A 163,412-nucleotide genomic window follows, 5' to 3' on the forward strand; every position below is an offset into this window, starting at 1 on the left:
TTCACCTCGCTGCCGTCATGAACAAAATCGGCCATCTCGATGTTGAGCAGCAGAGGCTCATCGGCATACTTCACATTGAAGGTGTAGAAACTTCCGCTTTCGGTAATCACCGACATGTTGGTCTCCTCACGGAAGTTCTTTCTGGTAGCCTTTACCCTGATTACATTCTCTGAACCGTCCGCCTTGCCCGCAATCAGATTCGGAGAACCGAGATCCACGTAACGGACAGCCGAGGGAAAGATGATATGAGTCGTCTTGTCATACGTCACTTCCAGACCGTAAGGCGGAATCATCCGATCAAAGGTGAGCTTTCTGGACAGCCCGTGATAGAGGTCGCCGTCCTCCTGCTGCGGATAGATATCCGCCTTCAGGGTCAAATCATTTACGGCCGTGGTATCAGCCGACTGTGCATGTGCACTTGCAACGCCGCCTGCGAGGGCAAGCATCAAAAGAATCTTTTTCATGTCTTTACTGTTTTAATGGGTTATTGATTGTTGTTCTGATAAAGCATCAGTCCGTAGCCTGATTTGAGGTGTACCTTCTCCTCGCGCATCTTTTTGGAGATGTACTGCGACACGCCCTGTATGGCCCCTCGTCCAAGCTCGGAGAGAAGCTGGTCGCCTGCCGACTGGTTGGTGATGGAGATGGTCGTGCCGAGATTCTGTCCCATGTTGGCAGCCACTTCCCTTACCGCATTCGCTTCCGTCGAACCGGGAATGAATATCCCGGCCTGTCCGTCACTGTCCAGCACGGTCAGTTCCACGGGAATGACATTGCCGTCATATTCGACCTGCAGGATTTCAATGCCAAGCCGCTCGCCCTGGATACGTCCCTCACCGGTCAGCAGGGTATTGCGGGGAAGCACATGTCTTCCCACACGCATGGCCTCCAGCAGCCTGAGACGCACGCTTTGTCCGCTGATAATGGTCTGGTCGCCATGCACGCAGGCCCGTATGGTATTCCTCGCCATCTGTGTCCCGGCACTGCCCACAGCCGTATGGAAGCCGATATCAGCACCGGAAAGCAGCCTCGCGAACTGTACCGAATCGGTAAGAGGCTGAGGAAGGGACGACACGACCGGAGAGGACACCAGCCCGACGGGAACGGCTTTCGCCTTCCTCTCCCTTGAGGGACTTTCCGTCTCCTGACTGTCCGCTGTTCCCGTGCTGCCGCCCGAAGGCATATATTTGGCGGCAAGTTCATAGGACTTCTCCAGCAGAGCCACCTGTTCCTCGTAGCTCGGTCCGGCCGTCTGCGCTGCGGCAGCCTGTCGGAGCTGTTCCACCTCTGCTTTCAGGGCTTCCTTTTCCGGGTCTTCCTCAGGACTCTCGTAAAAACTGCCGAGAGTGGCGTTGATGTCGTTGTAAGCCGAGGCTGAAGAGGCGAAGGCTCCCGTCCTGCCGTTTCCTCCTGAATTGTACGCACGGCTTTCATTTTCACTTGCAATGTCCTGCGCCGGTTCTGTCTTCGGGACATTATCCTGTCTGTGTCCATCGGTCAGGGCGGAGAAGTCGGCCAGCGTACGCTTCTTCTCCTCCTGCCGGCGAATCATGTCTGCCTGCTCATAGGCAGCCATCTTGTCCGCCTCTATACCCGTACCTTTCGGATCGGGAAGTTCGGCATTGAAGCCCGTCTTCCTTTCCGCCTCCTGCCTGTCTTTTTCGGACGGGACGAAAATTAGCCACATGCACCCGAGGAACAGCAGGAACATGCCTGTGAAAACCAGATATTTCCTGATTTTCTGCTTCTGTTTCAATTTTTCTGCATCTGTACTCATAATCTTACTTGTTGAACTGGTTAAAAAACTCTTCCATCTCACGGACTTTCATATCGGAGAGGGTATCCGCAGGCACAAAGTCGGGAACCTCAAGCGGGGTTATCCTGATGATGTCCTGCCGGGCATCCTCCCGTCCGATGTCATAAATCGCACGGAAAATCATGTAGAAATTCACCAGCGCGAAAAGGGAAACCATCACGATGATGGCGATTGCCCTCTGACGGGGTGTGAGTCTGTCACAAAGGCCGCGCAGCCTGCCCCCGATACATTCCTTGAACTTTACATACATTTTTCTCATACATACATTGTTTTATCTGTCATACATTCTGATATCCCTGTTCTCCAGCACGTGGAACCCTTCCAGGATGAACCCGTGCGGATTGTTGTCACTGCGGGTGGAATTCCGCAACCTGCCATGCGTGACAAGGCTGCGTTCCGTCACGCTCTTCTCACGGATGATGAAAAGGCGTGCGTATGTCATGACATCATACGGATAGGTGTTGAAGTCGCATTTCACGCTGTCTATCTCGATACGCTGGCTGACATTGCCCGAAATTATTCTATTGTAATAACCCTGTTCGGCCAGATCCCCGTAATGGGAATAGGCGGAACGGTCACTCAGGAACATGGCACGCTGCACGTTCCCCTCGATGGCACTCTTGTCAGGGGCCAGCGTGAAGAACAGCTCATGGAAACGTCTGACATGTTCCCTTGCCTCTACGGGACGGTTCTGCTCCAGGTCCTGCGAGAGGGCGAGCATGAGCGACTTCCCCTCATCCAGCACATAGATCTTCTGGCGCTGGGCTTCGGCAAAACTGTATGCCTTCCACACGGAATAGCCCACAAGCAGGGTGCAGACACCCAGATAGACTATTCCGAACAGGCGCAGATGCCGGAAGCTGGTCTCGATATTTTTCAATGATTTGAATTCCATTCTTATTCGTTTTATGATTGTTACTTGATTAGTCTTCCGGCCACATTTCCTACAGTAGCACCTGCGGCACCGCCCACAATGGAGCCTGTCTTGGAAGCAGCCTGATTCACGTTCTTGCCGTAATTTCCTGCACCTCCACCGGCCTGAACAATCCAGTTGGCCACGGTCGGAATCGTGAAATACCCGATGATGCCGATAATCAGGAACGTGATGTACACGGCATTGGAACTGTCCGGAATGAAGTTGGGGTCGGACAGCTGCTCGATGTCCCTCTGAAGCATCAGGGTCTGTATGCGTGCCAGCACGCTGCTGAAAAGATCAGAGACGGGCAGCCACAGATAGATGCTGATATAGCGGACAAACCATTGGCTCAGCGAGGCCTGAAAGCCGTCCCAGCACGAAATGGCAAAGGAAATCGGTCCGAGAATGGAAAGGACAATCAGGAAGAATGTCCTTAGCGTGTCCACTACAAGCGCGGCCGCATTGAACATCAGTTCCAGCAGCTCACGGAAAAAATTCTGCACGGACTTCTTCATGTTGTACATGGCACGGTCCACATACATACCGCAAGCCTCGATAGCGTCCAGAGCTCCCAGTTCATCCAGTTTGTTGTCAAAAGCCTCCTTGTCCACCAGGTAGGCCGTCTCGGGATTCCTCCGCATCGCCTCAATCTCCAGCTTGTCCTTCTGCTGCCGATACTCATTCATGTCAAAGGTCTGCGTCTCCAGAATCCTGTGCGTTCCGGTCACGACGGGTGACAAAATGCTGTTGAGCGTACCCAGCACGATGGTCGGAAAAAACATGATGCAGATACCCAGAGCAAACGGACGCAGCAAAGGGAACACGTCAATAGGTTCGGCCCTGGCCAGCGACTGCCAGACACGGTACGCCACATAAAAGAGGGCTCCCAATCCGGCAAGGCCCTTGGCCACGCCGGTCATCTGCGAACAGAGCGGCATCATGTCCGTGTACAGACTTTGCAGGATCTGGTGCAGATTGTCAAAATTCACAGCCAACAATACCATAAGCAATCCTCCTTGAAATTACCAGTAACGTTCGTTGGGTGAACCGTACAGAGCCATCACACGGTCAAGATCATTCTGTTTCTTGGCACGCAGGTACGACACGCCGATGTTCTTGTTGGTATAGTACTGCACCAGACTGCGGTATTGCAGCATGTCGGTATAACAGCGGTCGATGATGTCCATACGTTCCTTGTCGTTCATCGAAAGGCCGTTCTCGTTGACCACCGTCTTCAGGTCCGTCAGCAGATTGGCACTCTCCTCCAGCAGCTTCGTGTAGCCGAGGGCGATAGCACTCAGTTCCTCAGGGGTGAAATAAGGGTCACTGAGCATACGCTCATAACTGGTCACATAGATTTCCGTGATGTCGCCGACCATCAGGATGGTCTGCTGCACCTTGCGGGCATCGCGTACCAGATTCTTCACTTTCCTAAGGCCGTCATAATACTCCTTGCCCTGCTTGTAAATCTTGACCGTCTCCTGAAAATTGTTGAGCATGTTGCCAGCCGTCGAGGACGTGTGGACGATATTCTTGGCGGCATTGATGATGCCCTGGGCAAGATTCCCGGGATCGGTCACTACCCATTGGGCGTGTGCCCTGCCTGCCGAAAGGAGGCAGATACAGCATAAGGCTGTCAGAATTCTTTTCTTCATGTCGTTAATCTTTAATGGTTGATAAATCTTTTCCGTTAGTTCAGAGTCCCATCTTGCGGCCTTTCGGCTTAGGACGGACGGTGATGTGCGGTTTCCTCCGCAGTGTTGTTTCCGAGGAGACCGTGCGGGCAGGCCTGATATTCCTGAAGAACTCGTCCGCATAAGGACGTCTGCCGGTCATCCTGACAAATCGGGCATCCAGTTCCCGGTAAGCCTTCTCCGCCTGTTTCCGTATCACATCCTCCGGACTGCTCCTGTCAATGCCGTATTTCACGAGAAAATCCGGGCGGATATGTATCGGGTCATGTACGGAACCCGGCGAGGCGGCAATACTGCCCAGCCTCTCCAGTTCCCCGTTCAGCTTGTCAAGGTATTCAGCCGGAGGACGGGGACATACACTTTCAAAAATCTTCTCCACCGCGTGTGTCAGTCTTGCATCCACCTCCAGAATGTCGGGTACTTCCCCCGTCTGCCTCTTCCGCAGGTATTCGTCAGGAGCCATCCCTTCAAGCTGATGGAACAGACGGTAATCCTCCGTGAGCCCGTAATAGTCCTGTATGGAAAGAGGAATATTCCAGCCCTGCATCAGGGACCAGTAGAGAGATGACACGACCTCACGGCGTTTGCTTTCATTAGATTCCAGATCGCTATACATAAATTCAGAAGTTTAATGGGTTGATAAATGATTTCACTTTTTCCTCTTGCTCTCGGCCAGCTGCTTGATTGCCAGCTCGATATTGCCACCCAGCTTCCGGGTAAGCCGCATTACTTCAAGCTTTTCCGTCTCCTCGGTCGTGTAGGTGCAGTACTCTTCCGGCGAGACCTCGGTGGCATAGACCGCCGACTGTGTTCCGCCGAGACCTATCCACACTTCCTTGTACTTGCGGGACGGGCTGTTGGCCATGTTGATGGAGAGAATCTGAGCACGTTCCTTGTCGGTCAGGCCCAGCAGGGACTGGATTTCATCGAACTTGTTGACATACTTCCTCTGGTCCAACAAAATCTTGCAGTCGCTGTTGTTGATGATGGTTCCCTTGACGATGGGTGACGAAATGATGTCTTCCACCTCCTGGGTAACGACAACAGCCTCTCCGAAAAACTTTCGGACGGTCTTGAAAAGGTAGCGGATATAGTTGCTCATATTGGCGGATGCCAATGCCTTCCAACATTCCTCAATAAGTATCATCTTTCGGATACCTTTCAACTTTCGCATCTTGCTGATGAAAGTTTCCATGATGATGATGGTGACAATCGGAAGCAGCACCTTGTTGTCACGAATATTGTCCAGCTCGAAGACAATGAAGCGTTTGCCAAGCAAATCAAGCTGTCTGTCGGAATTCAACAGGAAGTCATACTCGCCACCCTTGTAATAAGGTTCCAGCACATTCAGGAATCCCCACACGTCAAAATCCTTCTCCCGTGTACGCTTGGTCTTCAGGATTTCCTGAAATTCGTCTCGGATGAACTCATAGAAGGTATTGAAGGACGGAACCACGGTACTGTCCGTGCGTATCTTCTCCAGAAAGAGATTGACCGCGTTGGAGAGTGCCACCTCCTCGGCACGTGTCGGCGGCTCGTCGTCACGTTTCCACAGGGTAAGGATAAGTGTCTTGATGGACTCCTTCTTTTCGATGTCAAACACACCGTCCTCCACGTAGAAAGGATTGAAGGCTATCGGATCGCTCTCCTCATAGGTGAAATAGATGCCGTCCTCGCCATGCGTGCGTGCATGGATAAGGCTGCACAGTCCCTGATAGGAATTTCCCGTGTCCACCAGCAGCACATGCGCTCCCTGTTCATAATACTGGCGCACCATGTGGTTGGTGAAAAAAGACTTTCCGCTGCCCGAAGGTCCGAGGATGAACTTGTTGCGGTTGGTAATCGTACCGTTCTTCATCGGAAGGTCGGAAATGTCCAGATGGACAGGCTTTCCGGTCAGACGGTCCACCATGCGGATGCCGAACGGCGAGAGCGAATCCTTGTAGGACGTTTCCCCGATGAACAGGCACAGGGCCTGCTCGATGAAGGTGTAGAAGCTTTCCTCTGACGGGAAATCACCGGCATTGCCGGGAATGGCCGCCCAGAAGAGTGTCGGCACATCGACCGTGTTCTGACGGGGCTTGGCCTCCATCAGGGCAATCTGACTGCCCACGTCGTTCTTGATACGCTTCAGCTTCTCCCGGTCGTCACTCCATGCAAAGACGTTGCAGTGCGCACGGATGGAAGTGAGCCCCTTGCTGTGCGCCTCGTTCAGGTACTCCTCAATCCATTCACGGTTGATCTGGTTGGAGCGGCTGTAACGGGACAGCGAGTGCATGTTGCGGGCGGTCTGCTCAAATTTCCTCAGGTTTTCCGCCGAATCGTCTATGAAGAGATACTGGTTCACGATATGGTTGCACGTGAGCAGTATCCCTATCGGTGCGGCAAAGGACAGGCGGCAGTCGCTGCGGTCCGTGGACAGCCGTTCATAACGGCTGTCCGTACCCACGGATGACGGCAGGTCTTCCGTTTCGGAGAGGGTATGCAGGCAGAGCAGGTTGTCGCCGACCTTCATTTCCCCGGCTCCGAGAGTGATGTCCTGCAGGCTGGTCGTATTTTCCTGCGAAAGCGAAAAATACTTTTCGATAATGCCCGCGGAGGTTTCCGTACCGGTAATCTCTTCGTCCGTCAGCCTGACCATGCGGAGCAGACCGCTGTCGTTCACGATACGCTCGAACTGCCCGCAGCATTCCAGGAAGCGTGCAACGGTATCCTTGTCCTGCATCTCCTTGGGGATGATAAACCCGCGCGTGAGGGCATTGAAACTGCTTGTCGTGCGGCTGTGTTCCTTAGTGGTCTTAGTCAGGAACAGATAGCAGGTATGGTTCAGGTACGGCCGTTCGTTGAAATGCCTTTCAAAGCTTCGGCTGAGGAAACTCAGGTCATCCCGGCAGATGTCAGGTCTGTAACTCTCCTCGATGAAGATATCCTGCTTGTGGACAATGCTGTAGTTCGGCAGAACCCGGACAGCCTTCGCCCATGTGGAATGGAGGGCCTCGTACTCGGCGCGTGTCAGCGTAAACACTTCGGGCAGCTCCACCCTGTAGGCCACGGTGATGTCGGCATCCTTGCTGATGATGCACCCGTGCTCGACGGCCATCAGAGGAAACCGGCTTTCCAGTGTGGCGGCTTTCATTACATTTCTCATACATTACGTTTTTTCGGGGTTGGACAAATCAACCGGAGGAAACCCTTCCGGCTGATGATGTAGCGGGGATGGCGGCGCAGCGCCTGCAATTTCATCAGTCCCCATTCACCATATTTCGCGTTCAGGCGGAAAGTCACCCAGACAAGCACCGAAGCGCAGATGACACCGAAGCCGATACATACCCACTGGTCGATGCCTGCCATGTACATGATGACAAACAGGACGAACAGGGCGAGCAGTCCGCCGGCGAAGATGAACAGGTACTGGCTTTTCAGCCCCTTGAACTCAGGGCTGCGGCCGATTCCCTTGTTGATAGGATACTCCGCCATAATCAGAGGAAGAATGAACGTAAGATGGTGGCGGCTACGATTAAAAAGATGCAGGCACCGAACCAGCTGGCTGCCGTCTTGGAGGTGTCGGGATCTCCCGAGGAAAACTTGGAATAGACCTTCACGCCTCCGATAAGGCCGACCACGGCTCCGATGGCATAAATCAGTTTGGTTCCCGGATCGAAATAGGAAGTGACCATGTTGGTGGCTTCAGTGATACCGCTGATACCATTACCCTGGGCGAAAGCCCCTGTCGTTGCAAGCAGCATCATGGCTGCAAAAAAGAATCTTTTTTTCATGTGTCGAAACTTTTAATTGGTGAGACAAAAAAATGATTTCGACCACGAATATATAACGCTTAATCCATTGATTTACAACACTGACGATGCGTGACATCGGGTGTCATTACGTTACATCGGCAGGGGGATTTCGGCAAAGGAAAAACACTGGGAAAACGTCCTTTGATTCTTCCGGCAAAGGTAGCCCGTGCCTTTACGGAATCTGCAAGGCAGGCCGTTCCGGTTGCCCGGGAGAAAATCATCCTCGCTGCGCTTGCGGTATTTTCTCCCGACAAGCCTTGCAGTATCCAGGCACGGGACAGAAAAGCCTGCAAGAAATCAAACTCCGGCATATACCGGACACATGTAGAACAAAAAACAGAACATCATGAAACAGGAAGAAAAAAAGGTAGCGGCATTCACGGGACACCGGAAGCAAAGACTGATGCAGGAAAACAAGGACTACCGGAACTTCAGCGGACAAATCAGGGGAAAGGTCATAACTATGATAAAAAACCTCTATGAAGAAGGTTTCAGAGAATTTTATTCGGGCATGGCAGAAGGGTTCGACATGATAGCGGCTGAAGCTGTCCTGCAACTGAAAGAACAATATGAGGATATGACACTGGCGGCTGCTATCCCTTTCAGAGCCCAAGCCGAATGGTTTGACCCGCAAGACCAGCTGCTTTACAGGGAACTGCTTAAGAAGGCTGACCGGGTAGTGATGCTTTCAGAAAAATATTACAGGGGATGTTACCTGCGCCGTGACACCTATATGGTCAGCAGGGCTTCAATGGTAATAGCATATTGGGACAACGTGTGCAACGGAGGTACATACCATACCGTGAAAAAGGCCGTGGAAACTGGACGGGAAGTCATCAATCTGTTTACTGGAGAAGTGATAACGGACATAACTGCATTGCAAAACAATCATGAACCAAATAAACCGAATATAAAATGGACAGATTAAAAAATAGAAACTTATGAAATCAAAGGAACAGATTACAATCCCTGACCATACAGGGAAAAGAGAAACACGATTACTCGCTTTTGTATGGAACTGCGGTTTTTTCAGCAGAGACGTTTCTGATGAGAAAATCATTGAGATGTGGAGGAAATCCCCCGCCAGAAGTCTGGATGATCCTGAAGACGAGACATTCTACGATGTGGAATGTCTGACACCCGATGAACTGGCTGGACGAATCAATGACGAGTCTTTCGCGCATACGGAGGATTACGTACGTTTCATCAATGTCAGTCCCGACCTTTTGTACCCGGATAGGAAATAGGATATCCACCGTCTCATATCGCATACCCCCACTTCCCCCTAAATATAAAAAAGGGAAAGCAGGGGTATGAAACTAAAGTTATCCTGTATGTATCACTCTTTCAGATTCAACCAGAATCTCCTTCATCTGACCGTTTCAGGATGGCCACGTTTGAACTTCCTGATCACGCATACTTGTCTATATCGAAAGGCTCATCTTCCTTACTGCCTTTTCTTCCTGATACACCCCTCCGGTTTCCCAGATACTTGTCAAGCAAACCGTTCACCTTCTCCAGATTGCTCAGCTTGTCGGTCAGGAAAGCCAGTATCTCCGTTTCACTCAGTTTGTAATGGATGGTTCTTGCGGCACGCAGGGCTTTCTGTTCGTCAACAATCCCGGAAGTAAGTACTTCCGCTACGTTGTTTATTTCCTCGATTGTCAATGCCGTGTTGAAATCCGGGTCGGGTTCGGCATCTACGGGAGCCATCAGTTCCTCACGCTCTTCTTCTGTCAGTCCTTTGTTTTCCTGCTCCACATCATCAGAACCGATATCCTCGTCTTCCTCCAATGGAATTTTCTCCATCGGCTCGGAACGGGTTGGAGTCATCCTTGCAACTTTCGGGTCTTCCAGATAGATGACCTTTGTCTTGCCTATCACATCATCGTCATCCGAAGAAGAGGACGGAACAGCCGTTTCGGTTTTTCCTTTGGACTTATCCGTTTCCGGCTTTCTGCGCCTTGCCTTTCTGCGGGCACGACGTTCCGCCTCTTCCTTGCGTTGTCTGCGGTATCTCCACACTCTGACACGGGCAATCCGCATCAGCCTTAAAATGAGGTCCCATATTCCGTACATATGTCTGTGGAAAATAAATGTCCACAAATGGCACAATATATAGACAGCACATACTGCCTTTACGGTAAAATAAACTATCGCAGTCATAATTATAAAGGTTTGGTGATACATTCCGTGTACAGCTTTGACATCTCATGCTCGTACTTCTTCAAATGTTCATCTATAATCCTGTTTACAAAACCGGAAATGGGCACCTCAGGAGCGGTAACTGCCAGAAAACGCTTGATATGGGAGTGATTTTCCTTGTTGATATAGACTTGTATCCGATTTCCAACAGGATAGTTTACCAGATAGATGGATTTATAGAAACCGCTTTCCGGAGACCTGGAAGCAGATATGTCTTTCAGTATCTCAAACGTAATCTCGGATGTATCGTCATCCCTGTTGTCAGTTTTTGTCATGTCTGCCGTTTCACCAGAAACGTCGCGGACATCCTTTCCTCTTTTCCTGCCCTTGAACAGCCTACGGAAAATAAACAATGACAATCTGTAAGCAGTGTAAATGCAGCAACAGGCAACGATGGCCTGAAAAATAATCTGTGTCATAATCAAAATGGTTTTAATGGTTTATAATACTCTTTGTTATACAATTCGTTGATTTCGTCCCAGTGTTTCTGCAGATGGTCCACAAGGATATTGCTGATAAAGCCGGATATGCTCATCTCCGGAGCGATGACAGGCAGTACCCGTTTGATGCACTCGGCCACTTCACGGTTGATATACACATGGGAACGGTTTGACGCGGGTATATTGACCAGAAACCTTTCCCGGTATCCGCAGGATTCATCCTTTTTCCTTTTGGGCTTCTCCACGGAGGGCTTTTCCGCTGGAGTATCTGCCGGTACGGTTGAGGCGGGGCTTTTCGCTTCCTGATGTTCCACGGGCTTTTCTTTCGGGGCGAGGCTGTCCTTGCCGAAAACAGGTATGTCGCCGACAATGATTTCCTTCAGGACATCTTCGTCCACCTCTACGATTTTCTTTTTCATGACTGTCCGAGTTTAAGTTTGACCATAAGCTCTTCCGCAAGTTCCACCAGCCCGCTGCCTTCCAGTTGTCTGGCCGGAGGCGGCAGCAGCGTGCAACGGAAAAAGGCACGCTTGGCATGGGTAATCTCCTTTTCATAACGGCACAGGTCAGGAAGCGTGCTGTCGAGGACTGTCAGATGCAGCTCCCTCATGACTTCCGAATATGACTTGAGAATCTCCACATTGGTACGTTTTTTCAACTTGTTCCAGAAAAAGAAGATGTCCTTGAGCAACGGGGTATTTTCCATCTTCTTGATATGGTCAAGCACGGTCGTGGCAAAGGACAGTGTACTCTGCATCACAATCAGGTCCGGAACGGTGGGAGTAAGCACGTAGTCCATATTGACAATCGTTCGGAATACCCCGGTGGATTCTACCGTTCCGGGAAGATCCACGAAAATAAGGTCATAATCCCCGCTTGCCGCAATCGCATCAGCCGCTTCCCTTGCCTTTTCAGCGGTGGAGCCTACAATGGGATAAGCCTTTTTCTGCACTTGGTTCCACTGCTGTTTGATCAGTTGCCGGTAATAGGCGCTGTTGGAAACAGCCTTTTTGTCACGCTCCCTCATACGTACGAGACTGTGTTGGGGAGAGTCACAGTCAACGATAGCCACGTTCAGTCCCTTCTCGAAATGGAAGTAACTGGCAAGCACTACGGACAGGGCCGATTTCCCGACCCCTCCTTTCTGGTTGCTAATCGCAACGAACAAAGTTTCTTTACTCATAAGTCTTTCTTTTTAATTGTTATTGAATAAATACCGGTGTCATCCACTAATCCGTGAATCCGCAGACGTTTCTTTCCAACCATCCGAATCCGCATCCATTAACGGTATCATCCAGTGTCATAACCTTTGATGCTACTGTTACCGCATCTTTCCGACATCGCTTCCATCCGCGGTCTGTCTGTTGGTCATGACAATCCGTCAACGGTCCCGTCCGATATTGCTTCCATCATCCCAACCGTTACCGGAATCATCGGATAACATGACCATTATTCCGCTATCAGAAGGCCGGTTGCAACCGTCCGCACTGCAAATAAAAGGGGATTTTCCCGAATGATCACCATCATCCGGAGACGGTGACGACCCTTGTCACCGTATGACATCTTGTTACATATAATCCACTGTTTTACAGATAAATATACCGCTGTAACTTTGCCACCAACAACGGAATGGATACCGGATGGAGCTATCCCGAAGCCGAAGAATGAGGCTGAAGGTCAAAACTCAATTTGACTTCAGGCAAATTCATGTTCAAGCGAACATAGCAAGTTGTGTTTTGAGGCACCCGAAATAAATTCGGGCACTCAAAACAAACTTGCCGCTCGCCTGAAGGCTCGGGAGGGATTTCCTCCAAAGTCGGAAATCCATGACGGAAAATCAGCAACAGAAAATCTCAATGCGTATGGAAGAAAACAGTAAAAGAAAGACAAGAAAAGGTGCGGGACGGAAGCCGAAAACAGACCCGGCGGTACACCGCTATGTAGTACGGCTGAACTCGGAAGAGAACGGCCACTTTGAAATCCTGTTCCAGAAATCTGGACTGAAACAGCATTCCAAGTTCATCAAGGCGATGATTTTCGGACGCGAAATGAAGGTGGTCAGAATCGACAAGGCGGCGATGGACTACTACATCAGGCTGACTAATTTCTACCACCAGTTCCAGGCCATCGGCAACAACTACAACCAGACGGTGAAGGCAGTCAAGTCCAATTTCGGCGAGAAACGGGCGTTCGCCCTGTTACGAAATCTGGAGAAAGCTACCATTGACCTGGTGGTACTGAGCAAGCGGATTGTCATGCTTACCCGGGAATTCGAGGAGGAATACCTGATAAAAAGAAGGAAGGAGGAACAGTAGAATGGTGGCTAAAATCAACCGGGGTGTATCGCTCTACGGGGCGGTCATCTACAACCAGCGTAAAGTGGACGAGGCAACCGCCCGTATCATCGCGGGCAACCGCATGATTACCGACCTCACCGGAAATCTCCACAATGTCATGCAGCAGACGCTGTGGGCTTTCGAGAGCTACCTCGCCGCCAACAGAAATACGGAGAAGCCGGTACTGCACATCTCCCTAAATCCCTCGGTGGACGACCGCCTCACGGACGGGCAGTTCGCGGAACTGGCACGCGAGTACATGCAGAAGATGGGCTACGGCGACCAGCCCTACATCGTCTATCTGCATGAGGACATCGACCGCAGGCATGTCCATATCGTCTCCACCTGCGTAAAGGAGAACGGCGAGAAAATCAGTGACGCATACGAATGGAACCGCTCGATGAAAGCCTGCCGGGAACTGGAAAACAAATTCGGGCTCAAACCTGTGGCAGACAAGCGGAATGAACTGCTGGCACCGTATCTAAAGAAAGCGGATTACCGGGACGGGGACGTGAAACGTCAGGTCGGCAATATCCTCAAGAGCGTGTTCACCGCCTACCGCTTTCAGACATTCGGGGAGTTCAGTGCCATGCTCTCATGCTTCAACATCGAGGCCAAACAGGTTCGGGGAGAATTTGAAGGCTCACCTTACAACGGCATCGTATATACCCTGACGGACGATGCGGGCAGGCCGGTATGCACGCCTATCAAATCTTCGCTCATCGGCAAGCGCTTCGGCTACGAAGGGATAGAAAAAAGGATTGCCGTCAATGTCCGTGACTTCAGGACCCGGAAATGGCAGCCGAAAATCCATGACACAGTCGCGCTGGCCATGCACGGCTGCAGAGGAAACCGGGAAGACTTCATCCGGCTTCTCGGGGAAAAGGGCATCGACGTGGTGTTCAGGGAAAATGAGGAAGGCCGCATCTACGGCGTGACCTTCATCGACCACAAGAACCGTGAGGTGTATAACGGCTCCCGTCTGGGCAAGGAATTTTCCGCCAACGCCTTCGAACAGCTTTTCAGCAGGCCGCAGGAATTTCCGGAACAGGAAGCTTCCGGACAATATGCCGGCACACGGGAGAGCCTTTCCGACAGCATGGAAAGTACCATCGAGCAGGCTTTCGGGATATTCAGTCCCGACATCAACGGTCCTGACCCGCAGGAGGAGGCACTCGCCCGCAAACTGCAACGCAAGAAAAAGAAGAAAAAACGCCGTTCACGCGGCATATCCTGATTGTCAATTACCAACCATCAAAATTTTTACAGTTATGCAACAAGAAGATGATTTGAGAGGACTGGCCAAGGTCATGGAGTTCATGCGTGCCATTTCCATCGTGTTTATTGTCATCCACGTCTACTGGTTCTGCTACGGGACATTCGTGGACATGGGTATCCACATCGGAGTCGTGGACAGAATCCTGCTGAACTTCCAGAGGACGGCAGGACTGTTCAGCAACCTGCTTGTGACGAAAGTGTTCGCCTTCATATTCCTGAGCCTTTCGTGCCTGGGTACGAAAGGGGTCAAGAACCAGAAGATGACGTGGCGGAAGATATACGCCGCCTTCCTCGGCGGCATCGTCCTTTTCTTCATGAACTGGTGGATGCTCGACCTGCCGTTCAACCCGACGGTGAATGCGGCCGCATATACGCTGACGCTCACCGCAGGCTACATTCTCCTGCTCATGTCGGGAGTATGGATCAGCCGTATGCTGAAGCACAACCTCATGGAGGATGTGTTCAACACCGCCAACGAAAGTTTCATGCAGGAAACCAGGCTTATGGAAAACGAGTATTCCGTCAACCTGCCCACGAAATTTGTCTATCAGGGCAAGGAATGGGACGGCTGGATCAACATCGTGAACCCGTTCCGAGCCTCCATCGTGCTGGGAACCCCGGGCTCGGGAAAGAGTTATGCCGTGGTGAACAACTACATCAAACAGCAGATCGAGAAATCCTTTGCCATGTATATCTACGACTACAAGTTTGTGTGACGAGCAAGTCATGTTGATGGCTGTTTAACTGAGTTAAACTCTGATTAAACCTATTGTTTCGTCAATAGTAGCCTAAGAGCAGGTGCGACATCAGTTGTGCTAAGCTGCTCTGAAAAGGTAACCCTCCCGAAAGGGGAAGAATGAACCGTGAGGGAATTTCAACGACCGCAAGCGTTATGCAGTCTGGGGGCTTGGCTCAATGGTATGGTTAGCGCAAGCGAACTGTTATTTAAAGGTCGTTAAGTCGAACAAGCCAAACAACGCTGATAGGCTTGAACCAAAAGGTAAAGCGGTTGGACATTTCTGTGAATTTTGGGAATGCACGAACATCAGAACCGCCGGCTGAGAGACAGAACCTAACCCATTGGTTTGGCATCAACATGGAACTCGGTAAGCCTATATATCTCCCACAAAGGGTAAGCAGACCGCAAGGAATGCCGAATGGTATGTAGGTATAAGATTGTGGAAAAAGCGAATGCCATTCTGTAACGGAATGGATAAGGATTAAGCCAATGTCACGTGTGTCATTGACAACATCATCCTCCACGAAAGTGGGCAGACTTCCACTAGGTAATTCTTTTACAAGATAACTTAAAGAACTTCTTAAAGGAGGAAAGCAAATGAACGAAAATAGAAATATTAAGTGTGCGCCTTCTGACCGAAACCAAAGTTGGACCAGTATAGACTGGAACAAGGCGGAGGAAACGGTCAAGAAGCTTCAAGCGCGTATTGTAAAAGCTCAGAAAGAAGGTAAGTATGGTAAAGTGAAAGCTTTGCAATGGACACTTACCCACTCGTTTTATGCCAAGGCATTGGCAGTTAAACGAGTGACCTCTAACAGTGGCTCAAAAACTTCGGGGGTGGACAAAACATTATGGACAACACCTGAAAGAAAATACAGAGCCATTGCTACACTTAAGAGAAGAGGCTACAAACCTCAACCGTTAAAGAGAGTCAATATCAAAAAGAGTAATGGTAAACTTCGCCCTTTGGGCATTCCTACAATGACAGACCGCGCAATGCAGGCATTGTACCTAATGGCACTTGACCCTGTAGCAGAAACCATTTCGGACAAATATTCATTTGGATTCAGAAAGAATCGCTGTTGTGCAGATGCCATGATTCGTTGTCATACCCTCTTATCTCGTTCTTACTCACCCGAGTGGGTTTTAGAGGGAGATATAAAGGGATGCTTTGACCACATCAGCCATGATTGGCTTCTAAACAATGTCCCTATGGATAAAGAAATACTCCGTAAGTGGTTGAAATGCGGATTTGTCTTCAAAGGAGAGGTTTTCCCAACGGAAGAAGGTACACCACAAGGTGGAATCATATCGCCAACTCTTGCTAACATCGCTCTGAACGGTATCGAAAAGGCTCTTTCGGGATTCAAGCAAACAACCCGTAATGGTGTTGCATATAATCCCAAAGTGAGTTTAATACGATATGCCGATGATTTTATCATTACAGGTGCATCTAAAGAAATCTTGGAAAACGAGGTAAAACCTATTCTAGTCGAATTCTTCCAAGAAAGAGGGCTGGAACTGTCAGAAGAAAAAACAGTTATAACCCATGTTTCGGAAGGTTTTGATTTTCTCGGATTCAATGTTCGCAAATATAATGGTACACTACTGACAAAACCGTCAAAGAAAAGTGTAAAGAAACTCACCGAAAAGGTGAAGGTTCTATTGAAATCGCACAGAGCAGTAAAACAAGAGGAAATACTTATGATGCTGAATCCAATATTGACGGGATGGTCAATGTACTATCGGTATTGCGCAGCCTCAGAAACTTTTAGGAAAACCGACCAAAAGATATTCAATATGATTTGGAGATGGTGTCTCAGACGCCATTCAAACAAATCTCTTGGATGGATTAAAAATCGGTATTTTCATCGTGTGAATAATCGTGATTGGTGTTTTGGTATCGCAAAAGACAGTCCTAAGGGAAATACACATATCCTTCTAACTCGTCTGTTTGATACCAAGATTACAAAATATCCCCAAATAAAAGGGGATGCAAATCCGTATGATGCGGAATGGTATGATTACTTCCTTGACAGAAATCTTATTCGTATGAAAGAAAGTTTGAAAGGAAGGAAATCCCTCATATTCATGTGGGAAAGACAGAACCAATGCTGTCCATTATGTGGAGAACCCATAACCAAAGACACACCGTGGCGCACGGTGATGCTGAACGTGGATGGTATATCCAAACTGCATCTTGCACATGAAACATGTTGTAAATCTCTTAACAAGAAAGGAGGACTTTCATGAGCGTGCTTCATAGAAGTATTGAATTGCTTGAGCCGTATGATGGGAAACTATCATGTACGGTTCTTAGGGGGGAAAGCGCCCGTAAGGGTGCCGACCTACCCGATCCGGACCTCTCGGAAATAGCCTACAACCATCTGCTCAAACACAGACAGAGTTACAAGGTCAAACCGGAATTCTACGTCATCAATTTTGACGACCCCAGACGCAGCCACCGCTGCAATCCGATCAATCCGAGATTCATGGCAGACATCAGCGATGCCTACGAATCAGCCTACACGATAATGCTCAATTTGAACAAGACCTGGATACAGAAACAGGGTGACTTTTTCGTGGAATCCCCGATTATTCTCCTCGCTGCAATTATCTGGTATTTAAGGATTTACAAGGACGGAAGGTATTGTACGTTTCCTCATGCAATCGAATTTCTTAACAAGCCGTATGCGGATATTTTCACGATTCTGACCTCGTATCCGTCCCTCGAAAACTACCTTTCCCCATTTATGGACGCATGGCAAGGCGGAGCTCAAGACCAGCTCCAAGGCCAGATAGCAAGTGCGAAAATCCCGCTTTCGCGCATGATTTCGCCACAGCTTTATTGGGTGATGACAGGGGACGATTTCACCCTTGACCTGAACAATCCCGAACACCCAAAAATCCTCTGCGTGGGCAATAATCCGGACAGGCAGAATATCTATTCGGCGGCTCTCGGCCTGTACAATTCGCGCATCGTCAAATTGGTGAACAAGAAAGGACAACTGAAAAGTTCCATCATCATCGACGAGCTTCCGACCATCTATTTCCGTGGTATCGACAACCTGATTGCGACCGCCCGAAGCAACAAGGTGGCCGTCTGTCTCGGCTTCCAGGACTTCTCGCAGCTTGCACGTGACTACGGCGACAAGGAGGCGAAGGTTATCCAGAACACGGTGGGCAATATCTTCAGCGGACAGGTGGTCGGAGAAACGGCAAAATCATTGTCGGAACGGTTCGGCAAGATACTCCAGCAGCGGCAGTCCATATCCATCAACCGTCAGGACACTTCGACTTCCATCAACACGCAGCTCGATTCCCTGATACCCGCCTCCAAGATAGCCAACCTCTCGCAGGGCACGTTCGTGGGTAGCGTGGCAGACAATTTCGGAGAAGAGATAGACCAGAAAATTTTCCATGCCCGCATCATCGTGGACAGCGCAAAGGTATCGGAAGAAATGAAAGCCTACAAGAAAATCCCTGTCATCAACGAGTTCAGGGATGCGGACGGAAACGACATCATGCAGCAGCAGATTGACCGTAACTACTCGCAGATAAAGGCGGACGTGTTGCAGATAATAGAAGAAGAAATGGAAAGAATAAAAAATGATCCGGAACTGAGACACCTCATCCCGCAGCAAGAGGGAGAGGGAAACAATGACGGTGAATAGACGAAAGCGGAGACCGCTGTTTTATTTCCGCCTGCAAAGGTCGTCCCGTGCCCGCTGGATCGTGCAAGGCCGGGCCCCTCCGGGGTTTGCTGAAAAAATCATCCTCGCCCGAGTGCTCCGGTATTTTTTCGCAAAGCCTTGCACAATCCGGCACGGGACAGAAAGGCAGGCAAGAAATAAAATACCGGCTTGACAAGCCGCAAATGTCTAACTCAAAAAAATGAAAGATATGAGCAGAAGCAACTTCACCCCGATGGAAAGATTCCATGAGATTCTAAACGGACACGAACTACAGGCCATGAACGTGGGTATAAACCATATCCGCATCTTCAGGGACGGCCGGAAAATGTTCGACTACTATCCGCTAAGAATGAAACTCTTCGACTACCACAACTGGTACCAGCTTACCTATCCATCCTTCGGCAATGGCGATGGGAAATGGGAACAGGAACTTCAAGAGATAATCGGCAGACTTTCCGCCGCATAAACGGTATGCTATGGCAGCGCACATGAAAAAGACGGAATGGGACAACATTCCCGAATGGGCCATATATGCCCTGGAATACGGAACGGAAGAGGACGGTAGCCTGAATGAAGAGGAACGGGCCATGATTGAAAAATTTATCGGCACACATTTCCCGAAAGGATACACGATGAGCGTAGACTGGGACGCCTGCAACGAGTTTGACCGCTATCCCGCATTTGGAGAGCCTTGCAAGACCTGCAAGGTTCTTTTTGTTTCACCATAAATACACAGAAAAATGAAAAGAATGACACTGAGCGAATACCTCGCTGTCCCCGAAAATTATCGGGGAGTATGGACTACCGAACGATGGGACATTCCCGATTGGGAAAACTTGAGAAAAAACCACATGGGAAAACGTACCCTGATGGTATATGACAAAGGCACTTGCCTGCTTGTCGAGGGTCTGAGCCTTGAAATCGTGGACGACAGTGCCTGGAAGAAGCCGGAGGAAATCAAGAAGGAAATCCGTGAAAAATATCAGGAGTACCGTACTGAAAAGGGACATGAACCGCATTTCCTCGAATGCGTCATACGCTGGAACGATACCTTGGAGACACTGGAGACAAGAATCGCCCTGGACATGGATTCCGATACGGAAATGGACGATGAAATCTTCTTCTATTGCGATACTCTGGACAACCTGCTGTCACTCGCTGACAAAAGCGGGGAAGATTTTGTCATAGCCGGATGCTTCGGATTCGGTGAATATGAAGTACTGTAAAGATTTTTTAGGCAAAATGTAATTCTTCATAAAAGCATCCACCTTTAATAATGTCGTATCCAATAATATTTTCTTGTTGCATAGCATTAATTATTCGTTCTGAAAAGAAAAAGCCTCCTCCTTGTGGATACAATAAATCATAACTATTATATACATTTCTCAATGTAACTTTTTTCAAACAATAATTATCTGGATCGTTATAGTATTCGACACGGTCATTGAATATTTTAGTAATCCCATTGTCAAACATGTCTTCAAATATACATTTTGGATAAACAAATTCAGTATCTGGTATCATTGGAATAAATAATAGATAGAAGTCTTCATGACCTTCTATGAATATTCTTTTAAATACATACTCATCTTTTGAAATTTTCAATTGTTCAAAGATCCTTTTTATATTATTGCTAACGACCGCAACCAAGCTTAAACAAGATGGTGTAAAATCCATGAAATCTATAACATTGCTTCTTTTTAAAAGTTTACCCAAAAGGTTATCTGGCATATCGTCATAAAAAGTTTTTTGATTTTCAAAATAGACAGAAATAGTTTTAGCTTTATCTGAAATATATTTCAAGAAATTTTTGGACTCTATGCTGATTGTATGAGGCATTTCATATCTACCTCTTATTTTTTTATCTAAAGTAAAAGACAATTGATAATATTTCATTTTACAATAAATTGTGTCGTGAATGTTAAATACAATGTTGTATGATTTAAGACCTCCAATGCAAAGGCAATTGAAATAGAATCTGTATTTATAATTATGATAGTCTAATACATATTTTACACTCTCAAGTTTTAGTTAAAAACGAACCTATTAAACTTTGTATTAGCCATATAAGCCTTTACAAAATGCTCTGAAACAGGCCCGATTATTGAATCATTATTACAGCATTTCAATTTTTCACCAGATGATTTTATAACCCACCAATTATACGTTCTACCTTCGCGTCTAATTATTATAGTTGAATCATTCCAATAAACTGCACGTACACTATCGATTACAGGGTCATGATCACTTGACAATTTGCATTTTAAATAATGTGTAGCATAATAATCGTCAGGAGAATATATATAGTAGTCATCTACCAGTTTAATACTGGTTGGTGAACAACTTATAAGAAAAAAAAACAATATAAAATTAAACAATGCACCATTTTTTGAATGAGAAACTCCCAAATGAAAGAATCGCATTAACAGTTTTTCCAAATCTTTCTTATCCATGACTATTCTTCTGTCTGACGATTAGTACTATTCTTTCCAGATTATCGCCAAAGATATTGTAAATCAATGGCTATCTACAAAGATATGAAACATTCCATATAATCTCTCATAAAAGACAGACTATCTTTATAATGATTGAAAATTATTCAGAATCATATATTTAGCTGGATCTTCTACTCGTATTTATGGGGAAATAATGGTATTACTGTGTGCTTTTTGAGACAGTATCTGGAAATCTTAAGTCCTTGTTTATAGAAATATATCAAATTAAATATAGCTTGTCCAAATAGAATATAAATCAAAGCCGAAAGGAAGATTGTCAATAATTTTATACTCATTCATGAATTATTGCTTTTATCTTGTTACGCTCCAGTGCCTTTAATAATGGAGTTGTGGCTGTCGTAAGTCATTCTATGGCACCTGTTCCGTCCTCGGGTGATACTGGTAACACGTTCCATAACGTCATACTTGAATAATAGAGAATCACAATTTAAGAAGTTGTATAATTGCACTGTTATAATCGCAAATATCGAAAAAAGCTTTTATTTTAGTATCTGGAAATACGCCTTTTTGCGTATACACATATGGTGTAATAATTATTTTATTTTCAGTTAAGGACAAACTGATTATTTTATACGTTTTATACAATGTATTCCAACTTTTAATGTGCAATTCTTTTAGGACATTTTTTTGTATCTCATTTGTAATTTGTAGCCCTGAATTACTATATTGTAAAGCTCCATTAATTATATTCTCAATATTATGAATTTCACAATTCGATGTAATAAAACAAGGTGTATGCGCAACCCATAATCCTATTTCATTTTTCGATTCTGGATAAACAATAAACTCTATTGCCGATTTACATATTGTTATTTGTTTATTTATAGCCATATATAATTTTATAATTGATTAAAATCCTGTAATTTGTAAATAAACACTGGAATAATAGGCCCGTACCGTCATTGAATAATCTGGATTGGTATTATCATATACAATTCGTACAGAATCTCCTGGTAATATAGTTGAGTTTCTATAGAAAATATCATGTCCTTCATATTCTTTTCCTGAAACTTTGAATTTATAAACATAATAGTTTCGGCCTTTTACCATGAAAGTTTCATCTGTAATAATAGCAGTCGTATAGACCTTGTTCTTTCTTAAAGAATTAATGGGGGCTATGCCTTTCGTATAACCCACATAATATACAGTCCATATTGCTATCAATATGATGAAAATAAAAGCAATTTTACCTTGGTTCATTATTTTCATATTCCTTTATACTCTAAATAATGAAAAATATCTTCAAAACGGTCATAATAATCCAGTATATTGGGTTCTTGGTGTGCGTACATTTTTTCAACATGAGACAGTATAATCTGTTTCAACTTGTCAAAATTGGCGGGAGCAACCAATTTGCACAAAGCCATGTCTATGAATATCCAATCAGCTCCTACATCAGGAAGTCCAGTCTCTCCATCCAATACAGGCAAGATAGTCTTATTGTACAGTTTATCAAGCGACGAATATTCGGAGAAAACATATTCTGCACATTTTAGAATGATTTGAAAGTTTTCGAATTCATTCGAATATCCGTCTCCATTTGTATCAAAATTCAATTCATCCTGCAGCCCCAACATACTACCTGAAAAGCTGATGCTTGCCCTGTCTCTTTGATCTTGTAAGGTCTTCACGCTGAATTTTTCAAACCATTTATGGAGAACATCAAACCTCACACCATAGATAGGATATATGACGAGTGACGATGTTGTGTCTCTTTCTCTCCAATGGTCTAACTCAATAAACTGCTTCCCACTTTCTGTTTTGAAGAAAAGAGAATAGTCTCTTTTTCTGAATTTATACCCAGAGAAAAAATCAAGTTGAGCTAAATCATTTACTATTTTATCGAAAGTAGTAATCATAATTTTTGAGCTAATAAAAATTCATTTATCTTACAACCGGGGTTGTAGGAGCCATTCTATTGGATATTCGCCCATCTGCATCAAACAGACCAAATATCCTCTCTATCTCAGAAGTAATCATGTCTGATAGCGAATCCCATGATTTCAATGGAGTCGTGTCGTAACGGTCACAGTAGTATATCTTATTATCCGATGTATTAAGATAAAGCTTTGAACAGTCATAATTATAAGAAGCAAAAAAGAACATCTCCTGTGTGGCATTCTTAGGCCGCTCATTTTTCTGAATATCTTCAAGACTGAATGGATACCATGAATCCAAATCGCTTCTGTTGTATGATGTTCTACAGCCATGTAATGCCAATGTGCAATTCATTATATCAAAGCCATTGGATACATTCATCAGAAAATTCCTGTAAACTTCAGGAATAGCGCATCCCAGTTTCTTCTCCAAATCGCATACTTCTGCTTCTGTAATACAGGGGTACATGACATTAAGCCAGGCAAATTCGGCAATATGCGGAGCCTTTCCAATCATCAACGCTCCGTTTTTCGAATGGGTGACTCCCAAATGGGAGAATCGCATCAATAGATTTTCTAATTCTTTCTTATCCATGATTATTCTTTTGTCTGACGGTTAGTACTATTATTTTCGGATTATCGCCAAAGATATTGTAAATCAATGGCTATCTACAAAGATATGAAACATTCCATATAATCTCCCATGAAAGACAGACTATCTTTATAATGATTGAAAATTATTCAGAATCATTCGATTGACTTATCTTTAATAGTACTCGTTATCCGTCTTATGGGACAGGAAATATTATATGCCAATTCGCATACGGATTATACCCATCTTCATCATCGGAATCACACTGTGTATTAGATTTTAGTTCAATGATTTAGCTATCTCAACAAAAGAGGGTTGCTAATTATTTATTCTTAACTCAATTATATTTTCCCGAAAGTTGAATACAACAGGTTATATTCAAAATAATCGTTCTTTATTCCAGACAAACCTTTCATAAATCTCATTATTATGTGAAATAAATTTCTATCAAAGAATAGTCATCAGAAGCGCCTTCTTTAAAATTGACAGTAACATTTCTTGACAATTCAGTCAAATGGACATGCCGGTAATAACCATCAGAACAGATAAAGATTTTATCGGTATTTTTCAGTTCTTCATATATGACAGGAATATTTTCCCGAAACCCCTTGCCATTGACACATCGTGTAAGGAACGTGCCATCAGCATCGGCCACAACATGGTCTGTTGTCAGTAACATTACCTCATTTGCATGTACTTTGTAAAGCCTGACATTGCCTTGCCACGCATAATACAAAGAATCATCAATTACCAGGGCAACGGTTACGGCGGCTCCCATCTTACATTTCAAATCTCTGCATTTTCCGTATATGGCAGAATCGGCAGCATTGAATGCCATACGTAAGACGTCCGCCGGTAAATTGTGTTGAATCTTATCAAGGGCTGTTGTCATTATGGACTCGGATACGATTTTTGCAGCCTCTGCTCCAAATGACAGACCACCCATTCCGTCAGCAAGAATGGCTATAATGGAATTGTGGGAAAGTTTATGACATAGGATGTAATCCTCGTTACTTTTGTCTTTCCCGGGGAAACTGATGGTTTTGAAATCAATCGTTTTCATCTTCTATTGCTTTTTGGAAAACATCTGCAATGGTTTGCCAGGCCTCCTTTACAGTTTCATAGGTCAAGCCATAGCAATTTTCTATAATCTGATTGAACAACCTGCTCTCATCATCCTTCTCAAGTTCCTTTTCGATGCAGTCCTTGTAATAGACTATCTGTTCCTTAGTTAAAAGCAGGAGCAGATCACGGGCAAGCCAATATCCTCCGACAATATATTCATCAAAATTTTCCCAATCATAAACTTCCGTATAAACATTACGGTCAAGATTGGCCATGAAATAATTGGACAGAATAAACGACATGTCTTCAGCATCTTTACTCGTTTCGATGTTTCTGTCCAACCATGCATTGAATTTCAGCAGAAACAGGCCATGAAGGGATGCTATTCGGATATCAAACTCGCCATCTATATTGACAGTTATGGATTCCGACAGCACCTCGTCAAAGCCTTTTACTGACATCGCAATCTCTTCTTCAGGCGGCCAATAGATATTGTCATCGTCCTTGGCGACACCATACGGGACAATATCCAGTTCATATTCACCATAATAAAAGCGTTGACGCATATCGGTGGACTTCTTAAAACCGTCTGCAACCAGAACCTCCTTGATCTCATCAAAGACACTCCAATCGGGTATTGCAATAGCAATGTCCAAATCCTTTGTTCTTCTTCCGGATGTGGTGTCGATAAGCTGACGGATAATTATATCCCGGGCTGTCGCGCCGATTACATAAAACTCACGCCCCATACGGTTGAAACTGTCAGTCAATTTTTTCAGCAACTCCACCAATAGTGGATTGGCTATTTTCTCACTTGTAATCTTTAAGTACATTGTTCAAAAGTCTTTCAGCCATTTCAATACAACGGCTATTGCCGCTACCTATCAGATCTGCGTATGTGAGAATCGGAGGAACAAGATGGTTTTCCGTTTCCCAATTCCAGAATTTTTTGTATATTCTTATCTCCCCTGTCTCATCAAATCTTACAAAACCTTTTTTCAGTAAATGTGCGGCAGGGATTTGTGTATATATATCAAAAGCACCGGGTTCCAGATAAGAATCCACCATATTCGCTCCGCTTTCTCCACCCCAATACATTCCATCAGGCAAATCCATAGCCAACCATTTTATGCGTTGCTCATTGGTACGGAATGTCATCCTGCTGAGCAATAATTTAGGCTTCAATACCTGATTGTAATTTTCTGTCCATAAATTTAAAAGGGCATTGATGTTTTTTAATGTCCGCTTGCTGCCGGTCATAAGAATAAAATTCCTCTCCACCAAAACATCAAATACATTTTTAATTGCCCCTAAAGATACGCCTGTCGCTTTCTGTATTTCCCTGTACGGTTTGTTCACATTGGTAAATTCCTGCAATAAATAGAATATGACTTTCAATCCTGCTTCCTGAAATGCCGGATAAGGCTTTTCAGCCATTAAAGTGTTTTTTTCTCCTTTATTCACCAGATGAAATATTATCTTATTTCCTTTTGCATATCTGATATGACAATTACCGGCACAATCAAGAGTGTTGATACCGTTGCTTGCCAGATTGTCCATAACGGTTGGCGTAATATATTTTGCAATCAGCAGTACCGGTTGCTTTTCCATTGTTCCCAATATCTTTAGTCGGTTTGTAATATTCCCAATGGTAGCAGTTGTCACCGTATTTTTGACTTCACATAGAAACTCCACATCCATAATTTGAACAATCGCATCAAAATTCTTGTATGTGTTGTCCTCTTTTAGAATGACGGTTTCCTTGGGCAATACAAGTTTTTCCCGTAAAGCCTCCAAAGCCATATTCAATGTTTCAAGTTCTGTTAACACCATAATCAGTTCATTTTTCAGTGATGTTCATTTTTAATGAACACTGCAAATGTAATGAACATAATTTGGATTTCAAAGAGATTTGTTCATTATTTCATATATGTTCATTATAAATGAACGCAAGAATATAAATGAACGAAACAGTAATGAAAATTATTCCGCCATAAGCCCCGCTTCACTTGATAAGTCCCTTCAGAGAAGGTAACTCGGAGGGCGAATACCTCCACGTTCAAGCCTCCGGTTTTCGGGACACAAAATTCCCTGCGGTAATTTTCCGCCCGAAAAAACGCTCCGGTATTGCCGTCCGAGTTGGGGAAAGTACCGGGACTTAGCAAGCGAAGCGACCTACGACGCATAGATACAGGTCAAAAAAAAAATCCGACGGGAGAACCATGCTCCCGTATGCCGTCCCAATGGATTACGCCATCCTGTTATTCCCGTAAACAGAATTCCGCGTCCTGTCACAAAAGGACACATCAAGGGGGACAAAAGCAGCTCGCTCCCAACTCTGCATAATTACAGTTTTTTCTTTTCTTCCGTGCGGCAGAGTGTACCGTCATGTCCGTGTCTGTCCGGCCTTTTTCCCTTTCCTTTTTCGTTCCTTGCTTTTTCCTCCTTTTCCCGCCGTTTTCCCACGCATTTCCGCTGTGTTTTCTCCAGCCTGCGGTGTAATGTGATGACACAAGATGTAATATATATCCTAACATATTGCAAATCAATTATTTATCAAATTTTCTCCTATATATTTGCGGTGACAACATGAGTTATCAACACTAAAAATCAAAAATTATGGCAAAGAAAAATGCACGGGAAGAACCCCCGAAACCACAGGTCACCGAAAACGAGCAGATGAGTGACATCGTGTTCATCCTCGACAAGATGGAACTGATTCTTGAAGCGGTATCTCAAATCGGAAAGGACGGAAAATTCAACACGGTAGCCGCCGACAAGAAGAACCGGAACTCCTTCCTGAAAATTGACCGCTATGCCGACGCCTTCGAGAACTTCATCAAGAACTTCTGGAGCCAACTGAAAGACCCGACACGCTTCGGAATCCTCTCCGTCAAGGAAGACAGGCTGGACGACCCTGCCGTACAGCAGGCCATCGAGGACATCGCCGCAGGAAAAAAGACAAAAGCCGTGGAGGAATTTCTCAAGCAGTACGAGATTGTTCCGCGCAACAAGGAAAACCAAAGTATCAACCAAAAAAATCAAGAAGAAATGGCAAAGAAAAATGAAACCCGGCAGCAGGCTGCCGCAGCTGACAGCCAGCCGCAGACCCAGTCCCCCCAGTACCGTTACAACGAGTCCATGATCAACTGGGAACAGCTAAAGAATTTCGGAATCTCCCGTGAATACCTCCAGGAACGCGGACTGCTCGAACAGATGCTCAAAGGATACAAGACCAACCAGGTAGTACCCATCAGCATGAACTTCGGTTCGGCCGTACTGAGGACTGACGCACGTCTGTCCTTCCAGCAGTCCATGGCGGGCGAAGTGGTGCTCGGCATCCATGGTATCCGACAGAAACCCGACCTCGACCGACCGTATTTCGGACATATCTTCTCCGACGAGGACAAGAAGAACCTGCTCGAAACGGGCAACATGGGGCGTGTCGTGGAACTGAAAGGACGTAACGGGGAGTATATCCCATCCTTCATCAGCATCGACAAGCTGACCAACGAGGTGGTCGCCATGAAAGCGGAGAATGCCTTCATCCCAAGGGAAATCAAGGGCGTGGAACTGACAGAGCAGGAGCAGAACGACCTGCGTGAAGGCAAGAAGGTCTATGTAGAGGGCATGATCGCCAAGTCCGGCAACGAGTTCAACGCCTTCATTCAGGTGAATGCCGAACGCAGGGGTGTCGAGTTTATTTTCGAGAACGACAAACTCTTCAACCGCCAGACACTCGGGGGCGTGGAACTGACACAGAAACAGATTGAGGACCTGAACGCCGGAAAAGCCATCTTCGTGGAGGGAATGCAGCGCAAGGACGGTGAGGTGTTCTCCTCTTACGTGAAGCTGGACGAGGCGACGGGCCGCCCGTCCTACACCCGCTACAACCCGGACTCTCCGGAAGGCGCACGAGAAATCTATATCCCCAACGAAATCAACGGGGTGAAGATTACGGCGGAGGAACAGCAGCAACTCCGTGACGGCAAGGTGATTTTCCTCAATGACATGGTGAACCGCAAGGGAGAGGAATTCTCCTCCTTCATCAAGGCCGATTTGGAAACGGGACGCCTGAGCTACTCCCGTACGCCGGACGGTTTCGAGCAGCGCGAGGATTTCAAGATTCCAACCAAGGTATGGGACGTGGAACTGACCAGACAGCAGCGTGCGGACCTGCAGAGCGGAAAGGCCGTGCTGGTGGAAGGCATAAAGGGATATGACGGGAAGACCATCTCGCAGTACGTCAAGGCGAACTTCAACCAGGGGCGTCTGGACTTCTACAACGAAAATCCCGACCGTAAGCGTGACGCGTCACAGCGAAACGTGGTGGCCAACAGCCAGCGACAGGAACAGGGCAACCGCAAGTCAAAAGGTGCGAGCATTGCCTGACTATAGGTAACGGAAAATGAATGTTGAATAAAAAAAGAAAGAAATATGAAAAAGGAAAACGGAAACGACATGCCTTTCAAGGCTGATGAAGTGAACTGGGACGAACTCTCCGGTATCGGTATCATGAAGGACGAGCTGGAACTCTCCGGCGAGATGGACACCCTCCTCAGGGGAGAGAAAACGAAAGTGATGTCCCTGAGCCTCGTGCTCCTCGGCGTGGACGTGCTGATGGACGCCACACTCCAGCTGGTCCGTAAGGGCGAGGCCCCGCTGCTGGAAATCCAGGGAGTGACACCGTTGGGCAAATAACCTGAGAGCAATTATCAAGTAAACCGATGTCTTACCGCCGTTTCCTGTCTTCCGCATGGAAAACGGGAAACGGCTTAATTTTTATCTTACAATATGATAGCAATCATCGCAGAAAAGCCGAGTGTAGGCATGGACATAGCCCGTGTAGTCGGGGCTGATACAAGAAATGACGGCTACTGTTCCGGTAACGGATATATGGTAACCTGGGCACTGGGACACCTCGTGTCACTGGCCACGCCGGACACTTACGGTTATACGAAAACGGCAGCGGAGGACCTGCCGATGCTGCCGGACCCGTTCCGCCTGGTCTCCCGACAGATGCGCACGGACAGGGGAATGGTTACGGACATCGCCGCCTCGAAACAGCTGAAAGTCATAGAAAGCGTATTCAACCGCTGTGACAGCATCATCGTGGCTACCGATGCCGGTCGTGAAGGGGAACTTATCTTCCGCTGGATATACGACTTTCTGGGCTGCACGAAACCGTTCAGACGCCTGTGGATTTCCTCGCTTACTGACGAGGCCATACGGAAAGGGCTGGAGGAACTGAAGGACGGCTCGGAATACGACAGCCTGTATGCCGCCGCCGACAGCCGCGCGAAGGCGGACTGGCTGGTGGGCATGAACGCCAGCCGTGCCCTGGCCATCGTCTCCGGCTCGTCCAACAACTCGATCGGACGGGTGCAGACTCCGACGCTCGCCATGATATGCAGCCGCTACAGGGAGAACCGCAGTTTCGTATCCACACCATACTGGCAGCTACATGTCACCCTCAATGGCGGCACGTCACACCGCCGCTTCTTCCATCCCGCGACCTTTGACGACAGGCAGAAGGCAGAAACCGCCTACCGCAGTCTCACTCCCGATTCTTCGGCGACGGTTACGAAGGTGGAGCGCAGGAAAACCCTGCAACAGCCGCCGCTGCTCTACGACCTGACGGCACTTCAGAAGGACTGCAACGTGCACCTCGACCTGCCCGCGGCAAAGACGCTGGACATCGCCCAGTCGCTCTACGAGAAGAAGCTCATTTCCTACCCGAGAACGGGAAGCCGGTATATCCCGCACGACGTGATGGCCTGCGTGCCCGGTCTGCTGGAAAGAATCTTGGCCATGCCCGGATTCGCCACAAGTGCCGGAATCCTTGACTTTGCGCATCTCAACACCCGTAGCGTGGACGACAGCAAAGTGACGGACCACCATGCCCTCATCACGACCGGCATCGCACCCGAAGGGCTTTCCGAGGCGGAAGAGGCCGTCTATACGCTGATAGCCGGACGTATGCTGGAGGCGTTCTCGCCCTGCTGCGAGAAGGAACTGATTCTTATGGAGTGCCGTCTGGACAACATGGATTTCCGCTCGAAAAGCTCCCTTGTCGTCAGTCCGGGATGGCGCGGCATCTTCCGCAGGAAAGAGGACAGGCAGGACGACGAACCGGAAACCGACGAGGGTACGGCCATATTTGCCGAAGGGGACACGGTCCCTGTTTCAGGATTCGGACTGGCCCAGAAGAAGACCGTGCCCAGACCGCTCTATACCGAAGCCACGCTGCTGGCAGCAATGGAGACCTGCGGCAGGGAGATAGCCGACGAACAGGCACGCGAGGCCGTGAAGGAGCTGGGTATCGGCACGCCCGCCACAAGAGCCGCCATCATCACCACACTGTTCAAACGTGACTATATCGCCCGCTCCGGCAAGAGCATCCTCCCCACAGAGAAGGGACTCCATATCTACGATGCGGTGAAGGACATGCTCGTGGCGGATGTTTCCCTGACAGGAAGCTGGGAGAAGACCCTGCTCCAGATAGAGCGGCACACACTCGGACCGGACACGTTCATGGCATCCATCACGGACTACACCCGCAAGGCTACCCGTGAAATCCTGAACCTCAGCCTTCCGGCGGTAGCCGCCCGCACGTTCACCTGTCCCAAATGCAAGACCGGACACATCATCGTCAGGGAGAAGAGTGCCCGCTGCGACAATAAAGGGTGCGGACTGACCGTGTACCGCAGATTCCTGAACAAGGAACTGACGGACCAGCATCTGGAACAGCTTTTCTCCTCCGGCTCCACACGGCTCATCAAGGGATTCAAGGGAAAGAAGGGCGTGGCTTTCGACGCTTCGGTCACTTTCGATGCCGGGTTCACCCTGACACTCTCGTTCCCCAAAAACGGGAACGGCAGGAAAAGGAAATGATGAAGCCATCCCGATTCGAGGGGCAAAGGTCGCAGCCCGCCCGTTTCCACCGGCAAGGTCTGGCCTTACGGTTTCTGGGAAAAATCATCCTCGCCCGAGGCTCCGGTATTTTTCCCGAAAACCTTGCCTGTGGAGGCGGACTGCAAGAAAGCCCCTGAAACCGGGAATGGCATTCCCGCCAAACACATGAAGATTATGAAAACAAAAGAACGTATCAGAAAGATAGCGGACAGCAGATGGGCAAGGACACTCGCGCTGGCCGTAACAGCAGCCATCATATTCAGCTGGCTCTATTCCCACGGTATATCGCCTGTATGGACCGCCGTGGCCATCATCTGTTTCAGGGGACTCTTCAGGTTCCTCTACCGTATAGCCTGTTTTCTCGTGGCACTGGCCATCATTCTGTGCATACTGAGTTTTCTGGTCTTCNTGACATGGACTATGCCCTGACACTGATGTCTGAGGATGATTCGGGTGAAACGGCATCTGACCGGAAAAAGAGGCGGCGGCTCCTGCACTCCTATGAGGAAGGCAGGATACATGCCCTGTTACGCCGGGTGGAACGCAAATCCTATTACAAGAATCTGCCGAAGGCNGAAAGGACTAAAAACACAGACATTGGCAAACCGAGAACTACAGGGCAAAGTTGGCAAACGCTTCTTGTCGGACGGCAAGGTCAGGCCGCAAGCGGTTTCGGAAAAAATCATCCTCGCTGCGCTCCGGTATTTTTCCCGAAAACCCTGCCTTTCCGGAAGCGTCTGCCGTTGGGCCCTTGTAGTTCAACGGGCTGCCAAAGCCCGAATATTCACATTTAAAAATTAAAGAGTATGCAACAAGCAATCATCACCAGACAGTCACCTGCCCCGATAGGGATGCCCGTGACAAGAAGACCGAAAGTACACGTCCCGCAACCGGCAATCAAACTGCCGCCGAGAGGAACCACAGGTCCCGTTCACATCTCAAAGCTGCTGAACCCCATCCTGGAAATATGCAGACATCCGGACAGGGAGAGGCTGCTTGCAGAATTCTTCAGCGAATATTGAAACACATCGTCTAATCATTTAATTTTTTTCAATTATGTTTTTTACAGCAATCCACCAGATGATGACGGAAAGCGTGGACCTCACGATCGTCATCCGCAAGACAAACGGACAACTGACCGTTTCCACATTGCCCAAATCGAACGGACTCAAGGACGAGGCCCAGAACCACATCGTGCCGCTGACTGTCACGGGCACACCGCAGGAACTTGACACTGGATTCCTGCAGGCAGTCACAAGACCTATACAGAAAACGTGCGGGCTGATCTCCAATATGGCACAGTTCGAGGCACAGGCGGACAAAGCCGCCGCAAGCAGCAAGGCCGCCAAGGATGCCAAATCCAAGGAAACGAAGGAGGAGCGCGAGAAACGGGAAAAGTACGAGAAACTGATGAAGAAGGCGGAAGAACTGACTGCCGCCAGAAACCACCGGGAAGCCGTCAGCGTGTTTACACAGGCGAAAGCACACGCGAATGCCGCCCAGCTGAAGGAAATCGAGGAGAAGATAAAGGCGGCCGACACGGAAATGAACCGGGGAAGCCTCTTCGACCTGATGGAACAGGAAGCACAGCCGGAACCTTCTGTACAGCAGCAACAGCCGGCATACACACAGGCAACGGAACAGAGAAATCCGCAACCGCAACGTCCGCAACAGCCGGCACCGCAGCAGACATACACGCGGAGACCGTCACAACCGATGCCGGGACAGGCTCAGCCCGCACCGCAGAGACCACAACAGGCATACACGCAGCATCCGCAACAGCCAGGAATATGGCCGTCGCAACAACAGCCGCAGGCAAGACCGCAGATACAGCCGCACGCGCAATATGTCCAGCGGACAGGAGGACAGCAGTCTTCCCAACCTCAATATCCGCCGCAGCCTGAAATTCAGGACTGGCAGGAAGAACGGTTCATGCAGGAGGACGAACAGCAACCGTACCTCTCCGATCAGGAACACCCCGCATACAGTGAGAAGGACTACGAGGAATACATCGATTTCCCGCAGTCCATGCTGGAACCCAAGTATTCACCTTATCAGACAGTTTAAGACATGGCACTCGAAATCAAAGGAATGACACGCTCATTCAAATTCAAGAAAGGAACGGAGTATATAACCCTTCAGGACCCGGATCCGAACATCTCGCCGGACATGGTCATGAGCTACTATTCGAACATGTACCCGGAACTGACGACGGCTACCGTTCACGGACCGGTCATCAGGGAGGACATGACAGAATATGAGTTCAAGACTACTATCGGAACAAAAGGATAAAGGATATGGCAAAGGACAACAGAAAAAAGAAGAAATCATGTGTACCATTGGACGGATATCAGGCGGAACAGCTCGCGAGACTTATCATTGCGGAAACAGAAAGGAAGGTGCATTACGGCACGGAAAGAAAGAAACGGATTGCGGCACCCAGCGGTGCCGTAATTCTTTTCTGAACGCTACGTTCTTGCCGATATCCCCATCGGAACTGTTCACGGACGGTACTGACGGGAAGCCGCACAATCTTATCACGCAGGAAAACTATGAGTACCTGCGTGATTCCTTTTTCAGATATGCACTCCTCATGAAGAAGGAGGCGGTACATACACCGGGACGAACGCCCGGCGAAAGCATTGCCAGACTGCACGAAGAGATGTGTAACCTTGTAGGCAATGACATGAATGTCAACATTGAGCAGGACGAAGAAAGACTCCTGTTCCGTCTCTGGAAATGTCATGAATGGGGAGAACTCACGTTGTATTACTTCCCGACGAAGTTCATGGAAAGGCTCGGACCGGAACTGAGACGCATATCCGTCACCTTCATCCACAACCTGATGCAGGCGAACGGGATAAACACCATACTGGACGAGGATGACATGGACTATGCCCTGACACTGATGTCTGAGGATGATTCGGGTGAAACGGCATCTGACCGGAAAAAGAGGCGGCGGCTCCTGCACTCCTATGAGGAAGGCAGGATACATGCCCTGTTACGCCGGGTGGAACGCAAATCCTATTACAAGAATCTGCCGAAGGCAATCGACCGATATAAGCCGAAGGACGGGTACGAACAGTCACTGCTCTCTGTCATGAAGGAGGGGCTGGAGTTCCTTACACCTGAACACGGCATCATGGAATACGGCTACGATCCCTTCTACGAGGAAGAACCGGACTTTTTGCCCATGTATCTCAGCAAGCAGATCCGGGTCATCTATAACTGCACCGACATGATAACGGAATATCTCACCGACTATTACAACTCCTACAGCCTGGAGACATACGACATCATTCCGGTCACTACCTGTGACCTGTCTCCGGAAACGGAGGAACTGTTCCGCATGGACGACTATCCGGAACGTTTCTTCAAATGGGCGGAAAAATTCATCAACATCACAGTATAAACCAATCTGAAAGCATATGATAGACAGCAACGAACTGACCAGAAAAATCAAGACGCCGCTCAACCCCAGGGCGGCACTGATTGCCTATGCCTCGGAGAATGACAGGAACTTTTTCCTTGAAATCCGTGAAATTGACGACCGGGGAAACATGACGGAAGGAAGACCGGTAACCCTGGAATTCATGAACACGCTCGTGAAGGGATATTCGGAAAGACACAGCACCACTCCATATGGAAAGATACCCGACAACCTGTTGTATTGCGACCCGCGCAAGGGCAGCGAGAGATACGTGTGGTACAACCCTCCGCACAAGAGGATGATGTTCTTCAGCCCCGCGCTCAAAATAGAAAACGCGGAATATTACCTGCCGGGAGTGATCTATGAGGCCGGAGAACACGGAATGAGAATCTATGCCTACAAGGAAAATGTTCCCGGACCGGATACCGTGCTGTACGCCGCGCCCTTCTTCAACGTGACAGGTTCCAGCGTATGTCTGGGAAACGCCAGGATAGAGCTGCCGAAGGACCTGACCTATGAGAAGTTGCTGCAGTACTGGGAAAGGAAATTCTGGCTTACGGAATTCACCCACCTGGGAGGGAACGGGAACCCGACAAGGTCAAACCTCGTGCTGGTGACAAAGGCGGCACGGGACAGGGACTTCAACCTCGACGAACTGAAGCAACTGAACAACATGAAACTTAAAGACATACTGAAATGAAAAGAGTACATTACATCGACAACTATCTCATAAACCCGCAGCATCCGGTAACGGTAAACCTTATCGGAGCGGGAGGAACAGGCTCGCAGGTACTTACCTGCCTGGCCAGACTTGACACGGCACTGAGGGGACTCGGACACCCCGGGCTGTTTATAACCGTGTATGATTCCGACATCGTGACGGAGGCCAACATCGGGCGACAGCTCTTCAGCCCCTCGGACATCGGCCTGAACAAGGCACAGTGTCTTGTCACACGCATGAACAACTTCTTCGGCAACGACTGGAAGGCGGTACCGGACATCTATCCGGCAGCCCTGAAGGACGCTAGACGGGATAATCTGGCCAACATAACGATCACCTGCACGGACAACATAAAGTCACGTATCGACCTGTGGAACATACTGAAAGCCGTGCCGGTATCGGAATACAGAAGCCACGAGACGCCCCTGTACTGGATGGACTTTGGGAATACACAGGACACGGGACAGGTCGTCCTCGGAACCGTACCGAAAAAAATCAGGCAGCCGGAATCCAAGCTGTACGAAACGGTGGAGTCACTGAAAGTGATTACCCGCTACGTGAAATACGCGAAAGTAAAGGAGAAAGACTCGGGACCGAGCTGCTCACTGGCAGAGGCTCTGGAAAAGCAGGACCTGTTCATCAACTCCACATTGGCACAGCTCGGCTGCAACATCCTGTGGAAAATGTTCCGCAACGGCATGATCGAGCATTACGGGCTGTACCTGAACCTTTCTACCTTGAAAATGAATCCAATACCTGTCTGAACGCGGCTTTATGACCTATAACATGTTAAAACTTGTTTGAAATCAAGACAAACATATATTAACTTCATTGCAGTTAGGAACAAATGTATATATTTGTATTTTGGAATATTATACAATAGGACAACGTATTGTCTTGCCGGAACTTCCATAATTCAGGCAAACGAAAACAGGGCCATCCACATTTCCACACGGGACTATAACAGGGGGGCCTTATTTTTTCCTGCATCGGAAAATACGGAGAAACAGAAATATGGACTGACTGTAAAAAAAAGAATATGGACAAGATATTGGATACCCGAACCAGAGAATTTTCTGCCGACAGCTGCCGGCAGAAGGGAAAATCATGCGGGCAAACCGTCGCCCGCCAAGGTTATAAAAGGCCGGAGTGCATTCTGTGTACGACTGGATAGCGCATCGGGGTGACATCCAAATTACTCACGTCCCGGAAGACTGCGCCCCACAACCTTCCGGGATTTTTTTATCATAAGGCGTATGAGGAAGCTAAGTGGAATTTCATTGCAGACAAAAATCATAGCTGGTTATCTGATATTGCTGGCAGTCATCGGAAGCATGATTGCCATACTGCTTCATGAGCGCAAAAAAATGCATGACATAGCAAACGGAACCGCAGAAATACGTGAGATCCGGAATGAAGTCAACGCCATACGCCGCCACATTGTCGGAATCGCATTGCTGGGGGAATCCGCCATCGGATGGGACAGCGAGGACTTCTCAGCATACCAGAACAGGCGCCTGCACATAGACAGCCTGCTGGAACGGATGAAAGACAACGGCCTGGATCTGGTAAGCCACGAACAGATAGACACATTGCGACGACTGTTGGAAGAGAAGGAAAGCCGCCTGTATCATCTTACAACGGTTTTTCAGGAGCAGAGGACATCAGACAGCCTGCTCTACAACCATCTCCCCGAGGTCATCGACAAGAGTACCCGTACACGCACGGTCACCCGCCGGAAAAACGGCATAGCAGGTTTCTTTGGCAAGAAGGAAACCGTACAGGTGCCGGCTTCCACGACAGAACTGCGGCAGCTCAACCGCCAGTTGATAACCATGCAGGAAGAGCATGACAGACATATCGGACTCTATATTGACAGCCTGCGTTTGCAAAACCTGAAACTGAACAAAAGACTGAACTCCTTCATCACCGCCCTTGACGAACAGGTCCAGGCCGCTTTCCAAAACCGGGAAACAAGGATTGCGGAGGCAAAGGCACTTTCATTCAAGCTGTTTGCGGCCACCATCATCGTTGCCATTGTCCTGCTGATCATATCCCATCTTGTCATACAGAGGGACATACGGCGCAAGGAACATGACCGCAGCAGACTGGTGGATACGCTCAAACAGAACCGGGAACTGTCCGAAATGAGAAAGCGTATCATCGTAACGCTTTCCCATGACATAAGGGGACCATTGAACGCCATCTGCGGCAGTGCGGAACTGGCCATTGACACCAGGGAAAAAAAACGCCGCAACACTTACCTTGACAACATCATCAAGTCCTCACGCCATATCACAAGGCTTGCCAACAGCCTGCTTGACCTCTCCAGACTGGACGAAGCGAAGGAATCACTGAACAGGATACCTTTCAACCTGAAAGCCTTCGTCGACGACATTAACGAGGAATACACCTGTGCGGCCAATGACAAGGGGCTGGTCTTCAAAACGGAAGCAGAAGGCACCGACATAGTGGTATACGGAGATGCGGACCGTATCCGTCAGGTGGCGGACAACCTGCTGACTAACGCTATCAAGTTCACCCGCAACGGAACAGTCTGTTTCCGGGTAAGCCACAAGGACGTGGTAATGACCATGGAGGTGGAGGACTCGGGCATCGGCATGGACAAGGAAACGATAGAACGCATATTCAGACCGTTTGAACGGGCGGCGCCAGACATTTCGCCGGAAGGCTTCGGGCTCGGCCTTCCGATAACCAAGGGACTTGTGAACCTGCTCGGCGGCAGTATTTCCGTATCGAGCCATGTCGGGGAAGGCAGTCTGTTCCACACGGAAATCCCCCTCGCCATTTCCACTGAACCGGTAAAGAACCACGTCATGCCGACCGTGAAAAGGCTCAGCCTTCCAAAGCGTATCATCCTTGTGGACGACGATCCGATACAACTGCGCATCGTCATGGAGATGCTGGAGCGCAACGGTGTATCATGCCGTACCTGCATCGGGGCGAAGGACGTGGTGGGCGAACTGCGGAAAGAACCCTACGACTTACTGCTGACAGACATCCAGATGCACGGGACCAGCGGTTTTGACTTGCTATATCTCCTGCGTCATTCCAATATCGGAAATTCACGCACCATTCCGGTTGCCGCCATGACTGCCCGCAACGACGTGGACGAAAGCCGCTATACTGAAGCCGGCTTTTCCGGCTGCATACAGAAACCGTTCTCCATGAACGAGCTGCAGGCTTTCCTTTCCTCCATAATGGAAAGGTCGGGCCAGCGGCAGGAACAGAAGGCGGATTTCAATGCCTTAGCCGCAGAGACGGGGGATATGGAATGGATGCTCAATGCTTTCATTGAGGAATCGATCGACAACAGGACGGAACTGAAAAAAGCCCTTGAAAGCATGAAAACGGACACGGAGCGGATGAAAAACACCCTGCACCGCATGTATCCCACCTGGGAACAGCTGGGAGTGGCCTGTGAACTGGAAACATACAGCAGAATCCTACATGACGATACTTCCGATGATCTGACCATCAGTACATATACAGAGACGGTCATCGGAAGAATAGACCGGCTGGTAGGCGATGCGAAGAACCTGCTTTCGGAAATCAGAAAACTTGACTTAAAGAACTATACGGATGAAACACAGAATACTCATAGTTGAAGACAATATCCTGCTGGCCGGACAACAAAAGAAATGGTTTGAGAAATCCGGCTATGAAGCAGTGACGACGATAGACGAACCCGGTGCAAGGCGGCTTCTGAAAAAGGAGCCTTTCGATCTTGTCCTTTCCGATGTCCGTCTTCCGCAGGGGGACGGCATATCGCTGCTCGAATGGATGCAGAGAGAACGGATAGACGTTCCCTTCATCATCATGACCGGATATGCCTCCGTGTCGGATGCCGTCCGTGCCATCAAGATGGGGGCAAAAGACTATCTGGCCAAGCCTGTTCAGATGGATGAACTGCAAAGTCTGATAAAGAACATCCTGCATCCTCGCTCAGTCATATACGGAAAGGACAAGGGCATCCTTCCCAGGAACAGCCGACAGATGAAAGAAGTGGAAAATCTAGCTCGTACGGTCGCTCCATTTGACATTTCCGTACTGATTCTTGGTCCGAACGGTGCCGGCAAGGAATCCGTAGCGCAACGTATCCATTATTCCAGCGAGCGCAGGGAAAAGCCGTTCCTGGCAGTAAACTGCGGGGTCATTCCCAAAGAGCTTGCGCCCTCGCTCTTTTTCGGGCATGTGAAGGGGACGTTTACGGGGGCGGACACAAACCGTGAAGGCTTCTTTGAAACGGCCCGTGGCGGGACCCTGTTCCTTGACGAAGTAGGAACATTGTCCATGGAGGTACAAAGCATGCTCCTGCGTACCTTGCAGGAAGGCAGCTATATCCCTATAGGCAGCAACCGGGAGAAACACTCCGACGTAAGGATAGTGGCGGCAACCAACGAGGACCTTCAGCTGGCCATCAGGGAGAGACGCTTCCGGGAAGACCTCTACCACCGTCTGGGGGAATTTGAAATCGTCCTGCCGGCCCTGCATGAATGCCCGGAGGACATACTTCCGCTTGCCGAACATTTCAGGGAAAAGTTCTCCAGGGAACTCAAACGGCAGACCGACGGATTCAGCCGTGAGGCAGAGCAACAGCTGCTCTCATACGGCTGGCCGGGAAATGTACGGGAATTGCAGAACAAGATCAAACGAGCCGTCCTGCTGTCCAAACAGCCGATAATCGAAACGGCTTGTTTGAACATAAGAATCGAGGATGAGAAAGAGAAAATCTTCCTTTTTCCGGAAAATGAGACACAGGAAAAACAGTCCATCATCAGGGCCTTGAAAATATGCACGGGCAACCGGAAACGGACGGCGGAGATGCTGCACATTGATCCTTCTACGTTGTACAGAAAAATGAAGAAATACGGACTGAACGACAAATAAAGGCAATATAGACCGGAGATGTTTTCCAGTCTGGAATAAAATGCCTACATTTGCATAAGTCTGGCAAAATATGGAATACATACTGCCAGCAGGAACATAAGAAAATACCGACAGGGCTGACAGCCTCGCCGGATATTATACATACTAAGTCGCAAGACGTCTCGGATGGGAATCTGACAAATTCAAAAATACAGAGGCTTTTGCGTGCAGCTTATGCTATGCCTAATAGCGTGAGCTCATGCAAATTTCTGTATTGGGCTTTGTCAGAGCCTCCATCCGAAATAGCGTGAGCCTCACGCTTTTCATTTGGAGTATCAAGGTATGGCAAAGTTACAGGTTCTGATAGCAATGACATTGAACGGTTTCGTCCCCGCATGGAACGATTCCCTGCTGCAATGGATACAAAACAGCGATGACGGTTTCCCCTACTGGCGGGGCCGGTCCACCCGCATGTTGTATCCGGGCTATCCGCTAGTCGACCTCATCTGTGACAAGGAACAGTCTGCACCCTCTGACATATATCTGGCTGAAATCTATGACGACAGCGGCGCAGAACTGCTGCGGGGACTGTCCCTGTACCGCCTGATAGATGAGATGGTCATTTTTCTTCTTCCGGTAATCAGTTCCGAAACGGTTCCCGTATCAAAACATATCTCCACGGACAAATGGGAACTGGTCAGGACAAAAACATTCAGAAACGGGATCTGCCGCCTTACTTATCGCAAAACATTGCAATAAAAGATTGCACGCTCTTGCATTTGCAATACTTCCATCAGTCTCGTTTTTATGGGGCTGATTTTTTATTTCTCTATTATTCAGCGACTTGCCATGTTTTTATGTGGCAATATGCTCCATTGGTCCATGTTTTGGCCTATATCATAATGAAACCTGTTGCGCAACACGGTGTAAAAAATGGAATTATTACACTAAAAACAGAATTCATTATGATACAGATAGACAGGGAGACATTCCAGATGATGCTCCACCAGATAATGGAACGGTTTGACAGGATAGATGACAGACTGAACCGCATGAACAGGCAGACGGCCGCCCTTGAGGGTGACAAGCTGCTCGACAACCAGGATATGTGCGAACTCCTTGGCGTTACGAAACGCACCCTTGCACGCTACCGCCAGAAGAAGCTCGTCACATACTACATGATTGACGGGCGTACCTACTACAAGGCTTCGGAAGTCCAGGACTTCCTGAACAGGAAGGGGAAGGTGCTGCCGGCGAGAATAAAAAAAGAACTCGGTCTTCAACCCTAATAAAATGACGGTATGGAAATTATATGTATGGAAAAACAGACCTTTGACGAATTGGTTGTCCGTCTCAGCATGATCGAGAAAAAAGTCACCGGTATATGTAGTCAGACCAAAGACGCGGCACTGAAAAAATGGATGGACAATCAGGAGGTATGCGGGATTCTCCGAATATCCAAGAGAACACTTCAGGTATATCGCGAGAAAGGACTGTTGCCTTTCACCCGGATCAAGAACAAGTTCTTCTATAAGCCGGAAGATGTACAAAGCCTGTTGGAATCAAGTTATCACCCACAAAAAAGAAAGCCATGAGTTACGATCTTATAAACAGAAAAGACCCGAGAATTGATACTATTTTCAAAGGGCTGGAAAACATGGAGCGCATGATAGACGCAATACGGACGGCTCCAAGGCCCGCATTCCACGGTGATTATTTCCTCACGGACGAGGAACTTTCAAAACTGTTGAAAGTAAGCCGGCGTACCTTGCAGGAATACCGGACCCTCGGTATGATACCTTACTATCTTGTACAGGGAAAAGCCCTTTACAAAGAGTCAGACATACAAAAAGTTCTTGACGACGCATATAAAAGATGCAGGGAAGAACAGCGATGGGTATGAAGCAAAAGTAAAAGAAACGGCCTCTTTACAAGGTCGTTTCTTTGTTGTCGGACAATTGGTATCCGAATTTCCTTCTCCGTTTCTTGACAATAACCTCTTCTTCGTACAAACCAAAAGTTCGGTCCATTCCGGCTGCTTTCAGCCGTTTCATGTCCTCGTCCACTTTCCTGTCAGTCACTTTGGCATAAAGCTGCGTGGTCTCAATACGCATGTGCCCCATCATTTTGCCGACTGTCTCGATTGGAACACCCAATGAAAGGGTTATATGGGTTCCGAAATTGTGTCGTGCCTTATGAAATGTAAGTTCAAATCCGTAAACTTCACCCAACTGGTGGGCGAGCATAATGAAATACGTACGACTATACAGATTGAAGACCTTGTCATCCTTTCTCTGTTCCCGATATTTCTCTATTATCTTCAACGGAATATCCAGCAATCGGACAGAAGACAGTGTTCCTGTTTTCTGGCGATGGATATGAATCCACCATGAACCGTCTTCAGATTGGGTAATATCATTTACCCTCAGTTTTTTCAAATCCGTATAGGCAAGTCCGGTAAAAGTGGAGAAGATGAACATATCCCTTACAAACTGAAGCTGTGGCTTCTCGACAGGTGTTGTAAGCAGTGTCTTCAGGTCTTCCAGCTTCAGATGACGACTTTTCCGTTTGGGCAGTTCAGGATGAAGGCGACAATACGGATCACGGCGGATTGTTCCCTGGCTGACAGCCCGCATGGTCATCTTCTTCAGCCTATAAAGATGTTCATGCACGCTCTTCGGGCTTAAATTCCTGTCCGTCCTGAGAAAAAGTTCAAAGTCATCATAAAAAACACGGTTAAGGTTCCGTAAAAGAACATCCTCTACGCCACGTTTTTCCTCGATGAAAGCCGAAAGATGCTTATATGAACGCTGGTAAGAGTCATAAGTTTCTTTTATCCGGTCTATTCCGATACGTTTCTTAAACTCCTCGTTATGCTCTCTGAAAAGAGCCAGCAGAGTTAACGGTTTCTGACCGACTCCCATCACGGCATTCTTTACCTGCTCTGCCGTAATAAATCCCAGACTGTTCTTAATCCGCCTGTAATGCTCCTTGATTTCTTTGGTCAGATCATCAATAGCCCGGTTGACGGTAATGGCATTCTCACTGCGGCCGTCAGCCCGTCCTTNCTGTTCCGAAGCCATACCCAAAAGTTGATGCTTTACATCCTCTGCTGTTACATCCTCACGGATTGCAGATTGTTCCGCATAGATGCCGAGCGCGGCAGCACGTATTTCATCCAGTCTGTTGTTTATGTCTCTTGCCGCAACACTTTTTCCACACGCCCGTCCGGATGACCACAATGACTGTGGCACACGAAACTTGACACTGAATGCTGTTTCAGAGTGCTTGCCGACAATAAGCCGTGCCATCACGGGACAGTTTCCCCTGGCATCCGCCTCGCTCTTTTTAAGGTAGAACGAAACCTTTACATCTGTCTGATTCATAATCTGTTCCATTGTTTGCAAAATTAACAGAGACAGAGTTAATCATCGGCATGTAAAATATCGTCAGACATCGACAAAGCTATCACCATTGACTTCCGGAACCTATATTTTTCATATCTCAAAAAAAATAAGTACCTTCGCTAAGCCAAAATGATGAAACTGCGTTCTTTACGGTCGGAGCAGAAAGGATTTTCAAACAACTCCATACAACTGGAATGGGCAACGGATAGGTAGCAATTTTTTCGCTTAACTATTCAAAAAACGGCTTCAAAGCACACATTTACAAATGCGGAATAATGCTGCGTATCTCCCTGAAAGCCCAATAGTTTACATTATTCTTCCTAAATCCATCCGAAATCGGGCGAGTTTCCGTATCTTTGCCTCATATCCAAAAATAAAGTAAAATGATGGAAACAAGAATCACATCCCCCCGCATCACCGAGCTGAAGCCCGGCGAGATATTCGTTTTCGGCAGCAACCTGGAAGGAGCCCACGGCGGAGGCGCCGCCCTGCTGGCCTGGAAGAAGTGGGGAGCCGTGTGGGGGCAGGGCGCCGGCCTGCAAGGGCAGACCTACGGTATCCCGACCATGCACGGAGGCCCCGACGCCATCAAGCCCTATGTGGACGACTTCATCCGCTTCGCCCGCGAACACCCCGAACTGACGTTCCTCGTCACGGAGATAGGCTGCGGCATTGCCGGATTCAGGCCGGAGGAGATTGCCCCGCTCTTCAAGGACGCGGTCGGGGTAGCGAACATACACCTGCCTCAACGCTTCTGGGAGGTGCTGAACGCAAAGTAAAGACGCGTGCGCCGACGGCCCAAAGCCACCAGAATACACACCAGCGAACAGAAGGCGCAGACCACGAAGACGATGCCGGTAGACGAAAGGATGTTGCCCATGCCGACCAGGGGCGAAACGATGCCGCCCGCCGCAAAACATACGGCACCGAGCAATGCCGAAGCCGTACCGGAGTTCTCGCGCTGGCTCTCCATGGCCAGGGCCGTACTCGAAGTAAACGTCATGCCCATATTGAACAGCAGCAGCAACATCAAGACCTCGTACAACCAAAAGTTGCAGCCCGACATGAGCGCCACGCACTGAAGCACCGACACGATGGCCATGCCGCAACAGCCGGTCAGCGTACAGCTTTCAGGACGGTGGAACTTGACCGACAAGGCGGCAGCCACTCCGATGGCCAGCGCATTGACACCGAAACAGAGGCTGAAGGCAAAGGCGGAGAACCCATAGTGCTGCTGCACGATGAAGGGCGAGGAAGCGATGTTTGCAAACAGTACACCCTGGGCAAAAGCCATCTGAAGCACATAGCACACGTAACGCCGGTCGCGCAGAACAGTGCCGAAACTGCGGAACGTATCGCCCCACCGCTCGGCCGAACGCTGTTCGCGGGGCAATGATTCCCGGAAGCGCAGGCAGCCGGCCAGCAGCAGGATGCCCAGTCCGAACAGAACCCAGAAAATGCCCTGCCAGCCTATCAGGTCGGTCAGCAGACCACCCACGATGGGAGCTGCTACGGGCGCCACTCCGTTGATGGCACCGATGACTGCCAGCATCTTGGCCAGCTCGCGACCCGCATACTTGTCCGTAGCTACCGAACGAGAGATGACGATGCCGCCCGCACCCGCAATGCCCTGCAACAGACGGAAAGCCACAAACTGCTCGATACTCCGCGAGAACAGGCACAGCAGGGTAGAAGCGATGAACAGCCACATGGCCACCAGCAACGGCAGACGACGCCCGTAGCGGTCACTCAGCGGGCCGAAGAACACCTGCCCCACGGCCAGGCCGATCATACTGGTCGTCAGTCCCAGTTGTACCATCGAAGAAGTGGTATGGAAATAACCGCCCATCGAGGGCAGGCTGGGCAGGTACATGTCGGTGACAAACGGTCCGAAAGCAGTCAGCATGCCCAGCAATATCAACAGAAATACCTTGGAATTTTCTTTTGCCATAATACCTATATCTTAGAAAAGCGGTGCAAAGTTACCATGAATTCCGGAAATCTGTACCACCGCATACCAAGGCCTATCACCCTTTTTGGAAAACATTTTCAGAAGTTAACAACAGGCACTGCAGATGACGCAGATAGCCATCGATTTATTTGCCCCAATTTCCTACTTTTCTTATTTTTGCATCCGTCAAACCAAAGCAAGAACCACAACATGCAATACCGACTCACCGCCCCCGCCTCGCTGCACGCCTCCGTACAGCTGCCCGCCTCGAAGAGCATCAGCAACCGCGCGCTCATCCTCCACGCCCTGTCGGGAGGAGCCACACGCCCCGAGAACCTGAGCGACTGCGACGACACGCAGGTCATGATACGCGCCCTGGACCACATGCCCGACGTGATAGACATCCACGCCGCCGGCACGGCCATGCGTTTCCTCACCGCCTACCTCTGCGTGACGCCGGGCACACACGTCATCACCGGCACCGAACGCATGCAGCAGCGCCCCATCCGCATCCTGGTGGACGCCCTGCGCACGCTTGGCGCACACATCGCGTATGCGGGCAACGAAGGCTTCCCGCCCCTGCGTATCACCGGTACCCGGCTGACGGGTAGCGAAATAGAGCTGGCGGGCAACGTGAGTTCGCAATACATCTCGGCCCTGCTGATGATTGGCGCCGTGCTGCCCGCGGGACTGAAGCTGCAGCTGACGGGCGACATCATCTCGTGCCCCTACATCAACCTGACGCTGCAACTGATGCACGACTTCGGCGCACAGGCCGGATGGACGTCGGAAAGCAGCATCGCCGTGGAACCCGGCGGCTACCGCGACACGCCCTTCCGCGTGGAGAGCGACTGGAGCGCGGCCTCCTACTGGTATCAGATGACGGCCCTTTCGCCCGATACCCCCGAAGTGGAACTGCTGGGACTCCATGCCCGCAGTCCGCAGGGTGACAGCCGCGGTGCCGAGCTCTTTGCCCGTCTGGGCGTGCAGACGGAGTTCACTCCACAGGGAGTGAAGCTCCGCAAGGAGGGCCATCCTGCCGGGCGTCTGGGCGAGGACCTGGTGGACATCCCCGACCTGGCACAGACCTTCGTGGTGACCTGCTGCCTGATGGGCGTCCCCTTCCGCTTCACCGGCCTGCAGAGCCTCAAAATCAAGGAGACCGACCGCATTTGCGCCCTCATCACCGAGCTGCGGAAGCTGGGGTACACCGTGCACGCCGAGCAGGACAGCATCCTGTGGTGGGACGGCGAACGCTGCCCGGCCGACCCACAGCCCGCCATCGACACCTACGAAGACCACCGCATGGCCATGGCTTTCGCCCCCGCCTGCCTCGTGCGCCCTGACATCCGCATCAACGAGCCGCAGGTGGTGAGTAAGTCTTACCCTCGCTACTGGGACGATCTACAGGCAGCCGGATTCGGCATTACGACATATCCCGAAAGCAAATAAGCAGCAAGTTTCCGTTTTTTTAAGCCCATCCTGCCTCGTCATGCCCAGATTCTGTGTATCTTTCGACAAGACAGGCTTCACTTCGGAACCTAAAGCTTGAAAACTTTGTTTTCACTTTGCGCTTCTCTCAGTTTGCACTATCTTTGCACCACGCTATTATATATATAAAGGTATGTGGATACTGATTGTTAGTCTGATAGTCCTGGCCGTGGTAGCAGCCGTAGCCGGAGTGATACGCAACCGCCGCCTGCGCCGGCAGGTGGAAAGCGGCGAGTTGGAAGCCATGCCCGAAGTCGTGGAAGTGGATTCGGAGTGTTGCGGCCAGCACGAGGTGTGCGAAAAGGAAAGTCTGCTGGCAGCCGTCAGCAAGAAGATAGAATACTACGACGACGAAGAACTGGACCAATACATTGGCACGCCCGGCGACGCCTACACGCCCGAGCAGGAAGAGGATTTCCGCGATGTGTTCTACACCATGCAGGAAGAAGACGTGGCCGGATGGGTACGCAGCCTGCAGCTGCGCGGCATCGCCCTGCCGGACAACCTGAAGGACGAAGTGTTCCTCGTGGTCGGGGAACTGAGGGCCAATCCGCATAAAAAATAAGAAGTTAAAGAAGTTAGAAGCCGATACTCTTCACTAACCGCTAACCGTTCATCACTAACCGCTAACTAACCGCTCACCACTAACCGCTAAAAACATGGACCTGTTACAATATACATTCTTCCAACACGCCCTGCTGGGCAGCCTGCTGGCAAGCATTGCCTGCGGGCTGGTGGGCACGTACATCGTGACGCGGCGGCTGGTATTCATCAGCGGCGGACTGACGCATGCCTCGTTCGGCGGCATCGGACTGGGACTGTACACCGGCATCCCGCCCATCCTGTCGGCAGCCGTGTTTGCCGTGCTGTCGGCTTTCGGCGTGGAGTGGCTCAGCAAGCGCAAGGACATGCGCGAGGACTCGGCCATTGCGGTCTTCTGGACGCTGGGCATGGCGCTGGGCATCATGTTCACCTTCCTGTCGCCGGGCTTTGCGCCCGACCTCTCGGCCTACCTCTTCGGCAACATCCTGACCATTACAGCGAGCGACATCGCCCTGCTGGGTGTGCTGTCGGCCGTTCTGGCCGTATTCTTCGGCCTCTACCTGCGGCCCATCGTCAGCATCGCCTTCGACCGTGAGTTCGCCCGTTCGCAAGGGTTGCCGGTGGCCTTCTTCGAATACACCCTGATGATGTTCATCGCCCTGACCATCGTGGCCTGCCTGCGCATGGTGGGCATCGTGCTGGTCATCTCGCTGCTCACCATCCCGCAGATGACGGCCAACCTGTTCTCCCACCGTTTTCTCCGCATCGTGTGGCTGTCCATCGGCATCGGCTACCTCAGCTGCCTGGGCGGCCTGCTGCTGTCGTTCTACCTGAACGTGCCCTCGGGAGCGTCCATCATCTTCTTCTCCATCCTCATCTATGCGGTGTGCAAGATGGGGAAGACCCTTTACATCGCCCGTCTGAAACGGCAGGCGAAACCCTGAAACAATCGTTTATAAGAAACAAAAAGATAGATACAATGGAAATCAACATTCAGTCATTAGACCAGATTCACGAAGCTGCCCGCCAGTTTGTCGAGGCTATGGGCGACAATACCGTCTTCGCCTTCTACGGCAAGATGGGAGCCGGAAAGACCACGTTCATCAAAGCCGTCTGCGAGGAGCTGGGCGTGAGCGATGTCATCACGTCGCCCACCTTCGCCATCGTCAACGAATACCGTTCCGACCTGGCCGGAGAGCTCATCTACCACTTTGACTTCTACCGCATCAAGAAGCTCGAAGAGGTGTACGACATGGGATACGAGGACTACTTCTACAGCGGTGCCGTCTGCTTCATCGAGTGGCCGGAGCTGATTGAAGAGCTGCTGCCGGGCAACACCGTCAAGGTGACCATCGAAGAAGTGGAGAACGGCGCACGCCGCCTGACGATGGAAGAATTAGCCTGAGCGCAGCCATGGCCAGCCAATATCTGATACAAGGCATCTTTGCCGCAGCAGGCATCGTCAGCCTACTGGCGGCCCTGCTGGACTGGGACTGGTTCTTCACGGCACGCAACACGCAGTTCGTGGTGCGCAACGTGGGCCGCCGGCAGGCCCGCCTGTTCTACGGCGTGCTGGGACTGATTCTGATAGCCACCGCCATATTCTTTGTGCTGAACACGCCACCCGCCTGAAGCAGGCCTTCCCAGCCAGTGCTTCGTGACCCTCTGACGAAGTGCTTCGTCACCCCCTCATGAAGCACTGCATGAGCACCTGACGAAGCACTTCCTGAAAACGTCATGCCGTGCTTCGTCAGAAAGCAACGAAGCACGGCATGAACAAAAGAGGAGGAAAACGCCCGACTCATTCGCCGTCGCCCAGCGAGTCGGTATATTCCATTTCGCCCTGAACGACGAAGAGCAGTTCTTCGGGGTCGAACTCGCCCATCTCGTCCTTGCGGGCTTCCTTAATGATATAGTCTACAATCTTCTCCAGGTCGATGTCGATGTAGCCGTCCTCGTCGGGCTGTGCATCGAGGATGCCGCTCTCCACATAGTACTCGTCAATTACGTCGAGGAAGTAATACAGTTCGTCGTCGGAGAACCTGTCCTTCAGGTCCTGCGGCAGATAGTTCTTGATGAACTCGATGGTCTTCTCGTCATCCAGGTCATCCTGCAAGAATTCGTCTACTGTTCCCATGTCATGAATGATTTTAAAAGTGACGAAGGCCGCAAATGCAACCGCCCCGTTACAGGGATACGCCCACATTTGCAGCCATCCTGACTATGATTTATAACAAAGCTTCAATCTTGGCTGCATAAGCCGGTTTGGTAGCGGAACCCACCTGCTTGTCCACCAGTTTGCCGTCCTTGAAGAACAGCACGGTAGGGATGTTGCGGATGCCGAACTCGGCAGCTACGTCGCCGTTCTCGTCCACGTCGCACTTACCGATAAGTACCTTGCCTTCGTATTCGGCTGCCAGTTCCTCGATGATGGGAGCCACCATCTTGCAAGGTCCGCACCACGGTGCCCAAAAGTCTATCACTACAGGCTTTCCTTCTGCGAGGGTTGCCTGATAATTGCTGTCAGTAATCTCCAATGCCATTGTCTTAAGCTTTTAAATTATTGATTGTTATTAGTTTATTCTCTGGTTATTTTTTAACCGATTGCACGGGCAAAGATAGTGAAAGTCGAAAGCAAAAAAAATAAGCTTGCTTAATTTTTTTGCTGAGACGCATCCTATCTTATTCATCGACCACTAATTGATTCGGAAATCCAGCTCCGGACGTTCCTTTAAATAAGAAATCAGCTCACGCCCCACGGAAAGCTTCACCGGACGCGACACCATGTCGAGCGTCAGCTTGGTTTCCGGGTCGGACACTTTGACATAAAGCTCCGTCGAGCCGGGATGTTCCTTGGTAAGGTCGGCCAGCTCGTTCACCAGCTCGGTGTTGAGCACCGTCAGCGGGATGAGGATCGTTATCTTCTCGATGAGCTTCTCCTTGACGTCGGGCAGCAGTTCGATGGACGTTATCTTCAGCTCCAGCTCGTTCTGCCGCCACTGCTTGGGCTGGCAGCGCGCCTTGATATAAAGGAAGGTACGCTCGCCCAGATATCCCTGATAGGTGACCCAGTCGTTGCCGAAGAACGGTATCTCGGCGGCTCCGGAGTAGTCTTCTATCTTGGCGATGCCATACGGATTGCCGTTCTTGCTCGTGCCGCGGCGCAGGGAGGTGACGATGCCGCCCATCGTGATTTCGCGGCCCACGAGCGCCTCCTTGTTCTCAAGCTCGGCCATGTGGGTGTTGCATACATGCTCCAGCACCACGGCATACTCGTCCAGCGGATGGGCGGAAAGATAGATGCCCACCAGGTCGCGTTCCTTGTTCAGGCGGTCCAGGTCGCTCCAGCGTTCGGCCTCGGGCACTTCGGGCGTGGCGATGTCCACCACGTTCTCGCCGCCGAATAGCGAATTGGCAGCCGCGGCCTTGTCAGCCTGATAGCGGTTGCCGTAGCGCACGAGCGACTCCAGGAAGACTTCCCCCTTGGAGTTAAGGGCGAAATACTGCTCGCGGCGCAGCTCGGGGAAGCTGTCGAAACCTCCCGCCAGGGCCAGGCACTCGAGGTTCTTCTTGTTGCAGGCATTGAGGTTGACACGCTGCACGAAGTCGAAGATGCCCTTGTAAGGTCCGTTCTTCCGCCGTTCATCCATGATGCTCTGCACGGCACCCTCGCCCACTCCCTTCACGGCACCCAGTCCGAAGCGGATGTTGCCTTCGGGGTTGACGGTGAACTTCAGGTTACTCTCGTTCACATCGGGTCCCAGCACCTTGATGCCCATCGACTTGCACTCGTCCATCAGCTTAGTGATGGTGGTGATGTCCGAGAGGCTTCGGCTCATGACGGCCGCCATGTATTCGGCAGGATAGTTGGCCTTCAGGTAGGCCGTCTGGTAGGCTACCCAGGAGTAGCACGTGGCGTGCGACTTGTTGAAGGCGTAGGAAGCGAACTTCTCCCAGTCGGCCCAGATTTTCTCCAGCACCTTGGGGTCGTGCCCGTTCTTCTGCCCGCCGGAGATGAACTTCGGCTTCATGTGGTCCAGCTTGTCGCGCAGCTTCTTACCCATGGCCTTGCGCAGGGCGTCGGACTCGCCGCGGGTGAAGTCGGCCAGCAGACGGGAGAGCAACATCACCTGCTCCTGGTAGACGGTGATGCCGTAGGTATCCTTCAGGTACTTCTCCATGATGGGGATATCGTATTCGATGGGCTTGCGTCCCCACTTGCGGTCGATAAAGTCGGGGATGTAGTCCATAGGCCCCGGGCGGTAGAGGGCGTTCATGGCGATGAGGTCCTCGAACGTACTGGGCTGCAGCTCGCGCAGGTACTTCTGCATGCCGGCCGACTCGAACTGGAAGGTTCCGATGGTGCGGCCGTCGCAATACAGTTTGTAAGTGGCGGGGTCGTTGATGGATATCTTGTCGATGTCGAGTTCGATGCCGCGGTGCAGGCGGACGTTCTCTACCGCCTCCTTGATGATGGAAAGGGTCTTCAGGCCCAGGAAGTCCATCTTGATGAGCCCCGTGTCCTCGATGACGGAGCCTTCGTACTGGGTGACGAGCATCTTCTCGCCCGTTTCCTTGTCGTCGGCCGTGCTGACGGGCACCCAGTCGGTGATGTCGTCACGGCAGATGATGGTACCGCAGGCATGCACACCGGTGCCACGCACGTTGCCTTCAAGCATCTTGGCATATTTGATGGTCTCGCGCACCAGCGGGTCGGGCGACGCCTCGGCCGCCTGCAGCTCGGGCACGTAGGCGATGGCGTTGGGCAGGTTCAGCTTCTTGTCGGGAATCTTGTCGGGCACCAGCTTGCACAGGCGGTCGGACTCGGACAGCGGGAGCTTCTCCACGCGGGCCACGTCCTTGATGGCCATCTTGGTAGCCATCGTGCCGTAGGTAATGATGTGGGCCACCTTCTCCTGTCCGTACTTCTCGGTCACCCAGCGGAGCACCTCGCCGCGACCGTCATCATCGAAGTCCACGTCGATATCGGGGAGGGAGATACGGTCGGGGTTCAGGAAACGCTCGAACAGCAGGTCGTACTGAATGGGGTCTATCTTCGTGATGCCCAGGCAGTAGGCCACCGCCGAACCAGCCGCCGAACCACGTCCCGGCCCCACAGACACGCCGAGCTGGGTACGCGCGGCGTTAATGAAGTCCTGCACGATGAGGAAGTAACCGGGGAAACCCATGGTCTTCATGATGTAGAGCTCGAACACGAGGCGTTCCTTCACCTCCTCGCTCAGCGGGTCGCCGTAGAGGCGCTTGGCCCCGTCGAAGGCCAGCTTGGCCAGGTAGTCGGCCTCCAGCTTGATGCGGTACAGCTTCTCGTAGCCGCCCAGACGCTTGATCTTAGCGTTGGCGGCCTCCTCGTCGAGCACCACTTCGCCGTTCTCGTTGCGGGTGAACTCGTTGAACAGGTCCTGTTCGGTATATTTCTTGCGGTATTCCTCCTCCGTACCGAAGTCTTCGGGGATGGCGAAGGTAGGCATGATGGGGGCATGGTCGATGGAATAGAACTCCACCTTGTCCAGAATCTCCAGCGTGTTGGTGAGCGCTTCGGGCACGTCGGCAAAGATCTCGTTCATCTCGGCCTTGGTCTTCATCCACTCCTGCTTGGTGTAGAGCATGCGGGTGGGGTCGTCGAGGTCCTTGCCCGTACTGAGGCAGATGAGGCGGTCGTGAGCTTCGGCGTTCTCCTCGTCCACGAAATGGACGTCGTTCGTACAGATCAGCTTGATGCCATACTTCTTGCTGTATTCCATCAGCTTGGCATTCACCTTCTGCTGCAGGGGATAGGCCTCGTGGTTGGCACGCGGCACGGTGGCCTTGTGGCGTTGCAGCTCCAGGTAAAAGTCGTCGCCGAAGAGGTTCTTGTACCAGCGGATGGCCTCCTCGGCCTCGTCGTACTTGTCGTTGGTTATCTTCTTGGGGATTTCGCCACCCAGGCAGGCGGAGCAGACAATCAGGCCCTCGTGATATTTCTCCAGCTCGTTGCGGTCGGTACGCGGACGCATATAGTAGCCTTTGGTCCAGGCGCGCGACACCAGCTTGATGAGGTTGTGGTAGCCCTTCTCGTTCTTGGCCAGCACCACCAGGTGGTAACCGCTCTGGTCGGGCTTGCCCTCCTTCTTGTCCATCGTGCGTCGCGCCACGTACATCTCGCAGCCGATGATGGGCTTGAAGATGCGGGCTTCCGCCGCAGCTATCTTCTCGCGGCAGTCGGCCAGCGCGGCTTCCTTGTCTTCACACTCCTCCTTGCCGCTCTCGATGTCGGCCATTTTCTTCTTCAGGTCCTTGATTTCTCCCTTCGGGCCACTGTTCTTCTTGTTGACGTAGTTGGTGAACTCCTTGATGCCGAACATGTTGCCGTGGTCGGTCACCGCGATGCCGCGCATGCCGTCCTTCATTGCCTTGTCCACCAGGCGGCTGACACTGGCCTGCCCGTCGAGTAACGAATACTGGGTATGTACGTGTAGATGAACAAAATCTTGCATAAGCACTCCTTTCAAATTGGAGCATAAAGGTACAATGTCTGACATTTTTCACCAAAATATTCATCAAAAAATTGCTCACAGATGCATTTATGCCCCATTTTCTTGCTTGATTTTTAAAATAGCCCTATTTTTGCGGGTAATTACTAATTTAAACCAAATCCCAAGACAAACGGATTGATTACATGGGCAGACTTAAAAGACTAAAGAAAATACGCATACACCGTGAAGGCACCCACACACTGATAGGAAGCCTGATACTGCTGCTGGCAGTTGACTCCGCCCTGTACTTCGGGTTGGAATGCAAGATACCTTTTTATATTGTAGGCGTGGTCAGCCTGGTGGTGTACGGCATACTGGTCAACTTCTTCCGTTGCCCGATACGTCTCTTCGGCCAGGATACGGAGAAAGTGGTGGTAGCGCCGGCCGACGGCAAGGTGGTAGTCATCGAAGAAGTGGAGGAGAATGAATACTTCCACGACCGCCGTCTCATGGTGTCCATCTTCATGAGCCTGGTCAACGTACATGCCAACTGGTATCCCGTGGACGGCACCATCAAGAAGGTGGGCCACCAGAACGGAAAATTCATGAAAGCCTGGCTGCCCAAGGCCAGCACGGACAACGAACGCTCGATGGTGGTCATCGAAACGCCCGAAGGCGTGGAGGTGATGGCACGGCAGATAGCCGGAGCCATGGCACGCCGCATCGTCACCTATGCCGAGCCGGGCGAGGAATGCTACATCGACGAGCACATGGGCTTCATCAAGTTCGGCTCGCGTGTGGACGTCTACCTGCCGCTGGGCACTGAAATACTTGTCAAACTGGGGCAACTGACTACGGGCAACCAGACAGTCATCGCCAAACTAAAATAATCCCATTATGGCCAATTGCATCACCCGTCATATTCCCAACGCGCTGACCTGCCTGAACCTGTTTTCGGGCTGCATCGCCGGCGTGATGGCCTTCGAAAGCCGCTACGAACTGGCATTGCTGTTTATCATCATCAGTGCGACATTCGACTTTTTCGACGGATTGGCCGCCCGCGCACTGAACGCACATTCTCCCATCGGCAAGGACTTGGATTCGCTGGCCGACGACGTCAGCTTCGGCGTGGCACCGTCGATTATCGTCTTCTCCCTGTTCAAGGAGATGCCCTACCCCGACTATCTGGCAGGCACAACTGCCTGGCTGCCCTATGCAGCTTTCCTCATTTCGGTATTCTCGGCCCTGCGCCTGGCCAAGTTCAACAACGACACGCGCCAGGCAACTTCCTTCATCGGCCTGCCCGTGCCTGCCAACGCCCTGTTCTGGGCCTCGTTCGTAGCGGGCTACCATCCGATGCTGACCGGCGGCAGTGTTCATCCGCTCGGACTGCTGGCCGTAGTCTGCCTCTCCTCGTGGCTGCTGGTATCGGAGATTCCGATGTTCTCGCTGAAGTTCAAGAACCTGTCGTGGAAGGACAACAAGGTGAGCTTCATCTTCCTGCTGCTCTGCATCTACTTCCTGGCAACCTTGAAAATACGCGGTTTTGCCGTCTCCATTGTCTGGTACATCCTGCTGTCGCTGTTCACAGGCCGGAAGAAGTGAACTTTCCGTCTGGCACGATTGTTGTAGTAGTGTTATCAGAACCAACTAAAACACTTGATATACATGTTACATTTCTTAGGATTTCTGTTCATACTCATCATAGCGATACTGATTATCGGCCTCAGCGTCATCTTCAGCATTGTACGCGGCTTCTTCGGCTTCGGACGGAAGAAGCCGTCGCCGCGCAACTTCCAGGGCGGCTATACGTTCTACGGAGACAACCGCCAGTCGTCGCGCACCTCCACGACCCCGAACGACGGCATCCGCCCCGAAGAAGGCGAACTCCACATCAAGCACAAGGAGCGCATCTTCTCCAAGGACGAAGGCGAGTATGTGGACTTTGAAGAGATAAAAGACTAACAGCCATGAACAGGGGAGCAATCATCTTAGCAGTATTACTATCGTGGTGCGCGACCGTCGGCCTATATGCACAGGACGACAAACCGACATTCACAGCAGACTTATACGGAGGAATATATCTCAACAATGAACAAGCCTGGCAACTTGAGCCATCCGTCAGCTGGCTTTTCCACAAGTATCTCGGAGTGGCACTTGGATTGGAGTTAACCGGCCAATACAACCAGCCGAGCCGTCAGACCACCATTGACGGACAGGAGGCTGAGCTCACAGACAATGAAAGAAACATCCGATGGGTCATCTTCAAGCCGTCTGTGATACTGAAATCTCCCACCGTATGGGAAAGTGCGGACCACGACTACCGGCTTTGGTTCCAGGTAGAGCCTGGCCTCAGCCTGGCATGCCCATTCCGCAACTCTCTAACCTATGAAATCAAGGAATTCGCGGGAGCAGTCAGCCAAACCGTAGATTACCGACGATTTCCCAATAAAGACCTCCAATGGTTCTACTGGAACGCAAGAGCTTCGGTCAACTTTGCCATCGGCCGTTTCATCCTCAGAGGTGGATATTCCCTTTCCAATCTTGACTATTATTCCGGGCGAAGAAACATTACGTTAGCCAACGGGCAGAAGTTCCATGTTCCCAAGAGAGAATTAAGCCAGGGCATATTCCTGTCAATCGGTTATTCGTTCCATCATTTTTAACCGGTGCCTTCCCATTACGTCCCAATAAGTTAGCAGCCAATACCAACCGCTCACCACTAACCGTTAACCGCTTCCCCCCCTTACCGTTTCCGCTGGAAGAATTCTTTCATCAGGGTGGCACATTCGTCGGCCATCACACCTTTCACCACGACCGTTTTTGGATGAAGGGCCTGCGGCGCATAGCGCTGGTAGCCCCGTTTCTCGTCCTCGGCCCCGAAGACGAGGCGGCCGACCTGTGCCCAGGCAATGGCACCGGCACACATCACACAAGGCTCTACCGTGACGTAGAGCGTGCACTCGTTCAGATACTTGCCGCCAAGGGCCGACGCCGCAGCCGTAATGGCCTGCATCTCGGCATGGGCCGTCACGTCCGTCAGGGTTTCGGTCAGGTTGTGGGCACGGGCGATGATGCGGTCCTTGCACACCACGACCGCCCCGACGGGCACTTCGTCGCGCTCGGCCGCCTTCCGGGCTTCGGCCAAGGCCTGCTTCATGTAATGTGGGTCGTCCATATTGGTCAGGAATTAAAGAAGTTAGAGAAGTTAAAGGAGTTAGAGCCGATACATTGTCTTGCCGACCAATCAGCGCCTCATGTCGTGCTCGCCAAAGAGGGTCGGATAGTCTTCCTCCATATTCTTGTGGATAAACATGAGAATAGTCTCCCTGAACCAGCGCGATTTGTTGGTTATCTTGTACTTCTCCAGATAACGGTCCACAATCCGCAGTTCCTCCTCGCTCATCAGGCACACAATGCGCTGTTCGCGTTTGGGCTCGTCGGGCGTTGCTTTCGCACACGTTTTGTCTCTCTTTCTCATATTTCCTGCAAAATTAGTGTTCCTGCCGTAAATTCAAAGCAGAAAAAGCGTAAATTTGTCTCCCGAGAAGAAAAAAGACGGTAATATGGCAGCACACAACAGACTGGGAAAGGAAGGCGAGGATGCCGTAGCAGCCTATCTGGAGCGGAAAGGCTACACGATACTTCACCGCAACTGGCGCAAGAACCGCCTGGAGCTGGACATTGTAGCCACGCACGACGGCGAGCTGGTGGTGGTCGAAGTGAAGACCCGTACCAACACCGACTACAAGGAGCCTCAGGAGGCCGTGGACTGGCGGAAGGTGCGCCACATCGTCGTGGCGGCCGATGCCTACATCAAGCATTTCGGCATCGACCTGCCCGTCCGCTTCGACATCGTTACGGCCGTCGGCGACCGGCCGCCGTTCCAGATCGAGCATCTGGAGAATGCTTTCTATCCGCCACAATTTTAAGCATAATGAATTTTACGTACAAAACCAAGATGACAACAATTCCTGAACAACCCTCCTTTCCAATCATCAGACTGGAAGAAACCGACTCGACCAACCGCTACCTGAGCGACCTGTGCGACAACGCCCCGTCCGCCCCCGCCGAATATACCACCGTCACCGCCCGCTTCCAGACATCGGGCAAGGGACAGCGCGGCAACTCGTGGGAATCCGAAGCTGGACAGAACCTCCTGTTCAGCACCGTGCTCTACCCCCGTTTCGTCGAGGCACGCCGCCAGTTTGTTCTGTCGCAGATTGTATCGCTGGCCGTCAAGGAAGAGCTGGACACGCATACAGAAGGTATCTCCATCAAATGGCCCAACGACATCTACTGGCACGAGAAGAAGATTTGCGGCATGCTCATCGAAAATGTGCTGGAGGGCAACCGCATCGGCCGCTGCATCCCCGGCATCGGCATCAACCTGAACCAGACCGCCTTCCGCAGCCCCGCGCCCAACCCAGTTTCGCTGAAGCAGATTACGGGCCGTGATTACGACGCGCTGACCGTCCTCAATGGCTTCCTGCGCCGTCTGCACACCTACTACGAAGCCCTGCGCCACGACGAAGACGGCCGCTTTGCCGCCTCCATTGCCCGCCGATACACCGACACCCTCTTCCGCCGCGAGGGCCTGCACCCCTACGAAGACGCCAACGGACGCTTCCTGGCCCGTCTGGCCGATGTGGAACCGGACGGGCGCTTCGTTCTGCAAGACGAGGCGGGACGCTTGCGTAAATACCTCTTCAAGGAGGTGCAATACATCCTTTAAAAGCCTTCACCCCCTTTTCTACCTGTGCCCTACGGCTTGAAACTACCGGTTTCGTTCACACACTAACTATTAAAACGACTGGTTTCACAATCGTTTCATCGCATGAAACTAACAGTTTCATTGAAAGAAACTACTGGTTTCATTCAATGAAACCGATGGTTTCAAAGCATGAAACTATCTTGAAACTCATAGGGGAGTGAACAGGTACGGGCAAGAAACAAATAAGACTTCCCCCTGACCGCCTCGGCAAGTCAGGAGGAAATCCTTCCGTACAATCCCTCCGGCCCGCGGCCGGAGACTTTATTCTTCGGAGGTCAATCCTTCATATTGTTCAAGCACCACCTGCACATGATAGGCGTGCTCCAGTGCCGGATAACGTTCCCTATAGAGAGAAGTGCGGTCCGCAATCACACAACGGAAGTGAGGAGCCGAATTGAAATCACGCGTATCAGGCGAAACGCCGCCATTGGACTCACTCAGAAACAGTTCGTCCGAACGGTTGCCCGACGACAGACGGACGGGCGTGAAGCGTTCGAAGAAAAACTTGCGTGCAAAACCGTCGTCCGTACGCACATTGAGTTCCAGAGGATCTTCGAGTCCGATGGGCTCGGCCGATGCATCGAAGGCATAGCACGAAGAACCGATAACCAGCTGTCCCGCGTTCATCGCTTCGTTCTGATAGACCAACGTATAACCCTTGACGACGGCAGGACCTGAAGAAGCATGCAGCATCTCCTGCTCCAGCGCGCTCTTCTCTTCATCGGTCAGCCCTGCACCCTGCAACATCACGCGGTTGTCTATCACGCCATAAAGATAATAGGGATACCCCACCGTAACCGACAAAAGATAGTCCCACCCGTAACCGTCACGAATAAGGACTTCCGCCTTTCCAGCCTTCAGCGGACGAATAAAGAGCTTGCTCCCTTCGCAACGGGCTTGCAGCACCTCTTCGTTGCTAACTTCCAAACGGAAATTCCCGTCACCACCCTGTATGAGGTACACACGATCGGCCGTTTCAAAAGCCCTCAGAGAGATACGAGGGTTTTCGTTATCGAAAACTTCATTCGGGTTTTCATACGCCAGTTGGATACGTGGAACGCTATCATCCTTCTCGGAACAGGCACTCAGCCCGAGTGACAGCAACGCCAGGCACAACAGGACAAAAGGAGTCAATTTTTTCATGTCGGGATGTTTTTTCTACAAAGGAAAGGATTTGTGGCGAAAGGATGAAACGTTTCCCGAAGTTTCTCGGGCATTTAACTTTCATTGCCAACTCAGCCGTCTATTGTATTCGCCTTTCACTACCTTTTAACAAGATAGGATGCGGCCCGGCAAAAACAAATTGAAAAACGTAGTTTTCATTTGTTTCTGCGCTCTCCTTTCACTACCTTTTGATAAGATAGGATGCGGTTCGGCAGAAACAAATTGAAAACGTTGTTTTCATTTGTTTCTGCGCTCACCTTTCACTACCTTTGCAACAAACAAAGCATTGCATCCCGATGACAGACGAAACCCATACACTTCACATCAAGAATATGGTATGCCACCGCTGCATCCTGGCCGTGGACCACGCCCTGCGTACACTGGGCCTGCACCCGCTGTCTGTGGAGCTGGGCATCGCCGTCACTGCCGAAGAGCTGACACCCGACCTCCGCCTGCAGGTAAAGGCAGCATTGGAAGCCCTGGAATTCGAGCTGATAGACGACCGCCGGATGCAGACGGTGCAACAGATGAAAGACCTCATCGTCGGCCTCGTTCACCAGCCCACGGACGCGCCCCTCCAGACCAACCTGTCCGACTACCTGGCCCGCGCCCTCAGCAAGGACTACAGCACGCTGAGCAAGCTGTTCTCCGAAGCTACGGGTACCACCGTCGAGAAGTATGTCATCGCCCAGAAAATAGAGCGGGCCAAAGAACTGCTGACCTATGGCGAACTGACACTGAACGAGATAGCCGACCGCCTGGGCTACTCGAGCACCGCTTACCTGAGTGCGCAGTTCAAGAGCGTGACGGGCCTCACCCCCACACAGTTCAGGCAACAGAAAGAGAAACGTCGCAGGCCGCTGGACGAAATCTGAGATAAAGACACAATCTTATAACTTATTCCCCGAATTCCATAACAACCGACCGGGAAGTCCGCCGTACCTTTGCAGACGTAAACACCAAAACCAACCGTCAGCAATGGAAAACGAACATACCATCCAACAGAACTTCGATGTACAGGGCATGAGCTGCGCCGCCTGCTCCGCCCGTGTGGAAAAGACCTTGAGCCGGCAGCCGGGCGTCGTCCAAGCCGCCGTCAACCTGGCCACGGCAACGGCTACAGTGACCTACGACCCGTCGGCCTGCAACGCCGCAGCCCTGCAACAGGCCGTAGAGGCCGTAGGATTCGGCCTGACTCCCAAACAGGAAACACCCGCGCCCTCGGAGGCGGAAGACAAGGAAGCGGAACAACTCCGCCAATACCGCGCGCTGAAGCGGCGCACCGTGTGGGCCATCGCCCTCGCCCTGCCCGTGGCCGTCATCGGCATGGCGTTCATGGACCTACCCTATGCCAACTACGTGATGTGGCTGCTCGCTACCCCCGTAGTTTTCGGACTGGGCCACGACTTCTATGCCAACGCCTGGCGTCTGCTGAAGCACCGCGCGGCCAACATGGACACGCTGGTGGCCGTCAGCACCGGCATCGCCTACTTGTTCAGTGTGTTCAACCTCTTCTTCCCCGACTTCTGGCGGTCGCGGGGCATCGAGCCGCATGTCTATTTCGAAGCCTCGGCCGTCATCATTGCCTTCATCCTGCTGGGCCGCCTGCTCGAGGCGCGTGCCAAAAGCCGGACAGCCGACGCCATCAAGAAGTTGATGGGTCTGCAACCGCAGACGGTAACGCTGGTAAATGAAGAATTAAAAATGAAGAATGAAGAACCAGGTTGCGCTGCGCCTGACAGTCCGCAAGGAAATTCTTCATTCTTCATTCCTCATTCTTCATTAAAAGAATCTTATCCATTGGAACAGGTCACCGTCGGCAATCTGCTTCTGGTGAAGCCCGGCGAGCGCGTGCCCGTGGACGGCACGGTCGTGAGTGGTGAGTCGTACGTGGACGAAAGCATGCTGAGCGGCGAACCGCTGGCTGTGGGCAAGCGTGCGGGCGACCGTGTACTGGCAGGCACCATCAACCAGAAGGGCAGCTTCGTCTTCCGCGCCGAGCAGGTGGGACACGACACACTGCTGGCCCATATCATCCGTGCCGTACAGGACGCACAAGGCAGCAAGGCCCCCGTGCAGAAGCTGGCAGACCGCATCGCGGGCATCTTCGTCCCCACCATCATGGCCATTGCCCTGCTGAGCTTCCTCGGCTGGGTACTGTTGGCCCCGACCGACGGCTTCACCCACGGCCTGCTGGCACTGGTGACGGTACTCATCATCGCCTGCCCCTGCGCCCTGGGCCTGGCCACACCGACAGCCATCATGGTGGGCATCGGCAAGGGAGCCGAACGGGGCATCCTCATCAAGGACGCCGAGAGCCTGGAGCGCGCCCGCAGGGTGGACACCGTCGTGCTGGACAAGACAGGTACCGTGACCGAAGGCCGTCCGCAAGTGACCACCCTCCTGTGGAAACACGAAGACAACCGCCACGCAGCCGCCTTCCATGCGCTGGAGAAGCGTTCCGAACATCCGCTGGCCGAAGCCGTCACGCACTACCTGGAAAGCAGTTTTCCCCAATTAGAGAAAAATACTTCTCCAATTGGAGAATTTGAAAGTCTGACCGGACGGGGCATCCGTGGCCGCGTCAGCAATACACTTTACTACATCGGCAACCGTCGCCTGCTGGACGAACAGCAGATTGCCATCGACCCGCAACTGGCGCAGGAAGCCGACCGCCTGGAAGCCGAAGCACAAACCGTCATCTGGCTGGCTGATGAGCACGAAGCTCTGGCCGTGGCCGCCATCGCCGACCGCGTGAAGCCTACCTCTGCCCAAGCCATCCGCCGCCTGCAACGCCAAGGCATCGACGTCCACCTGCTGACGGGCGATAACGAAGCCACCGCCCGCGCCATCGCCGCACAGACGGGCATCCGCCACTACCGAGCCAACGTGCTGCCACAAGAAAAGGCGGCCTACGTGGGCCGCCTGCAACAAGAGGGCAAGACCGTAGCAATGGTAGGCGACGGCATCAACGACAGCGCTGCCTTGGCACAGGCCGACCTGAGCATCGCCATGGGTACGGGTAGCGACATCGCCATGGACGTGGCAGGTATCACCCTGCTGAAGGGCGACCTCGGCAAGCTGTCCGAGGCCCTGCGTCTCTCCCACCTCACCGTGCGCACCATCCGGCAGAACCTGTTCTGGGCCTTCATCTATAATATAATAGGTGTGCCCGTCGCCGCCGGTGTGCTCTACCCCGTCTGCGGCTTCCTGCTCAACCCCATGATAGCGGGAGCGGCCATGGCGTTCAGCAGCGTCAGCGTGGTAACAAACAGCCTGCGGCTGAAGCGCAAGCGGCTGGACTGACATTCATTTTGAGAAAGCATCTCCCCGCAACACGACCTCAGCTTTTTGGAGTAGCGGAGAAGTGAACCGGATGCGGATGTCTCCCGCTTCACCCGTGGCCTGCACATAAGCCAGGAGGCGTCCACGCCACACGCGCTGACGGTGGTCGCGATGTTCGGACATATCGCTGTTATTCCCGTTCTCCAGGCCAAGCAGACGCGCGGGGCCTTCGATGCGGCAGGTGATTTCGTTATCGGCCAGGCGAACCGGTACCCCCTGCTCGTCCACCACTTCCACCAGCACATGGGCCACCCGACGGTCGGCCGACAACGTATCGCAATCCGCCGTGACACGCAGGGCGTAAGGCAGCCCGGACGAACGGACAGCATACGATGACAAGACCTTCCCGGCCTCATCGCAGCCCTCGGCACGCAGCTCGCCTGCCTCGTAGGGAATGTCCCAATGAATGATGCCGCTCTTTACGTCGTAGGGCTTCATCTCGCCTACCACCTTGTCATTGAGCAACAGCCGGGCCTGCGGAGCGTTGGTATAGCACACCACCCGTATCTGTTGCCCCGGTTCATAGTTCCAGATGTCCCAGGCGTCGGGCGACAGATAGTCGCGCTTCGGATAGGTGCCGATGTAGGTGACGGGCTTCTCGCTCCACAACGCAGCGCGATGATGGCCGCGCGGCTTCGGCAGGCTGGCGAAATCGAGCAGACCGGTACCCAGTCCGCGCGAAGGCCATACACCCGCTTCACCCAGATAGTCGGTGCCCGTCCATACAAACTGTCCGAAGATGAAATCCCTGTCTTTCACAGCCTGCCAGGCTCCGATGCCCGAACCCGTCTCGCTGCCGTAGATGACGCGGTCGGGATAGGCGGCATGGTCTTCATCGTAGCGGTTCTCCGTATAGTTGTAGCCCACTACATCCACGGCCTCGGGATAGGCGGTCTGGTTGGACATCACCACACCGGCCAGGGCGCCCGTCACGGGACGGCTCTTGTCCACGGCCCGCACGCAGGCTGCCAGCCGCTGGGCAATGACACCGATGCGCATGGCATCGGGCGCGTCGGGCTTGTAGCCGCCGAACATGGGTTGGTTGATGGCTGCTCCGGCTCCGTCCAGAATGGGATGCGAATAGGGGTCGTTCGGATAATCCACCTCGTTGCCGATGCTCCACAGGAAGACGGAGGGATGGTTGCGGTCGCGACGCACCATGTCCGTAACATCTTGCTCAATCCATTCTTCAAAGAAATCGAACGAACCCTGGTAGCCAGGTTCACCCTTGTTCCATCCCTTGATCCACTTGCGCTTGGGGAACTCCCATTCGTCCGAAGCCTCGTCCATCACGAGCAGGCCGAGGCGGTCGCACAGGTCGTAGACTATCGGTGCCTGCGGATTATGGCTCATGCGGATGGCATTGGCACCAAGGTATTTCTTAAGGTTGGTCAGGCGGCGTTCCCACACTTCGGGCGGCACTACGGCTCCCAATACACCGGCATCGTGGTGCAGGCAGACACCCTTCACCTTCATCCAGCGGCCGTTCAGGGCAAAGCCCTTGTCAGGATCAAACTCCAGCGTGCGCAGGCCGACTTTCGTTTCGTTTCCGTCCAACCACTTGCCATCGGCCAGCAGTTCCGTTTTCAACGTGTATAAATAGGGCATATCCAAGTCCCAACGTTTCGGGCGGTTCACCTGCAACGTCAGCGTCCGTTTGGACAGGCCAATCTTACCATCGGACACACGGCCGGAAGCCTGTGCCACCTGCCGCCCCTCAGCATCCAGCAACGTGGTCCTTACTTCCAGACGGCCCGTAGCCTCCACATGCTTCTCCACTTCCACATCGACGGCAATCGTCGCCCTGCGGTCGGTCAGCGAGGTGGCCTGCCATCCGATGCCCCATTGGGCAAAATGAACATCGGGTACTGATACCATCCATACGTCACGGTAGATGCCCGACCCCGTATACCAACGCGAATCGGCCGAGCGGCTATGATCCACCCGCACGGCCAGCACATTGTCGCCTTCCTTCAGATAGGGCGTCAGGTCGTACATGAACGAGATGTAACCATTAGGCCTCTTGCCCAGCAAATGGCCGTTCAGATACACCTCACTGCGATTGTAAACCCCTTCGAAGTAAATGTAATGCCGGGCCGCATCGTCCGTCACCCGAAAATGCTTGCGATACCAGCCGATGCCTCCAGGCAGATAGCCGGTACAGCTGGCCAGGTCGGGCGAGAGCTGCCCTTCGATAGACCAGTCGTGCGGCAGGTCGAGCTTGCGCCAACGGCTGTCATCATAACCCTCTACGACAGCCGCCGAATCATCGGCCAACTGGAAAAGCCATCCGTCGTTGAAGTTCACAGCCTTGCCAAAAGAAACCTGCGCCTCCAGCCGGAGGCTGAACAGAAAAGTAAATGTGATAAAAAAGAGAATGTGTTTCATCATATATGCCCTGTCTATAATTAATATTTTTCATACAACCATTCGAGCTACAAAAATATACATTCCGTTCAAAATAAAAAATCCATACCCGACAAAAAACAGACGTACAGATACTGCCATACGGTTCATCAGCAAAATCTGAAGATATATTCCCCAAGAAAGCGAGCAAAATATCTATGAAAACTTTATCTTTGTCCCCCAAGAGAAAAAACATCAAAAATTTAGCAAAACAAATTATGGCAACGTACAAAAGAATCTTACTGAAGCTCAGCGGCGAGAGCCTGATGGGCGAGAAGCAGTACGGCATCGACGAAAAACGTCTGGCCGAATATGCAGCACAGATCAAGGAAATACATCAGATGGGCGTGCAGATAGGTATCGTCATCGGCGGTGGAAACATCTTCCGTGGGCTGAGCGGGGCTTCGAAAGGCTTCGACCGCGTGAAAGGCGACCAGATGGGCATGCTGGCCACCGTCATCAACAGCCTGGCACTGAGCTCGGCCCTGGTAGCCGCCGGCGTCAAGGCCCGCGTGCTGACCGCCGTCCGCATGGAGCCCATCGGCGAATTCTACAACAAGTGGCGTGCCATCGAGTGCATGGAGGCTGGCGAAGTGGTCATCATGTCTGCCGGCACAGGCAACCCGTTCTTCACCACCGACACAGGTTCCTCGCTGCGCGGCATCGAGATTGAAGCCGACGTGATGCTGAAGGGTACACGCGTAGACGGCATCTATACCGCCGACCCGGAAAAGGACCCGACGGCCACGAAATTCCACGACATCACCTACGACGAAGTGCTGCGCCGCGGCCTCAAGGTGATGGACCTCACCGCCACCTGCATGTGCAAGGAGAACAACCTGCCCATCATCGTCTTCGACATGGATACGGTGGGCAACCTGAAGAAAGTCATGGCCGGCGAGGAAATCGGCACGCTGGTACACAACTGAAAAAGCAATGCTTTCCATCGGGGAAAGCAATGCTTTGCACCAAGGAAAGCAATGTTTTCCTTCAGACGGACAACGGCCTTCCGAATCAAAAAAAGACCTGCAATGTTGCAAAAGAAGGAATAATACGCTACATTTGCTCTACTAATTAAAAAAAACAATCATTCCATAAAGAACGAAGCGATATGAAAGACGTAAAAGACATCCTGAACGAAGCGCAGGAGAAAATGGACATGGCCATCATGTATCTGGAAGAGACACTGGCCCACATCCGTGCCGGCAAGGCTGACATCCGCCTACTGGACGGCATCCGCGTAGACTCCTACGGCAGCATGGTGCCCATCAACAACGTGGCCGCCGTGACCACTCCCGATGCACGCAGCATCGCCATCAAGCCGTGGGACAAGTCGATGTTCCGCATCATCGAGAAGGCCATCATCGACTCCGACCTGGGCATCATGCCCGAGAACAACGGCGAAATCATCCGCATCGGCATCCCGCCTCTGACTGAAGAGCGCCGCAAGCAGCTGGCCAAGCAGTGCAAGGGCGAAGGCGAAACAGCCAAGGTGAGCGTGCGCAACGCCCGCCGCGACGCCATCGACCAGTTGAAGAAAGCCGTCAAGGAAGGCCTCGCCGAAGATGCCCAGAAGGGCGGCGAAGAGAAGCTGCAGAAGGTACACGACAAGTATATCAAGCAGATTGACGAAATGCTGGCCGCCAAGGACAAGGAAATCATGACCGTATAATAATTGAAAATGGAAAATTGAGAATTGAAAATGACACGCACGGGCACTCCCCGGCTTCCCATTGTCAATTCTCAATTTTCCATTTTCAATTTTCCACTTTCCATTCTCAATTCTCAATTCAATGAAGGGGCTCGTCATCAAGAACACAGGCAGCTGGTATCTCGTCAAGACAGAAGACGGGCGGTGTGTCGAATGCAAAATCAAAGGGAACTTCCGCCTGAAGGGTATCCGCAGCACCAACCCGGTAGCTGTGGGCGACTACGTGCAAATCATTCTCAACCAGGAAGGCACCGCCTTCATCAGCGAAATCGAAGACCGCAAGAACTACATCATCCGACGGGCGTCCAACCTGTCGAAGCAGTCGCACATCATCGCTGCCAACCTCGACCAGTGCATGCTCATCGTCACCGTCAACTATCCCGAAACGTCGACCACCTTCATCGACCGCTTCCTCGCCTCGGCCGAAGCCTACCGCATCCCCGTGAAGCTCATCTTCAACAAGATAGATGCTTACGATGAAGACGACCTCCACTACCTGGACAGCCTCGTCCACCTCTACACCACCATCGGTTACTCCTGCTTCAAGGTATCGGCCACGCAAGGCACAGGCATCGACCTCCTCAAGGCCGAACTGAGCGGCCGCGTCACCCTCCTGTCGGGCAATTCGGGCGTGGGCAAGTCCACCCTCCTCAACGCCATTCTGCCCGAAGCCGCAGCACGCACGGGCGAAATCTCCACCGCCCACAACAAGGGCATGCATACCACCACCTTCTCCGAAATGTTTCCCCTCGAAGGCGGCGGCTACCTCATCGACACGCCGGGTATCAAGGGCTTCGGCACCTTCGACATGGAGGAAGAAGAGATCGGCCACTATTTTCCCGAAATATTCAAAGCCTCGGCCGATTGCCGCTACGGCAACTGTACCCACCGCCACGAGCCTGGTTGTGCCGTACGCCGCGCTGTCGAGGAACACTACATCAGCGAGTCGCGCTACCAGTCGTACCTCAGCATGCTCGAGGACAAGGAAGAAGGCAAGTATCGGACAGGCTACTGAGAAATGCCGTACAAAGGAGAAGCGTTCTCCTGTCACACACTCCTGATCCCGCCTTTATGTTAACAAAACATAATCCATATTTTCTTCATTAAACCTTCCCGCATCAAAGCTGTCCTATCGAAAGGTTGATTTATATTCTAATACCACGAATCACAGAAAGAATGAAGAAGAGAGTAAAATGGAGCCTCGTTGCCCTTGTCGGTGCCGGGCTGATAGGATGGGGTGTCTATTCGCAAATGCCCCAACCGAACGAAGAACTGGCGGAAGCCGATCAAGTAATGACCACCCAAAGTCGGGGAAAGAAAGCGTTGAACATCAATGCTGTCGTCGTACGCCCCCGTATGCTGACCGACGAAGTGCCCATCATCGGCAGCCTCATCCCCGACGAAGAAGTAAACCTGTCCTTTGAAACCTCTGGCAAAATCGTAGAAATCAATTTCGAGGAAGGTACCACCGTGCAGAAAGGCCAGCTGCTGGCCAAGGTGAACGACCGTCCCCTGCAAGCCCAACTGCAACGACTGGTTTCGCAACTGAAGCTGGCAGAAGACCGTGTGTTCCGCCAGGACGCCCTGCTGAAGCGCGATGCCGTCAGCCAGGAAGCCTACGAGCAGGTCAAGACCGAACTGGCTACCCTGAACGCCGACATTGAAAGCGTCGAGGCGCAGATAGCCCAAACCGAGCTGCGTGCTCCCTTCGACGGCATCATCGGCTTGCGCCAGGTAAGCGTCGGCACCTATGCCTCGCCTACCACCATCGTGGCCAAGCTCACCAAGATTTCTCCCCTGAAGCTGGAGTTCTCCGTATCCGAACGCTACGCCCGCGACATTCAGGTTGGCACCAATCTCACCTTCACACTGGAAGGCTCGCTGGACACCTACCACGCACAAGTCTACGCCCGCGAATCGAGTCTCGACATCAACACGCACACCCTGACCGTACGTGCCCTCTACCCCAACCCCAGCGGCATCATGCCCGGCCGCTATGCCTCCATCACCCTGAAGAGGCAGGAATACAAGGATGCGCTGGCCATTCCCTCGCAGGCCATTGTCCCCGAAATGGGCAAGGACAAAGTGTTCCTCTACCGCTCGGGCAAAGCCGAACCGGTAGAAATCGTTACCGGTATCCGCACAGACGCACTGGTACAGGCCGTCAAGGGACTGGCTGCAGGCGACACCGTCATCATATCGGGCACCCAGCAACTCCGCACAGGTATGGATGTAACCATTGACCACATCGAATGAATAGAGAATGCACAACGAAACATGAGGAAGTACATTCGGCATCAGCAGACATTGCACGGCCTATTTCTTCATTCAAAACGATTCATCAAACAGCATTCATCTTCAATTTCTAATTCTTAATTCTTCATTGAAATGAATATATCCGAACTAAGCATACGCCGCCCTGTATTGTCAACAGTACTGACCATCATCATCCTGCTCTTTGGCTTCATCGGCTATACCTACCTCGGCGTGCGCGAATATCCGTCGGTGGACAACCCCATCATCTCCGTATCCTGTTCGTACACGGGAGCCAACGCCGACGTCATCGAGAACCAGATTACCGAACCGCTGGAACAGAACATCAACGGTATTCCCGGCATCCGCTCGCTGACCAGTGTCAGCCAGCAGGGGCAAAGCCGAATCACCGTCGAATTCGAACTGTCTGTCGACCTGGAAACTGCTGCCAACGACGTACGCGACAAGGTATCGCGCGCTCAGCGCTACCTGCCCCGCGACTGCGACCCGCCTACCGTATCGAAAGCCGATGCCGACGCCGTACCCATCCTGATGGTAGCCCTGCAGAGCAACAAGCGCTCGCTGCTGGAACTGAGTGAGATAGCCGACCTCACCGTAAAGGAACAGCTTCAGACCATCTCCGACGTAAGCAGCGTGAGTATCTGGGGCGAGAAGAAATATTCCATGCGTCTCTGGCTCGACCCCACCAAGATGTCGGGCTACGGCATCACACCCGTCGACGTAAAGAATGCCATCGACCAGGAAAACATTGAACTCCCCTCGGGCAGTATCGAAGGCAACACCACCGAACTGACCATCCGCACCCTGGGTCTGATGCATACACCCGAAGAGTTCAACAACCTCATCATCAAGGAAGATGCCAACCGCATCATCCGCTTCAGCGACATCGGACGGGCCGAACTGGGAGCCGCCGACATCAAAAGCTACATGAAGATGAACGGCGTACCAATGGTGGGCGTCGTAGTCGTTCCCCAGCCGGGAGCCAACCACATCCAGATAGCCGACGCCGTGTACGAGCGCATGGAGCGCATGAAGAAAGACCTGCCCGAGGACGTCAGCTACAGCTATGGCTTCGACAACACCAAGTTCATCCGCGCCTCCATCAGTGAGGTGGAAAGCACCGTGTATGAAGCCTTCGTGCTGGTTATCATCATCATCTTCCTCTTCCTGCGCGACTGGCGCGTCACGCTGGTACCCTGTATCGTAATTCCCGTGTCGCTCATCGGTGCCTTCTTCGTGATGTACGTGGCAGGCTTCTCCATCAACGTACTGACGATGCTGGCCGTCGTCCTCTCCGTAGGTCTGGTGGTGGACGACGCCATCGTAATGACCGAGAACATCTACGTCCGCATCGAGAAAGGCATGCCGCCCAAAGAAGCAGGTATCGAGGGAGCCAAGGAAATCTTCTTCGCCGTCATCTCCACCACCATCACGCTGGTGGCTGTATTCTTCCCCATCGTTTTCATGGAAGGGACCACGGGCCGCCTCTTCCGTGAATTCAGCTTCGTCATTTCGGGCTCCATCATCATCTCCTCGTTTGCAGCCCTCACCTTTACGCCGATGCTGGCCACCAAACTGCTGAAGCGACAGGAGCAGAAGAACTGGTTCTACCGCAAGACGGAGCCTTTCTTTGACGGACTGAACCGTCTGTACAGCCGTTCGCTCGCGGCTTTCCTGCGCAAACGCTGGATTGCCCTGGTGTTCACCCTCATCACCTTTGACGTCATCTTCGTTCTGTGGAACCGCATCCCCGCCGAGATGGCTCCGCTGGAGGACCGTTCGCAAATCAACATCAACACCATCGGTGCCGAAGGCGTCAGCTACGAATACATCCGCGACTACACGGAGCACATCAATGACGTGGTCGACTCCATCATCCCCGATGCGGCCGCCGTCACGGCCCGCGTGTCCAGCGGAAGCGGCAACATCCGCATTACGCTGAAGGACATCCGCGACCGCGACTATTCACAGATGGACGTGGCCGAAAAGCTGTCGCAGGCCGTCAAGCGGGAAACGCAGGCACGTGCCTTCGTACAGCAGTCGTCGTCCTTCGGCGGACGCCGTGCCAGCATGCCGGTACAATATGTATTGCAGGCCACCAACCTTGAAAAACTACAGGAAGTGCTGCCCAAGTTCATGGAACGCGTCTATGAAAACGATGTCTTCCAGATGGCCGACGTCGACCTGAAGTTCAGCAAGCCTGAAGCCCGCATCAGCATCAACCGCGACAAGGCCGGTGCCATGGGCGTCAGCACCAAGAACATTGCCCAGACCCTGCAATACGGTTTGAGCGGCCAGCGCATGGGATACTTCTACATGAACGGCAAGCAATACGAGATCTTGGGAGAAATCAACCGCCAGCAACGCAACCGGCCGGCCTACCTGGTGGGCCTGTACATCCGCAACGACGCAGGCGACATGATCCAGCTCGACAACCTGGTGGAACTGGTCTACGGCACGGCTCCCCCGAAGCTGTACCACTACAACCGCTTCGTGTCGGCTACCGTCTCGGCCGGACTGGCCGAAGGGAAGACCATCGGACAGGGACTGGACGAGATGGACAAGATAGCCGACGAGGTGCTGGACGAGACCTTCCGCACAGCCCTGGCGGGCGACTCGAAGGACTATAGCGAGAGCGCCTCCAGCCTGATGTTCGCCTTCATCCTGGCCATCTTCCTCATCTACCTGATTCTGGCAGCCCAGTTCGAGAGCTTCAAGGATCCGCTCATCATCATGCTCACCGTGCCGCTGGCCATTGCGGGTGCGCTGATATTCATGTCGATAGGCGACATCACGATGAACATCTTCAGCCAGATCGGCATTATCATGCTCATCGGCCTGGTGGCCAAGAACGGCATTCTGATCGTCGAGTTTGCCAACCAGAAGCAGGAAGCGGGCGAAGACAAGATGCAGGCCATCCGCGACGCCTCGCTCCAACGCCTCCGCCCCATCCTGATGACGAGCGCCTCGACCATCATCGGCCTCATCCCGCTGGCCTTTGCCACAGGCGAAGGTGCCAACCAACGCATTGCCATGGGTACGGCCGTCGTAGGCGGCATGCTGGTGTCCACCCTGCTCACCATGTACATCGTACCCGCCATCTACAGTTATGTATCTACCAACCGAAGTAAAGTAAGAAAGATATGAAACGCATCCTATTGTCTACGATAGCCGTCCTCTGTGCCCTGTCTGCCATACAGGCACAGCAGGCAGTCACCTATACCCTGAAGTCGTGCCTCGAAGAAGGGCTCCTCAACAACTACTCCCTGCGCATCACGCACAACGAGGAGCAGATCAGCCAGAACAACGCCACCCTGGCCAATGCCGGCGCCCTGCCTACCGTCGACCTGACGGGCGGCTACCAGGCCAGTCTGGACAATACCAACAGCAAGGTGAGAAGCACCGGCCTGACGGAAAAGCAGCACAACGTCTTCGACCAGACCATCGATGCCGGCATCGACCTCAACTGGACCATCTTCGACGGATTCAACATCTCCACCACCTACCAGCAGCTGAAGCTGCTCCGCGAACAGGGAGAGACCAATACCCGCATCGCACTGGAGGACTTCATCGCCTCGCTCACCGCCGAATACTACAACTTCATCCAGCAGAAAATCCGCATGAAGAACCTGCTCTATGCCGTCCGGCTTTCCAAGGAACGCCTGCGCATCGTGGAGGCACGCTACCATGTGGGCAACTTCTCGCGTCTGGACTACCAGCAGGCCAAGGTGGACTTCAACGCCGACAGTGCCCAATACATGAAGCAGCAGGAGCTGCTCCACACTTCACGCATCAACCTGAACGAGCTGATGGGCAACGAGAACGTAGATCAGCTCATCCTGACGCACGACAGCGTCATCGATGTCAACTCTTCGCTCGATTTCGAGGAGCTCTGGCAAGCCACCCTAAAAGTCAATTCGTCCCTGCTGAAAGCCGACCAGAACACCCGGCTGGCACAGATGGACTACAAGAAGGTGAACTCGCGCAACTATCCCTACGTCCGCCTGAACGCCGGATACGGCTACACGTTCAATAAATACGACATCAACAGCTACAGCCGGCGCAACAACTTCGGATTCAGCGGCGGAGTGACCATCGGCTTCAACATCTTCGACGGCAACCGCAAGCGCGAACGGCGCAATGCCAGCATCGCCGTGAAGAACGCCCGCCTGCAACGCGACGAGCTGGAACTCTCCCTGCGGGCCGACCTGAGCAACCTGTGGCAGGCCTACCGCAACAACCTGGAGATGCTGAACCTGGAACGGCAGAACCTCGTCGCCGCCAAGGACAACCACGAAATCGCCATGGAACGCTACATGCTGGGCAACCTTTCGGGTATCGAGATGCGCGAAGCACAGAAGAGCCTGCTCGACGCCGAGGAACGCATCCTGACGGCCGAGTACAACACCAAGCTCTGCGAAATATCGCTTCTGCAAATCAGCGGAAAAGTGACAAAATACTTGGACTTGTAAATCCTGCATCCATTCGTAAGATTTATTTTGAAAGAGCTGTCGTTTTATTTCACATATCTTTTTAACTTTGCAGGCGCAACCCTTGAAAAACGACATGAACTCTATCCAACAAATGAATCTTACCCATATGAAACACAGCATTTGTCTAAGCCTGAGCATGGCAACGCTGCTCAGCGTATCTTCCTGCCGGCAGGCTGCATACCAGCAGCCGCAGGCTCCCATCCAGGAAGTATCCTTTACCCAAGTCCATCTGACCGACAGCTTCTGGTCGCCCAGAATTGAAACCAACCGGACGGTATCCATCCCGTCAGCCTTCCGCGAATGCGAGAAGAACGGCCGCTTCGACAATTTTGCCATCGCCGCCGGCCTGAAGAAAGGTGAGCACCGGGGCGACTTTTCGTTCGACGACACAGACCCCTACAAGGTGATAGAGGGCGCGTCCTACTCGCTGGCCGTCCGCTACGACCCGCAGCTCGACCAGTATCTGGACAGCGTCATCGCCATCATCGCCGCCGCCCAGGAGCCGGACGGCTACCTGACAACCTGTGTCACCAACAAGTGTTACCGCCTGTCCGGCTGGTGGGGACGCTCCAAATGGGAAAAGCTCAACAGCCACGAACTCTATAACAGCGGCCACCTCTACGAAGCGGCAGTAGCCCATTACCGGGCCACCGGCAAACGTACCCTGCTTGACGTAGCCATCAAGAACGCCAACCTAGTATGCCAGGTATTCGGCCCCGGCGAAGGACAGAAGCACGTGCCCTCCGGACACCCCATCATCGAAATGGCACTGGTCAAGCTCTACAAGGTCACCCACGACGAGAAATACCTGCGGATGGCCCAATACTTCATCGAGGAGACCGGGCGCGGAACCGACGGCCACAAGCTGAGCGAATACAGCCAGGACCACAAACCCATCCTGCAACAGGACGAAATGGCGGGACATGCCGTCCGCGCAGGTTACCTCTATTCGGGCGTGACCGACGTGGCCATGCAGACGAACGACACGTCCTACCTCCATGCCATGACACGTCTGTGGAACAACCTGGCGGACAAGAAACTCTACATCACGGGGGGCATGGGCTCGCGTGCACAGGGCGAAGGCTTCGGTCCCAATTACGAGCTGCCCAACCACACGGCCTATTGCGAGACCTGCGCCTCCATCGCCAACGTCTTCTGGAACTACCGCATGTTCCTGGCCACCGGCGAGTCCAAATATGTCGACGTCTACGAACGGGCACTGTACAATGGCGTCCTCTCCGGCGTATCGCTGAGCGGCGACAAGTTCTTCTACGACAATCCGCTGGAATCGATGGGCGAACACGAACGCCAACGATGGTTCGGCTGTGCCTGCTGCCCGGGCAACATCACCCGCTTCCTGGCCTCCGTATCGGGCTACCAGTATGCCACACAGCAGAACGACGTCTACGTCAACCTCTACATACAAGGGAAAGCCGACCTGACGACAACAGACAACCAGGTCACCTTGACCCAGACCACCACCTATCCCTGGAACGGCCAGGTGTCTATCCAAGTCACTCCCGAGAAAGAGCGTGAATTTGCCATCCGCCTGCGCATCCCCGGCTGGCTGACAGACAGGCCCGTCGCCTCCAGCCTGTACGCCTACACCGATGCACCGAAGGACTACCATATTCGGGTGAACGGCCAAGCGGCAGACTATCTGACCGGCAACGGCTATGCCACCCTCCTGCGGACGTGGAAAGCAGGAGACGTCATCGAACTGGAGCTACCGATGGAAGTCCGCAGAATCCAGGCCAACGAGCAAGTCAAGACCGACGTAGGGTTCCTGGCCCTGGAACGCGGCCCCATCGTCTACTGCCTGGAAGGGAAAGACCAGCCGGACAGTACGGTATTCAACAAATTCATCGCCCCCACTGCCCCCGTCGCCGCCCGCTATGATGCCGGCCTTCTGAACGGAGTCGTCGTGCTGGACGGTACGGCCCAAGAAGTCGGTACCGACGGAACTGTCACCGCCGTTCCCTTCCGGGCCATCCCCTATTCCACCTGGAACAACCGTGGAGCCGACCAGATGGAAGTCTGGATTGCCTCCGCCAAAGAATACGCCACTCCTACCCCTCAACCCACCATCGCCTCGCGCGCCCGGACCTTCAGCCTGCAGGCCGCTATCCAGAAAGATGCCCCCGAATCGGCCGCCCAGGAAGTATGGGCCTGGGGAGTCAACGACCAGTGGGAACCCCAGTCTTCTTCGGATATCTCCAAACCCTACTTCTACTGGTGGCTGAAGAAGGGAAGCCTCGAGACGCTGGCCTACGAGTTCGACCGCCCTTACCGGGTGTCCGGCGTATCGGTCTATTGGCTGGACCTGGACCACTATGACGGCAACTTCCGGGTACCCCAGAGCTGGAAGCTCTATTACAAGGCCGGCAAGGCATGGAAGGAAGTGGAAGCCCAAAGCGAATACGGTATAAAGAAAGACTGCTACAATACCCTGAAGTTCAAGCCGGTCGAAACCACCGGACTGAAGATAGCCGCCCAGCTTCAGGAAAATGCGTCAGGCGGCATCCTCGAATGGAAAGTCAACGAATAAATACTGATAAAACTAAAAACAATGTTTGGTTCATTGAAAAACATCCTCGTCCCCCTCTGTCTGGGAGGACTGCTGAGTGTGCCCGCCTATCCGCAGGGCACGGTAGAAGACTATAACCGCGCGTATAGCCTCCGTGAGAAATACAGCGCAAAGCACGTGCTGTACAGTGACGTCGTACCCCACTGGGTGGAAGGCGCCGATGTCTTCTGGTACATCCGCAACACGGCCCGTGGCAAGGAATACATCAAAGTCGACGCGAAACAGTCCAAGCGCTCTGCCTTGTTCGACCAGGAGAAGCTGGCCCGCCTGCTGGCCGAACAGACCGGCAAGCAGACCGATGCCTACAACCTGCCCCTGAACCAGTGCCGCCTGAACCCGAAGGCCGACACCCTGCGCTTCGAGTCGACCGGCAAATACTGGGCCTATGCCATCAAGAAAAACTCGCTCGTGACGGAAGGTGAGGTACAGCCCCGCGGACCACAGCCCCACTGGATGGAGGTGGACGACGAGAAAGGCCGCGGACCTGTCACCTCGCCCGACGGGAAATATACCGCCTACATCAAGAACGACAACATCTACGTGCGCGACGTCGCCAGCGGGAAAGAAAAGCAACTGAGCATCGACGGCACGAAGGGCAACTACTATTCGTCCTACATCCAATGGTCGCCCGACTCGAAGGCACTGGCCGCCTGCCGCATCCGTCCCGCCGAGAAGCGGTATGTGTACTACGTGGAGTCGTCGCCCGCCGACCAGCTCCAGCCCAAACTCCACAAGCAGGAGTATGCCAAGCCCGGTGACGAGCTGCGCTTCAAGGTGCCCTGCATCTTCGAAGTGGAAAGCGGACGCCGGCTGATTCCCTCGACCGAACTCTTCAGCCACCAGTACGACCTGTACGGACCGACCTGGAATACCGACAGCAAGGGCATCACCTTTGAGTACAACGAACGCGGACACAAAGTCTACCGCGTGCTCGAAATGTCGGCAACCGACGGCAGCGTACGCACGCTGATTGAGGAGAAGGAAGAGAAATACGTCAACTATCCCCGCATCTACCGCCACTACCTGAGCGACGGGAAGCGCATCCTCTGGTCGAGCGAGCGCGACAACTACAACCACCTCTACCTGTACGACCGCGCGACAGGGAAGCCCCTCCACCAGATTACCCGCGGCGAATGGTACGTACGCGAGGTGCAGTACGTGGACGAGCAGAACGAGACCATCTACTTCTCGGCCAACGGCATGAACAAGGACGAAGACCCGTACCTCATCCACTACTACCGCATCGGCTTCGACGGCTCCGGCCTGACCTGCCTGACGCCGGAAGAAGGCATGCACAAGGCCTGGTATTCGTCCGACCATCAATATCTGGTCGATGTATATAGCAAGGTGGACCAGGCTCCCGTAGCCGTCCTGCGCAACGCCACCGACGGCAGCATACGCATGCAGCTGGAACAGGCCGACATCTCGGCCCTGCTGCAGAACGGTTGGCAGGCCCCCGAAGTGTTCACCGCCAAGGGGCGCGACGGCAAGACCGACATGTGGGGCCTCATCTACCGCCCCTCCAACCTGGACCCGAACAAGAAATACCCCGTCATCGAATATATCTACTCCGGCCCGGGCGACCAGTATGTGCCCAAGACCTTCACTTCCTACAACTGGTGGATGACCTCGCTGGCCGAACTGGGCTTCATCGTGGTACAGGTGGACGGCATGACCACCTCCTTCCGCTCCAAGGAGTTTGAAGAAGTCTGCTACAAGAACCTGAAGGACGCCGGCCTGCCCGACCACATCACCTGGATCAAGGCCGCCGCCGAGAAGTATCCCTACATGGACATCGACCGCGTAGGCATCTTCGGCTGCTCGGCCGGCGGACAGGAATCCACCGGAGCCGTACTTTTCCATCCCGAATTCTACAAGGCCGCCTATTCGGCCTGCGGATGCCACGACAACCGGATGGACAAAATCTGGTGGAACGAGCTGTGGATGGGCTATCCCGTGGACGAGTCCTACAGTGCCTGCTCCAACGTGGACAACGCCTACCGGCTGACCCGCCCCCTGATGCTGGTCGTAGGCGAGCTGGACGATAATGTGGATCCGGCCTCGACCCTGCAGGTGGCCAATGCCCTCATCAAGGCCGGCAAGGACTTCGACCTGGTAGTTATCCCCGGCGCCCACCACACGATGGGCGAGGACTTCGGCGAGCACAAGCGGTATGACTTCTTCGTCCGCCACCTGATGGGAGTCACCCCGCCGTCATGGGACCAGGTACGCACCAAATAAGCACCCGCCCCCGTGCCGGTCAAACGGCCGGAAACGGTCGGACGGCCGGAAGTTCTACGGCCTTACATCCGTATCCCGTACCGGGAACGCCTGTATCCAGTACACGGAAACGCGAGTTCCCCGTGCAGGAAACAAGCGTTCCCTGTGCGTGGAAACTCCCGTTTCCTTATAGGGGAACGAGCGTTTCCCCATAGGGGAACTACCGTTTCCTCGCAGGAAACGCCCCACATTCCCCGCTTCAGGGAAACAAAGACAAGCGGCTTCCATGCCCCTCCATACAACAAAAAAAGGATGCGCCCCAACCGGACGCATCCTTTTTTATCTCTATCTGTACCGTCGCTTACTTGCAGCAGCGGGGCTTCAGTTGCTTGAAGAAGTCGTTACCCTTGTCGTCCACGAGGATGAAGGCGGGGAAGTCTTCCACTTCAATCTTCCAGATGGCTTCCATGCCCAGTTCGGGATATTCCACGCACTCGATGCTCTTGATGTTGTTCTGGGCCAGGATGGCTGCCGGGCCACCGATGGAGCCGAGGTAGAAACCGCCGTGCTTCTTGCAGGCGTCGGTCACGGCCTGGCTGCGGTTACCCTTGGCCAGCATGATCATGCTGCCTCCGTGGCTCTGGAACAGGTCGACGTACGGGTCCATACGGCCGGCTGTCGTGGGGCCCATCGAGCCGCAGGCCATGCCCTTCGGCGTCTTGGCCGGACCGGCGTAGTAGATGGGATGGTCCTTGATGTACTGGGGCAGGTCTTCGCCGCGGTCCAGACGCTCTTTCAGCTTGGCGTGCGCAATGTCGCGACCTACGATGATGGTACCGTTCAGGCTCAGACGCGTGGCAACCGGATACTTGGTCAGCTCCTTCAGGATGTCGGCCATCGGTTGGTTCAGGTTGATCTTCACGGCATCGCCTTCACCGGCCTGACGCAGTTCTGCCGGAATCAGTTCGCCCGGATGGCTGTCCAGCTTCTCAATCCAGATACCGTCCTTGTTGATCTTGCAACGGATGTTACGGTCGGCCGAGCACGATACGCCCAGACCGACGGGGCACGAAGCACCGTGGCGCGGCAGACGGATGATGCGCACGTCGTGTGCGTAGTACTTGCCGCCGAACTGTGCACCGAGGCCGATGTTGTGAGCCTCTTCGAGCACCTTCTTCTCCAGCTCAATGTCGCGGAAGGCACGACCATATTCATTACCCGTCGTGGGCAGGTTGTCATAGAAGCGGGTAGAAGCGAGCTTCACGGTCAGCAGGTTCTTCTCGGCCGATGTACCGCCGATGACGAAGGCAATGTGGTAGGGAGGACAAGCCGCCGTACCCAGCGTCTTCATCTTCTCTACGAGGAACGGAACCAGCGTCTCGGGGTTCAGGATGGCTTTCGTCTCCTGATAGAGGTAAGTCTTGTTGGCCGAACCGCCGCCCTTGGTCACGCAGAGGAACTCGTATTCCATGCCTTCGGTAGCCTCGATATCAATCTGTGCGGGCAGGTTGCACTTGGTGTTCACCTCCTCGTACATGGTGAGCGGAGCGTTCTGCGAGTAGCGCAGGTTCTCCTCAGTATAAGTCTTATATACACCCAGCGACAGGGCCTCTTCGTCGCAATAGCCCGTCCATACCTGCTGGCCTTTCTCGCCGTGGATGATGGCCGTACCTGTGTCCTGACAGAAGGGAAGCAGACCCTTTGCGGCCACTTCGGCATTGCGCAGGAAAGTCAGTGCCACGTACTTGTCGTTGTCGCTGGCTTCGGGGTCGCTCAGAATCTTGGCCACCTGCTCGTTGTGCGAGCGGCGCAGCATGAACGACACGTCGCGGAAGGCCGCGTTGGCCATGGCGGTCAATCCTTCCTTCTCGATCTTCAGGATGGGTTTTCCTTCAAACTCGCTTACAGACACGTAGTCCTTGGTAAGCAGATAATACTCAGTCGTATCCTTGCCCTTCTCGAACATGGGCTGATACTTGAACGGAGGTGTTGTTGCCATAATTACAATTTGTTTAAAAGGTTGTTCAATCTTGATTGATGCAAAGGTAAGAAGTATTATCGAAATATTTCTTTAATCGAAAGCGTTTTCTTCAACGGGGAGGGAGGTTTTTAGGAATAATTTCAGTTGCCCACCCTCTTCATCCGCTCTATCAATTCATCACCCAGCGCACTCTTCACCTCGATATGCTTCAGCACGGCGGTGACAAACGGATTGCTCTCGAAGTCGCCACGCACCTGCTCGAAGTCCATTTCCTTCTCCAGCCGCGAGCCGTCGGCACCGAAACCCGTCATGGAAGCCAGGGAGAACTCTTTCTTCGCGTCCTCATAAACCATGCGGTCCAGGCCAATAACGGCTTCCTTCCACTTCTCCACGATGCGGATGATGTCGGCAGCGGTCATGCTTTCGGGCTTCACGCCGTAGAACTCCTCCAGCTTTCCGTAGGCCCAGGTCCATTCGTAGGTATAATAATTGCGGTGCATCCGTTCGAACTCCGCATTGATTTCCTTCAGCTTGTTCACCATGCCTTGTTCTATCGCGTCCGTCAATGCGTCCACCTCACTTTTGGGTGCTATCAGCCCCGAGATATCCACCCACTCTCCGCTGCCGATGGAAGTGTCCGGCACCAGACGGGCACGGATTTCATCGTCCGTACAGAAATCAATGCCTTCGAGGCGCTTGATGACGGAATTGCCCAGGAACTTGTGGATGGCTATGTCGTAGAACCTGATGCCGTTCACCAACGACGAATTGCGTATCTTGGCACTGTGGAACGAGTAGATGTCGGACAGTTCGCCGCTGGCATGGCGCAGGTTGAGCAGCGTCTCGCGCCCCTTGAACATCTTCTGCACGGTATAGGGGCTGAGCAGGTTGTAGTTGATGAAGTCCAGCTTGTCGGGGTCCGTGCGTCCGTCGCGCTTGGGCCACTTCTGCGCGTCGCGGATGGTCCCCACGCTGCGCAGGTTGACGCCCGGCACCAGATAGGTTGTGTTGTTCTGCTCTATCAGATAGGAGAACGGCAGGTTCGACGTGTCCGAATGGTTGACATGCCGGCCCATCACCAGTGAAAAAGCTCCCACCCGGGCCGGCCAGAGGATGTAGGAGTCGGACGTCGTCTTGGCGCCGCGCTCCAACGTTCCCTGATGAATGGGGCCCAGCTTGTACATGTGGTTGCTCTGGTTGGAACCCGAACCGGCATTCATGAACGAGAACATGCCCGCAATGAGCAGCGTCGACTTGTGGTGCGTCACGGTGAAAGGACCGGCAAAGATGGCACACGCCTCACCGTTCTCGCCTTGGCAATTGCTGAAGAACAGGGAGTCCGAAGCCGAATAGTTGTGCCCCAGCTTGCAGGCCTGCCCCACAAAGCAGCGCGTCAGCATGGCACCGTCGTCCACATGCGAACCGCTGGAGAGGATAAAATCGTCGCAGATGACTCCGTCGCCTACCCGCACAGGTGCCGCTTCGTTGCTGTTGATGCTGCCGTTGGACAGACGGCAGGCGCCCGAGATGCAGGCATAGTCGCCGACACGGACATTCCGGACCGACCCCGTATTCAGGATGGTCACATGACTGCCGATGGTGCCCACCACCGCAGCATGTTTGTCGGAATAATAGTCCGCTATCTCCTTCAAGCGGGCAGTCAGTTCGGGACGATGGCGGTAGAGGGCCATAATATAGGCCAAGTGGGCCGACAGCTTGTCATTAATTACGACTTCACGCCCGCCCGTTTCGTTCAGTACAGACACCTCCACCCCATTGCCGAACCTTGACACACCGTCCACCAGCAGGATGTCCACATTCTCGATGAACGTGTCATGTCCAATCTCATAGTTGGCAATATAGTTCTGGATATGCTCGATGCAGCAGTTGTCGCCCACCGTCACGTTGTGCAACGTCACATGCCGCAGACCGGAATGTTTGCAGATGCCTCCCGGCAAGATGAACTCACCCTGAAAGACTCCCAACTTCACCTCACCCGAGAAACGGGTATGATGCACAAATTCTGTCGAAAAACCGTCCGCCACGCGAACCTTCTCCCAATCGTCGGCCAGGCAAGACTGGCTCTTCAGCCGAAGTATCTCATCTTCGGTCAAGTTTCTGTAATTCTCCATGATACAGTTGCTAAGTTTCTTTTATAAACACATGAAACGCAGGCAGACGAGAGCTTGGAGCAGCTCCGCCCACCTACGTTTCATAGAGATTCCTGTCCGGTACCCCCAAGAGGCACCATCGAACATTTCCCTTACACTTCTCCGTTCTCGTCGTAAGTCTGGTAAAGGAAATCGTTATACGGGTATTTCTGCACATGCAGTTCCTTGACGCGCTGGTAAACCATCGTCTTCATCTCCTCGATGTTGGTCTTCTCGCGTGCCGAGATGAACATGCAGTTGTCTTCCATCTTCGCCATCCACGTCCTCATCAGTTCCTCCAGCGACAAGTTCTCCTTGGTGCGCGGAGTCAGGTCGTCTTCGTCCTTCTTCACATACGTATAGGCATCTATTTTATTGAATATAAGCACCATCGGCTTTCCGGCCGCTCCGATGTCCGCCAGTGTCTTGTTCACCACGTCTATCTGTTCCTCGAAGTCGGGATGCGAGATGTCCACCACATGCAGCAGCAGGTCGGCTTCGCGCACCTCGTCCAGCGTCGACTTGAAGGAGTCCACCAGGTCGGTAGGGAGCTTGCGGATGAATCCTACCGTATCGCTGAGCAGGAACGGCAGGTTGTCGATGATTACCTTGCGTACGGTGGTATCGAGCGTGGCAAACAGCTTGTTCTCGGCAAACACCTCACTCTTGGCCAGCAGGTTCATCAAGGTAGACTTGCCCACGTTGGTATATCCCACCAGTGCCACACGAATCAGCCGACCGCGGTTCTTGCGCTGCGTAGCCTTCTGCTTGTCAATCTCGGCCAGACGCTCCTTCAGCAGCGACATGCGGTTCAGGATGATACGGCGGTCCATTTCCAGCTGGGTTTCACCCGGGCCGCGAAGACCTACCGACCCCTTACCGCCACCGGCACCGGAACCACCACCCTGGCGTTCCAGGTGCGTCCACAGTCGTTGCAGACGCGGCAACATGTATTTATATTGTGCCAGCTCCACCTGCGTCTTGGCATTGGCCGTCTGTGCACGCATGGCGAAGATGTCGAGGATGAGCGACGTACGGTCCAGAATCTTCACCTTCAGTTCCGCCTCGATGTTACGGATCTGCTTGGCCGACAGCTCGTCGTCGAAGATCACCATACCGATTTCCCTTTCCGCCTCCTCTTCGTCCTTGATATATTGTTTGATTTCGTCCAGCTTCCCCTTGCCGACATACGTCACCGAGTTAGCCTGGTCCAGTTTCTGTGTAAAGCGTTTCACCACTTCCGCTCCGGCTGTCTCAGCCAGAAAAGCCAGTTCGTCCAGATACTCATTCGTCTTCCGCTCGTCCTGCGTCTTCGTGATGAGTCCCACCAGCACCGCAGTCTCGACCTGCGCTTCGGAAATTACAAATTCTTTCATTGCCATTGTCTTCTTCTGCTATTCTATAATTATCACTACACACTCCTTTATCATCCGGTACAAGTTCGTAAAGTTCCGGCTGAAATTTCGGCAAAATAAGTGAAAAAAAAATAGACTACCAAAAGGATGTATGGAAAGTTCTGATCCCATACAATGACTATTGGTAGTCTATTCCTACTTGAAATAATATCAAAATCCTGACAAATCTATTGCCTCTACATCTTTCAAACTTTGGATGGTTACCTCTGTAGCGTTCCAGCATTCTGCATCCAAGATATGGGTTCCGGTAGTTATATACTCATGTTGAAGCCCAGACGCATATTTCTCAGAAAAGCCGTCTCCCCACGTAACAGTTCCTACAATGCCATTACCCTGCAACAATGGGAAAGTAAAGTTTTGGCTCTGGTGAGTTATTTTCAAACGACTATAATTCCCAGTGGGCATGCTGCTTTCGTCTGTATTCAGATTGACTACCTCAGGTGTTTCAAACAGAGTCAGGCCGTTATGGGTCAAGGCTGCACTAAAGATATATTTCACTCCCTTGGCTATATTATAAGCCGGTAAAAGTACTTGGTATTCTTTGTCATCGATGGTGAACGTAACCGTAACATTCTCTCCCGAAGAGCTGAAAGGAATACAAAACAAATCAGGTATATCTTCTTTCCAACCACTGGAAGCAATCAGTTGCTCATACTCCCGTTCCACTGTTCCATTTTTCGAACCAGTTATCTCACCAGTAGTCAAATCCATCTCGCCTTCCACATAAATTCCTTTCCCGCTGACAGTTATTTTCTGAAGCGTTCCCTCGCCTTCGTACGATTCTTTTTTCAAGTTGAATGCCAAAATGGACAAAGCATGCTTCATGGAAAACTTTACTTTCGGATTAACATAAGAGACTTTCTGAAAACTTCCTGAATATAGATAATCAGTTTGTGATAACACTTCTACAGCTATTTTTCTAGGATAAGTCGCTGTTTCTGAATAAGGGTGAAACGCTCCCAAGAATTTGTTCTCCTGCCCAGCCAGTTCAATTGGTGTTTCCAGTTTCCATTCTCCTTCTTCCCTACTTACCTTTTGCATGGTTACCACCGTTTTGTCACCTGGCACTGCCTCGGACGAAATGAACACTGCCATCTCCTGTCCGTCTGTCTCCAGGGTTTCCGTTACTTGTGTAGTCGCGCGTGTCAATACTTCTGTCGTTATTTCCACTTCCACTTTGTCAGGCTGAGGAGGTTGCGGTTCTTCTGTTGGATTGTCTTTTCCACATGCAACTAGAGCCAGTACTACAACCGCTCCAATTATCGATAAATATATTTTTCTCATGGTCATGACATTTAAAGTGTAAGAGTTATAATTTTCTTTTCGCCTTCATAAGAAAGCTCCAATATATATTGCCCTTTGGGTAGCAGTTCAGGACCGACACTGACAACATCCGAATCCTTCAACATGCCTTCCAGTTTCACACTACTATCTGTGGCTACCGATATTTTATAGGAAGTTCCAACAAAACTTCGTATCTGAAGTATCCGGCTGGCTTTTTGGAATGAAACAGACGTTCCTTCATCCAGCGATTTATCTTCGCGCAAGACGATTTCAGCTACAGTTTCTTTTTTATAGTCCATCCGAATCCACTTTTCATCTTTCTTGTAAAAAATTCGAATACGATCTCCTCGGGCAATCGGCTGTTTTATCTGGCACTGTACACTGAAGCCTGTGCCATAGTAAGATTGAAGACCTTCAATATATGTTTGGTTCAATATTTCTTTCAAGTTCCCCTCTTTATCGGTAACCCCAACCATCACATCTCCATCGTACGCAACCAGGCCGTAATTGAAAATAAAAGCTACATTCAGATTAAAGGGTTGTCCCGTCTGAAAATAGTCAGTATCTGAACTAAGTCCTTCATACATGATACCATCATTTCCTTTGGCAGCTGCCAATACCAAATTGACCTCATAATTACCTCCTTTATCGGGATAAAGACCTATAACCGCATTTTGATTGAACTTGTAGCCACCGCCACTACCGCCACCGATACCAACATCAGACGGATTGAGCGTTGACAGAAGGAAATTACCGTTCGAATATCCTCCCCATCCCCAATTCACACTGAAATAATCATCCGCCGTATATCCGTCAATAACAAACTGATGTCCGCCATTCGAAGCATCCATACCGCCATAGAGCACAGGACGTCTGGCATCCAATTCCTTGCGAATCAAATCATCCCAGGACGCAAAGTTATAATTGTCACGATCTATCAGTTTCACACTTTTGTCATATTTCATGTGTTCGACCATTGCTTTCAAGGCAATATGCGTCAATGCCCCTGTAGCCGATGCTGAATAATCCGCCCCAGCCATCACGCCACAATCATATATCAAGCGTGCTACAGCTTCGGCCTGAGTTTCCGTATAATTTCCTTTTTTGTATTCCAACGGCATATTGTTCCAGTCATAAGGATGCCCCAATGCAAAACTGGAGATATACAGATTTTGACTAGGAGACGTATATCCACCTATCGTTCCTATCCCCTTATCAGGCCACTCGTAATATTTCATCACAATACCCATAGCAGTAGCTACACAACCACTCACAGCCTTCCCTTGAGGGGTTATCGGACATAAACGGTTATAAGGTTCATCCTGGTTCCACAAAGCGGTCTGGAGTTTGACAAGTGGTTCTTTTCCGCTCAATGTGGGCCTATTCCAGGCAGCTTCAATATCAGGCGAAGCCTTTTTATGTATAGATCGCAAATAATTGATTTCTTTCTCCAAATGCTCTATCCAATAACGCACATTATCAGGCAAGCGGTCTGATGCAAAGTTATTCTCAACAGAATATCCTAATACCGGATAGGCAATGTCGTCACCAGAAATGATTATAAAGCCTTTCGCGTCTGTACGATTGAATACATAAGCCGCAGGATGTCGGCCACTTCGGGTTTGGGTGTCGCTTCCAGCCCACACCAACTGAAACTGGGGTAGTGCAACGCGTGTCGATGTATTCTGTTGGAAGAATCTCTGAGCAAACGATTGTGCATCTTCTATCGAAACATTTTCGGCCCATAAATGCAGCGTCAGAAACAGAGCAACAAGTAGTACAAAAGAATGTTTCATGGAATTATAGTTTTAAGATTCAGCATATGATTAGAAAAAAGACAGGATAGTTTTGCATGAAGACCACCCTGTCTTGACAGATTTATATTCCGATTATTTTATTTGATAGTCAAATCCAAATAACCGAAATGAGCAATACCTGCATTACCACCTTCCACAATCAATGCAAACAATGCATCAAAAGACAGCGTATTCCCATCAATGGAACCTACAATATCATCAAATACATATTGGGAGCCATCAGGGCTTAATGAACAATAGGTATATAAGCCATATTTCTTTTCATCAATTTCCTGACCAGCCGGGATTGTTACCGTTCCGTTTTCCAAATCGAAAATCATCTTTACTGGCTCCAAATCCAACGTTACTCCGGCAAAAGAAGTCAAGCCCTTCAAATAAGCAATCTTTTCATTTTCAGGATCGGCTACAATTTCCACTGCAACAGGTATTTCCGCTTCCATATGCCAATTATAACCATTCAAAGTATGCTTACCAAGGAAGGCACCCAGATAATGAGATTCAGTTGTAAAACTTTTCACCTCTGATGTTACTAGTTGATTGGCTGTCAGAGCATAAGCACAAGCATAATAGGTGGTACCCGGAGACAAGTTTTCTACCAACGTCGACTGACTTTCTGCCATGTCAGAAGCAATGACGATCGAATTGTTCCAATCAGGCTGGGCTTCCGTACTTACCAATACACCATATTCACGAGCTGCCGGCGTACCAACAGCATCCAATGAAACCTCAAAAGTTGCTGTGTACTTATTCAAAGTCACATTTTGCAGCGAAACTGTCGGCGCACTTGTGTCAGCAACTCGTGTGCCATCAAGAGTTGCATCATTTTCACAAGCCACATTGAACACTGCCAAACTAGCCGCCAATAATATTGTTTTGATATTTTTCATAATCTAATTCTATAATAAATGAAACACCACAGGATTACTTCTTGAATTTATTCTCTGTAGGAGCCGGGTTCTGCTCACTTTCAGAAATCGCATCACTGTTATCCAGTTCTCTCAAAGGAAGCTGGAACAAGAAATACCAACTGCCGGCATCAATTGTATAAGCCACACTTGAGTCATGATTAGATCCCTCATAGTTTCGATTGATACCTTTTTTCAGACGCAAATGGTCAAACAATGAGAATCCCTCACCCCACAATTCCAAACGGCGTTGCTGATATACATCGTCTACCGTTACAGAAGCCATATTCCAGGACGGATCTCTTTGTGACATAAGTTCTTTCAAAACTTGTGCTGCACCTGCACCATCGCCTTTATGAGCCAAGGCTTCAGCTTCATTCAATATCATTTCAGATACACGCATGTAGATATAATCAGCTTCCCAGTTAGCTACTTTCTTGAATTTCAGATTTGTATATTCTGCAAATTCTTGTTCTTGTTCCGTATAATTCACACCGGTACTGCTATGTTTGAACAATTTTTTACGCACGTCAGTCGGATTCATAGAATTGTACAAACGGGCATCTATCATACGATATTGACCTACTTCGCCACCATAACCTGCATCATAAGAGCACATAAAGGAGAAGAAAGAAGCAAATGCAGTAGAAGTTTCAGGTGTAATGTCTGCACCCCACATCCATTCTTTTGCAGCAATGTTGTTAAAAGCATTGTCTGCCAAGAGTTCCTGAGGAGTATATACACTATAACCGGCACGGGCCTTACGGGCATACGTTATGGCGTCATCCCAATTGTTTGTAACCAAACAAACACGAGAATAAAGGCCAGCCGCTACCTGCTCATCAATCATCGTTTTATTGGGGCGTTTCCAACCTTCCAATAAAGCCATACCCGCTTTGAAATCTTTTTCTACTTGCGCATAAAGCTTGGACAACGGTGCACGGCCGGCAAAAGCATCTTCTGCTTCCTCAGGAGTCAATACAATAGGCACGCCGGGGGCTTCTTCGTTACCAACATAGGTCTGTTGATACATTTGCGCCAGATAAGCATGAGCTAAAGCACGATACACCAAAGACTCACCTTTATATGCTTTCAGATCAGCATCTTCTACATCTGCCGAAATTTTAGAAATGATATCATTGGCTTTATTGATGATGGAATAAAAGAAATTCCAATAAAAGAAAGGACGTACATACTGTGCACCCCAATAATCCAGCTGATAGTCGAATGTAAACCATCCACTTCCCGGTAGTTTGATAGCCAAATCATCGTTCATCACATCGCCCAAATGATAGATACTCATCAAACCAAAGTCGTTGTGAACTGCACTGGCACTACCTTGAGTATTATATTGATATGTATAATTATTGAGTCCCAGAATCAACGGCTCTACCACCTTAATCAGAGCATCGGGACTACTTGAACCGATTTCGTCAATTTCTTCCTTGCTGGCAATGCCTGCATTCTCTGTGTCGAAGAAATCATCACTACAAGCGGTCAGTGCAGAGCAAGCTACCGCCAGAAGAAATATTTTTCCTATATATTTCATAATGCTTTATTTATCAGTTATTAAAATTCTAAGTTGATGCCGAATGAAACAGTACGCATTGCTGAATAGTTATAACCTGTTTCACCGTCCAAGATACTTTGACGAGGATCGAAACCACGGCGTGCCGAGAGCAGGAACAGATTATCACCTACTACGTAGAAACGCAAACGTTCGATTTGAAGTTTCTCCAGACATTTTTTAGGTAAAGTATAACCAATCGTCAGGTTACGCAAACTCAAATAAGATGCTTTGGTCAGAGAGCGGTCACCCGAGCAACCCTGATCCAATGAGTTGGTTTGCAGACGGGGTACATCTGTATATCTGTTTTCAGGTGTCCAACGGTTCAGGATATCTTTATGCCAATTATTACCGGCTGATCCTGATGACATAAAGCCGCTATATAGTCTGTCGTACACCCAGCCTCCAATCTGATAGGCAAAGCTGGCATTCATATCGAATCCATAAGTCTCCAAGGAAGTAGAGAAACCGCCATATACAGCAGGAATCGGCGATTTGTCAAGTTCGTAACGTGTAGCCAGGCTAGTGCTGTTTACAGTCTTTTGTCCAATGACATTACCATTCTCGTCCTTTTCGTCAGCCCAATACAGAGCATCACCGTTTTCGGGGTCTACTCCTGCAAATTTATAGTCGTAATAGTTATACAACGGTTTGCCCACTTTACGGAAATAATTTCCTGTTGCCCAACCATCCTGTGGACGATCTTCAGGGAGTTCCAACAGTTCGTTCTGGTAGTGAGTCGCATTCAAAGCCACATTCCACTTGAAGTTGTTCTGCTTAAAGATGTCATAAGACAATTCTATTTCTACACCCTGATTGCGCATACGCATTGTGTTTTCGTAGATACCGCCCGGTACACCTTGAGAAGGAGGAAGGGGTTTATAGTAGAGCAAATCCCAGGTCGTTTTGTTGAAGTATTCAATATTTCCAGAAAGTCTGTCCCAGAATTTGAATTCAACACCAGTATTAAAGTTGTTACTCTTTTCCCAGGTGATTTCCTTGTTACCACGGAATATATACTGGATACCGATGGCACCATCGTTGCTGACTACCTGATACTGATCTTTGTAGGGCTGGTTATTGGGAATGTCATCGTTACCCTGTGTACCGAAACTAGCCTTTACCTTCAAGTCATTAATCCAAGTCAGACTCTCCATAAAGGCTTCTTTGTTCATTCTCCAAGAACCACCTACCGACCAGAAACTACCCCAGCGATGATCAGGATGGAAACGGGAAGAAGCATCCATACGATAACTTCCTGAAATGTAATACTTTTCGTCATAATTGTATTTAACCTGGCCGAAGTAGCCTTCCAATGAGTATTCTGCTGCCGACGAGGTGGCGTCATTCAGTTTGGCGCCATTTACGAGTTCCGGGTTATCGGGAACCAAAAAGTTTTCTTTTTGAGCCGAAACGCTTTCACTGCGGTCCATTTTTGTTTCATGACCGAGCAGAGCCTCCAGATTGTGTACTTCGTTATATGTATGCGACCAATTCAACAGCTGGTTGGCATTGATAACATAGTAACGACTCATGCTGGCGGTACTACGCCCATTGACATTGGCTGCATCACCACCAATAGGTGTTTGGAAAGAGATAGAACGACTATTGAAATTATCGATGCTGGCATTTACCGTCAATTTGAAATCTTTCAGGAAAGAGAACTCACCGTACGCTTTGGCATTCACGACGTCAGTAGTACCTCTATATATATTGTTCAGCTGTTGGTCAATGGGGTGGGCATTGGCTCCTACAGGACGCTTACCCATCTCCGTACCGTAATCATAGCGTACATTGCCATTAGAATCGTATATTCTGTTTCCTTCAACATCGTACATATAAACCGGATAAATCGGAGCTATGGTCTGGCCGAAGAAGAAAATGGAAGAATATGTAGACGACCCAACGTTGGGTGAATTGGTCTTTACATTACTATAGGCCAAGTTAAATCCAGCCTTGAACCAATTGTTTACCTGCTGATCAATTTTCACACGAGCGTTGATACGGCTCATATCAGAATTGACCGTATATGAATTGTCATAAAGATAACCCAATGAAGCATAATAGCTTGTCTTATCTGTACCTCCGCTCAAAGAAATTGTATTTTCTTGACGCAAAGCTGGGCGGAAAGCCTCATCCAACCAATCGTCATGATACAGCAACTGAGCATTCGGATTCAGACGTCCTGTTATAGGATTAACCAATTCTGTTGCAGGAACATTATAATTGTTGTATCCACCCAATTCTGTAACGAGATTTGCTGAAGCATATTTGCCTGCTTCCAGATACGAAGCTCCTTGGGCATAAACAGCATTATTTCGCATAGACTCCCAATACAATTCATAATATTCTGCGGGGCTATCCAATACGTCATAACTAGGAACACCACGCATATTCACACCGGTACGGTTCTCAAACACCACTTTTGCCTTACCTGTCTTTCCTTTCTTGGTTGTGATCAACACTACACCATTGGCTCCGCGAGCACCATACAAAGAGTTGGCGGCAGCATCCTTCAAAACAGTCATTGATTCTATATCATTGGGGGCAATCTGGTTCAAACTTCCTTCGTAAGGCACGCCATCTACAACAATCAATGCTTCCTTACCGGCGGAAATTGATCCCAAACCACGTACGTAAATCGAACCGGAAGAACCTGGCTGACCACTGCTTTGTGAAATCTGCACACCAGCCATTGCTCCTTCCAACGATTTAGAGACATTAGAGGTTTGCATTTTTGAAATCTTCTCACCACTTACCACACTAGCCGATCCTGTAAACGAAGACTTTTTGGCTGTACCATAAGCCACCACCATCACTTCATCCAACATCTCAGAATCAGACTTCATCATAATCTTCAGATTAGGTTTGATCGTTACTGTTTGAGTTTGGAGTCCAATATACGAGATTACCAAAGTCTTCGCGGAACTCAACATCCTTATAATCAATTGATAACAAATGCATTATAGATTGTTCTCAATCCGGTTACTATATGCAAAGACATGCCCCAGAATCTTGTACAAAACCGGCATGAATATGAAAGATACTGATATTCTACCCAAAATTAAAGTAAATAGCTAATACAGAAGAATTTATAATGTGTTACAAAATTAAGGTTGCCTATATGTGAGGTAACGAAGAGAAACTTCTCTAATGAATACGAACGACCTATCAAGAAATTCACATAAGTTCATGTTCGAAACTGGCAAAATCACGCTATTGAATAAGAGTCACTGATTTGTACAAAAAATGTCTATAGAAAGCCCTTTCTGAAAATATCTGATTATACGGATTGATTGTAGCCACGTTATCCCACTTGTCTGTCAAAATATAATTGTTATAGGGCTGAATTCCCGACTTGGGGACATAACGGCAAGTCATGAAACTTTGGGAATCTTCATAAATGAAACCATACAAAAAGTCCCTTACCTCACAAGAGATAAGGGACTTTATCTTTCGACAAATGATTTCAAAATTTATATTAACTGAAATCCAATCTGTTTATTCAGGTTGCCCAGGGATTAATTCATCATTATAATCTGTTTCATTTAAAGGAACATCCCATGTCCATTTATTAACTCCGCTGGCCGGAATAGTTTTGGCTATTGTGATATGCGCATTGCCGCCTTCCGCGAAACTCTTGCGTACAACATCCCGGTTCCATCGTTTGTAATCACTCCAGGCAAATCCTTCTCCCCAAAGTTCCAATTCCCGATAATCCATGATTTCATTCCAAAGTTCGTTGCCTGTTTTGCTACATGTATAATTGGGGTTTCGTCCGGAAGTGGCATTCAATTCTACCAGTGCAGCTTGTGCTGCCGTTTCGTTATTTAAGAAATAATTGGCTTCCGCTTCAATCAGGACCATTTCTGATGAACGTATAAACGGTAGATAACCAACCCCCGGAGTGTCAAACACATAAAATTTCAGTTGTCCTCCCAGATACATATATCCGGCCTGATAAGGTGCTGCCAAACCACTAACCGCCATTTTATTGCAATAAGCAGCAGCTTCCTCCCAAAGATTGTTGGATGCGGCTTCATTATTGCCCAAGCCAAAAATTCCATAAGTCTGGTCCATTGCTGAACCATCATTGAAATTGTATCCAGGGAATTTGTCTTCTGTGAGAAACAAAGCCTTGCGTGCATCATTGTCTGGAATGCGGTTGATCAGTTCACGCCCAATGGCACCTGCTCCGCATTGTGTGCTGGAAGCATAGTAACCATTACAAGCAAACTGAGTACCATAACTCCAATACCAGTTGTTTTCTTGCGAACCTCCATAACTTCCAAAAATCCATTCACTTGTCGGGTTGCAGAAACCAGCCTGATAATCCGCATTGGACATAAGCGGGAAATTCTTGCGTGCCAGACTTGCTTCTGACAAAGCTTTCGCATAATCCTGTTTTGTCAATGCAGCACGGGCATAAACCGCATGGGCCACATTCAGGTTAGGCATCCAAACTTCCGATGAAGAACGGTCCATGCCACTCTGTTCAAACAGTGAAATAGCCTCATCGAGATCTTTATAGATTTGCGTATAAGTTTCAGCCAAAGTTGAATAGCCTAAACTGCCGGTTGACTCGTCAAGACGCAATACCAACCCTTGTGAAGCTCCATTATTAGAGTCCTGCCAACGCCAACAATAGTAATGGATAAGTTTCTCAAATGCATAGGCACGGAATGTCAGGGCAGAAGCCTTGATGAAAGCCTTTTCTGCTTCAGTACCTATTGCATTGTCAATATTTACAATAATCGTATTGGCACTGCCTATAATAGAATAGTAATAATACCAAGCATAGGCATCATAAATGGAATTGGTACGTGAATGGAATTCCTGGTTATGGATGGGAGACCATCCGGAGGCATAATAGTTATACAGATAATTCTGGCTCGGATAATTCTCGTAGTGAGCAATGATATTATTCTCTCCGGCAAACCCTTGACCAAAATAAGAGTGTTGTGTCGTCATAAGTTTGGCAACACCATTCAAGGCCTTTGTTGCATTGGCTGTAGTTCCAATGGCATCGGATGCTCCGGTTGAATCTGTTGGAGCTGTATCAAGAAAGTCACCGGCACACGACGATACCAACAGGGCGCTCGCCAGCAAGCCGCCCATTATTATTTTATTGATATATCTTCTCATTTTTTTAAGTTTTTGTTGTTAGAACGTTAGAATTTCATAGTAAGGCCAAAATTGTATACACGTGCTGTTACATATGTGTCATCATATCCTCCATTGAAAGAATACTGCGGATTCAAGCCTTTTCTGGATGTAAGGGTAAAGAGATTTTCCACACCAAAATTCAGTGAAAGTCCTTCCAATCCTATATTCTTCATCCAGCGTTTCGGAAAACTATAAGACAAGTTCAAGTTCTTGAAAACAAAATAAGAAGCACTTGTCAGCCAACGGTCACTGGTACCGTTCAAGTCGGAAGATTTATAAAAATCGGCCCGAGGCGTTCCGTTCGGATCGATGCGGTTGGCAGAAGTTTCTGTCATACCCTCCGGAACGGCTGTCCAAGAATCCAGAATATCTTTATGATATGCACTGCCTGCTGCTCCCGATTCAGAAACACTCATCAGACTTTGATATGAACCATCATAAACTTTGCCTCCCAACGAATAGGTGAAAAGCATGTTCAGATCCCAATTCTTCCATGAAAGGGCAGAACTGATGGAACCATATACTGTAGGAAGTGCACTTCCTGCCCAATCGCGTTTGCCATAAGATGTTGTCGTTGTATAATCCTGTCCGTTGATATTGACCAATGCGCCGGCTTCTCTTGCTTCATCAATCTTTTCCGGATCTAGGGTATACAGGGCGTTGCCAGTCATCTGGTCCACGCCTTCGTAATGATATGTATAGAATTCGTAAATAGAATGTCCTTCAGAATAGTTTTGCATGCCATTCAGAATATCTTTTCCATCGGGCAGTTTGATTATTTTATTCTTCAGGAATGTCGCATCTACGCCAAGATTCCACTTCCAGTCATTTCCTTTGATGGCATCTGCATTCAAAGATATTTCCCAGCCACGATTGGAAATAGTACCTATATTCTTGTATTGAGTCAAGTTCATTGTTGCATCATTCCAAGGATAAGAACCGGCAGAAAGAGGTAAACGAACTTCAAACAACAAATCCTTGGAACGCTTGTCGAAGTAACCGATTTGGAAATTTAGGCGGTCAAACAGACGGCCTTCTACGGCTACATCTACCGTTTGGGTGGTTTCCCATTTAATGTCAGGAGCAGCAAGTGACTGCTTTATCAAAGCGGGTTGCCCTCCGTTCTTATCAATCGTATACAAGGCCATATAAGCATAGTAGCTTACACCCATGTTATTGCCGACTTCACCATAAGATGCACGCAGTTTCATATGGTCAATCCAATCAACATCCTGCAGGAACTCCTCCCGTTTCATATTCCAACTTGCACCTACGGAATAGAAATTACCCCAACGGTTGTCTTTGTGGAAACGGGATGAACCATCGCGACGGAATGAACCTTCCAAATAATAGCGGTCATCATAATTGTATTTTACACGTGCCAAATAAGATTCGGTCTTATCTTCATCGTCACTTCCAATAAAATAAGAATTGGTAAGGAAATTGCCCATTGTAAGGTTTCCGTCCACTGCCATACCGGTATTCATTCCAGCCGTGTACTTCCGTTCCCAGCTATAGCTTTCATGCGCGACCATGGCTTCAACGTTATGCACTTTATTGAATTGATAATTCCAATTGATGATTTCCTGCAGAGTCATTGTCCTGTATTGATAAGCATAGCTTGTCAATCGTCCGCCATTGGTAGCACCGTCACCGATTTCGGGATTATCGTATTTTTTATTGTTGGTAGTACTGTTGTTGAGGTCTCCCTTGACTGTCACCGACAATCCGTAAGGCAAGGAAATGGTGGCAAAAGCCTGAGTTCCCAATACGTTTCGAACGCTTTCCTCCTTATTGTTCAACATCTCGTATATCACGTTTCTGTTACTCAAGTAAGGAGAAGTTGTATCGTACATCCTTTCACCATTTTCATCCAGCTGGTATGTTCCGTCAGCATTATGCAAATAGATAGGATAGACAGGTGCCATGTATCTTGCGACGTAAAACGGATTGGCATAATAACTGCCAGTTGCATTGCTGTTATAATCTCTTTTTGTCCAAGACCCCGTTAAGTTGACACCGGCCTTAAACCATTTGTTGGGAGAATAAGTGGAATTGATACGACCTGAAAAACGCTCATATCCGGTAGCTATTACATACCCTTTTTCATTCAGGTAGCCAACGGAAGAATAGATGCTGTATTTTTCTCCAGAGGTAGCGGCAGACAAGTTGTATTCCTGACGATGCCCATTGCGTTCTACGGCATCGGCCCAGTCCAGGTCATCATAGCCCGGCAAGCGGGAAGCTATCAATTTGCCATTGCTATCAAACAATTGGTCATCTGCGGCATTATAAATGTTACGTCCAATGGATTCACTGACAAGATGTCCGGTCGCATAAGCAGCAGCTTCACTTTCGCTCATTCCCGTATTGCTTATCATAGAATTCTTTTTGGCCATCCAGGATGCTTCCATCCAACGGTCTGCGTCCAAACGTTCATATTCAGGTATACCTCTGTTGTAAATGCCTTGGTTGACTTGGAGAGTGATACTGGGCTTGTTCGTATTGCGTCCATTCTTTGTTGTGATGAGAACTACTCCATTGGCGGCACGGTTTCCATACAATGCGGCAGATGCGGCATCTTTCAATATAGAGATGCTTTCGATATCGTTAGAGTTCAATTCTGCCATATTGCCATCGAATGGCACACCATCTACAATGTACAAAGGATCGGAAGCTCCAGAAACCAATGTTCCGAATCCGCGAATACGGATGCTTGGGGCTGATCCCGGTTCACCATAAGTGTTGTTTACCTGTACACCGGGAGCTGCTCCTTCCAATGCACCTGTTACACTGGTCGTGATACGTTTTTCGATTTTTTTATTGTCAACAACTGAAATAGACCCGGTCAATGATTCCTTTTTGGCAGTACCGTAAGCGACCACAACAACTTCATCCAACAGTTCCGCATTTGATTTCAACACAATTTTCAAGTCAGGCCCTATTTTGACTTCTGTGGTTTGCATACCGATGTACGAAATCACCAAAGTCTTCGCGGAACTCCGCACCCCGTTTCCAGCCTGCTGGAGGGGGATGTTATGCACGGAAACGCAGGAACTGGAGAATGTCACTGCGTCAGAAGTGCATCTGACGCGGGGTGGAAATAGTTGGAAGTACCTGTTTGCTACCGTTTCCATTAGGGGCAGACAATGCTTTTAACAAAGACAAGTGGACAACCCTGCATATTTTTTGCCTAAAAAGATACATCGTAAACATATTAGTTGTAAATTTGTTACTTGTATAAAACTTGATTGCAATGAAAAAGATTTTTATTACATGCATGGCTGTAGCCATGACGTTTCTGGCAGGACAGAAAGCTGCCGCCTGTACCGGCATTACACTGACGGCTAAGGACAGTGCGCGAATAGTGGCCCGCACCATCGAATGGGGCGGAAGTGAACTGAACAGCCAGTACGTGATTGTCCCCCGCGGATATGTGCAGCATTCATACGTGCCGGGCTATACGCTGGACGGCATGAAGATGGTGGCCCGTTATGGTTATGTAGGGCTTTCTGTCGAGCAGAAGGAATTTGTGGTTGAAGGGCTCAACGAAGCCGGATTGTCTGCCGGCTTGTTCTATTTCCCTGGCTACGGGCAGTATGAGGCTTATAATGAGACCCAAAAGCAGCAGAGTGTGACCGACCTCCAGCTCGTTTCGTGGATATTGGGCAGCTGCGCCAACGTGGAGCAGGTGAAGGAGGCTGTGGCCAAGGCACATGTCATCGCGATAGATCCGCGCGCTTCGACCGTCCACTGGAGGTTCGCCGATGCTTCGGGGCGACAGATTGTGTTGGAAATCATCGGCGGAAAGCCCTGTTTCTACGAAAACCAACTGGGTGTGCTGACCAATTCGCCGGGCTTCGAATGGCAGATGACCAATCTGAACAACTATGTCAATCTGTATGCGGGTACGGCTGAGACCAAGAAGATGGGCGGTGTGCAGATTGGCTCTTTCGGAGCAGGCAGTGGTTTTCTGGGCATCCCCGGCGATGTCACTCCGCCGTCGCGATTTGTCCGTGCCGCCTTCTATCAAACTACGGCTCCGATACAGGACACGGCAGAAGATGCCGTCCGCCAAGGGCTCCAGATCTTGAATAATTTCGATATTCCCATCGGCGTAGAGTTTGCCGACGGCAAGATTCCGGCCGACATTCCCAGCGCCACACAATGGACTACCGCTACCGACATTACAAACAGGGTCATCTATTATCGTACGATGTACAACAGCGCCATCCGCCGCATCGACCTGTCCAAGATAGATTTCGCACGGATTTCCTATCGGGCCACTCCGCTTGACCAGGAAAAGAAACAGCCTTTTGTGCCCGTTGACATTCAATAGATATTCGACGCCGGAGTTGGATGCTTCCAATTGACGGACCTTCCTTTTTCTTTGCCCAGCTTAAACCGACGGTTTAAGCTGGGCAAAGTTGTGTTTTAAGCCGGGCAAAGCAATGCTTTAGGCTGGGTAAAGCGATGCTTTTCCCTGGAGAATGCAAAGCTTTACAAAGGGCAATGCAAAGCTTTGCAAGTGGCATCGTAAAGCTTTGCAAGTGACGATGCAAAGCATTGCCTGAAGAAAACGGAACTTTTTCCTTTAAGTGCAGGATTGCCCTTCCCTCTGAACATCTATTTGGGAGGCGTCAACCGTCTCCTCCGAACGCCCGAGCCGAAACGCTCCTGATGCATCTCCAAATCGTGTACGATGGTGCGGTCCATGATATTGGCATAAATTTGGGTGGTTTTCACACTTTTGTGTCCCAACAGCTTCTGCACGGTCGTAATGTTTACACCATTATATATAAGGAGGGTTGCGTTGGTGTGGCGTGCCGTGTGGAAGGACACCCGTTTGTTCACCTGTGCCCGTTCGGCAAGTATCCTCAACTCTTTGTTGATGTTGGAATTGTCTTTCAACCGAAAGAATCCGTCCAAATTGCCTTTGTACTCCCCAAGAATGGCTACTGCCTTGCCGTTGAACAACAAATGGAGTGGCAAGTGTACTTCCGTCCCAGTTTTGACCGACTTATAGACAAGCCAAACCTCCGAACGGCATTTTATGAGATTTTGTGAGGTCATCTGCACGAAATCAGAGTATCTGAGCCCGGCATAGCAGCAAAACAGGAAGGCATCCAAGGTCCTTTTCTGCTGCCTCGAACATCCGCATTGCCGCAATTCCTCCAATCGTTCCAATTCCTCCGGCGTCAGATGGGTATGCGAGTTCTCTACCGTCTTAATCTTATACTTGCGGAAGGCATATTTGCGTTCCTCCATAAAATCCTTGTTGATGGCCATGTTGACGTATCGCTTCAAATGCTTCATGTGCTTGGCGATGGTATTGATGTGGTAGCCCTTCCTGCGGAGATGCTGTTCGAAGGCACAGACAAAATCAAAAGTCACTTCGGAAAACTCCACTTCCGCCTTGAAAGCCTTCAGCAGTGCGAGGGTCGTCAGATGATTTCTGCGGGAACTTTCCTTCAGATTTGCTTGTGAGACTTCCCGCTCATAGAATGTCAGGAAAGACCGTATGTTTTCTTTCGTCCGCATGGCATCCCTTATAATCTCCAGTGTTATGGGCTTGCCTTGTTGCCAGAGGTCCAGCTCCACTTTCTCAATTCTTGCGATGCTTTCGTGCAGCCACCAGTTGAGTGCTCCACTGTTGGGGTGGTTCTTTACCAGTTGTCTTTTACAGTCCCATTGTTCCGGCTTCAGATACACTTTCGTGGAGAAATACTTTTTCCGTTGGTTCAGATAAGCCTCAATTTGTACCAGTGCTGTACCCTTCCCATTGAGGCTCTTTTTTCGGTTATAAACCAGGTTGTAAACTATTTTATCCATTTTGTTAAAGTAATTAGGGCAATTGTCATCAGGCTGCCAATCCATCCTTTGAAGCAACCCTCCAAAGGTCGTATGGCACCCGTTAAATAGACGTTTTCTCCCCGTTATTTTTCCTCTGCGGAGTGCTTTTTCGTAGGAAACATGTTCTCCGATATTGTTTTTTGAAACAAAAACGCCCTCCGTTTTTAACGTTTTTGCATAAAATTCATATATTTATTTGGAAAGTGTGCTAAATTTCAGGCTACATATTGACACCTCAAAAGGATGCATATAGGCTCAACTATGCATCAAAAGCTGTTATTAAGCATAAAAAAACGACATCAAATAACAATTTGACAGATTTTACAGCTTTTCTTGATAAAACAATTGCGCATTTCATATTTATTAATAAATTTGCATTTCGTTAGAGTAAAGAAACAATTAATGTAAAGTTAAACTTTAAGAGAGAATTTATGAAAAGAAAATTAATGCTGTTATTGGCCTGCCTCTTTGTAGGAATAGGCTTAGTAACTGCCCAGACTCGGACCGTCACAGGTGTTGTGATTTCCGAAGAAGACGGGCAGCCAGTTATTGGAGCGTCAGTAAGAGTTGAAAACACTCAGCTCGGTGCTATTACTGATGTAGACGGTAAGTTCCAGATTGCGAACGTACCAAGTTCCGCGAAGACTTTGGTAATTTCCTACATTGGTATGGAAGAACAAAAAGTTACAATCCGGCCCAATCTGAAGGTTATGATGAAGCCGAATACAGAACTTTTGGATGAAGTTGTAATCACCGGTTATGGTTCTGGCAAAAAACTCGGAAGCGTCGTTGGTTCTGTAACGGCAGTAGGAAGTGAAAAACTGGCCAATGCTCCTGTAGCCAACGTAGGTGATGCTCTTCAAGGTCAGGTAGCAGGTTTGCAGGTCTTCACGCCTTCCGGTGAGCCCAGCCAAAGCGTCAGCATGCGTCTGCGTGGTGTCAGCTCCATCGAAGGTAGCTCCGCACCTCTGTTTATATTGGACGGTTCTCCTATCTCAGCCAGTACATTCACCTCATTGAACCCGAACGACATCGAGAATATGACCGTACTGAAAGATGCTTCATCTACAGCAATCTATGGTTCGCGTGCTGCCAACGGTGTCGTTATCTTGACCTCCAAGAAAGGTAAAAGAGGGGAAAAAGCCAAAATCAATATCAGTGCCCAGTACGGTCTGTCCAAAATGACAGGTGATAACGTAACAATGATGAATGCCGAACAGTGGCTGAATTTCCAGGAGATTCTGGATCCGTCACTGGTAAACAATGCAGAATTCCAGGCAGAAAAGAATTTCTATATTAACAATGGTATCTCTACAGACTGGTCTGATGTATTCTTTGGAGGAACTGCTCCGATGCAAGAATACAACTTGAGCGTAACAGGCGGTACGGAAACTATTAACTACTTCTTCTCTTTCGGACATTACGACATGGAAGGTATTATGGACGATTCAGACTTGCGTCGTGAAACACTCCGTTCAAACATCGAAGCTAACATCAACAAATGGATGAAAGCAGGTGTCAACCTCAACTTGTCTTTCCAGAAATACAATACAGCTGCTTTTGGTAACAGTGCCAACAGCTTGTACAACAAAGCTTTTGCAGCCCGTGTATATCGTCCTGACCAGAGCTATTATGAAATCCTGACCGACGAGGGAGGAAATTTTACAGGATTCGGTGAACGTCTGGATTTCTTCGACAGAGTACAAGGTGGTGTGTACAATCCTTATTACTTGTCTGAATTACAACCTTCAAACCGCGATTTGATTCGTATCAACGGTAATACTTACCTTAACATCAATCCAATTAAAGGCTTGAATATCCGTGCAGCCCAAGCAGTTGAAGCATTCGACTACCGCAACTCAGGAGTGGCTTATCCGGAAGGACCTTTCATCGGAGCAGGAACTGCATCAGAAAGTTTCCAACGTTACTACTCGTTCACTTACACGAATACAGCTGAGTACAAATTCAATATTGACAACCACAACGTAACCTTACTGGGTGGTCAGGAGTCTATCATCTCAAAAGACCAGTCATTTGGTGTGAGAGTCAATGGTTTGACAGACACTCGTCTTATGTTGCTTAGTGCAGGTGCCACAACAGAAAAGCCTTCACATTCCAAATCAGAAACCGTATTCAACTCCTATTTTGCAACATTGAGTTACAATTACGACGAGAAATACTTCTTCGATGCATCTTATCGTCGTGACGGTTCTTCACTCTTCGGTCTTAATAACCAATGGGGTAACTTCTGGTCTGTAGGCGCTATGTGGGACTTGAAGAAAGAAAACTTCCTGAGCGATGTAGAATGGATTAACGACTTACAACTCAAAGCCAGCTACGGTACAGTAGGTAACTCTTCAGCTCTTTCTGCATACATGGCTTATGGTCTTATCAGCTCCGGTTCCATGTACGGTGGAGAAACTGGTACAGCAATTGGTAATCCTGCCAATCCAGACCTGACATGGGAAGTTGTAAAAACTGCCAACGTAGCTTTGAATACCCGTTTGTTCGACCGAGTTAATTTGGATGTAGAATTCTACAACCGTCTGACAGAAGACATGTTGATGCAGATTCCTTTCTCCTATACAACTGGTTTCTCTGCAGGTTGGGGTAATGTAGCCAGCATGCGCAACCGTGGTGTGGATATTACAGCAAATATAGACATTCTTAAAGACGTAGCAGGTGTTAACTGGAGTATTTCAGCAAACGTAAACTACAACAAAAATGAAATAACCAAACTGTTCAATGGTCTGGACGAATATGTATTGGCAAATACAGGTCTGAAACTTCAGGTTGGCAAGCCTTATGGTGAATACTTCTATAACCGTTGGGCAGGTGTCGATCCTCGTGATGGTTATAACATGTGGTATGACAAGAATGGCAACTTGACCAAGACTTTCTCTGAAGACGATGCTGTATTTACAGGCAAACAACGTTATGCTCCTTGGTCTGGTGGTTTCGGAACAAACCTCAAATGGAAGGGAATTACGGTTTCTGCAGATTTTGCATACATGCTGGGACAATATATGGTGAACAACGAACGCTGGTTTACTGAGAATCCTCAATTTGCCAACTCTATGAATCAGACTGCTGACATGTTCACTATGTGGCAGAAGCCGGGTGATATTACCAACATCTCAACTCCCGACTCTCCGATGCAATTTGACACCCACTTGTTGGAAAATGCATCATTCATGCGTCTGAAAAACCTGACAGTCAGCTATGATCTGCCGAAGAACTGGATGCGTCGTACAGGTTTCATGGAAAGCGCCCGTGTATTCTTCGTAGGCCGTAATCTGTGGACTGTTACCAAGTATAGAGGTTATGACCCGGAAATTGACAGTAACATGCAGCTGGGTAACTATCCGAATACCAAGCAGTTTACGTTTGGACTTGAACTCACTTTCTAAACATGAACCACTAACGAATTTATGAAAATGAAAAAAAGAAATATTATTTTATCCGTCTTGTTTGCAGCAGTGGGATTGACTTCCTGTGACATGGAGAAATATCCCTACAATGCTGTAGAAGAAAGTCAGTACATGACTACAGCCAATGACTTCAAAAGTGCCCGTATCGGCTTATATTCTCCATATAGGACTCTGACTTCGGGTGGACACGTTCTGACACCGGAATTCCAATGCGCAGACTTTCATGCTACCGCCAGCTACAGTAACACGTATGGAAATCAATACAGATGGGATTTCCAGTCTTCTGATGGTAACATCGAAGCCATTTGGGGTAACTTCTACACTTTGATTGCACGTAGCAATTATTATATTGATTCTTATCAGAAATTGGTAAACGGTGAAATACCCGGTATTAGTGAAGCAGACCGTGCTTTAATCGACTGTTGGGCAGGAGAAGCTTATTTCTCACGTGCATTTGCCTATTACAATCTGGCAACGTTCTTCTGCGAGGCATACGATCCCAGCACAGCCGCTGAGGTTTATGGACTTCCCTTACAGCTGACATACGTTTCCAATGCTACCGACAACAGTAAATATCCGGGCCGTTCATCTTTGCAAGCTACATTTGAGCAGATCAACAAAGATTTGACAGAGGCTGAAAGATTGGTAAATGAAAACAAAACTGTTAATTCCGATACTCAGGCCAAATACAACTACATCAGCCAGGATTTGGTAACAGCTCTGCGCGCACGCGTTGCATTATGGACAAAAGACTATGATACAGCAATAAGCGCATCTACAGGACTGATAAGCAGCAACAAATATCCTCTTATCAATGACGGAGAAGCATTCCGTGCTATGTGGGTAACAGACTATGGTACAGAAGTTATCTGGCAGATATATACTGCCGCTCCAGATGAACTCTGCTCTACAAACGGTACAATGTTCTGGGGACAATACAAAAATGGAGATCCACAAGTAATGGACTTTATTCCTTCTCAAAGCTTGATTGACCTCTATACGGACGGAGACAAAGATATTCGTTTCACATCTTTCTTTGCTCCCTATCATTTAGCTCTGTCAAACGGCTCGGAAGCAGACGTATATGTTTTCGACAAATACCCCGGCAACCCCGATATATATTCACAAACAATTGTGGATAATCACTATATCAACAAGCCGAAACCATTCCGTATTGCCGAGCAATATCTGATTGCAGCGGAAGCATACGCCGCAAAGAATGATGTAACGAATGCCAGCAAATACTTGAACGATTTGTGTCGTACACGTATTGCAGAATATACTGACAAGAGCTATACAAATGCCACGATATTGACAGCCATTCAGAACGAACGCCACAAAGAATTGGTGGGTGAAGGTTTCCAGTTAATCGACCTGAAGCGTTGGAATCTTGGCATCGATCGTGCTAATGCATACCAAGAATCAACCATGGTTCTTCAGCCGGGTGGAGTGAACACCACTGCATTGTCCAAACAAGCTGGTGATAATCGTTTCGTATGGCCTATCCCCAAAGCAGAGTATGATGCAAATCCTCAGCTGAAAGGCCAACAGAATCCTGGTTATTAATTGATATACTTAATTAAAAAGAACAGAACATATGAAATATCTCAAATTATTAGCTTTATGCTTACTTCCGATATCATTTGCCGCTTGTAGCGATGATGAGGAAATGAATAGCGGAAACGCTACCGTAGGCTTTGCATCCACTGAATTATCAGTGACGGAAAATACTTCCATGGTAGAAATTCCCATCTCATTGGAAGGTGACCATACAGGCCCTGTAAGAGTCAATATAGAAGTTACAGATTGTAATGGGACCTCTGTTACCAATGATGAAACCATCATTCTGACAAGTAATAGTCTTATTATGCCTTCAGGTGTAGAAACTGTTCAAGCAGAATTGCGTTCATCAGTTTACACTGTTGAAGATAACTTAGACCGTTCTTTTACAGTAAAAATCACATCTGCTGAAGGTGCAACTATAGGGAATGCCACATGTAAAGTTAACATCGAAGAAATTCCCGATCCTTATGCAAATTTGGCAGGGAACTGGACGTTGAGTGCCGGTAGAGCAGGCAATTTGGCAATCGTATTAAATACTCGTGAAGATCGCTCTGGTTACGATTGCACAATGACCCTCCAAGGAGTTGAAATGCCATTTACAATAGCATACACACCTCAGGGTCTTACTGTAAAAATGAACACAGTACTGGCAGAAGGACTTGATTTTGGAGATCCTGTAGGAGTAGCAGATGCTGTACTTGCTTATATCGACGGAAACTATCTTGTAACCGATCCACTGTCAGCCTCCTGGAATGAAGATTTGAACTTAATTCTATTTGATTATCCGATGACTGCTGCTTTATTCAGTTCTGCAACAGGCCAATTTACAGGATACACATGGTTTACGGCTGATACTGTAATGAGAAAGGTAGAAACGACCAAATAATAAACTGAAACCAATATGTAAAGGGCATCCCAGTTTAATGAGGATGCCCTTTTTAACTTAAGACAGCCACCTAATCCACATGAAAACAAAAATTTATCATCTATTATGTCTGCTTTTTGTATTTACGATTATAGCAGCATGTTCCAAGGAAGAAGAAACACCAGCTTCCATTACTATAGCGGAACAAAGTCAAAATCAAATTTTAGCCTCTGGCATTAATTCACGAATTACCGTTGATTTTACCAGTACACATGATTGGAAAGCGTCTACAGATGCTTCTTGGGCTGTAATAACTCCCACATCTGGCAAAGCAGGTACAGCCAGTATTGGAATTTTGGCTAAGGAAGAAAACAGAACGGGAGAAGTACGCACAGGACTTTTGACTTTATCGTGCGGAGAAGCAACTGCTCAAGTTACTTTTACACAAGCGGCAATGGATGTTCTAAATATAGAACAGACCGTCTATGATCTTTCTGCTGACGAACAGGAAATCAGCATAAAATTCGCTACCAATATACAGAATGGAAAAATCACTTTAAAGGCTGAAGACAATTACTCGTGGATTACTCCCAAAGAAAACACCCTGACCCGCGCAATACAGGAAGGAGAAATCACCCTAAAAATACAAGCCAACGAAAGGCGTGTGGCCAGAAATGCCAAACTCAAGATACAGGTCGTAAACATAAACGATGAGAATCAGATATTAATGGAATCAGCCACCATCAATATCAACCAAAAAGAAGCGCCTGTCGGTACTTCATCCGACTTGACCACACAAGATAAAAAAGTAATTTTAATACAAGAACATACCGAAGGAAACGGAATTCCTCTCATATTTTTAGGAGATGGTTTTCTTGATACAGATATCAGCAATGGTTACTATCGGCAAGCCATGGAAAAAGGTATAGAGAATTTCTTTACTGAAGAGCCTATTAAATCTCTTCGCAGTTATTTTGATATATGGATGGTGACAGCCGTTTCTTTAAACAATGCTTTTGGAAATCAATTCAATACAAAGTTCAGTTGCCGGTTGGAAGGGGGCGGAAGTACACTGATAGAAGGGAACCATTCCAAAGTACAAGAATATGCCATGGAAGTACCTACTCTCAAAGAAAATCCCGAACTGTTCAATGAAGCGACCTGTATCGTCATCCTAAATACAGAAGAGTATGCCGGAACTTGCTATTTTGGCTTTAACGATGGAGTAAAAACCATCAATCTGGCCATTGGTTATTGCCCTATGATTTACGGAATGGAAGATGATATGTTCCGCCGAGTGCTTTGCCATGAATGTATCGGACACGGTTTCAGCAAACTGATGGATGAATATTCGTATCAAGAAATGGGAAGAATACCAACCTCTGAAATAACAGATACACAAAAGATGCAGGAAATGGGATGGGCAGCCAATGTAGATTTCACCAATGATAGAAATGCTGTACTCTGGAGTAAATTTCTGAAAGATTCACGTTACCAAGGAAAGGATAACTACGGTGAAACTTTAGGTATCTACGAAGGGGCTTGTACATATTGGAGCGGTGCTTACCGACCGACAACCGAAAGCATGATGCGAAGCAATATGCATGGCTTCAATGCTCCTTCACGTGAGGCAATCTACAAGCGTGTGATGAGCACAGCATATGGAAAAGAATGGGAATACAATTATGAAGAATTTGTAGCATTCGACCAGGCCCATCTCCCAATGCCAACAGAAGCGGCTACACGTGCTACTTACGAAGAAGCGACCAGACCGTTCAACCCACCTGTATTCACCAATCAAACAATCTCTGTCAAGTAACAGGATCAGTTTCCTTGAATACAAAAATTACTCGGCACGAAATGGCCAGCATATTGAAAAGCGACCATTCCGTGCCGAAATTATTTTGCAATGATGTTCCAGCCTTTATTTGAGAAATCCTGCCAGCCCTTCCTTCAAGATATCCACCAGAATAGGCTTCATGCCGCCAACAAAACACTCTACGGCAATCACCATCAGAATGAGACCCATCAGACGCATCATGACGTTGTTGCCTGTTTCACCCAACACATTGACCAGGCGCGTAGATGCGCGAAGAATAAAATAGGTGAGCAGATAGATGAAGGCGATGGAACCAATCAGCACACTCTTCATTTCGATGGTATTGGCGTCCTGCATCAGCACAATGGCATTGGCAATGGCTCCCGGTCCACAAAGCATGGGAATGCCCAAAGGAGTGATGGAGATGTCATCGGCATAGGTCTTGATTTCCTCGTCCTTCAGCTTCATGGGGGTGTAGCGGGCCTGCAACATGTCAAAGCCTATCTTGAAGATAATGACTCCGCCCGCTATGCGAAAGCCGTTGGTGGAAATGCCGAAGAACCAGAACAGAAACTGACCGGCAAAAGTGAAGACCATAATAATGATGAAAGCGGTCAGAGTGGCCCTTGTGATGACACTATGACGTTCCTTGTCGGTCATGCCCTGTGTCATGGTCAGAAAAACGGGCATGGTACCCAGAGGATTGGTCAAAGTAAAAAAGGAAGTGAGGCACAGCAGTGCAAAAGGCAAAATAGCATCCATAGCGTAAATTCAAAATCTAAAACAGAACAAAGATAAAACGATTCTACAGATATTACAAAAAAGAAAGCAGTTCTTTCAAGTCACTTATGTGATAAGTGGGTTCAAAGGGGAGGTCGGCCCTACGACATACGTCCAAATAGACCTGATGCATACCCACTCCGCGGGCACCCAATACATCGTTCTCCCAACTGTCTCCTACCATCAGGGAGTCTTCCACCTGAAATCCGGTAACCGAAAGGGCATGCCGGAAAATCTCGGCATGAGGCTTCAGCACCCCGATGTCGTCGGAAAGGACAACTTGCTGGAAGTAGCCGTCAATGCCAGCCGAACGCATCTTGCGGCATTGCAGCTCCTGAAAGCCATTGGAAAGGATATAAAGACGATAATGGCGAGACAATGTGTCGAGCACCTCGAGGGCATGAGGCAGGAGCTTCTTCTTGGTGGGTATCACTGAAAAGAAGTCTTCGGAAAAACGTTTGGCCAAATCCGCATCGCCCTGCCCCACCTGCTCCAGAGGATAGAGAAAACGCTGGCGGTTGAGCTCTTCCTTCGTTATCTGCCCCTGACCGTACTCTTCCCACAACTCGAGGTTGCGTCTCTGATAGAGGCTGTAGAAATGGTCGAAGGACGTGAAGAAACGGGCGTATCCATACTTGACGTACATTTCTTCGAACGTGTCGCGCGCATTGGCCGAAAAGGCCCACAAGGTATCGTCGAGGTCAAAAAATATATTCTTGTACAGGGAGGACATAAATTCACTAAAAAAATAGAGCAGGGACCTGACAACAGCTCCGCCTGCCAACCATAAAAAACGCAGGCTCAAGCGGGCAGGAAGCAACGTGTGCTTCAAATCCTGCCCGCTCCAGTCTGCGCCATCAATGTTGTCTGAAAGACTTATTTTACCTGAATGACAAGGTACTTGGATACGCTCCAGAACTCCTGCGGATTGGTAATTTTCAACGTCAACAGGCCTTCATCGTCCTTTTCGAAGGCATACGAGCCGTTGGGATGGGTTGTCAACATGTCGGCCGACTTGGAATAGAGCTTGATTTCCTTGGTTGTACGGATATCGACTTCAGTGAAGTAGTCTTTGTTGATTTCAGCATCCTGCAGCACCTCACCCTTCTTGAACAGGCCGGTGTTGGAAAGTATCTTCTGGTCTTTCAATTCCTTCTTGGTTCCGAATACAAACCAGGCGGTATTCAACTGCTTGTCCTGCTCGGAAACGGTCTTGGACTTGGCAGCATTCTCGGCCGTCAGCTGGTCCTTCTGTGCAGAGAGGTCTGTCACGGCAGCGTCCAGTTCCTGAATGCGGATATTCTTGGCAGCCAGTTCGGCCTGCAATTCCTCGATGCGCTGGGTCTTGGCCACCAATTCCTGCGTGAGCTGGTCGACGGCACGCTTCAGCTGGGCCGAGTTGTTCTTGCTGGTCTTCAACATCTGCTGCAGCTTGTCAATCTGCTGGCGGTTCTCTTCCATCTGCTTGCGGATGAACTCGATATCGGATGCTATCTGTTGGCGTGCGCTCGGCGAGCCTTCGGCCACAGCACCCCGCTGCAAGTCCACACGGTTCTCGGCCGCATTGATCTGACGGAAGCCTTCGGAGATATCATTGAATGTACCCATCATCTCGTCCAGCTCGGCATTCCGCTGGTTCAATTCCAGTTTCAAAGAATCGTTTTCAGCCTTCAACTGGTCTTTGCTACCACCTGAAAAGCTGTCGCACGAAGCCACTACGGCTGCACATACAACTAAAAAAGCTAATTTTTTCATACGCTCTCGTTTTTTACGTTTTAATTTTTAGTACTTATTCTTTAGTCTATTCCTGCTACAACTATAACAATCTCGCCACGCGGCTCGTTGGCCGTAAAGTGTTCCACCAGCTCGGCCAAGGTGCCACGTACCGTCTCTTCGTGCACCTTGGATATCTCACGCGAGACGGACGCCTGACGGTCGGGGCCAAAACACTCGGCAAACTGGGTCAGGGTCTTCAGCAACCGATAGGGCGATTCATAGAACACGATGGTTCGCGTCTCGTCGGCCAATGCTTTCAGGCGGGTAGAACGGCCTTTTTTCTGAGGGAGGAAACCCTCAAAGCAAAAGCGGTCGCACGGAAGGCCTGAAGCCACCAAGGCGGGCACGAAAGCGGTCGCTCCCGGCAGGCACTCCACTTCGATGCCGTTGCGGGCACATTCGCGTGCCATCAGAAAGCCAGGGTCGGAGATGCCAGGCGTGCCTGCGTCGGAAATCAAAGCCACCGTTTCGCCCCCCTTTATACGATTAACAACACTTTCGACCGTTTTATGTTCATTGAATTTGTGATGAGATTGCATGGCATTCTTGATTTCGAAGTGCTTCAGCAGAATGCCCGAGGTGCGGGTGTCTTCGGCCAAAATCAAATCGGCCTCCTTCAGGATGCGGATGGCCCTGAATGTCATGTCCTCCAGATTGCCTACCGGCGTCGGTACGATGTATAACTTTCCCATAGCTTGCTCTCCCTCACCTTGTCAGTTGAAATACTTACGAAGCAATTCTACAAAATCGGCGGCAGCTTCGTTGTCCTCGGCCACATGAACCTCCTGCCCGAACATCGACAGGGCTTCGGCAAACGAGCCGGCCTCGCCCAGATGGGCCAATACGCGGTTCATCCTCGCTCCGTCGCCGCCAAACAACTCGCGGGTAAAACGGAAGGAATCATTCAGGCTGAGGGCATGACGCAAATCGGCCGCCGGCCGGATGCGCTCGCCCAAGATGGAAGAGGCCGCAACGCCATCCTCTGCCGGCTGTTCGGCCGGCTTGGGAGCTTCCGCCTGAGGCTCCACAGGGCGGACAGAAGGCTGTATGGGGGGCGCGGGAGCCACAGGCTCTTCAGGCTTCAACGGTTCGGGTGTCTGAGTCCTCGAACCCGCCTGGAGCAGTTCACTCAATTCGGCCAGCTTGCCCTGAAGTTCGTCCAAACGCTGTTCCATGCGTCCGACGCATCCCTTCAACGTTTCCATCTCCGTCCTTATGTCGTCCAACAATTTCTGCATATCCTTGTCTTACACCTGTTAACGCCGCAAATGTAGAAATAAATAATGAAAAAACGTTGGGAAGCCGACAAAATGATTACTTTTGTGCGAAATATAATCCTTCTATCAAGCATGAACGTATTTTCGGAAGACCACATACAGGAAACCAGGCGGAGGGGGCGGATTGAAGTCATCTGCGGCTCCATGTTTTCGGGCAAGACAGAGGAACTCATCCGACGGCTGAAGCGCGCCAAGTTCGCCCGCCAGCGGGTCGAAATCTTCAAGCCTGCCATCGACACGCGCTATTCGGAGGCCGAGGTGGTGTCGCACGACAGCAATTCCATTTCGTCCACTCCCATCGACTCTTCGGCCAGCATCCTGCTCTTCACGTCGGAAATCGACGTAGTGGGCATTGACGAAGCCCAATTCTTCGACAACGGGCTGATTGACGTATGCAACCAGCTGGCCAACAACGGCGTACGCGTCATCATCGCAGGGCTCGACATGGACTTTCGCGGCACACCCTTCGGCCCGATGCCAGGCTTGTGCGCCATCGCCGACGAGGTGTCCAAGGTACATGCCATCTGCGTGAAATGCGGAGAGCTGGCCACCTTCTCGCACCGCACGGTGAAGAACGACAAGCAAGTCCTGCTGGGCGAAACGGCCCAATACGAACCCCTGTGCCGCACGTGCTACCTGAAGGCCATCGAGGAAGACAAGCATGCAACAGACTAATCCCCATATCCTACGGACACTATGGAACGCAAGAAAATCACCTTCGACAGCTTTATCCGCGGTGTCATCATCGGCGGCATCGTCATCGGAGCGCTCATCCTCATCAAAAGGCTGAGCGGAGTGCTCCTGCCCTTCTTCATCGCCTGGCTCATCGCCTACCTGATCTACCCGCTGGTAACCTTCTTCCAGTACCGCCTGAAGCTCAAGAGCAGGGTCGTCTCCATCTTCTGCGCCCTGCTGACCCTGGCCGGCATCGGCACGGCGGCCTTCTACCTGCTGGTGCCGCCCATGATCCAAGAATTCGGACGGGTCAAGGACCTGCTGATCGAGTACTTCACCAACAGCAGCTACGGAAGCAACGTCCCCCACACCCTGTCCGAGTTTCTGAGGGACAACATCGACCCGCAATTCCTACAAAACCTCTTTCAGGAAAAGAGCCTGCTCGATGCCCTGCAGGAAGCCATGCCACCCTTGTGGTCGCTAGTCACAGAGTCCATCAACCTGCTCTACGGCATCTTCACCGTCTTCATCATCCTGCTCTACATTGTCTTCATCCTGCTCGACTATGAGAGCATTGCCGACGGCTGGCCCCGCCTGCTCCCCGTGAAATACCGTTCGTTCGTGACAGGCATCATGAACGACGTGAAGGACGGCATGAACCGCTACTTTCGCGGACAGGCCTTTGTGGCCCTGTGTGTGGGCATTCTGTTCAGCATCGGATTTCTCATCATCGACTTTCCGCTGGCCATCGGCCTGGGCCTGTTCATCGGCGTTCTCAACCTGGTGCCCTACCTGCAGATTATCGGCTTCATTCCGACGGTGGTGCTGGCCATTCTGAAGGCAGCCGACACGGGAGGCAACTTCTGGCTCATTCTGGCCGCGGCCCTGGCTGTGTTTGCCATCGTGCAGGCCATTCAAGACGGCTTCATCGTGCCGCGCGTCATGGGCAAGATTACGGGCCTCAACCCCGCCATCATCCTCCTGTCGCTCTCGGTATGGGGATCGCTGATGGGCATGCTGGGCATGATCATCGCCTTGCCGCTGACCACCCTGATGCTGTCCTATTACCAGCGGTTCATCATCAACAAAGAACCGATCAGGCGGGACGAAACGACCTCGGACACCCCGACGTCTGCCGAAGTTTCTGACCCCTCAGAAGAAAAATAGCGGCCAAAAGTTTGTTCGTTCAACAAAAAGCCGTATCTTTGCACCCGCTTAACGGCACAATAAGGTTTGATTCGCTAGCTCAGCAGGTAGAGCACAACACTTTTAATGTTGGGGTCTTGGGTTCGAGCCCCAAGCGGATCACTCGAAAACCAACAGAAACCGCTGATAACACCATCGTTATCAGCGGTTTTTCTTTTTATCCTATTTCTTGTCCTTCAACGCCCTGTACAGAGTCTCCTGAATGCGTCCGCGGACATCGAGCTCCATCAGAAGGCCATTCCAGACATGGGAATAGATGCGGTTGCTCAAGAATACATAGACAAGGCCGTTGTCGGGGTCTACCCAGGCACAGGTGCCTGTAAAGCCTGTATGGCCATACACTGAGGCGGGAGCGGAGTCGCAACACGGATTGCTCTTCGGATGCTTCACATCGGGCTTGTCGAAGCCCAGCCCCCGACGGCTGAGGCGGGAGGTCTGCGTGGTGAAGAGGCGGCACGTCTCCTCGCTCAGGTAGCGGCGGCCGTCCCACGTGCCTCCATTGAGCAGCATCTGATAGATGCGGGCTACCTCCGACGCGTTGGAGAAGAGGCCGGCATTGCCCGACACTCCACCCAGAAAAGCTGCCGACTCATCGTGCACAAAGCCCCGCAGGGTGTCCTTGCGCAGGAAGTCGTCGACCGACGAAGGAACAATGTCGGCCTTCGACAGGAAGCGGAGCGGGCGGAAACCGGTATGGGTCAAGCCCATCGGGCGATAGAATTCGCGGTCGACAAACTCGTCCAGCGGTATGCCGGCACAAGCCTCAACCACCTGCTGCAAGAGGATGAAGCCCACGCAGCTGTAGCGGTAGCGCTTGTCGCGCAGACGGGCCGAAGCTATCTTGCGCATCATCTCGTCCTTGAACGAGGCGGCCAGCCAGAGGCTGTCGGCCACCTGCAGGGTGCAGGAATCGGTCCGGACGGCGGAAGTGAGCCCCGAACGGAAGCGGAAGCGGGGATTGGCCCACGTGTCGCGCCCCACGCGGACGGTGTGCTGGCGGTCGGCACGGCTCTTGAACAAGGGGCCTGTATAGCTGTCCTTGTCGATGGCATCCTGATAGAACAGAAGGGTCGAGGGAAGGCCCGACTCGTGCAGGAGCAGGTCGTTGAGGGTGATGTGCTCCTTGTCCGTGCCCTTGAGGAAGGGAAGGTAGTCGGAAGCATAGTCGGACAGGCTGAGCCGCCCCTCATCGTAGAGCTTCATCACGGCCAGCAGCGTGGCGATGGTCTTGGTCAGCGAGGCCAGGTCGTAGACGTCCGTGGGGCGGACGGCACGGCCCCCTCCGCCGGCAAGGGTACCGAAGGCCTTGTTGTACATCTCGCGCCCGTCTTTCCAAACCACGACCTGGCAGCCGGGGAACGCTCCCTTGCGGATGCCTTCTTCCGCGATGTCGTCTATCTGGGCAAGGATGCGCGAACTCATGCCATGCTCGTCGGGGTTGTAATGGCGGAGGCTCTTCCGGCTCATCTGAAGGCCGCTGCCTGCGGCATAGAGGTTTCCGATACTGGCCGAGAGGCGGCCGTCGGCATCGGCCGAACCATAGAGGATGTCGACCGTGCGGCGCTGGACGTCCTCATCCGTCGAATGGGCCAGCACGACGGCAGAAGCCTGCGCCAGGTCGTGCCGGAGCTTTTCGTCGAGCTTGTGGCCCTGCACGAAGAGGGCGTAAACGACGGGGACGCCGTCGGGCAATCCTCCCTCAAAGAAGCTCTGATAGTCGGCCCACTGCTCGTCCGTGACACACACCACGATGCGCCGGTAGCCTGCCAGCTTCTTCTTCAGGGCGGCCTGACGGGTGGCGTCCATCCCCCTGGCTACATCGAACTTGACGGGGTCGACAAAGATGGACAATTCCTGCATGAGCGGGGTCAGGTCGGTCCCTCCGCCTACCTCGAGCACTGCCACGTCCTTGAGCGTGGGGTCCAAGGGGAGGGTTTCATTCTTGTTGTCGAGCACTGTGATGGCGGCCAGTTTCAGGCGGGACACCAGGTCGCGGACGTAGGGGGTGTTCAGACGGGTGGTGAGGCCCGAAAGACGGACGTAGGGCTTGCTACGCAGGCCGAGGGCGTATTTGTAGGTCAGCACTTTGCGGCAGCGGCGGTCGATATCCTCGCGCGAGAGCTGGCCGTGGCGCACGGCATGGACCACCGCCTCGACCTCTTCCTTGATGCGGCGGGGCACCAGCAGCAGGTCGTTGCCCGCCTGCAGGGCACGGAGGCACACCGAGCCTTCGCCCTGCACGCCCTTCATGGCCAGCGCGTCGGTAAAGACCAGTCCCTTGAAGCCCAGCTCGCCGGCCAGCAGGTCGTGGGCGACGCGGCGCGACAGGGAGGCGGGCACGTTCTCGGCGCCCTCGATTTCGGGCACGGCCAGATGGCCCACCATGATGCCGTTCAGCCCCGCCTCTATCATGCGGCGGAAGGGATAGAGCTCCACGCTGTCGAGCCGCTGGCGCGTGAAGCGCAGGGTGGGCAGGGCCTTGTGCGAGTCGACGTTCGTGTCGCCATGGCCGGGGAAATGCTTGCCCACGGACAAGACGCCTCCGTCCTCGAGGCCGCGGGCATAGGCCACCACCTTGCGGGCCACCTCGGCGGGGTCTTCGCCGAAGGAGCGGCTGTTGATGACGGGATTGTCGGGGTTGATATTGACGTCGGCCACGGGGGCAAAGTTGACGTGGATGCCCATCTCGCGACATTCGCGGGCCACCTCGCGTCCGTATTCGTAGAGCAGGCTGTCGTTGCGGACGCAACCCAGCACCATGTTGCGCGGAAACTCGGGCGTGTCCTTCAGGCGCATGGCCAGGCCCCACTCGCCGTCCAGCGTAATCATCAGGGGAACGTCGGCCCATTCCTGGGCCAGGTTGGTGAGGGCCACCTGGCCGGGCACGCTTCCGGCCGAGAAGAGCAGGCCGCCCACCTTGTAGTGCTTCACGACCTTGCGGAGCAGCTCCACGTTGGCCTTCGTCTGCGTGGGGGCGATGGTGTAGACGAAGAGCTGGCCGACGCGCTCCTTCAGGCTCAGGGTATGCATGACGGAGTCCACCCACTGGCGGCAGCGCTCATCGTCCTGGAGGGCGTAGAGGAAAGAGGGGTCGCCCTGCGAGGGGGAGACGGGCGACATCCGCCGGGCACTGGCGTCGGTGCTGGGACGGACAAAGAAGAGCAGTGTCAGGACGGCCATGAGGCCGATGCGTTTCCAAGTCGTGTTTCTCATCGTGCGTTCCTCCTTGTCAGTTCTTTTTCGTTGGGGTCAGGGTCAGTTTCCATTCACCCACGTAGACGCCGTTGCGCCCTGTGTGGAACACCGGCGTTTTCTGTCCCTTGGCGTTGGAGTAGAAGGCCGGTTCCTTCATGAAGGTGTGCGAGTGTCCGCCCAGGATGGCGTCGATGCCCGAGGTGGCGGCTACCAGCTTCTCGTCGGAGGCGGAGGCGGGGTCGATGCCGCGGATGCCCAGGTGCGAGAGGCAGATGACGGCGTCGCAATGCTCCTTGTTGCGGAGGAGGTCGGCCATCTGCTGCGCCACGGGGATGGGGTCTTTGTAAACCACGCCCTGACACTTGTCGGCCTGTATCAGTCCTTCGGGTTGGGGAGCCAGGCCGAAAAGGCCGATGCGCAAGCCTCCGCGTTCGATGACCACATAGGGTTTCACCAGCCCTTCGAGCGGCGTGCCGGTCACGTCGTAGTTGGAGCAGACCACGGGGAAGCGGGCCATGCGGAAGAGGCGGGCCAGGTTATCCATGCCGAAGTCGAACTCATGGTTGCCGATGGTCATGGCGTCGTAGCCGATGAGGTTCATCAGCCGGATTTCGACCTCGCCCTTGTAGAAGTTGTAGTAGGGCGTGCCCTGCGAGATGTCGCCGCAGTCGAGCACGAGGGTGTTGGGATGTTCGGCGCAGAACTGGCGGACGAACGCGGCCCGGCGCGCCGCGCNAGCGCCTCTTCGCAGGGACGGGCGTCCCAGGCGGTGTCCATAGCCACCCGCCGGGCCTCGACTTCCGTCACGGCATATCTCGTATGGCAGGAAGCCAGCAGCACCAGAGCGACCAGCGACAGGCTCCACAGCCATCCCATTTTTTCTGTTTTGTTCTTTTCCATCAGTTTATCCGTTTTGTTGTTTCGACGACACAAATGTAGCAAATTTCCTTGGAACGACCAAAAATGGAGGCCCCGAAAAGGGCATTTTTTCACACCTTCGGGCAACTTTTTTTCGCGGGGGTTCTCCGCCCTCCGTCTTCCGAAAAATGCGGAAAAAAAACCTTCCCAACCGACCGTCACAAAAATCACAAATCACAAATCACAATTACCGAAAATGAAATTTCAACAACCCTCCGGCAAAGTGCGTGAGAAACTAATATTATATATTATATATAATATATAATATTAAATTATTTAACACTTTCTTCCCCAGTGAGACGAAAACCGATTTTGGATAATTGTGATTTGTGATTTGTGATAATTGTGATGCTTCGGCGGAGCGGACGCTTCGAAACGCCTGCAAGAGAGGCGTTTGAAAAATACGGACATTAAGAAAGAAATATCCTTACACCGTTTTCACCGCCTCCAGCTGCGGGAGCGCGTCACAAATCACAAATCACAATTAGCGGAAACGGCATCGGGGCGGCAGCACCCGCGCGGGCCGAAAACGGGGCTTCGCGAGGAGGAACGCCCCGCTTCGGAAAAGCAAGCATACAGCTCGCGCTCGCAAAAAAAGAGTAAAAAAGAGCGCCAAACATTTGTGTATCCGACAAATAATTCGCACCTTTGCAACCGCTTTCGCGCAATCGCTGTCAGGAAAAACAGAGAGAAGCCTGGTATGTTGCGTAGTAACGATAACAATTTAACCAATTAGAACAATGGATTTAATTAAAATTGCAGAAGAAGCATTTGCTACCGGCAAGCAGCACCCCAGCTTCAAGGCAGGTGACACCGTAACCGTAGCATATCGTATCGTAGAAGGTAACAAGGAACGCGTTCAGCTGTATCGCGGCGTTGTTATCAAGATTTCCGGCCACGGTGAGAAGAAGCGCTTCACCGTACGCAAGATGTCGGGTACTGTAGGTGTAGAGCGTATCTTCCCCATCGAGTCACCGGCCATCGACAGCATCGAGGTGAACAAGATTGGTAAAGTTCGCCGCGCCAAGCTGTACTACCTGCGCAACCTCACCGGCAAGAAAGCTCGTATCAAAGAGAAAAGAGCCAACGCCTGAGGCCAAGGCCGGCAGGCCTGAACGAGATAAAAAGGGGAAGCTTCCACAGAAGGAGGCTTCCCTTTTTTATGGCAAAAAACGAAGGCGGCCACACCCTAAGCCGCATGTTTTTCATGCCCGCTATTGCAAAATTGTATCTTATTCGTTACCTTTGCGGTGTAAAAAAGAAGCAGAGAATGACCCGCACCATCTATTTTTCGAACGAGTTTTGGGATTTCTATCACCGGCTGCAGCCCAAAGTCCAGGAAAAATTCGACTATGTGCTCAGCATCGTCCGCACGGAGCGCGTCATCACCACGAAATTCGTCAAGCGTCTGGAGAATACAGAATTATATGAAATGCGCGTTTCGGTCGCGACAAATGAATACAGAACCATTCTGTTCGCCATAGACCATGACAACATCTTGAATGCAACAAAAATTTTTGTCCTGAACGCTTTCTTGAAGAAGTCTACAAAGGATTACAAGAAACAGATAGAAACAGCCTTGCACATTTTAGGAGGATTGAGCGATGATACACTTGAATGAACAGAAACTGGCACGCCTGCACACCGCCGACGAACTGCTCGACGGGAAATATGGCAAACCCGGCACGGAGAGCCGGAACGACTTCGAAGAAAAGGCACGCGCCCACTACTTCGGCGTCATCCTGCGCGACAGGCGCAAAGAGCTGAAAATGACGCAGAGCGAACTGGCCCAGCGGACGGGAACCGCACGAAGCTACATCGCACGTGTGGAAAAGGGGGAGACGGACATGCAGCTTTCCAGCTTCCTGAAGATAGCCCGCGCGTTGAACATAGAGTTCAAGCCGACCTTTCTCTGAAAAAAGGCTTCGCGCTTCAGCATAAAAAGAACTGACACAAAGGTGCGGCGGCAGAAATCCTCCGCGCGCCTCCTCTGTGCCAGCTCTTTTCAGTTTATACAATAGCTATTATTACTTCAGCTCCCAGCCCAGCGCGCTGGCGCCCAGCACGGCGGCGTCAGCATCCTTCAGCTCGGACATCAGCAGCTTGGTCTTGCCCTTGTAGATGTTGAGCACGTTCTTGTCGATGGAAGCCTGGATGGGCTTGAAGATGTAGTCGCCCGACTTGGCCAGACCGCCGAAGAGGATGATGGCCTCGGGGCTGGAAAAGGCAATGGCATCGGCCAGCGCCTCGCCCAGAATCTCGCCCGTAAAGTTGAAGATGTCCTGCGCCAGCTTGTCGCCCTTCACGGCGGCGTCGTACACGTCCTTCGACGTGATGTTCTCGGCCGGAATGGAGCGGAGCAGGCTCGGCTCGGTGCGGGCCGTGAGGAACTCACGGGCCGTGCGTGCCACGCCTGTAGCCGAGCAATAGGTTTCAAGGCAACCCTTACGGCCGCAGCCGCACATACGCCCATTCTCGCGGCGGACGATGACGTGGCCCAGCTCGCCGGCAAACCCGTCGTGGCCGTAGACCAGCTGCCCGTTAATGACGATGCCGCTGCCCACGCCCGTGCCCAGCGTGATCATGATGAAGTCCTTCATGCCACGGGCCGCGCCGTAGGTCATCTCGCCGATGGCGGCCGCGTTGGCGTCGTTGGTCAGGGCCGTCGGGATGCCCAGGCGCTCCTCGAAGAGGGCGGCCAGGGGGATGACGCCCTTCCAGGGCAGATTGGGGGCAAACTCAATGGTACCCGTATAGTAGTTGCCGTTGGGCGCACCCACACCGATACCCTTCACCTTGTCCCTGCCTCCGTTTGCCTCGAGCAGGGGAACGAGGTTCTTGCACACCTCGTCCACGTATGTCTCCACGTCCGTATAAGCGCCCGTCTTGATCGAGTCGCTTGCAATGACCGTACCGCGCGCATCCACAATACCGAAAACGGTATTCGTACCACCTATGTCGATGCCTACCACATAGGGTTTCTCCATGTTTGAGTTCATGATATTCTTTTCTTTGTTTAAAGGATAATTACTATGTTGGTTACAAAATTGACAAAGAAAAACGAAACGACAAAATCTTTTTCCATAAAAAACGGCCTTCCACCCGCACACGTTGGCAGAAAACGAAAAAAAGTTCCCCAGCCGTGCAACTTTTCACCCGACCCGTGCGTCTAATAGCGAAAACAAGCATAAATCGAAGAAAGTCGTGATACATCTAAAAGACATCAACAAGACCTATTACAACGGAGCGCCGCTCCACGTTCTGAAAGGCATCAACCTCGACATCGAGCGCGGAGAGTTCGTCTCCATCATGGGCGCGTCGGGGTCGGGAAAGTCCACTTTACTTAATATACTGGGCATCCTGGACAGCTACGACACGGGCGAATACTACCTGAACGGCACCCTCATCAAAAACCTGAGCGAGACGCGCGCCGCCGAGTACCGCAACCGCATGATAGGCTTCATCTTCCAGTCGTTCAACCTCATCTCGTTCAAGGACGCGGTAGAGAACGTGGCCCTGCCCCTCTTCTACCAGGGCGTCAGCCGCAAGAAGCGCAATGCCCTGGCGCTGGAGTACCTCGACCGCCTGGGGCTGAAGGACTGGGCCCACCACATGCCCAACGAGATGAGCGGCGGACAGAAGCAGCGTGTGGCCATCGCCCGCGCCCTCATCACCCGTCCGCAAATCATCCTGGCCGACGAGCCCACGGGCGCCCTCGACAGCAAGACCTCGGTCGAAGTGATGCAGATCCTGAAGGACCTCCACCAGACGGGCATGACCATCGTCGTTGTGACCCACGAAAGCGGCGTGGCCAACCAGACGGACAAAATCATCCACATCAAGGACGGCGTGATAGGCACCATCGAAGAGAACCTCAACCACGACGCTTCGCCCTTCGGCCGCGGCGGGTTCATGAAGTAAATGGAGAATGGAAAATTCCCATTATCCATTCACTTATCACATATCACAAATCACAATTATCACAATTATCACAATTATCACAATTATCAATTATCAATTTTCAATTCTCAACTCTCAATTCTCATGATTGACCTTTGGCAAGAAATATACGGCACCCTGCGGCGCAACAAGCTGCGCACCTTTCTGACGGGCTTTGCCGTGGCATGGGGCATCTTCATGCTCATCGTGCTGCTGGGCGCGGGCAACGGCCTCATCCATGCCTTCGAGCAGAACTCGTCCGAGCGGGCGTTGAACTCCATCCGCATCTTCCCCGGCTGGACCACCCAGTCGTACGACGGCCTGAAGGAAGGACGCCGCATCGAGCTGGACAACCGCGACCTGACGGACACCGAGACACAATTCCCCGACAACGTGACCAGCGTGGGCGCCACCGTGCGCCAGAGCAGCCTCAACATCAGCTTCGGCAAGGAGTACGTCAACCTCTCCCTGCTGGGCGTACACCCCAACTACATTGAAATCGAGGCCGTGAAGACAGCCCAGGGACGCTTCATCAACGACATTGACCTGAAGGAGCGGCGCAAGGTCATCGTCCTCCACCAGAAGTCGGCCGACATCCTCTTCGGCAAGACCCACACCGACCCCATCGGGCAGTTTGTCAACGCCGGCGGCGTGGCCTATCAGGTGGTGGGCCTCTACAATGACCAGGGCAACAGCGAGCCGAGCGAAGCCTACATCCCCTTCAGCACCCTGCAGACCATCTACCACAAGGGCAACAAGCTGAACAACATCCTCCTGACCACCGACGGCCTGACCTCCATCGAGAGCAACGAGGCCTTTGAGGCGAAATATCGCCGCGTCATCGGCGCCAACCACCGCTTCTCGCCCGACGACACGGGCGCCATCTGGATATGGAACCGCTTTACCAGCTACCTGCGCACCATGAACGCCATGGGCATCCTGCGCACAGCCATCTGGGTCATCGGCATCTTCACGCTGCTGAGCGGCATCGTGGGCGTGTCCAACATCATGCTCATCACCGTGCGCGAGCGCACCCACGAGTTCGGCATCCGCAAGGCGCTGGGCGCCAAGCCGTCCTCCATCCTGTGGCTCATCATCGTGGAGAGCGTCGTCATCACCACCCTCTTCGGCTACATCGGCATGGTGGCGGGCATCGGCGTGACGGAGTGGATGGACAACACTTTCGGCAACCAAACGATGGATGCCAGCATGTTCCAGGCCAAGATGTTCAGCGACCCGACGGTAGACCTTCGCATCGCCATACAGGCTACAGTGACGCTCATCGTAGCCGGCACGCTGGCGGGGTTCTTCCCTGCCCGCAAGGCCACAAAAATCAAGCCTATCGAGGCGCTGAGGGCAGATTAATGGAGAATGGAAAATGGAGAATTGAAAATCAAAGATTATGAAAATAGACAAAGATACCTGCGAGGAAATCCTCGTCACCATCACCCGCAACAAGACGCGAAGCCTGCTCACGGCCTTCGGCGTATTCTGGGGCATCTTCATGCTCGTGGCCCTCATGGGAGGCGGACAGGGCATGGAGCAGGAACTGCGCAAGGAGTTCGAAGGCTTCGCCACCAACTCGGGCTTCCTCTTCGCCCAAAAGACGGGCGAGGCCTACAAGGGCTTCCGCAAGGGGCGCAGCTGGGACCTCGAAATGGCCGACGTGGAGCGCATCGGCAAACTGAGCCAGATTGAGATTTCCACCCCCTCGGTGGCCCAATGGGGCAAGACAGCCATCTACGAAGGCAACAAATACGATTGCAGCGTCAAGGGCCTCTACCCCGACTACGAACAGATAGAGCATCAGGAGATGGCCTACGGACGCTTCATCAACGACGTGGACATCCGCGAGGCGCGCAAGGTGTGCGTCATCGGCAAGCGCGTCTACGAGAGCCTCTTCCCCAAGGGAGGCGACCCCTGCGGCAAGTACGTGCAGGTGGACAGCATCTACTACCGCGTGGTGGGCATGTGCTCGTCCGAAGGCAACGTCAACATACAGGGAGAGGCCTCTGAAGCCGTCACCCTGCCCTACACCACGATGCAGAAGATGTACAACCTGGGCAACACCGTCCAGCTGGTGTGCTTCACCATGAAGCCCGGCGTGAAGGTGGCCGACGTGGAAGACCTGGTGAAACAGACCGTCAAGGCCGCCCACTACATCTCGCCCGACGACCAGCAGGCGGTGATGATGCTCAACGTCGAAGCCATGTTCTCCATGATGGATGCCCTGATGACGGGCGTACACATCCTCATCTGGATGGTGGGGCTGGGCACGCTCTTTGCAGGAGCCATCGGCGTGTCGAACATCATGATGGTCACCGTGCGCGAACGCACCACCGAGATAGGCATCCGACGTGCCATCGGAGCCCGTCCGCGCGACATTCTCCAGCAGATACTCTCCGAGAGCATGGTGCTGACTACCGTGGCAGGCATGGCGGGTATTTCGCTGGCCGTGCTGGTGCTCCAGGTGCTCGAGGCGGCGGCCAATCCGCAGGGTGTCGTCGAGACGCACTATCAGGTCAGCTTCGGCATGGCCGTGGGCACCTGCGTGCTGCTCATCGCCCTCGGCGTGCTGGCGGGCCTCGCGCCGGCCTATCGTGCCATGGCCATCAAGCCGATAGAGGCGATACGCGACGAATAGTTGTTCCACCTCCGATTTATTCCATCCTATTATAGAAATAAAAACAAAAAAACATATCCGACATGAAAACAAGAAAGATTCTGAAAATCGCGTTGCTGGTCATCGTGGCCGGCATCTTCATCTGGACCTTCGTGTTCCTGTACCAGAAGTCCCAACCCGAAGTCACCCTCTACGACACCGTCCGCCCCGCCGTGGCCGACCTGGAAAAGACCACCGTCGTCACCGGCAAGATAGAGCCGAGAGACGAAGTCCTCATCAAGCCTCAGATATCGGGCATCATCGAAGAAGTCTACAAGGAAGCCGGCCAGAAGGTGAAGAAGGGCGAAGTGATAGCCAAGGTGAAAGTCATTCCCGAACTGGGTACGCTCAACGCCGCCGAGAGCCGCGTACGCCTGGCCGAAATCAACGGGCGCCAGGCCGAAACCGACTTTGCCCGCCTCGAGAAGCTCTATGCCGACAAGCTCATCAGCGCCGAAGAGTACGAGAAGGGCGAAGTGACCGTGAAGCAGGCCCGCGAGGAGCTTCAGGCCGCCAAGGACAACCTGCAGATCGTGAAGGAAGGCATCACGCAGAACAGCGCCTCCTTCTCGAGCACCCTGATACGCTCCACCATCGAGGGCCTCATCCTCGACGTGCCTGTCAAGGTGGGCAACTCGGTCATCATGAGCAACACCTTCAACGACGGTACGACCATCGCCACCGTGGCCGACATGAACGACCTCATCTTCCGCGGCAACATCGACGAAACCGAAGTGGGACGTGTCCGCGAGGGCATGCCCGTCAAGATCACCATCGGCGCCCTGCAGGACCTCACCTTCCAGGCCCAGCTGGAGTACATCGCCCCCAAGTCGACCGAAGACAACGGCGCCAACCAGTTTGAAATCAAGGCCGCCGTCAGCGTACCCGACACGGTAGTCATCCGCTCGGGCTACTCCGCCAACGGCGAAATCGTGCTCGAACGTGCCAGCCAGGCCCTCGCCATCCCCGAAGGATGCGTGGAGTTCAAGGACGACAGCACCTTCGTCTATGTACTAACCGACAGCGTGCCCCAGCAAGTCTTCCGCCGCCAGCCCATCGAAGTGGGCATGAGCGACGGCATCCAGATAGCCGTCAAGAAGGGCATCACCGACAAGGACCTGATACGCAACCATGCCAAGAACCAAGAAACAGAATAACCCAACCCCGCACAGACCTATGAACAAATTATCCGCCATAGCCCTCCTGGCCTGCCTCTCCGCAGGCCTCCAGGCACAAGAGACGTGGTCGTTGCGCCGCTGCATCGACTATGCCATCGAACACAACATCGACATCCGCCAGGCCGCCAACACGGCCGAGCAGAGCGCCGTCGAGGTGAACACCGCCAAGTGGGCCCGCCTGCCCAACCTGAACGGAAGCGCCAACCAGAGCTGGAACTGGGGACGCACGCAAACGGCCGTACCCGACGAGACCACAGGCGACTACTCCACCGTCTATGTCAACACGGCCAGCAACGGCACCAACATGCAGCTCTCCACCAGCATCCCCCTCTTCACTGGCCTCGAACTGCCCCACCAGTACTCCCTGGCCAAGCTGAACCTGAAGGCCGCCACCGCCGACCTCCAGAAGGCCAAGGACGACATCTCCATCAACATCGCCTCGGCCTACCTGCAGGTGCTCTTCAACCAGGAGCTGCACGACGTGGCCTTGGGGCAGGTGGAGCTGAGCCTCCAGCAATGCCAGCGCATCGAAAGCCTGGCGGGCGTGGGCAAGGCCTCGAGCGCCGAAGTGGCCGATGCCAGGGCACGCGTGGCGCCAGACCGCATGACGGCCGTGCAGACGGAGAACGACTACCGCCCGTCCCTGCTCACCCTAAGCCAGCTCATCGAGCTCGACTCTCCCGAAGGTTTCATGCTCGAGTCGCCCTCCACGGCCATCACTCCCTCGCCCGTCACTCCGCCCGACGACATCTACCAGACGGCCCTCACCAGCAAGGCCTCCATCCAGGCCGCGCAATACCGCCTGGAGGGGAGCAAGCATAGTGTGCGCATCGCCCAGAGCGGCTTTTACCCGCAACTGAACCTCAACGGAAGCCTGGGCACGAGCTACTACTCCACCATCAACCGCACTTTCCGCCAGCAGATGGGCGACAACTTCAGCAAATACCTGGGCCTCAGCCTCAGCGTGCCCCTCTTCAACCGCCTGGCCACGCGCAACCGCGTGCGCACCGCCCGCCTCCAGCAGGAAAACTACGCCCTCCAGCTGGAGAACGCCAAGAAGACACTCTACAAGGAAATCCAGCAGGCCTGGTACAACGCCACCGCCGCCGAGAGCAAGTACGCCAGCAGCCATGCCGCCACCCTGGCCAGCGAGGAGTCCTTCCGCCTGATGACGCAGAAGTACGAGAACGGCAAGGCCAACGCCGTGGAGTTCAACGAAGCCAAGCAGAACCTGATGAAGGCCCAGAGCGACGAGCTGCAGGCCAAGTACGAATACCTGTTCCGCACGAAGATTTTGGACTTCTACAAGGGAGTGCCCATCGAATAAAGAAAATATTTGGTATCTTTGCACCTGCTAACGCATAGGTTTACAGATGAAAAAGCAGTGCATTCTCCGCATGGCGGCAGGCCTCGCCGGCCTGCTGCTCCTACTGGCGGCGGGAGGCTACCTCTTCCGCAACGCCCTGCTGAACCACGTGGCCGGACAACGGCTCGACGCCGCCGGCCAACGCTACGGACTCGACATCCGCTACTGCCGCCTGACGCTCGAGGGCTTCAACACAGTGGCGCTCGAAGGGCTCAGTGTCGTCCCCCACGGACGCGACACGCTCCTCACCCTCGGCTCGCTCCAGGTGAGGCTCAGCTTGTGGAAGCTCCTGCAGGGCGACGTGCGGGTGCGCCACCTCCAGCTGGACAGCCTGGCCGTGCGCTTCGTCAAGCGCGGCGCCGAGGCCAATTACGACTTCCTCTTCCTCCCCTCGCCCGCCAGCGGCGCTTCCGCCCCGTCCGCAGGCGAAGCGGACTATACCCTCCGCACCAACGAGCTGCTCGACCTTGCCTTCGGCCTCCTGCCGGGCAACGGCACGCTGACCCGCCTGGACATCACCGAACGGAAGGACGACAATTACGTCAGCCTCCGCATCCCCCGCTTCGACATCCGCGACCACCGCTTCCAGACGGACATCGTGGCCGATGAAGACCACCACACGCAGCACTGGCAGGCCGAGGGCGAAATCAATCCCTCCGGCCGACGGCTGAGCGCCACCCTGCACGCGCCCCACATCACCCTGCCCTACCTCAAGCGGCAGCTGGGCGCGGAGGTCAGCTTCGACAGCCTGACGTGCAGCTTCGAGCAGCAACGCCTCGGGCGGGAACTGACGCGCCTCATCGGGCAGACAGAGGTCAACGGGCTGAAGGTCTACCACCACCGCCTCTCGTCCGAGCAGGTGAACCTCGACCACGGGCGGATGGAGTTCCACCTGAACATCGCCCCCGCCTCCATCGAGCTGGACAGCACCAGCCTCGTGCGCTTCAACCGCCTGGACTTCCACCCCTACCTGAAGGTGGGGCGACACGACGGCTACTGGCATCTGACGGCCGCTACAGACAAGCCCTGGTTTCCCGCCCAAGACCTCTTCGCCTCGTTGCCCCGCGGCCTGTTCGACAACCTGGAGGGCATCCGCGTCGGAGGGCAGCTGTCCTACCACTTCCTGCTCGACGTAGACTTTGCCCGCCTGGACAGCCTGAAGCTGGAGTCGGAATTGAAGGGAAAGAATGTACGCATCGAAAGTTACGGCCACACCAACCTGAGCAAGATGGCCGCAGAGTTTGAATACACCGCCTACGAAGACGGCCGGCCCGTACGCACCTTTGCCGTAGGGCCTTCGTGGAACCACTTCACCCCGCTGGGCCAGATTCCCCTCGTCCTCCAGACGGCCGTCCTCCAAAGCGAGGACGGAGGCTTCTTCTACCACCAGGGCTTCCTGCCCGACGCCATGCGCGAGGCGCTGGTACAGGACCTCAAGGTGCGCCGCTTTGCCCGCGGCGGAAGCACCATCTCCATGCAGCTGGTGAAGAACGTCTTCCTGAACCGCAACAAGAACATTGCCCGCAAGCTGGAGGAAGCGCTCATCGTGTGGCTCATCGAGCGCCAGCGGCTCACGTCGAAGGAACGCATGTACGAAGTCTACCTGAACATCGCCGAATGGGGGCCGCTCGTCTATGGCATCCACGAGGCGGCCGACTTCTACTTCGCCAAGCGCCCGTCCGAACTGACGCTGGAGGAGTCCATCTACCTGGCCTCCATCATCCCCAAGCCGAAGCACTTCAAGAACTCCTTCACCCCCGACGGGCGGCTGAAGGAGAGCCAGGAAGGGTATTTCCGCCTCATCGCCCGACGGCTGGTCGTGAAGGGTGTCATCAGCGAGGCCCAGGCCGAAGGGGTGGACATCGCCAAGGTAGTGCTCCGCGGCCCTGCCAAGGATGCCTTCGCCCCCACCACAGAGGCGGAGCCATCATCCTCGGCAAGCCTGTAGCTTACCGAACCAGCGTGATGCCCTTGTCGTCCAGCACCACCAGGCGCTTCTTGTACAGGTCGCCAACCGCCTTCTTGAACACCTTCTTGCTCACGCCGAAGAGGGCATAGATTTCGTCGGCCGGACTCTTGTCGTTGAGCGGCGTATGCCCGCCGTTGCTGCGGATGTGTTCCAACAGGACCGAAGCAAAGTCCTCGACACCTGCCTGACCCGTCTTTTGCAGGGCGAGGTCTATCTTGCCGTCCTCGCGCACCTGCTTCACATAGGCCTTGAGCTTCATGCCCGCGTGCAGGGGCTGGAAGATTTCGCTCTCGTAGAGCAAGCCGCCATACTTATTACCTATGATGGCCTTGAAGCCCAGGTCGGTCTTCTGCCACACCAGCACCTCCACTTCCTGGCCGGGCACGTAGTCGGCCTTCTCCTTCGACAGGTAGCGGTCCACCTTGGCCGAGGCCACGATGCGGAAGCTCTCGTCGTCCAGATGCACGTGGACGATGTACTTCCTGCCCACCTGCATCTTCATCTTCTGCTCGCTGAAGGGCACGAACAGGTCTTTCATCAGCCCCCAGTTGAGGAAAGCTCCATACTGGTTGACCCACGACACCTCCAGGCAGGCAAACTCGCCCACCTGCGCCAGGGGCTTCTGCGTGGTGGCCACCAGACGCTCCTCCTGGTCGAGGTAGATGAACACTTCCAGCTCGTCGCCCGGCTTGCACCCCTGGTTCACATAGCGCTTGGGAAGCAGGATTTCACCTTCAATTCCCCCGTCGAGGTACAGGCCGAAATCGACCTCCTTCACCACCCGCAATGTATTGTATTTACCTAAATTTATCTCCATAAAACATCTTTTTAGGCAAAGGTAAGGATAACACACCACATTTCAAGCAAAAGATAACTTTTTATATGAACAAGTCTGAGAGAAAAACACTATCTTTGCAGAGCAAATCGGAAAAAGAATTTGTTTATTCACCTTTAAATAACAAAATTATGGAATTTCTGACAAATGAAAAATTGACAATCGTCGGCGCAGCCGGTATGATTGGTTCGAACATGGCCCAGACAGCCATCATGATGCACCTCACTCCGAACATCTGCTTGTACGATCCGTACGCTCCCGGTTTGGAAGGTGTTGCCGAAGAAATGTTCCACTGTGGTTTCGAAGGAGTGAACCTCACTTTCACTTCCGACATCAAGGAAGCCCTGACCGGTGCCAAATATGTAGTATCTTCAGGTGGTGCTGCCCGCAAGGCCGGCATGACTCGTGAAGACTTGCTGAAAGGCAATGCTGCCATTGCCGAAGAATTCGGAAAGAACGTAAAGGCTTACTGCCCCGACGTAAAGCACGTAGTCGTAATCTTCAACCCGGCTGACATCACCGGCTTGATCACACTGCTCTACTCTGGCTTGAAACCTTCTCAGGTTACTACACTGGCCGCTCTGGACAGCACCCGTCTGCGCAGCGAACTGGCCAAGCACTTCCACATGTCTCCCGACAAGATCGAGAACTGCCGTACATATGGCGGCCACGGCGAGCAGATGGCCGTTTACGCCTCTACTGCCAAGGTTGACGGCAAGCCGTTGCTCGACATCATCGGCACACCCGAGCTGACCAAGGAACAGTGGGCCGAAATCCAGACCAAGGTTACCAAAGGCGGTGCCAACATCATCGCTCTGCGCGGCCGCTCTTCTTTCCAGAGCCCGGCATACGTTTCCATCGAAATGATTGCTGCCGCTATGGGTGGCAAACCGTTCCGTTGGCCTGCAGGTACATACGTATACAGCCACGGCTTCGACCACATCATGATGGCTATGGAAACTGAAATCACCAAGGACGGCGTACACTACAAAGAACTGAAGGGTACTCCCGAAGAAGAAGCCAAGCTGCAGGAAAGCTACAAGCACCTCTGCACGCTGCGCGACGAGGTGATCGAAATGGGTGTTCTGCCCGCCATCAAAGACTGGCACAGCATCAACCCGAACATCGACTGATCGGAAAACAGATAAAGTCTGGAGGTGTCTCCCCCTGCGGAGACACCTTTTTTTATATATTTTCTGCAAAAAGATTTGTGGTATCAAAAAAAAGGCTTACCTTTGCACCCGCAATCGAAAGAAAGCTGAATGGTGTCATAGCTCAGTTGGTAGAGCAAAGGACTGAAAATCCTTGTGTCCCCGGTTCGATTCCTGGTGACACCACTTTCCCCTCAAGAAGTATCGGAATGTAGCGCAGTTGGTAGCGCACTACGTTCGGGACGTAGGGGTCGGGCGTTCGAGTCGCCTCATTCCGACACGCAAGAGTATAAGCCGCTAAATTTTTAGCGGCTTATTTCTTTTTCACCCATTCCCTCCAGGGCCGCCTCTGAAGGCTCGGAACGAGGCTGCGTCACGCAGTGCTTTGTGAGGTCCCGACGAAGTGCTTCCTCACCCCCTCACGAAGCACTTCCTGACACCCTGACGAAGCACTGTGTCGAGGGGTCACGAAGCACCGTGTCACGCCGCCTGTCCGCAGCGCCTTCCCACAGAACACCACAGCGGCATCCCTCATGAGCAAAATATGCAAAAACAGCGAAGAAAATACGATTTTATGTATATTCTTTCAAATATATTCTCTAATTTTGCGCCGAGTTAGAATAAACATACAAAAAGATGAAGAAGAAAGCCAATCGGTTAGACGCCATCAAGATGATTATCTCGAGCAACGAAATCGGCTCGCAGGAAGATTTGCTCCAAGCCCTGGGAAAGGAAGGGTTCGAACTGACACAAGCCACCCTCTCGCGCGACCTGAAGCAGCTGAAGGTAGCCAAAGCGGCCAACACGAACGGAAAGTATGTGTACGTGCTCCCCAACGACATCCTCTACAAACGCCACAGCCACCAGCAGAGCGCCAGCGAAATGCTCATGTCCAACGGCTTCGTGTCGTTGCAGTTCTCGCACAACATCGCCGTCATCCGCACCCGCCCCGGCTATGCCAGCAGCATCGCCTACGACATTGACAACCGCGAATGCCCGCACATCCTCGGCACCATCGCCGGCGACGACACCATCATGCTGGTGCTGGCCGAGAAGACCTCGCACGACGACGTACGCGCTTTCCTCTCCGAAATCATACCGAACATTTAACAAAACGACATATAAAAAAAGAAATGGACGCGAAACAAATTGATGTGATGGTAGCAGACGCCTCGCACGAAGTCTACGTGGACACAATTCTCGACACCATAAGGGAGGCCGCCAAGAAGCGCGGCACAGGAATTGCCGAACGTACGCACGAATACGTTGCCACCAAAATGAAAGAAGGAAAAGCCATCATCGCCCTCTGCGGCGACGAGTTTGCAGGCTTCACCTACATAGAAAGCTGGGGAAACAAACAGTATGTGGCCACCTCGGGTCTGATTGTACACCCCAAATATCAGGGCATCGGACTGGCCAAGCGAATCAAGCAGGCCTCCTTCCGCCTGGCACGCCTCCGCTGGCCCAAGGCCAAGATATTCAGCCTGACGAGCGGCGCGGCAGTGATGAAGATGAACACCGAACTGGGTTATGTGCCCGTCACCTTCAACGAGCTGACCGACGACGAGGCTTTCTGGAAAGGATGTGAAGGTTGCATCAACCACGACATCCTCGTGGCCAAGAAACGCAAGTTCTGCATCTGCACCGCCATGCTCTACGACCCCGCCCTGCACGAGGACGACAAAATCTGAAAAATGAAGAATGAGGAATGAAGAATTTCAGGACGCAGGATTCATTCGACAAAGAGACACAACAAACAAGAAAAAAAACAGCAATGGAGAAGAGAGGACAAGAAGAACGGACAAGACATTCTTCATTCTTCATTCCTCATTCTTCATTCTTAATTCAATAATTATGGAAGCAAAGAAGAAAAAAGTAGTGGTCGCTTTCAGCGGCGGACTGGATACTTCGTTCACCGTGATGTATCTGGCCAAGGAAAAAGGTTATGAAGTATATGCCGCCTGTGCCAACACGGGCGGATTCAGCGCCGAGCAGCTGAAAACCAACGAAGAAAACGCCTACAAGCTGGGCGCCGTGAAGTATGTCACCCTCGACGTGACGCACGAATACTACGACAAGAGCCTGAAGTATATGGTCTATGGCAACGTGCTGCGCAACGGCACCTACCCCATCTCCGTCAGCTCGGAGCGTATCTTCCAGGCACTGGCCATCGCCCGCTACGCCAACGAGATAGGCGCCGATGCCATCGCCCACGGCTCGACAGGCGCCGGCAACGACCAGGTGCGCTTCGACATGACCTTCCTCGTCATGGCGCCGGGTGTGGAAATCATCACCCTGACCCGCGACATGGCCCTGAGCCGCCAGGAGGAAATCGACTACCTGAACAAGCACGGCTTTGCCGCCGACTTTGCCAAACTGAAATATTCCTATAACGTAGGCATCTGGGGCACGAGCATTTGCGGAGGTGAAATCCTCGACTCGGCACAGGGTCTACCAGAGAGTGCCTACCTGAAGCATTGCACCAAGGAAGGCTCCGAGCAGCTGCGCCTCACCTTCGAGAAGGGTGAACTGAAGGCCGTGAACGGCGAACGCTTCGACGACCCCATCAAGGCCATCCAGAAGGTTGAAGAAATCGGTGCGGCCTATGGCATCGGACGCGACATGCACGTGGGCGACACCATCATCGGCATCAAGGGCCGCGTGGGCTTCGAAGCCGCCGCCCCCATGCTGATTATCGGCGCACACCGCTTCCTCGAGAAATACACCCTGAGCAAATGGCAGCAGTACTGGAAGGACCAGGTAGCCAACTGGTATGGCATGTTCCTCCACGAAAGCCAGTACCTGGAGCCTGTGATGCGCGACATCGAGGCCATGCTGACCGAAAGCCAGCGCAACGTGAATGGCACCGCCATCCTCGAACTCCGTCCGCTGGGCTTCCACACCGTCGGCGTGGAGAGCAAGGACGACCTCGTGAAGAACAAGTTCGGCGAATATGGCGAGATGCAGAAGGGCTGGACGGCCGAAGACACCAAGGGCTTCATCAAGGTGCTCTCCACTCCGCTCCGCGCCTACTATGCCACGCACAAGGACGAACTGAAAGATATTTAATAAATGAAGAACTAAAAAGGAAGAATGAAGAATCTAAATTATGCCATCACGCTGAACAGAAATTCTTCATTCTTCCTTCCTCATTCTCAATTCAAACAAGATTATGATTAAAGTAGGAATCATAGGCGGCGCCGGCTACACGGCGGGCGAGCTCATCCGCCTGCTCTTGAACCACCCGGAGGCGGAAATCGTCTTCGTCAACAGCTCGAGCAACGCCGGCAACAAGATAACCGACGTACACGAAGGCCTCTATGGCGAGACAGACCTGACCTTCACCGACCAGCTCCCGCTGGACCAGATCGACGTGCTCTTCTTCTGCACCGCCCATGGCGACACGCGCAAGTTTCTGGAGAGCCACAACGTGCCCGAAGACCTGAAAATCATCGACCTCTCGATGGACTACCGCCTCAAGAGCGACGACCACGACTTCATCTACGGCCTTCCCGAGCTGAACCGCCGCGCCACCTGCACGGCCAAGCACGTAGCCAACCCCGGCTGCTTCGCCACCTGCATCCAGCTGGGCCTGCTTCCCCTGGCCAAGAACCTGATGCTGAACAACGACATCATTGTGAACGCCATCACGGGCAGCACGGGCGCAGGCGTCAAGCCGGGTGCCACGAGCCACTTCAGCTGGCGCAACAACAACCTGAGTGTCTACAAGGCCTTCGAGCACCAGCACGTGCCCGAAATCAAGCAGTCGCTCCGCCAGCTCCAGAACAGCTTCAACTCGGAGATAGACTTCATCCCCTACCGCGGCGACTTCCCGCGCGGCATCTTCGCCACCATCGTCGTGAAGACCAAGGTGGGGCTCGACGAAATCCGCCGCATGTACGAGGAATACTACGCCAAGGACTCCTTCACGCACATCGTCGACAAGAACATCGACCTGAAGCAGGTAGTCAACACCAACAAGTGCCTCATCCACCTGGAGAAGCACGGCGACAAGCTGCTCATCATCTCGTGCATCGACAACCTGCTGAAGGGTGCCAGCGGCCAGGCCGTCCACAACATGAACCTGATGTTCAACCTCGAAGAGACGGTAGGACTGAGGCTGAAGCCAAGCGCTTTTTAATGAAGAATGAAGAACAATGAATGAAGAATTCACGCAACATTCTGTTCAGGATGACAGGATGAAAACAGAACCTACAAAAACAGAACGATCATGAAACTTTTCGATGTATATCCTTTGTTCGACATCAACATCGTCAAAGGGAAAGGCTGCCACGTGTGGGACGAGAACGGAACGGAGTACCTCGACCTCTACGGCGGCCATGCCGTCATCTCCATCGGCCACGCCCATCCGCACTACGTGGAGATGATCAGCCACCAGGTAGCCACCCTGGGCTTCTACTCCAACTCCGTCATCAACAAGCTGCAGCAGCAGGTGGCCGAACGCCTGGGCAAGGCCAGCGGCTACGAAGACTACTCGCTCTTCCTCATCAACAGCGGTGCCGAAGCCAACGAGAACGCCCTCAAGCTGGCCTCCTTCCACAACGGACGCACACGGGTGGTGTCCTTCGCCAAGGCCTTCCACGGACGCACGTCGCTGGCCGTCGAGGTGACCAACAACCCCAAGATCATCGCCCCCATCAACGACTGCGGACACGTCACCTACCTACCCCTCAACGACACGGCCGCCATGCAGGCCGAGCTGGCCAAGGGTGATGTCTGCGCCGTCATCATCGAAGGCATCCAAGGCGTGGGCGGCATCCAGCTGCCCACCGACGAGTTCATGCACGCCCTCCGCCAGGCTTGTACGGAGACGGGCACCGTGTTCATCCTCGACGAGATACAGAGCGGCTACGGACGCAGCGGCAAGTTCTTCGCCCACCAGCACCAGGGCATCCGCCCCGACCTCATCACGGTGGCCAAGGGCATCGGCAACGGCTTCCCCATGGCCGGCGTACTCATCAGCCCGATGTTCACTCCCGTGTACGGACAGCTGGGAACTACCTTCGGTGGCAACCACCTGGCCTGCGCCGCCGCCCTGGCCGTGCTCGACGTCATGGAGCAGGAACACCTGATTGAAAACGCTGCCCGCGTAGGTTCTTACCTGCTGGATGAACTGAAGAAGTTCCCACAAATCAAGGAAGTACGTGGCCGCGGACTGATGATTGGTCTGGAGTTTGAAGAACCTATCAAAGACCTGCGCCTGCGTCTGCTCAAGGAGCAGCACGTCTTCACGGGCGTGAGCGGCACCAACGTCATCCGCCTCCTGCCGCCCCTCTGCCTGTCCATGGACGAGGCCGACCTCTTCCTGGAGCGGTTCAAGAAGGTGCTGGGCTGATATACTCCAATCACATCCTGAGGGTGTGTCAGAAAGAGAAAGGACTATCACAATGTCATTCCGAACGTAGTGAAGAATCTCGATACACGAACAACTGCTTCGAGATCCTTCACTGCGTTCAGGATGACATTGTGTTTTTTTTGGATGATACCTTCTCTTTTCCTGCCTCCCCATTCCCCCGCCAGCAACAAAAAGTAAGGCCCTGTCCGCATTTTCCCTGCAAAGACGTACAGTTTTCTTCCCAAAACTTATTAACTTTGCCAGACATCAATCCTCATCTAAAACAAAAGATTATGAGAACAGCCATCATCGGAGCAGGAAACATGGGCGGATCCATCGCCCGCGGGCTGGCTCGGGGCACCATCCTCCAGGCCGCCGACATCATCGTGTCGAACCCCTCGCAAGGCAAGCTCGACGCCCTGCAGGCCGAATTCCCCGACATGCAGGTGACAAACAACAATCAGGAAGCCGTTACGGGCGCCGACTTCATCATCCTGGCCGTGAAGCCCTGGCTGATAAAGCCCGTCCTGAAGGAGCTGAAAATCAAGAGCCGCCAGATTATCCTCTCGGTGGCCGCAGGCATCGCCTTCGAGGAGCTGGCCCACTACGTGACGGACAAGGGAATGACCATGTTCCGCCTCATCCCCAACACGGCCATCAGCGAACGCCAGAGCATGACGCTCGTGGCCAGCCGCAACGCCACGCCCGAGCAGGAACAGCTGGTGCTCAGCCTCTTCAACGAGATGGGAATGGCCATCCTCCTGCCCGAAGAGAAGTTTGCCGCCGCCACGGCCATGACTTCCTGCGGCATCGCCTACGCGCTGAAATACATCCAGGCCGCCATGCAGGCCGGTGTGGAGCTGGGCATCCGTCCTGCCGACGGCATGAAGATGGTGGCCCAGTCGGTCAAGGGTGCTGCCGAGCTCATCCTCAACAACGATACGCACCCCGCCCTCGAAATCGACAAGGTATGTACTCCCGGCGGCCTCACCATCAAGGGCATCAACAGCCTGGAGCACGACGGCTTCACCTCGGCCATTATCAATGCAATAAAAAGCAGTGCCATTTAATACTAACCACTAACCGCTAACCACTAACCACTAAATAACAATATGGACGAACAGATTAAACAAATAGCCGAGCGCCTGCGCGGATTGCGCGACGCCATGGAGCTGACTCCCAACGACATTGCCAACGAATGCGGCATCGACAAGGACGAATACGAACGCGCCGAGTCGGGCGAACACGACATCTCCGTGAGCATGCTCCAGCAGATAGCACGCCACTACAACATCGCCCTCGACGCGCTGATGTTCGGCGAAGAACCCAAGATGAGCACCTACTTCCTGACGCGTGCCGGCAAGGGCATCAGCGTGGAGCGCACCAAGGCCTATAAGTACCAGTCGCTGGCCGCCGGATTCAAGGACCGCAAGGCCGACCCCTTCATCGTGACCGTAGAGCCCAACGACCGCCCCATGCACTACAACACGCATGCCGGACAGGAGTTCAACCTCGTCATCGAAGGCACCCTGCTCCTGAGCATCGGCGGCAAGGAACTCACCCTGACCCCAGGCGACAGCATCTACTTCAACTCCAGCCTGCCCCACGGCATGAAGGCCCTCGACGGCAAGACCGTGCGCTTCCTGGCAATCATCATGTAAAATTAGCACAACTATGATAGAAAGATTTCTCCAACAAACCACATTTACTTCCCAACAGGATTTTATAGATAACCTAAAGATAAACGTACCCGACAACTTCAACTTCGGCTACGACGTCGTGGACGCCTGGGCCGCCGAGCAACCCGACAAACCCGCCCTGCTCTGGACCAACGACAAGGGCGAGCACCGCCAGTTCAGCTTCGGCGACATGAAGCGCTATACCGACATGACGGCCAGCTACTTCCAGAGCCTCGGCATCGGCCGCGGCGACATGGTGATGCTCATCCTGAAGCGCCGCTACGAGTTCTGGTTCAGCATCGTGGCCCTCCACAAGCTGGGCGCCGTCGTCATCCCCGCCACCCACCTGTTGACGAAGAAGGACATCGTCTACCGTTGCAACGCCGCAGACATCAAGATGATTGTTTGCGCGGGCGAATTGGTCATTACCGACCACATCACCGCCGCCATGCCTGAGTCGCCCAGCGTGAAGCGTCTGGTCAGCGTAGGTCCCGAGGTGCCCGAAGGCTACGAAGACTTCCACAAGGGCATCGAGGCCGCCACACCCTTCGTCAAGCCCGAACACCCCAACACCAACGACGACATCTCGTTGATGTACTTCACCAGCGGCACCACGGGCGAACCCAAGATGGTGGCCCACGACTTCACCTATCCGCTGGGGCACATCGTCACGGGCTACATCTGGCACAACCTGAAGCCCGACAGCCTCCACCTCACCATCGCCGACACGGGCTGGGGCAAGGCTGTATGGGGCAAGCTCTACGGCCAGTGGATAGCCGGCGCCAACGTCTTCGTCTACGACCACGAGAAGTTCACCCCCGCCGACATCCTGCAGAAGATACAGGACTACCACGTCACCTCGCTCTGCGCGCCGCCCACCATCTTCCGCTTCCTCATCCACGAAGACCTCACCAAGTACGACCTGTCGCACCTCGAGTACTGCACCATCGCGGGCGAGGCGCTGAACCCCGCCGTGTTCGACACCTTCAAGAAGCTCACGGGCATCCGCCTGATGGAAGGCTTCGGACAGACCGAAACCACGCTGACCGTGGCCACCATGCCCTGGATGGAGCCGAAGCCCGGCAGCATGGGCCTGCCCAACCCGCAATACGACGTCGACCTCATCGACTCCGAAGGCCGCTCTGTCGAGGCCGGCGAGCAGGGACAAATCGTCATCCGCACCGACAAGGGCAAGCCCCTCGGCCTGTTCAAGGAATACTACCGCGACCCCGAGCGCACCCGTGAGGCCTGGCACGACGGCATCTACTACACGGGCGACGTGGCGTGGAAAGACGAAGACGGCTACCTGTGGTTCGTGGGCCGTGCGGACGACGTCATCAAGAGTTCGGGCTACCGCATCGGCCCGTTCGAGGTGGAAAGCGCGCTGATGACCCATCCCGCCGTCGTCGAGTGTGCCATCACCGGCGTGCCCGACGAGATCCGCGGCCAGGTTGTCAAGGCCACCATCGTCCTCTCCAAGGCCTATAAGGACAAGGCCGGCGATGCCCTCGTCAAGGAGCTTCAGAACCACGTGAAGCGCGTCACCGCCCCCTACAAATATCCGCGTGTCATCGAGTTTGTGGACGAGCTGCCCAAGACCATCAGCGGCAAGATACGCCGCGTGGAGATCCGCAAGAACGACGAGAAGCAATGAGAGTTCAAAATTGAAATTTGAAAGTTGAAAATTGAGGCTGTATCAAGAAACGAACTTATTCATTCTTGATGCAGCCTCTTCTTTTTCTGCGCCTTGGCGTCAGTTGATGGTGATCCACACACCCTCGCCCCGCTCCTTGGCCTCGACGATGCGCTGCTTCAGCAGGCGGACGTAGCGGGTGGAACCTATCACATGGCCGGCCTTGCGGTTCTCGCCGGGCAGGATGCAGCCTGCCGTGTCAGCGGGCGTGTTGCCCGCATGGATGCGGATGCCCTCGAACAGGGGCACGTGGAGCAGTAGGGGCAGCCACTGGCCGAACTTAGGGCTCCAGGTGATCACTACCGGATAGCGCCCTTCGGGGATGGCCGTACGCCCCTTCACCTTGTGTTTTCTCTTCAAGTTGCGCCACTCGGGCTCCAGCGTGTCGCACACGTATGTTCCGTCTATCTCCAGGCGGCCTATGGTGTAGGTCTTACGCTTGGCGATTCTTGTCAATGTCATTTCCATCTCTTCTGAATTTTAATTTTTGAAAACTGTCATCTGTCATCTGTAAGATGTAGCCGCGGTGCATCCATTGCGAAAGCATGTTCTGCGTACCCTTCTCGCCCATCCCTGCCTGACGGCGCACCTGCACCACTTCCTGATAGGCAAATTCGTCGGGCAGCAGCTCCAGCAGGTTGCGCGGGCCCCTGGTGTTGCGCAGGCTGACTGTTTGTGCCTCCTCGATGTCCGCCCCGAAGAACTCCATCTTGCAGGCCAGGTCGTAGCGGAGCGACCAGCGGATGAAGTCCTCGAACGTCTTGTCCCAACGGCAGCCGTTGGCCACGAAGAGCACGCACGCCTTCAGCCAGGCGATGACGTTGGCGCGGAAGGAGAGGTTTTCGTACACGCGGCTTTGCGAAAGGCGGGCGAACTCGGCACACTCCTCCTTCAACGTCTTGGCCAGTTTGTAGGCCTGCGGGCAATCTATCAATCCTTGTGCCTTGACGAGGTTCTCGATGTAGGGACGAAGCTCCTCGTCGAAGGCAGCGTCGTAGGTGCCATAGACGGGCATGTCCGCGCCGATTTCGCGCTCGGGGATGGTGCAGAAGTTGATGCGCGAGATGGGCCCGTCTGTCAGCACACGGCTGAAGTAGCGCTTGCCTTTCTGGATGGTGGTCGAGGCGTTCCAGTTGAAGCGGATGGTCACCTTCTCCGTGACGCTCTGCACGCCCACACGCGTCTGTCCGTAGCGGTTGCCGGGGTCGAAGGACAGGCACATAATCTGGAACTGCTGCCCTGCACGCCCTGTGCCCTTCAGCGCGTCGAACTGGTCGATTTCATTCAGTTTCGTATAAAGAAAATGTCCGTCCGCCTCGGCCATGCGCATCACGAAGGCGGGGTTGGTCATGTCGGCGTCAATCTCCTGAATGATAAGTCCTTCGGGGCGCTGGCGTTTGTCCTTGTTGGCTCCCTTCGAGGTGACTTCGTTCTTCCATTCACGCTCGCGGCGCAGATTGTCCTCGTCGCGGCGGCGGATGTCGGCCATGATGCGGTTGATGGGCTCCGAAATGCAGTCCTTGCCTGCGCCCGTGCCGGCCATCAGCACGTTCATCAGGGTGGCTTCGTGCTCCACGTTGTCAATATAACAGAAGCGTACTTTATGCAGATGCGCGGCCAGCGAGGGGAAGACGGCGTGCGCCACGGCGGGCTTGTAGACGTCGGGGGTGCGGCTGACGAGGAGCTTGATCAGGGCAGGCAAGCGCTTGGGTAATGAAGAATGAAGAATGTCGGCTTCGCCTCCGAATGAAGAATTTTCACCATCTTCGGTCGATTCTCCATTCTTCATTCTTCGTTCTTCATTTTCAAGGGCTTCTTTCAGCATCTTCGGCATCGAGTACCATTTCGCCGAGCAGGCGGAGTGTATCAGCCCCTTCATCTCCTCCTCGGAGAGGCCGTAACGGGGCATCACTTGCAGGAGCAGCGTCTCGTCGTTGTCGGCAATGTAGCGCAGGTGCGAGGCCAGGCGGTGGAGTTTGTCGTTGCGCTCGCCCTGCACGGGTTCGCCACCCGCCAGGAGGAACCATTGTTGGATTATTTCCGAATAGGGTACCCCCTTAAATGTAGGGACGCACCACGGTGCGTCCGCTTGGGGCGTATTGGCGGCATCGGCGGCATCGTCCGTATGGGGTGCATCGGTGGCGGCATCCGCAGCGGCATCATCGTTGGTATCGGACGCACCATGGTGCGTCCCTACAGGGGGAACGGCGGGGGCGAACAATCGCTCTTCATCGAGGTAGAGCACATACCCCTCGGGCACCACGAACGACGAGCGGGCATAGTCCTTCACGCTGGCGTCGTAGTTGCCGTCGCCCAGCTGCGTGGACATCCACCGCTGGGCCGCGGCCAGATCCATCCCTGCGGGGATGACGAACAGCAGGCGCAGGCCCTCGGTGCTGGGTGTGATGTGGGCCAGGACGATGCCCAGCTGGGCTTCACGTCCGCGGATGTGGTCGTCGTAGTAGCCGCGCGGGTCGGGGATGTGGTCCACGTCGTACATCGACAGGCCGCTGGGGATGGCGTCGGCGTTCAGCCGCCGGCCGTTGCGGAACGTGGCGTGCGGGGTGATGACGGGAAGCATCTTCTTGCGGGCGGCCTTCAGGGTTTCGAAGTCGCCCTTCGACATTTCGCCCCGGCGCACGGCCTCGAGGGCGTCTTCTATCTCTGCGCAGACACGGACCACGAGGGGCGAAGCCAGTGCCTGGTGGAACAGCTCGGGGGTGCATTCGCGCACCACCCGGCTCTTTACGTTATTGCTTATTCCGAATTTCATTTTTAAGGAGTTAAGAAGTTAAGGGATTAAGGAGTTAAGGGATTAAGGAGTTAAGAAGTTAAGGAGTTAAGCCAATACCTCCAATGAATATTGTTTAATAATTTCGTTAGCCAAGCTATCGGCTTAACTTCTTAACTCCTTAACTCCTGAATTCTAAAAATTAAAATTCCGTATCAAACACCCGATCCACGAAGTCGCTTGCCTGGCGGCTTTCGTCGATGAGCACGTCTGCCGGCGTGATGTCCGCCTCGTCCAGGGCGATGCGCAGGGTGAGGCGCACGTGGCTGTCGCCCACGCTGGCCCGTCCGTGGGGCAGCTTGATGTACTTGTTGCTGGACCTCGACGTGCTGCGCCGGTAGGCGTTGAAGTTGCCCTCCGTGGGGCTTACCAATCCCAGACTGCCCTCCAGGCGTCCGTTTCCGTTCATCAAAGCCTTGTAGGCTTCGTCGCTGAGTTGAATTCTTACGTTCATTGTCGTGTAAAAAGTTTTAATGTTGTGAATAGGGTTTGATAATTGATAATTGAAAATTGAGAATTGAGAATTGAGAATGTATCGTAGTGGTTAGTGGTTAGTGGTTAGCGGTTAGTGGTTAGCATACTAACCGTTCACCGTTCACCGCTTACCGCTAACCGCTAACCGTTCACCGCTAACCGTTCATCTTCACGATTTCCACCGCCAGAATGTCCTGAAACATCTGCCCGTTGTACTCGCGCGTCTGGAAGCGGAGGACGGCATACACCAGCTCGCCCGCATAGAATTTGCACGAGGCCAGTTGCCCCAGCATGGCTGCCACGTACGTGTCTTCGTACTTGCCGCCCACCTCCTGCAACACGATGTTGCACTTCATCACCTGTCCGCTTTCGGCCTTCTGGCTCTGCACCGCGAAGGGTTCGCCCTGCGCTACGACTTTCATTAATTGCTTCATATCTCTTTTTTCCGTGTTTTGTGTTGGAAGCCCCCAATACGAAAAGCTCCCGCAAGCAAGGGGGTTGTTTTTCCCTTGATTGCAGGAGCAAAGTTAGCGGATGGAGCGCAGACCATCCCTTTACCTAAAGTTTACGTAAAGTCACTTTATGTCATATTTTTCAGCTTTTTCCTTCAGGCGGTCGAACACGTCCGTGTAGCTGGCCCCCTGCTTGCTGGCGTTGAGCAGCTGCGGCAGGGCCTTGAACTCCGTGCCGAAGACCAGGCCCAGCTCGTCCATCAGCCGCTGCTTGTTGGAAGCTATCTGCCCCTTGTCGTCCTCGAACATGCGCAGGTCGAACATGGCGCTGACGATCTTCGCAAAGTTCGTCTTCTGCCCCCTGGCTATCCTGAACACGCCCTTCGGCTTCGCCTCGGCAGGCTCCTCCCCCGCCCCGTCGTGCAGGGCCTCGTAGATGTCGTCAGACAGAAACCCTTCCGTCTGCCAGTAGGCTTCCATCCTCATCTTCAGGCGGCTCTCGCCGATGCNCGGTAGGCGTTGAAGTTGCCCTCCGTGGGGCTTACCAATCCCAGACTGCCCTCCAGGCGTCCGTTTCCGTTCATCAAAGCCTTGTAGGCTTCGTCGCTGATTTGAATCTTTACGTTCATAGTCGTGTCAAAAAGTTTTAATGTTGTGAATAGGGTTAATTAATTGATAATTGAAAATTGATAATTGAAAATTCTTCATTCTTCATTCTTCATTCTTCATTTAAAAAATTCTTCATTCTTAATTCTTCATTTTCACGATTTCCACCGCCAGAATGTCCTGAAACATCTGCCCGTTGTACTCGCGCGTCTGGAAGCGGAGGACGGCATACACCAGCTCGCCCGCATAGAATTTGCACGAGGCCAGCTGCCCCAGCATGGCTGCCACGTACGTGTCTTCGTACTTGCCGCCCACCTCCTGCAACACGATGTTGCACTTCATCACCTGTCCGTTTTCGGCCTTCTGGCTCTGCACCGCGAAGGGTTCGCCCTGCGCTACGACTTTCATTAATTGCTTCATATTATACTGCCACGACGGGGATGGTTTGTCCGTCTTGACTGAGGCAAAGATAGAGCAAGGAAGATGAATAATTGCGATATAACAATCTGATAATCAACCTATGTACGACCAATCCGATGACTATGTAATGTTTTGTCCGATCTATCCGATGAAACTGTCCGACAGTTATGGGAAGAGAAGGCAATCCATAGCAGAAACAACAAAGGCAAAGTTATATTTTCATCAAAAATAGAGCCAAATAGCATAAAATATAACTGAAAAACATTATCTTTGCAAGCAGAAAACGTAACGCACAACTATCATGACCCTCAATCAGATTATCGGCAAGAACCTTGCCAGCTATCGCCAACGCCTTGGCTACTCCCAACAAGAGATCAGTCAATATTTAGGTATCAGCCAACCGGCTTATGTCAAATACGAAAGTGGAGACACCGTCGTGCCTATGGAAGCGATTGAAAAACTGGCAACACTCTACAATGCGGAAGAATACGACCTGATGGAAGAAAATGCCGAACTGATGCAGGCCAACGTAGCGTGCGCATACCGCAAAAACGGAGCCATAAACGACCTGGAGCAGATAGCCCAATTCCAGAAGATTGTCAAGAACTATATCCAGATGTGCAATGAGCTTGAGAAGTAAAAACGAATTGGAATGCCTGGCCACGCGCCTGCGCGAAGAGATGCACGTCACGACGAAAGATCCTGTACGCATCCATCAGATTCTGAAAGAGAAGAACATCCTGACTTGGTTTCGGAAGCTGGATGACAACTTTTCGGGTATGGCCATCCGTATCCAGGCTGGCCAAGCAGGCAGAGGCAGCCGATACTTCATGCTGATCAATACGGCCCAGTCTTATGCCAAACAACGGTTCACCGCCTGCCATGAGCTCTACCACCTGCTTTATCAAGAACAGTTTACCGTATCGCAGAACAATGCAGGGTTGTTCAACAAAAAAGAAACAGAAGAATACAATGCCGACCTTTTTGCCTCCTACCTGCTGTTACCCGAAATGGGGTTGAAGGAATTGACGCCGGATAAAGAACAAGGCAGGAACAAAATCACACTTGCCACCCTGCTGAAAATAGAGCAGAACTTCGGATGCTCGCGCAGCGCACTGCTCATGCGCCTGAAGGGTTTGGGATGGATTACCGACGAGGTTTTTGCCCGCTACCAGAAAGATGTCCGAAAATCGGCCATCGAATATGGTTACAGCACCAGACTCTACGAACCGACTTGCCAGACGGAGCTGGTTGGAGACTACAACCTGAAGGCACGGGCCCTGTATGATGCAGGACTCATTTCGCAGGCAAAATATTTCTCATTACTGGCCGACATGGGCCTTGACTTTTCAAATGAACTGGGCGATGGCGAAGAATAAGGTCATATTGGTAGACGCGGACGTCATTTCGCATTTCATTGCCACTGGTCGCATTGACACGCTGACAACGATTCTCGCTCCCCATGCCGTCTACGTGGTGGACAATGTGTATAAAGAAGCCACCTGGCACCCTACCGATCCCCAACGCAAAGCCAAAGTAGACGCCTGGATGACCCGCTGCAAAGTTTCGCGCATAGGCTTTCCCTATATGAACGACCATGTCAAGAAGGAATTCTTCCGCCTGAAGAAAGAAAGCCCGCTCTTGGGTGAAGGCGAAAGGGCCTGCATGTCGATGGCCCGTTTCGGGCATGAAGTGGTGGCCAGCAGCAATTTCAGGGATGTAGCCGACTATTGTGACGCATTCGGCATTGAATACATCGGCACCTTAGACATCCTGGCCATTGCATTGAACAAAGGCATCTACACACAAGAAGACTGCAATAACTTCATCACCGACGCCATCAGTCTGAACAAGGCCCGGTTCCCTGTCAGTGACATCACTCACTACACGCCGACACGCGATCTGAGCGATTTCTAAAAGCTCGTTCTTTCACTTCCGAAACTCCGCCTTCAGCTTCATCACCCCCTTATACAGGCCGTCACATGCAATGTGGATAAAGCGGTCTATTTTACCTGAATTCTGCATCATCTTGACAAACTGCTGGCGGGAAGCACGCAAGTTGGTCACCTTGACCCTCTCTCCTTCTTGCAACCACTTGTTCCGTTCGGTAGAAATGGCATTGGCTATGCTCCTTGCACTACAGTTCAGCCAAGGTGAATCAGGAAACCATTCCTGCATCTGACTGATGAATTCAACATCTTTTGTCTGAAAGTTCATCACTCCGGCATCGTCCAACGCAGCATGCAGCCAAAAGAGTTCATTTTTCCCTTGCAGTTGCTCCAATGCCGAAGCTATCAGATCGCGAAGCTGCCCAAGACGTTCGGCTGTGGCAAATAGCGAAGGGGAAAAAATGAGGTTATTGAGGCCAGCATTTTCTTGCTCTGCTTCCGTCGTCTCTTCATCGTCCTGTATGGGGTGTGCCTCCTCCGCCTCCACGTGCATGTCGCCCTGCACGATGGTCTGGAACTTGATGTCTGTCATCTGGCAGCGGTCGAAGTAGATGCCGCCGTAGAAGTTCTTCACTACCGTCTGTTGTTGCTTGTTGTCTTCCATGTCATTCTTGGGGTAAAGTTAGATTGTCGGGCACAGCACCGATGCTGACACCCTTGAACTGGCTTCCGCTGATGTGGTTGGCGCCGGCGTAGTAGTTGTACTGCGTGCGGGGCGCCTGGTCGTCGGGCTTCTTGATGGCCCTGTCTACCCGCTCCACATGCTCCTTGACGCATTCCGAGTGCTTCATGGTCGTCAGGCAGGCAAGGAGCGCCACCAGCCCCGCTTTGCTGAACAGCTCCACCGCCCTGTCTATCAAGGCAGACAGCAGCCTCGTCTCGGCCTCCATCTCCACGGCAGCCTCTATCTCCGTCCGGATGAGGTCGAAGTCTTCGGACACCGCCTGCTGCTTTCCGGCCTCACCCGCCGGAGGCATGCCGGGCGGACACTCCTTATCCTTCAGGCTGTAGCAGGCCTTCTCGATGCTGTCCAGCACCTGCAGCCGCTCGTCCTTTGTGGGCCAGCGGAAGACGACCTCCCTGACGTACGCGCCGTCGAAGCAGCCCGTTGCCAGCATCCAGTCCTCGGCCGTCATCTCGGCACACACCCGATGCGCCTGCATGGGCAGCGGAGCGGGCACGTCAAAACTTGCCAGGTTGAACACGTGGTCCCAGTCGGGCGCCCTCAGGAAGCCCAGGTACCAAGGCAGCGACCGTTTCCTCTCCTTCTGCCACAGGATGACAAATACGCTGTGAAAAAATCGCGAAGGCTTCCCGTGCTCGTCCATCAGGTGCCTCTCCCTCAGTATCTGCAAGTGCTCCACGGCCTGCTCGATGGGGATCCTCATCAGGCACAGCGCCGCATAGACCAGCGACAGGCACAGCTGGGTGGCCGAAGAGTCGGACTTCAGGGACCTGCTCCGGAAGACATACCCCTCCCAGAGGTCCTCGTCGTCGGCATGCTTCACCAGGAGAGCCCGCATGCTCTGCAGGTACACTTCATTCAGCACATCTATGGCAGAGACAGACAGCTTGTGCTCCTTCTTCAAACTGCTGAAGATGGAATACACCTCGTTCCACAACTTACTGTTACCGACGAGGTGGTCGACATGCGCAAATCGGCGACAAACGATGGATGGGTAATGCAGATAGGGTTTCATAGCTTTAGATTGTCAATTTATTTTTTATGTTGGTGTTATTCGATTTTTCAACAAATATACAGATTCCATTCAAACCGGCAAAGCATGATGCCGATTTTAACAATACTTTTTTGAGGTCTATTACAATTACAGATTACAGTTACCCAAAAACGGAAAAGTGCGTGTTCCCTAAACAGTTTATATTATATATATATATTTATATATATAATATAAAATTCCGTACACACTTTCTCCCGTTAAATTTTAGCTTACTGTAATCTGTAATTGTAATAGCACGCTGTCCATCGCCCGCTTTTCGGAAGTCCGCTTACGAATTACAGATTACAGTTACCTCAAATCCATTCCCAGGCAACCTTCCCCATGCAAACCCAAGAAGAAATCAGCCGCTCCACCCAAAACAATGCTTTCCACGCGCGATAACATCGTCTTAGTTCTTGTAAATCAATGCATTATTTTTATTAACATAATCTACCATTTTCGTTAACACATTTTCACTACTCAGCAGCCTGTTTTATTTGGCGGGAAGCGAAAGTCCCCTTATCTTTGCCTTCGTAATGAAGAACGAAGAATGAAGAATGAAGAATTTGCCTGCGGCCGGAGCAAGATCATTTTCAATTCTCAATTCTCAATTATCAATTAATTAAGCACAATTTAAAACAACAAAGCTATGTCAACAATCGGAACATTGAAGTACAGACGTTATCAGGCCAAGTCGCCTCAGAACCCCGACGCACCCGCCAAGTGGTACGCCCGCGCCGTGCAGGACCGCACGGTGGAATTCGAAGACTTCGTCACCCATATTTCTGAACACAACTCGCCCTACTCCCGCGGCGTCATCCACGGCGTGCTCATCGACATGCTGTCGTGCCTCAAGGAGCTGGTGCTCGACGGCAAGTCCGTCCGCCTGGGCGACCTGGGCCTGTTCTCCGTGGGCATCTCCTCGAAGGGCGCCGACACGGCCGACGCCTGGGACACCAGCCTCATCACGGGCGTCCACCTGAACGTGCGCAACACCAAGACCTGGAGCAACAGCGAGCTGCGCAAGTCCACGCGCGTCACCGAGCTGGCCGTCTACACCGCCGGCGGCACGCTGACCGACGACGGCACGGAACCCGAGCCCGGCGGTAGCGGCAGTGACGGCGACGACCAGGAAGGAAGCCCGCTGTAAATTGAAAATGGAGACTATTCCTTAGTGTAAATATTAAAGGAGGTTTTGAGCGAAGCTAATTGAAAATGGAAAATGAAGAATGCGGCCGAACTTAATTTTCAATTTTCAATTCTCAACTTTCAATTAAATTTTCAATTCTCAATTTTCAATTCTCAATTAAAGAAATGGACAAGAAAACTATTTGGAAAACCATCATCCAGACGCTGGTCACCATCCTGACCGCCATCGGAACCACGCTGGGCGTCACCAGCTGTATGATGTAGCCCTACGCTGCATGCTGACAACACAGACACGAAGTAAAACACCCGCTGCCTCAGAGAAAAATGAGGGGCGGGTGATTTGTTTATGTATCCCTAACAGCCGAAAGCAGCTTTTCGCATGTCAAAAAGAAAAAACTTCTTTTTCGCTTCTTACTATGCCGTTATGTTTTATATCTTTGTCATAGTATAAACAAAAATATATATGGCTAAGACAAACAATACAGCAGAGATAGGTTTTGAGAAAGAAATATGGAAGGCGGCAGACTTGCTGCGTGGAAATCTCGACGCTTCGGAGTACAAATCCGTGGTGCTGGGGCTGATTTTCCTGAAGTATATATCGGACCGCTTCGAGGTGAAATACAACGAACTGGTGGACGAAGGCGACGGCTTCGAGGAAGACAAGGACGAATATACGGCCGAAAACATCTTCTTCGTGCCGCAGGAAGCCCGTTGGCAAGTCGTGGCCGAAGCGGCCCACACACCCGAAGTGGGCACTACGATAGACAACGCCATGCGCCTGATCGAGAAAGAAAACCCGCGCCTGAAGGGCATCCTGCCCAAGAATTTTGCCCGCCCCGAGCTGGACAAGCGGAGGCTGGGCGACGTGGTGGACCTCTTCACCAACATTCAGATGAAGGAGCATGGCGACACGAAAGACATCTTGGGCCGCACCTACGAATACTGCCTCTCCAAGTTTGCCGAAGCCGAAGGCAAGCTGGCCGGCGAATTCTACACGCCTGCCTGCATTGTGCGCACGCTGGTCGAGGTGCTTCAGCCCTTCAGCGGCCGTGTGTACGACCCCTGCTGCGGTTCGGGCGGCATGTTTGTGCAGTCGGCCCGATTCATCGGCGAACATCAGGGCAACCTCAACGACATCTCCGTCTTCGGGCAGGACAGCAACCCCACGACGTGGAAGATGGCGCAGATGAACCTGGCCATCCGCGGCATCGAGGCCGACTTGGGCAAGTTTGCTGCCGACACGTTCTTCGACGACCAGCACCCCACGCTGAAAGCCGACTTCATCCTGGCCAATCCGCCCTTCAACTTGAGCGACTGGGGTGCCGACAAGCTGCAGGACGACCCGCGCTGGCGCTACGGCATTCCACCCTCGGGCAATGCCAACTTTGCCTGGTTGCAGCACATGATTTATCACCTCTCGCCCCGTGGCCGCATCGGCATGGTGCTGGCCAACGGTTCGCTCTCTTCACAATCGGGCGGCGAGGGCAGCATCCGCGAAAACATCATCAAGGCCGACCTCGTGGAAGGCATCGTGGCCCTGCCCTCGCAGCTGTTCTATACGACAGGCATCCCCGTTTCGCTGTGGTTCCTGAGCCGCAACAAGAAGCAGCCGGGCAAGATTCTTTTCATCGACGCCCGCCAGATGGGCACAATGGTCACCCGCAAGCTGCGCGAGCTGGACGAGGAAAAAGACATTCAGCGCATAGCCCGCACCTTCGAGGACTTCGAGGCAGGTACGCTGGAGCCTGAAAAGGGATATTGCGCCGTGGCTACGCTCGATGATGTGGCTAAGCAGGACTATATCCTCACGCCCGGCCGCTATGTGGGCATCGCAGAGGCCGAAGACGACGGCGAGCCTTTCGAGGAGAAAATGACACGGCTCACTTCGGAGTTGTCCGAGATGTTCGAGAAATCGCATCAGCTGGAGGAGGAAATTCGGAAGCAGTTGGGGAGTATTGGGTTTAGGATTTAACGACAATAAATTCTCATTTTATGGAAGAGTGGAAAGAGTTTAAATTATCTGATTTGACCATTATGAAAAATGGGAAGAAACGGCCATCATGCATAGGGCAATATCCTGTTTATGGTGGTAATGGCATTATGGATTATGCTGATGTGTTCAATGCTGAGAATACAATAGTTGTCGGAAGAGTTGGCGCTTATTGTGGTAATGTATATTATTGTTCTAAAAAATGTTGGGTTTCAGATAATGCGATTGCTGTATTTGCTAATGATTTAGTTGATATTAAATATCTATTTTATTTAATGTCTTCTCTTGATTTACATCATCAACATATTGGAGGAGCACAACCTTTAATGACTCAAGATATTATTGGAGGTTTTAAAGTTTTCATTCCCAGTTTGAATATACAAGAAAAAATAGCTTCTTTTCTTTCCTCTCTTGACGACAAAATCGAACTAAACCGCCGTATCAATGAAAATTTAGAGCAGCAGGCACAAGCCTTATTCAAGTCTTGGTTTGTAGATTTTGAACCATTCAAGGACGGTAAGTTTGTGAATTCGGAGTTGGGGATGATTCCTGAAGGATGGAGAGTAGGCACTTTAGAGGAAATAGGACAAATTATAGGTGGAGGTACACCATCAAAAGCAAATTCATCTTTTTATTGTGAAAATGGAATTCCTTGGATTACCCCTAAAGATTTGTCTATTAATAAGTCTAAATACATATCCAGAGGGGAAAATGATATTACTGAGATTGGTTATAGAAATAGTAGCGCTAAAAAAATCCCTGCTGGAAGCGTTTTATTTAGTTCTCGTGCGCCAATCGGATATATTGCTATTGCAAATAATGAAGTAACTACAAACCAAGGCTTCAAATCAGTTATACCGACAAAAGCAGGAACATGTTTTATATATCTTTTTCTGCAATTATATAAGAAATATATTGAATCATTGGCTACAGGATCTACATTTAAAGAAGCTTCAGGAGCATTAATGAAATCATTAAAATTAAAAATTCCTCCACAATCAATATTTGAAAATTTTGAATTCATGTTAAATCCTCTTTTTTCCCAACAATGTGTTTTAGAAAGTGAAATTGATCACTTATCCAAACTCCGCGACACCCTCCTCCCCCGCCTTATGTCGGGCGAACTTGCAATCACTGATGTGGACGACAGAAGTATTTTTCAATAAGCCAATAACCCAGCCATTCACAGAAAATTGCTATCTTTGCAATAGCCCCTACTAACAACAGCAGACTATGGACAAAATAGAAATAAAAGGATATAAATCGTTCAAGGAACTCAAGCTCGACCTGCTCCCCATCAATATACTGATAGGGGCCAACGGGTCGGGGAAAAGCAACTTCTTGTCTTTCTTTGAATTCCTCAACCGCCTGTACGAACAGAAGCTGACGGAATATGTGGCGCTGAACGGAGGTATGGACAAATACTTCTTCCAAGGCAGCAAGACGACGGATGCCATCGAAGCCACAATCTGTTTCAAGAACAACTCCTACTCGTTTGAGCTGAAAGAAGGAGACAACAGGTTTGTGTTCTCAAAAGAGAAACTGGGATACCATAGCTCGTACTCCGACATTGCCAGCTTCGGCAACGAGGCCTGCATAAAGTCGTACAGCGGATTGTCGATTGGTGAACACATCCGTAGATATCTGTCTGAAATAAAGAAATATCATTTTCACGACACGGGCAAAAGTTCTCCGTTCACCAAGGAAAGTCACATCGTGAACGACGCCTATTATCTGTATGAGAAAGGGGAAAATCTGGCCGCTTTTCTGTATGCTGTCCGAGAGAATTCGCCCATCACCTACAAACGGATTGTGCGCGTCGTCCAGAGCATCGCGCCCTACTTCAGCGATTTCTACTTCAACGTGAGTGCTGCCGACACGGTCCGCCTGCAATGGACAGACAAGTTCAGTTCTACTGTATATGGCCCGACAGACCTCTCCGACGGAACCGTGCGCTTCATCGCACTGACCACGCTGTTTCTGCAACCCGTGCCCCCAAAAGTCATCATCATCGACGAGCCCGAACTGGGGCTTCACCCCCTGGCCATACAGAAGCTGGCCGGCCTGATAAAGTCGGTGGCGTCCAGAGGCACCCAAGTGATTATTGCTACCCAAAGCGCTGACCTGATAACGAACTTCAACGCCGAAGACGTGATTACCGTCAACCAGACAGAAGGCGCCTCGGTAATGAAAAGACATTCTTCGGAAGAACTGAACGCCTGGTTAAACGATTATACATTAGGCGATTTGTGGAAACAAAATATCCTGAAAGGAGCCAAAATAAATTCACAAACTTGCTAACAACCAATTAATATTATGCCATGTCGTTCACAGAAGACAATTATGAAAAAGCGGTGATAGCCCTCTTCGAGCAGATGGGCTACCGACATCTGTATGGCCCCGACATAGAGCGCGACTATTACGTGCCGTTCTATGAAGAGCAGCTCCTGCTGAGCCTTGCCAACCTGAACAGAGGTAAACCACAAGCGGCCTTGCAGGAGGCTGTGGGCAAGCTGAAGGACATCGATACAGGAAGCCTGGCGCAGAAGAACGAACGCTTTATGGACTACCTGCAACATGGCATCGAGGTGTCGTACTTCGACGGCAGGGAGCAGCGCAACGACTTGGTGTATCTGATAGACTACGCACACACGGAACGCAATGATTTTCAGATTGTCAACCAGTGGACGTTCGTCGAGCATTCGGAAAAGCGGGCGGACCTGGTTGTGTTTGTCAACGGCCTGCCGCTGGTGGTGATGGAGCTGAAGTCGCCCTCGCGCGAAGAGACCGACGCTTCGGAAGCCTATCGGCAGCTGCGCAACTACATGCAGGAGATTCCGTCGCTGTTTGTGTACAACGTTTTCTGCGTGATGAGCGACATGGCTTGCTCGAAGGCCGGAACCATTACCAGCAAGGAAGACCGCTACATGGAATGGAAAACCAGGGACGGCGATTATGAAAGTACGGACTTTGCCGACTATGATACGTTCTTTGAAGGCATCTTCCAACGGGGACGGTTGCTGGACATCGTCCGTAACTTTGTCTGCTTCTCGAAAGACGAAGCGGGGGCAGCCAAGATACTGGCGGCCTACCATCAGTATTTTGCTGTGAAGAAGGCCATCGAGCGGACGAAAACAGCAGTACAGAATGACGGCAAGATTGGCGTCTTCTGGCACACGCAGGGCAGCGGAAAATCGCTTTCGATGGTGTTTTATGCCCATCTGTTGCAGGACGAGCTTTCGCAACCCACCATCGTGGTGATTACCGACCGCAACGACCTCGACGACCAGCTGTACACACAATTTGCCAAGTGCAAGGACTTCTTGCGGCAGGTGCCTGTTCAGGCAAAGAGCCGCGACGACCTGAAAGCACTGCTGGCAGGACGCGAGGCCAACGGCATTATCTTCACCACCATGCAGAAGTTCGAGGAGTCGGCCGAGCCATTGTCGCTTCGAAAAAACATCGTGGTGATGACCGACGAAGCCCATCGGGGGCAATATGGTTTCGAAGAGAAGATACGCATGACCCGAAACGAGCAGGGTGAAGAAGTGGCCAAACGCGTGGTGGGAACGGCACGAATCATCCATGACTGCCTGCCCAACGCCTCGTACATTGGCTTTACAGGAACGCCCATCTCTACGAAAGACAGGGATACGGTCGAAGTGTTTGGCAACTACATCGACGTGTACGACATGACGCAGGCAGTGGCCGACGGGGCTACTTGCCCTGTCTATTACGAATCGCGTGTGGTCAATCTGAATCTGGACGAGGCTACGCTGAAGGCCATCGACGACGAATACGACCTGCTGGCTGAAGAAGGGGCTACCGAAGAGCAGATCGAAAAAAGCAAAAAGGAAATGTCGCACCTGGAAGAAATTTTGGGTGCGCCTGCCACCATCGATTCCTTGTGCCGCGACATCGTGAAACATTACGAAGAGAACCGGCAGTATGAACTGACGGGCAAGGCCATGATTGTGGCCTATTCGCGCACGATAGCCATGAGCATCTATGACAAGCTGCTGGAACTGCGTCCCGAGTGGAGGGAAAAGGTGAAAGTGGTGATGACGGCCAGCAACAAAGATCCTGAAGAATGGCACGCCGTCATAGGTAACAAGCAATACAAAAAAGAGCTGGCCAAACGCTTCAAGGACAACAACGACCCGATGAAGATTGCCATTGTGGTGGACATGTGGCTGACGGGGTTCGATGTGCCGTCGCTGGCCACGATGTATGTGTACAAACCGATGAGCGGACACAACCTGATGCAGGCCATCGCACGTGTGAACCGGGTGTTCAATGGCAAGGCGGGTGGATTGGTCGTGGACTATATCGGCATTGCCAAGGCACTGAAGGAAGCCATGCACGACTATACCCGACGCGACCGCAAGAACTTTGGCAATCCTGACATCAAAGAAACGGCCCTGCTCAAGTTCAGGGAAAAGCTGGAGGTGTGTCAGAATCTGTTCCACAACTACGATTACAGCCGTTTCAGCACGGCATCGGACGCTGAATGTGCCCAAATCATCAAAGGGGGTGTAAACTTCATCCTGTCAGCCGACAAGCAGGAGCAACGGCAGGTATTCCTGAAGGAGGTCATGCTGCTGCATAACTCCATCACGTTGTGCCGCAGCCTGCTGAACGAACAGCAGCGTCATGAGGCTGCTTTCTTTGAAGCGGTTCGTACGCTACTCTCGCGGATGACAGGAAAAGGACGGGTTACCAAACACGAAATCAATGCAAGAATAGGCGAATTACTCAAACAAAGCGTCAGGAGTAACGGCGTCATCAATCTCTTCTCGGACGTGAAAGCGGAATTTTCGTTGTTCGATGCTGCTTTTTTGGACGAAATTTCCAAGATGAAGGAAAAGAATATTGCGGTTGAATTATTGAAAAGATTGTTGGCCGAACGCGTCTCGTTGTATCAAAAAACGAATATTGTACAGGCGGAAAAATTCTCAGACCTGCTGAACCGTTCTCTGTCCAATTATCTGAAAGGATTGCTTACCAACGAAGAGGTGATACAGGAACTTTTGGACCTGGCAAAAGAAATCTCGTCCTCCGAATCGGCAGGGAATGATTTGGGACTTACGAGGGAAGAGAAGTCTTTCTATGATGCCCTGACCAAGCCGCAGGCTGTTCAAGACATCTACACCAACGAGCAACTGGTGGCTATGACAAAAGAACTGACAGAAATTCTTCGTAAGAATCGTACGATAGACTGGCAGAAGAAAGAGTCTGCCCGTGCAGGTATGCGCAAGATGGTGAAACGTCTGCTGAAGAAATATCACTACCCGCCAGAAGAAGCAGCAAATGCACTCGAAACAGTAATCCGCCAATGCGAGCAATGGACGGATAATGAAGGCATGGCCAGTGAGCCGAAAACATATAGCATGCAAACGGTTTCCTATTCGACAGCTGCAAATTCAAGAACAGAATATGGAGAAAATGTGTAAGGAATAGTGACTATTTTCCTCTGCAATTACAAATTACAATTACAGTTAGCCGAAAGTGATTTTTGAGATTCTTCGTTTCTGCTCAGAATGACAGCGGGGATAGAATAATACAGGAGGCGCCTCGGCATAGTCAAATTAAAAAACTACGTTTTTCATTTGCCTCTCCTCTCACCTTTTTTTATATTTGTTGTAATCAGGTAGGTTTTATTTGACTATCAACAGATTGGATAAAACTCGCACGAGAACGGGCAATGGATAAGAAAAAGCCGGACTGTTCCGAACCGCCATATTTCTCATGCTTTCAAATAACTCTTTATCTCACTTGCAAAGATAACATTTCTTTCTGAAAAGGCCATATAAACGGCTGCAATCTTACGGAATAAAAACATATCGGGAAAAACGAGCATACCGTAGCCGAGTCCCCATAACCACAGGCAAAGGTAATTCGTGTTCTTCCCGTACAAGCAAGGCCAAGCCCTTCGGGTTCGTGGAAAAAATCATCCTCGCCCCGGAGGGCTTGCGGTATTTTTTCCCGAAGCCTTGCATGTACGGAACACGACCTTTTTAGGCCTGTAGTTATGGGAACTCCGGCCCCAGAAGCCGGACTAACAAAAAATCAAATGTTATGTTACAGGCAACAAAGAACAAGTACACGGTGGAAACACTCAAACCACTGAACATTCTGTACGATCATGAACACTGGCTGACACAGCAGGACGTGGATATGGCCAACGGCTATGTGGAACTGATAGAAAGGACACGCTCGGAAAAGACTCCACAGATAGGTGACAGACTCATCTATGTGGACAGATACGGGAAATATTACGGCAATGCCCTTATTGAAAACAATGATGAAGAGAGCGGTCGGATTTCCATCTGTGAAGAACCTTATATTCCCTTTGTATGGGAGCAGGACGCCAATATCCGGCTGAGCGTCAGCGGAGGGGCCTTCCACCATATTGACCCCAAGCAATTGAAATTCGTCAGATGGACGGAAGGTGCATTCAAGGACTGGGGAAACTGCGGAGCGTGTGCCAACGGTGCCGTCACATTCACGGCAAAAGTACCGTTATGGTCCTATTCCGAACCTGATCCGCTCTACGGTGATTTCACCACGGAAACATGGAGACAATATTATTTGACCAAGGACACGGGTCCGGACGCACGCAACCTATACCAGGGCTACGACATAGCTTTCAGGACCGAAGAGAACTTCCGGCAGTTCCTGAAGGACTATGAAGGGACTGTGTTCAAGGGCAACTGGGAAAACCAGATCGTACTCTGGTGTTTCCGACATGAAAACCGGTTCCTGCCGCAGCACGAATGGGACAAGATAGATGCCCCGGCCATGGAACGGCGTCTCAACTTCCATCCCGAACAGGTCAAGCTGGTCAAGGACATGGACAGCCACATCACCTACTGTTACCGTATCAAACCCGAAATTGACAATCTCTAAAACAATACAGTTATGCAGACAACAGCAACAAGAACAGCAGGCAGCCACACTGACCTGCTTACAGGTATCCTGAACGTGCAAGTAAGGAACGAGGACAAGATTACAGAACAGGACCGGCAGTATTGCCAGCTACAGCAGGACCAGCTCTACAGGACACTTGACCGTATCGACCGATGGTATGACATCTTCAAGGAAGAAGCGGAACGGTATCGGGAAATCAAGAGCTTCAAGTATGAGAATAACGGTAAGGTCTCCATACGGAATTTCTATTTCAACAACAGCGGGGAGGATGACTATACCCACAACGAATTCAAACCATTTGACCTCATCAACGAGCTTGCGGACAACAACTGCAATGCCAACGCGAATTTCGCGAGTCGCATCATTTCCTATTTCAACAGGACCTACAATGTAGATGTACCCATTCCTGTAATCGACGAGAAGGCCATGCGCATGGGATTCCGTCCGGTCTACCAGACTTACGTGGACATGGTCATTGAACACCTCGGCGGAAAAAGTTTCCGTGAGACCGCAGAGGAAGAACTGCTGGCCCGTTTCCTGAAAACGGTACAGCCTTCCCGCTGGAGCAAGGTGAAGCCCGAACTGAAAAAGGACAAGATAACTTTCCCTGACATCGTATCCTGGGATAGCATCCATCTGGAATACCACCGGGAATATGAGTTCTCGTATGACTGCGGAAGGAAAGTGGACATTTTCTGCGAAGGTATCGCATACGGAGCAGATGACGTGATAAACGGTTCAAGCGGTATGGTCATCGGCCTTGATAGACGCAATGTGGATATAACCGAATGGTACAACCTCACCCTGAGCAACGCAGAACAGATCAAGTTCTACAAGAACGGACGCATCGACGTACGCTTCAAGGACAGCCAGGCCGCAGAGAACTGCTACAGAAGGCTGCGGCTGGATGAAATCACACTCAGAGAAGAGTGATTCATGAAATACTTATTCAGACACCCCGTAAGACATCCTTGCGGGGTGTCTTCGTTTCCAACCATTAAAAAAGAAAAGACATGTATGCCATCATACCCCAACAGATTCCTCAGGACAGGCGTGCCGAGATCAACGAGAAAATCCTTTTCGCCATAGACTCCGGCAAGGACCTCGTTCCGAAGGAAAGCATCTACAACTGCTACACGGGAATCGGAGGACTGCACAACCTCAGGCAGTCGGATTTCACCAGCTACCATGAATACGCCGAGGCCAAGAAGGAATTCGAGATGGGACAGTTCTTCACCCCGCACGACATATGCCGGAGCATGGTGGAGACCCTTTCTCCGACATCGGCGGAAATGGTACTTGACATGTGCTGCGGCATGGGCAACTTCTTCAACCATCTGCCCAACCTGCACAATGCCTACGGATTCGACATTGACGGCAAGGCGGTGGCCGTTGCCAGATACCTCTACCCGGAAGCTCATATCGAGAAATGCGACATACAGCTGTACAATCCCGAACAGCGTTTCGACATCATTGTCGGAAATCCGCCCTTCAACCTGAAATTTGATTACAGGCTGTCGCAGGAATTCTACATGGACAAGGCCTATGACGTGCTCAACCCTGCCGGAATCCTGATGGTCATCGTCCCTCTCTCCTTCATGCAGAACGAGTTCTGGGAAAAGACACGCGTGGCGAAAATCAACTCGAATTTCTCCTTCATCGGCCAGACCAGGCTGGAACATTCAGCCTTCTCTACGGTGGGCGTACAGAATTTCGCAACAAAAATCATGGTATTCCTCCGCCGTTCCCTCCATATTGAAATGCAGCCCTACAACGCGGAAGAGTTTGTCAGCATGGATGAGCTGAAGAAACGCATAGCCGAAGTGCGGAAAATGAAACACCGGCTGCGCCTCCAGCTGATGCGGGAGTGCAACCATATAGACAAAGAAGAGCTGGAACAGTTCGAGTACAGGCTCGCCAAATACATGTACGAGCTGAAAGCCCATGCCGTGCTGAACAGGCATGTCGAAAAGGCGGAGGCGCTGGTGTCCAAATTCCGCAACCAGAAACCGCCGGAAAATGCCACCCGGGAACAGATAAAGGAATGGGAACGCAAGAAGCTGACCACCGGCAAGGTTCTCGGCATCATCCGCAGGTACATCACCTCGCAGAACGTGGTGCCGCGCAAGGAAGTGGCATTGGTGAAGACATCCTACGGCTTCAAGCTGAAGCAATATGCCCCGCGTCTGCTTGACAAGGTCACGCACAAGGCCGCAGGCATCAACGACCTCATACTCGGAAGGGCCGAACTCCCGATGCCGGAAAACGTCACAGAAAAGAACATGCGGCAGATCCGTGCCGCCAGTAAACTGATACGGCGCAAACAGAGGCAATACGAGACCCAGAATCTCCAGTTTGCGGAAATGCGGGAAGATGCCGGCCTGAAGGAATACCTGGACCGCACCACATTCATCAACAAGGACGGTGAAGTCTGCGAATTCACGGACTTGCAGAAACACGACCTGAACCTCGTGTTGCAGAAACGCTACGCCCTGCTGAACTGGCAGCAGGGTTCAGGCAAGACCGCCGCCGTCTATCACAGGGCGAAATACCTGCTCAAGTTCAGAAAGGCAAAGAACGTCATCATACTTGCCCCGGCCATCGCCACCAACATGACCTGGATACCGTTCCTTACCATAAACAAGGAACGCTTCCGTACAATACAGACCGCCGGCGACCTCAACAACATACCGGAAGGGACATTCCTTGTCGTCTCCACCTCCATGCTCCGGAAACTGAAAAGAGGACTGATGCGTTTCGTGAAACGCACTTCCGGCAAGCTGTGCCTTGTCTTCGACGAGTCGGACGAAATCACCAATCCCACATCGCAGCGTACAAGAAACATCCTGTGCATATTCAGGAGGCTCAGGTACAAGATCCTCGACACGGGAACAACCACCCGCAACAACATCGCGGAACTGTACAGCCAGTTCGAACTACTCTACAACAACTCCGTAAATATGATATGCTGGAGCCCGCAGGTCTACCACGAAAACAGGGACCACGAGATAGAGGAAGAGAACAACCCGGATTACGGAACACCGTTCCCCGCCTTCAGGGGGCATGTCCTTTTCCGTGCCTGCCACTGTCCGGGGAAAGCCACTGTATTCGGCATCGAGAAACANCCATTCCGTTACGAAATATTTGATGACAATTATGACTAAAAGACAAAAGATATGGAAATCAACTTCAAAGGACCTGTAATGCCTATCGACCCATACTCGCAGCTGGCATTCGTGGAAATACTGAACATACTACTGACGGCGGGACACATCGTGGACGTGAACCGCTTCCTCATAAGCAGGAATGTCAATCCGCAGTTCGGCTCACTGTCAGGCTATTTCAGATGGTCGTTCGCCGGAGACCATTTTACCCTCTGGCAACGCACGGACTACAATTCAACGCTATGTTTTAACCACAGGATACTCGATCTGCCTTTCGGTGTCCTGGCAGCAAAAGACAGCGGGAAAGACAAGGAAACGGCAAACTGAAAATGAAACGATATGGAAACTACGATAAAAATACCCAACCGGGAAATCGCGCTCGCGGCATTTGACAGGCTCCGCCGGGAAAAAAGGAAGGATGCCGCACTGAGGCTGGCCGGGTGTATGCTCAGAGGGACATACATATCCCTCGGCATCGGTGATACCGACTGGGAAATAGACACCGCACTGCACAAATGCGGCGGTGAGCCTAAAACC

Annotated in this window: 144 protein-coding genes, 3 tRNA genes and 4 pseudogenes (1 of these 151 running past the window's edge); 91 read left to right on the forward strand and 60 right to left on the reverse strand. The window is 51.6% G+C overall.

The features are described from left to right. The 10 genes in view from traN to BQ7483_RS03875 are tightly spaced (at most 40 nt apart) and all read right to left on the reverse strand, a layout consistent with a single transcriptional unit that may run on beyond the window. Positions 1–464, reverse strand: the 5' end (the start) of a protein-coding gene (gene traN, locus BQ7483_RS03830; protein ID WP_032944397.1) for a conjugative transposon protein TraN. It extends 508 nt beyond the left edge of the window; only the first 464 of its 972 coding nucleotides appear in the window; it begins with the start codon at positions 462–464; its stop codon lies off the left edge, out of view. 20 nt (positions 465–484) lie between these two features. Further along, positions 485–1,777 carry a conjugative transposon protein TraM gene (gene traM, locus BQ7483_RS03835; protein ID WP_072544863.1) on the reverse strand — a complete coding sequence of 431 codons (1,293 nt, stop codon included), beginning with the start codon at positions 1,775–1,777 and terminating at the stop codon, positions 485–487. A 4-nt stretch (positions 1,778–1,781) separates the two neighbouring features. After that, positions 1,782–2,075, reverse strand: a complete 294-nt coding sequence (locus BQ7483_RS03840; protein WP_071149221.1) for a TraL conjugative transposon family protein — start codon at positions 2,073–2,075, stop codon at positions 1,782–1,784. A gap of 12 nt (positions 2,076–2,087) precedes the next feature. After that, positions 2,088–2,711, reverse strand: a complete 624-nt coding sequence (gene traK / locus BQ7483_RS03845) for a conjugative transposon protein TraK (RefSeq protein WP_029426967.1) — start codon at positions 2,709–2,711, stop codon at positions 2,088–2,090. Between the two features lie 20 nt (positions 2,712–2,731). Then, positions 2,732–3,736, reverse strand: a complete 1,005-nt coding sequence (traJ, locus tag BQ7483_RS03850; protein WP_032944415.1) for a conjugative transposon protein TraJ — start codon at positions 3,734–3,736, stop codon at positions 2,732–2,734. 18 nt (positions 3,737–3,754) lie between these two features. Beyond that, positions 3,755–4,387: a DUF4141 domain-containing protein gene (locus BQ7483_RS03855; RefSeq protein ID WP_055172651.1), complete on the reverse strand. Its 633-nt coding sequence runs from the start codon at positions 4,385–4,387 to the stop codon at positions 3,755–3,757. 40 nt (positions 4,388–4,427) lie between these two features. After that, the gene (locus tag BQ7483_RS03860; RefSeq protein WP_032944423.1) at positions 4,428–5,042 is read right to left on the reverse strand and encodes a hypothetical protein; all 615 of its coding nucleotides are present in this window, start codon (positions 5,040–5,042) and stop codon (positions 4,428–4,430) included. Positions 5,043–5,075: 33 nt separating this feature from the next. After that, complete coding sequence (locus tag BQ7483_RS03865; protein ID WP_032944426.1) at positions 5,076–7,574, reverse strand: TraG family conjugative transposon ATPase; 2,499 nt, start codon at positions 7,572–7,574, stop codon at positions 5,076–5,078. Next, positions 7,571–7,903 (reverse strand): DUF4133 domain-containing protein, encoded by a 333-nt coding sequence (locus BQ7483_RS03870; RefSeq protein ID WP_005801790.1) that lies wholly within the window; start codon positions 7,901–7,903, stop codon positions 7,571–7,573. The genes BQ7483_RS03865 and BQ7483_RS03870 overlap by 4 nt, the downstream gene beginning before the upstream one ends. Before the next feature lie 2 nt (positions 7,904–7,905). Beyond that, on the reverse strand, positions 7,906–8,202 hold the full coding sequence (locus tag BQ7483_RS03875) for a DUF4134 domain-containing protein (RefSeq protein WP_072544864.1): 297 nt from the start codon (positions 8,200–8,202) through the stop codon (positions 7,906–7,908). A 367-nt stretch (positions 8,203–8,569) separates the two neighbouring features. On the opposite strand from BQ7483_RS03875, the gene BQ7483_RS03880 reads away from it, so the two are divergent. Together BQ7483_RS03880 and BQ7483_RS17445 are read left to right on the forward strand one after the other, a co-directional pair. Beyond that, positions 8,570–9,151, forward strand: coding sequence for an SLOG family protein (locus BQ7483_RS03880; protein ID WP_071149225.1), 582 nt, complete (start codon positions 8,570–8,572; stop codon positions 9,149–9,151). A gap of 136 nt (positions 9,152–9,287) precedes the next feature. Then, positions 9,288–9,470 (forward strand): hypothetical protein, encoded by a 183-nt coding sequence (locus BQ7483_RS17445; protein WP_139247520.1) that lies wholly within the window; start codon positions 9,288–9,290, stop codon positions 9,468–9,470. Between the two features lie 163 nt (positions 9,471–9,633). Here the strand turns inward: BQ7483_RS17445 and BQ7483_RS03890 are convergent, their stop codons facing one another. The 4 genes from BQ7483_RS03890 to BQ7483_RS03905 form a co-directional block, all read right to left on the reverse strand. Beyond that, complete coding sequence (locus tag BQ7483_RS03890) at positions 9,634–10,302, reverse strand: DUF4122 family protein (protein ID WP_235817066.1); 669 nt, start codon at positions 10,300–10,302, stop codon at positions 9,634–9,636. Positions 10,303–10,391: 89 nt separating this feature from the next. After that, on the reverse strand, positions 10,392–10,847 hold the full coding sequence (locus BQ7483_RS03895; RefSeq protein WP_071149227.1) for a DUF3408 domain-containing protein: 456 nt from the start codon (positions 10,845–10,847) through the stop codon (positions 10,392–10,394). Positions 10,848–10,849: 2 nt separating this feature from the next. After that, positions 10,850–11,287 (reverse strand): DUF3408 domain-containing protein, encoded by a 438-nt coding sequence (locus tag BQ7483_RS03900; RefSeq protein WP_071149228.1) that lies wholly within the window; start codon positions 11,285–11,287, stop codon positions 10,850–10,852. Beyond that, a complete protein-coding gene (locus tag BQ7483_RS03905; RefSeq protein ID WP_071149229.1) occupies positions 11,284–12,051 on the reverse strand; it encodes a ParA family protein in 768 nt (255 codons plus the stop codon). The genes BQ7483_RS03900 and BQ7483_RS03905 overlap by 4 nt, the downstream gene beginning before the upstream one ends. 673 nt (positions 12,052–12,724) lie before the next feature. Between BQ7483_RS03905 and mobA the strand changes: the two genes are divergently transcribed. The 8 genes and pseudogenes from mobA to BQ7483_RS03945 all read left to right on the forward strand — a co-directional run bounded on the left by mobA (position 12,725) and on the right by BQ7483_RS03945 (position 20,142). Next, on the forward strand, positions 12,725–13,183 hold the full coding sequence (gene mobA, locus BQ7483_RS03910; RefSeq protein WP_072544866.1) for a conjugal transfer protein MobA: 459 nt from the start codon (positions 12,725–12,727) through the stop codon (positions 13,181–13,183). Between the two features lies 1 nt (position 13,184). After that, positions 13,185–14,441: a conjugal transfer protein MobB gene (gene mobB / locus BQ7483_RS03915; protein ID WP_072544867.1), complete on the forward strand. Its 1,257-nt coding sequence runs from the start codon at positions 13,185–13,187 to the stop codon at positions 14,439–14,441. 34 nt (positions 14,442–14,475) lie between these two features. After that, positions 14,476–15,192, forward strand: a pseudogene (locus BQ7483_RS03920) (YWFCY domain-containing protein); the annotation flags it as partial. 626 nt (positions 15,193–15,818) lie between these two features. After that, entirely contained in the window at positions 15,819–17,474 is a 1,656-nt protein-coding gene (gene ltrA, locus BQ7483_RS03925) for a group II intron reverse transcriptase/maturase (RefSeq protein WP_005815604.1), read from the forward strand. Between the two features lie 107 nt (positions 17,475–17,581). After that, a pseudogene (locus BQ7483_RS03930) lies at positions 17,582–18,895 on the forward strand (TraM recognition domain-containing protein); the annotation flags it as partial. Positions 18,896–19,124: 229 nt separating this feature from the next. After that, on the forward strand, positions 19,125–19,382 hold the full coding sequence (locus BQ7483_RS03935; protein ID WP_072532246.1) for a hypothetical protein: 258 nt from the start codon (positions 19,125–19,127) through the stop codon (positions 19,380–19,382). Between the two features lie 22 nt (positions 19,383–19,404). Continuing rightward, positions 19,405–19,644: a DUF6926 domain-containing protein gene (locus tag BQ7483_RS03940; RefSeq protein WP_032944451.1), complete on the forward strand. Its 240-nt coding sequence runs from the start codon at positions 19,405–19,407 to the stop codon at positions 19,642–19,644. Between the two features lie 12 nt (positions 19,645–19,656). Further along, entirely contained in the window at positions 19,657–20,142 is a 486-nt protein-coding gene (locus BQ7483_RS03945; RefSeq protein ID WP_072544868.1) for a hypothetical protein, read from the forward strand. A 7-nt stretch (positions 20,143–20,149) separates the two neighbouring features. Here BQ7483_RS03945 and BQ7483_RS03950 read toward each other — a convergent pair whose 3' ends face one another. The 9 genes from BQ7483_RS03950 to BQ7483_RS03980 form a co-directional block, all read right to left on the reverse strand. After that, on the reverse strand, positions 20,150–20,812 hold the full coding sequence (locus tag BQ7483_RS03950) for a hypothetical protein (RefSeq protein WP_072544869.1): 663 nt from the start codon (positions 20,810–20,812) through the stop codon (positions 20,150–20,152). A 131-nt stretch (positions 20,813–20,943) separates the two neighbouring features. After that, positions 20,944–21,369 carry a hypothetical protein gene (locus BQ7483_RS17455; RefSeq protein ID WP_139247522.1) on the reverse strand — a complete coding sequence of 142 codons (426 nt, stop codon included), beginning with the start codon at positions 21,367–21,369 and terminating at the stop codon, positions 20,944–20,946. A gap of 483 nt (positions 21,370–21,852) precedes the next feature. Then, on the reverse strand, positions 21,853–22,263 hold the full coding sequence (locus BQ7483_RS03955; RefSeq protein ID WP_072544870.1) for a hypothetical protein: 411 nt from the start codon (positions 22,261–22,263) through the stop codon (positions 21,853–21,855). Positions 22,264–22,281: 18 nt separating this feature from the next. Further along, on the reverse strand, positions 22,282–22,641 hold the full coding sequence (locus tag BQ7483_RS17460) for a DUF3592 domain-containing protein (RefSeq protein WP_072531871.1): 360 nt from the start codon (positions 22,639–22,641) through the stop codon (positions 22,282–22,284). Further along, positions 22,638–23,291, reverse strand: a complete 654-nt coding sequence (locus BQ7483_RS03960) for a hypothetical protein (protein ID WP_072531872.1) — start codon at positions 23,289–23,291, stop codon at positions 22,638–22,640. The genes BQ7483_RS17460 and BQ7483_RS03960 overlap by 4 nt, the downstream gene beginning before the upstream one ends. A 25-nt stretch (positions 23,292–23,316) precedes the next feature. Further along, positions 23,317–23,904: an SMI1/KNR4 family protein gene (locus BQ7483_RS03965; protein WP_072544871.1), complete on the reverse strand. Its 588-nt coding sequence runs from the start codon at positions 23,902–23,904 to the stop codon at positions 23,317–23,319. A 424-nt stretch (positions 23,905–24,328) separates the two neighbouring features. After that, entirely contained in the window at positions 24,329–24,964 is a 636-nt protein-coding gene (locus BQ7483_RS03970) for a PP2C family protein-serine/threonine phosphatase (protein ID WP_072544872.1), read from the reverse strand. Continuing rightward, positions 24,951–25,799 (reverse strand): nucleotidyl transferase AbiEii/AbiGii toxin family protein, encoded by an 849-nt coding sequence (locus BQ7483_RS03975; protein WP_072544873.1) that lies wholly within the window; start codon positions 25,797–25,799, stop codon positions 24,951–24,953. Before BQ7483_RS03975 ends, BQ7483_RS03970 begins: the two co-directional genes overlap by 14 nt. Further along, on the reverse strand, positions 25,777–26,799 hold the full coding sequence (locus tag BQ7483_RS03980) for a type IV toxin-antitoxin system AbiEi family antitoxin (RefSeq protein ID WP_192921160.1): 1,023 nt from the start codon (positions 26,797–26,799) through the stop codon (positions 25,777–25,779). Before BQ7483_RS03980 ends, BQ7483_RS03975 begins: the two co-directional genes overlap by 23 nt. 786 nt (positions 26,800–27,585) lie before the next feature. Here BQ7483_RS03980 and BQ7483_RS03990 point away from each other — a divergent pair. The 16 genes from BQ7483_RS03990 (at position 27,586) to BQ7483_RS04070 (ending at position 42,825) form a co-directional block, all read left to right on the forward strand. Next, entirely contained in the window at positions 27,586–29,358 is a 1,773-nt protein-coding gene (locus BQ7483_RS03990; protein WP_072544393.1) for a DUF3945 domain-containing protein, read from the forward strand. Positions 29,359–29,403: 45 nt separating this feature from the next. After that, positions 29,404–29,667 carry a DUF4099 domain-containing protein gene (locus BQ7483_RS03995; RefSeq protein ID WP_072544392.1) on the forward strand — a complete coding sequence of 88 codons (264 nt, stop codon included), beginning with the start codon at positions 29,404–29,406 and terminating at the stop codon, positions 29,665–29,667. 93 nt (positions 29,668–29,760) lie between these two features. Continuing rightward, positions 29,761–31,860, forward strand: a complete 2,100-nt coding sequence (locus tag BQ7483_RS04000; RefSeq protein ID WP_072544874.1) for a type IA DNA topoisomerase — start codon at positions 29,761–29,763, stop codon at positions 31,858–31,860. A 195-nt stretch (positions 31,861–32,055) separates the two neighbouring features. Further along, on the forward strand, positions 32,056–32,310 hold the full coding sequence (locus BQ7483_RS17965) for a hypothetical protein (protein ID WP_072545002.1): 255 nt from the start codon (positions 32,056–32,058) through the stop codon (positions 32,308–32,310). A gap of 377 nt (positions 32,311–32,687) precedes the next feature. Further along, positions 32,688–32,903, forward strand: coding sequence for a hypothetical protein (locus BQ7483_RS04015; RefSeq protein WP_072544875.1), 216 nt, complete (start codon positions 32,688–32,690; stop codon positions 32,901–32,903). Positions 32,904–32,937: 34 nt separating this feature from the next. Continuing rightward, positions 32,938–33,948, forward strand: coding sequence for a PRTRC system protein E (locus BQ7483_RS04020; protein WP_072544398.1), 1,011 nt, complete (start codon positions 32,938–32,940; stop codon positions 33,946–33,948). Between the two features lie 3 nt (positions 33,949–33,951). Beyond that, positions 33,952–34,173 (forward strand): PRTRC system protein C, encoded by a 222-nt coding sequence (locus BQ7483_RS04025; RefSeq protein WP_055300447.1) that lies wholly within the window; start codon positions 33,952–33,954, stop codon positions 34,171–34,173. A gap of 37 nt (positions 34,174–34,210) precedes the next feature. Beyond that, positions 34,211–35,293 carry a hypothetical protein gene (locus BQ7483_RS04030; RefSeq protein WP_072544876.1) on the forward strand — a complete coding sequence of 361 codons (1,083 nt, stop codon included), beginning with the start codon at positions 34,211–34,213 and terminating at the stop codon, positions 35,291–35,293. A gap of 16 nt (positions 35,294–35,309) precedes the next feature. After that, entirely contained in the window at positions 35,310–36,011 is a 702-nt protein-coding gene (locus tag BQ7483_RS04035) for a prokaryotic E2 ligase family D protein (protein ID WP_072544877.1), read from the forward strand. Then, a complete protein-coding gene (locus BQ7483_RS04040) occupies positions 36,008–36,796 on the forward strand; it encodes a PRTRC system ThiF family protein (RefSeq protein WP_057281983.1) in 789 nt (262 codons plus the stop codon). Before BQ7483_RS04035 ends, BQ7483_RS04040 begins: the two co-directional genes overlap by 4 nt. Positions 36,797–37,288: 492 nt before the next feature. After that, complete coding sequence (locus tag BQ7483_RS04045; protein ID WP_072544878.1) at positions 37,289–39,661, forward strand: ATP-binding response regulator; 2,373 nt, start codon at positions 37,289–37,291, stop codon at positions 39,659–39,661. Continuing rightward, entirely contained in the window at positions 39,636–40,943 is a 1,308-nt protein-coding gene (locus BQ7483_RS04050; RefSeq protein WP_032944527.1) for a sigma-54-dependent transcriptional regulator, read from the forward strand. The genes BQ7483_RS04045 and BQ7483_RS04050 overlap by 26 nt, the downstream gene beginning before the upstream one ends. A 321-nt stretch (positions 40,944–41,264) precedes the next feature. Further along, complete coding sequence (locus BQ7483_RS04055; RefSeq protein WP_072545004.1) at positions 41,265–41,681, forward strand: dihydrofolate reductase family protein; 417 nt, start codon at positions 41,265–41,267, stop codon at positions 41,679–41,681. A gap of 206 nt (positions 41,682–41,887) precedes the next feature. After that, on the forward strand, positions 41,888–42,211 hold the full coding sequence (locus tag BQ7483_RS04060; RefSeq protein WP_032944609.1) for a helix-turn-helix domain-containing protein: 324 nt from the start codon (positions 41,888–41,890) through the stop codon (positions 42,209–42,211). 12 nt (positions 42,212–42,223) lie between these two features. Further along, positions 42,224–42,517, forward strand: a complete 294-nt coding sequence (locus BQ7483_RS04065; protein ID WP_055301264.1) for a helix-turn-helix domain-containing protein — start codon at positions 42,224–42,226, stop codon at positions 42,515–42,517. After that, positions 42,514–42,825 (forward strand): helix-turn-helix domain-containing protein, encoded by a 312-nt coding sequence (locus BQ7483_RS04070; RefSeq protein ID WP_055301262.1) that lies wholly within the window; start codon positions 42,514–42,516, stop codon positions 42,823–42,825. Before BQ7483_RS04065 ends, BQ7483_RS04070 begins: the two co-directional genes overlap by 4 nt. A gap of 25 nt (positions 42,826–42,850) precedes the next feature. On the opposite strand, the gene BQ7483_RS04075 is transcribed toward BQ7483_RS04070, so the two are convergent. After that, positions 42,851–44,320, reverse strand: a complete 1,470-nt coding sequence (locus BQ7483_RS04075; protein ID WP_139247523.1) for a site-specific integrase — start codon at positions 44,318–44,320, stop codon at positions 42,851–42,853. Positions 44,321–44,715: 395 nt separating this feature from the next. Here BQ7483_RS04075 and BQ7483_RS04080 point away from each other — a divergent pair, with 395 nt between their 5' ends. Beyond that, positions 44,716–45,108: an A1S_2505 family phage non-structural protein gene (locus tag BQ7483_RS04080; RefSeq protein ID WP_072545008.1), complete on the forward strand. Its 393-nt coding sequence runs from the start codon at positions 44,716–44,718 to the stop codon at positions 45,106–45,108. Here BQ7483_RS04080 and BQ7483_RS04085 read toward each other — a convergent pair. Further along, positions 45,075–46,280, reverse strand: coding sequence for a multidrug effflux MFS transporter (locus BQ7483_RS04085; protein WP_072544879.1), 1,206 nt, complete (start codon positions 46,278–46,280; stop codon positions 45,075–45,077). The two genes, BQ7483_RS04080 and BQ7483_RS04085, sit on opposite strands and share 34 nt — an antisense overlap. 210 nt (positions 46,281–46,490) lie before the next feature. On the opposite strand from BQ7483_RS04085, the gene BQ7483_RS04090 reads away from it, so the two are divergent. The 5 genes from BQ7483_RS04090 (at position 46,491) to BQ7483_RS04110 (ending at position 49,946) form a co-directional block, all read left to right on the forward strand. Continuing rightward, positions 46,491–47,732: a 3-phosphoshikimate 1-carboxyvinyltransferase gene (locus BQ7483_RS04090; protein WP_072544880.1), complete on the forward strand. Its 1,242-nt coding sequence runs from the start codon at positions 46,491–46,493 to the stop codon at positions 47,730–47,732. A gap of 172 nt (positions 47,733–47,904) precedes the next feature. Next, positions 47,905–48,336, forward strand: a complete 432-nt coding sequence (locus BQ7483_RS04095) for a phospholipase (protein WP_072544881.1) — start codon at positions 47,905–47,907, stop codon at positions 48,334–48,336. A gap of 94 nt (positions 48,337–48,430) precedes the next feature. Next, positions 48,431–49,258 carry a metal ABC transporter permease gene (locus BQ7483_RS04100; RefSeq protein ID WP_072544882.1) on the forward strand — a complete coding sequence of 276 codons (828 nt, stop codon included), beginning with the start codon at positions 48,431–48,433 and terminating at the stop codon, positions 49,256–49,258. Positions 49,259–49,293: 35 nt separating this feature from the next. Then, positions 49,294–49,719, forward strand: a complete 426-nt coding sequence (gene tsaE, locus BQ7483_RS04105; RefSeq protein WP_022021925.1) for a tRNA (adenosine(37)-N6)-threonylcarbamoyltransferase complex ATPase subunit type 1 TsaE — start codon at positions 49,294–49,296, stop codon at positions 49,717–49,719. Positions 49,720–49,727: 8 nt separating this feature from the next. Beyond that, on the forward strand, positions 49,728–49,946 hold the full coding sequence (locus tag BQ7483_RS04110) for an immunity 17 family protein (protein WP_022021924.1): 219 nt from the start codon (positions 49,728–49,730) through the stop codon (positions 49,944–49,946). A gap of 169 nt (positions 49,947–50,115) precedes the next feature. Here the strand turns inward: BQ7483_RS04110 and BQ7483_RS04115 are convergent, their stop codons facing one another. The 3 genes from BQ7483_RS04115 to dnaE form a co-directional block, all read right to left on the reverse strand. After that, positions 50,116–50,451: a hypothetical protein gene (locus BQ7483_RS04115; RefSeq protein ID WP_022021923.1), complete on the reverse strand. Its 336-nt coding sequence runs from the start codon at positions 50,449–50,451 to the stop codon at positions 50,116–50,118. Positions 50,452–50,542: 91 nt separating this feature from the next. After that, positions 50,543–50,857 carry a thioredoxin gene (gene trxA, locus BQ7483_RS04120; RefSeq protein WP_072544883.1) on the reverse strand — a complete coding sequence of 105 codons (315 nt, stop codon included), beginning with the start codon at positions 50,855–50,857 and terminating at the stop codon, positions 50,543–50,545. Between the two features lie 153 nt (positions 50,858–51,010). Then, the gene (gene dnaE / locus BQ7483_RS04125) at positions 51,011–54,808 is read right to left on the reverse strand and encodes a DNA polymerase III subunit alpha (RefSeq protein WP_022021921.1); all 3,798 of its coding nucleotides are present in this window, start codon (positions 54,806–54,808) and stop codon (positions 51,011–51,013) included. A 182-nt stretch (positions 54,809–54,990) separates the two neighbouring features. Here dnaE and BQ7483_RS04130 point away from each other — a divergent pair, with 182 nt between their 5' ends. The 4 genes from BQ7483_RS04130 (at position 54,991) to BQ7483_RS04145 (ending at position 57,453) form a co-directional block, all read left to right on the forward strand. Then, positions 54,991–55,677 (forward strand): phosphatidylserine decarboxylase family protein, encoded by a 687-nt coding sequence (locus tag BQ7483_RS04130; RefSeq protein ID WP_022021920.1) that lies wholly within the window; start codon positions 54,991–54,993, stop codon positions 55,675–55,677. Positions 55,678–55,684: 7 nt separating this feature from the next. After that, positions 55,685–56,392 carry a CDP-diacylglycerol--serine O-phosphatidyltransferase gene (pssA, locus tag BQ7483_RS04135; RefSeq protein WP_072544884.1) on the forward strand — a complete coding sequence of 236 codons (708 nt, stop codon included), beginning with the start codon at positions 55,685–55,687 and terminating at the stop codon, positions 56,390–56,392. A gap of 63 nt (positions 56,393–56,455) precedes the next feature. After that, the gene (locus tag BQ7483_RS04140) at positions 56,456–56,752 is read left to right on the forward strand and encodes a DUF4834 family protein (RefSeq protein ID WP_072544885.1); all 297 of its coding nucleotides are present in this window, start codon (positions 56,456–56,458) and stop codon (positions 56,750–56,752) included. Positions 56,753–56,937: 185 nt separating this feature from the next. Continuing rightward, on the forward strand, positions 56,938–57,453 hold the full coding sequence (locus tag BQ7483_RS04145; protein WP_139247524.1) for a hypothetical protein: 516 nt from the start codon (positions 56,938–56,940) through the stop codon (positions 57,451–57,453). A gap of 80 nt (positions 57,454–57,533) precedes the next feature. On the opposite strand, the gene BQ7483_RS04150 is transcribed toward BQ7483_RS04145, so the two are convergent. Further along, positions 57,534–57,965, reverse strand: a complete 432-nt coding sequence (locus tag BQ7483_RS04150) for a nucleoside deaminase (RefSeq protein ID WP_072544887.1) — start codon at positions 57,963–57,965, stop codon at positions 57,534–57,536. 69 nt (positions 57,966–58,034) lie between these two features. Then, entirely contained in the window at positions 58,035–58,268 is a 234-nt protein-coding gene (locus tag BQ7483_RS04155; RefSeq protein WP_021847781.1) for a hypothetical protein, read from the reverse strand. Positions 58,269–58,353: 85 nt separating this feature from the next. On the opposite strand from BQ7483_RS04155, the gene BQ7483_RS04160 reads away from it, so the two are divergent. Both BQ7483_RS04160 and BQ7483_RS04165 read left to right on the forward strand, forming a co-directional pair. Continuing rightward, entirely contained in the window at positions 58,354–58,719 is a 366-nt protein-coding gene (locus BQ7483_RS04160; protein WP_072545010.1) for a YraN family protein, read from the forward strand. 29 nt (positions 58,720–58,748) lie between these two features. Further along, on the forward strand, positions 58,749–59,522 hold the full coding sequence (locus tag BQ7483_RS04165) for a biotin--[acetyl-CoA-carboxylase] ligase (RefSeq protein WP_072545011.1): 774 nt from the start codon (positions 58,749–58,751) through the stop codon (positions 59,520–59,522). A 300-nt stretch (positions 59,523–59,822) separates the two neighbouring features. Here the strand turns inward: BQ7483_RS04165 and BQ7483_RS04170 are convergent, their stop codons facing one another. After that, the gene (locus BQ7483_RS04170) at positions 59,823–60,704 is read right to left on the reverse strand and encodes a hypothetical protein (protein WP_072544888.1); all 882 of its coding nucleotides are present in this window, start codon (positions 60,702–60,704) and stop codon (positions 59,823–59,825) included. 317 nt (positions 60,705–61,021) lie between these two features. Between BQ7483_RS04170 and BQ7483_RS04175 the strand changes: the two genes are divergently transcribed. Together BQ7483_RS04175 and BQ7483_RS04180 are read left to right on the forward strand one after the other, a co-directional pair. Continuing rightward, complete coding sequence (locus BQ7483_RS04175) at positions 61,022–61,600, forward strand: helix-turn-helix domain-containing protein (RefSeq protein ID WP_022021912.1); 579 nt, start codon at positions 61,022–61,024, stop codon at positions 61,598–61,600. 103 nt (positions 61,601–61,703) lie between these two features. Continuing rightward, complete coding sequence (locus tag BQ7483_RS04180; RefSeq protein WP_072544889.1) at positions 61,704–64,031, forward strand: heavy metal translocating P-type ATPase; 2,328 nt, start codon at positions 61,704–61,706, stop codon at positions 64,029–64,031. 3 nt (positions 64,032–64,034) lie between these two features. Here the strand turns inward: BQ7483_RS04180 and BQ7483_RS04185 are convergent, their stop codons facing one another. Continuing rightward, on the reverse strand, positions 64,035–66,458 hold the full coding sequence (locus BQ7483_RS04185) for a glycoside hydrolase family 2 TIM barrel-domain containing protein (RefSeq protein WP_072545013.1): 2,424 nt from the start codon (positions 66,456–66,458) through the stop codon (positions 64,035–64,037). 236 nt (positions 66,459–66,694) lie between these two features. On the opposite strand from BQ7483_RS04185, the gene pyrH reads away from it, so the two are divergent. From pyrH to BQ7483_RS04225, 8 genes are all read left to right on the forward strand, one after another. Beyond that, positions 66,695–67,405 (forward strand): UMP kinase, encoded by a 711-nt coding sequence (gene pyrH, locus BQ7483_RS04190; RefSeq protein WP_022021909.1) that lies wholly within the window; start codon positions 66,695–66,697, stop codon positions 67,403–67,405. Positions 67,406–67,587: 182 nt separating this feature from the next. Next, positions 67,588–68,148, forward strand: coding sequence for a ribosome recycling factor (gene frr / locus BQ7483_RS04195; RefSeq protein ID WP_072544890.1), 561 nt, complete (start codon positions 67,588–67,590; stop codon positions 68,146–68,148). A 121-nt stretch (positions 68,149–68,269) separates the two neighbouring features. Continuing rightward, positions 68,270–69,202 carry a ribosome small subunit-dependent GTPase A gene (gene rsgA / locus BQ7483_RS04200; RefSeq protein WP_072544891.1) on the forward strand — a complete coding sequence of 311 codons (933 nt, stop codon included), beginning with the start codon at positions 68,270–68,272 and terminating at the stop codon, positions 69,200–69,202. Positions 69,203–69,363: 161 nt separating this feature from the next. Then, positions 69,364–70,443 (forward strand): efflux RND transporter periplasmic adaptor subunit, encoded by a 1,080-nt coding sequence (locus BQ7483_RS04205; RefSeq protein WP_072544892.1) that lies wholly within the window; start codon positions 69,364–69,366, stop codon positions 70,441–70,443. A gap of 132 nt (positions 70,444–70,575) precedes the next feature. After that, a complete protein-coding gene (locus BQ7483_RS04210; protein WP_072544893.1) occupies positions 70,576–73,608 on the forward strand; it encodes an efflux RND transporter permease subunit in 3,033 nt (1,010 codons plus the stop codon). Continuing rightward, positions 73,605–74,933, forward strand: coding sequence for a TolC family protein (locus tag BQ7483_RS04215; RefSeq protein WP_072544894.1), 1,329 nt, complete (start codon positions 73,605–73,607; stop codon positions 74,931–74,933). The genes BQ7483_RS04210 and BQ7483_RS04215 overlap by 4 nt, the downstream gene beginning before the upstream one ends. A gap of 157 nt (positions 74,934–75,090) precedes the next feature. Continuing rightward, positions 75,091–77,502: a glycoside hydrolase family 127 protein gene (locus tag BQ7483_RS04220; protein ID WP_407657203.1), complete on the forward strand. Its 2,412-nt coding sequence runs from the start codon at positions 75,091–75,093 to the stop codon at positions 77,500–77,502. A 21-nt stretch (positions 77,503–77,523) separates the two neighbouring features. After that, complete coding sequence (locus tag BQ7483_RS04225) at positions 77,524–79,782, forward strand: S9 family peptidase (protein ID WP_072544895.1); 2,259 nt, start codon at positions 77,524–77,526, stop codon at positions 79,780–79,782. Positions 79,783–80,122: 340 nt separating this feature from the next. Here BQ7483_RS04225 and BQ7483_RS04230 read toward each other — a convergent pair whose 3' ends face one another. From BQ7483_RS04230 to BQ7483_RS04275, 10 genes are all read right to left on the reverse strand, one after another. Next, on the reverse strand, positions 80,123–81,760 hold the full coding sequence (locus BQ7483_RS04230; protein WP_072544896.1) for a fumarate hydratase: 1,638 nt from the start codon (positions 81,758–81,760) through the stop codon (positions 80,123–80,125). A 122-nt stretch (positions 81,761–81,882) separates the two neighbouring features. Further along, positions 81,883–83,874 (reverse strand): DUF4954 family protein, encoded by a 1,992-nt coding sequence (locus tag BQ7483_RS04235; protein WP_072544897.1) that lies wholly within the window; start codon positions 83,872–83,874, stop codon positions 81,883–81,885. A 131-nt stretch (positions 83,875–84,005) separates the two neighbouring features. Then, a complete protein-coding gene (gene hflX / locus BQ7483_RS04240; RefSeq protein WP_022021900.1) occupies positions 84,006–85,268 on the reverse strand; it encodes a GTPase HflX in 1,263 nt (420 codons plus the stop codon). A 189-nt stretch (positions 85,269–85,457) separates the two neighbouring features. Beyond that, positions 85,458–86,591 (reverse strand): fimbrillin family protein, encoded by a 1,134-nt coding sequence (locus BQ7483_RS04245; RefSeq protein WP_162274240.1) that lies wholly within the window; start codon positions 86,589–86,591, stop codon positions 85,458–85,460. An 11-nt stretch (positions 86,592–86,602) separates the two neighbouring features. Continuing rightward, complete coding sequence (locus BQ7483_RS04250; RefSeq protein WP_072544899.1) at positions 86,603–88,387, reverse strand: C10 family peptidase; 1,785 nt, start codon at positions 88,385–88,387, stop codon at positions 86,603–86,605. 98 nt (positions 88,388–88,485) lie between these two features. Next, positions 88,486–89,295 (reverse strand): fibronectin type III domain-containing protein, encoded by an 810-nt coding sequence (locus tag BQ7483_RS04255; protein WP_139247526.1) that lies wholly within the window; start codon positions 89,293–89,295, stop codon positions 88,486–88,488. A 34-nt stretch (positions 89,296–89,329) separates the two neighbouring features. Further along, a complete protein-coding gene (locus BQ7483_RS04260) occupies positions 89,330–90,862 on the reverse strand; it encodes a RagB/SusD family nutrient uptake outer membrane protein (RefSeq protein ID WP_072544901.1) in 1,533 nt (510 codons plus the stop codon). A 20-nt stretch (positions 90,863–90,882) separates the two neighbouring features. Beyond that, on the reverse strand, positions 90,883–93,816 hold the full coding sequence (locus tag BQ7483_RS04265) for a SusC/RagA family TonB-linked outer membrane protein (RefSeq protein WP_072544902.1): 2,934 nt from the start codon (positions 93,814–93,816) through the stop codon (positions 90,883–90,885). A 565-nt stretch (positions 93,817–94,381) separates the two neighbouring features. After that, the gene (locus BQ7483_RS04270) at positions 94,382–96,025 is read right to left on the reverse strand and encodes a RagB/SusD family nutrient uptake outer membrane protein (protein WP_072544903.1); all 1,644 of its coding nucleotides are present in this window, start codon (positions 96,023–96,025) and stop codon (positions 94,382–94,384) included. Positions 96,026–96,051: 26 nt separating this feature from the next. After that, positions 96,052–99,054 (reverse strand): SusC/RagA family TonB-linked outer membrane protein, encoded by a 3,003-nt coding sequence (locus tag BQ7483_RS04275; RefSeq protein ID WP_262493911.1) that lies wholly within the window; start codon positions 99,052–99,054, stop codon positions 96,052–96,054. Between the two features lie 248 nt (positions 99,055–99,302). Between BQ7483_RS04275 and BQ7483_RS04280 the strand changes: the two genes are divergently transcribed. Further along, entirely contained in the window at positions 99,303–100,385 is a 1,083-nt protein-coding gene (locus BQ7483_RS04280) for a linear amide C-N hydrolase (protein ID WP_072544904.1), read from the forward strand. A 287-nt stretch (positions 100,386–100,672) separates the two neighbouring features. Here the strand turns inward: BQ7483_RS04280 and BQ7483_RS04285 are convergent, their stop codons facing one another. Then, positions 100,673–101,878, reverse strand: coding sequence for a site-specific integrase (locus tag BQ7483_RS04285; RefSeq protein WP_072544905.1), 1,206 nt, complete (start codon positions 101,876–101,878; stop codon positions 100,673–100,675). A gap of 452 nt (positions 101,879–102,330) precedes the next feature. Between BQ7483_RS04285 and BQ7483_RS04290 the strand changes: the two genes are divergently transcribed. The 4 genes from BQ7483_RS04290 to BQ7483_RS04305 all read left to right on the forward strand — a co-directional run bounded on the left by BQ7483_RS04290 (position 102,331) and on the right by BQ7483_RS04305 (position 109,577). Continuing rightward, a complete protein-coding gene (locus BQ7483_RS04290) occupies positions 102,331–105,309 on the forward strand; it encodes a SusC/RagA family TonB-linked outer membrane protein (RefSeq protein ID WP_072544906.1) in 2,979 nt (992 codons plus the stop codon). 27 nt (positions 105,310–105,336) lie between these two features. Then, entirely contained in the window at positions 105,337–106,896 is a 1,560-nt protein-coding gene (locus BQ7483_RS04295; RefSeq protein WP_162274241.1) for a RagB/SusD family nutrient uptake outer membrane protein, read from the forward strand. A gap of 31 nt (positions 106,897–106,927) precedes the next feature. Beyond that, positions 106,928–107,779: a hypothetical protein gene (locus BQ7483_RS04300; protein ID WP_021847460.1), complete on the forward strand. Its 852-nt coding sequence runs from the start codon at positions 106,928–106,930 to the stop codon at positions 107,777–107,779. 79 nt (positions 107,780–107,858) lie between these two features. Beyond that, a complete protein-coding gene (locus BQ7483_RS04305; RefSeq protein ID WP_072544908.1) occupies positions 107,859–109,577 on the forward strand; it encodes a M64 family metallopeptidase in 1,719 nt (572 codons plus the stop codon). A 105-nt stretch (positions 109,578–109,682) separates the two neighbouring features. Here BQ7483_RS04305 and BQ7483_RS04310 read toward each other — a convergent pair whose 3' ends face one another. The 5 genes from BQ7483_RS04310 to BQ7483_RS04330 form a co-directional block, all read right to left on the reverse strand. Then, entirely contained in the window at positions 109,683–110,339 is a 657-nt protein-coding gene (locus tag BQ7483_RS04310; protein WP_072544909.1) for a MarC family protein, read from the reverse strand. Positions 110,340–110,391: 52 nt separating this feature from the next. After that, positions 110,392–111,090, reverse strand: a complete 699-nt coding sequence (locus tag BQ7483_RS04315; RefSeq protein WP_072545018.1) for a YjjG family noncanonical pyrimidine nucleotidase — start codon at positions 111,088–111,090, stop codon at positions 110,392–110,394. 143 nt (positions 111,091–111,233) lie between these two features. Then, a complete protein-coding gene (locus BQ7483_RS04320; protein WP_022021887.1) occupies positions 111,234–112,112 on the reverse strand; it encodes a Cbp1 family collagen-binding glycoprotein adhesin in 879 nt (292 codons plus the stop codon). A 41-nt stretch (positions 112,113–112,153) separates the two neighbouring features. Next, positions 112,154–112,825, reverse strand: coding sequence for a 16S rRNA (cytidine(1402)-2'-O)-methyltransferase (gene rsmI, locus BQ7483_RS04325; protein WP_022021886.1), 672 nt, complete (start codon positions 112,823–112,825; stop codon positions 112,154–112,156). 21 nt (positions 112,826–112,846) lie between these two features. After that, positions 112,847–113,371, reverse strand: a complete 525-nt coding sequence (locus BQ7483_RS04330) for a hypothetical protein (protein ID WP_022021885.1) — start codon at positions 113,369–113,371, stop codon at positions 112,847–112,849. Positions 113,372–113,482: 111 nt separating this feature from the next. Here BQ7483_RS04330 and BQ7483_RS04335 point away from each other — a divergent pair, with 111 nt between their 5' ends. The 3 genes from BQ7483_RS04335 to BQ7483_RS04345 all read left to right on the forward strand — a co-directional run bounded on the left by BQ7483_RS04335 (position 113,483) and on the right by BQ7483_RS04345 (position 115,393). Next, positions 113,483–114,085, forward strand: coding sequence for a thymidine kinase (locus BQ7483_RS04335; protein ID WP_022021884.1), 603 nt, complete (start codon positions 113,483–113,485; stop codon positions 114,083–114,085). Positions 114,086–114,106: 21 nt separating this feature from the next. Beyond that, the gene (locus BQ7483_RS04340) at positions 114,107–115,252 is read left to right on the forward strand and encodes an AI-2E family transporter (RefSeq protein ID WP_072544910.1); all 1,146 of its coding nucleotides are present in this window, start codon (positions 114,107–114,109) and stop codon (positions 115,250–115,252) included. A gap of 68 nt (positions 115,253–115,320) precedes the next feature. After that, positions 115,321–115,393, forward strand: a tRNA-Lys gene (locus BQ7483_RS04345). A gap of 60 nt (positions 115,394–115,453) precedes the next feature. Here the strand turns inward: BQ7483_RS04345 and BQ7483_RS04350 are convergent. Continuing rightward, positions 115,454–118,504, reverse strand: coding sequence for a serine hydrolase domain-containing protein (locus BQ7483_RS04350; RefSeq protein ID WP_072544911.1), 3,051 nt, complete (start codon positions 118,502–118,504; stop codon positions 115,454–115,456). Positions 118,505–118,520: 16 nt separating this feature from the next. Then, positions 118,521–119,213 (reverse strand): annotated as a pseudogene (locus BQ7483_RS04355) (bifunctional metallophosphatase/5'-nucleotidase); the annotation flags it as partial. Positions 119,214–119,798: 585 nt separating this feature from the next. Between BQ7483_RS04355 and BQ7483_RS04360 the strand changes: the two are divergent. The 4 genes from BQ7483_RS04360 to BQ7483_RS04375 all read left to right on the forward strand — a co-directional run bounded on the left by BQ7483_RS04360 (position 119,799) and on the right by BQ7483_RS04375 (position 121,320). Continuing rightward, on the forward strand, positions 119,799–120,140 hold the full coding sequence (locus BQ7483_RS04360) for a hypothetical protein (protein ID WP_072544912.1): 342 nt from the start codon (positions 119,799–119,801) through the stop codon (positions 120,138–120,140). Between the two features lie 4 nt (positions 120,141–120,144). Beyond that, a complete protein-coding gene (rplS, locus tag BQ7483_RS04365) occupies positions 120,145–120,498 on the forward strand; it encodes a 50S ribosomal protein L19 (RefSeq protein WP_021846403.1) in 354 nt (117 codons plus the stop codon). A 176-nt stretch (positions 120,499–120,674) separates the two neighbouring features. Then, on the forward strand, positions 120,675–121,025 hold the full coding sequence (locus tag BQ7483_RS04370; protein WP_072544913.1) for a type II toxin-antitoxin system RelE/ParE family toxin: 351 nt from the start codon (positions 120,675–120,677) through the stop codon (positions 121,023–121,025). After that, on the forward strand, positions 121,009–121,320 hold the full coding sequence (locus BQ7483_RS04375) for a helix-turn-helix domain-containing protein (RefSeq protein WP_072544914.1): 312 nt from the start codon (positions 121,009–121,011) through the stop codon (positions 121,318–121,320). Before BQ7483_RS04370 ends, BQ7483_RS04375 begins: the two co-directional genes overlap by 17 nt. 111 nt (positions 121,321–121,431) lie before the next feature. On the opposite strand, the gene BQ7483_RS04380 is transcribed toward BQ7483_RS04375, so the two are convergent. After that, positions 121,432–122,403 carry an ROK family protein gene (locus BQ7483_RS04380; protein WP_072544915.1) on the reverse strand — a complete coding sequence of 324 codons (972 nt, stop codon included), beginning with the start codon at positions 122,401–122,403 and terminating at the stop codon, positions 121,432–121,434. Positions 122,404–122,608: 205 nt separating this feature from the next. On the opposite strand from BQ7483_RS04380, the gene BQ7483_RS04385 reads away from it, so the two are divergent. The 6 genes from BQ7483_RS04385 to BQ7483_RS04410 all read left to right on the forward strand — a co-directional run bounded on the left by BQ7483_RS04385 (position 122,609) and on the right by BQ7483_RS04410 (position 130,497). Beyond that, the gene (locus BQ7483_RS04385; protein ID WP_022021416.1) at positions 122,609–123,325 is read left to right on the forward strand and encodes an ABC transporter ATP-binding protein; all 717 of its coding nucleotides are present in this window, start codon (positions 122,609–122,611) and stop codon (positions 123,323–123,325) included. Positions 123,326–123,448: 123 nt separating this feature from the next. Further along, positions 123,449–124,708 carry an ABC transporter permease gene (locus BQ7483_RS04390; protein ID WP_072544916.1) on the forward strand — a complete coding sequence of 420 codons (1,260 nt, stop codon included), beginning with the start codon at positions 123,449–123,451 and terminating at the stop codon, positions 124,706–124,708. A gap of 37 nt (positions 124,709–124,745) precedes the next feature. Further along, positions 124,746–125,987, forward strand: coding sequence for an ABC transporter permease (locus BQ7483_RS04395; protein WP_072544917.1), 1,242 nt, complete (start codon positions 124,746–124,748; stop codon positions 125,985–125,987). A gap of 62 nt (positions 125,988–126,049) precedes the next feature. Beyond that, entirely contained in the window at positions 126,050–127,162 is a 1,113-nt protein-coding gene (locus tag BQ7483_RS04400; RefSeq protein WP_072544918.1) for an efflux RND transporter periplasmic adaptor subunit, read from the forward strand. A 19-nt stretch (positions 127,163–127,181) separates the two neighbouring features. After that, positions 127,182–128,510, forward strand: a complete 1,329-nt coding sequence (locus BQ7483_RS04405; RefSeq protein WP_072544919.1) for a TolC family protein — start codon at positions 127,182–127,184, stop codon at positions 128,508–128,510. 46 nt (positions 128,511–128,556) lie between these two features. Continuing rightward, the gene (locus BQ7483_RS04410; RefSeq protein WP_072544920.1) at positions 128,557–130,497 is read left to right on the forward strand and encodes a biosynthetic peptidoglycan transglycosylase; all 1,941 of its coding nucleotides are present in this window, start codon (positions 128,557–128,559) and stop codon (positions 130,495–130,497) included. 1 nt (position 130,498) lies between these two features. Here BQ7483_RS04410 and BQ7483_RS04415 read toward each other — a convergent pair whose 3' ends face one another. After that, positions 130,499–131,335: a CvfB family protein gene (locus BQ7483_RS04415; RefSeq protein WP_072544921.1), complete on the reverse strand. Its 837-nt coding sequence runs from the start codon at positions 131,333–131,335 to the stop codon at positions 130,499–130,501. A 149-nt stretch (positions 131,336–131,484) separates the two neighbouring features. On the opposite strand from BQ7483_RS04415, the gene BQ7483_RS04420 reads away from it, so the two are divergent. The 11 genes from BQ7483_RS04420 to BQ7483_RS04470 all read left to right on the forward strand — a co-directional run bounded on the left by BQ7483_RS04420 (position 131,485) and on the right by BQ7483_RS04470 (position 141,193). Continuing rightward, positions 131,485–132,486, forward strand: coding sequence for a malate dehydrogenase (locus BQ7483_RS04420; RefSeq protein WP_072544922.1), 1,002 nt, complete (start codon positions 131,485–131,487; stop codon positions 132,484–132,486). Positions 132,487–132,617: 131 nt separating this feature from the next. After that, a tRNA-Phe gene (locus BQ7483_RS04425) sits at positions 132,618–132,690 on the forward strand. A gap of 19 nt (positions 132,691–132,709) precedes the next feature. Continuing rightward, positions 132,710–132,782 (forward strand) — tRNA-Pro (locus BQ7483_RS04430). Between the two features lie 358 nt (positions 132,783–133,140). Further along, positions 133,141–133,614, forward strand: coding sequence for an arginine repressor (argR, locus tag BQ7483_RS04435; protein WP_022021408.1), 474 nt, complete (start codon positions 133,141–133,143; stop codon positions 133,612–133,614). 23 nt (positions 133,615–133,637) lie between these two features. Further along, the gene (locus BQ7483_RS04440; protein ID WP_072544923.1) at positions 133,638–134,195 is read left to right on the forward strand and encodes a GNAT family N-acetyltransferase; all 558 of its coding nucleotides are present in this window, start codon (positions 133,638–133,640) and stop codon (positions 134,193–134,195) included. A 163-nt stretch (positions 134,196–134,358) separates the two neighbouring features. Continuing rightward, positions 134,359–135,573 (forward strand): argininosuccinate synthase, encoded by a 1,215-nt coding sequence (locus BQ7483_RS04445; protein ID WP_072544924.1) that lies wholly within the window; start codon positions 134,359–134,361, stop codon positions 135,571–135,573. A gap of 103 nt (positions 135,574–135,676) precedes the next feature. Continuing rightward, entirely contained in the window at positions 135,677–136,645 is a 969-nt protein-coding gene (gene argC, locus BQ7483_RS04450; protein WP_072544925.1) for an N-acetyl-gamma-glutamyl-phosphate reductase, read from the forward strand. A 90-nt stretch (positions 136,646–136,735) separates the two neighbouring features. Next, positions 136,736–137,860, forward strand: a complete 1,125-nt coding sequence (locus tag BQ7483_RS04455) for an aspartate aminotransferase family protein (protein ID WP_072544926.1) — start codon at positions 136,736–136,738, stop codon at positions 137,858–137,860. 293 nt (positions 137,861–138,153) lie between these two features. Next, positions 138,154–138,930 (forward strand): pyrroline-5-carboxylate reductase, encoded by a 777-nt coding sequence (proC, locus tag BQ7483_RS04460; protein WP_072544927.1) that lies wholly within the window; start codon positions 138,154–138,156, stop codon positions 138,928–138,930. 42 nt (positions 138,931–138,972) lie between these two features. Continuing rightward, a complete protein-coding gene (locus tag BQ7483_RS04465) occupies positions 138,973–139,521 on the forward strand; it encodes a helix-turn-helix domain-containing protein (protein WP_022021402.1) in 549 nt (182 codons plus the stop codon). Between the two features lie 13 nt (positions 139,522–139,534). Beyond that, entirely contained in the window at positions 139,535–141,193 is a 1,659-nt protein-coding gene (locus BQ7483_RS04470; RefSeq protein ID WP_072544928.1) for an AMP-binding protein, read from the forward strand. A gap of 99 nt (positions 141,194–141,292) precedes the next feature. On the opposite strand, the gene BQ7483_RS04475 is transcribed toward BQ7483_RS04470, so the two are convergent. From BQ7483_RS04475 to BQ7483_RS04500, 6 genes are all read right to left on the reverse strand, one after another. Beyond that, positions 141,293–141,700: a DUF5675 family protein gene (locus BQ7483_RS04475; protein ID WP_022021400.1), complete on the reverse strand. Its 408-nt coding sequence runs from the start codon at positions 141,698–141,700 to the stop codon at positions 141,293–141,295. Continuing rightward, positions 141,666–144,005, reverse strand: a complete 2,340-nt coding sequence (locus tag BQ7483_RS04480) for a BT4734/BF3469 family protein (RefSeq protein WP_072544929.1) — start codon at positions 144,003–144,005, stop codon at positions 141,666–141,668. Before BQ7483_RS04480 ends, BQ7483_RS04475 begins: the two co-directional genes overlap by 35 nt. Positions 144,006–144,165: 160 nt before the next feature. Then, positions 144,166–144,477, reverse strand: coding sequence for a hypothetical protein (locus tag BQ7483_RS04485; protein WP_072544930.1), 312 nt, complete (start codon positions 144,475–144,477; stop codon positions 144,166–144,168). Between the two features lie 175 nt (positions 144,478–144,652). Next, on the reverse strand, positions 144,653–144,931 hold the full coding sequence (locus tag BQ7483_RS04490) for a hypothetical protein (RefSeq protein ID WP_072544931.1): 279 nt from the start codon (positions 144,929–144,931) through the stop codon (positions 144,653–144,655). A gap of 141 nt (positions 144,932–145,072) precedes the next feature. Further along, on the reverse strand, positions 145,073–145,429 hold the full coding sequence (locus tag BQ7483_RS04495) for a hypothetical protein (protein WP_072544932.1): 357 nt from the start codon (positions 145,427–145,429) through the stop codon (positions 145,073–145,075). A 267-nt stretch (positions 145,430–145,696) separates the two neighbouring features. Continuing rightward, positions 145,697–145,975 carry a hypothetical protein gene (locus BQ7483_RS04500; protein ID WP_072544933.1) on the reverse strand — a complete coding sequence of 93 codons (279 nt, stop codon included), beginning with the start codon at positions 145,973–145,975 and terminating at the stop codon, positions 145,697–145,699. Positions 145,976–146,276: 301 nt separating this feature from the next. Here BQ7483_RS04500 and BQ7483_RS04505 point away from each other — a divergent pair, with 301 nt between their 5' ends. The 3 genes from BQ7483_RS04505 to BQ7483_RS04515 are packed head-to-tail and all read left to right on the forward strand — an operon-like array spanning position 146,277 to position 147,892. After that, positions 146,277–146,615 (forward strand): helix-turn-helix domain-containing protein, encoded by a 339-nt coding sequence (locus BQ7483_RS04505; protein WP_022020149.1) that lies wholly within the window; start codon positions 146,277–146,279, stop codon positions 146,613–146,615. Further along, positions 146,605–147,354, forward strand: coding sequence for an ImmA/IrrE family metallo-endopeptidase (locus BQ7483_RS04510; RefSeq protein ID WP_204245999.1), 750 nt, complete (start codon positions 146,605–146,607; stop codon positions 147,352–147,354). Before BQ7483_RS04505 ends, BQ7483_RS04510 begins: the two co-directional genes overlap by 11 nt. Further along, positions 147,341–147,892, forward strand: coding sequence for a hypothetical protein (locus BQ7483_RS04515; protein WP_139247527.1), 552 nt, complete (start codon positions 147,341–147,343; stop codon positions 147,890–147,892). Before BQ7483_RS04510 ends, BQ7483_RS04515 begins: the two co-directional genes overlap by 14 nt. 12 nt (positions 147,893–147,904) lie before the next feature. On the opposite strand, the gene BQ7483_RS04520 is transcribed toward BQ7483_RS04515, so the two are convergent. Together BQ7483_RS04520 and BQ7483_RS04525 are read right to left on the reverse strand one after the other, a co-directional pair. Further along, positions 147,905–148,528, reverse strand: coding sequence for a hypothetical protein (locus BQ7483_RS04520; RefSeq protein ID WP_072544935.1), 624 nt, complete (start codon positions 148,526–148,528; stop codon positions 147,905–147,907). A 1-nt stretch (position 148,529) separates the two neighbouring features. Then, entirely contained in the window at positions 148,530–149,624 is a 1,095-nt protein-coding gene (locus BQ7483_RS04525) for a hypothetical protein (protein ID WP_139247528.1), read from the reverse strand. Positions 149,625–150,291: 667 nt separating this feature from the next. On the opposite strand from BQ7483_RS04525, the gene BQ7483_RS04530 reads away from it, so the two are divergent. From BQ7483_RS04530 to BQ7483_RS04580, 11 genes and pseudogenes are all read left to right on the forward strand, one after another. Then, positions 150,292–150,792 carry an HU family DNA-binding protein gene (locus tag BQ7483_RS04530; protein WP_072544937.1) on the forward strand — a complete coding sequence of 167 codons (501 nt, stop codon included), beginning with the start codon at positions 150,292–150,294 and terminating at the stop codon, positions 150,790–150,792. Between the two features lie 164 nt (positions 150,793–150,956). After that, entirely contained in the window at positions 150,957–151,055 is a 99-nt protein-coding gene (locus tag BQ7483_RS17700; RefSeq protein ID WP_021846582.1) for a smalltalk protein, read from the forward strand. Between the two features lie 199 nt (positions 151,056–151,254). Beyond that, the gene (locus tag BQ7483_RS04535; RefSeq protein WP_072544938.1) at positions 151,255–152,763 is read left to right on the forward strand and encodes a class I SAM-dependent DNA methyltransferase; all 1,509 of its coding nucleotides are present in this window, start codon (positions 151,255–151,257) and stop codon (positions 152,761–152,763) included. 20 nt (positions 152,764–152,783) lie between these two features. After that, the gene (locus BQ7483_RS04540) at positions 152,784–153,947 is read left to right on the forward strand and encodes a restriction endonuclease subunit S (protein ID WP_072544939.1); all 1,164 of its coding nucleotides are present in this window, start codon (positions 152,784–152,786) and stop codon (positions 153,945–153,947) included. A gap of 67 nt (positions 153,948–154,014) precedes the next feature. Further along, positions 154,015–155,082, forward strand: a complete 1,068-nt coding sequence (locus BQ7483_RS04545) for an AAA family ATPase (RefSeq protein WP_072544940.1) — start codon at positions 154,015–154,017, stop codon at positions 155,080–155,082. A 20-nt stretch (positions 155,083–155,102) separates the two neighbouring features. Beyond that, positions 155,103–158,234, forward strand: a complete 3,132-nt coding sequence (locus BQ7483_RS04550; RefSeq protein WP_072544941.1) for a type I restriction endonuclease subunit R — start codon at positions 155,103–155,105, stop codon at positions 158,232–158,234. A gap of 625 nt (positions 158,235–158,859) precedes the next feature. After that, entirely contained in the window at positions 158,860–159,690 is an 831-nt protein-coding gene (locus BQ7483_RS04560; RefSeq protein WP_072544942.1) for a DUF4121 family protein, read from the forward strand. Between the two features lie 12 nt (positions 159,691–159,702). Then, entirely contained in the window at positions 159,703–160,644 is a 942-nt protein-coding gene (locus BQ7483_RS04565; RefSeq protein WP_072544943.1) for a hypothetical protein, read from the forward strand. An 80-nt stretch (positions 160,645–160,724) separates the two neighbouring features. Then, a pseudogene (locus tag BQ7483_RS04570) lies at positions 160,725–162,833 on the forward strand (N-6 DNA methylase); the annotation flags it as partial. A 54-nt stretch (positions 162,834–162,887) separates the two neighbouring features. Then, positions 162,888–163,202 carry a hypothetical protein gene (locus BQ7483_RS04575; protein ID WP_005801751.1) on the forward strand — a complete coding sequence of 105 codons (315 nt, stop codon included), beginning with the start codon at positions 162,888–162,890 and terminating at the stop codon, positions 163,200–163,202. A gap of 12 nt (positions 163,203–163,214) precedes the next feature. Further along, positions 163,215–163,412, forward strand: a 198-nt coding sequence (locus BQ7483_RS04580; protein ID WP_072544944.1) for a hypothetical protein, incomplete at its 3' end; no start/stop codon positions are given.

Source organism: Mediterranea massiliensis, assembly GCF_900128475.1.
Lineage (GTDB): Bacteria > Bacteroidota > Bacteroidia > Bacteroidales > Bacteroidaceae > Bacteroides > Bacteroides massiliensis_E.

Coding starts and splice junctions, on each gene's coding strand:
- traM (WP_072544863.1), bottom strand. CDS start 1,777: ATGAGTACAGATGCAGAAAAATTGAAACAGAAGCAGAAAATCAGGAAA.
- BQ7483_RS03840 (WP_071149221.1), bottom strand. CDS start 2,075: ATGAGAAAAATGTATGTAAAGTTCAAGGAATGTATCGGGGGCAGGCTG.
- traK (WP_029426967.1), bottom strand. CDS start 2,711: ATGGAATTCAAATCATTGAAAAATATCGAGACCAGCTTCCGGCATCTG.
- traJ (WP_032944415.1), bottom strand. CDS start 3,736: ATGGTATTGTTGGCTGTGAATTTTGACAATCTGCACCAGATCCTGCAA.
- BQ7483_RS03855 (WP_055172651.1), bottom strand. CDS start 4,387: ATGAAGAAAAGAATTCTGACAGCCTTATGCTGTATCTGCCTCCTTTCG.
- BQ7483_RS03860 (WP_032944423.1), bottom strand. CDS start 5,042: ATGTATAGCGATCTGGAATCTAATGAAAGCAAACGCCGTGAGGTCGTG.
- BQ7483_RS03865 (WP_032944426.1), bottom strand. CDS start 7,574: ATGAGAAATGTAATGAAAGCCGCCACACTGGAAAGCCGGTTTCCTCTG.
- BQ7483_RS03870 (WP_005801790.1), bottom strand. CDS start 7,903: ATGGCGGAGTATCCTATCAACAAGGGAATCGGCCGCAGCCCTGAGTTC.
- BQ7483_RS03875 (WP_072544864.1), bottom strand. CDS start 8,202: ATGAAAAAAAGATTCTTTTTTGCAGCCATGATGCTGCTTGCAACGACA.
- BQ7483_RS03880 (WP_071149225.1), top strand. CDS start 8,570: ATGAAACAGGAAGAAAAAAAGGTAGCGGCATTCACGGGACACCGGAAG.
- BQ7483_RS17445 (WP_139247520.1), top strand. CDS start 9,288: ATGTGGAGGAAATCCCCCGCCAGAAGTCTGGATGATCCTGAAGACGAG.
- BQ7483_RS03890 (WP_235817066.1), bottom strand. CDS start 10,302: ATGTACGGAATATGGGACCTCATTTTAAGGCTGATGCGGATTGCCCGT.
- BQ7483_RS03895 (WP_071149227.1), bottom strand. CDS start 10,847: ATGACACAGATTATTTTTCAGGCCATCGTTGCCTGTTGCTGCATTTAC.
- BQ7483_RS03900 (WP_071149228.1), bottom strand. CDS start 11,287: ATGAAAAAGAAAATCGTAGAGGTGGACGAAGATGTCCTGAAGGAAATC.
- BQ7483_RS03905 (WP_071149229.1), bottom strand. CDS start 12,051: ATGAGTAAAGAAACTTTGTTCGTTGCGATTAGCAACCAGAAAGGAGGG.
- mobA (WP_072544866.1), top strand. CDS start 12,725: ATGCGTATGGAAGAAAACAGTAAAAGAAAGACAAGAAAAGGTGCGGGA.
- mobB (WP_072544867.1), top strand. CDS start 13,185: ATGGTGGCTAAAATCAACCGGGGTGTATCGCTCTACGGGGCGGTCATC.
- ltrA (WP_005815604.1), top strand. CDS start 15,819: ATGAACGAAAATAGAAATATTAAGTGTGCGCCTTCTGACCGAAACCAA.
- BQ7483_RS03935 (WP_072532246.1), top strand. CDS start 19,125: ATGAGCAGAAGCAACTTCACCCCGATGGAAAGATTCCATGAGATTCTA.
- BQ7483_RS03940 (WP_032944451.1), top strand. CDS start 19,405: ATGAAAAAGACGGAATGGGACAACATTCCCGAATGGGCCATATATGCC.
- BQ7483_RS03945 (WP_072544868.1), top strand. CDS start 19,657: ATGAAAAGAATGACACTGAGCGAATACCTCGCTGTCCCCGAAAATTAT.
- BQ7483_RS03950 (WP_072544869.1), bottom strand. CDS start 20,812: ATGAAATATTATCAATTGTCTTTTACTTTAGATAAAAAAATAAGAGGT.
- BQ7483_RS17455 (WP_139247522.1), bottom strand. CDS start 21,369: ATGGATAAGAAAGATTTGGAAAAACTGTTAATGCGATTCTTTCATTTG.
- BQ7483_RS03955 (WP_072544870.1), bottom strand. CDS start 22,263: ATGGCTATAAATAAACAAATAACAATATGTAAATCGGCAATAGAGTTT.
- BQ7483_RS17460 (WP_072531871.1), bottom strand. CDS start 22,641: ATGAAAATAATGAACCAAGGTAAAATTGCTTTTATTTTCATCATATTG.
- BQ7483_RS03960 (WP_072531872.1), bottom strand. CDS start 23,291: ATGATTACTACTTTCGATAAAATAGTAAATGATTTAGCTCAACTTGAT.
- BQ7483_RS03965 (WP_072544871.1), bottom strand. CDS start 23,904: ATGGATAAGAAAGAATTAGAAAATCTATTGATGCGATTCTCCCATTTG.
- BQ7483_RS03970 (WP_072544872.1), bottom strand. CDS start 24,964: ATGAAAACGATTGATTTCAAAACCATCAGTTTCCCCGGGAAAGACAAA.
- BQ7483_RS03975 (WP_072544873.1), bottom strand. CDS start 25,799: ATGTACTTAAAGATTACAAGTGAGAAAATAGCCAATCCACTATTGGTG.
- BQ7483_RS03980 (WP_192921160.1), bottom strand. CDS start 26,799: ATGGTGTTAACAGAACTTGAAACATTGAATATGGCTTTGGAGGCTTTA.
- BQ7483_RS03990 (WP_072544393.1), top strand. CDS start 27,586: ATGGCAAAGAAAAATGCACGGGAAGAACCCCCGAAACCACAGGTCACC.
- BQ7483_RS03995 (WP_072544392.1), top strand. CDS start 29,404: ATGAAAAAGGAAAACGGAAACGACATGCCTTTCAAGGCTGATGAAGTG.
- BQ7483_RS04000 (WP_072544874.1), top strand. CDS start 29,761: ATGATAGCAATCATCGCAGAAAAGCCGAGTGTAGGCATGGACATAGCC.
- BQ7483_RS04015 (WP_072544875.1), top strand. CDS start 32,688: ATGCAACAAGCAATCATCACCAGACAGTCACCTGCCCCGATAGGGATG.
- BQ7483_RS04020 (WP_072544398.1), top strand. CDS start 32,938: ATGTTTTTTACAGCAATCCACCAGATGATGACGGAAAGCGTGGACCTC.
- BQ7483_RS04025 (WP_055300447.1), top strand. CDS start 33,952: ATGGCACTCGAAATCAAAGGAATGACACGCTCATTCAAATTCAAGAAA.
- BQ7483_RS04030 (WP_072544876.1), top strand. CDS start 34,211: ATGTGTACCATTGGACGGATATCAGGCGGAACAGCTCGCGAGACTTAT.
- BQ7483_RS04035 (WP_072544877.1), top strand. CDS start 35,310: ATGATAGACAGCAACGAACTGACCAGAAAAATCAAGACGCCGCTCAAC.
- BQ7483_RS04040 (WP_057281983.1), top strand. CDS start 36,008: ATGAAAAGAGTACATTACATCGACAACTATCTCATAAACCCGCAGCAT.
- BQ7483_RS04045 (WP_072544878.1), top strand. CDS start 37,289: ATGAGGAAGCTAAGTGGAATTTCATTGCAGACAAAAATCATAGCTGGT.
- BQ7483_RS04050 (WP_032944527.1), top strand. CDS start 39,636: ATGAAACACAGAATACTCATAGTTGAAGACAATATCCTGCTGGCCGGA.
- BQ7483_RS04055 (WP_072545004.1), top strand. CDS start 41,265: ATGGCAAAGTTACAGGTTCTGATAGCAATGACATTGAACGGTTTCGTC.
- BQ7483_RS04060 (WP_032944609.1), top strand. CDS start 41,888: ATGATACAGATAGACAGGGAGACATTCCAGATGATGCTCCACCAGATA.
- BQ7483_RS04065 (WP_055301264.1), top strand. CDS start 42,224: ATGGAAATTATATGTATGGAAAAACAGACCTTTGACGAATTGGTTGTC.
- BQ7483_RS04070 (WP_055301262.1), top strand. CDS start 42,514: ATGAGTTACGATCTTATAAACAGAAAAGACCCGAGAATTGATACTATT.
- BQ7483_RS04080 (WP_072545008.1), top strand. CDS start 44,716: ATGGAAACAAGAATCACATCCCCCCGCATCACCGAGCTGAAGCCCGGC.
- BQ7483_RS04085 (WP_072544879.1), bottom strand. CDS start 46,280: ATGGCAAAAGAAAATTCCAAGGTATTTCTGTTGATATTGCTGGGCATG.
- BQ7483_RS04090 (WP_072544880.1), top strand. CDS start 46,491: ATGCAATACCGACTCACCGCCCCCGCCTCGCTGCACGCCTCCGTACAG.
- BQ7483_RS04095 (WP_072544881.1), top strand. CDS start 47,905: ATGTGGATACTGATTGTTAGTCTGATAGTCCTGGCCGTGGTAGCAGCC.
- BQ7483_RS04100 (WP_072544882.1), top strand. CDS start 48,431: ATGGACCTGTTACAATATACATTCTTCCAACACGCCCTGCTGGGCAGC.
- tsaE (WP_022021925.1), top strand. CDS start 49,294: ATGGAAATCAACATTCAGTCATTAGACCAGATTCACGAAGCTGCCCGC.
- BQ7483_RS04110 (WP_022021924.1), top strand. CDS start 49,728: ATGGCCAGCCAATATCTGATACAAGGCATCTTTGCCGCAGCAGGCATC.
- BQ7483_RS04115 (WP_022021923.1), bottom strand. CDS start 50,451: ATGGGAACAGTAGACGAATTCTTGCAGGATGACCTGGATGACGAGAAG.
- trxA (WP_072544883.1), bottom strand. CDS start 50,857: ATGGCATTGGAGATTACTGACAGCAATTATCAGGCAACCCTCGCAGAA.
- dnaE (WP_022021921.1), bottom strand. CDS start 54,808: ATGCAAGATTTTGTTCATCTACACGTACATACCCAGTATTCGTTACTC.
- BQ7483_RS04130 (WP_022021920.1), top strand. CDS start 54,991: ATGGGCAGACTTAAAAGACTAAAGAAAATACGCATACACCGTGAAGGC.
- pssA (WP_072544884.1), top strand. CDS start 55,685: ATGGCCAATTGCATCACCCGTCATATTCCCAACGCGCTGACCTGCCTG.
- BQ7483_RS04140 (WP_072544885.1), top strand. CDS start 56,456: ATGTTACATTTCTTAGGATTTCTGTTCATACTCATCATAGCGATACTG.
- BQ7483_RS04150 (WP_072544887.1), bottom strand. CDS start 57,965: ATGGACGACCCACATTACATGAAGCAGGCCTTGGCCGAAGCCCGGAAG.
- BQ7483_RS04155 (WP_021847781.1), bottom strand. CDS start 58,268: ATGAGAAAGAGAGACAAAACGTGTGCGAAAGCAACGCCCGACGAGCCC.
- BQ7483_RS04160 (WP_072545010.1), top strand. CDS start 58,354: ATGGCAGCACACAACAGACTGGGAAAGGAAGGCGAGGATGCCGTAGCA.
- BQ7483_RS04165 (WP_072545011.1), top strand. CDS start 58,749: ATGACAACAATTCCTGAACAACCCTCCTTTCCAATCATCAGACTGGAA.
- BQ7483_RS04170 (WP_072544888.1), bottom strand. CDS start 60,704: ATGAAAAAATTGACTCCTTTTGTCCTGTTGTGCCTGGCGTTGCTGTCA.
- BQ7483_RS04175 (WP_022021912.1), top strand. CDS start 61,022: ATGACAGACGAAACCCATACACTTCACATCAAGAATATGGTATGCCAC.
- BQ7483_RS04180 (WP_072544889.1), top strand. CDS start 61,704: ATGGAAAACGAACATACCATCCAACAGAACTTCGATGTACAGGGCATG.
- BQ7483_RS04185 (WP_072545013.1), bottom strand. CDS start 66,458: ATGAAACACATTCTCTTTTTTATCACATTTACTTTTCTGTTCAGCCTC.
- pyrH (WP_022021909.1), top strand. CDS start 66,695: ATGGCAACGTACAAAAGAATCTTACTGAAGCTCAGCGGCGAGAGCCTG.
- frr (WP_072544890.1), top strand. CDS start 67,588: ATGAAAGACGTAAAAGACATCCTGAACGAAGCGCAGGAGAAAATGGAC.
- rsgA (WP_072544891.1), top strand. CDS start 68,270: ATGAAGGGGCTCGTCATCAAGAACACAGGCAGCTGGTATCTCGTCAAG.
- BQ7483_RS04205 (WP_072544892.1), top strand. CDS start 69,364: ATGAAGAAGAGAGTAAAATGGAGCCTCGTTGCCCTTGTCGGTGCCGGG.
- BQ7483_RS04210 (WP_072544893.1), top strand. CDS start 70,576: ATGAATATATCCGAACTAAGCATACGCCGCCCTGTATTGTCAACAGTA.
- BQ7483_RS04215 (WP_072544894.1), top strand. CDS start 73,605: ATGAAACGCATCCTATTGTCTACGATAGCCGTCCTCTGTGCCCTGTCT.
- BQ7483_RS04220 (WP_407657203.1), top strand. CDS start 75,091: ATGGCAACGCTGCTCAGCGTATCTTCCTGCCGGCAGGCTGCATACCAG.
- BQ7483_RS04225 (WP_072544895.1), top strand. CDS start 77,524: ATGTTTGGTTCATTGAAAAACATCCTCGTCCCCCTCTGTCTGGGAGGA.
- BQ7483_RS04230 (WP_072544896.1), bottom strand. CDS start 81,760: ATGGCAACAACACCTCCGTTCAAGTATCAGCCCATGTTCGAGAAGGGC.
- BQ7483_RS04235 (WP_072544897.1), bottom strand. CDS start 83,874: ATGGAGAATTACAGAAACTTGACCGAAGATGAGATACTTCGGCTGAAG.
- hflX (WP_022021900.1), bottom strand. CDS start 85,268: ATGAAAGAATTTGTAATTTCCGAAGCGCAGGTCGAGACTGCGGTGCTG.
- BQ7483_RS04245 (WP_162274240.1), bottom strand. CDS start 86,591: ATGAGAAAAATATATTTATCGATAATTGGAGCGGTTGTAGTACTGGCT.
- BQ7483_RS04250 (WP_072544899.1), bottom strand. CDS start 88,387: ATGAAACATTCTTTTGTACTACTTGTTGCTCTGTTTCTGACGCTGCAT.
- BQ7483_RS04255 (WP_139247526.1), bottom strand. CDS start 89,295: ATGAAAAATATCAAAACAATATTATTGGCGGCTAGTTTGGCAGTGTTC.
- BQ7483_RS04260 (WP_072544901.1), bottom strand. CDS start 90,862: ATGAAATATATAGGAAAAATATTTCTTCTGGCGGTAGCTTGCTCTGCA.
- BQ7483_RS04265 (WP_072544902.1), bottom strand. CDS start 93,816: ATGTTGAGTTCCGCGAAGACTTTGGTAATCTCGTATATTGGACTCCAA.
- BQ7483_RS04270 (WP_072544903.1), bottom strand. CDS start 96,025: ATGAGAAGATATATCAATAAAATAATAATGGGCGGCTTGCTGGCGAGC.
- BQ7483_RS04280 (WP_072544904.1), top strand. CDS start 99,303: ATGAAAAAGATTTTTATTACATGCATGGCTGTAGCCATGACGTTTCTG.
- BQ7483_RS04285 (WP_072544905.1), bottom strand. CDS start 101,878: ATGGATAAAATAGTTTACAACCTGGTTTATAACCGAAAAAAGAGCCTC.
- BQ7483_RS04290 (WP_072544906.1), top strand. CDS start 102,331: ATGAAAAGAAAATTAATGCTGTTATTGGCCTGCCTCTTTGTAGGAATA.
- BQ7483_RS04295 (WP_162274241.1), top strand. CDS start 105,337: ATGAAAAAAAGAAATATTATTTTATCCGTCTTGTTTGCAGCAGTGGGA.
- BQ7483_RS04300 (WP_021847460.1), top strand. CDS start 106,928: ATGAAATATCTCAAATTATTAGCTTTATGCTTACTTCCGATATCATTT.
- BQ7483_RS04305 (WP_072544908.1), top strand. CDS start 107,859: ATGAAAACAAAAATTTATCATCTATTATGTCTGCTTTTTGTATTTACG.
- BQ7483_RS04310 (WP_072544909.1), bottom strand. CDS start 110,339: ATGGATGCTATTTTGCCTTTTGCACTGCTGTGCCTCACTTCCTTTTTT.
- BQ7483_RS04315 (WP_072545018.1), bottom strand. CDS start 111,090: ATGTCCTCCCTGTACAAGAATATATTTTTTGACCTCGACGATACCTTG.
- BQ7483_RS04320 (WP_022021887.1), bottom strand. CDS start 112,112: ATGAAAAAATTAGCTTTTTTAGTTGTATGTGCAGCCGTAGTGGCTTCG.
- rsmI (WP_022021886.1), bottom strand. CDS start 112,825: ATGGGAAAGTTATACATCGTACCGACGCCGGTAGGCAATCTGGAGGAC.
- BQ7483_RS04330 (WP_022021885.1), bottom strand. CDS start 113,371: ATGCAGAAATTGTTGGACGACATAAGGACGGAGATGGAAACGTTGAAG.
- BQ7483_RS04335 (WP_022021884.1), top strand. CDS start 113,483: ATGAACGTATTTTCGGAAGACCACATACAGGAAACCAGGCGGAGGGGG.
- BQ7483_RS04340 (WP_072544910.1), top strand. CDS start 114,107: ATGGAACGCAAGAAAATCACCTTCGACAGCTTTATCCGCGGTGTCATC.
- BQ7483_RS04350 (WP_072544911.1), bottom strand. CDS start 118,504: ATGAGAAACACGACTTGGAAACGCATCGGCCTCATGGCCGTCCTGACA.
- rplS (WP_021846403.1), top strand. CDS start 120,145: ATGGATTTAATTAAAATTGCAGAAGAAGCATTTGCTACCGGCAAGCAG.
- BQ7483_RS04370 (WP_072544913.1), top strand. CDS start 120,675: ATGACCCGCACCATCTATTTTTCGAACGAGTTTTGGGATTTCTATCAC.
- BQ7483_RS04375 (WP_072544914.1), top strand. CDS start 121,009: ATGATACACTTGAATGAACAGAAACTGGCACGCCTGCACACCGCCGAC.
- BQ7483_RS04380 (WP_072544915.1), bottom strand. CDS start 122,403: ATGAACTCAAACATGGAGAAACCCTATGTGGTAGGCATCGACATAGGT.
- BQ7483_RS04390 (WP_072544916.1), top strand. CDS start 123,449: ATGATTGACCTTTGGCAAGAAATATACGGCACCCTGCGGCGCAACAAG.
- BQ7483_RS04395 (WP_072544917.1), top strand. CDS start 124,746: ATGAAAATAGACAAAGATACCTGCGAGGAAATCCTCGTCACCATCACC.
- BQ7483_RS04400 (WP_072544918.1), top strand. CDS start 126,050: ATGAAAACAAGAAAGATTCTGAAAATCGCGTTGCTGGTCATCGTGGCC.
- BQ7483_RS04405 (WP_072544919.1), top strand. CDS start 127,182: ATGAACAAATTATCCGCCATAGCCCTCCTGGCCTGCCTCTCCGCAGGC.
- BQ7483_RS04410 (WP_072544920.1), top strand. CDS start 128,557: ATGAAAAAGCAGTGCATTCTCCGCATGGCGGCAGGCCTCGCCGGCCTG.
- BQ7483_RS04415 (WP_072544921.1), bottom strand. CDS start 131,335: ATGGAGATAAATTTAGGTAAATACAATACATTGCGGGTGGTGAAGGAG.
- BQ7483_RS04420 (WP_072544922.1), top strand. CDS start 131,485: ATGGAATTTCTGACAAATGAAAAATTGACAATCGTCGGCGCAGCCGGT.
- argR (WP_022021408.1), top strand. CDS start 133,141: ATGAAGAAGAAAGCCAATCGGTTAGACGCCATCAAGATGATTATCTCG.
- BQ7483_RS04440 (WP_072544923.1), top strand. CDS start 133,638: ATGGACGCGAAACAAATTGATGTGATGGTAGCAGACGCCTCGCACGAA.
- BQ7483_RS04445 (WP_072544924.1), top strand. CDS start 134,359: ATGGAAGCAAAGAAGAAAAAAGTAGTGGTCGCTTTCAGCGGCGGACTG.
- argC (WP_072544925.1), top strand. CDS start 135,677: ATGATTAAAGTAGGAATCATAGGCGGCGCCGGCTACACGGCGGGCGAG.
- BQ7483_RS04455 (WP_072544926.1), top strand. CDS start 136,736: ATGAAACTTTTCGATGTATATCCTTTGTTCGACATCAACATCGTCAAA.
- proC (WP_072544927.1), top strand. CDS start 138,154: ATGAGAACAGCCATCATCGGAGCAGGAAACATGGGCGGATCCATCGCC.
- BQ7483_RS04465 (WP_022021402.1), top strand. CDS start 138,973: ATGGACGAACAGATTAAACAAATAGCCGAGCGCCTGCGCGGATTGCGC.
- BQ7483_RS04470 (WP_072544928.1), top strand. CDS start 139,535: ATGATAGAAAGATTTCTCCAACAAACCACATTTACTTCCCAACAGGAT.
- BQ7483_RS04475 (WP_022021400.1), bottom strand. CDS start 141,700: ATGGAAATGACATTGACAAGAATCGCCAAGCGTAAGACCTACACCATA.
- BQ7483_RS04480 (WP_072544929.1), bottom strand. CDS start 144,005: ATGAAATTCGGAATAAGCAATAACGTAAAGAGCCGGGTGGTGCGCGAA.
- BQ7483_RS04485 (WP_072544930.1), bottom strand. CDS start 144,477: ATGAACGTAAGAATTCAACTCAGCGACGAAGCCTACAAGGCTTTGATG.
- BQ7483_RS04490 (WP_072544931.1), bottom strand. CDS start 144,931: ATGAAGCAATTAATGAAAGTCGTAGCGCAGGGCGAACCCTTCGCGGTG.
- BQ7483_RS04495 (WP_072544932.1), bottom strand. CDS start 145,429: ATGGAAGCCTACTGGCAGACGGAAGGGTTTCTGTCTGACGACATCTAC.
- BQ7483_RS04500 (WP_072544933.1), bottom strand. CDS start 145,975: ATGAAGCAATTAATGAAAGTCGTAGCGCAGGGCGAACCCTTCGCGGTG.
- BQ7483_RS04505 (WP_022020149.1), top strand. CDS start 146,277: ATGACCCTCAATCAGATTATCGGCAAGAACCTTGCCAGCTATCGCCAA.
- BQ7483_RS04515 (WP_139247527.1), top strand. CDS start 147,341: ATGGCGAAGAATAAGGTCATATTGGTAGACGCGGACGTCATTTCGCAT.
- BQ7483_RS04520 (WP_072544935.1), bottom strand. CDS start 148,528: ATGGAAGACAACAAGCAACAACAGACGGTAGTGAAGAACTTCTACGGC.
- BQ7483_RS04525 (WP_139247528.1), bottom strand. CDS start 149,624: ATGAAACCCTATCTGCATTACCCATCCATCGTTTGTCGCCGATTTGCG.
- BQ7483_RS04530 (WP_072544937.1), top strand. CDS start 150,292: ATGTCAACAATCGGAACATTGAAGTACAGACGTTATCAGGCCAAGTCG.
- BQ7483_RS17700 (WP_021846582.1), top strand. CDS start 150,957: ATGGACAAGAAAACTATTTGGAAAACCATCATCCAGACGCTGGTCACC.
- BQ7483_RS04535 (WP_072544938.1), top strand. CDS start 151,255: ATGGCTAAGACAAACAATACAGCAGAGATAGGTTTTGAGAAAGAAATA.
- BQ7483_RS04540 (WP_072544939.1), top strand. CDS start 152,784: ATGGAAGAGTGGAAAGAGTTTAAATTATCTGATTTGACCATTATGAAA.
- BQ7483_RS04545 (WP_072544940.1), top strand. CDS start 154,015: ATGGACAAAATAGAAATAAAAGGATATAAATCGTTCAAGGAACTCAAG.
- BQ7483_RS04550 (WP_072544941.1), top strand. CDS start 155,103: ATGTCGTTCACAGAAGACAATTATGAAAAAGCGGTGATAGCCCTCTTC.
- BQ7483_RS04560 (WP_072544942.1), top strand. CDS start 158,860: ATGTTACAGGCAACAAAGAACAAGTACACGGTGGAAACACTCAAACCA.
- BQ7483_RS04565 (WP_072544943.1), top strand. CDS start 159,703: ATGCAGACAACAGCAACAAGAACAGCAGGCAGCCACACTGACCTGCTT.
- BQ7483_RS04575 (WP_005801751.1), top strand. CDS start 162,888: ATGGAAATCAACTTCAAAGGACCTGTAATGCCTATCGACCCATACTCG.